207 protein-coding genes, 3 tRNA genes, 2 pseudogenes and 2 other annotated features (1 of these 214 cut by a window edge) are annotated in these 230,686 nt (G+C 52.8%); of the genes and pseudogenes, 131 read left to right on the top strand and 81 right to left on the bottom strand.

Annotated elements, in window-relative coordinates; all coding sequences use genetic code 11:
* Window positions 1–212 precede the first annotated feature (212 nt).
* The 7 genes from BLO43_RS00005 to BLO43_RS00035 form a co-directional block, all read right to left on the bottom strand.
* A complete protein-coding gene (locus BLO43_RS00005; protein WP_090904880.1) occupies window positions 213–854 on the bottom strand; it encodes a PEP-CTERM sorting domain-containing protein in 642 nt (213 codons plus the stop codon).
* A gap of 1,021 nt (window positions 855–1,875) precedes the next feature.
* The gene (locus BLO43_RS00010; protein ID WP_090904882.1) at window positions 1,876–2,247 is read right to left on the bottom strand and encodes a hypothetical protein; all 372 of its coding nucleotides are present in this window, start codon (window positions 2,245–2,247) and stop codon (window positions 1,876–1,878) included.
* A gap of 276 nt (window positions 2,248–2,523) precedes the next feature.
* Entirely contained in the window at window positions 2,524–3,312 is a 789-nt protein-coding gene (locus tag BLO43_RS00015) for an SDR family NAD(P)-dependent oxidoreductase (RefSeq protein WP_090904884.1), read from the bottom strand.
* A 129-nt stretch (window positions 3,313–3,441) separates the two neighbouring features.
* Window positions 3,442–3,879 carry a GFA family protein gene (locus tag BLO43_RS00020; protein ID WP_090904887.1) on the bottom strand — a complete coding sequence of 146 codons (438 nt, stop codon included), beginning with the start codon at window positions 3,877–3,879 and terminating at the stop codon, window positions 3,442–3,444.
* Window positions 3,880–4,082: 203 nt separating this feature from the next.
* On the bottom strand, window positions 4,083–4,718 hold the full coding sequence (locus BLO43_RS00025) for a MarC family protein (protein WP_090904889.1): 636 nt from the start codon (window positions 4,716–4,718) through the stop codon (window positions 4,083–4,085).
* A 136-nt stretch (window positions 4,719–4,854) separates the two neighbouring features.
* Window positions 4,855–5,220, bottom strand: coding sequence for a hypothetical protein (locus BLO43_RS00030; protein WP_254773239.1), 366 nt, complete (start codon window positions 5,218–5,220; stop codon window positions 4,855–4,857).
* A 56-nt stretch (window positions 5,221–5,276) separates the two neighbouring features.
* Window positions 5,277–6,218, bottom strand: coding sequence for a zinc dependent phospholipase C family protein (locus BLO43_RS00035; RefSeq protein WP_090904894.1), 942 nt, complete (start codon window positions 6,216–6,218; stop codon window positions 5,277–5,279).
* A 367-nt stretch (window positions 6,219–6,585) separates the two neighbouring features.
* Here BLO43_RS00035 and BLO43_RS00040 point away from each other — a divergent pair, with 367 nt between their 5' ends.
* Entirely contained in the window at window positions 6,586–8,415 is a 1,830-nt protein-coding gene (locus BLO43_RS00040; RefSeq protein WP_090904896.1) for an ABC transporter ATP-binding protein, read from the top strand.
* A 58-nt stretch (window positions 8,416–8,473) separates the two neighbouring features.
* On the opposite strand, the gene BLO43_RS00045 is transcribed toward BLO43_RS00040, so the two are convergent.
* From BLO43_RS00045 to BLO43_RS00055, 3 genes are all read right to left on the bottom strand, one after another.
* Complete coding sequence (locus BLO43_RS00045) at window positions 8,474–9,418, bottom strand: CysB family HTH-type transcriptional regulator (RefSeq protein ID WP_074631909.1); 945 nt, start codon at window positions 9,416–9,418, stop codon at window positions 8,474–8,476.
* 131 nt (window positions 9,419–9,549) lie between these two features.
* A complete protein-coding gene (locus tag BLO43_RS00050) occupies window positions 9,550–11,295 on the bottom strand; it encodes a family 2A encapsulin nanocompartment cargo protein cysteine desulfurase (protein WP_254773305.1) in 1,746 nt (581 codons plus the stop codon).
* A gap of 70 nt (window positions 11,296–11,365) precedes the next feature.
* Window positions 11,366–12,283 (bottom strand): family 2A encapsulin nanocompartment shell protein, encoded by a 918-nt coding sequence (locus BLO43_RS00055; protein WP_090904898.1) that lies wholly within the window; start codon window positions 12,281–12,283, stop codon window positions 11,366–11,368.
* 1,181 nt (window positions 12,284–13,464) lie between these two features.
* Between BLO43_RS00055 and BLO43_RS00060 the strand changes: the two genes are divergently transcribed.
* The 6 genes from BLO43_RS00060 (at window position 13,465) to BLO43_RS00085 (ending at window position 25,437) form a co-directional block, all read left to right on the top strand.
* Window positions 13,465–20,100, top strand: coding sequence for a HAMP domain-containing protein (locus BLO43_RS00060; RefSeq protein ID WP_090904900.1), 6,636 nt, complete (start codon window positions 13,465–13,467; stop codon window positions 20,098–20,100).
* A gap of 42 nt (window positions 20,101–20,142) precedes the next feature.
* Window positions 20,143–20,403 (top strand): hypothetical protein, encoded by a 261-nt coding sequence (locus BLO43_RS00065; protein WP_090904902.1) that lies wholly within the window; start codon window positions 20,143–20,145, stop codon window positions 20,401–20,403.
* 140 nt (window positions 20,404–20,543) lie between these two features.
* Window positions 20,544–21,356, top strand: coding sequence for a CheR family methyltransferase (locus BLO43_RS00070; RefSeq protein ID WP_090904904.1), 813 nt, complete (start codon window positions 20,544–20,546; stop codon window positions 21,354–21,356).
* Window positions 21,353–21,928, top strand: a complete 576-nt coding sequence (locus tag BLO43_RS00075) for a chemotaxis protein CheB (RefSeq protein ID WP_090904906.1) — start codon at window positions 21,353–21,355, stop codon at window positions 21,926–21,928. The genes BLO43_RS00070 and BLO43_RS00075 overlap by 4 nt, the downstream gene beginning before the upstream one ends.
* Window positions 21,925–24,123, top strand: coding sequence for a two-component system response regulator (locus BLO43_RS00080; protein ID WP_090904908.1), 2,199 nt, complete (start codon window positions 21,925–21,927; stop codon window positions 24,121–24,123). The genes BLO43_RS00075 and BLO43_RS00080 overlap by 4 nt, the downstream gene beginning before the upstream one ends.
* 300 nt (window positions 24,124–24,423) lie before the next feature.
* Entirely contained in the window at window positions 24,424–25,437 is a 1,014-nt protein-coding gene (locus BLO43_RS00085; RefSeq protein ID WP_090904910.1) for a sulfate ABC transporter substrate-binding protein, read from the top strand.
* A 325-nt stretch (window positions 25,438–25,762) separates the two neighbouring features.
* On the opposite strand, the gene BLO43_RS00090 is transcribed toward BLO43_RS00085, so the two are convergent.
* On the bottom strand, window positions 25,763–26,293 hold the full coding sequence (locus BLO43_RS00090) for a protein YgfX (protein WP_254773240.1): 531 nt from the start codon (window positions 26,291–26,293) through the stop codon (window positions 25,763–25,765).
* 101 nt (window positions 26,294–26,394) lie between these two features.
* Between BLO43_RS00090 and BLO43_RS00095 the strand changes: the two genes are divergently transcribed.
* The 7 genes from BLO43_RS00095 to pelG all read left to right on the top strand — a co-directional run bounded on the left by BLO43_RS00095 (window position 26,395) and on the right by pelG (window position 38,444).
* Window positions 26,395–27,447 (top strand): CAF17-like 4Fe-4S cluster assembly/insertion protein YgfZ, encoded by a 1,053-nt coding sequence (locus tag BLO43_RS00095; protein ID WP_090904913.1) that lies wholly within the window; start codon window positions 26,395–26,397, stop codon window positions 27,445–27,447.
* A gap of 322 nt (window positions 27,448–27,769) precedes the next feature.
* Window positions 27,770–30,496 carry an endo alpha-1,4 polygalactosaminidase gene (locus BLO43_RS00100; protein ID WP_254773241.1) on the top strand — a complete coding sequence of 909 codons (2,727 nt, stop codon included), beginning with the start codon at window positions 27,770–27,772 and terminating at the stop codon, window positions 30,494–30,496.
* Between the two features lie 43 nt (window positions 30,497–30,539).
* Window positions 30,540–33,197 carry a tetratricopeptide repeat protein gene (locus tag BLO43_RS00105; protein ID WP_254773242.1) on the top strand — a complete coding sequence of 886 codons (2,658 nt, stop codon included), beginning with the start codon at window positions 30,540–30,542 and terminating at the stop codon, window positions 33,195–33,197.
* Window positions 33,194–34,465: a protein PelD gene (locus BLO43_RS00110; RefSeq protein ID WP_090904917.1), complete on the top strand. Its 1,272-nt coding sequence runs from the start codon at window positions 33,194–33,196 to the stop codon at window positions 34,463–34,465. Before BLO43_RS00105 ends, BLO43_RS00110 begins: the two co-directional genes overlap by 4 nt.
* Window positions 34,465–35,487, top strand: coding sequence for a protein PelE (locus BLO43_RS00115; RefSeq protein ID WP_090904919.1), 1,023 nt, complete (start codon window positions 34,465–34,467; stop codon window positions 35,485–35,487). Before BLO43_RS00110 ends, BLO43_RS00115 begins: the two co-directional genes overlap by 1 nt.
* On the top strand, window positions 35,484–37,070 hold the full coding sequence (pelF, locus tag BLO43_RS00120; RefSeq protein ID WP_254773243.1) for a GT4 family glycosyltransferase PelF: 1,587 nt from the start codon (window positions 35,484–35,486) through the stop codon (window positions 37,068–37,070). Before BLO43_RS00115 ends, pelF begins: the two co-directional genes overlap by 4 nt.
* A gap of 3 nt (window positions 37,071–37,073) precedes the next feature.
* Window positions 37,074–38,444, top strand: coding sequence for an exopolysaccharide Pel transporter PelG (gene pelG / locus BLO43_RS00125; protein ID WP_090904924.1), 1,371 nt, complete (start codon window positions 37,074–37,076; stop codon window positions 38,442–38,444).
* Between the two features lie 321 nt (window positions 38,445–38,765).
* Here pelG and BLO43_RS00130 read toward each other — a convergent pair whose 3' ends face one another.
* Window positions 38,766–39,350 (bottom strand): GNAT family N-acetyltransferase, encoded by a 585-nt coding sequence (locus BLO43_RS00130; RefSeq protein WP_139149194.1) that lies wholly within the window; start codon window positions 39,348–39,350, stop codon window positions 38,766–38,768.
* Window positions 39,351–39,469: 119 nt separating this feature from the next.
* On the opposite strand from BLO43_RS00130, the gene BLO43_RS00135 reads away from it, so the two are divergent.
* Window positions 39,470–40,468 (top strand): glutathione S-transferase family protein, encoded by a 999-nt coding sequence (locus BLO43_RS00135; RefSeq protein ID WP_090904926.1) that lies wholly within the window; start codon window positions 39,470–39,472, stop codon window positions 40,466–40,468.
* Between the two features lie 49 nt (window positions 40,469–40,517).
* Here BLO43_RS00135 and BLO43_RS00140 read toward each other — a convergent pair whose 3' ends face one another.
* On the bottom strand, window positions 40,518–40,712 hold the full coding sequence (locus BLO43_RS00140) for a hypothetical protein (protein ID WP_074631918.1): 195 nt from the start codon (window positions 40,710–40,712) through the stop codon (window positions 40,518–40,520).
* A gap of 482 nt (window positions 40,713–41,194) precedes the next feature.
* Here BLO43_RS00140 and BLO43_RS17200 point away from each other — a divergent pair, with 482 nt between their 5' ends.
* The gene (locus tag BLO43_RS17200) at window positions 41,195–43,123 is read left to right on the top strand and encodes a c-type cytochrome (protein WP_368086123.1); all 1,929 of its coding nucleotides are present in this window, start codon (window positions 41,195–41,197) and stop codon (window positions 43,121–43,123) included.
* Between the two features lie 131 nt (window positions 43,124–43,254).
* The gene (locus BLO43_RS00155) at window positions 43,255–43,455 is read left to right on the top strand and encodes a hypothetical protein (RefSeq protein WP_090904930.1); all 201 of its coding nucleotides are present in this window, start codon (window positions 43,255–43,257) and stop codon (window positions 43,453–43,455) included.
* Window positions 43,456–43,482: 27 nt separating this feature from the next.
* On the opposite strand, the gene BLO43_RS00160 is transcribed toward BLO43_RS00155, so the two are convergent.
* The 7 genes from BLO43_RS00160 to BLO43_RS00190 form a co-directional block, all read right to left on the bottom strand.
* The gene (locus BLO43_RS00160) at window positions 43,483–43,920 is read right to left on the bottom strand and encodes a CHRD domain-containing protein (RefSeq protein WP_090904932.1); all 438 of its coding nucleotides are present in this window, start codon (window positions 43,918–43,920) and stop codon (window positions 43,483–43,485) included.
* 293 nt (window positions 43,921–44,213) lie between these two features.
* The gene (locus BLO43_RS00165; protein WP_368086125.1) at window positions 44,214–44,654 is read right to left on the bottom strand and encodes a CreA family protein; all 441 of its coding nucleotides are present in this window, start codon (window positions 44,652–44,654) and stop codon (window positions 44,214–44,216) included.
* A gap of 143 nt (window positions 44,655–44,797) precedes the next feature.
* A complete protein-coding gene (locus BLO43_RS00170; protein WP_090904937.1) occupies window positions 44,798–46,201 on the bottom strand; it encodes a Dyp-type peroxidase in 1,404 nt (467 codons plus the stop codon).
* A gap of 20 nt (window positions 46,202–46,221) precedes the next feature.
* Complete coding sequence (locus BLO43_RS00175; protein ID WP_139149195.1) at window positions 46,222–46,719, bottom strand: hypothetical protein; 498 nt, start codon at window positions 46,717–46,719, stop codon at window positions 46,222–46,224.
* Window positions 46,720–46,807: 88 nt separating this feature from the next.
* Window positions 46,808–48,436, bottom strand: a complete 1,629-nt coding sequence (locus BLO43_RS00180; protein WP_090904939.1) for a phospholipase D-like domain-containing protein — start codon at window positions 48,434–48,436, stop codon at window positions 46,808–46,810.
* A gap of 67 nt (window positions 48,437–48,503) precedes the next feature.
* Complete coding sequence (locus tag BLO43_RS00185; protein WP_074634213.1) at window positions 48,504–48,818, bottom strand: phage protein NinX family protein; 315 nt, start codon at window positions 48,816–48,818, stop codon at window positions 48,504–48,506.
* A gap of 78 nt (window positions 48,819–48,896) precedes the next feature.
* Window positions 48,897–49,763: a KPN_02809 family neutral zinc metallopeptidase gene (locus tag BLO43_RS00190; protein WP_090904941.1), complete on the bottom strand. Its 867-nt coding sequence runs from the start codon at window positions 49,761–49,763 to the stop codon at window positions 48,897–48,899.
* A 462-nt stretch (window positions 49,764–50,225) separates the two neighbouring features.
* Between BLO43_RS00190 and BLO43_RS00195 the strand changes: the two genes are divergently transcribed.
* A complete protein-coding gene (locus tag BLO43_RS00195; RefSeq protein WP_074631925.1) occupies window positions 50,226–50,414 on the top strand; it encodes a hypothetical protein in 189 nt (62 codons plus the stop codon).
* A gap of 452 nt (window positions 50,415–50,866) precedes the next feature.
* On the opposite strand, the gene BLO43_RS00200 is transcribed toward BLO43_RS00195, so the two are convergent.
* Window positions 50,867–54,181 (bottom strand): bifunctional diguanylate cyclase/phosphodiesterase, encoded by a 3,315-nt coding sequence (locus BLO43_RS00200; RefSeq protein WP_254773244.1) that lies wholly within the window; start codon window positions 54,179–54,181, stop codon window positions 50,867–50,869.
* Between the two features lie 280 nt (window positions 54,182–54,461).
* On the opposite strand from BLO43_RS00200, the gene BLO43_RS00205 reads away from it, so the two are divergent.
* Window positions 54,462–55,325, top strand: a complete 864-nt coding sequence (locus tag BLO43_RS00205) for a hypothetical protein (RefSeq protein WP_090904944.1) — start codon at window positions 54,462–54,464, stop codon at window positions 55,323–55,325.
* 97 nt (window positions 55,326–55,422) lie between these two features.
* Here the strand turns inward: BLO43_RS00205 and BLO43_RS00210 are convergent, their stop codons facing one another.
* Complete coding sequence (locus BLO43_RS00210) at window positions 55,423–57,081, bottom strand: SagB/ThcOx family dehydrogenase (RefSeq protein WP_090904946.1); 1,659 nt, start codon at window positions 57,079–57,081, stop codon at window positions 55,423–55,425.
* 160 nt (window positions 57,082–57,241) lie between these two features.
* Here BLO43_RS00210 and BLO43_RS00215 point away from each other — a divergent pair, with 160 nt between their 5' ends.
* A complete protein-coding gene (locus tag BLO43_RS00215; protein ID WP_090904948.1) occupies window positions 57,242–58,321 on the top strand; it encodes an NAD(P)/FAD-dependent oxidoreductase in 1,080 nt (359 codons plus the stop codon).
* A 41-nt stretch (window positions 58,322–58,362) separates the two neighbouring features.
* Here the strand turns inward: BLO43_RS00215 and ygiD are convergent, their stop codons facing one another.
* Both ygiD and BLO43_RS00225 read right to left on the bottom strand, forming a co-directional pair.
* Window positions 58,363–59,169, bottom strand: a complete 807-nt coding sequence (ygiD, locus tag BLO43_RS00220) for a 4,5-DOPA-extradiol-dioxygenase (protein ID WP_254773245.1) — start codon at window positions 59,167–59,169, stop codon at window positions 58,363–58,365.
* A 317-nt stretch (window positions 59,170–59,486) separates the two neighbouring features.
* Window positions 59,487–59,675 (bottom strand): hypothetical protein, encoded by a 189-nt coding sequence (locus tag BLO43_RS00225; protein WP_074631931.1) that lies wholly within the window; start codon window positions 59,673–59,675, stop codon window positions 59,487–59,489.
* Window positions 59,676–60,262: 587 nt separating this feature from the next.
* Here BLO43_RS00225 and BLO43_RS00230 point away from each other — a divergent pair.
* Window positions 60,263–62,224, top strand: a complete 1,962-nt coding sequence (locus BLO43_RS00230; RefSeq protein WP_254773246.1) for a GumC family protein — start codon at window positions 60,263–60,265, stop codon at window positions 62,222–62,224.
* 13 nt (window positions 62,225–62,237) lie between these two features.
* Here the strand turns inward: BLO43_RS00230 and BLO43_RS00235 are convergent, their stop codons facing one another.
* The 7 genes from BLO43_RS00235 to BLO43_RS00270 all read right to left on the bottom strand — a co-directional run bounded on the left by BLO43_RS00235 (window position 62,238) and on the right by BLO43_RS00270 (window position 69,378).
* Window positions 62,238–63,329, bottom strand: coding sequence for an aminopeptidase (locus BLO43_RS00235; RefSeq protein WP_254773247.1), 1,092 nt, complete (start codon window positions 63,327–63,329; stop codon window positions 62,238–62,240).
* A gap of 128 nt (window positions 63,330–63,457) precedes the next feature.
* The gene (locus BLO43_RS00240; protein ID WP_090904952.1) at window positions 63,458–64,117 is read right to left on the bottom strand and encodes a lipase family alpha/beta hydrolase; all 660 of its coding nucleotides are present in this window, start codon (window positions 64,115–64,117) and stop codon (window positions 63,458–63,460) included.
* 125 nt (window positions 64,118–64,242) lie between these two features.
* Window positions 64,243–64,959: a PEP-CTERM sorting domain-containing protein gene (locus tag BLO43_RS00245; protein WP_175443799.1), complete on the bottom strand. Its 717-nt coding sequence runs from the start codon at window positions 64,957–64,959 to the stop codon at window positions 64,243–64,245.
* Between the two features lie 408 nt (window positions 64,960–65,367).
* Window positions 65,368–65,721 carry a hypothetical protein gene (locus BLO43_RS00250; RefSeq protein WP_090904956.1) on the bottom strand — a complete coding sequence of 118 codons (354 nt, stop codon included), beginning with the start codon at window positions 65,719–65,721 and terminating at the stop codon, window positions 65,368–65,370.
* Between the two features lie 1,868 nt (window positions 65,722–67,589).
* Window positions 67,590–68,255, bottom strand: coding sequence for a Kazal-type serine protease inhibitor family protein (locus BLO43_RS00260; protein WP_217628000.1), 666 nt, complete (start codon window positions 68,253–68,255; stop codon window positions 67,590–67,592).
* Window positions 68,256–68,339: 84 nt separating this feature from the next.
* Complete coding sequence (locus tag BLO43_RS00265; RefSeq protein ID WP_090904960.1) at window positions 68,340–68,681, bottom strand: hypothetical protein; 342 nt, start codon at window positions 68,679–68,681, stop codon at window positions 68,340–68,342.
* 373 nt (window positions 68,682–69,054) lie between these two features.
* Window positions 69,055–69,378, bottom strand: coding sequence for a hypothetical protein (locus BLO43_RS00270; protein WP_074631939.1), 324 nt, complete (start codon window positions 69,376–69,378; stop codon window positions 69,055–69,057).
* A 250-nt stretch (window positions 69,379–69,628) separates the two neighbouring features.
* On the opposite strand from BLO43_RS00270, the gene BLO43_RS00275 reads away from it, so the two are divergent.
* Together BLO43_RS00275 and BLO43_RS00280 are read left to right on the top strand one after the other, a co-directional pair.
* Window positions 69,629–70,861 (top strand): OprO/OprP family phosphate-selective porin, encoded by a 1,233-nt coding sequence (locus BLO43_RS00275; protein ID WP_254773248.1) that lies wholly within the window; start codon window positions 69,629–69,631, stop codon window positions 70,859–70,861.
* Window positions 70,862–70,902: 41 nt separating this feature from the next.
* Complete coding sequence (locus BLO43_RS00280) at window positions 70,903–71,727, top strand: aminoglycoside phosphotransferase family protein (RefSeq protein WP_090904962.1); 825 nt, start codon at window positions 70,903–70,905, stop codon at window positions 71,725–71,727.
* 58 nt (window positions 71,728–71,785) lie between these two features.
* On the opposite strand, the gene efp is transcribed toward BLO43_RS00280, so the two are convergent.
* The gene (gene efp / locus BLO43_RS00285) at window positions 71,786–72,352 is read right to left on the bottom strand and encodes an elongation factor P (protein WP_074631941.1); all 567 of its coding nucleotides are present in this window, start codon (window positions 72,350–72,352) and stop codon (window positions 71,786–71,788) included.
* Window positions 72,353–72,411: 59 nt separating this feature from the next.
* On the opposite strand from efp, the gene BLO43_RS00290 reads away from it, so the two are divergent.
* The 6 genes from BLO43_RS00290 to BLO43_RS00315 all read left to right on the top strand — a co-directional run bounded on the left by BLO43_RS00290 (window position 72,412) and on the right by BLO43_RS00315 (window position 76,303).
* The gene (locus BLO43_RS00290) at window positions 72,412–73,128 is read left to right on the top strand and encodes a uracil-DNA glycosylase (RefSeq protein WP_090904964.1); all 717 of its coding nucleotides are present in this window, start codon (window positions 72,412–72,414) and stop codon (window positions 73,126–73,128) included.
* A 13-nt stretch (window positions 73,129–73,141) separates the two neighbouring features.
* A complete protein-coding gene (locus tag BLO43_RS00295; protein ID WP_074631943.1) occupies window positions 73,142–73,330 on the top strand; it encodes a tautomerase family protein in 189 nt (62 codons plus the stop codon).
* Window positions 73,331–73,338: 8 nt separating this feature from the next.
* On the top strand, window positions 73,339–75,156 hold the full coding sequence (gene uvrC, locus BLO43_RS00300) for an excinuclease ABC subunit UvrC (RefSeq protein ID WP_090905809.1): 1,818 nt from the start codon (window positions 73,339–73,341) through the stop codon (window positions 75,154–75,156).
* Between the two features lie 216 nt (window positions 75,157–75,372).
* Window positions 75,373–75,945: a CDP-diacylglycerol--glycerol-3-phosphate 3-phosphatidyltransferase gene (pgsA, locus tag BLO43_RS00305; RefSeq protein WP_090904966.1), complete on the top strand. Its 573-nt coding sequence runs from the start codon at window positions 75,373–75,375 to the stop codon at window positions 75,943–75,945.
* 80 nt (window positions 75,946–76,025) lie between these two features.
* Window positions 76,026–76,100, top strand: a tRNA-Gly gene (locus BLO43_RS00310).
* 129 nt (window positions 76,101–76,229) lie between these two features.
* Window positions 76,230–76,303: transfer RNA gene (locus BLO43_RS00315), tRNA-Cys, on the top strand.
* 15 nt (window positions 76,304–76,318) lie between these two features.
* Here BLO43_RS00315 and BLO43_RS00320 read toward each other — a convergent pair.
* The 6 genes from BLO43_RS00320 to BLO43_RS00350 all read right to left on the bottom strand — a co-directional run bounded on the left by BLO43_RS00320 (window position 76,319) and on the right by BLO43_RS00350 (window position 80,235).
* On the bottom strand, window positions 76,319–76,876 hold the full coding sequence (locus BLO43_RS00320; protein WP_175443800.1) for a tyrosine-type recombinase/integrase: 558 nt from the start codon (window positions 76,874–76,876) through the stop codon (window positions 76,319–76,321).
* A 372-nt stretch (window positions 76,877–77,248) separates the two neighbouring features.
* Window positions 77,249–77,743 carry a hypothetical protein gene (locus tag BLO43_RS00330; protein WP_090904973.1) on the bottom strand — a complete coding sequence of 165 codons (495 nt, stop codon included), beginning with the start codon at window positions 77,741–77,743 and terminating at the stop codon, window positions 77,249–77,251.
* Between the two features lie 246 nt (window positions 77,744–77,989).
* On the bottom strand, window positions 77,990–78,325 hold the full coding sequence (locus BLO43_RS00335) for a hypothetical protein (protein ID WP_090904975.1): 336 nt from the start codon (window positions 78,323–78,325) through the stop codon (window positions 77,990–77,992).
* A gap of 250 nt (window positions 78,326–78,575) precedes the next feature.
* Entirely contained in the window at window positions 78,576–78,734 is a 159-nt protein-coding gene (locus tag BLO43_RS00340) for a DUF3309 family protein (RefSeq protein ID WP_090904976.1), read from the bottom strand.
* A 300-nt stretch (window positions 78,735–79,034) separates the two neighbouring features.
* The gene (locus BLO43_RS00345) at window positions 79,035–79,769 is read right to left on the bottom strand and encodes a hypothetical protein (RefSeq protein WP_090904978.1); all 735 of its coding nucleotides are present in this window, start codon (window positions 79,767–79,769) and stop codon (window positions 79,035–79,037) included.
* A 1-nt stretch (window position 79,770) separates the two neighbouring features.
* The gene (locus BLO43_RS00350) at window positions 79,771–80,235 is read right to left on the bottom strand and encodes a hypothetical protein (RefSeq protein WP_090904980.1); all 465 of its coding nucleotides are present in this window, start codon (window positions 80,233–80,235) and stop codon (window positions 79,771–79,773) included.
* Between the two features lie 352 nt (window positions 80,236–80,587).
* Here BLO43_RS00350 and BLO43_RS00355 point away from each other — a divergent pair, with 352 nt between their 5' ends.
* Window positions 80,588–80,887: a hypothetical protein gene (locus BLO43_RS00355; RefSeq protein WP_090904982.1), complete on the top strand. Its 300-nt coding sequence runs from the start codon at window positions 80,588–80,590 to the stop codon at window positions 80,885–80,887.
* Entirely contained in the window at window positions 80,884–81,636 is a 753-nt protein-coding gene (locus BLO43_RS16600) for a phage antirepressor KilAC domain-containing protein (RefSeq protein WP_175443801.1), read from the top strand. The genes BLO43_RS00355 and BLO43_RS16600 overlap by 4 nt, the downstream gene beginning before the upstream one ends.
* A 34-nt stretch (window positions 81,637–81,670) precedes the next feature.
* On the opposite strand, the gene BLO43_RS00365 is transcribed toward BLO43_RS16600, so the two are convergent.
* The 6 genes from BLO43_RS00365 to BLO43_RS16245 all read right to left on the bottom strand — a co-directional run bounded on the left by BLO43_RS00365 (window position 81,671) and on the right by BLO43_RS16245 (window position 85,801).
* Window positions 81,671–82,327, bottom strand: a complete 657-nt coding sequence (locus BLO43_RS00365) for a DUF2971 domain-containing protein (protein WP_090904984.1) — start codon at window positions 82,325–82,327, stop codon at window positions 81,671–81,673.
* Window positions 82,328–82,448: 121 nt separating this feature from the next.
* Complete coding sequence (locus tag BLO43_RS00370; protein WP_090904986.1) at window positions 82,449–83,069, bottom strand: hypothetical protein; 621 nt, start codon at window positions 83,067–83,069, stop codon at window positions 82,449–82,451.
* Window positions 83,070–83,186: 117 nt separating this feature from the next.
* Window positions 83,187–84,005, bottom strand: coding sequence for a DUF4393 domain-containing protein (locus tag BLO43_RS00375; RefSeq protein WP_090904988.1), 819 nt, complete (start codon window positions 84,003–84,005; stop codon window positions 83,187–83,189).
* On the bottom strand, window positions 84,002–84,526 hold the full coding sequence (locus BLO43_RS00380) for a hypothetical protein (protein ID WP_090904990.1): 525 nt from the start codon (window positions 84,524–84,526) through the stop codon (window positions 84,002–84,004). Before BLO43_RS00380 ends, BLO43_RS00375 begins: the two co-directional genes overlap by 4 nt.
* 82 nt (window positions 84,527–84,608) lie before the next feature.
* The gene (locus BLO43_RS00385; protein WP_175443802.1) at window positions 84,609–85,046 is read right to left on the bottom strand and encodes a hypothetical protein; all 438 of its coding nucleotides are present in this window, start codon (window positions 85,044–85,046) and stop codon (window positions 84,609–84,611) included.
* Window positions 85,047–85,273: 227 nt separating this feature from the next.
* A complete protein-coding gene (locus BLO43_RS16245; protein ID WP_139149196.1) occupies window positions 85,274–85,801 on the bottom strand; it encodes a uracil-DNA glycosylase in 528 nt (175 codons plus the stop codon).
* 198 nt (window positions 85,802–85,999) lie between these two features.
* On the opposite strand from BLO43_RS16245, the gene BLO43_RS00390 reads away from it, so the two are divergent.
* Window positions 86,000–86,503, top strand: coding sequence for a hypothetical protein (locus BLO43_RS00390; protein WP_090904992.1), 504 nt, complete (start codon window positions 86,000–86,002; stop codon window positions 86,501–86,503).
* Between the two features lie 180 nt (window positions 86,504–86,683).
* On the opposite strand, the gene BLO43_RS16950 is transcribed toward BLO43_RS00390, so the two are convergent.
* Window positions 86,684–87,265, bottom strand: coding sequence for a PEP-CTERM sorting domain-containing protein (locus BLO43_RS16950; protein WP_090904994.1), 582 nt, complete (start codon window positions 87,263–87,265; stop codon window positions 86,684–86,686).
* A gap of 157 nt (window positions 87,266–87,422) precedes the next feature.
* On the opposite strand from BLO43_RS16950, the gene BLO43_RS00400 reads away from it, so the two are divergent.
* Both BLO43_RS00400 and BLO43_RS00405 read left to right on the top strand, forming a co-directional pair.
* Window positions 87,423–87,830, top strand: a complete 408-nt coding sequence (locus tag BLO43_RS00400) for a hypothetical protein (protein WP_139149197.1) — start codon at window positions 87,423–87,425, stop codon at window positions 87,828–87,830.
* Entirely contained in the window at window positions 87,808–88,125 is a 318-nt protein-coding gene (locus tag BLO43_RS00405; protein ID WP_139149198.1) for a hypothetical protein, read from the top strand. Before BLO43_RS00400 ends, BLO43_RS00405 begins: the two co-directional genes overlap by 23 nt.
* Before the next feature lie 73 nt (window positions 88,126–88,198).
* On the opposite strand, the gene BLO43_RS00410 is transcribed toward BLO43_RS00405, so the two are convergent.
* From BLO43_RS00410 to BLO43_RS16605, 3 genes are all read right to left on the bottom strand, one after another.
* Window positions 88,199–89,418 (bottom strand): IS3 family transposase gene (locus tag BLO43_RS00410; RefSeq protein ID WP_090905000.1). Its coding sequence is split into 2 segments (ribosomal slippage): window positions 88,199–89,139 and window positions 89,139–89,418, totalling 1,221 coding nucleotides; the frame shifts between segments, so codons are not numbered across the junction.
* Window positions 89,024–89,140, bottom strand: a sequence feature (AL1L pseudoknot). Its footprint overlaps the gene before it by 117 nt.
* A 545-nt stretch (window positions 89,419–89,963) precedes the next feature.
* On the bottom strand, window positions 89,964–90,347 hold the full coding sequence (locus BLO43_RS16260) for a hypothetical protein (protein WP_175443803.1): 384 nt from the start codon (window positions 90,345–90,347) through the stop codon (window positions 89,964–89,966).
* A gap of 999 nt (window positions 90,348–91,346) precedes the next feature.
* Window positions 91,347–91,631: a hypothetical protein gene (locus BLO43_RS16605; protein WP_090905005.1), complete on the bottom strand. Its 285-nt coding sequence runs from the start codon at window positions 91,629–91,631 to the stop codon at window positions 91,347–91,349.
* Window positions 91,632–91,684: 53 nt separating this feature from the next.
* Here BLO43_RS16605 and BLO43_RS00430 point away from each other — a divergent pair, with 53 nt between their 5' ends.
* Window positions 91,685–92,083 (top strand): hypothetical protein, encoded by a 399-nt coding sequence (locus BLO43_RS00430; protein WP_090905007.1) that lies wholly within the window; start codon window positions 91,685–91,687, stop codon window positions 92,081–92,083.
* Window positions 92,084–92,694: 611 nt separating this feature from the next.
* Window positions 92,695–93,495, top strand: a complete 801-nt coding sequence (locus BLO43_RS00435; RefSeq protein ID WP_090905009.1) for a Crp/Fnr family transcriptional regulator — start codon at window positions 92,695–92,697, stop codon at window positions 93,493–93,495.
* A 783-nt stretch (window positions 93,496–94,278) separates the two neighbouring features.
* On the opposite strand, the pseudogene BLO43_RS00445 reads toward BLO43_RS00435, so the two are convergent.
* Together BLO43_RS00445 and BLO43_RS16610 are read right to left on the bottom strand one after the other, a co-directional pair.
* Window positions 94,279–95,497: pseudogene (locus BLO43_RS00445) on the bottom strand (IS3 family transposase).
* Window positions 95,103–95,219 (bottom strand) — a sequence feature (AL1L pseudoknot). It overlaps the preceding pseudogene by 117 nt.
* 63 nt (window positions 95,498–95,560) lie before the next feature.
* Window positions 95,561–95,767, bottom strand: a complete 207-nt coding sequence (locus BLO43_RS16610; RefSeq protein ID WP_175443804.1) for a hypothetical protein — start codon at window positions 95,765–95,767, stop codon at window positions 95,561–95,563.
* A gap of 169 nt (window positions 95,768–95,936) precedes the next feature.
* Between BLO43_RS16610 and BLO43_RS00450 the strand changes: the two genes are divergently transcribed.
* On the top strand, window positions 95,937–96,149 hold the full coding sequence (locus tag BLO43_RS00450) for a hypothetical protein (RefSeq protein WP_090905014.1): 213 nt from the start codon (window positions 95,937–95,939) through the stop codon (window positions 96,147–96,149).
* Between the two features lie 279 nt (window positions 96,150–96,428).
* Here the strand turns inward: BLO43_RS00450 and BLO43_RS00455 are convergent, their stop codons facing one another.
* The 8 genes from BLO43_RS00455 to BLO43_RS00490 all read right to left on the bottom strand — a co-directional run bounded on the left by BLO43_RS00455 (window position 96,429) and on the right by BLO43_RS00490 (window position 105,157).
* Window positions 96,429–96,755, bottom strand: a complete 327-nt coding sequence (locus tag BLO43_RS00455) for a hypothetical protein (protein WP_090905016.1) — start codon at window positions 96,753–96,755, stop codon at window positions 96,429–96,431.
* A gap of 1,119 nt (window positions 96,756–97,874) precedes the next feature.
* On the bottom strand, window positions 97,875–98,633 hold the full coding sequence (locus tag BLO43_RS00460) for a hypothetical protein (RefSeq protein WP_090905019.1): 759 nt from the start codon (window positions 98,631–98,633) through the stop codon (window positions 97,875–97,877).
* Window position 98,634: 1 nt separating this feature from the next.
* On the bottom strand, window positions 98,635–99,135 hold the full coding sequence (locus tag BLO43_RS00465) for a hypothetical protein (RefSeq protein ID WP_090905021.1): 501 nt from the start codon (window positions 99,133–99,135) through the stop codon (window positions 98,635–98,637).
* 193 nt (window positions 99,136–99,328) lie between these two features.
* A complete protein-coding gene (locus tag BLO43_RS00470) occupies window positions 99,329–99,928 on the bottom strand; it encodes a thermonuclease family protein (protein ID WP_254773250.1) in 600 nt (199 codons plus the stop codon).
* 252 nt (window positions 99,929–100,180) lie between these two features.
* Window positions 100,181–100,696, bottom strand: coding sequence for an N-acyl amino acid synthase FeeM domain-containing protein (locus tag BLO43_RS00475; protein WP_139149200.1), 516 nt, complete (start codon window positions 100,694–100,696; stop codon window positions 100,181–100,183).
* A gap of 1,039 nt (window positions 100,697–101,735) precedes the next feature.
* Window positions 101,736–102,599, bottom strand: a complete 864-nt coding sequence (locus BLO43_RS00480; RefSeq protein WP_090905025.1) for a DUF72 domain-containing protein — start codon at window positions 102,597–102,599, stop codon at window positions 101,736–101,738.
* A gap of 243 nt (window positions 102,600–102,842) precedes the next feature.
* Window positions 102,843–103,256 carry a response regulator gene (locus tag BLO43_RS00485; RefSeq protein WP_041513535.1) on the bottom strand — a complete coding sequence of 138 codons (414 nt, stop codon included), beginning with the start codon at window positions 103,254–103,256 and terminating at the stop codon, window positions 102,843–102,845.
* Entirely contained in the window at window positions 103,253–105,157 is a 1,905-nt protein-coding gene (locus tag BLO43_RS00490; protein ID WP_254773251.1) for a Tar ligand binding domain-containing protein, read from the bottom strand. The genes BLO43_RS00485 and BLO43_RS00490 overlap by 4 nt, the downstream gene beginning before the upstream one ends.
* Before the next feature lie 477 nt (window positions 105,158–105,634).
* On the opposite strand from BLO43_RS00490, the gene BLO43_RS16955 reads away from it, so the two are divergent.
* Entirely contained in the window at window positions 105,635–106,222 is a 588-nt protein-coding gene (locus BLO43_RS16955; protein ID WP_090905030.1) for a CHRD domain-containing protein, read from the top strand.
* 107 nt (window positions 106,223–106,329) lie between these two features.
* On the opposite strand, the gene BLO43_RS16960 is transcribed toward BLO43_RS16955, so the two are convergent.
* The 3 genes from BLO43_RS16960 to BLO43_RS00510 all read right to left on the bottom strand — a co-directional run bounded on the left by BLO43_RS16960 (window position 106,330) and on the right by BLO43_RS00510 (window position 111,281).
* Entirely contained in the window at window positions 106,330–106,824 is a 495-nt protein-coding gene (locus BLO43_RS16960) for a hypothetical protein (protein ID WP_090905032.1), read from the bottom strand.
* A 153-nt stretch (window positions 106,825–106,977) separates the two neighbouring features.
* Complete coding sequence (locus BLO43_RS00505; protein ID WP_090905034.1) at window positions 106,978–107,505, bottom strand: helix-turn-helix domain-containing protein; 528 nt, start codon at window positions 107,503–107,505, stop codon at window positions 106,978–106,980.
* A gap of 293 nt (window positions 107,506–107,798) precedes the next feature.
* Window positions 107,799–111,281, bottom strand: a complete 3,483-nt coding sequence (locus tag BLO43_RS00510; protein ID WP_139149202.1) for an EAL domain-containing protein — start codon at window positions 111,279–111,281, stop codon at window positions 107,799–107,801.
* An 878-nt stretch (window positions 111,282–112,159) separates the two neighbouring features.
* Here BLO43_RS00510 and BLO43_RS00515 point away from each other — a divergent pair.
* A tRNA-Leu gene (locus BLO43_RS00515) sits at window positions 112,160–112,248 on the top strand.
* A gap of 54 nt (window positions 112,249–112,302) precedes the next feature.
* Here the strand turns inward: BLO43_RS00515 and BLO43_RS17205 are convergent.
* Window positions 112,303–112,647: a tyrosine-type recombinase/integrase gene (locus tag BLO43_RS17205; protein WP_090905038.1), complete on the bottom strand. Its 345-nt coding sequence runs from the start codon at window positions 112,645–112,647 to the stop codon at window positions 112,303–112,305.
* Window positions 112,648–112,923: 276 nt separating this feature from the next.
* On the opposite strand from BLO43_RS17205, the gene BLO43_RS00525 reads away from it, so the two are divergent.
* The 5 genes from BLO43_RS00525 to BLO43_RS00550 all read left to right on the top strand — a co-directional run bounded on the left by BLO43_RS00525 (window position 112,924) and on the right by BLO43_RS00550 (window position 118,979).
* A complete protein-coding gene (locus BLO43_RS00525; protein WP_090905040.1) occupies window positions 112,924–113,436 on the top strand; it encodes a sigma-70 family RNA polymerase sigma factor in 513 nt (170 codons plus the stop codon).
* 124 nt (window positions 113,437–113,560) lie between these two features.
* Entirely contained in the window at window positions 113,561–114,517 is a 957-nt protein-coding gene (locus BLO43_RS00530) for a FecR domain-containing protein (protein WP_302847666.1), read from the top strand.
* Window positions 114,518–115,143: 626 nt separating this feature from the next.
* On the top strand, window positions 115,144–115,383 hold the full coding sequence (locus BLO43_RS00535) for a FecR/PupR family sigma factor regulator (protein ID WP_217628001.1): 240 nt from the start codon (window positions 115,144–115,146) through the stop codon (window positions 115,381–115,383).
* Between the two features lie 32 nt (window positions 115,384–115,415).
* Window positions 115,416–117,968 carry a TonB-dependent siderophore receptor gene (locus BLO43_RS00540; protein WP_254773253.1) on the top strand — a complete coding sequence of 851 codons (2,553 nt, stop codon included), beginning with the start codon at window positions 115,416–115,418 and terminating at the stop codon, window positions 117,966–117,968.
* Window positions 117,969–118,502: 534 nt separating this feature from the next.
* Complete coding sequence (locus BLO43_RS00550; RefSeq protein WP_090905048.1) at window positions 118,503–118,979, top strand: CHASE3 domain-containing protein; 477 nt, start codon at window positions 118,503–118,505, stop codon at window positions 118,977–118,979.
* Window positions 118,980–119,340: 361 nt separating this feature from the next.
* Here the strand turns inward: BLO43_RS00550 and BLO43_RS00555 are convergent, their stop codons facing one another.
* Together BLO43_RS00555 and BLO43_RS00560 are read right to left on the bottom strand one after the other, a co-directional pair.
* Window positions 119,341–119,553: a hypothetical protein gene (locus BLO43_RS00555; RefSeq protein ID WP_090905050.1), complete on the bottom strand. Its 213-nt coding sequence runs from the start codon at window positions 119,551–119,553 to the stop codon at window positions 119,341–119,343.
* Window positions 119,550–120,062: an N-acyl amino acid synthase FeeM domain-containing protein gene (locus BLO43_RS00560; RefSeq protein ID WP_090905052.1), complete on the bottom strand. Its 513-nt coding sequence runs from the start codon at window positions 120,060–120,062 to the stop codon at window positions 119,550–119,552. Before BLO43_RS00560 ends, BLO43_RS00555 begins: the two co-directional genes overlap by 4 nt.
* A 377-nt stretch (window positions 120,063–120,439) precedes the next feature.
* Between BLO43_RS00560 and BLO43_RS16615 the strand changes: the two genes are divergently transcribed.
* The 30 genes from BLO43_RS16615 (at window position 120,440) to BLO43_RS00715 (ending at window position 151,232) form a co-directional block, all read left to right on the top strand.
* Window positions 120,440–120,586 (top strand): hypothetical protein, encoded by a 147-nt coding sequence (locus BLO43_RS16615; RefSeq protein WP_175443805.1) that lies wholly within the window; start codon window positions 120,440–120,442, stop codon window positions 120,584–120,586.
* Window positions 120,587–120,934: 348 nt separating this feature from the next.
* Entirely contained in the window at window positions 120,935–122,149 is a 1,215-nt protein-coding gene (locus BLO43_RS00575; RefSeq protein WP_090905059.1) for a hypothetical protein, read from the top strand.
* Window positions 122,150–122,411: 262 nt separating this feature from the next.
* On the top strand, window positions 122,412–123,434 hold the full coding sequence (gene tssA, locus BLO43_RS00580; RefSeq protein ID WP_090905061.1) for a type VI secretion system protein TssA: 1,023 nt from the start codon (window positions 122,412–122,414) through the stop codon (window positions 123,432–123,434).
* 181 nt (window positions 123,435–123,615) lie between these two features.
* Entirely contained in the window at window positions 123,616–124,128 is a 513-nt protein-coding gene (tssB, locus tag BLO43_RS00585; RefSeq protein WP_074632011.1) for a type VI secretion system contractile sheath small subunit, read from the top strand.
* Between the two features lie 38 nt (window positions 124,129–124,166).
* The gene (gene tssC, locus BLO43_RS00590) at window positions 124,167–125,660 is read left to right on the top strand and encodes a type VI secretion system contractile sheath large subunit (RefSeq protein ID WP_074632012.1); all 1,494 of its coding nucleotides are present in this window, start codon (window positions 124,167–124,169) and stop codon (window positions 125,658–125,660) included.
* A gap of 92 nt (window positions 125,661–125,752) precedes the next feature.
* Window positions 125,753–126,235 carry an Hcp family type VI secretion system effector gene (locus tag BLO43_RS00595; RefSeq protein ID WP_090905063.1) on the top strand — a complete coding sequence of 161 codons (483 nt, stop codon included), beginning with the start codon at window positions 125,753–125,755 and terminating at the stop codon, window positions 126,233–126,235.
* Between the two features lie 172 nt (window positions 126,236–126,407).
* The gene (locus BLO43_RS00600) at window positions 126,408–126,893 is read left to right on the top strand and encodes an Hcp family type VI secretion system effector (protein ID WP_074632014.1); all 486 of its coding nucleotides are present in this window, start codon (window positions 126,408–126,410) and stop codon (window positions 126,891–126,893) included.
* A gap of 40 nt (window positions 126,894–126,933) precedes the next feature.
* Window positions 126,934–127,119, top strand: coding sequence for a hypothetical protein (locus BLO43_RS16620; protein WP_090905065.1), 186 nt, complete (start codon window positions 126,934–126,936; stop codon window positions 127,117–127,119).
* A complete protein-coding gene (locus tag BLO43_RS00610) occupies window positions 127,116–127,958 on the top strand; it encodes a type VI secretion system accessory protein TagJ (protein ID WP_090905067.1) in 843 nt (280 codons plus the stop codon). Before BLO43_RS16620 ends, BLO43_RS00610 begins: the two co-directional genes overlap by 4 nt.
* Window positions 127,951–128,466: a type VI secretion system baseplate subunit TssE gene (tssE, locus tag BLO43_RS00615; protein WP_090905069.1), complete on the top strand. Its 516-nt coding sequence runs from the start codon at window positions 127,951–127,953 to the stop codon at window positions 128,464–128,466. Before BLO43_RS00610 ends, tssE begins: the two co-directional genes overlap by 8 nt.
* Window positions 128,467–128,614: 148 nt before the next feature.
* The gene (tssF, locus tag BLO43_RS00620; protein WP_090905071.1) at window positions 128,615–130,495 is read left to right on the top strand and encodes a type VI secretion system baseplate subunit TssF; all 1,881 of its coding nucleotides are present in this window, start codon (window positions 128,615–128,617) and stop codon (window positions 130,493–130,495) included.
* Entirely contained in the window at window positions 130,471–131,538 is a 1,068-nt protein-coding gene (gene tssG / locus BLO43_RS00625) for a type VI secretion system baseplate subunit TssG (RefSeq protein WP_090905073.1), read from the top strand. The genes tssF and tssG overlap by 25 nt, the downstream gene beginning before the upstream one ends.
* 17 nt (window positions 131,539–131,555) lie before the next feature.
* Window positions 131,556–134,408 (top strand): type VI secretion system ATPase TssH, encoded by a 2,853-nt coding sequence (tssH, locus tag BLO43_RS00630; RefSeq protein ID WP_090905075.1) that lies wholly within the window; start codon window positions 131,556–131,558, stop codon window positions 134,406–134,408.
* 95 nt (window positions 134,409–134,503) lie between these two features.
* Window positions 134,504–134,977, top strand: coding sequence for a GNAT family N-acetyltransferase (locus tag BLO43_RS00635; protein ID WP_090905077.1), 474 nt, complete (start codon window positions 134,504–134,506; stop codon window positions 134,975–134,977).
* A 110-nt stretch (window positions 134,978–135,087) separates the two neighbouring features.
* Window positions 135,088–136,500 carry a tetratricopeptide repeat protein gene (locus BLO43_RS00640; protein WP_090905079.1) on the top strand — a complete coding sequence of 471 codons (1,413 nt, stop codon included), beginning with the start codon at window positions 135,088–135,090 and terminating at the stop codon, window positions 136,498–136,500.
* Window positions 136,501–136,535: 35 nt separating this feature from the next.
* Window positions 136,536–136,811, top strand: coding sequence for a contractile injection system protein, VgrG/Pvc8 family (locus BLO43_RS00645; protein WP_090905081.1), 276 nt, complete (start codon window positions 136,536–136,538; stop codon window positions 136,809–136,811).
* Between the two features lie 16 nt (window positions 136,812–136,827).
* Window positions 136,828–137,685, top strand: coding sequence for a hypothetical protein (locus BLO43_RS00650; protein ID WP_090905083.1), 858 nt, complete (start codon window positions 136,828–136,830; stop codon window positions 137,683–137,685).
* Between the two features lie 58 nt (window positions 137,686–137,743).
* Window positions 137,744–138,181, top strand: coding sequence for a hypothetical protein (locus BLO43_RS00655; RefSeq protein WP_090905086.1), 438 nt, complete (start codon window positions 137,744–137,746; stop codon window positions 138,179–138,181).
* Window positions 138,182–138,248: 67 nt separating this feature from the next.
* Entirely contained in the window at window positions 138,249–140,420 is a 2,172-nt protein-coding gene (locus tag BLO43_RS00660; RefSeq protein WP_090905087.1) for a type VI secretion system Vgr family protein, read from the top strand.
* Between the two features lie 2 nt (window positions 140,421–140,422).
* A complete protein-coding gene (locus BLO43_RS00665) occupies window positions 140,423–140,893 on the top strand; it encodes a DUF6484 domain-containing protein (RefSeq protein ID WP_090905089.1) in 471 nt (156 codons plus the stop codon).
* Window positions 140,894–140,913: 20 nt separating this feature from the next.
* A complete protein-coding gene (locus tag BLO43_RS00670) occupies window positions 140,914–141,972 on the top strand; it encodes a DUF2169 family type VI secretion system accessory protein (RefSeq protein ID WP_090905091.1) in 1,059 nt (352 codons plus the stop codon).
* 2 nt (window positions 141,973–141,974) lie between these two features.
* Window positions 141,975–143,039: a beta-ketoacyl synthase N-terminal-like domain-containing protein gene (locus BLO43_RS00675; protein WP_090905094.1), complete on the top strand. Its 1,065-nt coding sequence runs from the start codon at window positions 141,975–141,977 to the stop codon at window positions 143,037–143,039.
* Window positions 143,040–143,043: 4 nt separating this feature from the next.
* Complete coding sequence (locus BLO43_RS00680) at window positions 143,044–143,883, top strand: DUF4150 domain-containing protein (RefSeq protein ID WP_090905096.1); 840 nt, start codon at window positions 143,044–143,046, stop codon at window positions 143,881–143,883.
* Window positions 143,884–143,949: 66 nt separating this feature from the next.
* Complete coding sequence (locus tag BLO43_RS00685) at window positions 143,950–144,867, top strand: type VI immunity family protein (RefSeq protein ID WP_090905097.1); 918 nt, start codon at window positions 143,950–143,952, stop codon at window positions 144,865–144,867.
* A 39-nt stretch (window positions 144,868–144,906) separates the two neighbouring features.
* Window positions 144,907–145,674, top strand: a complete 768-nt coding sequence (locus BLO43_RS00690) for a hypothetical protein (RefSeq protein WP_090905098.1) — start codon at window positions 144,907–144,909, stop codon at window positions 145,672–145,674.
* Window positions 145,675–145,682: 8 nt separating this feature from the next.
* On the top strand, window positions 145,683–146,933 hold the full coding sequence (locus BLO43_RS00695; RefSeq protein WP_090905100.1) for a TIGR02270 family protein: 1,251 nt from the start codon (window positions 145,683–145,685) through the stop codon (window positions 146,931–146,933).
* Window positions 146,934–147,205: 272 nt separating this feature from the next.
* On the top strand, window positions 147,206–147,859 hold the full coding sequence (locus BLO43_RS00700) for a zinc ribbon domain-containing protein (protein WP_090905102.1): 654 nt from the start codon (window positions 147,206–147,208) through the stop codon (window positions 147,857–147,859).
* A 244-nt stretch (window positions 147,860–148,103) separates the two neighbouring features.
* Complete coding sequence (locus BLO43_RS00705) at window positions 148,104–149,747, top strand: serine/threonine protein kinase (protein ID WP_090905104.1); 1,644 nt, start codon at window positions 148,104–148,106, stop codon at window positions 149,745–149,747.
* A 178-nt stretch (window positions 149,748–149,925) separates the two neighbouring features.
* A complete protein-coding gene (locus tag BLO43_RS00710; protein WP_175443806.1) occupies window positions 149,926–150,726 on the top strand; it encodes a polysaccharide deacetylase family protein in 801 nt (266 codons plus the stop codon).
* Window positions 150,723–151,232 carry a tetratricopeptide repeat protein gene (locus tag BLO43_RS00715; RefSeq protein ID WP_090905108.1) on the top strand — a complete coding sequence of 170 codons (510 nt, stop codon included), beginning with the start codon at window positions 150,723–150,725 and terminating at the stop codon, window positions 151,230–151,232. The genes BLO43_RS00710 and BLO43_RS00715 overlap by 4 nt, the downstream gene beginning before the upstream one ends.
* Window positions 151,233–151,319: 87 nt before the next feature.
* On the opposite strand, the gene BLO43_RS00720 is transcribed toward BLO43_RS00715, so the two are convergent.
* Window positions 151,320–152,438: a LysM peptidoglycan-binding domain-containing protein gene (locus BLO43_RS00720; protein ID WP_090905110.1), complete on the bottom strand. Its 1,119-nt coding sequence runs from the start codon at window positions 152,436–152,438 to the stop codon at window positions 151,320–151,322.
* 277 nt (window positions 152,439–152,715) lie between these two features.
* On the bottom strand, window positions 152,716–153,477 hold the full coding sequence (locus tag BLO43_RS00725; protein WP_090905112.1) for a hypothetical protein: 762 nt from the start codon (window positions 153,475–153,477) through the stop codon (window positions 152,716–152,718).
* A 408-nt stretch (window positions 153,478–153,885) separates the two neighbouring features.
* Here BLO43_RS00725 and BLO43_RS00730 point away from each other — a divergent pair, with 408 nt between their 5' ends.
* The 4 genes from BLO43_RS00730 to BLO43_RS00745 all read left to right on the top strand — a co-directional run bounded on the left by BLO43_RS00730 (window position 153,886) and on the right by BLO43_RS00745 (window position 159,307).
* Complete coding sequence (locus tag BLO43_RS00730; RefSeq protein ID WP_090905114.1) at window positions 153,886–155,544, top strand: serine/threonine protein kinase; 1,659 nt, start codon at window positions 153,886–153,888, stop codon at window positions 155,542–155,544.
* Between the two features lie 17 nt (window positions 155,545–155,561).
* Complete coding sequence (locus BLO43_RS00735) at window positions 155,562–156,293, top strand: YMGG-like glycine zipper-containing protein (RefSeq protein WP_254773254.1); 732 nt, start codon at window positions 155,562–155,564, stop codon at window positions 156,291–156,293.
* 140 nt (window positions 156,294–156,433) lie between these two features.
* Window positions 156,434–158,227 (top strand): type VI secretion system-associated FHA domain protein TagH, encoded by a 1,794-nt coding sequence (gene tagH, locus BLO43_RS00740; protein ID WP_090905117.1) that lies wholly within the window; start codon window positions 156,434–156,436, stop codon window positions 158,225–158,227.
* A gap of 273 nt (window positions 158,228–158,500) precedes the next feature.
* Window positions 158,501–159,307 carry a PP2C family protein-serine/threonine phosphatase gene (locus BLO43_RS00745; RefSeq protein WP_175443807.1) on the top strand — a complete coding sequence of 269 codons (807 nt, stop codon included), beginning with the start codon at window positions 158,501–158,503 and terminating at the stop codon, window positions 159,305–159,307.
* Window positions 159,308–159,340: 33 nt separating this feature from the next.
* Here BLO43_RS00745 and tagF read toward each other — a convergent pair whose 3' ends face one another.
* The 5 genes from tagF to tssJ all read right to left on the bottom strand — a co-directional run bounded on the left by tagF (window position 159,341) and on the right by tssJ (window position 167,236).
* Window positions 159,341–160,123 (bottom strand): type VI secretion system-associated protein TagF, encoded by a 783-nt coding sequence (gene tagF / locus BLO43_RS00750; protein ID WP_090905121.1) that lies wholly within the window; start codon window positions 160,121–160,123, stop codon window positions 159,341–159,343.
* Window positions 160,086–163,691, bottom strand: a complete 3,606-nt coding sequence (gene tssM / locus BLO43_RS00755) for a type VI secretion system membrane subunit TssM (protein WP_090905123.1) — start codon at window positions 163,689–163,691, stop codon at window positions 160,086–160,088. Before tssM ends, tagF begins: the two co-directional genes overlap by 38 nt.
* A 33-nt stretch (window positions 163,692–163,724) precedes the next feature.
* Window positions 163,725–165,032 (bottom strand): DotU family type VI secretion system protein, encoded by a 1,308-nt coding sequence (locus BLO43_RS00760; RefSeq protein WP_090905125.1) that lies wholly within the window; start codon window positions 165,030–165,032, stop codon window positions 163,725–163,727.
* Between the two features lie 260 nt (window positions 165,033–165,292).
* Entirely contained in the window at window positions 165,293–166,633 is a 1,341-nt protein-coding gene (gene tssK / locus BLO43_RS00770) for a type VI secretion system baseplate subunit TssK (RefSeq protein ID WP_254773255.1), read from the bottom strand.
* Window positions 166,634–166,690: 57 nt separating this feature from the next.
* Window positions 166,691–167,236, bottom strand: a complete 546-nt coding sequence (tssJ, locus tag BLO43_RS00775) for a type VI secretion system lipoprotein TssJ (protein WP_090905131.1) — start codon at window positions 167,234–167,236, stop codon at window positions 166,691–166,693.
* A gap of 533 nt (window positions 167,237–167,769) precedes the next feature.
* On the opposite strand from tssJ, the gene BLO43_RS00780 reads away from it, so the two are divergent.
* The 4 genes from BLO43_RS00780 to motA all read left to right on the top strand — a co-directional run bounded on the left by BLO43_RS00780 (window position 167,770) and on the right by motA (window position 170,888).
* Window positions 167,770–168,534, top strand: coding sequence for a Stp1/IreP family PP2C-type Ser/Thr phosphatase (locus BLO43_RS00780; protein ID WP_090905133.1), 765 nt, complete (start codon window positions 167,770–167,772; stop codon window positions 168,532–168,534).
* 322 nt (window positions 168,535–168,856) lie between these two features.
* Window positions 168,857–169,174, top strand: a complete 318-nt coding sequence (gene flhD, locus BLO43_RS00785) for a flagellar transcriptional regulator FlhD (protein ID WP_090905812.1) — start codon at window positions 168,857–168,859, stop codon at window positions 169,172–169,174.
* Between the two features lie 41 nt (window positions 169,175–169,215).
* Window positions 169,216–169,791 (top strand): flagellar transcriptional regulator FlhC, encoded by a 576-nt coding sequence (flhC, locus tag BLO43_RS00790; protein WP_090905135.1) that lies wholly within the window; start codon window positions 169,216–169,218, stop codon window positions 169,789–169,791.
* A gap of 233 nt (window positions 169,792–170,024) precedes the next feature.
* Complete coding sequence (motA, locus tag BLO43_RS00795) at window positions 170,025–170,888, top strand: flagellar motor stator protein MotA (protein WP_090905137.1); 864 nt, start codon at window positions 170,025–170,027, stop codon at window positions 170,886–170,888.
* 91 nt (window positions 170,889–170,979) lie between these two features.
* Here motA and BLO43_RS16265 read toward each other — a convergent pair whose 3' ends face one another.
* Window positions 170,980–171,294, bottom strand: a complete 315-nt coding sequence (locus tag BLO43_RS16265; protein ID WP_139149203.1) for a hypothetical protein — start codon at window positions 171,292–171,294, stop codon at window positions 170,980–170,982.
* On the opposite strand from BLO43_RS16265, the gene motB reads away from it, so the two are divergent.
* The 8 genes from motB to motD all read left to right on the top strand — a co-directional run bounded on the left by motB (window position 171,293) and on the right by motD (window position 181,284).
* Window positions 171,293–172,210, top strand: coding sequence for a flagellar motor protein MotB (motB, locus tag BLO43_RS00805; protein ID WP_090905142.1), 918 nt, complete (start codon window positions 171,293–171,295; stop codon window positions 172,208–172,210). The two genes, BLO43_RS16265 and motB, sit on opposite strands and share 2 nt — an antisense overlap.
* A 342-nt stretch (window positions 172,211–172,552) precedes the next feature.
* Window positions 172,553–173,698 carry a flagellar biosynthesis protein FlhB gene (flhB, locus tag BLO43_RS00810; RefSeq protein WP_090905144.1) on the top strand — a complete coding sequence of 382 codons (1,146 nt, stop codon included), beginning with the start codon at window positions 172,553–172,555 and terminating at the stop codon, window positions 173,696–173,698.
* A 34-nt stretch (window positions 173,699–173,732) separates the two neighbouring features.
* On the top strand, window positions 173,733–175,811 hold the full coding sequence (flhA, locus tag BLO43_RS00815) for a flagellar biosynthesis protein FlhA (protein ID WP_090905146.1): 2,079 nt from the start codon (window positions 173,733–173,735) through the stop codon (window positions 175,809–175,811).
* On the top strand, window positions 175,808–177,598 hold the full coding sequence (gene flhF, locus BLO43_RS00820; RefSeq protein ID WP_254773256.1) for a flagellar biosynthesis GTPase FlhF: 1,791 nt from the start codon (window positions 175,808–175,810) through the stop codon (window positions 177,596–177,598). The genes flhA and flhF overlap by 4 nt, the downstream gene beginning before the upstream one ends.
* Window positions 177,591–178,634, top strand: coding sequence for a MinD/ParA family ATP-binding protein (locus tag BLO43_RS00825; protein WP_175443808.1), 1,044 nt, complete (start codon window positions 177,591–177,593; stop codon window positions 178,632–178,634). Before flhF ends, BLO43_RS00825 begins: the two co-directional genes overlap by 8 nt.
* The gene (locus BLO43_RS00830; protein WP_090905150.1) at window positions 178,627–179,355 is read left to right on the top strand and encodes an RNA polymerase sigma factor FliA; all 729 of its coding nucleotides are present in this window, start codon (window positions 178,627–178,629) and stop codon (window positions 179,353–179,355) included. Before BLO43_RS00825 ends, BLO43_RS00830 begins: the two co-directional genes overlap by 8 nt.
* Window positions 179,337–180,077, top strand: a complete 741-nt coding sequence (locus BLO43_RS00835; protein ID WP_090905152.1) for a flagellar motor protein — start codon at window positions 179,337–179,339, stop codon at window positions 180,075–180,077. The genes BLO43_RS00830 and BLO43_RS00835 overlap by 19 nt, the downstream gene beginning before the upstream one ends.
* 352 nt (window positions 180,078–180,429) lie before the next feature.
* Window positions 180,430–181,284 (top strand): flagellar motor protein MotD, encoded by an 855-nt coding sequence (gene motD, locus BLO43_RS00845; protein ID WP_090905156.1) that lies wholly within the window; start codon window positions 180,430–180,432, stop codon window positions 181,282–181,284.
* A gap of 367 nt (window positions 181,285–181,651) precedes the next feature.
* Here the strand turns inward: motD and BLO43_RS00850 are convergent, their stop codons facing one another.
* From BLO43_RS00850 to flgA, 3 genes are all read right to left on the bottom strand, one after another.
* Window positions 181,652–182,125: a flagella synthesis protein FlgN gene (locus BLO43_RS00850; protein WP_074632054.1), complete on the bottom strand. Its 474-nt coding sequence runs from the start codon at window positions 182,123–182,125 to the stop codon at window positions 181,652–181,654.
* Between the two features lies 1 nt (window position 182,126).
* Complete coding sequence (flgM, locus tag BLO43_RS00855) at window positions 182,127–182,420, bottom strand: flagellar biosynthesis anti-sigma factor FlgM (protein WP_090905158.1); 294 nt, start codon at window positions 182,418–182,420, stop codon at window positions 182,127–182,129.
* Window positions 182,421–182,576: 156 nt separating this feature from the next.
* Window positions 182,577–183,293 carry a flagellar basal body P-ring formation chaperone FlgA gene (flgA, locus tag BLO43_RS00860; protein WP_090905160.1) on the bottom strand — a complete coding sequence of 239 codons (717 nt, stop codon included), beginning with the start codon at window positions 183,291–183,293 and terminating at the stop codon, window positions 182,577–182,579.
* Between the two features lie 44 nt (window positions 183,294–183,337).
* Between flgA and BLO43_RS16270 the strand changes: the two genes are divergently transcribed.
* The 12 genes from BLO43_RS16270 to flgL all read left to right on the top strand — a co-directional run bounded on the left by BLO43_RS16270 (window position 183,338) and on the right by flgL (window position 194,248).
* Complete coding sequence (locus BLO43_RS16270; protein WP_139149204.1) at window positions 183,338–183,526, top strand: hypothetical protein; 189 nt, start codon at window positions 183,338–183,340, stop codon at window positions 183,524–183,526.
* Window positions 183,527–183,630: 104 nt separating this feature from the next.
* A complete protein-coding gene (gene flgB / locus BLO43_RS00870; RefSeq protein WP_074632058.1) occupies window positions 183,631–184,038 on the top strand; it encodes a flagellar basal body rod protein FlgB in 408 nt (135 codons plus the stop codon).
* Between the two features lie 13 nt (window positions 184,039–184,051).
* On the top strand, window positions 184,052–184,480 hold the full coding sequence (flgC, locus tag BLO43_RS00875) for a flagellar basal body rod protein FlgC (protein WP_074632059.1): 429 nt from the start codon (window positions 184,052–184,054) through the stop codon (window positions 184,478–184,480).
* A gap of 11 nt (window positions 184,481–184,491) precedes the next feature.
* Window positions 184,492–185,160, top strand: a complete 669-nt coding sequence (locus BLO43_RS00880) for a flagellar hook assembly protein FlgD (protein WP_090905163.1) — start codon at window positions 184,492–184,494, stop codon at window positions 185,158–185,160.
* 105 nt (window positions 185,161–185,265) lie between these two features.
* A complete protein-coding gene (flgE, locus tag BLO43_RS00885; protein ID WP_090905164.1) occupies window positions 185,266–186,480 on the top strand; it encodes a flagellar hook protein FlgE in 1,215 nt (404 codons plus the stop codon).
* Between the two features lie 71 nt (window positions 186,481–186,551).
* Window positions 186,552–187,298 carry a flagellar basal-body rod protein FlgF gene (gene flgF, locus BLO43_RS00890; RefSeq protein ID WP_074632062.1) on the top strand — a complete coding sequence of 249 codons (747 nt, stop codon included), beginning with the start codon at window positions 186,552–186,554 and terminating at the stop codon, window positions 187,296–187,298.
* A 190-nt stretch (window positions 187,299–187,488) separates the two neighbouring features.
* Window positions 187,489–188,274: a flagellar basal-body rod protein FlgG gene (flgG, locus tag BLO43_RS00895; RefSeq protein ID WP_090905166.1), complete on the top strand. Its 786-nt coding sequence runs from the start codon at window positions 187,489–187,491 to the stop codon at window positions 188,272–188,274.
* Between the two features lie 51 nt (window positions 188,275–188,325).
* The gene (locus BLO43_RS00900; RefSeq protein WP_254773257.1) at window positions 188,326–189,027 is read left to right on the top strand and encodes a flagellar basal body L-ring protein FlgH; all 702 of its coding nucleotides are present in this window, start codon (window positions 188,326–188,328) and stop codon (window positions 189,025–189,027) included.
* Between the two features lie 81 nt (window positions 189,028–189,108).
* Window positions 189,109–190,188: a flagellar basal body P-ring protein FlgI gene (locus BLO43_RS00905; protein ID WP_302847667.1), complete on the top strand. Its 1,080-nt coding sequence runs from the start codon at window positions 189,109–189,111 to the stop codon at window positions 190,186–190,188.
* Complete coding sequence (flgJ, locus tag BLO43_RS00910; protein WP_175443809.1) at window positions 190,188–191,159, top strand: flagellar assembly peptidoglycan hydrolase FlgJ; 972 nt, start codon at window positions 190,188–190,190, stop codon at window positions 191,157–191,159. The genes BLO43_RS00905 and flgJ overlap by 1 nt, the downstream gene beginning before the upstream one ends.
* Window positions 191,160–191,319: 160 nt before the next feature.
* Window positions 191,320–193,242 (top strand): flagellar hook-associated protein FlgK, encoded by a 1,923-nt coding sequence (gene flgK, locus BLO43_RS00915; RefSeq protein WP_090905170.1) that lies wholly within the window; start codon window positions 191,320–191,322, stop codon window positions 193,240–193,242.
* A gap of 70 nt (window positions 193,243–193,312) precedes the next feature.
* Window positions 193,313–194,248: a flagellar hook-associated protein FlgL gene (flgL, locus tag BLO43_RS00920; protein ID WP_090905172.1), complete on the top strand. Its 936-nt coding sequence runs from the start codon at window positions 193,313–193,315 to the stop codon at window positions 194,246–194,248.
* 278 nt (window positions 194,249–194,526) lie between these two features.
* Here the strand turns inward: flgL and BLO43_RS00925 are convergent, their stop codons facing one another.
* A complete protein-coding gene (locus BLO43_RS00925; protein WP_090905173.1) occupies window positions 194,527–196,602 on the bottom strand; it encodes an ATP-binding protein in 2,076 nt (691 codons plus the stop codon).
* A gap of 458 nt (window positions 196,603–197,060) precedes the next feature.
* Here BLO43_RS00925 and BLO43_RS00930 point away from each other — a divergent pair, with 458 nt between their 5' ends.
* Window positions 197,061–198,221, top strand: coding sequence for a sensor histidine kinase (locus BLO43_RS00930; protein ID WP_254773258.1), 1,161 nt, complete (start codon window positions 197,061–197,063; stop codon window positions 198,219–198,221).
* 3 nt (window positions 198,222–198,224) lie between these two features.
* On the top strand, window positions 198,225–198,851 hold the full coding sequence (locus BLO43_RS00935; RefSeq protein WP_090905176.1) for a response regulator: 627 nt from the start codon (window positions 198,225–198,227) through the stop codon (window positions 198,849–198,851).
* Between the two features lie 21 nt (window positions 198,852–198,872).
* On the opposite strand, the gene BLO43_RS00940 is transcribed toward BLO43_RS00935, so the two are convergent.
* The gene (locus BLO43_RS00940) at window positions 198,873–199,262 is read right to left on the bottom strand and encodes a type II toxin-antitoxin system death-on-curing family toxin (protein WP_090905178.1); all 390 of its coding nucleotides are present in this window, start codon (window positions 199,260–199,262) and stop codon (window positions 198,873–198,875) included.
* A complete protein-coding gene (locus BLO43_RS00945; protein WP_074632070.1) occupies window positions 199,259–199,486 on the bottom strand; it encodes an AbrB/MazE/SpoVT family DNA-binding domain-containing protein in 228 nt (75 codons plus the stop codon). The genes BLO43_RS00940 and BLO43_RS00945 overlap by 4 nt, the downstream gene beginning before the upstream one ends.
* A 415-nt stretch (window positions 199,487–199,901) precedes the next feature.
* Here BLO43_RS00945 and BLO43_RS00950 point away from each other — a divergent pair, with 415 nt between their 5' ends.
* From BLO43_RS00950 to BLO43_RS00985, 7 genes are all read left to right on the top strand, one after another.
* Window positions 199,902–201,059, top strand: coding sequence for a flagellin N-terminal helical domain-containing protein (locus tag BLO43_RS00950; protein WP_090905180.1), 1,158 nt, complete (start codon window positions 199,902–199,904; stop codon window positions 201,057–201,059).
* Between the two features lie 546 nt (window positions 201,060–201,605).
* A complete protein-coding gene (locus BLO43_RS00960; protein ID WP_074632072.1) occupies window positions 201,606–202,763 on the top strand; it encodes a flagellin N-terminal helical domain-containing protein in 1,158 nt (385 codons plus the stop codon).
* Window positions 202,764–203,003: 240 nt separating this feature from the next.
* Window positions 203,004–205,013, top strand: coding sequence for a flagellar filament capping protein FliD (fliD, locus tag BLO43_RS00965; protein ID WP_090905184.1), 2,010 nt, complete (start codon window positions 203,004–203,006; stop codon window positions 205,011–205,013).
* A 15-nt stretch (window positions 205,014–205,028) separates the two neighbouring features.
* Window positions 205,029–205,496, top strand: a complete 468-nt coding sequence (gene fliS, locus BLO43_RS00970) for a flagellar export chaperone FliS (RefSeq protein WP_090905186.1) — start codon at window positions 205,029–205,031, stop codon at window positions 205,494–205,496.
* Complete coding sequence (locus tag BLO43_RS00975; protein WP_254773259.1) at window positions 205,493–205,846, top strand: flagellar protein FliT; 354 nt, start codon at window positions 205,493–205,495, stop codon at window positions 205,844–205,846. Before fliS ends, BLO43_RS00975 begins: the two co-directional genes overlap by 4 nt.
* 48 nt (window positions 205,847–205,894) lie before the next feature.
* Entirely contained in the window at window positions 205,895–207,010 is a 1,116-nt protein-coding gene (locus BLO43_RS00980; RefSeq protein ID WP_090905188.1) for a flagellar hook-length control protein FliK, read from the top strand.
* A complete protein-coding gene (locus tag BLO43_RS00985; protein ID WP_090905190.1) occupies window positions 206,997–207,374 on the top strand; it encodes an EscU/YscU/HrcU family type III secretion system export apparatus switch protein in 378 nt (125 codons plus the stop codon). The genes BLO43_RS00980 and BLO43_RS00985 overlap by 14 nt, the downstream gene beginning before the upstream one ends.
* A 9-nt stretch (window positions 207,375–207,383) precedes the next feature.
* Here the strand turns inward: BLO43_RS00985 and fliE are convergent, their stop codons facing one another.
* Window positions 207,384–207,746 (bottom strand): flagellar hook-basal body complex protein FliE, encoded by a 363-nt coding sequence (fliE, locus tag BLO43_RS00990; protein WP_090905816.1) that lies wholly within the window; start codon window positions 207,744–207,746, stop codon window positions 207,384–207,386.
* Between the two features lie 219 nt (window positions 207,747–207,965).
* Between fliE and fliF the strand changes: the two genes are divergently transcribed.
* The 14 genes from fliF to fliR all read left to right on the top strand — a co-directional run bounded on the left by fliF (window position 207,966) and on the right by fliR (window position 222,094).
* Complete coding sequence (gene fliF / locus BLO43_RS00995) at window positions 207,966–209,687, top strand: flagellar basal-body MS-ring/collar protein FliF (RefSeq protein WP_090905192.1); 1,722 nt, start codon at window positions 207,966–207,968, stop codon at window positions 209,685–209,687.
* On the top strand, window positions 209,680–210,678 hold the full coding sequence (gene fliG / locus BLO43_RS01000) for a flagellar motor switch protein FliG (RefSeq protein WP_090905194.1): 999 nt from the start codon (window positions 209,680–209,682) through the stop codon (window positions 210,676–210,678). The genes fliF and fliG overlap by 8 nt, the downstream gene beginning before the upstream one ends.
* Window positions 210,679–210,852: 174 nt before the next feature.
* On the top strand, window positions 210,853–211,545 hold the full coding sequence (locus BLO43_RS01005) for a flagellar assembly protein FliH (RefSeq protein ID WP_090905196.1): 693 nt from the start codon (window positions 210,853–210,855) through the stop codon (window positions 211,543–211,545).
* A 16-nt stretch (window positions 211,546–211,561) separates the two neighbouring features.
* Window positions 211,562–213,001, top strand: a complete 1,440-nt coding sequence (gene fliI / locus BLO43_RS01010) for a flagellar protein export ATPase FliI (protein ID WP_090905198.1) — start codon at window positions 211,562–211,564, stop codon at window positions 212,999–213,001.
* A 39-nt stretch (window positions 213,002–213,040) separates the two neighbouring features.
* Window positions 213,041–213,490 (top strand): flagellar export protein FliJ, encoded by a 450-nt coding sequence (fliJ, locus tag BLO43_RS01015; protein ID WP_090905200.1) that lies wholly within the window; start codon window positions 213,041–213,043, stop codon window positions 213,488–213,490.
* Window positions 213,491–213,529: 39 nt separating this feature from the next.
* Entirely contained in the window at window positions 213,530–215,017 is a 1,488-nt protein-coding gene (locus BLO43_RS01020) for a flagellar hook-length control protein FliK (RefSeq protein ID WP_217628002.1), read from the top strand.
* A 223-nt stretch (window positions 215,018–215,240) separates the two neighbouring features.
* Window positions 215,241–217,337 carry a putative bifunctional diguanylate cyclase/phosphodiesterase gene (locus BLO43_RS01025; protein ID WP_090905201.1) on the top strand — a complete coding sequence of 699 codons (2,097 nt, stop codon included), beginning with the start codon at window positions 215,241–215,243 and terminating at the stop codon, window positions 217,335–217,337.
* Between the two features lie 346 nt (window positions 217,338–217,683).
* The gene (fliL, locus tag BLO43_RS01030; protein ID WP_254773260.1) at window positions 217,684–218,109 is read left to right on the top strand and encodes a flagellar basal body-associated protein FliL; all 426 of its coding nucleotides are present in this window, start codon (window positions 217,684–217,686) and stop codon (window positions 218,107–218,109) included.
* 9 nt (window positions 218,110–218,118) lie between these two features.
* A complete protein-coding gene (gene fliM, locus BLO43_RS01035; RefSeq protein ID WP_074632086.1) occupies window positions 218,119–219,093 on the top strand; it encodes a flagellar motor switch protein FliM in 975 nt (324 codons plus the stop codon).
* 62 nt (window positions 219,094–219,155) lie between these two features.
* Window positions 219,156–219,551: a flagellar motor switch protein FliN gene (gene fliN / locus BLO43_RS01040; RefSeq protein WP_090905818.1), complete on the top strand. Its 396-nt coding sequence runs from the start codon at window positions 219,156–219,158 to the stop codon at window positions 219,549–219,551.
* Between the two features lie 50 nt (window positions 219,552–219,601).
* The gene (fliO, locus tag BLO43_RS01045) at window positions 219,602–220,099 is read left to right on the top strand and encodes a flagellar biosynthetic protein FliO (protein ID WP_090905206.1); all 498 of its coding nucleotides are present in this window, start codon (window positions 219,602–219,604) and stop codon (window positions 220,097–220,099) included.
* Complete coding sequence (gene fliP, locus BLO43_RS01050; protein ID WP_090905208.1) at window positions 220,089–220,850, top strand: flagellar type III secretion system pore protein FliP; 762 nt, start codon at window positions 220,089–220,091, stop codon at window positions 220,848–220,850. Before fliO ends, fliP begins: the two co-directional genes overlap by 11 nt.
* 99 nt (window positions 220,851–220,949) lie before the next feature.
* Entirely contained in the window at window positions 220,950–221,219 is a 270-nt protein-coding gene (gene fliQ, locus BLO43_RS01055; RefSeq protein WP_004178655.1) for a flagellar biosynthesis protein FliQ, read from the top strand.
* Window positions 221,220–221,275: 56 nt separating this feature from the next.
* On the top strand, window positions 221,276–222,094 hold the full coding sequence (fliR, locus tag BLO43_RS01060; protein WP_090905210.1) for a flagellar biosynthetic protein FliR: 819 nt from the start codon (window positions 221,276–221,278) through the stop codon (window positions 222,092–222,094).
* 450 nt (window positions 222,095–222,544) lie between these two features.
* On the opposite strand, the pseudogene BLO43_RS16275 reads toward fliR, so the two are convergent.
* Window positions 222,545–222,674 (bottom strand): annotated as a pseudogene (locus BLO43_RS16275) (IS5/IS1182 family transposase); the annotation flags it as partial.
* 373 nt (window positions 222,675–223,047) lie between these two features.
* Here BLO43_RS16275 and BLO43_RS01070 point away from each other — a divergent pair.
* From BLO43_RS01070 to BLO43_RS01090, 5 genes are all read left to right on the top strand, one after another.
* Window positions 223,048–224,679 (top strand): DUF8189 domain-containing protein, encoded by a 1,632-nt coding sequence (locus BLO43_RS01070; protein ID WP_090905214.1) that lies wholly within the window; start codon window positions 223,048–223,050, stop codon window positions 224,677–224,679.
* Window positions 224,680–224,755: 76 nt separating this feature from the next.
* Entirely contained in the window at window positions 224,756–225,277 is a 522-nt protein-coding gene (locus BLO43_RS01075) for a hypothetical protein (protein ID WP_139149205.1), read from the top strand.
* A gap of 576 nt (window positions 225,278–225,853) precedes the next feature.
* Complete coding sequence (locus tag BLO43_RS01080) at window positions 225,854–226,945, top strand: hypothetical protein (RefSeq protein WP_139149206.1); 1,092 nt, start codon at window positions 225,854–225,856, stop codon at window positions 226,943–226,945.
* 116 nt (window positions 226,946–227,061) lie between these two features.
* Window positions 227,062–227,703 (top strand): hypothetical protein, encoded by a 642-nt coding sequence (locus BLO43_RS01085; protein WP_090905220.1) that lies wholly within the window; start codon window positions 227,062–227,064, stop codon window positions 227,701–227,703.
* 3 nt (window positions 227,704–227,706) lie between these two features.
* Window positions 227,707–229,056: an alkaline phosphatase family protein gene (locus BLO43_RS01090; RefSeq protein WP_090905223.1), complete on the top strand. Its 1,350-nt coding sequence runs from the start codon at window positions 227,707–227,709 to the stop codon at window positions 229,054–229,056.
* Window positions 229,057–229,099: 43 nt separating this feature from the next.
* Here the strand turns inward: BLO43_RS01090 and BLO43_RS01095 are convergent, their stop codons facing one another.
* Window positions 229,100–230,293, bottom strand: a complete 1,194-nt coding sequence (locus BLO43_RS01095) for a pyridoxal phosphate-dependent aminotransferase (RefSeq protein WP_090905819.1) — start codon at window positions 230,291–230,293, stop codon at window positions 229,100–229,102.
* 94 nt (window positions 230,294–230,387) lie between these two features.
* Here BLO43_RS01095 and uvrB point away from each other — a divergent pair, with 94 nt between their 5' ends.
* Window positions 230,388–230,686 carry the 5' portion of an excinuclease ABC subunit UvrB gene (gene uvrB, locus BLO43_RS01100; RefSeq protein WP_090905225.1) on the top strand. Its footprint extends 1,783 nt past the window's final position, so the window shows 299 of its 2,082 coding nt (coding positions 1–299); it begins with the start codon at window positions 230,388–230,390; the stop codon falls past the right edge of the window.

The following is a 230,686-nucleotide window of genomic DNA, read 5'->3' on the forward strand; positions in this document are numbered from 1 at the left end:
GAGGGGCTCTTGTGCCGTGCCAAGCAATTGACCCGCATCGCCCACTTCCTGCCAGTTAACCGCATGTGCCGGGTTGACAAGCAGCGATAATGTTAACAGGGATGCTGTGACGCCCGCTTTCTTGAAGAAGTTGCTATTAAGTTTTGAGGCCATTAAATTACCCTCCATAGGTATCGAAATTTACTTGAACAGTTTTAAAAAGAAGAATTAAACTACCCTTTGTTCGTGCGGCGACGCACGATACACCCCATCAAACCCAGGCCCGCCAACAGCATGGCCCATTCGCCAGGTTCCGGCACCGCACTGACCGCAAAGTCCATTTTGTATCCCACGACAGCGTGCGTTTCCGATAAGAACATCGTGTAGTCGCCAGCACCTAGCGGCGCAGTCAGGCCCGTACCATCAAACTCAGGGCCAGCAGCGAAGCTGGCCAGGAGGTTGCCGCTATCCATGATCAGCGCATTACTGAGATTGGAGCCGACCGTGGCAAATCCGGTACCAATCTCCAGACCGCCCTGAATCCCGAAATAGGAGCCACCCCCAGAATCTCCACTAATAGTGGTATACGTCAAATTAATCGCCGTAAGCTGATGACCAATGGGAATCCTAAAACTGAACACGTCCGTGTCTCTGACAGGCGCAGTTGAGTTTCCAAAAGTGCCATTGATGGTATTGATGGTGTCCGACATTAATCCCGCGAATGTGCCCGGACTGATGCCGGCCGATGCCAGGTTGGCATTCGCGAAATCACCCCTTTCTGCTTCGTCGTAGGTTGTGGTGGCAGCTCCCGCCATTGCTGGCAGCAACAAAGCCAATCCACAGACGGCATGGACGACAAGCCGATTGCTGCGCATTGTTTCTCCTGTATTGATTAAAGGACCCTGTCACGCAGCCACCATAAGACACGGCGATTGGCGGCTATGTGGCGACTGTTATTTCCACAACTACTTCCATAACTATTTCCAGCTATTCCATTTGCGGATAGCTGGTAATGATGCGGGTGCTACTTCAGGAGGCTGGCTCACCCAGAACGGGCTAGCTGGCAGAAGAATTACCTACTTCCAGCTATTCCATTTGCAAATAGCTGGTAATGATGCAGGTGCTACTTTTAGGCGGCTGGCTCGCCCGGATGGGCTAGCTGGCGGGGGATGCTCTGCATGGCGACGAGTACATGGGATTGTCTGATCAGATTTGGATGATTGCCGACGCACCCAACAGGATAAGTCACAAAGTCCTCGACCCTAATGTATGACGAATTGGAATAGGTGATATAACAATAATAAATATGGGAAGGCGACAGATACCCCGTATCTATTGGCAAAGAGGCCAATACCATAATTATCCACAAACTCAATTCAGTAATTGGCGTCCAATTAAATTTGTAAGCTGTTGAGTTTATTGCCCTGTTTAAGCGAAGGCCTTAAAGACAATCACAAGCGTGTTTTAACGGTTGTAATCGGGAGGAAGGACTTTAATTACGGTTCAGGCGTCCCAAGCGTAACAACTTGGCGCGACTATGCCGGCCAGAGCATCCTGTAACCGCGATGAATCAGATCTGGAGCATGGTTTTGTGGCGAATGCGCTGTTCGATGGCGGGCGCCTGGCTGCATTAACCGTGTGGACAACTATGTGCTCGCGAGTCTGGCTATAGAGGCGGGTCAGAGCCTGAAAGGAGACGATGTCGAATACGCTCAACCGCATTGCGATCCAGCGGGGCTTACCCGCCATCATCAAGGTGGAAAATGACAGTGAATTCAGCCCGAAATTTCTATCTTAAACCGCTGCTGATTCTGGGGTCACAACCTCCAAACAGGCCTCTGATTTTTTCAGACTTGCCTCTGGATGACCCAAATGGTCAAACAGATGGTGAAAGGGCTACGCGATTTTGCATGGAATAACAGCATCTTCGTCGTAGGAGTAGACCGCGCATAATCGATGGTATCCATCCGCAACGATCGTTTTTCCGTTGACTGAGTCTCTTATCAGAAGGAGGGGCGATAACTGTTCTCCCAATTTTATTTTCTGTTGATCCTGTTCAACATGGGCGTTGCTTACCCCGAGCAATGATAAATTGGACGCCCTGAAAATATCTTTTGCCTTGAACTTCAATATTGGCGCGCGCTTCAATTTATCCGCATGAGTGGTGGCCGTCAGTTCATCATAGAGCAGGGACAGGTACGATAGCGCTGCTTGATAGTCGTGCGCTTCCGGTTCGCTCAACCACTTGATTTCGACCTTCTTCGACATTCTAGCTCACCTTTGCATTTATTGAATCGAAAGCCATCAGCATCCTTAGCATGCTACCGTCATTCTAATTGCTACTCTATATCGGTGGATATTAATATAGAAACGTGATTGCCAACTAACCCCAATATCTCATAAATTGACGCACGTCGTCGCTGGTGTTTTGCGTATGGAAATTTTCTTCAGTCGGCCAGATGAATAGCTACGTCATCTTTCACAAAATTTTCCTATAAACAGAATCCTAGGTAATCATCAAGCGAATTTATGAAACATTCCGGACTAAAAAGCGGTTTTTATCAGGCCACCTTCGGCACGGATAGATGAACCATTGATTATCGAGGCGCGCTCGCTGACAACAAAAGTTACCACATCCGCAATTTCAGAAGGGTCGATAAGACGTGCGATCAAAGAGCTCGGGCGATTGTTTGACATAAATTTTTTCTCTGCTGCCTCCAGGGAAATATCCGGATATATATCACTAATGAATTTTTTCACTCCCTCTGTGCGAGTGGGACCTGGCAGAACCGAATTAACAGTCACTTTGGTACCTTTGGTCAGTTCCGCAAGTGAACGGGAAATACCAAGCTGCATCGTTTTTGTTGCGCTGTAATGCGTCATTTCGGGAGCAGGATTCATACCTGATTCGCTTGAGATAAATACTATTCTTCCATAGTTTTTGCTCAACATATGCTTAAGGTAATGGCGAGCCAGACGCACACCGCTCATGATATTGACCTCGAATACCTTTTGCCAGTCCTCATCGGTTTCGTTGAAGAAATCTATCGCTTCATAAATACCCAGGTTATTGATGAGAATATCCACGTGCGAAAGTGCGCTGATGGTTTGTTCACAACCAACCGCTGTTCCGTTGTCGGCAACCAATGGGATCAACTTTGCGCCCGGATGCCTGTTCAGGATATTTGAAATTGCTTCGTCAACGCTACGTCGGCTCCTGCCGTTGACAATAACTTCCGCGCCTTCAACAGCCAGCGATCGCGCAATTTCTAGCCCGATACCCCCCGATGAAGCGGTAACCAAGGCTGATTTATTCCTTAATTCGAGATCCATTGACTCACTTTTTTGTAATAACTGCCAATTAGAGGCGTCCCAATACGTGGCTCAGGCTGGTCATCAGCGCAGCGAGCAACTAGCCGGTTGGCACCTTGCTGGGCGGTGAAGTTTGAAGAGTCTGCCATATTATTCCGCCACGCTGACACCTGAGCCACCCATTTCTTTCGGGACGTCCTTCATCTTCGGTAATCCGTCCTTGATGCGCAGTACTGTCTCCTGATAGTGCACGTGAACACCGGCGTGATAGGGGAAATCCGGAATAACTGCCGCATATACATCCGTGAGTCCCAAGCTTGGATGCTCGGTGAAGATGTGACCGCCGCACGTTTTGCACCATTTGCGATAACTGTGCGGCGTCTTGTTGTAAGTGCCGATATTTTCTGCTCCCAGCGTGATCTGCACTGCTTCGGGTTTCCACAAAGTGAAGGCGTTAACAGGCCCTGCCGACCAGTGTCGGCACGACTCGCAATGGCAATAACCCATTCCATCCGGCTCACCGCTGACCGTGAACTGAACCGCACCGCAAAAACAGCTGCCTTTGTAAGCCTTTCTGTCGCTCGTCATAATGCATCCTCCATAGTGACCGGGCGACGAGGATAGCTCAGGATCAGATTCGTTTGATCCTTGCTCATCGCCGATGAATGACTCTTTTTAGCATTTAGTTGCCCATCATCACGGATTGAGGTTAACCGTTGCTATCGGGAAATGCGAGCTTTCGTTCTCGACGTTTGCGGTTTCTCAATCTTTATCCAAAACGAATTCTGACACTAGGCTGGAGTAAGCACGGGAAACAATCCACGTAACCCGGTGGCCATCATCTCTATAGCCATCGCCGCAAGAATGAATCCTCCTATGCGCTGTACAACATCCAAAGTAGACTGCCGAATTTTCTTCTCTCCCTGACATGCTATATAAAAGGTTATCCAGCACGCAATACCCAAGATGAGGATAGGCACCACGACATGGATCAGATCCGCAGAGGTCTGCCACGCGCTGTTTCCCATGACATAGCTGAATGCTGCCGGCCCCGCCAGCAGCGGCACCGCCAGGGGAACAATTGCCGCTTCCCGAACCCCGTGTTCGTTAGTGACAGAGGGCGATCCCTTGAAGGTTGATTCCTTCCCAAGAACCATTGCTATTGCCAGCAGCAAGACAATAACCCCTCCGCCCACCTGCATGGCTCCGAGCGATACACCAAGCAATCCCAGAATGGGCATGCCGAGAAATGTTGCCGTCAGCAATGCTACCGTGACGCTCAACCCAATGGTCCTGGCAAAACGGCTCTTGCTGTGCAAATCAAGACCCTCCGTGACGGCGAGAAAAACCGGGATCATGGAAACAGGTCCCACCAGCACGAAAAGCGTGACGGCTTTCTTGATGGTTAGCGCTAAAATTGAAAGCATTGTCTAGCCGGAATATGTCAAATATTGCGCACCATACCGCCACGGAGTGGATGGTTTGTCTTACTTAAGGCAGGCGCTCAATCAGTGTTCAGCGAGCACGTAGGCAACGATCCTAGGAGCGAGATTGCGAGTGTATTCAATCTTTCCCACAAACTGTTTTCGTATCAAGTGAGAATTCGCACGGCTCCGGTTTTCCCATCCAGCGATTGCGGTCCATCGGGCCGCTACATCCGGCATCTTCCAGTAACGCGTGCGTGCCGGCTGCATTGCACACGAGCACGACCGAGTGGCGTTCGTTGCGTAGTACCCTGACCTTATAGCCCTTGAAATTCTCCAGCAGGATTGGGTCATGCCGGGTTGCCAGCGTCAGCAGTTCGCTTTCGCCAAGTTCCGGCGGTGGACTCTTGTAACGTACCGTTGATTCCACTGCCGCCGCCAATTTGGTCAGCGCGGAGGCCTTGATATACATTTCCTCGCTATCAACATGTCTCTGGCTGGACATGCAACTTACCAGGAAGGAAAGTATAAATACCACAGTAACGGTATTTTTAATCATAATCAGGTCTTGCCTTCTTTGTCTCTCCAGTAGACATAGCCGCCGCTATCATCTCTACCCGTATCCAGATTCCAGTTAACGGCCGACGTCTGGTAGGTATCATCGTTTTTAAAGACGGCATTGGCAATGTGCGACCAGGCGACAAGAACGTTTTCCATCGCCCGATCGAATATCTGGTCGTAATTCATCGCACCGAGGGGCGTTGCCAGATCCTTCAGATATTGCTTGTCGAGATCGGCAATAGCCGGATAGGTCAGGCCGATGTTGGCGGCAACATGGCGGGCAAAGGGTGGAAGCACATTGCCTTCTTCCGCTTTATCGACAATAAACTTGAATGAGCTATGCCAGTTATTGATGATGGGAGGATTGGTTTGATATGGGCCCGAATAGCAGGTCTTAAGCATGCTCTGCCAGGTGCTTACAATTATCGGGTCGAGCTTTCCGCTGCCAGGTGTATCGCAACAACCCCAGATTCCTGAATCCAGGTGCTCGGCCAAGCCTATTTCACCAATGTTCAATCGCTGAAAAATGTAGGCATCCTGATGCATTTCACAGATTCTGTGCTTTCCCTTGTTCGTCTGGTATTCGCCTACCTTCAGCTCAACAACAGGGTGAATAGTCACGTCGGTTACCACATGGCTGGTGTATCCGAGTAGCCAGGAGAACGCTTTTTGCCGTGATGCGTTATTCAGTTTCCTGATCAGGTCAATTCCCGTTTTGACCATGTCGCCGGTTTTCTGGTAGTGCATTCGATCCGCCCAGTGACAGGCATCGGGATGGACGATATCCAAATAAGGATAGTCTGGGCTGACCGCGCCAAGTTCGCAAAAGCGGAAGTAATCCAGTACCGAAACGATTGCCTCGGACGTGAAGCCGTGACTTTCAAGCTTGGCCGGTTCCCTGATCAGATTGACCAGGGTAAGGTGTGCATAGGCGCCAGGCATTATAGTTCCATTGTTTTATACATTGACTGGCTGTTTCTCAGTTGCTGGCTGTCTGGCCTGCGCAGTTCACTTGTCGTCCTTGTATCTTGCGTGCTTTTGCGCAAGAATGTCTTGCGCCGCTCCCATGCCATGCTCAGGATTCAAACGAAAGTTGATGTATTGTCTGGGCAGTATCGACTGTCTTCGTAGATCCTTTCCGATACTTTTAACTGTCAAGCGTCCCAAACTCTTCAGCATTACTCTTTTACCTAGCACATCAAACAGCGCGTTCAGGGGAATATTGCACTAAAACCATCTGAATTACCATGGGTGGCGTGGCAGTGCGACCAAACATCTCGTTCAGCATTTTTAATGATCAAGGCTTCAAATGTTCAATTATTTTGAGAAAGTGATTTATCCCTATCCTGATACCACGGACAAGATTCCACCAAAGGGTTTTTTGGCATTCATATGGGAGGCCACCCATGGTGTACGGCGGTATCTCGTCGCGATGACTCTGCTTACCGCGAGCATAGGTGCGTTTGAGGCATTGTTATTTGCCATCCTGGGAAAAGTTGTTGATTGGCTAGGCCAGATACCGCCTGCTCTTTTATGGCAGCAGGAGCGGTATACGCTGCTGCTGTTTGCCGGGATACTGGTGGCCAGTCCGGGATTGGTGGGATTGCAAAATCTCGTCAAGCACCAGGTGCTGGGAGGAAACTTCCCGATGCGGCTGCGCTGGAATTTTCACCAGCTGATGCTCAATCAAAGCATGAATTTTTATCAGGATGAGTTTGCTGGCCGCGTAGCAGCCAAAGTCATGCAAACCGCGCTTGCGCTGCGCGATGTCTGTTTTATTCTGGGAGACATACTCGTTTATGTGACGATTTATTTTCTGACGCTGGTTGCCGTGGTGGGGAATTTCAATGTCTGGATGTTAATACCTTTTATGGGGTGGTTGATCCTCTATGTTTTTGTATTACGGTTTTTTGTGCCGAGAATGAGCCGGGTTTCTCAATTGCAGGCCGACGCGCGCGCGCTCATGACGGGCCGCATCAGTGACGCCTACACCAACATTGCCACCGTCAAGCTCTTCTCTCATGCCGGCAGGGAAGCGGGTTACGCAAGATCGGCCATGCAGGAGTTTCTGAAAACGGTGCATGGCCAGATGCGGTTGATCACCGGTTTTGAAACGGTGAATCAGGTTATGGGAGCGAGTCTTATCATCAGCGCGGTGGGAGTCGCTTTATGGTTGTGGACAGAGGGTCAGGTCGGTGTCGGCGCTGTTGCTGTTGTCGGCGCAATGACACTAAGACTGAATGGCATGTCTCATTGGGTCATGTGGGAAATGGCTTCGCTGCTGGAACAGGTTGGCACAGTGCGAGACGGCATCAACACGCTATCACGTGCGCATCTGGTAACCGATCATCCGGATGCAGCACCTCTACAGATTAACAATGCGGATATCCGATTCGAGGATGTAGTTTTTAACTATGGAGGAATTACGCCGGTCATCGATCACTTTTCATTACGTATCCGGCCCGGTGAGAAAATCGGGTTGGTTGGGCGTTCGGGTGCGGGTAAATCCACGCTCGTCAATCTGCTGCTCAGATTTTATGACGTTGAGCAGGGGCGCATACTGATCGATGAACAGGATATCAAACACGTTACCCAGCTCAGTTTGCGCGCCAATATCGGCATGGTCACCCAGGACACCTCGCTCATGCATCGCTCGGTGCGGGATAATCTTTTATATGGCCGACCGGATGCCACCGATGCGGATATGATCACCGCCGCGAAACGCGCCGAAGCCCATGAATTCATCACGGGTCTGACCGATCCAGCGGGACGTAAAGGCTACGATGCCCATGTCGGTGAACGCGGTATAAAGCTCTCGGGGGGGCAGCGCCAGCGGATCGCAATAGCCCGTGTCATGCTGAAAGATGCGCCAATACTTTTGCTGGATGAAGCCACCAGCGCACTGGACTCCGAAGTGGAGTCGGCAATTCAGTCAAGCTTATATCGATTAATGCAAGGCAAGACCGTGATAGCCATCGCGCACCGGCTATCTACCATTGCGGCGATGGATCGTCTGATCGTGATCGATAGGGGACGTATTGTGGAGGAAGGAACCCATCAAAGCCTCATCACGTCGAGCGGTTTGTATGCGCGCCTGTGGAGTCACCAAAGCGGTGGGTTCCTGGGGGACGATGTGTAGGGCCACGCCCTAGTCTACCCGATCAAATGCCGTATCTGTCCTGCGTCCAGGAGTGAGGTCAGTCGTCGAGTTCCACGTCCACCTCGGGTTTGACGCCCGAGCGGATCGCTGCCTCAGTCAGCGACGGCAGGCAAAGCTCGATGAAGCGATAGGCGTACCCACGCATATAATGGCCACGCCTGACAGAGATATTCGTGGTATTTCTCTGGAACAGGTGTGAACTGTCGAGCAGGTGAAGCCGAGTATCACGTCCCGGATCGAATGCCATTGAGGCAACGATACCCACCCCCAGTTCGAGTTCGACGTAGGTCTTGATGACGTCGGCGTCCAGCGCCGACATCGCGATATCAAGTACGATCCCCATCTTTGCGAAGGCCTCATCGATTCCTGACCGTCCGGTAAAACCTTCGTGATAAGTAATGACCGGAAATTCGGCAATCGCCTCGAGCGTTAGCGGGTAAACCGATTCCAGTGGATGACCGGGCGGCACAATGACTGCGTGATGCCAGGAGTAATAGGGAAAAGACGCCAGCTCCACAACACTTTCCAGGGCTTCGGTAGCGATGCCGATATCCGCGACACCATCGAGCAGCATCGATACGATCTCATCCGGGCTGGACTGATGCAAAATGAGGTGGACGTTGGGAAATGCTTTCTTGAATTGTGTCACCACGGAGGGTAATGCATACCGCGCTTGTGTATGCGTGGTCGCGATAGTCAGGCGTCCTTGATCCTTATTGCTGAATTGTTCCGCCAAACGCTTGACGTTTTTTGCGTCAAGCAGAATGCGTTCGACAATTTCCACCAGTTCCTTGCCGGGGTCGGTCAATCCGAGCAACCGCTTGCCCTTGCGCACGAACAGTTCGATGCCTAGTTCATCCTCCAGATCTTTTATGTGCTTGCTGACACCCGACTGCGACGTAAACAAGGCATTTGCCGCTTCGGTGAGGTTGTAGTTCTGCCGCACCGTTTCGTGGATGATACGTAACTGCTGAAAGTTCATGGGGCCTATCAACTCATATTATCTGGGATTATTTTTATGCTTGGGCGCTCAAATGCACAAATAAAGGAAGCCTGCCCCCCAAGCTATTTGATGCGGGCAGGCTTTAGTCACCTTGCTGAATACCCGCCTATTTAATAATTATAGCGGCCACCTTGCAGACGGTGTAGTGCAGCGACCAGCGTATCGACATCCGCATAGGTATTATACAGCGCCAGTGACGGACGTACCGTGCTTTCATAGCCAAAACGCCGCAGGATAGGCTGCGCGCAGTGATGACCGGCGCGCACCGCAATGCCTTCCCGGTTCAGGGCTCCGCCGACCTCTTCGGTGGCAAATCCCTTCAGCGCAAACGACAATACCCCAGCCTTGTCCGGCGCGGTGCCGATAAGCCGCAGACCCGGGACGGTATTGAGACCCCGTGTTGCATAGGCCATCAGGTCGTGCTCGTAGCGGCTTATGTTGTCGATGCCAACGCGCTCCACATAGTCGATCGCGGCGCCCAGTCCCACCGCATCGGCGATATTGCCCGTACCAGCTTCAAAACGGGCGGGTGCGGCATTGTATGCCGTCTTCTCAAAGGTGACATCCTGGATCATATTGCCGCCGCCTTGCCAGGGAGGGGAGGTATTGAGCAACTCCAGTTTGCCGAACAGGGCGCCGATGCCTGTGGGACCGAATACCTTATGTCCCGAGAAAACAAACCAGTCGCAATCGAGTTGCTGCACATCCACCCGCATGTGCGAGACTGACTGCGCGCCATCTACCAGCACGCGAGCACCCACGCGGTGCGCCATTTCAATCATCTCCCTCGCCGGTGTTATGGTACCCAGCGCATTGGAAACCTGCGAGAACGATACCAGCTTGGTGCGTGAGCCGAGGAGTTTCTGATATTCATCGAGCAATATCTGCCCATCGTCATCTACCGGTGCCACGCGCAGTCTCGCACCTTTTTCGTTGCACAACTGCTGCCATGGCACGATATTGGCATGGTGTTCCAGCCAGGTGATGATAACTTCGTCCCCTTCGTTGACATTTTGCCGGCCCCAACTCTGCGCAACAAGATTGATCGCTTCGGTCGTGCCTCTGAGGAAAATGATTTCATCGGCGGACGGAGCATTGAGGAAGCGGCGCACCTTCTCGCGCGACTCCTCGTAAGCATCGGTGGCGCGTGCCGCCAGTTCATGCGCCGCGCGGTGGATATTAGAGTTTTCGTGCTGGTAGAAGTAGGTGAGACGGTCGATGACAGCTTGCGGTTTCTGCGTGGTGGCGGCATTGTCCAACCAGATCAATGGGCGGCCATGCACCAGTTCCTTCAGGATGGGAAAGTCGCGCCGCACGGCGTTGGCATCGAATGCGGGGTGCACCGATGCAATCGCCGGTATTTGCCCCGTGCGGGCACCGCCGCCAAATGGCACGGCCTCGTCAAGGAAGTAGAACGGCGGCGCGCCAGCTGAATGGATGGGCAAAGCGCCCATACCAGCGGATGAAGCGGCGCTTACACCGGGTACGCTGCCGGATGGCAAGAAAGCGGGCGGGGCATTCAGTTCCGGGGGAAGCGGCAGCGAAAATGCGGCAAACGTATCAGCGTAGGGGAGATCCGCGCCAAGCGCCGGAATCTTCAAGGCCTGGGCTGCTCCCGCCGAATAGGGAGCGGTATAGTAAGATCCCAGAGGTGCTGCCGAAGGCATTACGGATTTCGGGTCTGGCATGGTTGCTGTGGAACCTGGGGTTCCGTAAGGAACCCCAGGAGAGTATCCGGCAGGAATTCCGGCGCCCATTCCAGAAGAAACACCGGAAGGAATACTGGAAGAGACACTGGAAGGGTTTACGGAAACACGCTCCATGCCCGGCGGAGTGGAAAACATCTCATTCACCATGCGCGTAAGTTCCCCAATATCGGGAAGATAGCCGGGCGTACCGCCCAAAGTCTCACCCAGATCCGGTCGATTACTTGTACTCATGATATTTGCCCACCTCGACATTTTCAAGTATGCCGACCGCGTCTTCAGTCAATACCGCCAGCGAGCAATACAGAGAAATCAGGTAAGAAGCGATGGCTTGATGATTGATGCCCATGAAACGCACCGAGAGTCCCATGCCTTGTTCGCCCGCCAGACCCGGCTGGTACAATCCGACAACACCTTGACGACTTTCTCCAGTGCGTAGCAATAGGATGGAGGTCTTGCCCTTGACCACATCAATCTTATCGCAGGGAATGAGCGGGATTCCACGCCAGGTCAGAAATTGTGAACCAAACATGGTTACCGTTGGAGGCGGCACGCCACGGCGCGTACATTCGCGTCCAAATGCAGCGATTGCCTGCGGGTGTGCCAGAAAGAAACCAGGTTCTTTCCACACGCGTGCAATCAGGTCATCCAGATCATCCGGAGTGGGTGCACCCGACCGTGTTTTTATTCTCATGGAATCATTCACATTATTGAGCAGGCCATACTCCTTGTTATTCAGCAGCTCTCTTTCCTGGCGTTCCTTTACTATTTCAATGGTCAGGCGAACCTGTTCGTGAATCTGGTTGTGCGGACTGCTGTAGAGATCGGAAACGCGAGTATGTACATCCACTACGGTATTTACCGCGCTCAACACATACTCCCGTCCCCATTCTTCGTAATCCACGAAAGTTTCAGGCAGTTCGCGTTCGTCCTTGTTGGAGCAGTCCACTTCAATCTTATCGGGATCCTTTACCTTGTTTACACGGTAAATACCGGCCTCAACCGGCACCCAGTGCAGCACGTGAACAAGCCAACGTGGGGTAATAAGCCGCAGTTGGGGAACGGTTTTAGTGGCATTGGCAAGCGTGCGTGCCGCCACGTCTCCCAGTGCTGTGTGTCCTTGATGGATGTCCGCCATTTCAATCTCCTTGGTTAAGTGTGTGAGTGATATTGATGCGCGAATGAAGCATTACTACCTATTATATATAGCAGATTATTATTAGGTTATATTAAATTATTATATAAATCTTCTTATTTTGAGTTTTTTGTGCGGAAATTCATTGAAATTTGCAGTCTCCCTGCCATGAAAGCGGGATTCGATGTATCCGGCGGCGGAATGAGATTAGGTTTTTATAGGTTTGGGGGTCTCCAAGAAAAAAAGGGCGCTGGCCAATGGCCAGCGCCGCGAATTACAACAAAGGAGAAGATAACCACAGCGTAAAGTTATCAGCTACCTCTTTTACAAGGAACCAATAACATTTCATTTACTTATCTCTTTTATGGATAAGGAGCGCTTGTAATTAACCGCCATGGAGCGGGAAATGGGGATCAAGTGTGGATGGTAAGAAGAAGTGCGCAATGCACTTAGAATCTCTATGAGGAGAACTTGAGGGAGATAACTAAATCATCCGGATTGGAAATTCAGCCTGATCCTTAACCCTCCTGTATCACTTGTCGGGGTGTGATAGCAAGGCCCATCTCCACTCCCAGAAAGAAAGATACCAGCGTATACAGAGCAGGATGATGTCACTTTCGAAGAGGTGGTCTCCAAAGGCAATCGCAAGTGGGAAAAAATCCAGTGCCGAGCGCCGGTACCTTACGGTAATGCAACAGAATCCCACTCTCACCCGCTAAAGCCCATTCATTACCGATCGGGCCGAAGGAAATTTACAGCGAATTTTGGATTTGATTCGATTGCCTCGGATTACTTTATGAAAATGGGGATTTCTTCCTATCGGTTCGTACCCTGTAACATTTTACAGCTATTTGTAAATGTCATCACATGATGTAATTGCACCGCCCCCGTTTTATTAGATGGGCTTACCCTTAAAGTCATAGCGAGCTTATATGAGCTTGCGCACTGCATGGTGTTTCATGACATCAAAAATGCATTAAAAATGGCAACACAGATGATTTGTCAGGCCTTCCATCATCCGTTCACTGACTTCATTAACAGGCACGAGTTCGAACGGTACCCGCGCAGACAAGCAAACACGACGGTAACAGGGCACATTGCTGTTATCGCTTAGTTAAAGATTGTAAAACTTGTGGACGCATAGCCGCTAACGGGACACTTAAGCAATCAACATAGGAGGAATCATGGTTTCACTGCGGCAAGCCTCACCAGACGATCTCGATATGAAACAACTCATTGCCGTCCTAAATGCGTACCGTAAGGGCAATTTTACCGTGCGTATGCCGAGTGATCTGGTGGGGCTGCCGGGAAAGGTCGCGGATACCCTCAATGATATTATTGATATGGCGCAAGAGACTACCGCCGAATTCGAGCGTGTGGCACAACTTGCCGGCAAGCAGGGCAAGGTTGGTGAGCGTATTGAACTGCCGGCAATGAAGGGATCCTGGGCAAGACTGGTGGAATCCAGCAATGCTCTGGCTAATGACTTGGTTAGTCCCATGAATGAGATGATCCGCATCGTGGGTGCGGTGGCCGAGGGCGATCTGTCACGGAGCGTGTCGATGGAGATCGATGGTCTCAAGCTGCAAGGACAGTTCCTCAAATCGGCGCAGATCGTGAATACCATGGTGGCGCGACTGGGTACTTTTTCTTCGGAAGTGACGCGGGTGGCGCGTGAAGTCGGTACCGACGGCATTCTCGGAGGCCAAGCCGAGGTAGCCGACGTGTCTGGTACCTGGAAGGACCTTACAGATTCGGTCAACGGCATGGCCGCCAATCTTACCACTCAAGTGAGGAATATCGCCGACGTGACCACCGCTGTGGCCAAGGGCGACCTCTCGAAACAGATTACGGTCGAGGCCAAGGGCGAAATCCTGGAACTCAAGAATACCGTCAATACCATGGTTGACCAGCTCTCCACTTTTGCCGCGGAGGTCACGCGCGTGGCGCGTGAGGTCGGGACCGAGGGTAAGCTGGGCGGTCAAGCCGAGGTGGCAGGCGTCTCTGGTACTTGGAAGGATCTGACTGAGAGCGTCAACGGTATGGCTTTCAACCTGACGACGCAGGTGCGAAACATCGCCTACGTCACCACCGCAGTGGCCAGTGGTGATCTGACCAAAACAATTACCGCTGCGGCTAAGGGTGAAATCCTGCAACTCAAGGAAACCATCAATATCATGGTCGACCAGCTCTCCGGGTTTGCTTCCGAGGTGACGCGAGTAGCCCGCGAAGTGGGCTCAGAAGGCAAGCTGGGCGGCCAAGCTGAGGTGGCTGGCATTGGCGGCACCTGGAAGGATCTTACCGACAGTGTGAATGGAATGGCCTCCAATCTCACCTCGCAGGTGCGCAATATTGCCGATGTGACCACCGCGGTGGCGAAGGGCGATCTCAGCAAGAAAATCACGGTGGATGCCAGAGGCGAAATCCTGGAACTGAAAGCCACCATCAATACCATGGTGGATCAGCTTTCCAGCTTCGCTTCGGAAGTCACCCGAGTGGCGCGCGAGGTGGGCACGGAAGGGATATTGGGGGGTCAGGGTCAGGTCGAAGGTGTTTCCGGCACCTGGAAGGATTTGACCGACTCGGTCAATATGATGGCGGCCAATCTCACCACACAGGTGCGCAATATTGCTGATGTGACGACGGCGGTGGCCAATGGCGACCTCGGCAAGAAGATTACCGCCGAGGCCAAGGGCGAAATCCTGCAGCTCAAGGAAACTATCAACATCATGGTGGATCAACTCTCCAGTTTCGCCTCGGAGGTGACACGGGTGGCGCGGGAGGTAGGTACCGAGGGCAAGCTGGGCGGCCAGGCTGAAGTGGCGGGCGTGTCTGGCACCTGGAGAGATCTCACCGAGAGCGTGAACTGGATGGCCTCCAATCTCACTTCGCAGGTACGCAACATTGCGCAGGTGACGACGGCGGTGGCTAAGGGCGATCTCGGCAAGAAGATTACGGTGGACGCCAAGGGCGAAATCCTGGAATTGAAAGCCACCATCAATACCATGGTGGACCAGCTCTCCAGCTTTGCCTCGGAGGTGACGCGGGTAGCGCGCGAGGTGGGTACGGAAGGGATACTGGGTGGTCAGGGTCAGGTTGAGGGCGTTTCCGGCACCTGGAAGGACTTGACCGACTCGGTCAACATGATGGCGGCCAACCTGACCACACAGGTGCGCAATATTGCCGAGGTGACGACGGCGGTGGCCAATGGCGACCTCGGCAAGAAGATTACCGCCGAGGCCAAGGGCGAAATCCTGCAACTTAAGGAAACCATCAATATCATGGTCGATCAGCTCTCGACCTTTGCCGACGAGGTAACGCGAGTGGCGCGCGAGGTGGGTACCGAGGGCAAGCTGGGTGGGCAGGCTGAAGTGGTAGGGATCGGCGGGACATGGAAGGATCTCACCGACAGCGTGAATGGCATGGCTTCCAACCTCACCTCGCAGGTGCGCAATATTGCTGATGTGACCACCGCGGTGGCTAAGGGCGATCTCAGCAAGAAGATCACGGTGGATGCCCGGGGTGAAATCCTGGAACTCAAGGCGACTATCAATATCATGGTCGATCAGCTCTCGACCTTTGCCGACGAAGTGACGCGAGTGGCGCGCGAAGTCGGTATGGACGGCAAGCTCGGCGGCCAAGCCTATGTCACGGGGGTGGCGGGCACCTGGAAGGATTTGACCGAATCGGTCAACATGATGGCAGCCAACCTGACCACACAGGTGCGCAATATCGCCGATGTGACGACGGCGGTAGCCAATGGCGACCTCGGCAAGAAGATTACCGCCGAGGCCAAGGGCGAAATCCTGCAGCTCAAGGAAACCATCAACATCATGGTGGATCAACTTTCCAGCTTCGCCTCGGAGGTGACACGGGTGGCACGCGAGGTAGGCACCGAGGGCAAGCTGGGCGGGCAGGCTACAGTACGCGGCGTTTCCGGCACCTGGAAGGATCTCACCGAGTCGGTAAATGGCATGGCTTCCAATCTCACCGGCCAGGTACGCAATATTGCCGACGTGACTATAGCGGTAGCCAATGGTGACCTTAGCAAGAAGATCACAGTGGATGTGCGCGGCGAGTTCATGCAATTGAAGGAGACCATCAATACCATGGTGGATCAACTTCGTTCCTTTGCTTCGGAAGTTACCAGAGTGGCGCGCGAAGTCGGCATGGACGGTAAGCTTGGCGGACAAGCCTATGTCACGGGGGTGGCTGGCACCTGGAAGGATCTTACCGAATCGGTGAACATGATGGCTTCCAACCTCACCTCGCAGGTACGCAACATCGCACAGGTAACTACGGCGGTAGCCAATGGTGATCTGGGCAAGAAAATCACGGTGGATGTGAAGGGCGAGATCCTCGACCTGAAAAACACCGTGAATACGATGGTGGATCAGCTCAACAGCTTCGCGGCGGAAGTTACACGAGTAGCGCGTGAAGTGGGCACCGATGGCAAGCTGGGGGGCCAGGCTACGGTGCGCGGTGTCTCCGGGACCTGGAAGGATCTTACCGACAATGTCAACTTCATGGCCTCCAACCTTACCAGCCAGGTACGTGGTATCGCCAAGGTGGTGACGGCGGTGGCCAATGGCGACCTGAAGAAGAAACTAACGGTAGAAGCCAAGGGCGAGATCGCGGAGCTGGCCGATACCATCAACAACATGACCGACACGCTCGCGCTGTTCGCCGACCAAGTCACCTCGGTGGCACGTGAGGTGGGGGTCGAGGGGAGGCTTGGCGGCCAGGCCAACGTGCCTGGTGCGGCGGGCACCTGGAAGGATCTCACCGACAATGTGAATGGACTGGCGGCCAACCTCACCAATCAGGTGCGCGCCATCGCCGACGTCGCTACTGCGGTAACCAAAGGCGACCTCACGCGCAGCATCACGGTCGAGGCAAAGGGGGAAGTGGCGGATCTCAAGGATAATGTCAACGAGATGATCCGTAATTTGCGCGAGACCACGCGGCAGAACTCTGAGCAGGACTGGCTTAAGACCAATCTCGCCAAGTTCACGCGGCTGCTGCAGGGTCAGCGCGACCTCACCGCTGTATCTAAAATGGTGCTTTCCGAGCTTGCCCCGCTCATCAACGGTCAGCATGGGGTGTTCTATGTGCTGGACGAGACGGTGCCGGAAAATCCGCATCTCAAGCTCCTGTCTACCTACGCTTTTAAGGAACGCAAACATCTTTCCAATGAATGGAAGCTTGGCGAGGGCATCGTCGGCCAGTGCGCCTTTGAGAAGCAGCGTATCCTGCTGACCAATGTGCCGCCCGACTATATCGAGATCACTTCGGGACTAGGCGAGGCCAAGCCGCAGAGTATTGTTGTGCTGCCAGTCATCTTCGAGCACAAGGTGAAAGCAGTGATCGAGATTGCCTCGTTCACTCAATTCAGCGCCATTCACCAAAATTTCCTTGACCAGTTGAGCGAATCCATTGGCATCGTGCTCAATACCATCGAAGCCAATATGCGCACCGAAGAATTGCTCAAGCAATCGCAATCCTTGGCCGGTGAACTGGGCAGCCAGCAGGAAGAGTTGCGCCAGACCAACGAGGAATTGGAAGAAAAGGCGAATCTGCTGGAAGAGCAGAAGCTTGAGGTCGAACGCAAGAACCGTGAGGTAGAGACCGCCAAAATGCTGATGGAGGAGAAGGCCGAGCAGCTCGCTCTCACTTCCAAGTATAAATCGGAATTCCTCTCCAACATGTCGCATGAACTACGCACGCCATTGAATAGCCTGCTTATTCTGGCACAGCAGCTTGCCGATAATCCGCAGCACAATCTCGACAAAAAACAGGTCGAATATGCGAAGACCATCCAGGGTTCGGGAAAGGATCTGCTGACGCTGATCAACGAGATTCTCGATCTGTCCAAGATCGAGTCCGGTACGGTTACATTGGATTTGACGGACGTACTGTTCAATCAGGTGCGCGATCAGGTCGAACGCACTTTCCGCCATGTCGCCAACAACCGCAATCTTGACTTTGCCGTCGAGTTGGCGTCGGACCTGCCTGTGAGCATCTATACTGATGAAAATCGTTTGCAGCAGGTACTGAAGAATCTGCTGTCCAACTCGTTCAAGTTCACTGAGAGGGGTACCGTCATAATGCGCATCGCGCCGGTGGATTCCGGCTGGAGCGTTGGCCATCCGGTGCTCGATCATGCCGAACAGGTGATTGGTTTCTACATCACTGACACCGGCATCGGCGTGCCGGCGGCCAAGCAGAAGATCATCTTCGAGGCATTTCAGCAGGCCGATGCGGGCACGGCACGCAAATATGGGGGTACGGGGCTGGGGCTATCCATCTCACGCGAGATTGCACGGCTGCTGGGTGGTGAGCTTCAGTTGGCTTTCAGTGAGCATGGCAAGGGCAGCACGTTCGTGATATATCTGCCGCTGCATACGCCCGAGCTTGGGCAAAGCAGCCGTGGCACGTCCGGTGGCAACGCCGGGAACTTTGCTGCTGAAGCGCCATCCCTAACCAGCGAGGCAGGTGAGGCTGAATCGGCTCCATCCACGCGTGCGTCCCGATCATCAATACCGGCGGCTGGGAAGGTGCCACCCGTTCGCCCTTTTGAGGAGTCAGCGGCCAAGAAGCCGGCACTTTTCCAAGTTGCGGATGACCGGGCAAGTATCCAACCCGGTGAACGCACGCTGCTCATCATCGAGGATGACGCGAGATTCGCCGATATCCTGCTTCAGGCGGCGCGCGAAAAGGGTTTCAAGGGAGTAGTCGCTACATTGGGCAGCGACGGATATGAACTGGCTGAAAAACTCAAACCTACCGCCATTACTTTGGATCTGCACCTGACCGACATGGACGGCTGGGTCTTGCTCGAAAAGCTCAAACGCAATGCAGGTACACGCCATATTCCGGTCGAGATTATTTCCGTGGATGACAACCGTTCGCGTGGCCTCCGGTACGGCGCTTACGAATACCTGGTAAAGCCGGCCACGCTGGAAGCGGTGCAGAAGGCGCTGACTGACTTGCGCAAGTTCGCCGAACTTGGCATAGGAGATCTGCTCGTCGCCGATGGCAACGAAGCGCAACGAAAGAACATCATCGCACTCATCGGGAACGGTGACGTGCGTATCAAGGCGGTGGCGACCGGCAAGGAGGCGCTGTCGGCGCTGAAGAAGAAGCGCTACGACTGCATGGTGCTCGACCTCAACTTACCCGACATGGCGGTGGGCGAACTGATCGAGGTGATCCAGGGCAATGCGCTGACCCGCGAAGTGCCGGTGATTGTGTATGGTGCGAAAGAGCCACAGAAGAAGGAACAGGAGCATCTCAAATCCCTGGCGCTCAAGGGTATCGTGAAGGAAGTGCGCTCACCCGAGCGCCTGCTGGATGAGACCGCACTGTTCCTGCACCGCGTGGTAGCCAAATTGCCGGAGAATAGGCGCAAGATGCTGGAGAAGCTTTACGCTGCCAGCGACAGTCTGACTGGCAAGAAAGTACTGGTGGTGGATGACGACGTTCGCAATATTTTCGCCCTTACCGCCGCGCTGGAGCACAACAAGCTAGAAGTGTTCTCCGCTGAAAACGGCAAGAGTGCCATCGAGTTGTTGAAGAAGAACCCCGAGGTAAATATCGTGCTGATGGACATCATGATGCCGGAAATGGATGGCTTTGAGACCATGCGCCAGATCCGCAGAATAAAACAATTCGAATCCTTGCCCATGATTGCACTCACTGCCAAGGCGATGAAGGGTGATCGTGAAAAATGCATAGAAGCCGGCGCTTCTGACTACGTATCCAAACCAGTGGATGTGGATCAACTGCTGTCACTGATGCGGGTGTGGCTCTACAGATAAATCGACTTTTCCCTATAAGCGAGTGTAAATAAGGAAGCCAATATGACGAATCCCTGTTCCGCATTCGTGCGTGAGGCGATATACGAGATCGTCAATACCCAGTTTCAAGAGAACTCGCCGCCGCAAGTCAGGCGAACCGCCGAGCGCCTGATCGCATCAGGCTATACCGATGAAGAAGCGTTCACCTTGGTGGGTTGTGCCCTGTCGCACGAAATGTTCGAGGTGCTCGGTTCGGAACAGGACTTCGATGAGGCGCGCTATATTGCAAGCCTGGAGCGCCTGCCCGCCTTGCTGTGGGATTGATGCCATGAGGCTAACCAACAGACTCAAGATTTCGGACGCTGAGCGTGACCAGTTCATCGAGAAAACCGTTGAGGCGGTCATTTTCGCGCCGAGCAGAAATAATGACAAATGCCAACAAAAAAAACTAGCAACACGAGGCCATGGAAGCCATTGAACTGCCACTACTTCTCGAAGCCATGGTCCAGCGCTACGGCTACGATTTTCGTGACTACTCCATGGCCTCGTTGAAACGGCGCGTTCATCTAGCCATGCAGCGGGAGCAGGGAATACATACTATTTCCGCCTATCAGGATCGCATCCTGCACGATCCGGAAGCCATGATGCGTTTTCTCGATGTGGTATCGGTGGACGTTACCGCCATGTTCCGCGATCCGGCTTTCTACAGGGCATTTCGTGACAAAGTGGTACTGGCATGGCGGGGACTTCCTCTCCTTCGGATCTGGCATGCCGGTTGCGCAACGGGCGAGGAAGTTTACTCCATGGCCATCGTGCTGCATGAGGAGGGGTTGCTGGACAAAGCCAGGCTCTACGCTACGGACATTAACCATCGCCTGCTGGAGCAGGGCAAAGGGAGAATTTTTGCCATCAAACAGATGAAGGATTACACCGACAACTATCAGAAAGCCGGTGGCAAGTTGGTCTTCTCTGATTACTACACCGCCAGACATGATGAGGTGATCTTGCGTGCCTTTCTGGGCAAGAATATCGTCTGGGCGGAGCATAACCTGGTCTCGGACAGCTCTTTCAACGAGTTCCATGTGGTGTTGTGCCGCAACGTAATGATTTATTTCAATCGCAAGCTGCAAGACAGGGTGCATCGGTTAATCTACGACAGCCTGCCGGTGGGTGGGGTGCTTGGTTTGGGGCATGGCGAATCACTGCAACTTACACCTTATGAGAACTGTTACGAGGTGGTAGACCGGGCAGCAAAACTATTTCGTAAAATACGATGAAATATGAGCTCGTCGTGATTGGCGCATCGCTTGGCGGACTCAATTCCCTCCGGGGGGTGTTATCTGCGCTGCCTGGCACATTCCGCCTGCCGGTGGCAATCGTGCAGCATCGCAGTTCTGATGCCGACGATACGTTGCAATTCCTGCTGCAGAAAGAATCTGCCCGCCCGGTGCGGGAAGTGGAGGATAAAGAAGCCATTGTGCCGGGAAAGATTTACCTGGCACCTGGCGGCTACCACCTCTTGGTTGAGGAAGATCATTTTGCGCTTTCCACGGAAGCATCGGTGAACCATGCGCAGCCATCAATAGATTTGTTGTTCAAAACTGCAGCGGAGCACTTCGGGTCTCGCGTCGTCGGCGTGGTGCTCACCGGCACCGGTACGGACGGCGCACTGGGCTTGGCGGAAATCGAATGCGGCGGCGGAGTGGCGTTGATCGAATCACGGCAGACGGCATTCGCTCAAGAGATGCCGGCGGCAGCCATTGAAGCAACGTTGCACGCAACCGAACTCAAACTGGAAGAAATCGGGCCATATCTGGTCAAGCTGGATCGGGAGCAGGAGGCGGGATGATGGAGTTGCCCAAAATCGAAATACCGGCGCTGCACAATGGCCGCGCGCCACAGCATATCGAGATGCCGACAGGCAATCTCGCGTGCGTACTGATCGTGGACGACAATCCGGCCAAGCTGACTTCACTGGCCTCGGTCGTCTCGGGCATGGCGTTGGAGGTAGTGACGGCCACCTCGGGGCGCGAGGCGCTGCGTCAATTGCTCAAGCTGGATTTCGCTCTGATCCTGCTGGATGTTTACATGCCGACGATGGATGGCTATGAGACGGCTCAAATCATCCACAGCCGGCCGCGTTCGGCGCACACGCCTATCATCTTCATCACCGCCGAGGCGGTGACTGATGAAGATCGCTTTAAAGGCTACGCCGTCGGCGGGGCGGATTGGATTCTCTCGCCCATTATGCCCGAAATCTTGAAGGCCAAGATCAAGGTATTCGTGGATCTGTTCTATCTCAATCGCGTCGTACAGCATCAAACGGAGGAGCTGAAGAAACTAAATAATGAGCTAGAGCAGAGAGTTATCGAGCGCACTGCGAAACTTGCACTATTCGCACGCATCTTTGACAGTGTCACTGAAGGGATCACTGTCACGGGTGCTGATAGAAGTATCTTGTACGTCAATCCGGCTTTCACCGCAATTACCGGCTACGCTGCAGAAGAGGTAACCGGCACGCACGTGTTGACGCCTCGTTTCATGGATGAGGCATCCTACAGCGACATTTGGCACAACATCAAAGAGGCCGGTCATTGGCAGGGTGAGATGATAGATCAGCGCAAGGATGGCAAGAATTACACTGAATGGCTGAGCATCAGCACGATGAAGAACGCATGTGGTGAGATTAGCCACTATATCGCAGTATTTTCTGATATCAGCGAGCGCAAGGCGGTAGAGGAGCAAGTAGCCTTTATGGCGCAACACGACTTTCTTACCGGCTTGCCTAACCGGTTGCTGCTACAGGACCGTCTGACGCAGGCGATTGCTCATGCCGAACGCAAACAAGGCAAGCTGGCAGTGATATTTCTTGATCTTGATCATTTTAAAACCATTAACGATTCACTAGGTCACCCAGTTGGTGACAAGCTCTTGCAGGAGGTCGCCGATCGCATCAAGGGCGCGGTGCGCACTAGTGATACAGTGAGCCGGCCGGGTGGTGACGAGTTCATCATCATGCTGCAGGAACCAGAAACAACCGACGCTATCGCCATGGTTGCGGTCAAACTGCTGACAGGCATTGCCAGCCCCTACCTCATAGATGGCAGCGAAATCCAGGTAACCACCAGCATCGGCATCAGTGTGTTTCCCGAGGATGGGCGCGACAGTGATTCCCTGATCAAGCATGCTGACAATGCGATGTATCAGGCCAAGGGAAGCGGTCGCAACAATTACCAGTTTTTTACTCAGGAGATGAATCGCCGTACGCTCGAACGCATATCGCTCAGGACCAAATTGAGCCATGCGTTGGAGTGCCGAGAGCTCTCGCTTCATTACCAGCCGCAGGTGGATTTGCAGAGCGGTCGCATCATCGGTGCCGAGGCACTACTGCGCTGGAATCAGTCCATGTTGGGGATGGTCTCGCCGGCGCAATTCATCCCCATCGCGGAAGAGAACGGCATGATCATTCCGATTGGTGAATGGGTGCTGCGCGAGGCATGCCGCCAGAACCAGGAATGGCGTAAACTGGGGCTACCAGAAATTACCATGGCGGCCAATTTGTCGGCGGTGCAGTTCCGCCAGAAAAATTTCGGCAAAATGATCATGGTCATCGTGCATGAGAGTGGCTTGGCTCCATCCGCCTTCGAACTGGAGATTACTGAGAGTGTTGTCATGCATGATGCTGGGGCGGCAATCGCGCTGCTGCAACAGCTTAAAACATTTGGGCTGAAACTGTCAGTGGATGATTTTGGTACCGGCTATTCCAGCCTGAGCTATCTCAAGAAATTTCCGATCGACAAACTCAAGATCGACCAGTCATTCGTGCGTAATATGATGATAGATCCAGACGATGCGGTGATTGCCAGCACCATCATCAGCATGGCGCAGAGCCTCAGGCTGAAAGTCATCGCCGAAGGAGTGGAAACACCGGAGCAGCTGGCTTTTCTGAAGCAGCAGGGCTGCGATGAGATGCAAGGCTACTACTTCAGCAAGCCCCTGACCGCAGAAAAATTCGCATGCCTGCTGTCCGGGTCGACGAAATAAAAAGTTAACCGATAACCGCTGCACATATCCGTTTCATTCGTTCCCGCACATTTTCCAGGAATGCGGGGTTGCCATCGCATATGACATATAGCATGTGGAACATTCATGAGTGGCGGAGTTAATTTTGACAATCACGACTGTCTAGTCCCGGTTTGAGTCCCCCGTGACTGGCGCAAACGTTCCAGAATCAATGTTGGAGATTTTCTCGGCCATGATAAGCTATGCACCTTTTCTTGGTTTGATGTGGAGAAGATGAGTGTTAGATTTCCTTCCTGATTATCAGCATTGGAGGAAATCAAGATGTCTTTCATTAAATCCCATCAATCCCATATCGCTGTTATCGTAGTTATATCCTTGGTCAGTCTGGGTGCCGCGTATGCCGCGTTGCAAACATTCTCTCCTGGCTCCGCTCACGATCCCACCCGTGAATTGTATGCGGATTTGAATGACGCATTCGCCGCCCACTGGAAAGCCCGGTCCGGAGTAGACATTAATGTCAGGCTGGCTCAGAGCAAATCGGGGAAACCGATACATGCTGTACTGGATGGACTCAATATCCCCACCCTTGCCTTATCTTACGATGTGGACAGGTTGCGCGAAACAAACCGGTTCATTGCTCCCGCCTGGAACCCAACCCTGCCGCAAAGCATGGCCCGCTCCTCGCCTTATACTTCGATCATTGTATTTCTGGTGCGTAAAGGGAATCCCAAGAAACTGATCGATTGGGATGATCTTCTGCGGCCCGAGATAGAAGTAGTCACGCCCAATCCAAAGATTTCCGACGGTGGCCGCTGGAATTACCTGGCAGCGTGGGGGTATGCGCTCAGGCAACCGGGTGGCGGCGAAGCAGTCGCACTCGAATTCGTCACGAAATTGTTTGCCAATATCAGGTCGCCGGCGACCGCTGATTTCGTCGAGCGAGATATCGGCGATGTACTGTTGGTATGGGAGAATGAAGCCCATCTGTTAATTCGCCAAACCAGCGCAGAAGGAACGGATAAATTTGAAATTATCACGCCATCCATGTCGATAGTGGCCGAACCTACGGTCAGCGTGGTGAACGCGGTGGCTGACAGGAACGGTGCGCGTGAAGTGGCTGCCGCTTATATCGATTACCTCTATACACCCCAAGCCCAGGACATCGTGGGCAAGCATTATTATCGCCCGCGCGACGCGCAGGCAAGTGCCAAATACGCGAGTCAGTTTCCTTCACTGGAACTGTTCACCATAGACGAAGTGGTTGGCGGTTGGCAGCAGGCCCAGAAAGTACACTTTGCCAGGGGTGGAATTTTTGAACGTATTCAGGGAAATTAACCTGAAGTCGGCAGTTATAGCGAACTCACCAGGTCGCCATAAAAAATAGGAAACTTGAAAACTGATTAGCCCAGATCCGGCAGTTGACCGCTCATTTGTCGGCCTGGCATTATGGTAGAGAATTTTCGTGTCACTGGATTCTTGTCTTTTGAGTGAGCTCGCTACGGGGTGGATTGTGCAGTTCTTGCGGTAGGCTGCGTTGCAACGCCTTGGAATGGAGTGGCTATTCCGCGTCGTTACGCCTGCCATGTCCTCAAAAACCTGCGCACTTCACCCTGCCCAACTATCAGACTCGGGATAATTCTAGAATGAGACGACTATCGTCTCATTCCGGGTCTTTCCACTTCCACCGCAATAGTACTCGCAACCGCCTGAACTCCTCCGCGTCTATTCCGTCCGGCAGAATCGCTACGCTGCGCCCGAAGAACATTCGCGGTGGAGGCCGGGGAGTCAAGAGAACCGGAGAAGTCAGGGATGGTATGGGTTCCCCGGAATCCACGGTTTTTAGCGGCTTTAGTTCGAGCACTGTAAGATAAGGCGCGACAAAGCTGCTGCCGAGCACGTCGCAGGCAATTCGCTCCCCGCATTGCAATTCGAGCGTACAGGTCATTTCGTCCGATAGTTCGAGCCCTGTCACCGATGGCGGTGAGCGTAGCAATGCGTAACGCTTTAAATGAAAAAAAAGACTGATTGCCAGAATAATGCTGCCTATCAGTTTGGCCGCCGCAGGCAACATCAGCGGCCACAATAGCCCGATAGCGGAAAAATGGGCAAGACTCAATATCATGACAAGCCGCATAGAGGGCTTCAGCCGGATAATCAGCAAAGGAGGAGAGGGCGATGAAGGGGTAGCCATAGTCCGATTATCTCATTTCGGGCAATTAGCGGTTTATCCGGGGTGCACGTTGGCCGTATAATCCTATATTGATTCTCGTTCACCAGCCGGTCTTGATTTGCATGAACCCTGCATGGCACTCCTTTCTGCAAAGCTGCAACGCAATCATCCAGGATGGCCGCGTTGTCAGCTATGGTGATGCCGCCGCGGAGCTGGCGAGTGTCCGATCAGGTACGGTGCTGGCGGATCTGTCGCATTTTGGTCTGATTCATTTTTCGGATGAGGACGCGCAATCCTTTCTGCAGGGGCAGGTGAGTTGCGACATCAAAGCGATTAATCCTTCCGTTACCCGCTCCACCGCGCTCTATGGAAGTTATTGCAATCCAAAGGGCAGGATGCTGGCAAGTTTTCTGATGTGGCACGATAGCGGCGGCTATGCCATGCAATTGCCGTCGACGTTGCGGGCAGCCATCCAGAAACGTCTGTCCATGTATGTCCTGCGCGCTAAAGTCAAGCTGATCGACAGCAGTGACGCGTTGGTGCGCATCGGCGTGGCGGGGGATCATGCCGAGACGTTAATGCGGGAAGTTCTGGGTGAGGTTCCAGGTTCTCCTCTTGAAGTGGTTCATGTCCAGGCGGGAAGCGTCATCCGTCTTGCACAAGACCGTTTTGAGCTCGTCGTACCCACTGGGCAGGCGCAAACCGTGTGGGAGCGTTTGAGAAAGAACGCCGCCCCGGTGGGAGTATCCTGCTGGGACTGGCTGGAAATCAAGGCCGGTATTCCGGTGATTACCACGCCGACACAAGAACAATTCGTACCGCAAATGGCAAATCTGGATGCCATCGGCGGAATAAGTTTCCAGAAAGGCTGTTATCCTGGTCAGGAAATTGTCGCCCGTACCCAGTATCTGGGGAAAATCAAGCGCCGCATGGTCCTTGCCCATATCCAGCCATCGCCGGAAACGTCAGTTGAAGCCGGAGACGAATTATTCAGTGCTGATATGGGGGAACAATCAAGTGGCATGATAGCTAACGCGGCTCCCGCGCCTGACGGAGGGTTTGACGTGTTAGCCGTCATACAGACAAGTAGTATCGAGGCCGGTAAAATTCATTGGATGTCTTTGGATGGCCCCATGCTGGACATCATGCCGTTGCCTTATTTAGTCCATCACTAGCTGCTGGAACCAAACTTTTATGGACGATTTGATCATCCTCATGCAACGAATCTACGGGGCAACCCTGAAAAATGGGGACGAACTGATAATGATGACTCTCTGCCCGAGCAATTAATGTCCGGTGACCGGCTATCTTTACGCATGAGCGGAAACCGGCAAAGACCCGGTATCATGCTAAACGGGTAACATCGTCTAGCACGGCTGCAAAGGGGCCGTCCGGTTGATTATCCCCCAGTGCGAGTGTTGTCGTTCCATTTCTGCCAGGTTATATGCCAGAAATATTCTCATCATACGTCCGATGCATGTTTGAAATAACTGAAAAATGCTTAAGAGTGAAATATTGTTTCTCCGTTTCCTGATGTTGCCACTGACATTCATGGCATCCACGGTGTTAGCCGATACCCTGGAACAGCGCGATATCGTGTTCTACTACGGAAGCCGTCCGCCAGTGGAAGATTTGCGCCATTTCGATCAGATCGTCGTTCAGCCGAGTCAGATCCTGCCACACGAGAGGGCGGCGTTGCTGAACCTGGATTCGTTAATATTTGCCTATATCTCATACGGTGAGATTGCGCGTAATAGCGAGGATATGCCACGTATCAAAACGAAATGGTCGATTGGCGTGAATCCCGCATGGAATAGCTTGGTGATGAACATGAATGATCCCGCCTGGCACGAGTATCTGCTGGAGCATCATTTTGGCCGTTTGTGGCGTGACGGCTATCGTGCGTTTTTCCTCGATACGGTTGATAGTTATCTGATTGTGACGAACGAAGGTAAACAGCGCGAGGAGCAAGAGAAAGGATTAGTTGCGCTGCTTGCAGAGGTGAAACGCCGCTTTCCCGGTTGCAAACTCATTCTCAATCGCGGCTTCGAGGTGCTGGACCGCGCCGCCCAATATGCCGATGGTATGGTTGCGGAATCGCTTTTTCACGGCTTCGATCCGGTTACCGGCAAACATGCGCCGACCAAGAAAGAAAACAGGGAATGGCTTCTCAAGCAGTTGAAGCGCACGCAAGATGAATTTAATGTACCCGTTACCGTGCTGGATTATGTCGAACCGGGTAATTGGGCCGAAGCTGAAAAAACGGCGCGTCAAATTGTCGAGCTCGGATTCATGCCATGGGTCGCCAACGGCGATCTTACCTGGCTGGGGCAGGGACGCGTTCGTCTGGCTCCACGCAAACTGCTGGCCATCATAAACGGCACACCCTCGCAACAAATGGATCATGAGCTATTCAAGCACGCTGCAATGCCGCTGGAGTATCTGGGGCTGGCGCTTGACTACTGGTATATCGATCAGCTCCCATTGCCCATCGAACCGCTGGTCGGGCGTTATGCTGGTGTTGTCACATGGCTGCCTGAAGACAGCCATGGCCGCTATGACAGCATCTGTGCACGTTTGAAATCCGAAGTCGATGCGGGTCTGCCGGTGGTGTTCATGGGCCATTTACCGGTGGGTGCCGCTTGCCGGAGCGTGGTCAATTATCAGGGAGAGCTACACCCCACGACCAACACACTCAAGCTCGGTACTGTCGATGAACGCCTGGGCCGGCCAGGAATAGCGCCAATTGTGGGCAGCGGTACGCCGGATATCCGGGTTCACGATAACCATGAGGCCTGGTTGACGTTGAACGATGGGGCCAACACGTTTCATCCGGTTGCCGTTGGCGCATGGGGGGGGTATGCATTGCATCCTCACGTAATGAGTGAGACAGTGTCGGGCCGGCATGAATGGCTACTCGATCCTTTTTCTTTTTTCAAGGCCGCGCTACGCTTGTCGGCACAGCAGCCGGTATTTGATCTGACAACGGAGAATGGCCGCCGCTTGGGGATCATCGAAATACGCGGCGACCGTTTGTTTGCCAAAGACGAGCAGGGTGTTGAAGCCATCGATCGGCTTAGGTCATGGATCGAAAAGAATACCACGCCGGTAACATTGGGTGTGATCGAGGCCGAAGTCAGTAGTGATGAGCAGCACGGCAAAATCAGGCAATTGGCCGCCATGTCCCAGGTTCGATTGGCGAGCCATACATATAGTCATCCTTTTTACTGGGGAATATTCGAGGGAAAAACCGACGCGAACCAGCAGCCTTATCGTTATAGCGTATTCATGGAAGGTTACGCGGCGGAGATGACGCGCGAGACCGCGGGAACCATTGAATTTATGCAGTCAGTGGCGCCCAATTCCCCTCTGTTGCTTATCTGGCCAGGCGATGGCAAGCCCGGTCCCGCTGCGTTGGCAGCGGCCGAAAAAGGCGTGTTATCCCATTACGGCGGCGGCGGCTTGTACTGGCAGAGCGGCCCGCTATCTCTCGCGGATCTTTCTCCGGCATTACGGCCCACTCAGTGGGGCACGCAAGTGCTGACACCACTAACCGGCGAACCGCTGTTTGCGCAACTCTGGTATGGCGAGGCACTGAATTTTGGCAAAATCAGCGATTGGAATCGGGAGCTTAATCTTGTACGCCGCCTGCGCGCCTCGTCCATCTCGTTCCACGCCGACGCAATGTTGCATGCAAACGGGGCCGAACTTCTGGATCGGCTCGCGAACGAGCAGCGCACGGAAAATGTGCTGAGTGTATGGCTCGATGAATACGCCCAGCGTGGGCGGGCTTTCCAAACGGCGAGTATTGCGCGCGATCTCAATGGCGACTGGCTGCTTTTTGGGGATGCGCTCAGAACGGTGCGATTGCCTGTTTCGGAGATGACGCCACAAATCTCCACCGATGTGGTCGGCTATTCCGACCGGGATGCCGACCGTTATATTCATCTGGCGCGTAATCATGCCGTTCTCAAACCCGTGGATGACAACGCTTCAGCTTTGCGATTGATTGATGCCAGTGCGCCGCTAAAATCGTGGCATCTCAATTCCGATGGTTCCGCCACTCTTTTATTCGAGCCACGCGGGGATTTGACTCTCGGAATTCCCGCTTCCTGCGCGCTAAAGGTGGATGGCGAGACATTGATTTCCCAGCAGCGGAATTCGCATTCCATTTATGTCATACCTGAAAAGAACGCTTCAGGGGAATTCAGTCTTGCGTGTTGAAGCCCAGCGGGAATCCCTATTAAACGCACCTGCATTGATGTTCATGAGCGCAGTGCTTTTAATCGTTTTCTGGGTATTATTTCCCCGCCAGCCGGCATTCAGGGATCCATCCAACTTGTCGGCAAAGGACGCTTTGTCGGTAGCCTATCTTCGCGTTCTGGTCCAGTCCGACCCGAACAATGCCCCGTTACGCCTGTCATTGGTGCAGGTACTGACGGAAGCGGGCATGACGGATGAGGCGGTGCGCGCCATTGATCCACTGATGCATGCTCCCGAATCCAGTCTAAGCTATGAAATCCGCCTGGCGGAGCTCAAGCTGGCCTTGCAACAGCTCTACAGGCAGCCTCCCAAAGATATCGAAGAAGCGCTGCGTGCCCGCATTACCAGGCTTATTCCCGCGCTACTGCACATTGCGCGCAATGACAAGGAGCTGGACCAGGTGATCACACTGGCGGAGCAGTTTGCTGAACCTTCGGTACTCGCCGAAACCTTTGAACAACTGCTTGTCATATTGAATGAGAGTGATGACAGGAAATCAGCCTGGCTGGTCTCCGCCGCGAAACAGCGGATTGCGGCGAATCAGCCGCGGTTGGCCGCACAAGATCTGTTCAAGGCTTTTTCGCTTGAACGAGTGGCGAAGAAAAAGATGGGAATCGCGAAATCCAGTTTGCGCGCCTATCTTCAGGCTGGCATCGATAAGGAGGCCTTGAAGGCTGCGGGGCAGATGCTGAGCAGCCTAAAGGATAGAGGTGAGGGTGATGCCGAGCTTTTGCTGCTTGCCGCCGATATCGCCGAGCCGCTTGCCGATCGCGAACAGGCATTGGCGTGGCTGGAAGAAGCGAGCCGTTTGTCGCCCGGTAATTGGGCGATCGCTGAACGTGTCGTGCGGTTGCAGGTGGCACTGGGTCTGTTGAAAGAAAGTCTTGCGCGCATGGAACAATTGAAAACTTCGCTGGTGGCGGGGAGCGAGCGCCAACGGTTGATTGCCCATATCTATGACTGGAATGCTCAGCCGGATGAGGCTCTGCCGCTATGGCTGTCTTTTGCGCGCACCCGCGCCGACGGTGAAGCGGAGACACGTGCTTTTGCGCTTGCCCAGTCGAAACCGGATCATAAAGCCCTGGTGCAATTGCTTGAGGCCGTCATGACGCGCCGCAAGTTGACCGGCGCCGAAGCCGAGGCTTATGTTACCGCTGGGCTTGCCACTGAGCAACCCGCTCATGTGGAGCAACAGTTGCGCCGCCATGCCGAACGTTTCAATAGTCCCGTGGAAACACTGAAAGCACTCGCGCAGGTGCTGCTCCTTCAAGGCAAACCTCGTGCGGCGCTTAGCGTGTATCAGGAAATGCCTACTGAGCAAGTGGGGCAACAGAGAATGGAGCTGGCCCGGCTATACGAAGAAGCGGGGGATGCGCAAAAAAGCTTTGAATTACTCCGCGATTTCAACTCGCCCGATCCTGCTTACGCGGAAGCGTACTGGCTACTGCTGGCCAGAGTTTCTACTCAGTTGGGTCAGGATGCCTATGCGGAGAAAGCCTATGAGAAGGCGTTGATTCTTCGCCCAAAAGATGCGGAGATACTCGAGAATCTACAGCGATTGGCAATACGTCATCGCGATGATAAAAAAAGCGAACGTCTTGCGCATTATGGTTGGGATCGCTTGCAGCGTATCGAAGATCTGCAACGCCTTATGCGTTTTTCGTGGAAACGGAACAATTGGGGAGAAGTTGAGCGTTGGCTATCGCTGGCGGAAGCGATGCCAGCGGCGGCGATAGCGCAGGCACCCGACTACTGGTACTTCCAGTCGATGCGCAAAATGGGTAATGGGGACCGGGACGCGGCTCGCCGTGCGTTAGGCCAGCTCTTACGTTTACGGGGCCCCGACCCGGAAGTTGCCGAGGCGATGATCTGGTTGTTGCTGTCGGACAAAGCGGTCGATAATCCATCGCTTGACGCACTCGTCCAACCCTATCGTAATCAGTCGGGCAGCCAGTCGGCGGTAAATCCGCCTTTGGCGGAGGCGCTGGCAGCGGCGGAGCATACGCTTGGCAAGTCCGTGCAGGCGGCGGAGTGGTATCTGCGATCACTGAAAACCCGGCCCAGGGATTTCTTATGGACGCTGACATTAGCCGATAATATGGAATGGGCCGGGTGTCCCGCAAATGCCAACCATGTCCGACTCAGCGCGCTAAAGATGTTTGCTTTATCGCATTCCAATCAAGCTGAGGTGCAGTATCCCGCACGTCTGGCTGAGTACTTCCTTGGATCGAAAGATCAGCGGGCGCAGCCCGGCAATCCGGATGAACTAAAGAAATGGCAATTGACAAACGAGCGCTGGGGTTTGACAAAAACGATGGATAATGCCCGTCACTTTGCCCTGAGGCGTCAACGCGAGCGCCTTCGGTTGCCGGCATGGATTACTTTTGCCGACGCGGTAAGAAGCAATAATCAGCAGGCTGTGTCAGCGCAATTGGCTGCGGTCTCCAATCACTTGCAGCATCAGCCGGGCGGGCTTGTGGCCGAGAATGTGCTTCCGTTATCCATGGAGGATATTGATCGGGCTGCCCGATGGCTTCCGGGAGAAGCGGCGCCGAATCAAAGTGTTTTAAATGATGAGTTGGATGTCTGCCGTCAGACCTTGGCGAAGATTCGCGAATTGCAGGCGACACCCATACCGGATCAGGAGCGGACAAAGCCATGAAAAAACCCTGGCTGGAAGGGATTGAAGTCGTTAACGTCAACAATCAGGGCTCGGCATGGGGCGGGTGGTTCGAAACAATTGCGCTGACGGCGATCATGATCGTGGCGTCGTTTGTCACCCAGCAGCAGGATCCGTTCCGGTTGGGGGGCGGTTTCCCCTGGCCGGTATTAGGTCCTTTGCTGGCCGGACTACGGTATGGATTCGTCTATGGTTTTGTGAGCGCATTACTGATATTGGTGGTATTGGGTGTGGCCATTAACCTGCAATGGCAAGCTGCATCCGGGTTTCCACTACCATGGGCGATTGGCGTTGTTATCGTGGCGATGGTGGCGGGGGAGTTTCGGGATATGTGGGGGCGCCGTTTGCACCGGCTCGAAGGCGCCTTTCAATACCGCGCGGAACGTCTTGAGGAATTCACGCGCAATTATCAATTGTTGCGCCTGTCGCATGACCGCCTGGAGCAAACTGTGGCAAATAGCGGGCTTTCATTGCGTGAAGGCATTATGCATTTGCAATCCACCCTTGACGCTATCGATGGGCTTACCGAAACTTCGCTGCAAAAACTTATCGAATTCGTGGCGGAATACGGCGCACTGACGCAGGCTTGCATCGTGGGCATCACGGCCGACCGTATCGATACAGCCAGGATTCTGGCCCGTGTCGGGGAAGATTTTACGATTGATGACAACGATCCGGTATTAAAAACCGCACTCGAAAGCGGCGAGCTGGCAGCGGTTAATCTCATTACGGAAAATGCGGCGAATCTCAACCCATTATTAGCTGCCGTTCCGGTAACTGACTCTACGGGTGAGGTTCACGCCATGCTGCTGGTGAGATCCATGCCATTTTTTGCGTTTCAGGAAAATAATCTGAAACTTATCGCGGTGCTTGTTGCGCATGGCGTCGACCACCTTCGTTTCGGCGCGGCCACTTCCTCCATTACGCGTTTTATCGCTTCGTTTGAGCGGGTGCGCCGGGACCATGAAGAATTCAGGCTTGACGCAATGCTCTTGAGGTTATCGGGGGCGCGTGCCGATGTCATGGCTGCCTATGAAAAACTCAGGTCATCGATTCGCGCTATCGACATGATCTGCCTGACCCAGGATAAAGAGCAGCCGGTCATCTGGATCATGCTGCCCTTAACCAATCCCGCGGAGGCGCAGGCATGGATGCAGCGGGCGGATGGTGTTCTTGCGAAGGTGACGAGCGAATTGCTGTCTATCAATGAAGTCGACCCACAGCGGATTCGTTTCCTGGAGCCGTACTGATGGCTCACCTGTCCATGCTATTGGGATTAGTGGCGGAAATGCTGGCAGGCTTGCTGCTCTGGTGGGACGCGAATGATGGGTTTGTACTGGCCGCTGTCATATTGCATGCGGTTTCATCCTATTATCTGGCACAGGGTTTCTGGCGGTTGCTGCCGCGCCGCTATAAGCTGCCTGCGCGGAGAAGCCTGAGTTTATTATTCATCTTTTTATGGATTCTGCCGGTGGTTGGTGCACTAGGTTTACTGTGGAGCGTTATAGGTGCCTTGAGACGCCCTCGCAGCCGTTCTTCCCATAATGTAAAGATTTTCGTTTTGCCTGAGCTGCCATTCTCGCCTCCGGTTATTTTTCCGGTTCCCCCCTACAGTCAGGGCGCATTGCGCCAGATTGTGCATTTCGCCGAACGGCCATTAAAACGGCTCAAGGCGGTGATGGCGACGCGGCATATGCCGCCACGCGAGGCAATGATTGTGTGGTCGAAGGCGACTCGCGACCCGGTGGATGACGTGCGGTTGCTGGCTTACGCCATGAAAGATGCCAGTGAGAAAAAGCTGGCGGAACGAATCCTGGCATTGACCGATGCGCTGCCGGATATTGCGGTTCGTATGCGGAATAGCTACCATGAAACGATCGCCGCGCTATGTTGGGAGCTGGTGTATCACCGCCTGGCGCAAGGCGCGGTCAGGGAGCATTGGTTGCAGGCTGCGCGGCGTCATATGGAACGGGTGCTCGATCCCCTGGCTGCCAAACCCGTGCTGCCCGCCGCTCCCAGCCGGCCTGATGGAGATAGCTGGTTATTATACGGGCGGATTCTGCTCGATTCCGGTGATCTCGCGCTGGCGGTGAACGCCTTTACCAATGCAAAAGCCGGTGGCATCGATGAGCAGAAAATCCTGCCATGGCTTGCCGAAATCGCTTTCAACGAACGAAAGTTTGCGGAAGTAAAACGCCATCTGGCGGCGCTCAAGCGACCCGGCGAGAAGGGGAGCGAGTTGGCCCAGGTGAAAGTATGGTGGGGCACATGAATCACGGCGATGGGATAGGGGGGGTACAACATACGCGGATAACGCGGACGAGTGAGGCGGTGGCCGATATTGCCTTGTTGCTGGAAGGCACCTATCCCTATGTCCGGGGAGGTGTATCCGCGTGGGTGCACCAGATTATCAGCGGCTTGCCGGAAATCCGTTTTGCCGTCATCTTTATCGGCGGTGATCAAAAGATGTATGGCCCCGCGCAGTATCAATTTCCGCCGAATGTGACGCATGCCGAAGCGCACTATTTACTGCACCCCGATAAACCTCTTAAGGCAAGCGCGCGCAAGGGCAATCGCAGGGCTTTTTCGGAGATGGCTGAACTGCATACGCATATGCGTCAACTCGTTCCGCTGTCGGGCGAGGAAATGACTAGCGCATTTTCCCGGCTCGGTTCTGCGGAAGGCGTCAGCGAAAAAGATTTTCTATATAGCGAAGCTTCGTGGGACTACATTACGCAGCAATACCGGGAGCGCTGCACGGAGCCCTCGTTCGTCGACTATTTCTGGGCAATACGCGCCATGCACGCTCCGCTGTTCATCCTGGCGGATATCGCTGCCAAATTGCCGCCTGTGCGGGCTGTGCACGCCATTTCGACCGGCTATGCCGGATTGCTGGGCGCGATGATTCGTCTGCAGCGCGGTATTCCGTTTGTGCTGACCGAGCATGGCATCTACACCAAAGAGCGAAAAATCGACCTGGCTCAGGCAACATGGATTCATGATCACAGCGATGATGTGTGTAATACCTTGCATGATGAAATGGGATATATCCGCGGACTCTGGATCAAATTCTACGAGCAGATCGGCCGCATGGCCTATATGCAGGCATCTCCCATCGTCAGCTTGTATGAAGGCAACCGCCTGAGACAGATTGCGGATGGCGCGGCACCGGAAAAAACGCGCGTCATTACCAACGGCATCAATCTGCAAAGATATCAGACCGCGCTCGAGAAACGTCCGGACGGCATTCCACCGGTCTTGGGATTGATTGGGCGCGTGGTGCCCATCAAGGACATCAAAACATTTATCCGAACCATGCGAATGCTGGTCAATGAGCGATCCGACGCGCTCGGCTGGATCGTCGGTCCGGAAGATGAAGATCCCTCATATGTGAATGAATGCAAGGAGCTAGTCACAAGCCTCGGCTTGAAGGATCATGTCAAATTCCTGGGTTTCCAGAATGTGGCGGAAATTCTTCCGCAGCTGGGTTTAATGGTATTGACATCGATCAGCGAGGCGCTGCCCCTGGTATTGCTGGAGGCGTTTGCCAGCGGCGTGCCCTGTCTGGCAACGGATGTCGGATCGTGCCGTGAGCTCATAGAGGGTAGCGGCGAGGAAGACCGCGCGCTTGGCGCGGCTGGAAGCGTGGTTTTTATCGCCGATCCGGAAGGGGCGGCAAAAGCTGCGCTTGAACTGCTCAATAACACTGCGCGTTGGCGCGCGGCACAGCAGGCGGGGCTTGAGCGCGTGAAGCGCTACTATGACGACAGGCTGATGTTTGACTCCTATCAAAACCTTTACATGCGGGCGCTTGATGTCGCTGAGCCATCTTTATCCACCCCTGTACCGGCCTGAAACATGACAAGCATAGGTTCCGAAATTCGTAAAATCCTGGGGCGCGACAGCTACTGGTCGGTATTGCGTGCCTATGGCTATGCAGGTCTCGTCAGCGGCGGACCCTGGGTGCTTTCCATCCTGAGCATCATGATGATCGGCATTCTTGCCGTCATCCTGGGTGTCGCACAGGGCGAAGTCAACGCCTTCCAGATTTGTGTGACCTACCTGATGGCGGGTTCGTTAATCTGGACCGGTGGCATGCAATTGATGTTCACGCGTTTCGTCGCGGATCAGACTTATGCAAATAACAAGGCCGAGGTGCTGCCAAACCTGTTTGGGGCACTGCTGGTCACGATGGCGGGAGGGGCCGCGTGGGCTGCACCTTTCATTTTCTGGTCTTTCGACGGGCCGTTTATTCAGGAGTTGTTGCTGCTAAGTAACTTTGTCGTACTGAGCGGCCTGTGGATCACGCTAATCTTCCTGTCGGGAATGAAAGCCTATCGACGTATCGTCTGGACATTGGTCAAAGGCTATTCTCTTGGCATTGTCGTGGCGCTCGCGGCATCTTCATGGGCGCTGAACGGCTTATTGCTGGGAGTGCTGATCGGCCATGGCTATCTGTTGTTTTCATTTTTGCACCATATCGTGCGTGAATATCCAGGCCGCTCGCTGCTCAAGTTCGATTTTCTTCGTAGTCGCAGCAATTTTTATATTTTGTTCGCGGTCGGCACCCTTTATTACCTGGCGGTTTGGGTTGATAAATTCATTTTCTGGTTTGTGCCGGTTACCTCCGAGGCGGTCATCGGGCCATTGCGGGCATCCATTATTTACGATCTTCCCATTTTTCTTGCTTATCTGTTCATTCTGCCGGGCATGGCGGTATTTCTGGTGACCATGGAAGCCGATTTCGCCGAACAGCATGAGCGCTTTTACCGTGCTGTCCGGGAGGGTGACACGCTTATGCATATCGAATATCGGCGCGATCAGATGGTGTATGCCGCGCGGCAGGGTATCTACGAGATTTTCAAGGTACAGGGATTAACGGTCGTGTTGTGTCTGCTATGGGGCAGGGAGCTGTTGCACGCGGTGGGCATCTCTCCACTGTATATACATTTGTTCTATATCGACGTCGTCGCGGTCAGCGTGCAGGTATTGCTGATGGCGATACTCAACGTGCTTTTCTATCTCGACGCGCGCAAGGAAGTACTGTTCATTACGGCATGCTTCTTCATCACGAATCTGGTATTCACCTTTGCCACATTGCATCTGGGGGCGGAGACGTTCGGTTACGGCTTTGCCGCCTCGGTAACGCTATCCGCCTTTCTTAGTCTGTTTATCCTGTCACGCAAATTCAATCGGCTGGAGTATGAAACGTTTATGCTGCAGAACTAGCGGATTACCACTGATAAAGAATTAAAATTGACATCCGTCAATTGACAGGTTACAGCCATTGAAACTCACATATTCCGTTATTCACCGACGTAGATTTCCGCAACGCAGTAAGGAGTGGTCATAAAAGAGTAGGGCGTAATAAGTGAAGCGCATTACGCCGTATACCTGCCAATCTCACCATCTCGTGAAACAAGCTTATGTGCAAGGCATGGCATGAAGGAATTCTAAAAGACTGATGTTTTACTTTGATTACAGTCTTTTTGTCGGATTACGCTTCGCTAATCCGACCTACTTCTGCTAACGGCTTGTTTCCACTGAACATCACGGCAGATCCACATCGCGACGATACACAAGCAGGTCATAATCCCCCACCGGCCAGTCACGATCCGGTTGTCGGGTAAAGCCCAGTTTTTCGTAGAGTCTGCGGGCATTGGACATCGGTGGCTCGGTTGATAGAACGAGAGCTTTCAGTCCCAGATTTTGCGCGTGCTTCATGGCGGCGGACATAAGTGTTTCGGCGACGCCTTGCCGCCGTTCTTCGGGAGCCACCGCCAGCATCCGCACTTCAAGCTCGTCGGGCTTGGCGATCTCGGCCAATGGGCTCCCATGAGCCGCGAGGGTTACCGTGGCAACGATCCGGTCATCCATTTCCGCAAGCAGTACAGTGGCCTTATTTATTCTCGTGGTGGCATCGCGAAGTCGCACAGCGTATTTCTCGCTGATCGGGAATCCGTCCGCCCGGTATGCTCTCTCGGTCAATTCACCCACAGTTACCGCATCCCCTTCGGTTGCGGTTCGTATAATCAGCGCCATATCGTCTCGTTCTCCATGTCTCTGATGTTCATCAAACATCGCATTCCCGGTGCGAACACCTTGGCGAAAGTCTTTTGCCGGGTTACGCTGCACTACCCAACCTGCTAATCATATCAGTCCTATCCATATCAGTCCTGTCGACTTGTTCTCAGGCATATAGTAGGCTGTGCTTAAAGAGCAGGTATGGCGGATTAGAAAAGAGGAGGCGCAAAATGGGATTACTGGTCAATGGCGAGTGGGTCGATGAATGGTACGATACCACGACGACGGGTGGCAGTTTTGTCCGTACCACCGCGCAATTTCGCAACTGGATCACACCCGATGGGCACGCCGGGGCGAGCGGTATGGGCGGTTTTGCCGCCGAGGCGGGGCGCTATCACCTGTATGTGTCGCTGGCCTGCCCCTGGGCGCATCGCACGCTGATTTTTCGTGTGCTGAAAGGGCTGGAGGACATGATTGGGGTATCGGTGGTCAATCCCTATATGGGTGATCACGGCTGGACGTTTGAACAGGCGCCGGGTGTCGTGGCAGACCCGGTACAGCAGGCGCGCTATCTCTACGAGGTTTATTTGCGCGCCGCGCCTGATTATACGGGCAGGGTGACTGTGCCGGTACTGTGGGACTTGCAGCGCGATATGATTGTCAGCAATGAATCTGGCGAGATTATCCGTATGCTGAATCGGGCGTTCGATGACATAGGCGCGGCGGAAGGGGATTATGCGCCCACCGCGCTGCTGCCGCAGATCGATGAGATCAACGCGCGTATCTACGACACCATCAACAATGGTGTATATAAGACGGGGTTTGCCACTCAGCAGCAGGTCTACGAGAGTGCCCTGGGGGAGCTGTTCGAATCTCTGGATGAACTTGAGCAGTGCCTTTCCCGGCAGCACTATCTGCTGGGTGACCGTGTTACCGAAGCCGACTGGCGATTATTTACGACGCTGCTTCGTTTTGATGCGGTTTACCATGGCCATTTCAAATGCAATCTCAGGCGGCTGGTGGACTACCCGAACCTCTGGGACTTTACCCGCGAGCTATATCAATGGCCAGGCATCGCCGCGACGGTGAATATGCAGCACATCAAGGAGCACTATTATCGCAGTCATCCCACGATCAATCCCAATGGCATTGTGCCCGTGGGCCCGGCTCTGGATTTCAGCCACCCTCACAGCCGCGATAGACTGCAGGGTTTTAATCCGATCTTGTGAGAAGGCAGGGGCGTGCTGCATCGTTCCCTTAATCTGCGAGTACTATTGGTTATCTCAGTTTAGCCCAAAGTGCGCCCCAGGCGCCGCCGCCTCCGCCCCAATTTTCCACATTTACCGAGCGTACCAGCAACTTCCTGTAGAGGGGAAAAAAGCGCCGGGAATTCGTTTTCTCCATTATCAGGTCCACGCAGTCAGATAAAAAATAGAGCACGTGCGAACCGATAAAACCGATAATTTTACGCATTTTAAAATCTCGTTTGAGTTATGGTTTCATTTTTACAGGTCAGAACAAAAAAGCCCGGTGCGGGATCACCGCTCCCGGGCTGGCCCTCTTGTAGGGGAGTACTGTCCCCCGCTTTACTCATATGCATAACTCGTGCCAGAAACTTCTTGTTAAATTAAACATTATGGGATAACAATCATTTACATGAACTCTCTTTTGTCTTGTGGCTATCTTTGATGAGGTAAGTGTAAAAAATTTCGTCATTAACGCTTTTTTAAAATGATTTCACGCGCCCGGCGCCGCTGCCCCGGAAATCGCCTACCGCACTCCATCCAACTGCCGGATTCAAGGTAATAAAAAAGAGTGGTTCCAAGTGTGGCGCGGATGTTCGATCGTGCGCCATCAAGAGTTCTGTCGAGGCGCATGCTGTCACGATCTCTGCTGCAACTTCATCAGGCTTACATAGTCTCAGAGCAATCCGCATAAGAATAAATAACGAACCAATGAGACCACTCCTTTTAATAATACTGGTATGCACTACCGGATTTGCCACTCCGGGGCCTGCCACCCCAAGGCCCGCCACCGTCGTTGCTCCCCTTGATGTGCCCGATACAATGGAGGAGCAGGTGAAGGCCTGTGTCGTCTGTCATGGTCCGGAAAATAAAGTGGGAAGAGACGGATATTACCCTCGCATCGCGGGCAAGCCTCAAGGTTATCTCTTCAATCAGCTGCGAAATTTCAGGGATGGCAAGCGTTATTACCGGCCCATGGCCTTGCTGCTTACCAATGTGTCGGATCAGTATTTGCTGGACATGGCTGCTTATTTTTCAACGCTCAAACAACCTTTTCCATCACCGGAACGTACGGCCTCCTCACCTGACGAAATCAGGCTGGCTCTAAAACTTGTCAATCAGGGAGACCCTGCCCGGAAAATTCCTGCGTGCGTTGAATGCCACGGCAAGGAGTTAATGGGTACCGTGCCGTTTATTCCCGGTTTACTGGGTTTACCCCGTGTCTATATGATTGCCCAGCTCGGCGCCTGGCAAAGTGGTGGGGTGTTACGTGGACAAACTACGCACTGTATGTCCGAAATCGCAAAGCAACTGACTACCCATGAGACTAACGCTTTGGCGGCCTGGCTGGCTGCCCAGCCCGTTCCGGAGAATACGGGCCCGGCTGCGGCCCTTTCCGTTGAGATGGTCCGGCGTTGTGGCAGTATCATGCAACAAGGTGAGGGGGAAGCGGTGATCCCGAAGACAGCGGCACCTTCCGGACAGCGCCAGGCGCGGGGAGCTTACCTCGCACAGGTGGGTAATTGCATCGGATGCCACACCGCCCAGGGTGGCCGCCCCTACGCGGGGGGGCGGCCGCTGTCTACACCCTTTGGCACGTTTATTTCGCCTAATATTACCCCGGATAAGACAACAGGAATCGGACACTGGAATGAACAGGATTTCTGGAAAGCGTTACATGACGGCAAATCCCGTGATGGTCGGCCTTTATACCCCGCCTTTCCCTATACCGAGTATACGAAAATCACGCGTGAGGACTCGGATGCCATATTCGCCCATCTAAAAGCGCTCGTACCCGTGGCGCAAAATAATTCGCCGAGCAAGATCGATTTTCCCTACAATTTCCAGCCGCTGTTAAGTCTGTGGCGCGCCGTCTACTTCAAGCCGGGCGTTTATCAGCCGGAATCCGCCAAAAGCAAGGAGTGGAACCGGGGCGCCTATCTTGTGCAGGGACTCGGCCATTGCAATGCCTGCCACGCGGAACGCAATCCGCTGGGGGCCACCACCGGGGACGATGCTTTGGGAGGCGGGCAGATCATGGGCTCGAACTGGTTTGCGCCATCTTTAACTGCGCGCATGGAAGCGGGTTCCGCTGACTGGCCAATCGAGGAAATCGCGCAGTTGCTCACTACGGGTATTTCCCCGCGGGCGACCATGTCCGGTCCCATGGCCGATGTGGTCAGACATGGCCTCCAGTACCTGACCAGGGAGGATGGGCGTGCAATGGCTGTCTATCTGAAATCATTGCCCGAGAGTGCGCCACGTGCCCAACCCGGCTCCCCCCCACTCACCGAACAGGTGCAGCAATGGTTTCAGCGAGGGGCCAAAATCTACGAAAAGCATTGTCAGGACTGTCACGGAGCTTCCGGCCAGGGTGCCCCCGGTATTTATCCGCCCCTTGCAGGCAATCGAGGCGTCACCATGACACCCCCCATTAATGCGATTCGCAGCGTCCTCAACGGAGGTTATCCGCCATCCACCATGAATAATCCGCGCCCTTATGGCATGCCGCCGTTTGCACAGGCGCTGCGCGACGATGAGGTTGCGTTGGTCTTGTCGTATATACGGAACGCATGGGGTAACCGCGCGAGTCTGGTCACAAAGGCTCAGGTCGACAGGAGCCGGGAAGGTATCCACTGAGACGACAGATTGCTGGGCGTCGCGAGGAATTCGCTCGAAACAGATACTCGCGCAAAGTCAATATTGGAGCAAGGGCTCGTCCGCGGGGTCTACGATCGGATCACCGGGAGACGGATCAGGATCGAAGGGTCGTGGATCTACAGGTTTATCCGGATCGAATGGTTGAGGATCTTTTCTGGGTTTATCCGGATCAACGGGGCGAGAAGGATCTTCTGCAGGCTTGTCAGGTGGGCATTGGGCCAAGTGGTCTGGCGAGGTTCGAAAATATTTTGTCATGGGCGGGTGCTATTATTGGAACGATCAATAGCCAAACACGTTACCCCGCCGGCTGACGGGGCTTCGCATTAACAAGAATCCAGTTAGCGTTTCAATTGACCGCGTATTTCACCGGCTTTATTGGCGTCGCTATGAACGTTAATGTAAAGACCCCCGGCCTTGAAAGCATCGTATTGTGCATCGGTCAATTTTGCACCAGGCGGGACGGACCATTCATTGTCGCCAGTCTTCTTGAGTGTGATGATATCCGAGCCAGTCTTGCCAGCGGCTCCTTCGTGAATATGCGCACCGGTTGCCTTGATATCGGAAATGGTAATTTTGCCTTTGACAGACTTGTCATCCTCAACTGTTATCGTGCCGCTGCCGCTTGCGGAAGTCTGGACAGGGGGGATTTCCTGATCGCCGCTCAGATTAACCTTGATTTCACCCGCTGTCGCTATTCCCGTGCCTCCTGCAAGGGTGCCGGCGATCAACGCGACAGCAACCAGGGTAAATTTCGATTTGCGAAGAATTTTATGCATTTGTGCGTCTCCTCAGATTGATAAATTATAATTACAGTGAGTTGTTAATAGGTTATGCGCTCATTCCTTTCTCATGCCTGTCACTGATCAATAATTTTATTTCACTCTTAAGGATGAGTCCGTACGGTAGCGTACGTAAGTTAACGATTCTCATTTCTTAAACTTTCATCGGCATTGAAATGCCGCGGACTTGGCGGATTGCGGTTTGTCCCTGAAAAGAGGGGAAGAGGGCGATTTCGTAACGTAAGCGCGACGATATCGCTACCCCCTATTTGACAGGTTGGGCAGCTAATTTATTTAACCGGGATGGGTGTCGCGTGCATCACGGGAACGGCGGTGACGCTATTTTGCGGGCTTCCGTCTATCAGTTTGTCGGAATAGGTCAGATAGATAAGAGTGTTGCGCTTGGAGTCAACCATGCGGACAATGTGCAGGCGCTTGAATAAAATGGACATGCGTTCAGTGAACACGTCCTCCTGACGGGGAAGCTTCTCCGTAAAATGAAGCGTCTCTGTCACCTGACGGCAGGCTATGGAGGCTTCCGCCCGATCTTCCGCCAAACCTACGGTACCTTTTACTCCGCCTGTCCTGGCGCGGGACACATAGCAGGTTATTCCGCGGACCTTGGGATCGTCATATGCCTCGATGACTACCCGGTCATCCTTGCCTAGCCAACGGAAGGCGGTGTCCACTTCGCCGACAAGTTCCGCTTGCACCGGTGTGGAAAGCGGCATGCAGAACAATATCGGGATTATCGCCTTGAGTGCGGATTGGATTCGTGCCATTTAATGCTCCTTTTTCGGTTATTTTTCATTATGAGATAGAGCGACAGGATCGGATCTATTTTTGGCGCCATATCATTTCTTTGACTGGTTATTTAAATAGTGGTGGTGATAACGCCCGGTGTGGAAGACGTAGCGGGTAAAGTGGAAATATAGTGAATTGCGGTGGCGCTGGGGAGAAAACAATAGGCCGCGCCACGGCAGATAACGAAACTCGAAAGGCCGGCAAGTTCGACGGGGCGCTTCTGACCCTCGATGGGGATCAGAAAAGTCGCGCCTGGCCGTGAATTATCTCCGATGATCGGATCTCGGGTATCACGCAGACCGGGTGCGAGGTTCCCCCTGTTGCCCCAGTCGGACATCAGGAATTCGAACTGATCCTTGAGACTTACGCCGATAAACAGGCCAAGAAGCCCCCGTTCGATACCATCGTCAGGGTTGGCGGGATCGTAGGGCGGACCGTAGGGCAGGCCGCGGCGGATAATTCGGTGCTTGAGGCCACTGTTTCCCGCCACCCTCGAATTGCGTGGATTCATGCGGCGAATATGCGACCCCAGTGGGCAACGGTAGCCGCGGCGATCATCGAAGGCATCGGGCGCGCTATCACTTGGCACATAGTCGAAGCTGTTGCGTTGCTCCAGAAGGATGCATTCGTCCGCGGAATCCGGTGAAAGAGAAAGTGGCACGCCATTACGCCAGCGGCCACAGAGTTTGGCAGCTATCAATTCCCGATCAAGCCCTGTTTGGCGGGCTGCTTCTGTCAAAAAGCGCTCGAAGCCATGACAGTCCTGCGCCAGAATGCGAAACGCTACGAAGCTGCCATTCCGGCCCAGTTCCGCAGGTGTCGGCACCGGATAGGTGAAGTCCGAGTACTGGCTGGGGTATCCGAGCAGGAATTCTCCGGCCGGAGCTTTCGGCAGTACGTCCGGCATGAGTGGTGGAAGGCCGCCATCGATGGTGGGCTGGGCAAAGCCATCCCGGTAGCCGAAGTGCGCCGCATTTCCGGACAGGCTTCGGCCTTCGTGTACAGAGAGTTCGGCCATCGCATCATGACTGGAATAACCTGTGCGAAGCTGGTCGGTAATTTCTTCCAGAATGTCTTCTGTTTCGGCGAAGAGAAAGAGCAGGATATGCAGGTCGGCACTGGCGAGCTGGCCCTTCCAATGATCAGGGCTGCTTTCACCGGTATCGCTCACCCGATCGGCACGGGCGGGCGCCCCGGCCGCGAATTCTTCCGGGAACGAGGCAAGTGAGGAAGCGGGAAGCTCAAGCGCAGCCAGGCCCGTGTAGGTGAGTCCAACATTCAGACAGTATTGTGGTTTAACCGTCCAATCGGTGGCGGTAGCGAGCTGGGGTTCACTCTCGCCATTCACCAATTTGCCGAGAAACCGTCTGGCAGCCTCCACTTGCGTAATCTTCAAGGCGAATACGCGCAGAACCGGCATCGCGTACGTGCGAAGGATGAAACCCTGGATGTCCGCATGCGGCAAGTCACTCATGGGATTAATCCCGGATTCGGTCAAATCTCACCGAGGGCCGCCTGGATATCCAGCACCGTGGCTTGGGGATAAGCGCTGTAGAAGGGTTCAATGCTCCCCAGGTTGTTGGCCTTGATGTAGTCCCCGAAGGCGTCGCGATTTTGTTGAACAGGCAATGGCGGCGCGCCCTCCATGTGCTGGAGTAGCGCGTTGAAAACATCGCCGATCTCGTCGATGAATTCATTGAGGTAGTCTTCGAACGACCCGTCATATGTCGTGATGATGGCGAGCTTGGTATTATTTTCGAGAAATACAAAACGTGCGAAATGCACGATCCTGAGCTTGTCGAGGGCAATCCAGATGGGATTTTTTTCCGGCGGAGCGGCTTGAATTTCGAGTATGCGCGCATTGAGCGCCTGGAAGTGCTCGGGTGAGCGGATGGTCATGATCAAGGTGAGCGGACTTTGAACCATTTTTCGGATAGGAGTGACGGTATCGGTCTGACGGGCAGAGTCAGTATCCCGGTGAAATAGTCCCATGGGATTTTTCTCCTGAAGAGGGAAAAATACTTCCTGATTGATTAATTCGTTTAAGCGATTATCGATCAAATTGCCGGGTTACGCCACGCTAATCCGACCTATGTATAGTCACGGGATTTTTCAGGGAGTGCTTTGAGGGCACCTGGTCCAAGGGGTGCTCAGCGGGTGGCTCAAGGAGTGTCTCATCGAATGGCTCATCGCGCGATATGAATGGCTCGATTCTGTCATCGATGTTATCGGATACTGTGCTGTTATCCGTACTTTCATGCAAATGGTAGGCCTGGATCAGCAGCGAAATACCGATCCAGCCCGCAATCAGCACAAAAGGGACCGTCACCAGCAATGGTTCCAGCGACGCAAGCGCAGCCACGCTTAATAAAATGATGCCGCCGGACATCATGATTTTCGCCTCGGCCGCGCCGAGGACAAGCCGGCTGGTGAGGGCGGCTCCGACGGTATTGCTGACGCGGATGGCGCCTGCTGTCAGCTGGCTCGCGCTGCCGCCCCTGCGTCTCCCCAGGCCGCCGCTCAAGACTGGAGCGGGGGCGGTTGATTCAGTCATCGCCACCGGCCGGACACGGTTCTTTCTGCCGAGTACGATCTCCGTCGCGTTGTTCAGATCCCGTAAATACATTTGTTCCATTTCGTGCGCGAACCCCGGGTCTTCCACCGCTACGTCCAATTCCCAATTACCGAGCCAGCTCGCGATGTTAAGATTGCTTGATCCTACGCGTGCCCAGCGGCCATCGGCCACGGCTGTTTTGGCATGCAGCATCGATCCATTCCATTCGAATACACGCACACCGGCTTCCAGCAACGGACGGTAACCGGCACGCGAGATCGGCCGCAGGAATCTCAAATCGCCGTTCGACCCCGGAATCAGTAACCGGACATCCACGCCATCCATTGCCGCGCCTCTCAGCGCTTGTACATAGCTGGTGGTGCCGACGAAATAGGCATCGGTAAGCCAGAGCGTTTTTTGTGCCAGAACCGTGATCAATTGCTCGAGGCGGTATAATCCCGCCGTTGCCGTGATACTGGCCAGCACCCTTAAATCCACCATACCCGTCGCGGGAATCGAGTCCCGGTCCGGTAGTTCGTCCGCCGGCAATTCGGGTCCGGTTTCGGCCCAGGCGCGGAAAAATGCCTGTACCACATCGGCTACGACCGGGCCGCTGACTTCGACACCCGTGTCCCGCCAGGGCGGTACCTTACGTTCCGGATAGCCCACCCACATTTGACCCACACATAATCCGCTGATAAATGCGACGCGATGATCCACGCAAAGGGATTTCCGGTGGAGCCGGCTTACCCAGCCCAGTGGACTATCCAGGCGTGGCGGGTTAAAGCATCGGACTTCCACTCCTCCATCGCTCAGGCGCCGCCAGAAGCCGCCGGATGCTTCCGGAAATGATCCCATCCAGTCGTAAAGTACTCTTACCCTGATACCTTCTCTCGCCTTGGCAATAAACGCGTCGGCAAACTGCCGGCCGATTTTATCGTCGTGGATAATATAGTTCTCGAAATAGATGGTTCTTTCGGCTGAGTTAATCGCATCAAGCCATGCAGGATAGTTTTCATCCCCATCCCTGAGAAGCCGGATGCTGTTTCCATGTACGAGCGGAGCCCCGGCCGCGCGCGAGAAGGCTTGCGCGGCCAGAATGCGGGTTGCGGACATCGCCTCGCGGGGATGTTCCTTAAGTTTTGTTTTAGCCATCTGTTATTGCTCCAGGCGTGTGTGATCCGCAGCACACGTGTTCCTGCTTTTCGAATGTCACAGGCACTTAGTCGATGACTTCCTCGCCGAATTTGGAGTCGACATAGCAGCGCATGGCGGCAATCAGGGGGGTTAATCCTTTTTGCCGATGCCTGCCGGATCTCATGTAAGCCGTGCAGTGCTCCGAACCCGGCTCCAGGCTATGATTGAGGTTTATTCCCTCCTTTTCTATGATCGGTCCGCCTTGAGACCAGTCAACCGAGGGCTCCCAGCGGACATGATCAATGAGGCAATGCGAATCGATTACGTGCACATCCGCTACATCGTTTGCCTTTGCCACCCAATAGTCGAGCAGTTCATCTTTAAGCTCGGATACTTTCATGGTTGCGCTCCGTATGGAAATTCTTGAAATTATTAAACGGGATTAATTTTTTCAGACGGGATTTGCTTTTCAATAGAATTACAATTGTCTCACTTCCAGCGCATTGCATTGCGCGACATTTCCGCTTTGAAGGCCACGCTTGAACCAGTCCACGCGCTGGTTACCTGTACCATGGGTAAAGCTTTCAGGCACTACGGTGCCTTGTGCCTTGCGTTGCAATGTGTCATCACCGATCTGTGCGGCGGCATTCAGTGCCTCTTCGATATCGCCTTGTTCCAGCCATCCCTTTGACTTCTGCGAATGATGTGCCCATACCCCCGCATAGCAGTCGGCCTGCAGTTCAACGCGAACCGACAATGAATTGGCCTGTTTCTCAGGCATGCGTCCGCGCATTTGGTTCACTTCCCTAGAAATGCCAAGAAGATTTTGAACGTGGTGCCCGACCTCATGCGCGATGACATAAGCCTGTGCGAAATCGCCGCCCGCTCCCAGTCGGTTCGCCAGCGTGTCAAAGAAATCAAGGTCGATATAGATTCTCTGATCCTCCGGACAATAGAACGGACCCATCGCTGCGCTTCCCTGCCCGCAGGAAGTCATTACGGCTCCACGAAACAGCACAAGCTTGGGTGCGCGATAGGTGCCGTTACTCTGTCGCATCACGCTTGTCCAGACGTCCTCGGTATCCGCCAGCACGGTTGAAACAAAGGCTGCGGGCGTGTCGCCGGGTGGAGGCGCGGGCGCGGGGCCCTGTTCCTGGATCATGCCGCTTCCACCAGACATGACGCTCAGCATGGTGATCGGATCAATGCCGAATATCCATCCCCCCAGCAATGCCACAACAATGGTGCCGATTCCAATGCGACGCCCACCCATGCCGAAACCCCCCATACCGGAGCCTCGGCGATCCTCGACATTGTCACTTTGACGGTGGCCTTCCCATTTCATATTTGATTCCTTAGATAATGTATGGGCAACTGACAGGATACAGGGACGGAGCTTCAAAAATTCAAGATTATACGAAAACTCATTCGCCACCCATTCGAGCCAAGTGCGCGAACAAAAATATTGACGCAACATGTACCAGTATGTAAAGCGCTATTTTTGAGCGCAATGAATTATCAAATTATCGTGATGAAACAAGATGAGGTGATCAGCGGCGGCGGCTCCGGAATTCAGATCTTCATGCCTTGAATAAATCTACCGGTTTGCCAGCAGAGCACGGGTGATTTCCATTGAGAACATGTTCAGAGCCTTCGAAAAGATTGCCCTGGATTTGCCTACGGGACTCGTCTTCAGGATTTACCATGCGCGATTATACGAATATACTTATTCGTCTCAAGCGCGATATCGGCACATCAATACACCCGTGATCGGGGTACAATTTTGCTAAATTTTTCAGGAGTCATCATGAAAACAGGGAAACTAATTCGCATGGGAATGCTTTTGCTCGTGATTCCGATGCTATCGGGCTGCTGGCTGCTCGCAGCGGGTGGGGCGGGCGCATATGGCGGATACAAAATGAAAGAGAAGGGCTATGAGGTGCAGAGTCCCGTCAAAAAGGAGGGTACCGATAGTAGTACGGAAAAGAAGGATTAGCCCGAATATTTCACCGGATCCCAGGATGATGGCATGGTGGTCTGCGAGCTGATTCGTGCATCCTGCGTCAAGCCCCTTAACGGGGCGTGCTGGCGCGAAGCCCGGTCGCAAAGATGCCCACATTACTTCTGACGGATCCAGCGCGACCATGGAGGCGTGATAACCAGGTAACTAGGGCCTGTTAACATTTATTTCGCACCCGCGTTGCTATACAAAAATGCGGAGGCAAGGCGCAAAGTGCAGGCCAGAGTGGGCCTATGGCCAAGCTTTGCAACGCGGCATCCGCGTTTTTTGTGTAGCAACCCGAAGGGACGGGACGGATTTCATCCGGCCCTTCGTTACTCGCCGCTTATGGAGGCCTGCTCCGCCACGCGGTTCATGCCTCGTGCTGGATGAAATCCGTCGCCGTCGCGGGTGCGAAATAAGTGTTAACAGGCCCTAGGGAGACGCGATTAGGATTTGTTTTTTACCTGCTGCTCCCATGCCGCAACCCATGCTTCAAACTCATCTGCCTCCATGGGGCGAGCATACAGATAGCCCTGGCCCTCCTTACATAGGACGCTCTGCAGAAATTCCGCCTGCGCTTCAGTCTCTACACCTTCGGCGATGATACGCAAGCCGAGACTGAGTCCCATCGCCACAATAGCAGTTGCGATGGCTGCAGCATCGATATTGCCTGGCAGGTCGCGCACGAAAGACTGATCGATCTTAAGGCGGTCAACCGTAAATTGCTGCAAATATGAGAGACTTGAGTAGCCGGTACCGAAATCGTCGATTGCCACCTTTACCCCCAAGGCATCCAGTTCCTGCAACTTCTGCTCCGTTGAGTCGATCCCCTGCATTACCACGCTTTCAGTGAGCTCAAGTTCCAAGCAGTCCGGAGATATGCCAGATACATTAATCGCGCGCTCCACAACCCTCACGAAGTCGTTTTGGCGAAACTGGATCGCCGAAACATTCACTGAGATGCTTGCATCAAGGAGGCCACGGTCACGCCACTGCTGCGCCTGCCGGCAAGCTTCAACCAGTATCCATTCGCCGATCACGAGGATCAGTCCGCTGTCTTCCGCGATAGGAATAAAGCGCGCCGGTGCGATCAATCCCTGCGTCGGGTGCCGCCAGCGCATTAGCACCTCCGCACCGATGACGCGGTTGGTTGCAAGTTCGATCTGCGGCTGATACACCGTAAAAATTTCGCCGCGCTGGGCGGCTCCACGCAGGTCGTGCTCAAGACTGAGCCGTTCGATTGCCCGCACTGTCATATCCTCGGAATAGAACTGGTACCGGTTCCGGCCTCCCTCCTTGGCGCTATACATTGAGGCATCGGCATTACGCAGCAGGACATTGGGCTGCGTCCCGTTATCCGGATAGATGCAGATCCCGACACTTGCGGTCACCTGCAGTTCATGTCCCTCGACTCCATATGGCTGCGATAGTCCTGTGATAAGCTTATCGGCAACACGCGCGGCATCCTCCGTCGTCCCGATTTGGCTCAAGAGAACAACGAACTCGTCGCCGCCCACGCGGCTTACAGTGTCAACACTGCGCACTGACATTTGCATGCGTTGCGCGGCCGCCTTCAACAATTGGTCACCGATATCATGTCCCAGCGAATCATTGATCGGCTTGAATCGATCAAGGTCGACGAACAATACAGCGAGACGAGTAGATTGCCGTTCGGCGTACTTAATCGCGACCCGCATGCGGTCTGCGAGTAGTGCGCGGTTGGGAAGCCCGGTGAGCGAATCGTAGTGAGCGAGATTCAGGATACGCCGTTCCGACGCCTTGCGTTCGGTAATATCGCGCGCAAGGACGATGAAACGTGAGTCGTGACCGGGATCAACATGCTTGCGGGAGACCGAAAGCTCAAACCACAGCTTGCCTTGGGCAAATTCCAATTCCAGTTGTTTGCCGGACGACAGGCCTTTTTCCTGGGCTTCCAGCAATGCCGATACAATAATATCCACTGCGGCGGAGGGAAGGATGTCAGAAATTTTTTTCCCGAGCAGATCTTCAACAGGCGCAGTCGGCAAATCGGTGCGTGCGGAATGGTAGTCGTGACAGCGTCCATTCAGATCGAGCTCGAACAGCAGGTCGGGGATCGCGTCCAGCGTGGCTTTAAGCTGGCTCTGTGCCGCCAGGGCTTCAGTCTTCCGATGCTCCTGTTCGGTGATGTCACGGATCATGGCGACGAAGTAATCCACCTTGCCATCATCCGTGCGCACGCATTTGACACTCATATTGGCAATGACAATCGAGCCATCCTTCCGGATGTAGCGCTTGTTCGTCGTATAACCTTCCGATTCCCCGTGTACAACTTTCTCAAATTCAACGATGTCTTTTTCGATATCGTCGGGGTGCGTCATCTCTACCCAGTTCTTGACGGCAAGTTCTTCGCGCGAATAACCGAGAATCTCGCATAACCGGTCGTTGAACCGCAGCCACCGCTTGCTATCGGGGGAGGTAATTGCCATACCAATGAATGGCAATTCATAAAAATACTTGAGCAGCTTGTCCTGCTCCGCGGTATGGACAAGCAGCGCCAATTGGTGAGCGCGCCGCTGCTGACGCCATAGTAGCCATACCGCTCCACTTACCGCGGCGATGGCTAGTAAAATGGCCATACTGACCCAGAATACCAGGGTCCAGAGATGCGCCAATACTTCACTGCGGTCAATTTTGGATAGCAGGTGCCAGCCGGTGCCTGTCATAGGCCGGAATGCGGCCAAAACGGGTTCCCCGCGATAGTCGATTCCGGAAGACGTGCCGGCGTGTTGCTCGCGCGCGGCAGTCGCCGCCGGCACGTCTTTGCTAGCAATAACTGACTGGTGGTCCCGATTGGCGGCCTGCTGGCCAGGATTTTTCAGGTGGCGCCAGCTATTAAGATAGGCAATCGTTTCACCTTGCTGACGTACCAGCAGGGTTTCCGCGCTGAGACTATTAACTGGCCATTTCCCAACAAGCGGTAGCAGGAATCGCCCGAGATTCGCGCGCAAAACCACGACAGCGATAGCCTGTTGGCTAATTGCCTGGGGAATCAGAGGCACTATGATATCCAGCCGGGCTATTCCGCGTTCATCCAGGAACAGGTCGCTGCTTTGTATCCGTTTGGTCTCCAACGCTGCCGGCAGCAATGCTTTGGTAATGGCCGGCAGCTCATATTTTTCTCCGGGTGTCAGCAAGAGTTGACCTTCCGTGTCCAGCAGCAGTACTGACTCGTAACTATAAGCTTTTTGAACAGCCTCCAATCGGTTGCGGATGAGCTGGTGTAGGTGTGTATCTATTTTCTTCTGCGTATTCGCAACCCGCTCGATGAGTGCCTGACTCACCGCTATTGCTTCCGCATCACGGTGCCGCTCCGTCAACCAAAGTTCGACCTGCTCCGCCTTGAGGTCAACGATCGTTTGTAGATCAGCGTAGGCTTTGCGTTCCATCTCCGGACCATATACCTTGATAATGCCGATGCTTACCAAGGGGGCCACGCTCGCCAGAGCAGCAAAAATGAACAGCAATCGATTCGACCAGAAGTAATCCGAATCAGAACTTGCTTCTAGACTAACAGCGTCTGTACGTTCCCGTCCCAGCTTGAGCAGGAGATAAAATAGGCCGCTGCTCATTACGACAAGCATCAGTTCTCTCGCTACGTAGGCGCGACCCCGCAGAATCGGATCGTCAACGGTAAGCGAAATCAAATAACCTGCGACCACCAGCCAAAGTATGGAAAGGGCGGCATAGAGCAAAATGATCAGCCATGGAGGGCGACGCATTATTTAACGGTTGTGGAATGAGAAAGCATCATTAGGTTTCAAAATGAAGCCAGGTAATTTCCGATGATAAGAATTTTTTGGATATTGAACGATTAATATTCGAATTTGATTATTTATCTGCTCAAGCCGGCGAAACCCGGCACAGGCCGGCCAAAAACGATGTTTGAGTTATTATGCGGCTGCATTTTATACTTTATAGCCTCTTGTGGAGGATGGCGATGAAGAACAGAATATCCTGATTCGGGAGTTGTAACGAACCCACCCAAAAGTTGAAGACCCAATGGTAAAAAATATCGTTATGAATCGTAGCGCCAAACTGATAAATGAACGGTCAGCCGCCGAATTCAAGATTATTGTAGCCAGCCGGATTATTGTCCTTGCATGTATTCTGTCCATTCTGCAAATTTCGCCCGCCGGGGCATTTGTTGTGGATTCCTGCCGAAAAATTCTCGCGGAGGGATTTTACAATGACTATGCCCGGAGTAACGCTCGATTTAGAGATCAAGCGATGTATGCGGAGCTGTGTTCATCAAAGTTTCAGCAAGCCCGGCAAGCGGTAAACCGCGTACAGCAATCCGGTACCGACAACTCGGTTGGTTTTTCTTATGGACTTTTTAGCCAGAGTGAAAGCGGCGCACATTCAGGCAGGCATTCCTCCGATAGTTCATTGAACGAAGGTCGATTCAATCAATGGAAGAGCGCGTACTGCTCGAAGAATTCGTTGGCGGATTCATCCAGGGCGGCTGAGTTTTTGATGCAGAAGGCCGTTTCCCAGTCTGTGGCAAATGCATGGTCCGCATGCATGCGAAAGCGTGAAGGCCTTACATGCTGGGCCACGCCACAGAATAAAGAGATTATGCTGAATGTCAATTGGATAAGCACCGATTCTTTACAACCCCACGTGCAGCATTCCTTCCTGACAAGAGGTGCGGTTTCGAAGTTTGAGGGTGCTGATACCCACAGAATTTTACCGGTTGGCTACAAATTAAACACGGAGACATTGCGGATTCCTATCGCCAGGGAGACGGATAACGCAGTTGTTGCCACGATCCGGGCGATCCACGAAGGGGTGGAACATAGCTGTAACGTCTTTATCCCGGGTGAGCGCGACTTTGCGCTGACAACGCCTTTCGTGGCAAGGTAGACTCTGGGGTTTGGCCGCAATAACCGGAGTTAAGGGGCTTGAGTGCTGCAGAGTTTGTTTTTCCTCGCAGCAAGCATCCGAGGCCGGGATGCGGCGGTCAGTCCCGTGCATCATAGGGGGGCAGGGTTGTCAGGCGAGGGTCTTCAATTGGGCCGCCCACAGTGAAGTGATACAAGCTCTGCCAGGAGTGGTTTTTGATTCCAAGCAGCGCGTGCATTTCATCATCGAAAAAACAACCAATACCGGTAGCGCGTATGCCGGCCGCTTCGGCTTCGAGATATAGCACTTGACCGAGTATTCCGCACTCCCAGAAAAAGTGACGGTAGCGCCATGGTTCATTTGCGGCGATTGAGACCGGTGCAAGCATTCCCAGCGCAAAGCAGGAGTCGGCGGCAATGTGCTGGTGACAGCAGATCAACTTTGCCACGTCGCGCAGATCATGAGCGAGCAGCAGATATAATGACAGATGGTCCGGGCCGGTCTTCTGCCACAGCCAGTCGGCACGCATGGCTCGCTTCATGTCCTGTAGAATCGCCGGATCCCGCAGGAATATATATAGTCCCGGTTTGAGGCCAGCCACCCGGTGTATCAAAAAGACAGGATGCACCATGACCTGGGATGAGGCCAGCGAATTCCATGGTGGTGCGGAGCGGCTTGCCATCAGACACTCCAGCATATCAAAAAAAACCGACGCGGGAATGTGCGTAGTGCTGTCGAAGGATGTCGCGCTACGGCGTTGCCGCGCAATCCGGGAAAAGCTCAGGTCAGCGGCAGGATCGGTTTTGCAGGCAGGGTAGAGCTGGACAGGTCCATGCGACTCATGCACATAGGAAGTATGAGGCTTATGGGTTACATGATGAATCGAATCGATATCCGGCCATGGCACATGGGCTCCGCTCAAAAGATTTGCGCGTCCATACCACTCGGCGCGATCCTGGCTTTTCGGCAGGGCTTGCAGTAGATGCCCTAGATCAGGCTGCATATCGGCATCACCGACCCAGAGCAGAACATCGGCTGCTTCCTGTTCAGCAGATGCGGCGGCAGACCTGATATCCTTGTGGTGGTGCAGTCCCAGCAAAGTGGCTACCTCATCGTCCGCCGCTGAAAAAACCAGCCGGGTTTGCCATCCAAGGGCCGCCGCTGCGTAGCTCACCGCGGCAATGGCATGACCGCAGTCATGCTGGCAGTACCGCCAGGCACGCATGCCATATTTCCATGCTTCACGCCAGTGAATTGAGGTCAGGCCAATCAGGATGCCACGACCCGCAAACACCTCACCCCATCGCGGATCAGTGACCACGGTACGTTGTTCAAGCATGTGATCGCGGCTCAAATAGTGATAGACACCTGCCAGCAAACCTACCAGGGACGGGCATAGCATATAGCCTTCCGTAGGATGCAGGTTTCCGCTCGAGGGGTTGCAACGCAGCGCCCATCTGTTGCCGTCCTGCAGCTTCCATGCCGAGAGACCTAGCGAGAGTTCGAAAAGAATTGCAAGGTTGTTTACATTAAAAGCGCTTGGTGGGGGAAGTTGGCCGCGGCGTATGTCGTTGTATCGTGTGCCGAGGGTATCCGCCGCCAAAGGAAGCTTAACCCGCGGCGCATCGCGGAATTCCCGGAATGGATTTGGCTGATTTGCCCAATCGAGCGCGCCGGGGCCGGGCGCGTATCGATAGAGATGGTGCTTGCTGCGTTCGTGGTATTCAAGCAATGCCTGCCATTGCTGGGTATCTGGGCCGGTCTCTGGGTTGGTCATGGATGCCTGGTTTTTATCAAATGCAAACCGCCATATCAAGTTTCTTTCGTATGAGATCACATTAGTAGAGAATAAGCTATTTGCCAGCGTGCTAACGATATCTCGGGATAGGGTAGCCTACGGTTTACTTACTGATTAACTCACTCATTATTATCTGATCATGTCCGGGAGTAGCCAGAACATTGATGTCGTTGTCGCGGGAGGCGGGCCGGCGGGTGGAATATGTGCGCTTACGCTTGCGCACGGCGGTGCGCGTGTAAGCCTGGTGCATTGGGATGGCTACAGCACAGGCGGTATTGAGCTCGTGTCCGGTCGTGCACGTCGTATGATTGAACGGTATTGCCCTGGTTTTTTCCGGCAGGATATCTTCGGAGCAGGGGGTGTGGAAGTCCATGAAACAATATCGCTGTGGGGCACGCCCGAACCGGTTACATTGAGCGCGATGTTTAATCCATGGGGCCCCGGTGTCGCGGTGGAGCGTACGCTTTTCGACCAGGCGTTGCGCGATCTGGCGGAGGCGGCGGGCGTGTCAGTAATTGGCGCCACCAAAGTCGCTGATATTGAACGCGGCAATGACCAATGGCAGCTCTCGCTACGTTCGGGGGAAGCTGAATGCGATCCGGTATGTGCCCGTTTTCTGGTTCTTGCGACAGGCCGCGCGGCGGCGCACTTTTTCGATCCGCCACCGCTGAGTGAATCATCACAGATTGCGCTGATGGCGCCATTAAGCCCGCTCTCCGGTGTGCCAGATCATGCACTCTACATCGAGGCCGGGGATAACGGCTGGTGGTATGCGTTGCCCACCGGGGATGGTGGTCATTTTGCCGGCTTTTGCACCAGTCGTGATGAGATCAAACGGCGGCGAGCCTCCTTGCGGGAATTTTTTCTTGGAGAGCTTCGCTGCACGCGCCTGCTTGCTCCCCTGCTCGGCGGCCCGGACGCCAAGCTTAACCTGCGCATAACCGGGCGCATGGCTGGCGCGCGGGCATTCAGCAAGGCGGCCGGGAATGACTGGATTGCTGTCGGCGACGCGGCTTATGCGCCTGATCCCCTCAGCGGCATGGGAATCGAGCTGGCGATCGAATCTGCGCAACTGGGCGCACGTGCACTGCTGGAGGCAATGCGGGAGACGGGAAAAGAGACAGCGAAGCACGACGTATTTGCGGAGTATGAAGACGCAATACGCGAGCGCGCCAGTCAACACGGTAAAGTGGCAGCTCGCCATTATGGAAGCCTTTAACCTAAATCCGGTAGTTGGAAGAAGATACTCTATCCGCCTTTTCAGCCGACTTTCACCGCCAGCATGGAAATTGAGCCTCCGTCGAATCCTTCCACCGGAAAACTTGTTTCTTCCCCTTTTTGCCGCTGCGCTAGAACGTAGAGCAGCGGCAAATAATGATCCGGCGTGGGAACGGACAGTTTTGCATCCTCCCCCAGTTTGTCATATTCGATAAGCGACTGGAAATCATCCGAGTTACTTGAGCTTAACGCCTTCCGTACTACATTTTCGAATCGAAGCGCCCAATCGTACGGTTTAACCTTGTGATTTCCCCATGAATAAGCGTGGAGATTATGCACGATATTTCCGCTGCCCAGAATAAGTACTCCCGCCTCGCGCAATGGTGCCAGGCGCCGGGCGATATCGTAATGCCAGATTGCTTCCTGTGTTTCATCGATACTCAGTTGAACGACTGGAATGTCGGCATTGGGGAAAATGTGCATGAGGACGGACCAGGTCCCATGATCCAGACCCCAGCCAGTATCCATCGTGGCCACGGCCGGCATGAGCAGGTCGGCCACTTCCGCGGCAAGCAGGGGGGAGCCTGGCGCGGGATACTGAGCCCGGTGAAGTTCTGGAGGAAATCCACCAAAGTCATGGATGGTCCGTGGTTTTGCCATTGCCGTGATGGCTGTTTGTCGCACATACCAGTGTGCCGATATGCAAAGGATCGCTTTGGGTCTGGGAAGCGAGGCACCCAAAGCCGACCATGCCGCGGTATAGGCGTTGTTGGAAAGCGCATTCATGGGATTGCCATGCCCCACGAAAATTGCGGGCATGATGGCGGATAGGGACGGATAGCGGCTCATTAGCCTTCCAAGATTATGATACCAAATGACCCCGAATTCGGTAGTTGGACGAGGTGAAGTGCGCGGTTTTTGAGGGTACAGGGTACTGCGTTGCGAACAACGCGGGCATGCGCCGCAAAAAGCAGATATCCGCCGCTAGTGGGCTCACTCAAAAGGTAAGAGTCGCATGGCACACACATTCTCTACCATTCATAGTGCTAGACCGACAAATGAGCGGTCAACGGCAGGGCTTACAATGGATTAAGGAATTATAAACAGCCTTCTGATAGAAGCATAACGATTGTCATACGATGATGCAAGATTCGTGCAAGGTGCAGTCAGGCGATTTTCTTCAACAATATCACCGAGTCGTTTTTTTTCTTTCCTGTAATTTCTTCAATATTCGTTCCGGATTTCCGGCCATTTGCTTGATAATGGCTAAGCATTTTCTGCCTGAAAGCCGCTGACCTGCAGTCGAACGGGACCACAGTGACGCAAGGTGTTTCTTGATCGGGATTTACTTTCATTCTCTTGATCCTTAATTAAACGCAAACGAGCAGAAAAGGGCAATTATGGTGCGCGATTCCGTAGCGATTTCACCAGAGAAGAGTTGGCGGACTGGCGGATATAAACTATTCAAACGCAAAAAATCTCCTGGTACTGTGCGCACGAGGCGGTTGATGGTGGCTTTTCGGAAGGTGGTCAAATAACGCTCCAAAGGACCTATTCAGAAATGTATTCACCTACCTTAAGGGGCGGGGTCTTACGGTGGCTACCTTAAAGCAAAACCTTTACAGGAATATGAAAAATCAGTTTATTTTCAAATCGTATGTACATTGTCGCTGGATCTGCCGTTATTGTTTGTGTGGCACCGCACAGAAGTTTTTCTTGGTGTGGCATTTCATTGCCGTGATCCACTCAAGCTGTAAAGCGTGATTACGAAGCTGGGATTTCCCGCCGGACGTAGTGGACAAAGAGTGCTGAAGTTATGCATTGTATAAAAATACAGAACCTCCATGCCAGGCCACCTGTTGCAAATAGATTAGCTTATCATTATTGATGATTGAGTTATCGAATTATTCCTGGATATCAAGTACGTATGTTTGAGCGGGCTATGAAAAACAGAGGCGATACGCACACACCTCAGGGTCTCTATTCGTTTGCAAGCACGAATGGAAAGCCCTGGTATCGATCGCGCAGATTCGGCATTTTCAGTGTTGTCTTTTTAATCAGTGCCACTATCGGCCTGGTTTATGACTATAGCCGTCCCGCCATTTACCGCAGCAGCGCGACGCTGCTAACCTCGGCTATGACCGCAATTGACCGGGAAAGCGGCGATCCGGATATTCAGCATGTTGCTATTCAAAGGCAAGTCTTACTGGGGCATGAACTGATCGCGGAAACCTTGTCGCGGCTTAAAGCAGCCAATAAATCTCTGCTTCACCTTACGACATCCGATATACAGACGCTACTTCATGTCGAACCCGTCTCCGAAACCAATCTCGTTGAAATACAGGCGGAAGATTCCGATTCAAAATTCTTGCCGATCCTCATCAACACTTGGATAGATGTATATCTTGATGCACGAAATGAGGAAGTCAAACGACTGACAAGCGATACGACACGCATTCTTGAAGACGAATTGAAGGGCCTGTCTGATAAAGTTGATTTTGCCCGGACGGAACTGGAGGCTTTCAGAACTACTCATGATATTTCCTCGACCGGACGGGAGGAAAATGAAGCATTGGCTCGCCTTAAAGGCCTGACCGACTCGCTCAACAAGGCCAGCGAAGAGGAAGTCAAGGCCAGGGCAAATGTGGACGCTATAAAATCGGCCATTTCCCGGGGGAAGACTGTCGTCCCGAATGAGGAGAAGGGCAGTGTGACCGAGCTCCAATTGCGCTTGCAAAATTTACGCGAGAAGTTGGCGGATCTGGATAAGAGATATACCCGTGAGTATATCAATCTGCATCCCGAATTTAAATTTATTCCGGAGCAAATCGAGCAACTGGAAACGACAATCAAAAGTAAGCACCAGGAAGGCAGAGACGTGGTTCTGGCCGATGCGGAAGTGGTTTATGCCGCCGCACAACAGACTGCACGGGAAATTCGCAGTCAACTGAATGAACACAAGCATCAGGCATCGGCTTTCACCACGAAATTCGCAAAGCATGATGCATTGAAAACCGATCTGGAAAGTTTGGAAAAGCTCCACCGTGAAACACAGGAGCGACTGGTACAGGTCAGAACCGGGCAAAAAGAAAAATACCCGCAGGTAACTGTGATTAGCCGGGCATACGAATCCAGAAATCCGGTGAGGCCGGACTATGGCCGAGATGCCCTGATAGCGATAGCGGGTTCTTTTTTACTGAGTCTTTTTAGTGTCTGGGTTTTTGAGTATTTAACGCAGAAGAAGGAAGAACAACCATCGCCGATAGCGGTTTTTGGAATACATAGCTATTCTCCCCCTGGCCGGGAATTGGCTAATTACCCCCAGACCGAGTCTATCCCATTAGATCATAAAGCAAACAACGCCCTGATGAGTCCTTCATCCAGGGAACTTTCCAGTCATCAGCTCAGAGTTTTGCTCAATGCTTCAAATCTGAAGGCGAAGCAACTGATCAGTCTTTTACTCAGCGGGCTGAGCGTTGATGAAGCCGCTGCTTTGCAACCCGGTCAGATTGATCTGCAGGCGGCAACTATCTCGGTTATCGGAAAGACGCCAAGAGTCATTCCCATATGTGGGGCGCTTAAATCATTATTTGAGCAATCGGACGGTCAACCTGCGTGGAATTGGGATGATCCGGGATTGCGTATCGATCTCTCTGCCGCTTTGGTTTGCGCGGCGGTGGATTCAGGCCTGCCTGATTCCCAGGGAATTACCGCCGAAGCCATCCGGCATAGCTATATCGCTTATCTTGTCCGGCAGGGGTTGCGGCTGTCGGATCTTGAACAAATCACCGGTTACCTGGAGCCCTCTGTCATTTCAGGCTATACCGCCTATTCACCGCCACAACAAGGCCGTCATATCTACGAAATAGAACTCTTTCACCCAGCATTGATTACGAGTACTTAACGACGTTTCGATTTTACGGGGCTGAAGTGGCGGTGGTCTGGCTACCTGACTCCACCTGATGCAGTAGCAAAGCCCGTTCCGGCTCCGGTAAATGACTTATTTCTTTTACCATCTCATAAAACTGGCCCATGTTCCCATTCTGCTGCACCAGAAGCGCCTGGAATGCAGGCACCAGGCGCGTATAGGTTGAGATCGATGCGAGATACGCATTGTTGAGATGTTGCGCCAGCCATCGGCCATAGTTGCTGGATACGGTTTTAGTGGCCTGCAACCCGGAGAGCTTTTCGCGTAGCTCGGCATAAATGCCTGCCTTGGCTATGCGTTTCTCCGCCGTACTCATGTCTGAGGCAAAAAGTGCTTCCAGTCTTTTGCGATAGTCCAGCATTATTTCGGCAGAAGCGGCCTTCCTTTTTTGTGTCGCCTCAAATGCCGCTCGCTGTTCACTTGTCCCGTTATCGCTCAGCCAGCGGCCTATGCCTTCCAGTTCGACCGCGGTTGCAAAGGATTCATTAAAAGTACTGTCATCGCGCACATACACCACCTGATGTGCAAGCTCGTGGAATATCAGCTGGGCGAGTTCAGTATCGGAGTAGCCCAGGAAGGTATTGAGTATAGGTTCTTTGAACCAGCCTAGCGTGGAGTAGGCACGGACTCCGCCGACCGTTACGTCATAGCCCTTTGTTCTGAGTCCTTCCGCAAAGCGTTCCGCTTCAATTTTTGAGAAAAAGCCGCGATAGCTAACACACCCTGCCGCCACGAAACACCATTTCTCAAGCTCCAGGGAAAGCTCCGGGGCAGCGGATACATTCCAGATTGCATAGGGGCGCCCAATGTCAGCGTAAGTCGTAAAACTCTGATTATCCGGGAGTTTGAGTTCACCGATTGCAAACTCGCGCAGCCTGACTACCGTGGTGAGGGAGCGTTTCAATGCCTCGTTAGTGCCGGGATCGGTGATAATCGCACTAATGGGCCGCGTGCGGTGCCGGATATCAAGATGACCATCCACCGCTTGCGCGTAATAGCCGAGATTGGCACAACCTCCCAGCACAACGGCAAGACCTACGGCAATATTAAGCGTTAACGCGCACGAAATTCTCAAAGCCATAATCCTAAGCCTGCCGGTTGAAAGTATTTACAACAAGCTCACCAAAAGAGAAGCTCAAGATTTATACGTCATGGCGTTATTTGGAAATTCGCTGAAGAATGGACGGAAAACAAAGGTCAATCAAAAGTTCAGAGTGACAATTCCGGTTTACGTAAAAAATGGCCGACTCGTAAAAATGAGCATGCCTGACGAACCAATGCGGCGGATAGAAGCATTCCCGAATGACTCACGTTGAGCACTATCTCGTCGCTTGTGCCCGGCATTTTCGTTTCTTCAACCGCCACCACACCGTCATTGGGATGCGGTAACCGGGATATCAACCTGCCGCCGCCGATACCCTTGCGGCCCGCGATCACTCCGAGTTCGCATTGGTCATTCCGCTCGGGAATCTCCTGGCTCAACCACTGCGGCATGCTGCGTCCGAGAATATATCGTCCCGGTGCGATTCGTGAAAGCTTCCTCGCCACGCGACTGCCGCTATAAGGACTCCCCGCCAGAATAACGCGGCCAACTCGTTGCTGAGGATATTCTGCAAGCATTTGCAGTACCAAAAGACCACCCAGGCTATGGCCGATAAAATGTACGCGCGGCGCGGCAATATTTGCAACAAAATTTGATAGCAATAACGCGTTTTGCGACAGCGAGTTGCGCATGGAAGGATAGGAAAAAAAGACAGGATGAAAGCCGCAGCGCTGTAGCCGCATTCCCATTAATCTCATCACCCAGCCATGCATCCACAGCCCATGCACGAGCACGACGGTGTCTTGATCGGCGGCTGCCTCTGTCAATTCTACTCCTCAGACTGATTTCAAGGTATTTTACTCAGCATGAGTGCAAATGAGAATAAAGAAAAACTCTGAATAGATCCTCGCGGGTTCGTTTTGGTCGCAATCTCAATGTTTTATTCAGAGGTTTACAAAAAAGATGGCGCATTCTTGTGGCTGTCCAGCATCCTTAGACTGACGCCTTGCTTTCTTCGATGAGCCGTCCAGCCCATTAATCCTATGCCTCCCAAGATCAACGTATATGTGGCGGGCTCAGGAACAACACTTGCGGGAGGAATGGCATCTATCGCACCGACAGTGGCGCCATAAAAATACTCATAATTAGGAATTGTGAAAAGGATGTCGGTATAAGTTCCGATAAACTTGAGCAGTCCATTACCCTCCCAGCCGGTAATGGAACTGCCGCTCTGGGTGAGTAAACCACCCCCCCAATTACCTGCCCCCTGGCTTACTATGCTGAATGTCGCATCGTTCAGAAAATTGAACGTGACGGGTAAGCCTGATTGTCCGACGCTAAAAAGGCTTATGATGGGATCAACCACCGCCTGAGAAAAATGAAAACCGTTTATTTCGTTTGTGCCACCGGTCATCAGGAGCGTTCCATTTGTTTCTGGAGTATTTGTCACCTCGGCACTGGTAAATGAGGTCGGAACATTATAGATATATGAACCATAATCTACTCCAAACGTATTTCCAGTGTAGGTGACATTGATGGTGTTCGATCCCTGGGTAAAGTTGCCGTTCGCTGATGATGTCCAGTGAGCCCAGCTGGCCGTATCCAAAGGTGTTGCTTGAGCAGGCGCAATAAACATGATGCCGATAATAGCCGCAAGTTTTCTTATCATTCTGGTTCTCCCGATAATTTCATACTTCAAATAAGGCATTGTTGTATAACGATATTATCAATTCCGTTTCCTTTGTCAGCAAATGCTTGGAGAACCGGTAAATGATGCGTTACTATGGCTTATCGGTATTTCTGTCACAATTGGACTGAAGTACATCAAGCCTCAGCTTTTTATTGGACTGAAGTACAGGATGGAGAACGGGCGCCGCTGGCTGTGGGAGTCGGCGCCGCATGATTGCGGGGAATCAGTGATGCGTTCTATTTCTGGGTAATAATAATGACGAAGGAATATAATCGGGTAAATTCATGCGTCGTCATACACGGAGGGATTAGGGGCCAGCAAAGGCCCGGCCGTAACAATACCTGCCATCTAAACTGACAATGTTTTGTTGCAGCAATTCTTTAGAGATCAGGCAAGTGTCACTGGTCCGTGATCATCGCAGTGCTCATCGTGCGGGTGATGGAGATGCCCATCGACCAGATAGTCGATATGATCGCCGTGCGGCACCGCTTCGTGGCCGCAACCGGGGCCATGTGTATGGGTCTGCGAATGGCCAGCACAAAGGTGTTCGGGCGTGCAATTTTCCGGATTGTCACTTGTTACTCCAATTACATGTTCATCAGTGTGATCCCCGTGCTGGTGATGCAAATGTCCGTCATGCAGATAATCGACATGATCATCATGCACGATACCCGTATGGCCGCACCGCGGCCCGTGTGGATGAGTATGATTTTCGTGCTGTGGCAGGTTACAATTAGTCATCTCGTTTTTCTCCTGAAAGATGTAGACCAAGTTGCGATAACATCAGACGGGCTACAAACTATAAAAAAATAACCCCGAATCATGTGCCGTAATAAATTTGACACATTTCCTTGCACGCATCCGCGATAGTCAAAGTTCAACTATCCAACCGGGTTGCGAGCGATTCATATGCTGGGCTCCGGCCTAAGCAATCTTGCAGATATGCCGAGTCGGTGCGGAGGGAAGCCGGATGAGGATGTGGATACTTCCCTTATACGGGTGTAGCTGAGTCCGACGATATTGACTATGAATTTCTGGAAATTGCCCGACCTTACCTGGAAGCTCGTTGGGGTTTATAGCGACTGGATCTAACCTCCTTGTAAGACAGGGGGCGGCGTTTAGCAAGGATCTGGATAGAAGCGACCCCTGGCCATTCAAGAATAGCCAAGAATAGTCATGTGACGCGAAATTTCCGGCTGATTCCAATAAGATCAGAGGAAATACTTCCTTACATCTTGGTACCGATATTGGCGGTGTAGGATTTATGGGGCGCTTTTCTTACGTCGCCATCGACTTACTATTAATGGGCATTTCCGCGCATTTTGCGCGGCCGGGTGTCGCGGATAATGAATCGTGCGGTTCCGGACTAGCCCTGGTTAAACTCGACCCTGCGGACCCTTGGTCTGATCGTAAACGTTTTTTTCTCCAGCTGATTCTTGTCTATATCACTCCAGCATTCCCGAGTCTTTGATTGAGAATGTCGAAACATTTTTTTCGTAAAGACTTCCGCGCCGTGATCAAGCAGAGCAGAAGAAGAGGTCGTGAGTGCGTCATCATGATACTTATTCACTTTTTTCCTCCTTTTAAAGCAAAAGAAAAAACTTACAAAGAATCCCGCTTTCCGTATGTAGCGAACTCCATCCAGAGGTTTGTAGAGAATAATCCGATTATAAAAAAGAACTGTGCGCTACCGAACTTAACAGGGTAATTTGGGGGATTGGGTCAATGTTCACAACGCATAATTATATTAGTCCATCAGACAATGGTGTTGGTTCCCCTGTCAGGGGGAAATCGATTAGCCTACCTCGCGGTTCATGGCATCGCAGATCGAGCTACGATCCTCACTTTTTTGTATGCCGTTTTCTTGGCAATGTGTTTCGCAAGAACAGGCCCTAAGGCAATCTCTAAGGCTGACTGGCTCATTCGCTTAATCCCATTGGTCAGTTAGGCGGAAAAATTTTAAGCTTTCGGCTGTTATTTTATTGTTCACAATTGCTGTGGATAAGTTTGTTGATAACCTATGAACACGGGGAGTAAGTTACCCTTCTGTAACAATATTTTCTTACCTGATCATTTTTTGAACTTCATAAATATTTCAATATAAACAGATACCTATGTGACAACCCAAGATCCATGCGGGTTTGACCAGTGCTATGGTGTGATTTTTGTTACGAATGTGGATTACTCCGGAATGTCAAGAGAAATCTTGTTTTTTTCAGTTAAATCCATATTGCGCGCCATGTAGGTTAATCGCAGCATATTGGGGGAAGTTAAGCTCTCTAGCCGCTCCTGAAAGGCCTTCACAACGCTTATAAATATTGAGTTGAGGGTATACAAAGAGGGCATGGAATGACCAGAATTAAGACTGTTAGCCCTGATTCCTGGTGAATTCCGATGAAGCTAGGGAGCAAGAATACAGCGGTTTTGGATGATTTGTTGGGGTACGACTGGAACAGATACTGGATCAGCGCCACATGCTGTACCAGGTGGCCGGGAAGATTCACTGCGCGGCGGTGGAAGAATGGTTCGCGGTGCTCTGATTCAGAGGAGAGCCATCCGGCGTCCTGATCCCTGTGAATCGCCGGTTTTCCTCATTGTCATTGGGTCTGTTACCGCGCCAACTCTTCCGGTATCTTGCATTTTCCGTAATGATCGACGGAAACACCAACGCGCGCGGCTTCGCATTCGTTTCCATAGGTCTCTCCGTCACAACCGCAAACGGGTTTGTATTCGTGAGTGCAAATCGTAGGGATAATTTTGCAAGTTCCTTGTGCCTCGGCAATCTTGCATTGCCCGGTACCAATTTTGCAATACTGTGCATCAGAGCATATCGCGCCCAACACGCCCCCACAATTGAATGGCTCGCTCGGTTCCATTTCCTTGCAGCGTCCAGTTAACTCCACATTGAGAAAGGTTCCTGCACGGGGATGGATGGAACGCAATTGCTTGATCAGATCGTTGAATTTCTCCGCTGTTGTATCGAAAGCCGCTTCCACGCATGCGGACAATCCGGCTTCCATTGAGGCAGGGCCTCCCACCCTGGGATAATATACATAGTATATATTGATAATATTAGCACCCACGGCCCTGCCGACTGTTTTCCGAACCAATTGCACGGCCGCGTTATCCACGCCGCCGTGGGTGCTGCCGACGGTGATATTAATGGCGCGGCTCTCATTACTGTTTTGCGCGGAAGCGGATGTATTGATGAGTAAAGCCAATCCCATCAGTAAAGCGTATATCAACATTTTTGTATGTTTTGCTTCCGCCATCATGCATTACCATGGTCTGTTCAGCCAATCGCTGCCGTAATGGTGTCTGAAACCGGCAGTGAATAGCCGGGTTTCAGTAATCGTGATCTAGTTTGGTCCGATAGGTCCTCCTTGCTCATACTTCGGATCCTTGATCGGCTTGCCTTCCTTATCCCGGGAGAATTCCGGCACATGGGGGTCTTTGCTTGGTGATGCGGGATCTTGGCCTCGCTCCACCCGTTTCTTTTGGTCGACATACCCGGTATCCATACCCTCTTTAGAACTGGCGGGACCACTTTTTGCGGCTGAGCCGCTCTGCCCTGTGGAGCCGCTCTGCTCCGATGTGCCGTACTGCGCATGTGCCACGCCAGCCGTGCCGATGCTAAGGGTAGCGCCCAGCGCCAATGCAAGTGCCAGCGAACGATTTGCCGATATAGAAAAATGTTTCATGGCTATTCCTTATATTTATCCAGCGATATTGCTGTGTTGAAAAGATTACGCAGTGTTTTCCAACTCTTCAGTTCGGTAGCACACTGAGCATGCCCAAAACGATATTTCGGCGAAAACGTCGTCGTGGGAAAGTCTTCGTGAAGCATGGATACTCTGTTAACCATTCTGCCATTGAGCTGCCGCTATCTCCTGGATGCAGCTATTGACACCGTTGCCGATGACAATTGATTGATGATCATGGCCGCACTAACTTTTCTTGCGCTCCGGATGCAATCGCAGCTTTGCAAGATAGAACCGTCTGGAGATAACAGATCGAGCGGGGCGGCGGAGAGATTTTGCTTCCTGCGCCCCGTAGCGGGTAGTACCAGTTAGACTAATAATGGCCTTTGAGCCTGGGACCTGTACCGTCCGTTCCCGCGCTGTCGTCCTTATTATCGTCATATCTTTCAGTACCATCGGTGCTATACCTGGAATTATCCGTGGAGCGCCGATCAGTCCCATAACCGCTCTTTTGATCGTCACGTTTTGTGCCGTAGCCTGAATCCCCGCCAGAGGTACCTGATGACGGGGAATCATAGGGCTTCTGTGTCGTACCGCCTTGATCATAACCCTGCGCTTGCACGATCCCGGCTGTGGCAAAAATCAATGCACCGGTCAATACCAATGATTTTGCTGATAAAATTGAAGAGAATTTCATGATTATCCTTTTTTTAATCCAGCGACATCGCTGTGACAGCGATAATACGGTAGTGCTTCTGTCTGTTCAGTGCGCTAGCACACGGATGGGATGAGCGGCCGGAACTCATCATCATAGGGATTCGGATTGTTTCCGGTTGGCCACGGATTCAATGCGTAGAAATCAATTACGGAATAAAATTAATTTGTCAGCCGGCTCGACGCTTAATATTCTGAAATACTGCGTTTTGACTTTGCTCATGGGTATCAACATGACTGCAGTTTATGCATTTACCATTGAAACCAAAGGCGGCCCCAAGATCAAATCCAACGATGGTAATTTTGAAATGGTCTTTGGTGCCCGCGCCCATCTCGACGTGCATTCATTCAATGATGACAAGGCAAACCCTGGCTACCCTCCTTTCGGTAGCCAAGTACCCGACAGCCATCCGGACGGCGGTTTCAACTTCCGCCGCGGCTATACCGATGTGACGGTCAGATACTATGACCTGAGTTTTAAATTCCAGAACGATTTCGCTGCCGGTACTTTTCCTGGCAGTCTCCGTGAAGCTTGGGTTGGGGCCAAGCTCGGTCCAGGTCAGCTCACAATCGGCCAGTTCAAGCCTTATCGCGGCATGGAGGAACTGGCAAGCTCAAATGAGATTACCATGATGGAGCGTCCTTCCACCACATCGACCGGTATCTATACCGGGAGGCAGTGGATGATGGGCGTGGGTTACAAGGGCCTCTATGCAAATAAATTTGGCTATGGTGTGGATATCATGAGCCTGGCGCATACCGGTATGCCGATTGCAGGGTCAAGCTATGGTGGCCGCCTCTTTTGGGTACCTTTTGCAGAGGAGGGCAATACTCTCCACTTTGGGTTCTCTTACAGCGTGGATGATGCGAGCTCCGAGTCGCTTGCCGCGAAGGTCGTCGATGTTTATGGCGGACGCCGCGGAATCAGTAAATCCTTGGGTATCGCAGGCGCCGGTATAGGCTCATCAGGCGATAACAAGCAATTCACTTTCGAAGCGGAAGCGGCATACTCCCTCGGACCGGTGACCCTGCAAGGAGAATACGCGAATTCAAGGCTTGACAACACGCATGTAGTAGGCGGGGCGCAGAAGGATTCCACGGTACAGGCATACTATGTGCAAGCCAGCTGGTTTGTGACCGGCGAAAGATCGATTTACAGGAAAGAGCGGGGGGCCTTTGGCAAGCCAAAACCGATCAGCAAGTGGGGCGCACTCGAACTTGCCATACGTTACGACCTGGCGGAGAATTTAAATCAGAGCCTGACCGCGGACCCTTGCCGCACCGGTACTTCAAAATGCCAGGTCCAGGTCATTACGCTGGGTACCAACTGGTATGTTCGGGAAGGCTTGCGCTTCATGCTGAATTACTATCTTACCGACGCTGTAATCGGCAATGCTGGTGCCGGCACTCCAGATCGGAAGGACACCCTCTCCGTAATTTCTTTCCGTACTCAGCTAAGCTTTTAAACGCTGGCAAGACTCATCCCGATTTTTCCAACAAATGCTGCATGGAGCGGCTTATTCAGGGATTCTTCAAGTTTGATGACTATCTCGGCCGGTGGAATCTTACGCCCGATGGTGATCCCATCATCACCCACAGTAGCCAGCTTCTGCCGGTACGCCAAGGCGCTACTCCAGCGATGCTCAAGATAGCGCTTGAAGCCGAGGAAAAATTCGGGGGTCTCCTGATGTCCTGGTGGGCTGGACGAGGCGCTGCCCGGGTGCTGGCTCATGAAGATGCGGCGCTGCTCATGGAACGTGCGGAGAACAATCTTTCACTTGCCGAGTTTGCGAGAAATGGCCGTGACGATGAAGCGAGCCGGATTATCTGTGCGGCGATAGCCGCTCTCCATCGGCGGATAGACCGGCCTCCTTTCGATCTTATCCCATTAACCCGATGGTTCGAGGATTTGGCACTCGCCGCAGCGCAGCATGGAGGCATACTGACCGTCTGCGCAGCCACCGCACGTGAATTATTGGAAACGCCACGGGAAGTTGTGGTGCTGCATGGCGACGTGCATCATGAAAATATTCTCGACTTCGGCTCACGAGGCTGGCTGGTGATTGACCCAAAACGCCTTATCGGGGAACGCGGTTTTGATTATGCAAATCTATTCTGCAACCCCGATGGGAGAACAGCAAGCGCTGCCGGACGGCTGACGCGACAAGTAGGAGTGGTGGCTGAAGCGGCAGGGTTGGAACGTAAGCGATTGCTGCAATGGATACTCGCCTGGGCAGGATTATCGGCGGCATGGTGGCTCCAGGATGGAGAGTCCCCCGCAAGCGAATTCAGGGTGGCGGAGCTGGCGGCCGCAGAGTTGGCCAAGAACTGATAGCCATCGTCCCGGTGGCGATTCATTCCAGAATCAGGCCTGCTCTGCCAATAACGTGTTACATCCGTTCGATATATTCACCGCTGTCAGTATTGATCTTGATCTTTTCGCCTTGCAGGACAAAGGCCGGCACCATGACAACGAGTCCCGTCTCCATTGTGGCAGGTTTGTAGGAACTGGTGGCTGTGGCGCCTTTAAGATTGGGTTCGGTATCGGTAATGGTCAGTACGACGCTGGCTGGAAGTTGTACTCCGATGGCACGTTCGTTGTGAAAATTGACTTGCACGTCGGTGTTCGGTAACAGGTATTCATATTGACTTTCGAGGAACTCCTGCGACAGGTTTAATTGTTCGTAGTTTTCCTTATCCATGAAGATATAATTATCACCTTCCTGGTAGAGATACGTCATGTCACGTGGCTCGACGAATGCACGTTCTACTTTGTCTTCGGTACGGATGCGCTGGTTGGTCTTGGTACCGGCCTCGATGTCTTTCATCTCTACCTGCATGAATGCTCCACCGCGGCCCCCGACATGGACGTGGTAACATTTCAGCACACGCCAGATGCGTTTATCCCATTCGATCAGGTTGCCGACACGGATTTCTGTTGCAAGCACTTTAGCCATTATTTTTCCAGTGAATCAAAGAGCGCGCATTTTACTATAAAAAGCCAATTGGGAAGTCTATGCAATCCACGTTTTTGGCAGATTGCCGTCAATGTCAGCGGTTGGCGAATTTTCTGGATGAAGTGAAAGTTTGCCATCCCGATTATCATGCGCGTCCCGTGCCAGCCTTTGGCGACATCGCGCCCAAGCTGCTTGTCATCGGTCTGGCGCCTGGCATGCATGGCGCAAACCGTACCGGCAGGCCTTTTACCGGTGATTTTGCGGGAATCCTGTTATATCGGACGTTACATAAATTTGGCTTTGCCAGCCACGAGGGGTCGGCTTCCGCAGATGACAATTTACAGCTTATGAATTGCCGTATCACCAATGCGGTGAAATGTTTGCCGCCGCAGAATAAGCCGGAGCCGGGCGAAATCCGTCAATGCAACCGGTATCTGGCAGCTGAGATTGCCGATTTCAGAAAAGACGGAGGTACTGCGTTACTTGCTCTCGGTGCTATCGCCCATCAGGCGGGATTGATGGCATTGGGGCTCAAGGTCAGGGATTATCCTTTCGGCCATGGCACCGTCCATGCGTTGCAAGGTGGCCTCATTGCCGATGATGCAGCACACAATGGCTCGAAATCCGGCGGCCTGACGCTGTATGACAGCTATCATTGCAGCCGCTACAATACTCAGACCCGGCGCCTGACTACTGAAATGTTCGAGCAGGTATTTGCAAAAATTTGCGCTGATTTGGCTATCGATATAGCAATTCAACTACCAGATTCAGATTAAACGGAGACTATTTATGCCCTATGTAAATATTCGTATTGCAGGCTCGCTCAGCCGCGAGCAGAAGAAAAAGATCGCGCAGGAGATTACGGAGACACTGGAGCGTATCGCCCATAAACCGAAATCCTATACTTATATCGCTTTCGATGAACTGCCCAATGAAAACTGGGCTATCGCAGGCAATTTGCTGGACGAGGAGGCCTGATCGCTTTGCTGGCAGAGTCTTCCTTCGATGCCAAGGCATTCTGCTCCAGTTTGCCCTCGCAGCCGGGCGTTTACCGCATGATGAATGCGGCGGGGCAAGCAATTTATGTCGGCAAAGCGATTGATCTAAAAAAACGCGTTTCCTCTTATTTTCAGAAAACCGGCTTGGGTCCCCGCACCCAATTGATGGTGTCGCAAATCTCGGGGATTGAAACCACTGTTACCCGCTCAGAGGCGGAGGCGTTGCTGCTTGAGAATAATTTAATCAAGACGCTGACGCCCAAATACAACATACTTTTTCGGGATGATAAATCATATCCCTATGTAGTATTGACCGGGCATCATTTTCCCCGGCTTGGATTCTATCGCGGGGGATTGGATAAAAAACATCATTATTTTGGCCCTTTCCCCAACGCGGGGATGGTGCGGGAGAGCATTCAGCTTCTGCAAAAGGTGTTTCGTATTCGCACCTGTGAAGATAGCGTCTTCAGCAATCGCACGCGACCCTGTCTGCTTTATCAAATCAAGCGTTGCAGCGCACCTTGCGTGAATCTGGTTACCGAGGAAGCTTATCGGGAAGATGCAAGAGATGCCGCGCTTTTCTTGCAGGGCAAGCAAACCGAAGTGCTGGAGAGCATTACGAAAAAGATGCAGGAAGCTGCCAATTCACAGGAATACGAGCAAGCTGCATTGTTTCGTGACCAGATTCAGTCACTGAGAAAAATCCGCGAAAAACAATTCGTGGACAGTGGCAGGGCGCTTGATGCCGACGTGGTTGCCTGTGTTACAGAGAATAACGGGAGCGGGCGAGTTTGTGTCAATCTTGCCATGATCAGGGGAGGACGGCACCTGGGGGATAAGAGTTTTTTTCCGCAAAATGCGGAAGGGTACGATCTACCCTCGGTAGTGGAAGCTTTTCTGGCCCAGCATTATCTCAATCGAAGTACACCACACCTCATTATCGTTGGTGAAAAAATTCAACGGGAAGTGCTGCAAACACTGCTCGCCGAACAATCCGGCCATAAGGTTGCCATTAATTCCAATCCCATCGGCGATCGGCGTATGTGGCTCGATATGGCGACAGAAAACGCACGTCTCGCGCTGGAACAGATGCTGAGCCGTCAGGCCAGCCAGGAGGAGCGTCTGCAGGCCTTGCAACAGGCCCTGGATATGCCGGGACTTGGCCGCATCGAATGTTTTGACGTCAGCCACACTCAAGGTGAAGCCACCATCGCATCCTGCGTGGTTTATGACAACTTCTCCATGCGCAGCAGCGAGTATCGACGCTACAATATCAATGGCATCACGCCGGGGGATGACTATGCCGCCATGCGCGACGTTCTGTCACGGCGCTATCATAAAATTACCGGAGGCGAGGGTAGGCTTCCCGATCTGATTCTGATTGACGGAGGCAAAGGGCAGGTAGGTGTGGCGCAGGAAGTGTTGGTTGAGCTTGGATTGAACGACGCGAACCTGCTAGGCGTGGCAAAAGGCGAAGAACGTAAACCTGGCCTGGAACAATTGATTTTCCCGGGGCTGCAAAAGCCGCTACAATTACCAAAGGATCATCCCGGGCTGCATCTGATCCAGCAGATTCGCGACGAGGCCCATCGCTTTGCGATTTATGGTCATCGCGCCAAACTTGGCAAATCGCGTACCAGTTCCAGCCTGGAACAGATTGAGGGTATCGGAGCCAAGCGTCGTCAAAGCCTGCTGGCACGGTTTGGTGGCTTGAAAGGGGTACTCACCGCCAGTATCGAAGAATTGCAGCAGGCCGAAGGAATCAGCCGTGCGCTGGCCGAGAAGGTTTACAAGGAATTGCATTGAATCGCAACCCGCTGGTTGCCTGCTCATCCCGTATTTGGGCGCTTTTTAGACTGCCCGTTCAATCTAAATCCGGTAGTTGTAGCGAATTTACTTCAAAACGTGAAGGTCAAGTGACAAAAAGAAATATTGCGAGTCATGATGCTGATCTGAAAATGAGTGGCCAACCGCCGAATTCAGGTTTAGTCTCTGTGGATTCAGTGGCATACCCTGACCTTTATGCCTTTTAACCTGCCAAATGTGCTTACCTGGATGCGCATCCTTGCGATTCCGCTGTTTGTGGGCATTTTCTATTTTCCACCCTCATGGTTATCTCAATCCGACCAGAACCTGATTGCTACCATTATCTTTACCGGCGCGGCCATCACCGACTGGCTGGATGGCTACCTTGCGAGAGTGCTTAATCAAACCTCGGCTTTCGGCGCGTTTCTTGATCCGGTGGCGGATAAGCTGATGGTGGCGGCGGCATTGATCGTGCTGGTCTATTTGAGCCGGCTTGATGCGCTTATTGCTTTCATTATCATTGGCCGCGAAATTACCATTTCAGCCCTGCGGGAATGGATGGCTCAAATCGGCAAAGGCAAAAGTATGGCGGTTTCTTTCCTGGGGAAATTAAAAACGGCGTCGCAAATGATCGCTATTCCGCTGTTGCTATATCACGACAAGATAAATGAAAGCTTCGACCCGCAGAGAATAGGGACGTGGCTGATCTATTTGGCTGCCATATTAACCCTGTGGTCGATGGGATACTATCTGAAGGTCGCGATTCCTCAGGCATTGAAACATGGCTGAAATCAGGTTTAGCGCCTGCGCTGACAAGTCCTTTCCTTGACAAAGAACCCAGCATCCTTATAATGCCAACATTATTTTTTGCGGGAATAGCTCAGTGGTAGAGCACAACCTTGCCAAGGTTGGGGTCGCGAGTTCGAGCCTCGTTTCCCGCTCCAGTTTGCAGGGAAAATGGATTCTTTCGCAAGAGGCCATGTATAAACAGACGTGAGCCTTTGTTGGAATCCGTTTTCCCTTTTTGATTTTCTATTGCATTGTCATGCAACCTATTCTGGTTGCGCAACAATGGCGGGGTGGCAGAGTGGTCATGCAGCGGCCTGCAAAGCCGTGGACGCCGGTTCGATTCCGACCCCCGCCTCCATTATTAATCAGTGACTTATAAGATTATTGGCAAATAATTTTTTTCGCCATTCTTACGGTTTTCCCGCTTGGCATAGCCAGACAGTAAAACTGGTGACACCTTTTCCCCAACCCTTGCACGGACGTATTCGGTAGTCATCGACTCGGTAGAGTGCCCCGGCAGCTTTCGGGCATTCGCCATGCTTTCCATATCCGAAGCGCTTTTTGCACGCAGGTCCCGAAACTGAAAGCGATTGAACTCTATGCCTGACTCTGCGGCGCGCTTCTCTGCCCGGTCGCGTGCCAGCTTGAATTGACTCCGGAAATAACCAGAGTGCTTGAGCTGCTGGCCTTTAGGATCTGACAACAATGTCATGCCAACGATGCCCCTGGACTTGATCCGATCAACAAGTGCCGCAAGTTCTCCGACAATATCGATCTGCAATTTGGATTTGGATTTGGTTTTGCCTTGCTGAACCCTTAGCGTGCCATCCTTGATATGATCCCAGCGCATTTTGAGCACATCGGCTGGGTGTTGCGCGGTCAGGTAGGCCAGGTCTATCCGTTCATGAGCAGCACGCGCAAGCCGCCGCAATAATTGGGATGGCCGAGCGGCTAGCAGATCCTGCCGCCCATGAATACATTGCCGCTCGGTTCGGCGGAATGACGAAGCCGGAGCAGGTTGTCATCATGATGAATGCGATATTCACAGCTCTGGGAACTGGTAGTCATGGTCGCCGCGGTGCGTACAAGCTGCTACTGTGCTATTTTGGGGCAAACATTGGATACCGCGCTATTCGATATGACTTGAAATGCAGAGATGCTGTTGTAATTGAAATCCGGAGAAGGGTGTATGACACGCTCGATGTGATCGGGAGTAGGGCGATGGAGGAGATGGCGAGAAAGTTGGAGAAGCATGGATTAGTTAGCTGTGAGCGGCACTATACTTAGGTTGGCAGGCAAGTGGTTACTGCCCCGGCTTTTTGTCGGCACTTTCGGAAAGAGTGATACCGCATGCTACACGTCGATGAATAGACGAGTCAGCCATGGTGCGTCGGAACGAAACAGGGATTCCAATAGCCGTTCCTTGGTTACGCCTCAATTTGTCGAGGAGTTCCAATGCCGGATATTCGTGGCGCTCAGCCTCTTTCCACGCGCCTTTTATAAACATGTAATCAACCACCGTGAATGTATTATCCGCACTATTTGGAATTATGTTAGTGGAAATCCCACCATCGTATGTCACACCGCCATAAGTTCCCTTCGGCCAGAAACAAAAGACACCACTCTTAACTGACACAAAGTCTACTGTCCCCGTAAGCTTATCTAGGAATTGCTTCAGTCCTGTATAGGCGTCTTTGGGACCTGATGCGGTAAGTTTCTTTTCCGAGAGAAAAGTACACAGTGCTGTGGTTGAAGTGGCCGCTACATAGGCAGCAAGTATGAGTGTGATAGGGTTCATGGGAGTCCTTTTTATAGTTTATGTGCGACCCTAATGCGTAATTCGAAACATTAGTAAATAGTTTAGTACAGATCGCGCAATATTCAACTTAGGGGTTACGAAACCCGTCATTGGCAGGTTTTCAGGCGAAAAGTTTACGACATGCTAGATGTGATCGGGGGGAGGGCGATTGCGCAAATATCGATTGCGCTTGAGGAGCATGCATTGATCAATCCTGAGGGAGCATCCTGCGGTAAGTTGAAGTTATCAGCCTGTCTCCCTTAATTCGTAGCCGAATGAGAATGCTATTACTGCAGTAAGCGGAAGTCGAAAGTAACCGCCACTATTCTGTAGGATAGGATTTTCGCGTGGTTGGTAGTACGTAGCGTCTCGAAGGTGGATAAAAGTGGGGTCAAACAAATCTTGGTCTTTCTCTTGTGGGCCTTCGAGATATTTCGCATTTGCAAGATGCATTAAGTATTCGTTTTCGCTGGTAATAAAACCTGAAATCAGAAGTCCATTAACAACTAGCGTTACCTTGGTTTCGAGGGGAGGATCAGTTTCAGCAAGCTCAATTGCAAGTAATAAATGAGCTGAATCCATACTAGGCTCCTTTAGGGCCATTGCACCGGTGCATTAATTCGAATTATTTTCTAAGAAATCGTGAGCACACTAGCACACGGCATGTGAATAACCCATTGTTTTAATGTTGAGTATTTGTGGGAGCGCGCCTGATATACTGGATGTAATCGGGAATAGAGCGATGGGCGACTTGACGACCGATTTTGAAAAGACGCGGTCAAGCCCCTTCGCTGAAAGCAATGCCGCTTTCAGCGAATTATTGCTCAGCAAACTATATGTGACCTAACAGAGCCAGAATTATTACTATTAAAAGAATAAGGCCGAGGCCCCCACTGGGCCCATAACCCCAGCCGCTGCTGTAACCCCATGCCGGAATTGCACCGACAAGCGCGAGTACCAGCACGATCACAAGAATGGTTCCGAGAGTCATTTTAGTTCTCCTCATCTAGATTATTCATTTCCATTATTGCTCTTTCCCAGAATATTCTCAGTGCGTTGGCTAACAAAATACGAAAGCAGTTCTGAGATTAACGGGGAATCAAAACGACGTGGTACTAGCGTTTTAGGCGCAGCGGATGGTCAAGAAGATAATTGCTGTCAACCTGAAACGTGGAAATGTGAGATCAGGCTGAAGGTTTAGGACACCCTGGATGTGATCGGGGGAGAGCGATGGCGGAGATGTTGGTGGCTGTGGCGCGGGGCTAAGGTCTATGGTGCAATCAGAGAAAATTTATTTTCCGATAAATGTATAAAGCGTGAATAGATACATTATTGCTACAAGAAAGGAGAAAAAGCCTCCTAACGTTATTCCAAAAGTGCCAGCGTTAAATACACGAATTCTTTCGACACCCCAGCGCTCTGACAAGAAATCTAAGATTAGGGACGTTTGCCAAGCAAGTAAATATGAAAGCAGCGATGAGGTTAGTAATTGGAGATACCCCCAGATTCTCCAGTTGGGATTGTTAGTTTCAGCCATTTCCAGAATGTTTAGCCATAAGGATAAATCGACACCCGGAGTTTTAACAATCTTAAGAATCTCGAGAATGGCTATTAGTACGGGAGTACTAAAAATACCGATGAGCGGAAAGAAGATAGAAGTGAATACGAGAAAACTAATAAAAGTGTCACGAAATGAAGCACGAACTCTAAAAACCAGAAACGCAAAGTGAACCGAAGTGACCATGACTAACAACCCTATTAGCATGATTAGACCTATACTGGCGCAGAAATTTATGCTAAATGGATCAATTTCGTAAAGCCGGTATGCTGAACCTTGCGCAAAGATTATTGTTATAAATATTCCAACAAACCAAATCTTTAATGCTCGTAATACGGCGTCAAGGCTATCGGTGGGTTCTTGTAAAATGGCTTTACATATCCCCGATGGGTTTCCGATAACTGTAGCCCATGCGCGAATACTTTCTCCAGTAAAATCGATAGGCTTAAAAAAATCCTCGAGTTTCATGCTAGTTTTTCTTCTTGGACAGAAGGAGCCATAAAAAACCTATCAGTGTAAGAAATTCAAAAACCGCCGATAGACCATCTTTCATTGCGTTACCCGGCCGAAAATCGACCGAGTTATAGCTTACGAGAATTTCGCCTGTCGATAGAAGGAAATGAAGTATTCCCAGCACAGCCGTGTAAGCAACACAAACACCAATTCTTAGCCGGTTGTCCGCCAGAATTCCAAACGCGAGCCATCGTAGGAAAAAACCTATCGCAACTGAAATAACAGCAAGTCCAATTAACCACTGCATAGAAAAAGAACCTACATGAATACCTATGCCAATACTCGGTAATAAAGGCATCCATAAAGGTGCGAACAATATCAAGATCGGCAAAGGCCCCAAGAAACTCCAGCTTAATTTAAGGTAGAGATACGACATCATGCCTTGATAAATCTTTCGAAAGTCAAATGGCTTGTCGTTCACGGGATTACCTTATTGGGGGGATTTTGAGAACATTTAACTCAGCAGCATGATAGTGCGAGTTTGCTCAAGTGTATAGCTCAGCTATTGACAAACCGCTTGCGCCCCATTATTCTGAAGTCACCACTGCAAATCAGTGGTCGAGTTTGGAAGCTCGGAGAGTCAGGCTGACAAACCGCCGCGCGCGGTTTTTTTACGTCCGTAGCACGTGACATCCCCTTTATGGGTGGCTCGTGTGGGGAGCCGAAAGGCTCGCCGGTCCTGACCTGGTCTTCCAACCCGCACGTGTCCGCCCACCATCATTTGGAAGTGATGGTGAGCGGGAAACTAAAACCGCTTAGTCAGGAGTACGATCATGGCCAAATCTAAACGCGCGTCCGCGCAAATTGTTTCCCCAGTTTTGAAATGCAGGAAAGGTGATTTAGCGATCCGCCTCGATGAGAACTTCGAAGGCCAGATAGTTGAGATTGTGGAGTATATCGGCAGAGTCGACGTCGAAACCCGTGCAGTGTTGGCAAATGCGTGGCAGATTTTGCATCCGACTTACGATCCTGATTATCATTACTTTTGCGAGGATAAATATCTGCTGCCAATTCGTCCGGGAGATCTTGAAGAAACAGAAAGCGATGAGCTCTCGCTCGAAGGGAGGGGATGATGAACGAACTCATCAAAGTTGAAGACCGCAACATTGGCGATGGTCAGGTGCAGGCGATCAATGCTCGTGAGCTGCATGCTTTCCTTGGGGTTAAGTCAGAATTCAGGAATTGGATCAAAAACCGGATAGATGACTTCGGGTTTATCGACGAACAAGATTTCGCTATGGTCGGTAAGAATTTACCGGGTGGTGGTAGGCAAACCGACTACTACGTCACACTCGATATGGCGAAAGAACTGGCCATGGTTGAGCGCAATGAGAAGGGCAAGCAAGCGCGCCAATACTTTATCGAGTGCGAGAGGCGAGCGAAATCCAACGTCGTCGATATTCACTCAGCGCTGGCCAATCCAACGCACCTGCGAGGCATGCTGTTGGCCTACACAGAGAAAGTGCTGGCATTGGAGGCCAAGGTACAAGAGCAAGCCCCTAAGGCGCAGTTTCATGATGCGGTAGCCGAGGCTATCAATTGCCAGAGCGTCCAGGAGGTCGCTAAGGTGCTCGGGACAGGGCAGAACAGGCTATTCAGGTTTCTTCGTCAGGAAGGACTGCTAATGCCTAATAATTTGCCATATCAGCAGCACATTGACGCCGGATACTTTCGAGTGGTCGAGAGGCAATATAACGATAGGCTAGGGGAGAGTCATACATATACCCGAACTTTAGTAACGGGGAAGGGGCTGACATTTATTCAGCAGAGATTGACTGAAAAGCGTGCCTTGGAAAAAGAGAGTAGCGAGGAAATGGTATAAGTGAATTTACAGAGGAAAGTACCGCATGGGATGGTTAGCGCCAAAGACTTTGTTTGCATTGACGGACGATTTGAAACGTTTTGAATGCTGGGCGTACTTTGAACGCTTCGACATTCTTGGATAACTCTCCCAGGGCGGTCTGGAGATCTGCACGTGTAATAGCTGATCGCGCCCCAACTATAACTGTAGTAAGGTGCAGCTTATCGGAGAAGTCAGCGAAGTACATATTCTTTTCTGTGTCTTTTTCCTCTAGTGTAACGAAACATCTGATTTCATTCTCGTAGCGCCAATGAGAGTATTTAGTGAACAAAACCTGTTTTGCGGTAGTGATGTCAATTTTGCTGGAATCGCGGAAGCACTCAGGCTGAATTACAAAGCGCCGACGGGAATAGGATACTTCGCTGAGGATCTCATCGGGGACGTCGAAGCCAAGGCAAATACCGGTATGTTTCTCCGCGTAATGACTCCATTGAACTGGGTTATGCCAATCTCGGCTAAAGCATAAAAGGCCTCTAGTTGATGCCATTTGGTTCTTCATAGCACCGATCGCGCGGCGAAGGGATTCATCAGCAAGATTGATGCCTAGGAGTTCAAACGGGTCATTGAGTTCGTGGAGGGTGGCAATTTTAAGGCGTCGTCGTCGCAGATTCTCCAGGCCGAACTCTGCGTTAACAAAATGGAAAACGCGCATGGGCTTACGTTTATACGGAAGAGATTGAGCAGTCGGGAGGAAGCGGTGGGAGAAACGTTAAGCTACGTATCTGGATAACCGTAAAATAGAGGCTGCGCTCCAAGTCATAGACGATCGTTTGTTATGGGGCAGCATCAGAGTCTGTGGCAGATTGTTTGAAGTTCTTCGGAAGCAGTGAGTAAGGTGAACCTTCAATCTGCAATGCGTTCCTACAGGCTCCCTCGAGTCTGATGGCTGCTAGGGCGACAGCTGATCGAAATTGGCCAGCAGTTCCTGGGTGCTCACCAAATGAGCCCTCGGTTAGAGTATCAAAAGCTTTATTGCCGCGAAGTGGTCCGATGAGTTCTCGAATTCGATCTCGGTGTGCGCCGGATTCAAGGCTTATGCCACCAATTTCATGAGCAAAAGAGTTCCGAATTTTTCTAATCATATGAAGTGCTCGACAGAAATTGTCATCAATTAGACCTAGCCGATGGCAGAGCCCAATTCGTGCGCTAAATGTAGCTAAGGGACTATCTCCATCAAGTAGCTCGTCATTTTTTGCAGTATTTGGGCGCAGAGTATTCTGAAGCAACTGATAAAGCATAACATCGAGCTTTGCCGCGCCGAGAATCACCGCAGCTCGATCGGATTCATTCTTAAACTCTGCAATGAAAGCACCAAAAGCTTTCAGATCTGCAGCCGGTAAAGGACTTTTTGCGTTCTTGGTAGTCGTATTGGGTTCCTTGTCAGCCGTAGTCAATTATATGACCCCTAAAAATTATAATGCATTGGACTTAACTCATCCGTAAATTGTATAGGAATGGATGGGAGAGGACTGGAAATCGATGTCGTTTCTCATCGTCGCGACTACTACAAATTAAAGCCCTACGGCTTTGGCAAACTGGTCTCCGAATGCCGTTTTTACTATGATCCCTTTCTGGAAAACTACTGATTCCCCGTCGAGATGTGGGGTGTCCCAAAAACGTCGGTACTCTGGCCGACTCTCGACCCAACTGTAATTGGCCTCATCAAGAAGCTGTGCTTGATAAGTAACCGTAACTAATCCTAACCGAATCCAGTTATCTACTATCGCCGGCATTCCTTCATCTTCAGCCGATTGTTGGGTGCTTTGGCTTTTCAAGTCAAGCAGGTGACGAAGAAGAATATGGTAGCCTTTAACTCCTGTGTTGAGACGGAGTTCAACTATGGGTAGTCCAGTCTGTGACTTAAGTATGGCTCCTATTAATTGTGCTTCCGTAGTATTTAGTTGCTTGATAATTTCAACGAATGCGGGATGCGCTAAATTCGCATTGCGACCATCCATAGCTGATGCGAGTAGGTTCAGGTACATTTCTTTCAAGTCCGGTTCTTCATGACAGAAGGCAAGTCCTTGAATCGCTGGTCCAGCGATCGATGCCTTCGGCTCAATGATTTCTTCCGGAGGAATTCTTGCTGCTTTTTGTGCCATATCAATCGCGAATTGTTCGGAGTAATATTTCCGAGCCTTATCAAAGGCGAAATTAAGCATCGCTAATGGCAGCAAAACATTATTGATGGCTTTCGTAACCGTGAGAGCCGTTTTGCCAAGTTCTTGACCAGCTTCTTTAACCTGCGGGTTGTTGCCGGCAGCCTTAATAACCTCACCAATGAGAGCGACGCCGTCCTTTGCATTCTTAATGTTTTCTTCGATAGTCATTTTTCTGCCTCTGCTACTGCTCGTGTTGTCTTAATAAGCTGAATTACTTCGTCAGCTTGGGCAGTTGTTATGGTTACCAAACCTTGCCAGTGATTTGTATCCTTATAACCGATAATCCGATTAATGACGCGTGCTGGGATGGATAGTCCTGATTTGAGTTCTTTGAAGAAAAAAATTATCCCCCATGTTTCCCCGTCTGAATCTTGACCCCAGAGATGGTGAGCTAACTCTTCATTTACTTCGATGACGATTAATACTCCTGCCTCATTAACTATGGCACCTTGTCTAAATAGAAAAACGCATTGACGCCAGTCCATTTTATTCAATTGATGGTGTCGTTCGAACTTAGCACCCCAGATATATATTTTTCCGTCTTTACAGGTCGATTCCAGCGTCTGAAGAACGGATGAATTGATAAGAAATTCTCGGATGTACTTCAAGAGCACCGGATGGTGAAGAGTCTTGCCAGCATTCGTTTTTGCAAAATTGCTTGTAATTTGTTGAAGTGTGATCGAGTGCATTTTTTATTAGTAGATAAATGATATAGCTGTGGGGCTCTGGTGGGCTCCAGTTCATCCGTAAATGTATAGGAACCGGAGAGTCTTATGAGACTGGACTACTTTCATGCCCAAGACAGTAGGGTTTCAACTGCTCCTCGAAAGATTTCGGTGGAGTCGGAAACGAATAGTTTCCGTTCTCCTTGAGCCAAGAAGCGGTATTGCCAACATTTGTGACCTTCAATAGCTCGGACAATAAAGCATCGTGAGGATAGAGATAAACAAACCCCGCATGCCTAAAACAGACCCACAGATCTTTATCCTGATATTTTTTATCAAACGTGAGGCGCCCTTTCAGTTGGACGCGTAAGATCTTTGAGCCGTCAAAGGGGACGGCCAGAAAATCTGCGCCGTTCCAGTCATCGGTGAGACGGTATGTAGCGAACCCGAAATCTGCCAAAAGACCTGATACCTTCTGGAAATTAAAGATTTCCTTCTGGCGTGAATTAAGGTCGATGTAATTTACACGTTGAAACGTTGTCATTATTAGATTCCGGCTTGTTTAAAAGCTAAGGGTATAGTCCCCGAACTCATCCCTAAATGGTGTAGGTTGGGACGAATCGTCGCTCGATTTTTACCGCACGATGGCGGCGTCGTTAACAGCGGCAACAACGTCGGCAAACGCAGTTTGCAGAACACTCCTGTTCATCGGGAATCGATTTACAAATAGAGGGCTCGGATGCGGGATTTGCATGATGCGAAGCGCAGGGCTCAGTTGCCGAAGCAACGTTTCCGCTCTGGCGGCTTTTGACCGACCAGCACCACAACTTTTAAGTTTGGAAGCAGAGGTAATAGCGATCGAAGTGCAGGTTCAGCATCACGAATATCTTTTAAGGTAACTGGCCGGATCTTCTGCCCTGTTCCCACATACCACGGCACTACATTCCATACAACTGTGCGTCGTCGATCAAGTCCCGCTTCCCGATTGAATGTGAAAAAGTTCTTTGCAGTTTCGTCAGGGTTATTTCGCGAGATAAAGCCAGATTCGACCGCCCTAGATCCCGGAGCTTCAAGTAAGAAAAGGCACTCAGCGAGTGTACCTCCATCGAAGGGGTCAAAATGTGGGATCTCATGCGTCAGATTTCGTTGGGAGCGAAGATCTTCGACAAACGCTGTGAGAGGGGCAATGTGGCTTACTGATAGCTGAGCCAAGCGGTGCGTGAGAATCGCAGTATCCCCGAGCGACTTTGGTTCATCTACGTGCGCATGGTGGTAGAAGATAGAAAGCGAATTAGGCATGAATTGTGGTGGAACCTTGAATTGACAGGCAGAGCTAGCTCATCCATAAATTGTATAGGAATGGGCGTGCTTTAGGTCGCAGACTTGGGGTTAGTATGGGTTGCGTTGCATAGCAGAGCAGAAAAATAAATCGCTGCTATAAATCAAAGTGTATTATTTCAATATAATCACGGTCGTTGTTCGGTGTAGGAGGGCTATATGATAGAAGCTCAAATTCACAAAGTCGAAGGTGAAGGTAAGCGAAAAGAAATTATAGAAGAGTTAAAAATTGTTCAGGATATTCTTCTGAAGCAGGAAGCTTACGCGCTGGGAGCACTAAGGCAAGCATATATAATTGAGACTGGGTTAATAGTACTCTATTTCAATACTGGTAACAGTAAATGGGAAGCAATGGAATTTGTCGTATTATCTGAGCTAGTATTCCTGAGTTTTCTCTATGTTCAAGTCATATATCGACAGGCGTTTCACGACGGGCTGGACCGTTCTCATTTTTTACAAGATCTTTTAGGTGGAAGACCAACAAGGTTTGGCTACGAACCCTTCGCTATACATAAATGTTTCCATCGTGCTTCTTTTAAGCTCAAATCGAGCGTATTCTGGCATGATTTGCGGGATGCGAGATTTTTTGTTCCAAACGTCGTGCTATTTTTGTCCCCGCTAGGAATTGCCTTTTTAAGCAAGATGCATGACAGTAATCCGTAATGTGATTTTCTTGTAAATATAAAACACTTGCGTTCAGCGGGAAGCGCTGATAGAAGTATTCTATAGAGTGCAAAAAAGTCACTCGCAAAACACGTAATCAGCAAACCCACCGCTAACCCGGTGGTTTTTTATTGAATGGGAAAGCTGTAATGAAAAATGGGGACCAAAGTCCCCGTCGGTTTACGTGGAGGAGATTTTTCGGCGCCGCGCCATAAAGCTTACTAGCCCTAAGCCGGCCAGAAGCATGGTGTAGGTTTCAGGTTCGGGGACGTTTGGCACATATTCGACGTCAACCAAAACTAGCGCACCTGGCCAAGCGCGAAGTCCAGGAACATTGATGCGGACAGTATCTGTATCGAAACTGAGCCCAACCTGCGACGCCGCGAATGAGGAACGTGGATCTAGAGACACGCCAACTATGGTCGGAAGGTTCGGGCCCGAGAAATCGTAAACGATCCCATTGAATAATCCGTAGGGGTAATTGACATCTAATCTAAAGTTATAAGCAATCGTTGAGGTCCCAATATCAATATCTGTTCCTACCAGACGATCACCATTAATCGCTTGTATGGAACCCGAGGGAAACTCGATAAGTGATTCGACTATTTTTGTAACGGGTACCGTGACTCGGTTCGATTCTGTCGGCGAAGTACAACAGTAACCGATAGCCGTTACCTGCACGCCCTCAAAGCCTGCGGCATTTACACTAGAGTTGACGGTGAGTGCGGTACCAATAGTAAGAATTGCAAATAGCCTTTGCATAGCGGTCTCCGAAATTGGATATCCAGGACAAGTATAGTAGAGGCTGAAGAAGAAACAAGGCAGTTTGTAAACCCGCCCCAGGCGAGTTTGCTACTTATTGTATGGGTATTTTGATCACACCAACCCGCGAAAGCGGGTTTTTTTATGGGCGCTCAAAATGTTTGCAGGTGCTGCATTACAAGCCGTTATCGCGGCCATCATATTTGCTGTTGGCGCTGGTAGCGGTTGGGCAGTCAAGTCCTGGAAGGACGGAGCGCAGATCGCCCTGGTCAATTCGCAAAAAGATGAGCTGGAATCACGTAACGCAATCCTCGAAACCGCGAACGGCAACTGTGCCACTGACATCGAGGGCGTGAAGAAGGGTGTTGCGGTAGTTGTCGCCCAAATCGAAGAGCGAGAGCGGGCGGCATCAGCCGCTATGGCGAAAGCCGATGTGCTGGTGGCGCAGCGTAAGAAGGAAATAGCTGCGATTAAGAATCTTCCGCCCGTACCGCCAGAGCCAGAGGCGCAATGTGTCGCCATCGTTCAGGAGCAGATCGGTTATGTTCAAAAACGTCATGAGTAAGATCGTGCGCGCGGCGCTGGTTGTTGTCTCCGTCACAGCCATGGCCTTTTTGGTCGGTTGCGCGGGTAAGCCCATCATCGAAACAAAGATCGTAGAAAAGCCGGTGCCCGTTTTCTGCCAGGTGGAAATCCCATCCGAGTGCAAAGACGCCTACGCAGTGGACCGGGTTTCCGCCAAGGATGATCCAGTCACCATCAATCGCGCGTTTCGCCAGGAGTTGGAAGAACGCTGGGCATGCGAGATAAAGCTGCGCGCGGCGGTGAAGGGATGTAACGCAAAGGTTGAAGTGCGGTGACTGAGAAGAAGAAACCGGCGACTGTCTGAATCGCCCCGGGTTTCATGGAGGCTATTTGGTTTAAGTTATACGTCTACCGTGGTCTTTTCGGCCAGTTGCTGATATAGTTTACCTCAGCTTCAGCCGGCGGAATGTAACCGATAGGCTCGAGTAAGCGGTGGTGGTTAAACCAGGATACCCATTCCAGGGTCGCCATCTCCAAAGCGGCCCTGGTTTTCCATGGTGCTCGGCGATGAATCAGCTCGGCCTTGTACAGCCCATTGACTGACTCAGCCAAGGCGTTGTCGTAGCTGTCTCCTCGACTGCCTACAGAAGGCTCAATCCCAGCTTGGGCAAGGCGTTCCGTATAGCGAATGGAGATGTACTGGGATCCCCTATCGCTGTGATGCACCAGAGCATCGGATTGCTCGGGCTGGCGAGCGTAGAGTGCCTGCTCCAGAGCATCGAGCACGAAGTCCGTGTGTATGGAGCTGCTCACGCGCCAGCCCACGATGCGCCTGGCAAATACGTCGATGACAAAAGCCACATACAGCCAGCCCTGCCACGTTGATACATACGTGAAATCTGAAACCCATAGCTGGTTTGGGCGATCGGCCTTGAACTGGCGATTGACCCGATCCAATGGGCAAGGTGCTACCGCGTCGGTAATCGTGGTACGCACAATCTTGCCACGCCGCACGCCTTGCAGGCCTTGGCGTTTCATGAGCCGCTCCACCGTGCAGCGAGCCACAGGGTGACCTTCACGCTTCAGTTGTCGCCAGACTTTATCAGCGCCGTAGACCTGCATATTGGCTTGCCAAACCCGTTTGATTTCTGGATTCAGCATGTCATCACGCTTGGCGCGAGCACAACGCAATACAGGATTCCTCTGCTGGGCAGCAGAGCGTCGATAGCCTGACGGGGCAATCTGCAACACCTTGCAGATCGGCTCGACCCCATAGGTATCCCGATGCTGGTCGATAAACTGCCTCAGGACTTGAATCGGCGGTCGAGCTCCGCCTGGGCGAAAAAAGCGCTCGCCAGTCGCAGAATCTCATTGGCTTTGCGCAGTTCTCGAACTTCGCGCTCCAACGCTTTTAACCGGTCCCGCTCGGTGCCGGTAACGCCATCGCGCACGCCAGTGTCGATCTCGTGCTTACGCACCCAATCATGCAAGGTCTGGGGAACACAACCGATCTTGGGCGCAATGGATTCAACGGTTGCCCACAAGGATGGATACTCGCCACGGTGTTCGAACACCATGCGGACCGCACGTTCACGTACTTCGGGGGAAAACTTGTTTGATTTCTTCATGGCTCCATTCTCTCAGATGTTGGAGCCTCCTCAAAACCCGGGGCGGTTCATATGAGGAAATTTGGATCCAAAGGAGATATGCAGACTTTAACTCCCCAGAGAAAGGGGTCCCGCAAACACGGCCGTCACGGGCTCCGCGATATGGGAAGTGGAAATAACTTCTGAGGGATTCAAGTGCGTCTGGGCAATTTACGTTTTGGGGAGACTCCGCTTCATGAAAAAAGTGATCTACGTAATGGATTTTAAAATTAATGCACTCGATAAGTGGTTAAGGGAATCGGGCAAACCAAAGATGCCGCACAACGTAACAAGCATATCCAATGCCAGTACGCCAGATTCGCTAAAAGAGCCCACCAGGCCAAGCAAGTTGCGAGATCATCTACGGCTTGTAAAGTGGTAATTCTGGCTTATTAACAATGAAAAAATTCTGAATTTCCCACTTGCATTTTTCGAGAAGCACCGTTCGATGACTTATAAAATGAGGAACAATCTGCACTTCGCATGACAGCAGAAAAATGACGGAGAATGCGGGGCGTAGAAAGAACTTACTTGAACTTGATAGCATCACCGTTGCAAATAACGCTTTCCGAGCAGTCATAGCTGTTATCGCGCTGACGGTCACATTGCAAATTAATGATTGCATCTGCACCAGCTTGCTGAGCCCAATAACGAGTTTGAAGAACCGCTTCTCTTGTCGTTGCGGCACGACCCCACATAGAACTCTTACAAGAGATACCATGGACAGTTGTTACGGTCTCGAATTGCCGCTTAATCCGTTTTGTTTGAGTATAAATCTTAATTCCCACCAAGGCATCGAGTTGTTCCGGCGATAACTGATGAATGCTCGCTATAGGTGGAGGCTTCGTGGTAGCGCAGCCAGAGAATAATAGTACCGAAAGGAAAATTAAGGCAATATTTCCAATTTGCATAGATTCACCCGTAAATTTTATAGGAATGGGTAGGGGAGGTCTTTCCATATCAGATAAAATAAAAAGGATGGCTTATTAGACCATCCAAGGGGGAGAGAATTACGCCCAAACTCCGCGCCCAATCTTCCCATTTTGACGCGATGTTTGTCTAAGCAGCGATCTGCTAATCAGTTACGCTGCATATTCCAATAGGGGTTATTTTAATGTCACTGATTTAGCCTAGCAGGTTTTACCGTTAATACAAATCAAACCCGTAAAAAAACAATTGCATTTTTCGGGAAGCGCTGATAGAAGTATTCTATAGAGTGTGAAAAAGTCACTTCAAAACCTAACCCACCCATAGCTCGGTGGGTTTTTTATTGGACTTTGATTAGGACAGAGGTGCGATCCCAGTGCTGGGTCCCGTTTCTTTTGCCCAATACACCCTTGGTTCTGGCCAGCCGACAAGCGCTTCTTCATAAAGATATGGGCCCTTTGAGTCAGCTTCGGCATTATAAATAGCAGCGGGCATACGCTCGATGGTTCCATCTGCTGCTCTTAAGTACACAATATGTTTTTGGGAACTTGGCGATGGCATGAATATGCTCCAAATGTTAATTTAAGGAGCAATTAAACCACGGTTCAAGTGAGGGGTGCATTCCTCATTTATTGATAGTAATCAACATTTAGTTAAATAAAGTACGAGAAAACTTCTCATGGGGGAAAACAATTAGAGGGGCTATCCCAAGGCTAAGCCCATCGCTTGCTTCCCAATAGACCTGTGACTCGGGCAATCCCGCGACAGTTTCTTCGTATGGGTAGGCGGATAAAGCAGCTTCGTCCGCGCTGAATATACCCTCGGCGAGTCGATGAATAACTCCAGTCGCAGTTCGAACATAGGGAACGTAATATTGCGCCATCGCCGCCTCCAGGAGCTGTTAACGAGAGACAACACAATATTTAACGTAGTACGTTCGCTGAAAATTACAACCCGCCTAATGCGGGTTTTTTTATTGGTGGTTATTGAGCAAAGGTTGTATCGCCAAGTTCTGGTGAGTCTGAGGGAGAAGCACAAATCGGTGCCAACCCAATGCTATGTCCCTTTTCGTATATCCAAAAGACTTTCGACTCAGGCCAACCTTTTAGCGGCCCTTCATGCACGTATGGGCCTAGCGGCCCATTCCACTCGAACATGAAGTGATCGCGCTGAACGGTGCCTTTAGCTGTTCGGGTATAGATCGCATAAATGGTCATTTCTTTTCTCCCAAGAGTTGGGCTGATGAAGTTAATGCGTTGAGCTTGCATCGCAACATGCTTAGCAAGTCTTATTCCTCTTTGAGAATAGGGGTATTGTAAATATGCCAGCTCTAATTTTCGGTGCGGTAGCGCTCTTACTGGTTGGCTTCGGTGGTGGCTGGGGCCTGAAGGGCTGGAAGGATGGGGCCGAGGTTACCTTGGTCAACTCGCAGAAAGACGCGATCAAGGTGCGCAATGATGTCTTGGTGTCCGAAAACGCTCAGTGCGTGATCGACATTGAAGGTGTGCGTAATGGGGTGGCGGTGGTAACCGATGCTCTGGCTGAACGTGAAAAGGCAGCAAGTGCCGCAATGAAGCAAGCCGACGTATCGGTAGCAAAGCACAAGGCCGCCATGGCTGCCATCAAGGCGCTTCCTCCGGTTCCCCCCGAGCAGCAATGCGCTGTGATCGAGCAGGAGCAGGTCGAGTACGTGCAAAAACGGAAGGTGGGCTATGAATGATTTAATCGTTAGAGCCGCTGGTGAATCAGTCGTGCGCCTTGTAGGAAGACTTGTTTGCACCGTCTTTGCGCTGGGTGTGCTGAGCAGCATAGCAAGTTCTTTGCCTCCACCTGTTTACGGAGAAAATTGAAACGATTGATCTATTTAACGTGGCAAGATGCTCGACAATTAAATGAAACAAGTTGGTTAGCTCGTCTTCTTGTTCTTCAGTCATTGCTTGCTCTTCGAAAGGGACATTGGGGCCATCTCTGCTTCGATAGCTGGTGACGTAAAAAAGGTAAATATGCAAAGTACGAGAATTGTGCCAAAAACGGTATACATGGAGTTCATGATCCCTTGTAGATGTGTAATTGCTGTCACAGCCATTTTTGCCGATTCTGGCTGAGCATGCTATTGGACTGACGTACACTAGAGAATCATTATGGGTATTAAGTAGGCGAGGGCATAAGTGGGATAGCGAACAGAACCGAGTTCAGTCCCGTTGTATATTTATTCTTCCGCAATTTCGTATGTGTCCGAATCAGTATCGTTGTCAGTAGCAGGGGCATCGTCAGTATCCCAAGATCTCCAGATTACTTCTATGACTATCCATTTATGACGAGGAAACCGCCATGTCTGTAGTGCATAGCCCGAAAAAGAATCAGATTATCTCAGCTCTGCCTGTTCACAAATACACCCGCTTATTGCCATTTCTTGAACTAAGGGATTTATCAATAGGAGAAGTAATATACGAGCCTAATATCACAATTAGCCATGTTTACTTCCCTACCACCTGCATTCTTGCTCGAACATACCAACTTGAATCCGGTCTCTGGAGGCAGGTTTCTATGATTGGTAATGAAGGCGTAACCGGAACGTCTCTTTTATTGGGCTGTGATAGCACTCCTGCTACTGTTTTAGTACAAAGTCCGGGTTATGCTTATCGTATTAAAGCGGATATTCTCAGGAAGGAACTTAAGCCCGGCGGGACTCTGCAGCGGCTATTGTTAAGTTTTACCCAGGCTTTGCTCCTGCAAACAGAACAGTCAGCGATGGATCACCGCCAACCTATCATCAACCAATTGTGCCGGTTTTTATTGATGACCGATGATCGGTCACCCGGTAGTCAATTTCCCTTGACGCATGAATTAGTGAGCAACATGCTAGGAGTGCGTCGTGAAAGTGTTACCAGCGCCGCATTAATCCTGCAAGCGGAGGGAGCGATTGCATATAGACGAGGGCATATGACGATAGTAGACCGGAAACTGATGGAAGACCGGGTAAGCGAAGCCTACTTAGGACTAAAAAAAGAATACCATCGTTTGTTGTCGAACAAACCTGAAACTGAGACAGAAAATCGTTGTGAAGTTGGCTCCATGTCATTTGGGTCAATAAAGACTCGAAGCTCCACTTTCGGAAACGGAAGGGGATAATGGAAGAAATTTATGGGGTATATAATCACTTGCTGCTTCTGCGCAGAAAATCTCAGTTCGATTATTGCCCCGTAAGATGACGTGTTGCGGTTGGCCGGGAAGGATAAAATCTAGGTAAGCGGGCCATAGCAATCCTCTATTCCAGGGGGAGAGCGAACTACATCGCATCGTTAATTTATAATCAATCGAGTCTGACCCCACTGATCCTGACCCCATTGATCCTGACCCCATTGATCCCGTGGATTTAACTGGACAGAGGGCGAGGGCTGAGATGGAGGATTGCTTGGAAGGGCATGGATTGATTAGAGTGGGATCGGTATTATGCTATTTGACCGGATGAATCATTATAAAATCCTTAGCGGGTTTTTTCATAAAATCGTATTTGCTCCTCGCTCGCTGGTTTACATGCAATATACCCGGTGGATTTATCACCGATGATAACGGTCTCATATATTGAGCCGCTCTTGTTTAAACATATAGCAAATAGATCATTGTCCCCTTTAAACTTTCCCGCAACGAACGATACGACTATTGCAATAGAAACGATGATGGCGACGATAATTCTCATACCCTCCTTTTTAATTTATTCGTAGAAGAAAATTACATGCTTCAGGGTTAAGCTGATGATCCCATTCAAAATGAAAACAGTCACGTGAAATAGCCCCCTCCTCAGTTCGGGTATAGATCGCGTAAATAGCCATTTTGGACTTTGTTAAGGTTGTTTGTCTCAGGTAGTTGAATCGCCCCGGGTTTCATGGAGGCTATTTGGTTTAAGTTATACGTCTACCGTGGTCTTTTCGGCCAGTTGCTGATATAGTTTACCTCAGCTTCAGCCGGCGGAATGTAACCGATGGCTCGAGTAAGCGGTGGTGGTTAAACCAGGATACCCATTCCAGGGTCGCCATCTCCAAAGCGGCCCTGGTTTTCCATGGTGCTCGGCGATGAATCAGCTCGGCCTTGTACAGCCCATTGACTGACTCAGCCAAGGCGTTGTCGTAGCTGTCTCCTCGACTGCCTACAGAAGGCTCAATCCCAGCTTGGGCAAGGCGTTCCGTATAGCGAATGGAGATGTACTGGGATCCCCTATCGCTGTGATGCACCAGAGCATCGGATTGCTCGGGCTGGCGAGCGTAGAGTGCCTGCTCCAGAGCATCGAGCACGAAGTCCGTGTGTATGGAGCTGCTCACGCGCCAGCCCACGATGCGCCTGGCAAATACGTCGATGACAAAAGCCACATACAGCCAGCCCTGCCACGTTGATACATACGTGAAATCTGAAACCCATAGCTGGTTTGGGCGATCGGCCTTGAACTGGCGATTGACCCGATCCAATGGGCAAGGTGCTACCGCGTCGGTAATCGTGGTACGCACAATCTTGCCACGCCGCACGCCTTGCAGGCCTTGGCGTTTCATGAGCCGCTCCACCGTGCAGCGAGCCACAGGGTGACCTTCACGCTTCAGTTGTCGCCAGACTTTATCAGCGCCGTAGACCTGCATATTGGCTTGCCAAACCCGTTTGATTTCTGGATTCAGCATGTCATCACGCTTGGCGCGAGCACAACGCAATACAGGATTCCTCTGCTGGGCAGCAGAGCGTCGATAGCCTGACGGGGCAATCTGCAACACCTTGCAGATCGGCTCGACCCCATAGGTATCCCGATGCTGGTCGATAAACTGCCTCAGGACTTGAATCGGCGGTCGAGCTCCGCCTGGGCGAAAAAAGCGCTCGCCAGTCGCAGAATCTCATTGGCTTTGCGCAGTTCTCGAACTTCGCGCTCCAACGCTTTTAACCGGTCCCGCTCGGTGCCGGTAACGCCATCGCGCACGCCAGTGTCGATCTCGTGCTTACGCACCCAATCATGCAAGGTCTGGGGAACACAACCGATCTTGGGCGCAATGGATTCAACGGTTGCCCACAAGGATGGATACTCGCCACGGTGTTCGAACACCATGCGGACCGCACGTTCACGTACTTCGGGGGAAAACTTGTTTGATTTCTTCATGGCTCCATTCTCTCAGATGTTGGAGCCTCCACGAAACCCGGGGCGGTTCAAGTGGCTGGTTTATCAAAGACTGGAAGGAGATTCACCAATGGGCGCTAAGCCAACGCTATAGCCTTCTTCGTGTTCCCAAAACACTTTAGATTCCGGCCATCCAAATAGGGCCTCTTCATGCCAACCGAAACCTAAGCGGGCAGGCCAACAAAAAGAAACAAAATCGTTGCGCTCAATTGTTCCTTCTGGCATTCGTATATATGGGACATATGTAATCATTTTTTACCTCCTTGTAATAATGTATCTTACTTTAAATACTTTTAACAGTAAAAAGTTACTATAGATTACATTAGCACTAATCATCGGTGCGATAGCTCTCATACTGGTTGGCTTCGGTGGCGGCTGGGGCGTCAAAGGCTGGAAAGATGGTGTCGAGGTTGCGCTGGCTGTGTGTGCCAAAGAAAAGGTCGAATCGCGCAATGCGATCCTGGTAGCGGTGAACGCCAATTGTGCCACCGATATTGAAGGCGTGCGTAAGGGTGTCTCGGTAGTTGTCTCCCAGGTGGAAGAGCGGGAGAGGGCGTCTTCAGCCGCTATGAAGGCAGTGGACGCCCAAGTAGCACGGCACGCATTGGATACCGGGCAATTCGGTACGATTTAAAGTGCCGGGATGCCGTGGTGATTGAAATTCGGAGGAAAGTTTACGACACGTTCGATGTGATTGGGAGTAGGGTGATGGAGGAAATGGCGGTGGAGCTGGAGGGGGATGGGTTGATTAAACGGGAGCGGCATTACGCCTAGTGTAATTGCCGAGGTTCTGCAAGTTTTGTGAGCTGAAATAGCGCATCCATTCATGACGAATGACAGGGCAGTAACCTCCAAATCGCGATGGTGCTCACCTATGGAATCGATTCTTTTCACACCAAAGTTAGGCTTATACTTAGGGCTTATTCCCCTTAGAACCTTTATCCCCGTTATTCTGGTCATATCGTTCCGTACCGTCTGTACTGTATCTGGAATTGTCCTGTTTGCTGCCACTCGAAGGCTTGTTACTTTTTTGGGGCTGCTTCTTTCCGGCTCCATTGCCAGGTGGGCATTTTTCTCTCAAGTAACCGGAATCACCCGGTCCTATAGAATCCGACGTGTCGCATTCTTTCGCCGGCACCTCCACATTTTCCGCGGCCTGCACTATCCCCATGCTCGTCATGCTAAAAATAAATGTGCTAGCCAGCACCCATGATTTTGCCGTTAATACTGAAGACTTCATGATACCCTCCTCAACTCAGAACCCAGCGACGTTGCTAATGATGTATCAAATATATGTTGCAGAAAAATTCGTGAGAAGATGACCCCAAGATACCCGCATCAAGCATGCGCGCTTCCTGCATGTTATGCAGGTACCGCGGCTACGACGACTTCGACCTGATCCTCGGCAATAAACGCGCTCCCGCAATGGGTCGCGCAACCAGATAAGTACCTATTCCCTGGCATCCTATACAAGTTCTGAGATTACTACGGTTTCGTCCCGTTCCTTTGCAATAAATGCACATTGTCGGCACATGATGAATACTTAGATCTTCTAGCATATAGTTCTCCCGACTTGGGGTAATGCGCATATAGCTGTCAAAACCGCCACATAATTTTTGAGGTACTGAGACTAATTCTTCTGGTTAAATACTTATGCTGCTAATGCGAAATCTGATAAGTTTGATGTCAGCCTTATTACCGTTATTTATTGGGCCAAGAATTATGTTTTGCTTGGCTGAGTCTAATCGTAAAGCTAACATCGTAAGCGATAAACTTATCGGCTCATCTGAACTCCCTGCTTTCCACCTGCAAGATCGCTGAGCACACTGGAACCACTAAGGGGGAACACGAGAGCAAGTTAACATAGTGGGTGTCAAGAAAAGATTCCGAAAATGTGATTAGTTTGTCATTGTTAGAAGTGTAAAGAGGCATTAAAAAGGCGGTGTTCACCCCCATTCAAATCTAGGGCCTGTTAACACTTATTTTGCACCCGCGACGGCGACGGATTTCATCCAGCACGAGACATGAGGCGCGCGGCGGAGCAGGTCTTCGTAAGCAGCAAGTAACGAAGGGCTGGATGAAATCCATCACTTCCCTTCGGGTTGCGCACAAAAAATGTGGATGCCGCGTTGCAAAGCTTGGCTATAGGCCCACTATGGCCTGCGCTTCGCGTTTTGCCTCCGCATTTTTGTGTAGCAACGCGGGTGCGAAATAAGTGTTAACAGGCCTTAGGTTGAAACTTGGAAATGGGAGATCAGGTGAAAAGCTTACGATACTAAAGGGTTGGGGATAGAGTGATGGCACAATTGTCGGCGGCGGTGGCGGCATAGGTCAATGGTGGTGTACCACCGGTGAAAACTTACTTCACCATAAATGTATAAAGTGTGAAGAGATAACTTACCAATACGATACCGATCAAAGATCCACCCATTACTAAACCAAAAGTTCCCGCATCAAATACACGAATTCGTTCGATCTGGTATCGCTCTGATAAAAAATTGAAAATGATAGAAACCTGTATGGCAAAAAGAAATGCTGGAATTGAGGAAGTGAGACTTTGTGAGTGTGACCATATGGTCCAAGTAGTTTTGTTGGATTCGACCGTTTTCATAAAGGCAACTCCTATTTGTGTAAAGAAATTATCCCATGTGGATAAGTCAATGGCGTGAGTTTTTATGATACGGAGAAATTCAAGTATTACTACCAGAATTGGTGTGCTGGCCAGGGCAATTAAAGGAAAAAAGACAGCAGTTAATACAAGGAAAGTTATAAAAGTATCGCGGAATGAGATTGAAAGCCTAAGAATAAAAAATGCGCAGTAAACCGGCAACACCAGTAAGAAGGATCCTATCAATAGGATTGCAGCTATGCTTGAATAGAACTCCAAGCTAAACGGATCGATATTATAAAATCTATAGATAGCGCCTTGCGCAAAAAGTATCGTTACAAGCGCCCCTGCAAACCAAATCTTTAATGCGCGGGTTACGGCATCAGCCGTATCCGGGGTTTCATCTAAAATTGATCTACACATCTTTGATGGATTCATGATGGTAGCTACCCATGCGCGAACACTATCGATAATGACATCGAAGGGTTTGTATAGCTCCTCGAATTTCATGCTAATTCTTTTTTTTGGAATAAATAAGCCATAAAAAACCCGCTACTATGAGAAATTGAGATGTCGCGAATACTCCGTGCATCACTGCGCTGCTTAGGTCAAATGAGTCCTGATCAAAATAAAATATGGCAATCCATATTGCTGTAAGTCCAAGAGAGACTAATCCAAATAAAGCTGAAAGCGACGCGCAAATAATAATTCTAAATCTGTTTTCTGACAAAATGCCGAACGCGAGTCCCCTTAAGAAAAAACCCAATGCGACAGAGATAACAGCTATTCCGATCAACCAATAGATAGATATAATCAAAGAATCAATACCAATTTCGTTACGAACACTGAGCGGCAATCTAAACCACCATGATGGGGAGCTCAGGACCAATACTGGCCCGGGCACCAAGAACCACCACCCTGATTTGAGGTAGAGATAAGACATCATGCCTTCAAAGATCTTTCGAAAGTCAAATGTTTTATCGTTCACAGTACCCCCGCCTCCAATATCCATGCGGTTTTTGATATGTTCCGCGGTTATGCTCTCTATATTGCATGGCAGATATGTAGCAGTCAGCTGAACGCTTACGCACTAAAATATATAGGGTATTTTTCTTCTGTTTGGTCAGGTAACCGAACAGCTCCACGACAAGACTCTTCTCAAGCGTCGGGCGCAATAGGCTTGCGGTTGATCAGAGATCAGGCAGCTAACGGTTTTCTTTCATCCATCGCCACGGTGGGATAGGGTATTTAGTCGACCATAATCCCCGTTTAGCAGCCCGGGCCTCAGCTTGTAATTTGTAGAGTTCGGGATCTTTCGCATGCCCTTCATATACCCAAGCCATTCCACGCTTCACTTGTTCTGCACTGACATCCAGCCCATTGCATTTGACTCTGGCTAAAGTGCGTCCATATTGATCCTTTGTTATGGATGTCAGTTCTGCCTCGATCCAGAAACAGAGGTCGGAAAGGGATTTTTTTGAACGCTTGGTATAAGGCTGCTTGCTTTCTGGCGCATCAATTTCCGCCAACCGCACTCTTACCATTTCTCCATCGATTACGATGGTAAGTGAATCGCCATCAACAATCTGGACCACCTGGGCACGGATTACCTGGTCGGTAAGGTCTGCGGCTGCCGGGAAAGGCAGAGTAATAGAGGTAATAAGAGCAATAGCAATAGTAATGGAGCGCATTTGACTTTTAACCAAAGCGGCAAACCAAAACCTACGTGAAAGGGTGAAACAACTGTTTTTAATCGCCGCGATAACCACCAACCAGAGGAGTAGGCGGGATAAAGGGATCGCCACCCAGCATGCGTTTAATCATAGCACTGTCTTGCAATTCTTGCTCTTCATGGATCCACAAGAATATTTACTATTATAAATGATTCCTGATTTCACTTTTACAATGGTCTCACATTAGTTTTTGCCATCATTCTTGGAAGGAAGCTGCCCAGTGTTTTAGCTATCACTGTTGTGTAAATCGACTCTCCGCCCATTTTCTGGCATTGCTAAGGTCCCTTGCAGAAAGGGCTATTCAATCTCATCCGGTTGCCGGGTTCAGGACGATTCAATCTCAAACGCCCTATGCAATAGTACCGCATCTACTCCTACTCGCTCACAGGGTTTTGGGCCGGCAATCTGCAAGAATCCGAGCAGCCGTTTTTGCGCCGCTACGTGATTGGGTACAACCTCGCAGATGAGGTCGGTTACCCCATTCATCAAGTGTGAGTAAACATAGACAAAGTGAAACAGTGCGCCCATGACTGCACTTGTCGGTTGACCGGGCATGATGACGAACCTGCATAGTTCCGCCAGTTTCCGGCCTGAAAGCCGTATAGCGTCCAGTTCATGGGAATACGTTGCATCGCCGTATAATCCGTTAGTGGAATCCAATCGCATCATTACTGTGCCAACCACCATGCCGCATAGTTCGGCATCGAATACCATATCCGCGGATGTCATGATGTGATCCGCGGAGTAGCCCTTCCTCAAGTATGATGTTTTTACCAGACGTTCTGAGCGATCAAGGGATTTCGCGGCGCTTACGACGTAGGGACCGAAGGTTGCTTTCATGCGCCTCCGATCCATCGAGTCGGGCGTCAGACAAGCGTGGTGCAGTTTACCGGGTTGATAGTTTGCCTCCATGTACTCACCTCCCCGTGAGTTGTTCCTGGATTGAGGCATATGAATTGCTCATGTTCGGTCACGCCGTTCCGACATTACTATTGGTGTGCCGATTGATACGATTGAGAAAAGCCAAGCGCATATTACGACCTTCATGTTTTAATCCCCGCCGCTACTTCCCCCAATTGGTAGGGAAACGTGCATGCGAGTTGAGGCTTTGCCATTGCATATGTCGCGGAATTAAAAGTTTCTGACCAAGCCCGCTGGTTAAGATCGGTTCAGCGATGCGATGGTAATGTGTGTCTGGAAGAGAGCGGAATGGTTCCGTCATTGAATCCGTATATTTCTTTGGGAGAAATTGGCCTTATGACATTCTACCGGTTTTAGACGCTTCAGATACTGGACTAAAGTACACTCCCCGATTAAAACGGTTGGACTCGCAGTGATCTTGTATTTGATCGATCCTGGTGAAGCAGTGGTTCTTCCATAAGATAATCTCGCATGACACTGAATTTATCTTCGAGCAGGAAGAAAAAATTACGCAAAACTTTATTATGAATGGTCCTTTGGGGGAGTGCGGGCCCATCATCTTAAAACATCATTTATTAGTGTTGAGCAATTTCTTTAAAAGATCATCGCTGGATTGCCGAACTGATTCGAGTGCGCCATGCAACTCAAGGAGGTTCACACGGATATATTCTTCGCAGTACTGGCAAGAAAGCCTTGGTTCATACTTTAGCCGCGAGATGGTTTCGTCGAACTTCCCGTGACAGTGAGGACACGTGATCACGATCAGCTCGGAATCGAAATTGAAGTGCAAGGGAACTCCATTGGCGGAGCAGGTTGACGTACGAAACGAAATCTTATCATGATTGGTGGAACGCCAGGCAAGTGAGAAGACCAGAGATGAATATCTATTGTTCAGGCAGCGATTCCGTGATGGCTCGGCCTACAGGCTGACAGGGATCAGGTACGGATCAGATGAGAGCTATAGTTTTGTTATCAGATCCTGGGCGTCAAATGGAGCCCTCACTTTGACATCGTTGTCAAAATAGCAATAGATATCGCGAGACTGTCGTTGCAGCGGGGACTGCGCCGAGATGAGATGCGCGTCATCTGGTTGGGAGCCGGTGCGCCAGGTGCGCATTCGCACTGACCAGCGCGTCAGTGCCTCAGGAGTGTAGCCGCTTGCATAAAGCACCTTGTCACCATGTAAGCGGAGATAGATGAAATCGGCGGTAATATCTTCCAGGTAGGGCCATTTTCCCGCAGTATCCGCGATAACCAATGCAATATTATGTTCACGCAGCAGTCGCACGAACGAATCATCGATGAAGCTTTCATGCCGGATCTCAATCGCGTGGCGCAATATGCGGTTGGTGTCGATTGCCAAACATACGCGCCCGGTCATGTGAGGTTCGCGACGACGGGCAAGACTTAACGCCTGGCTGGTGTCGCGCGGTAGAAGCTCGAAAAAATGCTTCAGTTTTTCTGGGTCATAATGGAAGCTGGGTGGGAATTGCCATAGAATGGGGCCGAGTTTTTCTCGAAGTTTGAATATTCCCGAAGCAAAGAAATTGGCGAGCGGGCCATCGACATCATGCAGGCGCTTTATGTGCGTGATATAGCGCGGCCCCTTGATACTGAAAACGAAGCCCGGCGGCGTATCGCTATACCAGCGCTCGAAACTTTCCGGCCTTTGCAGCGAATAAAATGTCCCGTTTATTTCGATTGTCGGAAATTTACCGGAGGCGTATTCGAGCTCGCGATGCTGTGGAAGACCGGGAGGATAAAAAACGCCCCGCCATGGCGGATAGCGCCAACCCGAAATTCCAATTCGAATTTCACCCATCACTTATCAATCCTGGCCGCTGGTATAGGTGGGCGTACGTAGTGGGCAGACACGACAAACTAAAGCTGCTTTGCGCAGAGCCTCAATGGATTTGTCTACCTGTGCCGCAGGATACGATTTAATTCCTGATAGGGTTTTCATCGCGTTTGTTCTCATAGGCGGAAGATGAGAATATTCACAACGAACTGGGTACTCGGCAGCACACTTTCTGCATGCTTGGCGGACGAATACCCAGTTAAGCGATTAAGGCATTTCGCTAATGTTCCAATAGGCATCAATCGAGCGCATGACTTCGACGAAGCGCCGGTAATCGACCGGTTTAACCACATAACCCGCAACGCCCAGGTTAAAACTGCTCATTTTGTCCTGTTGTTCTTCCGATGTAGTTAGCACAATTACCGGAATACGCTTTAATTGATCATTATGTTTTACCACCTGCAGGAATTCAATACCATTCATGATCGGCATATTCAGGTCAAGCAGAATAATGCACGGTTTTTCGCTTGCCGGGTCTTGTAGATAAAGCAGCGCTTCCTCACCGTTTTCCAGGTGTACAACTGGGTTCGTTACATGGATCTCCTTCAGGGCGCGCATGACCGTCATTGTGTCGACTTGATCGTCTTCCACCAGGAGAATGGGCCTATTGGTAGTTTTCACGTTTCTATTCCTTTATCGGAGTTAATATTTGCCGCAATTTTGGGAAGGGTGAAAAAAAATGTACTACCTTCACCAGTTTTCGAGTCGACCCAGATTTGACCACCATACATCTCCACAATTTTTTTCACGAGAGCTAGTCCGACACCGGTACTTTCTATCCTGTCGCGCGGGGCGAGCGTCTGGAATAGCTGAAAAATTCTTTCGAAATGACGCGCCTCGATGCCGGGTCCATTGTCGGCGATACTGAATTTCCACTGCTCACCCTCAACGCAACAGGCAATGCGAATTTCACCCTGGGGTTTATCCATGTAGTTAATAGCATTCGAGAGCAGGTTCTGGAATATCTGTTGGATGCGAGTGGGTTCCGCGATAATTCGAGGTAAGGGATTCTCTACCCTGATGGTAATATTTGCGGGCGGAGACAGGAGATCAATTACCTCAAGTACCACCTGGTTGAGGTCCAGCTCAACCAGTGCCTCTCTCACGCGGCCTACGCGCGAATATTGCAATATACCATCGATCAGGTTACTCATGCGATGCACCCGGCTGACAAGCAAACGCATATGTTCTTTGCCTTCGACATCGAATTTGTCGGCATAATCCGTGGAAAGCCAGTCCGCCAACGCACCGATGGCGCGTAATGGTGCCTTTAGATCGTGAGATACCACATGGGCGAAATTCCTTAATTCTTCATTGGCGCTTTCCAGTTCGTCCATCAAACGCGCTTTCTGCTCTTCCACCATCTTACGTTCACTGATGTCCCGTACAATGGCGACGAACATGCGGCGCTCTCCACCCTGCATCTCAACCACGGCAAGATCCATAGGGAACATGGTGCCACCCTTACGCAGGCCGATCACTTCACTGGTAACGCCAAGAGCCTTGGACTTTCCTGCTTCCAGATATTTCCTGAAATAGTCGGCATCTCGATCCCATGCCGGCCTTGGCTTGGGGAACAGCAGGTTAACATCGTGCCCGATAATTTCGCTTCCCGCATAACCAAAAATTCGCTCAGCGGCAGGATTAAACGTTTTAATCACGCCCCGTTCGTCAATCGAAGCAACGCCATCGATCAGATTACTCAGTAAAGCGCGGGTATGCGCTTCGCTATCGCGTATTTGGCCAATAGTATCCACCAGACTATCTCGCATTTCCTTCAGGGCTTGCATAAGCTGGCCGATTTCATCGTTCGAACGGACCTCAATTTCCTGCATAAAATCACCTACCGCGACGCCTCGAGCAATTGTCACCACATTTTCCAGAGGCCGGAAGATTGCATCACTGAGTACGACGCTGATCAGTGCCGCCAGTACCAGAGCGATGGCTATCGATGCGATCAGAATGTTCCGAATGGTTTCGTAGCGGCTCTGCTCCCGGTCGTATTCTCGACTGATTTCATCCAGTTGCAGCTTGACCAGGGCCTTGATGCTTGCATCGACCGGCGTATAAAGAGGACGAACCTTTTCTATGAGGATTCGGTACGCTTCGCCGATTTCATTTTTACGTAAGGCAGTTGCCGCGGGGATTATGCCCTCCGTGATAAATTTGTCCCGATCCTGGGCGAATTGTGCGGCGAGCTCTTTTTCTTCCGCACCAAGATAGGTTGTCATGTAAGCTTGCCAGATTCGAGTCATCGTCTCGATGTCCTGATCAACTACCGCAGTTTTCTTTCGAATAGTCTCGGGCGTCGGCATCATCAGGGCCGCTGTAATAGCGATTCGATTTCGCAGCAAGAGTGATTCAATTTCAGCGACTTGTTTGAGCGGAATGGCACGATTATGGTAAACGGTTTTCAAGCCATCGATCGCATTACTCATTCCAAACAGGCCGAGCATTTCAATTCCCAGCAGAAATATCACGAGGACGGAGAGAATAAGGATCAGACGCGATCTAATGGTCAAATTTTTAATCATATAACGTGGATGATTAGGAGAATGGCAATTGCCTGAAAGTCTGCAGCCTCAAGCCTGGCAAATTGCTAGCCCGGGATACCAGAAAGTGTTACGCGGTAAATCTCCAATTTTACTGCAACCCGGTATCTCTTGCGGAGCTGGTTTGCGGAGCGACCCGAGTCAGACCGGTGATTATGGATAAGATATGAAAGCAATTTTTCTGCGTATCAGCGAGGCCGGTTTTCATAGATATTTTCGCTAGAAATGATGACATAAACGTCACACCCTAGCGATAAAACCGCGCGCATATTTATTGTTCCGCCCAGCATGCTTGATACAGTCAGAAAGTGCTATTGAAATACCAATGATGATATGTACAATGTTTTAGCCTTTCTTGTATTGCATATTCCTGGTTACAACGTTCACGATTCGCTGGTTATTCTTTGCAGCATCTGGCAGTCCACTTCATATAAAGGATAAACGATCATGAAACTCAGTACCTTGTTTGCAGGATGCCTTTTCGCGTCAGTTGCTGCCATGCCGGCCGCCGCCCACCAGATTGTATACACAACCTCGCTTGATGGGCCTAGCGAGGCTCCGCCGAATATTTCTCCGGGCACTGGTACGGCAAAAATCACCGTTGATTTCGATCTGGTAACGATGCGGGTTGAGGAAAGCTTCAGCGGCCTTCAGGGAAATGTTACCGCTTCGCATATCCATTGCTGTACGGCCGTGCCAGGAGCTGGCACCATCGGCGTAGCCACTACGTTACCCACATTTACGGACTTTCCATCTGGCGTGACATCGGGCACTTATGATCGCACCTTCGATATGACGGCTGCCTCAAGCTACAATCCGGCATTCGTCACAGCCAATGGAAGCGTCGGTGGCGCCTTCAATGCACTGGTGGCAGGGCTGGATGGGGGTACCGCCTATGCTAACATTCACACCAATATATTTCCTGCCGGGGAGATTCGCGGCTTTCTCGCACCTATCCCTGAACCCGAGGCCTATGCCATGCTGTTGGCCGGTCTTGCCATGATAGGCGCGGTTGCTCGCCGCCGCCGAGCCTGACCCGAAAAACGGGTTTTGACTTGAAAAACAACAAGGAGCCATCGGTTCCTTGTTCTCATTTCGTGCTGCTATGGAGAGTTTTACTGACCTTCACATTCAGGAATTCCCTAGAATTCAGGCACTTTGGTGGAGTTCAGGGGTATATTGATTTCCCTGGCTTTGGAATGAACTGCTGTTGAACTCCTGCCTAACTTTAATGCGATTCGTCTTATCGGAATATTCTGCTCTGCGAGATTTCTTAAAATCTGCTCCTGTTGTGTCGTCCAGGGTTTACCGGAATTGGCGGACTGCTGTCGTCTATCACGTTGCCGCCTTTCGCCCAACCCTTGTTGATGGCCTCGCAGTAAGATTTTGAGAGGAGTCTGCTCTTGAATCTGATGCGGTTTGCAGATTCCGGATACAATCTGTAAAGCCCTCTGGCGAATAGAATCGGATGATTCCTGAGACTCGGCGCCTTCGGATAGAATTTGAAGCAGACCAACGAGCTCCCGTCGGGCAGGGGAGGATAGGCCTGCCATTAGCACGTTAAGGATGGAATGAGAACGTTCAAGTTCCTTAAGTGAATGTTCTGATCGCTGTTGATCTAACTCAATGATTTTCATAGTTTGATTTGGCTCCGGGACTTTTATTCCCACTCGCTAATGAGGTAGGGGAATGGTTCGTTCTATAACCTGCCGGGATTTTCCTCAAATTTCCATTGGTGCTGACTGAATCGGGGGGTAATTTGTGCTGCCCGCCGACTAACAAACTTGATGTCAACCCTGGCGATTTGTTATCCCCCTTTCATATTTTCGCCTGTCTTTAGTTCCATGCCATTTTGGGTTATCGATTTTTCTACGTTCAATAGTTCTTCGATCTGACCAAAATGGCGAGGAGACAGGGCAGAATGAATGATCTGGTGCGAGCTTCCGGGTAGCAGGGGCATTCTTCTGCTTCTCGATATTGTGATTTTCTTTACTAAATTTTTTACATAGTTCCGCGATTAAGTGCATGTCTTCCAATGACATAGACCTCATCGCGTCTATTACATCAATAATAAGAGACTCGCTGGGCTGATCGGACTGCATTCCAGCGCTCATGTCGCCTTCTCCAGTAGCGATCCACATCGGATAAGCGCCGATTCTGGCTTCAATTTCAATCAGATTTCTTCGTGGAACGCCTCTGCTTTTCCAATTGTGGAGCGCTTGTTCCGAAATATTGAGCAGCAGGGCAACAGCCGCCTCATTTTTCGCTCCTCTGAGTTCCTTGGCTGCTTTTAGCAGACGCGCATAGCTATCTTCCATTTTGTATGTTTGATCACCAATAATATTTATTGTAAACAGATTGTTTAATTAAATAAACTATTTGTTTACAATTTGCCATAAAAGAATAGAAGATGGAACACGACTAAAAATTACTTAATGCACCTGCATCCGAAGCTCCGGCTGCGCCAATCAGGCACTCAATGGATAACAATCGGCGCAATACAGGACATTGACTGTACTCCAAGCTTATGCAGTATTACGCTAACCCCAATCACTTGTTATTCGCCGGAGAGGTGACCTCTAAAATAGTAATTCGTACTGACTGCCAGAAACTACGATTCAATCAAGGCAGTATCCTTACGTGAATAAAATACCTCGAACTGTTCGAATGTCAGTGGCCGGCTAAAAAGGTAGCCCTGGTAAGCGTCGCAGCCATGCTGGGAGAGGAAGCTTTTCTGTGCATTGGTTTCCACGCCCTCGGCAATCACGGATAACCCCATGCTTTTTGCTAGAACCAGAATGGCCCGAACAATAGTGGCGTCATGAGGGTCGGTTAGCACATCCCGGATGAAGGATTGATCGATTTTCAGCCAGCCCAGGGGCAGGCGTTTCAAATAATAGAGTGAGGAATAGCCGGTGCCGAAGTCGTCCAAAGCAAAGCCCACACCGCGGGTTTTCAGTATAATCATTTTAGCAATGATGTCTTCCACATTGTGCACAAGAAGGTTCTCGGTAAGCTCAAGCTTAAGTTTCCGTGGATTGGCGCCGGTGTGATCGAGTGCGGAGAATACCTGCTCGACGAAATCCGGATGGCGGAATTGACGGGGGCTGACATTTATAGCCATATTAAGCTGAGCTGTTTCCGGTCGTGCGGACCAGGCCGACAGTTGCGTGCATGCGGTTTCCAGCACCCAGTGACCCAAGGGATAGATGAGACCGGTTTCTTCGGCGTGAGGAATAAACTCAGCTGGAGGCAGCAGGCCGCGTCGTGAATGCTGCCATCGCACCAATGCTTCAACACCTGTCACATCCCCATTACTGTCCACCTGGGGCTGATAATGAAGGAGAAACTCACTTTTTTCCAAACCCTTGCGTAAATCGGATTCAAGAACCACACGGACATTCACGACTTCCTGCATGTCCGGATCGAAAAAACACATGGTGTTACGACCTGATGCCTTGGCCTGATACATGGCAAGATCGGCCCGTTTCAGCAATTCGTCCAGTGTGGTTGGCTGGTCGTTGAACAGTGCGACACCGATGCTTGGAGTACTGTGGTGCTCATAGGCTCCCAAATGGAACGGCTCATTGAATGCAGCAAGAATTCTTTCGCACACCATCTTTATTTGAGCAACGGCTTCATGAGAATGTAAACCTAAATCGCCTGTCAGGACTATCACAAATTCGTCACCCCCCAGACGAGCCACTGTGTCGCTCTCGCGTACACACGAGACGAGGCGCGGAGCCGCCTGCTGCAGGAGTAGATCTCCTATATCATGGCCGAGCGTGTCATTGAGGGTTTTGAAATTATCCAGATCAATAAACAATAGTGCACCCATGTTATGATTACGGGCACTTGCCGCCAGAGCCTGCTGCAGGCGATCAAGCAGAAGTTGCCGATTCGGTAGTTGGGTCAAGGAATCATAGAAGGCGAGATGGTGAATTTCGTTTTCTGCCGCCTTGCGTTGGGTGATGTCGGTGTTGATGGTGAGAATGGATTGCGGCTGGCCCTTGTCATTCCGAACCAGGGTCCAATGGCTTTCCGTTATTAAAGTACTTCCATCTTTGCGGCGTTGTGTGAGCTCGCCATTCCATTCATCGTTACGTAACACCAATTGCATCGCCTCATGGAAGGCTATGGAGTCATCATATAAAAGATTTTCTATGGATTTATCATTCACTTCCTCCAGTGTCCATCCATAAAGCCGCTCAGCGCCCTGGTTCCAAAACTGAACACGATGATTGATGCTGCGGACAATAATCGCGTCTTTTGCCTTGTCAAGCAGCGACGCCTGCTCGCGGATACGTGCATCGGCCACCCTGCGCGCCAGTTCAGCGTCTTTGCGCTGAGTGATATCCGAAAAGATAACAACAGTGCCAGTTGTTTTCCCATCCTCTATAATCGGGTATGACGTAAATTCCACAGGCAGGCGTTTTCCATCTTTCCGCCAAAAAATATCGTCATCCGCGTGACTGGGCTGCTGGGTCTGGAGCGTCTGAAGAATTGCGCATTGCTCTACCAGATAAATTGAGCCGTCGGCGTGACGGTCATGCGTCAATGTGTGCATGTGCTGGCCGAGTAAGTCCGATACCGGGTAACCCAGCATATTGGCTGCCGCACTATTGATGAACGTGCAGCGCCCTTCAAGATCAATTCCATAAATCCCTTTACCTGTGGATTCCAGCAGCAGCAGCTTCTCCTGATATAGCTTCTCCCGCTCGGTCTCTGACCGTTTTCGCTCGGTAATATCGCGAAAATAAACAGCCAGGCCTTCTTCCGAAGGGTAAACATGGACCTCGAACCATTTAGCGAGCGGTGAATAGAAATCTTCAAAAGTCATCGAAGCATTCTCGTACAGTGCCCGATGAAATTCGCGATCAAAGGTGCTGTCAATGGCCTCCTTGAATTCCTGGCAGACATTCTTGCCGAGAAGAGCAGCACGATTTCGCCGCAATAGCGTTTCGGCTTCTTTATTCAAGTAGGTAAAGCGCCACTCGCGGTCGAGTGTGAAAAAAGCGTCAGTAATGCTTTCCAGTATTCTTTGAGTACGAAGTCTTGAGTTGGAGAGCTCCACGGTTACCGCTTGCTGATCCTCAATTGCGGATAGTAATTCCTTATTTGCTTGCTTTATGGCATCGACCTTTTCCTTGTTTACGGCGAGCATAAATGAAACGACGGCGGTCAGAATGCTAACCAGAATCCCGCCGATCAATATGAGCAAGGGTTCCTGGCTGTTGATGGCTTGCTCGAACCGGGGACGTGAAGTAGCGTCGATCGTCCATATCTGGCCATAAACCGGCATGGTGATTGTTTTTCTGAATTGCGGTACGGAGGCTTGTACAGGTGGATTTCTGTTACTGTCGAAAAGCAAAAAATCCTGTGCAACGGATTGGGTATCAAAGATTTTTATATCAAGATCATCAAGCTCGGCACGAAGAACGGCTCCGATAAAATCATCCATCCTGAAGGGCGCGTAGACATAGCCAACAAGCGATGAGCGTCTTTGCTCAAGTGTTTCGGGTAACTTTCCGGGCCCATAGTACGGTGTATACATGAGAACACCCGCCTGACCATCCGCTTCGGTTTCCTGCACAAGCCTTACCTTGCCGGAGAGTGTGGTCTCTCCGGAATCCCGGGCACGCGACATCGCTGCGCGCCGGACGGGATGTGAATACATGTCGTATCCCAGCGCCCGCATATTCTTTCCGGAGAATGGTTCGAGATAAACAATCGAGGTATATTCTTCCCGAGATGTCTCGGGCCAAACCCTGTATGCCGGAAAACCTTCCGCACGCATCGAGGCAAGATGCGTGGCCATTTCATCCGGACGAATGTGTTTTGCAAACCCGATACCCAGAATTGCCGGGTAGCTATCCCCTAAATGTAGCGTACCCACATACTTGCGCCATTCATCGCGGGAAACGAATTCAGAAGCAAGCAAGTGCCCCAAGGCGCCTTTTAGTACTTGATCATAGTTTGAGAAGCTGGCCTGGATCTGTGAGACAACGTCGGCCAAACGGCCATCAAACCGATTGTTTGCATCGCGCTCCTGTAAATCCCTGACAACCGACCAGCTCACTAGCGTAAGGGACAAAAAGACCGCGAATGTCAAAACGGCAACTATGTTCCGTGAAGGGATACGGTAGAAAAGGAAATTATTTCTGTAAATACTGATTTTCGTCTCCAATTGAGGCAGTCAGGATATTTCGCCAGAGCGGCTCAAAAAATTGACGTCAGCGGCGTGAATAACGCTGGCCAGCAGAGCTGGGCTCGTTTGAACCCTCGTCAGCCTTTGTGGATCTGCCGGGTGTTTTGTGGTGTTTATTGCGGCCCCATTTGCGTCGCTGGATTTCGCTTCACCAGCCCAGCTGCTCATTCATAGCTTATGCCATCCAAGCAGTAATCCATATCTGGGTAAGCACCGATCGTGGTTACCATTCAGCTGAAACTCCCACGGAGCGGTGCTCCCATTATTTCACTATGCAAGGCTTGCAATAAACGTCCTTATAATAAACAAATTGTTTAGTAAAATAAACAGTTCGTTTATATTTTTATTGATATGAGGAATGAAGAGGAGAAAGACAGAATAAACCACCCCGCCGCAAGCAGCGGAGTATTAACTGCGCTCTTACAATTCGCTGGTTTTCAGCCAGCCTTCGCCCCAAGGGGCGGGGAATTAAACCTGCAGAGATTAAAAGTTAGTAACATGCCAGACAGCCGTCCAAATCCAGCGATTGTTTTGATTGCCGATCATGTTATAAACCAGGTGTCAGCGCCGCGTGCGTCTCTTATTGTTCCAGTATTCAGGATCAACGAACCTGGTGTGTTAATACGGGCCGGTGCAAAGTATGTGATAGAATTTTTACAAGCATCAAGCATTTATCATTATTAGAATCCGCCCGGTTTTTGTATCAACTGCTAAAATACCGGGTTCCGACATAACGTGACGCAATTTATTCAGCAAGTCAAAGCGCCCGGATGGTGAAATTGGTAGACACAAGGGACTTAAAATCCCTCGACTGGAAACGGTTGTGCCGGTTCGACTCCGGCTCCGGGCACCATAGAATCAGTGGGTTACGGTCAATCAAGGGATTGAATTGGCCAATATGTCGTTATCATAGCGTGCCTTTTTTTGCTAAAGGCAATCTCAAAATAAGCTCTTTTAACCTCTCTGGATACAGGTGAGAGTACCTTTCTGATGATTGAACCGAGTCATGACTAAGCGTTTGTCCGACTTCTCCCAACGTGGCACCTGACGATAGCAACGCCGATGCGAGAGAGTGCCGTTCATCATGCAGCCAGAGATGTTTCATTCCAGCTGCCTCCCTGGTCTTCCAAAACCTCAAATAGTAATATCTGTCTCTCCAGTTAAAAGGGACATACCGCAGCGCATCAATCGCATTCGGGTGGACAGGTATCATATGCGGCATACCGTTCTTGGTATCCGGCAACCAATCCATGCCTGATCATTGACGATTATGATCTGCTCTGGCTGCAAGGTAAGCATTTCCGATCTCCAAATCAGAAATCAATAGGTGCTGCGCTGACCGGTTGAATCCATCCACCTTAGCATCGGACTATCTTCCGGTGGGGTCTTGCGATGATCGTAAATAACGCAAGCGTAGCCCTCGTTCAAACTTCTATTGCACTAATCGTTGAGGCCGCGATACAATTACGAATAATTCGCATTTACATCTGGATCAGGTGCCGGGCGCCTGGTCCGCAACGGGATGCCCATGTCTGTCGCCAAGTTTACCTTGCAGCAGGAAATCCAAGCGCTTTACAGCAACCATCATGGTTGGCTGTATGCATGGCTGCGCAAGAAATTAAGCTGCTCATACCGCGCTGCTGATCTGACGCAGGACATCTTTGTACGCCTGCTTTGCCGCGAAGAACCGATATTGATTCAGGAGCCACGCGCGTTTCTGACTACGGTTGCGAAGCGCCTACTGGCCAACCATTGGCGGCGCGAACAATTCGAGCGTATCTACCTTGAAGCACTAGCCCAAGCACCACAAGAACTTGCGCCGTCTCCTGAAGAGCGTGCTATTTTGCTGGAAACGCTTTTGGAGATTGATCGGGTGCTTGAAGGCTTACCACCCCTGGTCAAGAGGACGTTTCTACATGCCCAGCTTGATGGTATGAGCCAAGCCGAAATTGCGACCGAACTCAGCATCTCCATCACCACCGTCAAGCGCTACCTGTTGCGTGCTTGCACCCAGTGCTACTTCGGGCTGGCACCCTCCTGACGGCAACTGAATGGGACTGGATGCGCGCTTTGGCAAGAATGGCGAACCCGCAGGACGGGATCTCGATAATGCTGAATGTAACGGCGTAGTTCAGAATTGCGACCTCCTCGTTCATCCGAGCGACATCCCACCCCATGTCGCCCAGCACGCGGTGGAGTGGCTGATGGAACTTCAATCGGGCGATACAACCGATTCGACTTGGCAAGCCTTGCAGCAGTGGCGTAGCCAGCACCCCGACCACGAACGTGCTTGGCAACATATCGAAGCCATCAATAGCAAATTGCGTAGTGTGGGAGCGGTCTCGAGCATTGCACACGCCGCACTCACGCAGCCGCGCTCAGCCAAACGCCGTGAAACCATCAAGGCCCTCTCAGTATTACTCTTTGCCGGCGGCACCACTTGGATGGTCCATGACCAGACGCCGTGGCGCGAATGGCTGGCCGACGAGCGCACCGGCGTGGGCGAGCGGCGTACCATCCGATTAGCCGACGGCACCACAGTGGACTTGAACACGGACAGTGCCATCAGTGTGCACTTCGGTGCCTCCGAGCGGCGGGTACGATTGATCAGCGGTGAAATCCTGGTCTCTACCGGCAAAGAGGCCGGGTATACATCGCTTCCCTTCGTTGTCGAGACGGCGCACGGTGAATTGCGGCCACTGGGCACGCGTTTCCTAGTGCGTCATCAGGGTAGTGCCAGCCACGTCGATGTTTTCGAAGGTGCTGTCATGATTTGCCCGAGCGATGGGATCGGGTCAATGCGTACATTGCACGCGAACGAGGGAGCTCGCTTCACCCGTGGCGCCATTGATGAGCCCGTGCAGACCAATGACGCTCACATCGCGTGGACCGATGGCATGCTTGTTGCCAGTGGCATGAGCCTGTCCGACTTTCTCTTCGAGCTTGGTCGCCATCGTCCAGGCTACTTGAGTTGCGATCCTTCGATCGCCGAGTTACGTGTCTCCGGCAGCTACCCATTAGCTGACACCGATCGTATTCTCGATATTCTGCGCAGTACGCTGCCAATAGAGATTCACTTCCTTACCCGGTATTGGGTCACGGTGCGACCACGGCATTCTTAGCTGTTGGAGTCTTGCCACAAATCAGTCACTGCAAAGCGCAAAAAATCTGGCCGGGGTGGTCTGTTTTCGATTTCTGCGGGTCATAAGAGGTGAGCACATCATCGCCTCGTCCAATTGGATGGGCTTTAACTCCAGTCATCCAAAGAGAAATCGAATATTGAGCAACACAACCGGGCGGGAGGCGATTCAGCATCTCGCGCTTAGCGTACCGATATGCGCCACTGCTCGGTCTTTGCCCTCACTTTGTTGCCAAGCTTGGCGTAAGCAGCAGGGGAGCCCACGCCAGCATCTATAGTTCCCAAAGCCTACGACATCCCTGTTAGCTCGCTGGAAGATGGACTCAACCACTTCGGACGCGCGATAGGCATCTGCTGGGTGACGGTGACCATATTCAATATTCTGTTCACCATACTGTCGGTGGAAATTCACTTTCTGATGGGGTACCGGGCCGCGGTGCGGTCACGATGCTTCTAGCCGTTTGTACCGTGTCGCAAGTCGGTCGCCGCAAAGTACAAAAAAAGTTTGGTCGGGGTGGTCTGTTTTCGATTCTCGCGGGTCATAGTAAATGAGCATCAAAACCATTCTCATAATTAGACCTACGTTTACTCTAATCAGAAAACGACAGAATGAATTTATCAATGGTGGCGGCTAAATACCAATTATTACGCGAATCGACTACTAATGAAGATTTGGTGTGGAATGCCGCAGTGGAATGGGTGATGCGTGAGCATGAGATTCTGACTCCGGATGAGCTTATAGAATTGACGGCCTGGTTGAAAGCAGATCCTGCTCATTTGGCTGCTTATGATGAGGCCTCATATCTTTGGAAACTCACCGGGATCGCAATGCAAAAAACAGATTATTGATATTTATAAATTTTAATAGAAGGGGAGATACTGTGTCACTTAGCCATATCAGCCATTGGGAATCCGGGCGCGATTGGGTCATTGCGAATGTCAGGCAAGACTCAAGAAATCGTTGCCGGATTCCGTTTCCTTTATTGCAAACGCTGCAGTGTGGATTAATCTGCTTTGGAGTGGGCGCTGCGATGATGCTTCCGCAAAACGTTTTAGCCGAGTCTGCGACCAGCAGCACAGCGTCCAACGGACTTGCAGTTCATCAGTTCAATATTTCTTCAGGACCACTGGAAACGGCACTTAATGCGCTTGCGAAACAAGCAAGGATACCTATTTCGTTTGATAATCTTGATTTAAAAGACAAAACTGCTCAGGAACTGAAAGGCAGCTTTACCGCTCAGGCCGGGTTGAATCATCTTCTGGCGGGAAGCGGCCTGGAAGCCGTCGCACAATCGGGTGGCTATGTCGTCAGGAAATCCGTCACCCCAACCAGTCAGCCGGCAACATTGCCAGCGGTCAATGTCACCGCGCAGCCCATTACCGGCCCGACGGATGGTTATATGGCCACGAAAAGTTACACCGCGACCAGGACTGATACCCCGCTGCGCGATGTCCCGCAATCCATCACCGTGGTGACCAAGGATTTGATTAAAGATCAAAACATACTGAGCATGGATGCTGCGGTGCGCTACGTGCCGGGTGTCGGTATATCGCAAGGGGAAGGCAATCGGGATGCAGTGATTTTCCGCGGCAACAATTCAACGGGAGATTTTTTTGTGGATGGGTTGCGCGATGACGTTCAATACATTCGCGATTTCTACAACACTGACCGGATTGAAGTCCTGAAAGGGGCCAATGGCATGATTTTCGGCCGTGGCGGCGGCGGGGGCGTGATCAATCGCGTCACCAAGCAAGCCAGCTGGACGCCGATTACCGAGATTGGCGCAACGTATGGATCCTATAGTCAGAAACGGGTGACCGTCGACATCGGCCGGGCTATCAACGAGGTGGCTGCGTTTCGACTCAATGCCATGTATGAACACTCGAACAGCTTCCGTAATGGCTTTGAGCTGGAGCGTGGCGGGGTCAATCCCACGTTTACCATCAAGCCCACCGCGCGAACCACGGTTATCCTGGGCGGCGAATACTTTACCGACAACCGCACCGCCGATCGCGGCATCCCCTCTTTTGGGGGCATATTTGCTAAAGCATCTATACCTGGTGGCGTTGTAGACATACCCGGGGTCGTGGCCTCAGGCCGTCCTTCCGATACCCACCGGTCGACATTTTTTGGTAATGCGGCAACCAGCCCAACCCATACCGACGTCTGGGCATTGAACTCGACGCTAGAGCACGCATTCGACAATGGGCTCACCGTGCGTAATCGCACGCGTTATGCCAATTACGACAAGTTTTATCAGAATGTTTTTGCCAACGGGCCAGCCACAGCCCAGGATGCCACGGGACAGGTCAATATTGCAGCGTATAACAATGCTACCCAGCGCGACAATATCTTTAACCAGACAGATTTCCTGTACACGCTGAATACCTGGGGGATAAAGCACGAGTTCATGACCGGTGTGGAGTACGGCCGTCAGGTGACGACTAATCTGCGTAATACCGGGTTTTTCAATAACGCGACTACCTTTGTTCCTGTTCCCTTTTTTAACCCCCTGGCCTTGACGCCTGTCACCTACCGGCCCAATGCCACCGACGCCAACAATCACGGTGTGGTAGAAGTAGTAGGTGTCTATTTGCAAGATCAGATTACGCTCCATCCCCAGCTCAAAGCGGTCCTGGGCATACGCTACGATAACTTTGACACGAATTTCGTCAACAACCGTACCAGCACCCGGATCCACACCACCGATAATTTGGTCTCGCCCCGGGCGGGGCTGATTTATAAGCCCATCGAAACGATGTCGATTTACGGCAACTATAGCCTGGCTTATGTCCCGCGTGCCGGAGACCAGCTCTCCTCGCTGACGCTGACCAACGCGGCGCTTAAACCGGAACAGTTCATGAATCTGGAGGTGGGCGCAAAATGGGATATCCGTCCCGACCTGTCTCTGACTACGGCGTTGTATCAACTGGAACGCAATAACGTCATCGTTCCCGTTCCCAATGATCCTACCCGGACCATGCTGGTTGACGGTCAGCGTGCCAGAGGTGCCGAAGTGGGCTTGATGGGCCGCATCACCCCGCAATGGAGTGTCATGGGAGGCTACGCTTATACGGATGCCGAGATCACCAAGACCCAATCGATCACTGCCCAGGCGGGTGCGGTCGTGGCGCAGGTCCCCAAACATACCTTCTCGATGTGGAATCGCTATGATTTCGCGCCCTGGCTGGGCTTGGCTCTTGGGGTAGTTCATCGCACCCACATGTACGCCGCGGTGGATAATACCGTGCTATTGCCGGGCTTCACGCGCCTGGATTCAGCCATATACATCAGGCTCAACAAGACCCTGCGCGTCCAGGCAAATATCGAAAATATCTCCGATATCGAATATATCGCGTCTGCCAACAATAACAACAATATCATGCCAGGTGCGCCGCGCATCTATCGCTTGACGGTTGTTGCCAATTTCTAGATTCGGAATCGGATTCGGAGTCGTTCAGGTATGCCTCATTCATGAATATCCCAACTGGGAATTAGTGAATGGGGCATCTTGAATGCTCTGCCTAAAAAATGCTATCCCCAAATCGAAGCATACCTTAATTCTAGCGGAGATTCCATAGATGCATAAATACGTTGGCATAAAATATATTGGGCGAATAATTGTTAGAAGTAACAAGTATTAAGATAGCTGATGGCTTGATGTAAATTCTATCCAAATATTCCCTCTCTTTTGGCAGGGAAGCCTTTGCCTAGGCGGGATGGTAACTTTTATCAATTGATAAGCCCCCGGGATTTTGCCTACAAGGTGTCCGATCCTGGGCCTTTGGGATGTCTTCGAAATGCATATTTCCAGACAGCAGTTCTCTATCCTGAGAATTGCTATGCTTTATTTGGCGTTACTCTCTGCGGGCGCGATAGCATTGTTGTCATACCGAAACATCCAGGCGGGGGAAAAGCTAATGAGCAGTATAGGATCAGTCAATGAGTATTCAATCTCAGCCAGGAAATACTTTCCACGCTTAAGGATGCTGAAACTGGGCAGCGCGAATTTATTCTGACGGGTGAAGAACAATACCTTGAGCCATATAATCATGCCGTCGGGGCCATACCGGAGTTGCTGGAGCAATTCGAGACCCAAGTTAGCACGTCTAAATTGGATCAATTTGAGAATATGCGAAATCTAGAACCGGTGGTTTTAGCCAAACTTGCCGAGTTGAGAGATGCCGTTGAGCTCAGTCGATCAAACCGACAAATGGAAGTAAAGAAAATCCTTGAGTCGGATCGCGGGGTAATGCTTATGAATGAAATTCGCGGTCATTGTGTTGCCATCGACGAAATTGCAAAAATTCGCATTGCAGGATCTGTCGCTGCGGCAGAGAAAAGTTTAAGTATCTTAAGATTGATGAGCATGTCAGCCAGCATTCTTCTCTTTGTTTTTCTTTCCATCTCGGCGGTAGCTATCTTTCATCACGACGCGCCGTAAACTGCCTCCTGGACCGGCCATAAAACCCCCATGTACGCGATAGCGATTGTTAAACGTCCCAGAATGATTTTTAGTCTCATTCTATGTCTGCTCCCCCTATTAGTAAGCTCGAGAAGCTACGGTGGGAAGATGACATGGGAGTGAAGGCCTCAGGTCATTTTATAGGTCACTTACACTACCTGGCATCACAGGCAGGAGAGGGCGCCGGGTGCTTGCCCGCGCCTATTGGGGATGAAAATCTGGCGCGCCCCGAACGGATAGATCTGGGTGAGTGTTCACCTGGATCGAGGATTGGTATAATCCAGGCGACGTCATGGTGTTCTGGGATATCTTCACCCATGAACTCTGAAAGGAGATAAATTCATCCATGGGGCATCTTCACACAAATACGGTACTCGACAATGTCATACTGTATTTCCTCGCCATCGCACCTCCAGAAAGCGGCCAGGGCCTCTAATTTGATGTCGGCCTCTATACCATAAATCTTGTCGCCGTTCCTGCATTTAATATCGACCACCGTTCCCTTCGGTATTGGCAAGCACTTGCCATCGTGTTTAATCCACTCGCCGTTCATGAACATTCCAATGTTCTATGCAGCAGTACGGCAGCTTCTACACCCACTCGCTCACACTGCTTCGGTCCGGCGACTGGAGCAAACCCCAAGAGCCGCCTTTGTCCCGCTATATGACGCGGCACTACCTCGCAAACCAGATTATTGATACCATTGAGCAGGTGCGCGTAGTAATAGACAAAGTGGAACATGGCCCCCATGACGGCTCGGGTCGGCTGCCCGGGAACGATGGCGAACCGGGATAGTTCTGCTATTTTCCCGCCACGGCGTCGTATTTCATCAAGTTCGGTGGAATAGGCCTCATCCGCACATAGTCCATTGATTGAATCCAGTTTCACCATGACAGTGCCAACTACCGAACCATATAACTCGGCATCTATCACCATGTCGGAGCTGGTTAATGCGTGATTTGCGACATATCCTTTTCGCCAGTACGATGCGTTGACAAGCCATTCTGATGGCGTCAGCGACTTTCCAATGTTTACCGTGTAAGGTCCGAATGTTGTTTTCATTTTTCGGCCACCATGCGGTCATGGGCCGGCTTGCCCTCTCCCATCCATCCCGGAAGCACCCCACACCCAGGGCATCTATAAATCCCTGGATGAATTACCTCCTCAGATGGAGAGTAAATTTTATCGAAGCCTGGATCGAATGATATGGTCAGAAAAGTGCTTCTCTTATAATTTGCCATGCTTTCCTCAAGTGCGATTAAGTATGAATACATACGATTAATGGCCACAGATAAACGTCCGCGGTCATTGAGCATCTTACGGATTTATGGGGGAATCGATAATTGGACTGACGTGCACAAGCAAATCGAGTCAATACCAGACTTACGTACCATGGGCGAATCAGTCGATATTGGACTGACGTACACCAGGGTAGCAGTGTGGTTATTGACAGATCAGGAAAGGGAACAGCAGAAAATCCGCCGAAGTGGGGCTGGGAGGGGGTTTCGGCGGCCTACCTGGTGCCGGGCGTGCAAGCAGACGGCACCGAACAAATCCTGGGGCTATGGATCGAACAAACTAAATGAAGAGGGCCAAATCCTGGTTGCATGTTATGACCGGGCTCAAGAATCGGGGTATGCGCCCATGATTTTCATGGTGGATGGATTGTTTCCCCGAAGAGATCCCTGTCATCCTTCCGCAAAGACACAAATCCAGACTTGCATTGCGTGCTGGCAGTTCATGGGGATTAAACTCCAGTAAAAACAGTCTATAAACTGTTTTTTTCATAATTATCACCTATAGTTCTTTTAAGGGTACTTTGATGACTGTCCATTTTGATGCAAGGTAGTCATCGGAAGTGGATCGATGGCTGTCACAGTGCTACGCAATAGCAGGTTCATTGACAATTCTTGGTCGAAATTGGGGGAGGTTTCATGAAAAAATATCTCATCAATTGGGTTACGTTCGTCGCTTTAGCCATCTGGTTTTCGTATCCGGCGCAAGCTCAGGATTCTGCGAGCCTGTCTCCAGCTATTGGACATAGCAAGGCCCCGCTTTTTTCCACCAAGGAAAAGATCATTTTCAACCTGAATACCAACTTTACGGATTTGTGGAAGCACCGCGCAATCGCGAATCGGGAAGTGCCTGAGGATATCCGGGATTTTGAGGCACCCGGACGCCTCGCGTGGACTGATAGCACTGGAAAACATGATCTCCCCGTAAAGGTGCAGTTGCGAGGCAATACCAGTCAGTCCGCATCCGAGTGCCCATTCCCGAAAATGAGTCTAAGTTTCGAAAAAGATCAGGCGAGTGGCGAAAGGGTTTCAAAAGGAACGCTGTTTGATGGATTAAATTCCATTGGAATAGGTACGCATTGTGGCGGCAAGCCGGGGGCTTCGCTGCGGTTCCGCCGGGTTTGGGGAGGTTTGTCGCCGCATCGGGAGGCATTGATCTACAAAGTGCAGGAATACCTTTCCATCCCAGGTTTCCAAGTTTCGCCGACGAGCTTCAGATATATTGACACCAGTACCGGAAGAGGACCTGTCGAGCCGCAGCCAAGCGGTTTCGCCGTAAATCAGCCTATGCCGGGTTTCTTCTTGGAGGATATCAAGACTTTTGTGAAGCAGGCGGACGGAAAAGAGATTCGCGCGGCGGATGCTCCTTTTCCGGATTCGGATAAACCCTATATTTTCACAAGCATTACCGATGCGCCAAAAGATGCGCGGGCGGCAGGTTCGACGATCGAGCCCATTGATGCGAAGAGTATTATTCGTATCATGTTTTTCCAGGCGCTTGTCGGGAATCGGGACTGGATCATTCGTATCTCCCCGGATGATCTCAGTGCTTCCAGAGGCCTCTGGAATATGAAGGTTGTCGAGGCCAATGGTAAATGGATCGTTTTTCCCTATGATTACGATTTGGCTGGCTGGGTGAAAGCCGAGAATTTCTTTTCGGGTTTGCCGGGCCTGGCTGATGGTGATTTCTATAAGCCCGCCGATATTTCTCAGGTCGTGGCCGAACTGAAGCAGAAACGCCCTGGCATCGAGGCCCTGGTGGATGAGTTGGCCAGAGAGGACAGGGATGGAGCGGACAGGATAAAAGAGCATATCAAGGCTTTTTATAACGCGCTCGATCGAAGATTTCATTGATTGATGTTGTCTGTTTGACCGGGCGGAGGGGCGCTGAGAGATCCGGATAGGCTTTTATACTTGGCAAGTGGTGGTCGGTCACCGCAAGATTATTGCGGATAACACTTGTGCCGCAAATTACATTGACGGAATCCTGATTTTGGAGGATCGTATAATGGTTACGTAACACCATGAGTTTAAACGATCCTTTTTATTTTTTGAGCTATCAAGTTAAATAATACCCGCAGATAATATTTCAAGTCAGAGGAAAAGGTTCAGTTCGATGGAAATTGAGAGATTGCTTGAGCCAATTTCGCCAGATTCGCCTTGTGGCCCCGATCTTGAGTACGATCCGGATTTCATGGCGCTGGAACAAGCAGGCCAGGGCAAGCCGGAGCGGCAGACGGGTGAAGTTATCGTGGCTGCTGAGGAGCCTAACTGGATTGACGTCAGGCAGCGCGCCGAGACACTTTTCTCCCGGACTAAAGACCTGCGGGTGGCCGTGTTGTTGACGCGAGCCCTTACCCATAGCGATGGTATGGTTGGACTTGCCTCCGGCTTGAAGTTGTTGCTGGGTCTCTTGACTAATTACTGGGAGAATGTTCATCCCGGTCTCGATCCCGATGAAGGCCCGGTCACACGTCTTAATGTGCTCGGGTCGCTGGGGAAATCGTTGCGGGATCCGGATACGGTACTTCGTGATGTGCGTGGCGTGAATTTTGTCAGTACCGGTAGCCACGCGCGACTATCGGTACGGGACGTTTTGATAACGCAAGGCAAATTTACCGCCGCGAGCAATGAAGGGGTGCCCACTCAAGCCGAGGCCGAGGAAGTCCTGCGTCTTCCGGAAAACACTGCGTCTGTACAGGCCATGCGCGATGCGCTGGTCTCCCTGAATGGAATATACACTTTTCTCAGTGAGAAAGTTGGTTACGACCTCATGCCGGATTTGCAATCGCTGCAGGATATGCTCAAAACAGTGGTGCAGCTGTGCAAAAGCAATCTGGAAACGAGGAACAAGCCCATGGATGTGAATGGAATAGCCGGTCCATTGGTGGACGGAGAAATGAATGGTCGCATGCCGGCGATATCCGGAGAGATTCATAACCGCGAGGACGTTGTGCGAATGCTGGAGAAGATTTGCGAGTTTATCGAGCGGACTGAACCCGCTAACCCGGCACCTCTATTTATCCGGCGAGGACAGCGGCTCATGACCAAGAACTTCGTGGAAATTATCCAGGATCTTGCCCCGGACAGTTTGAACCAGATCAAGCAAATTACCGGCTTTGAACCGAAGAAAACCTGAATAGTTACGAAGGGGACGGGTCAAAACAAAAAAACGAGCTTAAAACGGGTTGACGGCTTGCATATTCATTGACAGTGTCTAGAATTAAGATCATGTTACAGTAACAAATCATAGGAGAGTATGACGCACCGGGGAATCTCAGCATAGTCTCTCAATCGTTTTTCAAAGGGGGAGTCGGACCATGGCACAAAGCAGTCAAAAGTTCATCGCGCGTAACCGCGCACCTCGCGTTCAGATCGAATATGACGTCGAACTTTACGGTGCGGAAAAGAAAATTCAGCTTCCGTTTGTCATGGGCGTTTTTGCCGACTTGTCCGGCAAACCGACGGAGCCTTTGCCGCCTGTAGCGGACCGCAAATTCCTCGATATCGATGTCGACAACTTCGATGACCGCATGAAGGCCATCAAGCCACATGTTGCCTTTCAGATCCCCAATACCCTGACGGGAGAGGGAAATCTCAGCGTCGATATTTCGTTTGAGAGCATGGATGATTTCTCTCCTGCCGCGGTGGCCCGCAAGGTCGATGCACTCAACAAGCTACTCCAGGCGCGCCAGCAGCTTTCCAATCTTGTGACTTATATGGATGGTAAAACCGGTGCCGAGGAGCTGATAGCGAAAGTTCTGAACGATCCCGCCTTGCTCCAGACGCTGGCGACCAGTAAGAAACCAGCGGATGAAAGCGGCGCATCCTGAAACTGATTGAACGAGTCTGAGGAAACAAGGAGAAGATAATGGCGGAAACCCAGCAGCAGGCCCCAGAGGCTGAAGTCCCAAAACTGGAGGAAAGCGAGTTTGCTTCATTGTTGCAGAAGGAGTTCAGACCTAAATCCGAGGAGGCAAAAGGTGCCGTCGAGCAGGCGGTGCGCACTCTTGCCGAACAGGCACTCGCGCAGACCCAGCTTATCGGCCGTGACGTGGTCAAATCGATCGAGGCAATTATCGCAGAGCTTGACCGGAAACTTTCCGAACAGGTGAATCTGATCATTCATCATCAGGATTTCCAGAAGCTGGAAGGCTCATGGCGGGGACTTCACTACCTGATCAACAACACTGAAACCGATGAGATGCTGAAGATCCGTTTCATGAACATCTCAAAAAACGATCTGGGCAAGACGCTGAAGCGCTACAAAGGTACCAGTTGGGATCAAAGTCCCTTGTTCAAGAAGATCTACGAAGCAGAGTACGGACAGTTTGGCGGAGAACCCTTTGGTTGCATGGTGGGGGATTATGCTTTTGATCATAATCCACCTGATGTTGAGCTGCTAGGTGAAATGTCCAAGGTTTCAGCGGCAGCCCATATGCCATTTATCGCTGGCGCCAGCCCAACCTTGATGCAGATGGATTCCTGGCAGGAACTGGCCAATCCCCGTGATCTGACAAAAATTTTTACGACACCGGAGTATGCCTCGTGGCGTTCGCTCCGCGAGTCGGAGGACTCTCGTTACGTGGGTCTCGCCATGCCCCGATTTCTCGCACGTATTCCCTATGGAGCAAAAACCAGTCCGGTGGAAGAATTCGATTTCGAGGAAGACACCGGCGCGGCCGATCACAGCAGATATACCTGGGCCAACGCCGCCTATGCCATGGCTGTCAATATCAACCGTTCGTTCAAGCTCTACGGCTGGTGTTCACGTATCCGCGGTGTCGAATCCGGGGGTGCGGTGGAAGGGCTGCCTGTGCATACTTTCCCCACTGATGATGGTGGCGTGGATATGAAGTGTCCCACTGAAATCGCCATCAGCGACCGCCGGGAAGCGGAACTTGCAAAAAACGGCTTCATGCCGCTCTTGCATCGCAAGAATTCCGACTTTGCCGCCTTTATCGGCGCCCAATCGCTCCAGAAGCCGTTCGAGTATGACGACCCGGATGCCACCGCCAACGCCAATTTGTCCGCACGGTTACCCTATCTATTCGCTTGCTGCCGCTTTGCACACTATTTGAAATGCATTGTGCGCGACAAAATCGGTTCGTTCAAGGAACGTGCAGATATGCAGATATGGCTCCAAAAATGGATCATGAATTATGTGGATGGCGACCCTGCCCATTCATCGGAGAGTACCAAAGCGCGTAAGCCGCTGGCTGCCGCTGAAGTCGTTGTGGAAGAAGTCGAAGGTAACCCCGGGTATTACACGTCAAAGTTTTACCTCCGACCCCATTACCAGCTTGAAGGACTGACGGTATCGCTGCGCCTGGTGTCCAAACTGCCGTCTGCAAAGAAGGCTTAACGTTTGAAGTCTCAAGTTATCTGTGTCGCCGCAGGTATTAGGCGGATTAAGCGAACAGCAAGAAAGACAGGTTCTTTTACGAGGAGATAATCATGGCCGTTGACATGTTTCTGAAGCTGGATGATGTGAAGGGTGAATCCATAGATGACAAGCATAAGGATGAGACTGATGTACTCGCCTGGAGCTGGGGAATGAGTCAGTCGGGTACCACGCATATGGGTAGCGGCGGCGGCGCAGGAAAAGTAAGTGTCAACGACTTGTCCATTACCAAGTATGTCGACAAAGGCAGTCCTACACTGATCATCTCCTGCTGTAACGGCAAGCACTTCAAAGAGGGTTTGCTGACGGTGCGCAAAGCGGGTGAGACGGCACTTGAATACCTCAAGATAACAATGAAAGAGGTTCTCGTCTCGTCAATCTCGACCGGTGGCAGCGGCGGGGAGGACAGAATCACAGAAAACGTCACGCTCAATTTCGCCGAATTCAAGGTGGAATACACGCCGCAGAAGGAAGATGGGAGCGGGGATGCGGCGGTTGAGGCGGGCTGGAAGATTGCCGCCAACGTCAAGGCCTAGATAGCACGGCCACACCAGATGGCCGGTCTGGCCGCAGGAATACTTTGTTTCAATTAGGGAAAGAGGCTTGGGTTCCGATTTCTCTTGTGACCTCGGCTAGCGGCATCGTAACAGAGTCCGGGCGGAGCCTTTGCGTAAACCAATCCTTAGACCAACTATCGGATGAAATATCATGGCCCAGGGTGACATGTTTCTGAGGATAGAAAGCGCCCGTCAGGGTGCGATCAAGGGCGAGGCGCAGGACGAGAATCACAAGGATGAGATCGACGTAAACGACTGGTCCTGGGGCATGCAGGCAAAGACTACGCTGAGTGGAGGCGGAGCCAGCCCAAAGGCTACGTTGAATGAACTGAACATTGTCAAGCAAGTGGATAGTGCGTCGACCGGCCTGATGTCCGCAATGCGCAATAACGATCTGATCAAGAAAGCCGTACTTACCGTACGCAAGGCGGGCGGAACTCCGCACGAGTACTTCAAGATCAGCATCGAAAAGGGACGAATCACGGCCCTGGATGTGGACACCAGCAACTTCTCGTCGAGTGGCGACCTTTCCGAACGACTTAGCCTGGCATTTCAGAAAATCAGCGTGGAATATGTTCCTCAGGGACCCGATGGGCTGCCCCAGGGAAGCATGCTTTTCGATGCCGAGATATCCTGAGGCGCTTCATTTAAATCCGGATAACTCATTAGGATGCGAGATGATGGTGAGGCAGGTTACGAGACAGTTTTTCCGGTTGGGAGTAATCCATAGTTTGGTCTATGGACGCCGCGCCAGTGGCAAAAATGGCGGCGAGAATGGCCGCAAGCTGACGGCCAGTACTCGTGCAGGCTCGGAGAGCCGCTTGATGGATTTATCCGGGTTAAACAAAGGAAGTCCGTCATGAACCTGGCCAGTGCCGCTGAGCAAAGTTTGCGTGACGGGGATCCCCCCGGTGCGTTGGTGCAGCTTCAGGAAGCAGTCCGTGCCAAACCCGGCGACTCCAAGCTGCGAATTTTTCTGTTTCAGCTTCTTTCCGTAATGGGGCAGTGGGAGCGAGCGCTAAATCAGTTAAATATTGTGGCTGAACTTGATGCCGGGGCTTTGGCAATGGTGCAGACGTATCGTGAGGCGCTCCATTGCGAGGTGTTGCGCGCCCAGGTATTCGAAGGTAAAAAAACTCCAATCGTTTTTGGTCAGCCGGATCAATGGCTCGCGCTGCTGATTGAGTCGCTGCTGCGAGGTGGGCAAGGAAAACACCGGGAAGCCGGCGAGCTGCGCACCGCGGCGTTTGAGGAAGCCAGCGAAACCAGCGGTATCCTCGATGGTCAGCCATTCATCTGGATTATCGACGCCGACAGCCGCCTGGGACCGGTATGCGAGGCCATCATCAATGGACGGTATTACTGGGTGCCCTTTTCCCGTCTCACCAAAGTTTTCATTGATGCGCCGGAGGATCTTCGGGATGTGGTGTGGATGCCTGCACATTTTCAGTTCGACAATGGCGGCGAGAGTGTGGCATTGATTCCTGCCCGTTATGCGGGTTCAGAAACAAGTGATGATGGGCAGCTTCTGCTAGCGCGCAAAACAATCTGGGTCGAAGCCGCACCTGGTGTTTATCACGGGTTGGGACAGCGCATGTTCGCAACGGATGCGGGAGAAAGCCCGCTCATGGATATTCGCAAGATCATGCTCGGACCCGTGGAGGCGGAGTCCGGAGAATCGGCTACCCCCTCATATGGTTGATCTGACTCCCCAGGAACGGCTGCAACCGGCGCTACTTGATCGCCTCGCTGATAACGAGCCGGACAAAAAACTGGAGCCGCGCGGGGAACGCGTCATGACCAAAGCCCGATTGCGTGAGGCCGTCCTGCGCGATCTGGCATGGCTGTTCAATACCACGAGACTGGGTAATAGTAACGATTTCACCGGTTTCCCTTTTGCCGGGCGCTCCGTCATTAATTTCGGCCTTCCGGCACTCTCGGGCGAGACGGCCTCCACACTGGATATCATCGAATTGGAGCGTTCGATCAAGCAGGCGATAATCGATTTCGAGCCCCGCATTACGCCTTCCAGCCTGCAAGTCGAGGCGATGGTAAGTGATTTGCAACTCGATCGTCACAATGTGATCAGCGTGCAGATTCGAGGAGATTTATGGGCATACCCGGTGCCGCTGGAGTTGCTGCTGCGGACCGATGTGGATCTTGAGACGGGGCAGGTGGAAATTCGTGATCTGGGGCGGTCAGAGCTGTAAATCCTGGCGGTGGATTCATGCCCTCGAGCTCTGTAGAAATAGGGGCGCATAGATGAAAGAATTCTTTGATTCCAAATCTCCCGTTGCCTTCGGGATGTTGCGGTCAAAGAAAAGATTTTTATATTGCCATTACCGCGAGCACCAATAAATGGATCCCCGCCTGCTGCGTCATTACAATCGGGAACTCGCCTACATGCGCGAGATGGGTGCCGAGTTCGCCGCACAATTTCCCAAGATCGCCGGCCGTCTTGGCATGGATGGTATTGAAGTCGCCGATCCGTATGTCGAAAGACTCATGGAAGGCGTGGCGTTTTTGGCAGCGCGGGTGCAACTTAAACTCGACGCCGAGTTTCCGCGTTTCACCCAACGCCTGCTGGAGATTGTCTATCCTAATTATCTGGCGCCCACACCGGCGATGCTGGTAGCCCAGTTCCGCCCGCAACTCTCCGAAACCAATCTTGCGCAGGGGTTTACCATTCCTCGCGACAGTTCCATGCGCAGCCAGCTGGGGAAAAACGATACCACGGCGTGCGAGTTCCGCACGGCGCAGGATATTACCCTTTGGCCGTTAGAAATAACCCATGCCGAATACTTCACTTTTGCGCCGGATTTGCCGCTCAACAAATTGCCGCTGGCCCAGCCTGTAAAGGGCGGAGTTCGCTTAAGAATCAAGTCTACCGCGGGGTTGAAATTCAATCAGGTGGGCCTCGATCGGCTGCGGCTGTTTTTGTCCGGTGGTGATGAGGTTGCCTACAAGCTGCACGAACTATGTCTTGGTGCGCCGCTGGGCGTGGCGGTGGCCCCAGCCCCGGCGGTAGGGCCATGGCCCTGGCATCAATTTCTGCCGGCGCGCAACATTCAGCCGGTGGGGTACAGCGATGAGCAAGCGCTTCTACCTGTCAGCCTGCGCGGTTTTCAGGGTTACCGGCTGTTGCAGGAATATTTTGCGTTTCCGCAGCGATTCCTGTTTATTGACATCGATGGACTGGGACCGGCGGTACGAAAACATGAGGGGGACGAACTGGAAATCGTCCTGTTATTTTCGCGCGGTAACGCGGTGCTGGAGAATGTAGTCGATCGGGCGAATTTCTCCCTTTTTTGTGCGCCCGCGATCAATCTCTTCCACAAGCGCGCCGACCGTATCCATCTCTCTGATAATACTTATGAATATCATGTCGTTGCGGACCGCACGCAGCCGATGGATTTCGAAGTCTTCGAAGTCAGCAGCGTAACGGGATACGGTGTAGGCAGCGACAGTGAACAGGCTTTTCTTCCATTTTATGCGGCCTATCATACCGAATCGCAGGAGCGTCAGGCCTATTTTACTGTACAGCGTGAGCCGCGCCTGCTATCGTCCGGGCAAAAGCGCACCGGTACCCGGTCCAGCTATATTGGCAGCGAAGTTTTCCTCTCGCTGGTCGATCCTGAAGAGGCACCTTATTCCGGTGACCTTCGGCAATTGGCAATCACCACGCTATGCACCAATCGGGATCTGCCCCTGCTGATGCCGCTGGGCGCGGGTAAGACGGATTTCACCCTGGACAGCGCGGCGCCGCTGGATACTATTCGCTGTGTCAAGGGACCTTCCAAACCCTACTCGCCGATATGGAATGGAGGAATTGCCTGGCAATTCGTCAGTCATCTGTCGCTCAACTACCTTTCCCTGATGAATACCGGGGGACGCGAAGGTGCGGCTGCGTTGCGTGAAATGCTGGAACTGTATGCGATGAGTTCCGACGCGGCCATCAAGAAACAGATCGAAGGGGTTCGAAAGGTGTCGGTAAAGCCCTTGGTGCGCCGGTTGCCCATGCCGGGTCCGATCACCTTCGGCCGGGGACTGGAAGTCGAACTGTACCTCGAAGAGCTCGCATTCCAGGGCGGTAGCGCATTCCTCTTTGGCAGCGTGATGGAGCAGTTCTTCGCCCGTCATGTTTCCCTCAATTCATTCACGGAAACCGTTCTTTCCTCTGTCGAGCGGACTGAAATCATGCGCTGGAGGCCACGATGCGGGGCACGCCCGATCCTCTGACCTATTTTCGCGCCCTGGCGGATAAGCCTTTCAACCACGATTTCTTCCAGGCGCTGCGGCGTATCGAGTGTCTATATCCAGGCAAGCCGAAGCTGGGGATGGGATTGCGCCCCATTGACGAGGCGATAAGGCTTGCTCAAGAGCCCTCGATGATATTCGCGCCTTCTTCGCTTTCATCGTTTCACCTGCCCGCCGGTGGGCGGCCGGGGCGAATGGAGGTTCGTTTCTTTGGCCTTCTTGGACCCAATGGTCCGCTGCCATTGCATCTGACGGAGTATGCCCGTGCGCGGTTGCTCAACGCGGGGGATGCGACCTTCGTGCATTTTCTGGATATGCTTAATCATCGCTTTCTGATGCTGTTCTACCGCGCATGGGCACAAGCGCGGCCGACGGTCAGCCTGGACAGGCCGCGCGAGGATCGATTTACGGTTTATGTAGGCGCGCTCGAAGGTCTGGCCGGCAGCAGGATGCGTGAGCGTGACGAGATCGGCGATTTCGCCAAGCTGTTCTTTGCCGGTTTGCTGGGCCGGCAGGTGCGCAACCGCGACGGCATCATTGCGTTGCTTGCCTCCTATTTCCGCGTGCCGGTAGAGATAGACGAATTCGCCGGCCACTGGATGCGCATACCCGCACGCGATCAAACGCGGCTATCCGCCGGTGACACCGGTGATGCAAGCGCGCAATTGGGAGTTGGCGCCGTGCTGGGCGCTCGAATCTGGGATCGGCAGCATAAATTCAGGATCCGGCTGGGTCCGCTTACGCTGAGCCAATACGAGAGCTTCCTGCCGGGAGGAAAGGCGATCGGGCGGCTTGTGGCCTGGGTAAGGCAATATTTTTGCTTTGAGTTGGAATGGGACGTACAGCTCGTACTCGCACACGACGAAGTGCCAAAGGCCAGCCTGGGGCAGTTTGGGCGCCTGGGCTGGACTACCTGGCTGGGTACCCGTTCCGCCGCCACCGACGCAGCTGATTTGAATCTGAATGCAGAGCGCCTGATTTCTCGGCAATCCGGGATTACTGGTCCGGGTCAGATACGACCATAAAGGGAAGGGGAGGTAGCATGAGTGAAATCAGTCGTGTCGCGCTGTTCGGCAAGCTGAACAGCCTGGCCTACAAGGCAATCGAAGGCGCAACGGTCTTCTGCAAGCTGCGCGGTAACCCTTATGTCGAGCTGGAGCACTGGTTGCAGCAGATCCTGGCTAATCAGGATTCGGACCTGCATCGCATCTTCAAGCATTTCGAGCTCGATAACTCCCGCTTTGCCAAAGACATCACCAATGCGCTCGACCGGTTGCCGCGCGGCGCCACGTCTATCTCTGATCTGTCGGAGCATATTGAATATGCGGTAGAGCGCGGCTGGGTCTATGGCACGCTGATGTTTGGTGAAGGACAGGTAAGGACCGGTCACCTTCTGGTTGGCATGCTCAAAACCTCCAGTTTGCGCAATGCCTTGTTCAATATCTCGCGCCAGTTCGAACGTATTCGCCCGGATACACTGGCAGACGAGTTCGCAAAAATTGTCGCTGGTTCGCCGGAGGAGCATTTACGCGCAACCGATGGTTCAGGTAGTGCGCCTGGGGAAGCGAGCGGGGCGATAGCGCCAGCACAGATGGGCAAGCAGGAGGCGCTGAAGAAATTTTCGGTGGATCTGATTGCCCGAGCGCGCAAAGGCGAAATCGATCCCGTAACAGGCCGGGACGAGGAGATTCGTCAGATCGTCGACATCCTCATGCGCCGCCGGCAGAACAACCCCATCCTCACCGGTGAAGCCGGGGTAGGCAAGACGGCGGTGGTGGAGGGCTTTGCGCTGCGGATTGCCAAGGGCGATGTGCCGCCACCCTTGAAGGACGTTTCGCTTCTCACGCTGGATATCGGCCTCTTGCAGGCTGGGGCCAGCATGAAGGGTGAATTCGAAAACCGCTTGCGACAGGTGATCGACGAGGTACAGGCTTCTCCCAAGCCGATCATCCTCTTTATTGACGAAGCGCATACGCTGATCGGCGCGGGCGGTCCCGCAGGTACGGGTGACGCGGCCAATTTGCTGAAACCCGCCCTTGCGCGTGGCACACTGCGCACCATCGGCGCCACCACGTGGGCGGAGTATCGGAAATATTTTGAGAAAGATCCGGCGCTCACCCGTCGTTTCCAGGTTGTGCAGATACTTGAACCGACAGAAGAGAAAGCGATCCTGATGGTGCGCGGTGTCGCCTCGACACTGGAGAAACATCACCGCGTGCAGTTGCTCGACGAGGCGCTGGAAGCCGCAGTCAAGTTGTCGCATCGCTACATTCCAGCCCGCCAGTTACCGGACAAGGCCGTGAGTTTGCTCGATACGACCTGCGCACGGGTGGCCATCAGCCAGTATGCCACCCCGGCCGAGGTGGAGGATTGCCAGCGCCGCATGGAGGCGTTGCAGACGGAGCTGGAGATCATCGGCCGTGAAGAAGAGATCGGATTCGATGTTGGTGTAAGGCGGAGCGATGTGGAGCAGAAGCAAGCTGCGGAAAAAGAACATCTGGCTGGTCTCGATGCGCGCTGGCAGGAGGAAAAAGGGCTTGTCGATCACATACTCGAACTGCGCGGTAAGCTGCGCGTGGGTGGTAAACCCGTGGATGTGAAAGTGCCGGGCGTTGCACCGGAGAGCCCCAGCTCCAGTAGCGTGGCTGCGCCTGTGCCGGATGGCAAGCCTGAAGACGCTCTACAGGCCGCTCCACAGGCAGTTTCGAAAGACGAAGCGCCAGAGACATCGCAACCCACCGGGTCTGCGGAAGCCCCCGTACCCGCCAGTCCATCTGCGGATGAAGCCGGGCTTAGTGCGGAAGAACGCCACAAGCTACTGGCCGAGTTGCATGACCTCCAGACGAAACTGGATGCACTTCAAGGTGAGACGCCTCTCATCATGCCCACAGTGGATGCCCAAGTGGTTTCATCGGTGGTTGCCGACTGGACCGGCATTCCGGTTGGCCGCATGGTGAAGAACGAGGTCGAGGCAGTACTCAAACTTGCCGATACCTTGAACCAGCGAATCATCGGCCAGCGCCATGCCCTGGAAATGATCGCCCGGCGCATTCAGACATCGCGCGCGAAACTGGATAACCCAAATAAGCCAATCGGGGTGTTCATGCTCTGCGGTCCTTCCGGCGTGGGCAAAACGGAAACCGCCCTGGCGCTGGCCGAATCGCTCTACGGCGGCGAGCAGAACGTTATCACCATCAACATGAGCGAATTTCAGGAAGCCCACACCGTATCAACTCTGAAAGGCGCACCACCCGGCTACGTCGGCTACGGTGAGGGCGGCGTCCTAACCGAAGCCGTGCGGCGTCGACCCTACAGCGTAGTGCTGCTGGATGAAATGGAAAAGGCCCACCCGGACGTGCACGAAATCTTCTTCCAGGTATTCGACAAGGGCTGGATGGAAGATGGCGAAGGGCGTCATATTAATTTCAAAAACACTATTATCTTGCTCACCACCAATGTCGGCACCGATCTCATCATGGGCATGTGCCGCGACCCCGAATTGATGCCCGATGCGGATTCGCTCGGCAAGTCGCTGCGCGAGCCGCTGCTGAAGGTGTTTCCGCCCGCGTTGCTGGGGCGGTTGGTAACAATTCCGTACTATCCGCTGAATGACGAGATGATCGGCACCATCGCACGGCTGCAACTGGGCCGGATCAAAAAACGTATCATGGAGAACCATAAAATTCCATTCGCCTATGATGACGAAACAGTGAAACTTATCGTCAGCCGCTGCACAGAACTGGAAAGTGGCGGGCGGATGATCGATACCATTCTTACCAATACGGTGCTGCCGCGTATCAGCGAGGAATTTTTGAAGCACATGGTCGAGGGTAAGCCGGTGACGCGAGTGCAAGTGAGTGTGAAGGACGGGGAGTTTGGGTATGGATTTGAGTAAAGAAAGCCTGACAACCATTGAAATGGCGGAAGCTAAGCACCACACGCATTTCATCGGCATATTCACGTCGCTAATGGCGAAGGGGGATACCACCATTGTCTGACCTTCTGGTAAAACTATACGATCTGCCGGATACAAAATCGACTCTGAAGAATTCGGCGTATGAGGGTGCGTGTTGCCGTCGCGCAATGGCTTACGAAAAGCATCAGGTTGTTAATTGGGTTCGTGAGCACTTTAGTATGGGATGGGCGAGCGAATGTGATGTGGCGTTCAGCAACCGGCCGATCTCGTGCCATCTCGCAACAGAGGACGGCGCAATCCTGGGTTTTGCCTGCTACGATAGCACCAGCCGTGGGATGTTTGGTCCCATTGGCGTGATTGAGTCCGCACGCGGACAGGGCATCGGGCGCGGCCTGTTACTTTCTAGTCTATACTCAATGGTAACTGCTGGTTATGCATATGCTGTGATAGGTGGGGCCAGTTCCCTGGAGTTCTATCAACGAGTTGTAAACGTCATTGAAATTCCGGATTCCAGTCCCGGGATTTACATTGACAGGTTGGTCGAATAAATAGCTGGCATGGATAGGGTATGATTTAAGCATCGGTGTGGAATAAAGCGAATGATGGGTTGCGCTATGCTTTACCCATCCTACTGGAAACCATATAGCGGTATATACCTATGCATCCTGACGTTCAGAACGAAGTTGAGAGTGAACGGGAGACCATTTCGGAGCTGAGTCTCCCCGATGCGCTGGCGCTTGCCTTGCAGATTCACCGTCGCGGCCACCTGACTGAGGCGGAAACCCTCTACCGGAAGGTTCTCGATATCGCACCGGACTGTGCGGATGCGCAACACTTTCTCGGCGTACTCTTACATCAGGGTGGCGATAGCGACTCGGGGATCGAGCTTATCCGTAAATCCATTGCGTTAGACCTCGGCGAACCCAATTATTACAACAATCTTGGCAACGTGCTGGTTGAAATGGAGCGGCTCGCCGAGGCTGCCGAAGCCTATAAAAAAGTCATCGCGCTGGCTCCCGATCATGCCAACGCCCACAATAACCTCGGTGCCTTGTCGAAGGCTCTCGGGCGATTTGATGAAGCTGCCGCAGCCTATCAGAAGGCGATCGAGCTAAACCCGGATCACGTTGATGCCCATAACAACATGGGCAAGCTGCTGTCGGCTCAGGGAAAAACCAAAGAGGCGATCGCCTGGTACTGCAAGGCGATCACCTTGATGCGTCATAATCCGGATTCGCGCAAGCTGCTCGGCATCGCCTATTACACCCTGGGGCAGACGGAGAAAGCAGCTGAAGTTTACCGGCAATGGCTCGCTGAAGAGCCGGACAGTCCGGTGGCGAAACACATGCTATCGGCATGTTCGGGGCAAAATGTGCCGCCACGCGCTTCAGACGAGTATGTCGAATCCACCTTCGATCGTTTCGCCGACAGTTTTGATGCCAAGCTGGAAAAGCTCGCCTACCGTGCTCCTGATCTGATTGCTGAGGCGTTAGCCAGCGCTTGTGGAGCGCCCGAGAAACGTCTTATGGCCCTTGATGCGGGTTGTGGCACCGGCTTGTGCGGCCCCTTGATCACCCAATACATCCATCGGCTGGTGGGCGTGGATTTATCGTCGGGCATGCTTGCCAAAGCGCGCGGCAGGAATACTTATGATGAGTTGATCAAGTCAGAATTGACCACCTATCTCCTTGCGCAGTCTGGTGCTTTCAATCTTATTGTCTCGGCTGATACCCTGGTCTATTTCGGCTCCCTGGAAGAGGTGCTCGATGCTGCGCATCGGGCTTTGCAGGAGGATGGTTTGCTTATATTTACTGTCGAAGCGGCTGCCGATGAAGCTACCAATAAAGCTATCAGCACCGGCTATCGCATTAACCCGCACGGCCGTTACAGCCATAGTAACGAATATCTGCGACAAGTGCTGCCCGCTGCTGGCTTCAGCATGTTTGCGATAGAGCCTGCCGTGCTACGTATGGAAGGTGGAAGTGCGGTAGCAGGGTGGGTGGTTACCAGCCGCAAAGCAAATAGCAACGCGATTAAAGATGACAGAACGTTAACCGCTGTGCCAAAATAAAATGACAACTTTCAAGTCAAGTCTGTGAGACGCGAATGGCCAGGACTTTTGAGCTGATTACTCCTCTCGGTGCCGATGTGCTGCTGTTTCATCGCATGCACGCACGGGAAGAGTTGTCCCGCCTGAGCGAGTTTCAGATCGATGCCCTGAGTATCCGCAATGACATCAATCTGGATGAAATTCTGGGTAGAAACGTCACTGTCAAAGTAGAACTTGCGGGGGGGCAGCTTCGCCACTTCAATGGGTATGTAACCCGTTTCGTGCAGGCTGGCACGCGTGGTCATCACGTCTACCAGGCAACGGTTCAGTAAGACCAGAGGAATGATAATGGCAGACGGATATCCTCTTGGACCCATATGCACTGAAAGTAGTCCGCTCGCGACTATAAATGAGGATGGTACATTATGTCGCGCTGCGTCCGCGATACCTGGGCCAGTCAGCGGTCAGATTCAACAGCCCACTTACGTGACTGTCGTCCCCGAACTAAAGACTGCCGTCGACATCACTTTCAATTTAGCTGCACCAACAACATGGGATGCATTCTGGCGATCCGCTTACGATAAAATCAATTCAGGTTTTCAGCGCCAAGCCGACGAATGGCTGAAACGTGGCATCTTTACGCAAGAGGAAGTGCGAGGGCTTGTAGATGCGCGAAACCGGGAGCTTCTCAGAATCCGCAACCAGCTCACACCCTTCGGGCGGCTTTACTCCGAAGTACTTAAGCCGGCGGCGAGCCTTCCCAATCTCGAAAAACTCCTCGCCGAGAAGGGTTCAATTCGAGCCGTGTTGGAAAGCGCTGGCAAAACACGGGTGGTAGTCGACCGCCTCGCGATTGTGTCGCGAGTTGCGGGGCCTGCGCTTATTGGGCTAGACGTGGTCCTTACGAGTGTTGTGATTGTGCAAGCTAGCCCAGAAGAGCGGAGTCGTGTCACCGCAGAGGAAGTTGGTGGACTCGCAGGTGGCGTGGGATTTGGTATGGCTGGTTTTTGGGCGGGGTGTGCGACATTTGCGGCATATGCATCGCCAACGTTGACGATCCCTGTCGTGGGTGAAGTTACGACAGGAACCGCTTGCCTTGTCGGTGGCTTCATCGTTGGCGGCGGCCTCGGATACGCTGGTCGGAAATCAGGGCGTGCCATAGGCTCCGCAGCATATGATTGGGTTACGTGCCTGACATGGCAGTAAGAAAATCGCTAGCTCAGCCCAGAAGCGAAATATGGACTGAAATGAGGAGACTTCTGTAATGACCTCATGGTGGACACGGTTTCGAGAGCTGACAAACGATGGCAAATGCGATTCTCCACAGTTTCGGGTTGTCGCGCGTGACAATGGGATTGCGATTGAGGGTCGCCTATCTGACGGTGGCGATGGATCGATTGTTTTGCCATGGACAGCGGTGAGTCAAGTGGTTGCATACAAGCGTGATGTATACGCAGGTGATCTTATTTGCCTGGGAATCGAGCTTGATGGACAGCGCGTAGTTGAACTTGATGAGACCATGCAGGGCTGGCAAGAATTCATTGAAGCTTTGCCTGTTTATCTCGCGGGGGCGATGAGTCCAGAAGAGATATTTGTGAGGTTGGTGGCTGAAGATAATCCAAGCAATAATGTGACAGTCTTTTTGCGGGAAGAATTGGAGACTCAAAAGGTTGTATCCGAGATTAGTGATAGCCATGGTTAATGGGAAGACTTCCAATCTGTGACAGATTGAAATCCGACAACCGAAATACTGACGTAGGAAGGATAAGATGGCGCACGTAATAACAATTACTACTCCGCTCGGTAACAATATCCTGCTATTTCACAGCATGACCGCCAGCGAAGCGCTGGGCCGCCTTTTTGAGTACAACATAAGTGTATTGTCCGAAAAGAACGACATCGATCCTGACAAGCTGTTGGGCAAAAATGTAACGGTGAAGCTTGAGTTGCCAGAAGGTGGCTTCCGCTGTTTTGACGGCTACGTTACTCGTTTTGGATTGGCGGGTGTGCACGGACGCTATTACTGCTACCAGATAACCGGCAGGCCATGGCTCTGGTTGCTTACTCGTACTTCCGATTGCCGCATCTTTCAGGCCAAGAAGGTGCCTGAAGTGATCAAGGAAATATTCAACAAGTACCCGAGTGCCGTTATCGAAGACAATTTGACCGGTACCTACCAGGCATGGACCTATTGCGTTCAATATCGGGAAACTGATTTCAATTTTGTCAGTCGGTTAATGGAGCAGGAAGGGATCTATTACTACTTCAAACACAGCGAAGGTAAGCACACGCTGGTGCTGGCTGATTCCTACAGCGCGCACTCGCCTTTTCAAAATTATGCGCAAATACCCTATATTGGTCCTGGTCGACCGATGCGCATAGAGCAGGAATGCATTAATGATTGGGTGTTCTCGTGTGAGATTCAGCCGGGCGCTTATGTAATTGATGATTATGATTTTGAGCGTCCGAGCGTCGAGCTCCAGCAGAAAAGAAAGCTCACACGGAATTACGCTGAAGCGGAACACGAGTACTTCGACTATCCTGGTGAATATGTGCTGGCAAGCGAGGGCGAGCACTACGCTCAGACTCGCTTGGAGGAATTGCAAGCTCAATACGAGCTTGTTAATGGCGGAACCAACGCAAGGGGAATGGCTGTGGGGCATCTCTTCGAGCTTACAGGCCAGCCGCGTGTTGACCAGAACCGGGAATATCTCGTCGTTTCAGCCAATCATAACTTTGCTACCGATGAATATGAGTCTACGCAAGGAGAAGGGGCGAGGTACAGTTGCCGGTTTATGGCGCTTGCCAGTAAAGAGGCTTTTCGGCCGACTCGCACCACACGAAAGCCCATTGTTCAGGGCCCGCAAACGGCCATCGTGGTAGGGCCTGCAGGTGATGAGATATATACTGATAAATACGGTCGCGTGAAAGCGCAATTCCATTGGGATCGCTACGGCAAGAGAGACGAGAATAGTTCCTGTTGGATGCGTGTGTCACATCCCTGGGCGGGAAAAGGTTGGGGATCAGTTTCTGTCCCTCGCATTGGCCAGGAGGTCATCGTAGATTTCCTTGAGGGTGACCCTGATCAGCCCATCATCACCGGTCGCGTCTATAACGCTGAGAGTATGCCACCCTATTCATTACCCGGAGATGGGATGGTAAGCGGACTGAAGTCTAACAGTACGCCCGGTGGCGGAGGTTATAACGAAATCTCCGCAAATGATACGAAAGGCAAGGAGAAGATCACGATTCATGGTCAGTACGATATGAATACCACGGTTGAGCATGATCAGACCACGACTGTACGTAACAACCGGACTGACAGCGTCGATGTCGATGATTCCGAAACGATTGGAAACAGTCAGAAGTTGCACGTGGGCGTGAATCGAACCGAAACCGTCGGCGGGGCGGAAAATATTACGATTACAGGCCATCGCACTGAAACGGTCAATGGCGGAGAAACTGTTACGATTAATGGCGTACGGGGCCATACGGTAAATGGAGCTCAAACCACAACCATATCACTGGCGGAAATGCACTCGGTAGGGGCGGGCCGCATGCACAATGTCGGCGCGGCTGAGGCTGTTACCGTGGGGGGAGCGCAGATGGTGAGTGTGGGCGGTGCACAGATGGTAAGCGTGGGTGGTGTGCAAAAGACGAATGTGGGTGCCTTGCAGTCATTCTCAATAGGTGGACCGCATAAATTGAGCGCAGCGGTTATCAACCAGACCTCAAAAGGTCCATTCAAGATCAAAGCCGGGGCAACCTTACTGGCCGAGGCTCCCACCATCATTCTCAAGGCAGGGGGTAGCAAAATTATCATGAACTCCAGTGGCATCACGATCAAGGGAGCCAAACTTACCCTTAAGGCGGATGGCAGCGCATCCTTCAAGGCAGGCGGCTCCATCAAAATCAAAGGCTCCAATCTGGGAGAGGACTGACCATGGACCATACCGATCTTCAAAGTGTACGAACTCTCCTGACCGAGGTTGCCGGTGGGGCAAAGCTGACAGGGGAGGGTGTATCGATCGCTACCTTCGCCGGCTTCAATGACGATGGGCAATTCCTGGTTATATTGAGTGACGAACTGGAACCAGTCAGGGCGCTTTCGACGATTGGATTTACGGAAAGCGAAGTAGGCACAAAAATTGTGGTGGCGTTCGAGAAAGGCGATGTTCGTTCGCCCATTATCATTGGCCGCGCCCACGAGCGGGCAGTATCGGCAGCGATGCCAAATTTCAAGGTCGACGGTGAGCGCGTAGTCCTAAGGGCCGACCGCGAAATCGAGTTGCGCTGCGGCGATGCCAGTATAGTTTTGACACGTGCCGGAAAGATCCTCATCCGCGGCAACTACGTGCTCACCCGTTCGCGTGGGGCGAACAAGATCAAGGGTGCGTTCGTCGATATCAACTAGAGCTATCTTCGCATATTGATATGTGGCAACTCGACAACCGTACACCATTCGCCGCCGAGCGTACCTGGGTCAGGGATCGCAACGGTGCTGAAATATGGCTTGTCGCGGTGAAGTGCACGTTCGATATCAAGCCCGATGGCAGTACTGAGGTTGCCAAGGAGCAGCCACCGGTTGTCATGGCGCCGGAATACATGAATCCCTCGGAACCTGCAAAGTCGAGCTTGAAGTATGACATGGATCTTGTCCGCACCAAGACCATGACCGATATCGTTGTGCTGGGGCACGCCCATGCACCCCATGGTGAGCCGGTAACGGAGCTGGACATCGGATTTCGCGTTGGTTCCGTCATCAAGCGCTTACATGTTAGCGGTGATCGGGTATGGCAGGGTGATTCCCCATCAAAACCAGAGTCCTTCGTAAAGATGCCGATTATGTATGAGCGCGGATATGGCGGCTTCGATCCGGAAAGTAAGGATACACAGGGTTCGCAATGGGATATGCGAAATCCGCTCGGCACCGGGTTTGCGCTATCCTCATCGGGAATTGATGGTGTCAAACTTCCCAATATCGAGTATCCGGATCAACTCATACGTCAATGGGATGACCGCCCGATACCCGCCGGATTTGGTCCCATTTGTGCGCATTGGGACCCGCGCGCGCGCCTTGCGGGAACGTACGATGAAAAATGGCAACAGAACCGATTTCCGCTTCTCCCGGAAGACTTCGATGATCGCCATTACCAATGTGCGCCACCCGATCAGCAGGCGCCGCAATTCCTGAGCGGTGGTGAGTCCGTTACGTTAATCAATCTTACGCCCGGGGAACAGTTAAGCTTCGAATTGCCGCGCATATTCCTGGGTTTTGAAACATTCTTCTACACGGGTGAGCGGCAACTGCATGAACGACCGAAGCTACATACCGTGATCATTGAGCCTGATTTTCCGCGCGTTTCGCTGGTTTGGCATACCGCTCTTCCGTGTCACCCGAAAGTGTATAAATTGAATAAAACCCGCATCATTCAGAAGCAAATTGTCAGCGATAGCTACCCCCAAGAAGTATTCGCAGAAGCGGACACATAATCATGGCGGTGCCTCGCACGCAAATTCTTGGCCTCGGGGCATCCACACCGATCGGACGCAATGTCTGGGCTAGTGCCGCTGCGGCGCGGGCGGGGATATGCGGGTTTTCCGAGCATCCGTTTATGATCGATACCGCGGGCGAGCCTATGCGCATCGCACGAGCGCCCTGGCTGGATGTCGGGATCGAAGGGGTAGAACGTTACTGCACATTGCTTTTTCCAGCGATCGATGAGGCGCTCGCCCCGATACAGCAGTTGGAGCAGAGGCCAGTCAAGGTTGGTCTTGCACTGGGCCTGCCTCCCTCACGTCCTGGCCAACCAGTTGACCTCTCTAAGGATATCCTGGGAGCGATTGCTCAGAGATATACGGGGTTTTTTGTCTATGTTATTTCTTTCGAAGCTGGGCACGCCGCAGGGCTTCTGGCCATGGATGCGGCGATTAAGAGCTGTACCGCGCAATCGGTCGAAGCATGTGTGGTGGCGGGGGTGGATTCCTATCTCGCCCCCGAAACGCTGGAATGGATCGAGGAGTGCGATCAACTCCATGGCGGTGGACCACTTAATAATGCTTGGGGTTTTATCCCTGGGGAAGCAGCAGGTGCATTGCTCATTTCCACTGGAGAATTTGCTCATCAAAATGAATTGGAAAGCTTTGGCGAAATCATCGGCGTGGGTATTAGCCGTGAAATCAAACTCATTAAGACGGACGAAGTATGCGTTGGTGAAGGTTTGACTCAGGCGTTCCGTGCTGCGCTTCATGAATTGATGCCAGGCGAGCAAGTTCACAATGTGTTTTGTGACCTTAACGGCGAGACTTACAGGGCGGATGAGTATGGCTTTACCGCGCTGCGCACGAAGGAGTACTTCCGTGCTGTAACCGACTTTATCACACCGGCAGATTGCTGGGGCGACATTGGTGCTGCTAGCGTTGTACTTTATTCAGGCCTCGCGGTTATTTGCCATCGTAAGCGTTACGGCAAAGGCCCTCTATCCATGGTTTGGGCAAGCTCGGAGATGGGTGAGCGGGGTGCGATGGTGATCCGCGGCCTGGATCCGGGTCAGAGTTAGCGCGATGCCAGTCACGATCAGAGTCAACGGCACAGCGAACTCGCTTGTTCACAAGATGAGCAATGGCGTCTCGACCGCGACCATCCCCGATGTCTGCAAGACGCCGACCCCCGGTGGCCCTGTGCCGATACCATACCCCAATATCGCGCAATCAATTACCTTGTCGAATGGAACAACAACAGTGAAGGGCGATAAGGTGATGGCGGCAAACAAGGGATCGAAGCTTGCGTTATCCAATGGGGATCAGGCCGGCACAATCGGCGGCGTGAAATCAAATGTTTTCATGAAAGAGGCGACATGGATTCTCTATTCTTTCGATGTGAAAATGGATGGAAAAAACGCTGCTCGCTTTACCGACAAAATGTTTCACAATTCCGAGAATGCTGCCAATCTTGCGGGCATTCTACAATCGGTCGTGACTGACCTCGGTCTCGACCAAGAAGAAGTGGATTTGGCCAACAAATTATGTGAGGAGTTTTGCAAGGACTTGGAAAAGGGTCACAGCAAGGGTCCCAAAGGAGGTTGGTCGAGTGATCCCAGTAAACCGAGCGGAAATTGGTCATATCAACTCGAAAGCCGGTTACAGAATGCGCAGTCATCGGCTGCGCGAGCTATAAAAAAACTTGGGGGTTTAATAACGGAAAGATTTACGCGGTCTTATGGATTATTAATTCCTGACGTGGTGCTGATGACAACCAATGCGGCGGGTCAGTCAGTAGTTAAACGTTGCTTCGACTTCAAGTTTCCGGGTGACCGTTGGCGTAAAACCCAAAAGCTGCGCCAGCAAAAACTGGCTGGAGGGAGGAAGCCCGTTAAAATAAATGCAAAGAACTGCCAATGCTGAAGAAGGGAGTCGCTTCATTTTCCTGTATTGCGTCATATTATTTGTCTATATAGCCAGAGGAGAACCATGAAGAGCTTTCAGCCACAACTCATATATCCTGGTAATGATGATGTCTACCTCCGATTGATAACGGAGGTTACTCTTTATTGGCGTGGCTCCATATTTAGCCATATCGATGGTTTGATTCATTTTTATCGTGAAGCGCTGGCCATTATCGGCAAGGATATAAAATACTTTGAAACAGAATCGATGGGTGGTTCGAGAAAGCTGAAAACTGATACGCTTGAGTTACTGCCATATTGGCTAACAAGCTCGAAAGCGCGACGTGGGATATATATGCTTAAGCTGGAAAGTGGAACACGAGCAAATGAGCCGTCCGACAAGGCTTTATTATTTCTGGCTGACGAAGAGGAAGAGCTCAAGACAGGAATTATTCGTCTCGTATTGCCTTTTTCTTTTATGGATGAGGGAGCATCGGAGATATTGGCACTCATGAAGCGTCTTGTGGCCAAGCTAAATTTTGAATCGGGCCATGCGGGCTATTCGGTAAACTGGGATTCCGACGGTGAGGCGGAAGAAGAGGCTGCTAGAGATATGCTGGTTATTTCAAAGAAATATCCCGGCGTAGATGTCAATTATTTTGATTCGACTCTAATCGCGTTTCAGAATTCCAACCGGCCATCTATTAAATGCGTGAACTGGTTGACCTTTGTTGGTGCCGATATCCAGAAAATACTCCCCGCCATGGATCAGTTGCGCACCGAATTGGGGGAAGCGTGTCGTGTAAATGAACTTGCTAATGGGATAATATTTCAGGCTGGCCCCGCGCCAAAACTTGGCTACCCTGATCGTCATGAATTAGATCCCTATTATCGCGTAGGAAATCTGCTATCAGACTTTCGTCTTCGTGATCATCCTCAAATACTCCCAGACTCAACGCATGACGAGAATACTACAGAAGATTGGCTAAGCCGGTTCGACTAGCAAATTGGAATAGAGACTGGCGCGATAGGTGTTAAAAGCATGAGAAATGATTTCCATTGGGGCGGAACTGATCACTATGCACAGTTTTGCGAAATCGACATAGAGGAAGCAAGCAATGAGCTAGAAGATAAGTTAGAAGTTTTCGACCTGCTGACATCACTGGATTCATTTCAATCTATATGTAACGCCGGCTTCTTCACCGATGAGCCGTATTCTACAGAACAGAATTTCATTACTCTGACATCCTGGCAATACAAGCTCGATAAGCGATGGGTTCTTTCCCGCCGCATAATCGATGCTGGTAAGTATGCGTTATTTAACCTGATTCACGGATACGATACCGGCAAAGGACCATTGCTGGTAGTAAGAATGGTGCAACACGCTGTATCCAATGACAAACAATTTGATGGATTTCGGCAGCATGGTTTCGGATTGGTAGCCAAAGTCAAGGTCCCGTTTGAGTTGTCGGGGGATCCAAGCATGCCACTGGGAAGAGAGTCGATTATTCGAATTGAGTTTAAAACCGCGCTTTCAGATGTAGATATAGATAAGTGGTTCTCAGCACTTAGAGCATGGGAGCGCATCATGTTCCGGCAGGGATTTGATGATTATCCCAAGGCACAATTAATTTTTGACAATCGTATACAGCTTGGGTTATCCGAGCTGTACATGCTATCACCAAATATGATTGAATATTCTTGCTATGGTATTGAGCCGAGTCAGCAGGCGCTCACCGCATTACTTCGGTTTCTCAGTCTCCAAAGCTATGAACGGGACACCATCCATAGTGTTGAATTGCAACCTTAAGGGTTAATGTGAGCGAGGATATTTTTTCGGTCGTCGCCGAACATATTGAAGAAGCCTCCTTTCTGTGGCTCCAGCGTACTCATGCTGTCTCCGCACCTAACTACTCACCTCAGCAATTAGCCGATCTCGATGAACGCTTAGCCGCACACATCGATGGATTGCGCGTCGCGGGGGATGAGGGCTGGAAACTTACCGAGGCTACTCTAGATAACGAGGGATCTGAGGATTTCTTCCCCGCTGCCGTGCTGGCTATCGAGGCACAGGATGCACGGTTTGATACCTTACTCGAGAGAGCAAAGCATGCCCCGGAAGCGCTACCTGGCTTGATTTCCGCTCTGGGCTGGGTATCGTCTCAGTTCCTTGGGGGGCGGGTAAAGACTTTGTTTGAGGATGCCATGCCACTCAAGCAAAAATTGGGCATTGCCGCCTGCGCCTTGCATCGCAAGGATCCCGGTCCAGTACTTGATCGGTGTTTGGCATCGCCTGTAGACAGCGTGCGCATTCGTGCGCTTCGTACGGCGGGGGAACTGGGACGAAAAGATCTTTTGCCGCAATGTCAAACCACACTCATCGACGCGAAGCCAGAGGTTCGGTTTTGGGCCGCGTGGTCAGCGGTACTGCTGGGCGACCGCATGAGGGCATTGGAAACGCTTGGCGGAGTTGCCCTCAAGAGCGGGCAACGCCAGACGCGAGCCTTGCAGCTTGCGCTCCATGCTATGGATCTAAAGGTTGGGCACAATTTGTTGTTGCAGCTCGGCGATATACCCGATGCCCTGCGATTAAGAATCATTGGGTCGGGCTTCATTGGCGACCCACGGTATGTGCCGTGGCTGATTGAACAAATGGAGCAACCGGCGCATGCGCGCGTCGCTGCCGAAGCATTTGTGAATATCACGGGTGCCGACTTCAATCTTGATCAGTTGGAAACGCTCCCGCCGGACGAGTTCGAGGAGGGGACGAGTGAGGATCCCGATGATGAGAATGTCGAGTTGCCGGAAGATATTGCTCTTTCTTGGCCCAACACGGAGCGAATTCAGCAGTGGTGGACCGATCATCAAAGTCAATTTCGAAGCGGTACCCGCTGTTTTCTTGGCCAACCTGTCACTCGCGAGCACTGTGTCCATGTACTTAAAGAAGGCTACCAGCGCCAGCGCATCGCGGCTGCGCTGTATCTATGCCTGTTGGATCCCGGCACACAACTATTTCCCACCAGCGCCCCTGCATGGCGGCAACAGCGCTGGCTGGCGAAGATGGGTTGAATTTTGGGTATTCGCCTCGTGATCAGCAATTTTGGACGAACGTGACCGATTAGGTAGTTTCCGGAACCGCTGGTCACGATGCTGGAACGGTCCCCTCTACCGTACTGCAATGAGTCTCACTTGGTGGAGAGAGGGAGGGGTGCATAGTTTCAGCAAATAACGCCCCCCCTTTAGAGAAGCAATATGGCATCATTATGCGAGCGATAAACAAAGCGGTCCCAACTGGGTCGTTCGAGGCAAGCGGCAATACGGCGAATTAGGAGCGGCGAAATATGGCAAAGACTATCGAGTTTGTATCCCAGATGGAGGATTTATCCACCGAGAAGGGTTATCAATTCACGTTCCACTGCGACAAGTGCCACAGGGGTTACACGTCCAGTTACCACGCAACACCGCTAGGCATTGCCGCCGATCTTCTGGGCACCGCAGGTGGCGTGTTCGAGAGCTTCGGGTCAATTTTCGGAAAAGGCAAGGAGGCCGCCAAAGGAGTGCAGGAGGCATTAGGCGGTAAAACGCACAGCGACGCCTACGCCGAAGCGGTGGAGGAGGTCAAGCCCCAGTTCAAGCATTGTTCCCGTTGCGGCCATTGGGTGTGTGTGGATGCTTGCTGGAATGTAAATGCAGGTCTGTGCGATGAGTGCGCACCTAATGTCAAGGAGGAGCTCGTTTTCAAACAGACTCACCTTACGGTCGAACAACTCGGACAAAGGCTGAGTGAGCAGGATCTTACCAAGGGCATGGATCTGACGACACCCGCTCAAGTGGTCACCTGTGCGAAATGCGGAGCTGACATCGCTGCGGGAGCGAAATTCTGTAGTAGTTGCGGTGAACCCGTCCGGAGCGTCAAGGGTGTTTTTTGTTCGGAATGTGGTGCAAAGCTGAGCGGCGGGAAGTTCTGCCCTTCATGCGGCAAGCCGGTACAGTAGCCGGGCAACACAGTCGGAAATATGACGTAAACAGATTGAAGTTAAAGAGATTATCAGCGACTTGCTGCATAAAGATATTGCATTAATCGGGGAGATCAACTAAAAATAAAATTGAAGCTGAGTGAGTTGCCGCGTTAGTTGATAAGTATGCGACTATCGCAATCCATCTTGCCAATCCGGAATAGTAGTAAAACGATTCAGAGCTGCTGAACAACGATAACAAAAACGTTAGGGGGAAGCTTTGATGCTGGAAAAAATCGGTCGCTTCAAGATTCTTGGAGAGCTGGGCAGGGGCGGCATGGCGGTCGTTTATAAAGCCTACGACCCCAATATCAACCGTCCGCTAGCTATCAAGGTTTTGCTGGAAGAGCGCTGCGCCAACAAGGAGTATCGCTCCCGATTTCTGGCGGAGGCTAAAGCCGCCGGTCTCTTGTCCCATCCCAACATTGTGACCATCTATGATATCGGCGAAGTGAACGATCGTCCGTATATCGTCATGGAACTTCTCGAGGGCGAACCTCTCGACGAATACATGAGGTCGACACCCAATCGCTCTCGTCTCGAAGATCTCGCTATCGGTATTCAACTCGCAAAGGCGCTGCATTATGCGCATAGCAGAGGCATTATTCACCGCGACATCAAACCGAGCAACATCATCCGCGCCAAAGACAGCAATAACATAAAAATTACAGACTTCGGTATTGCACATGTCGAAGATCCGGAACAGACCCGGCATACAATGATGGGTGAAGTGCTTGGGACGCCTCAGTATATGTCTCCGGAACAAGCGCTGGGCAGGCAGGTTGATGCACGGTCCGATCTTTACTCTGTTGGGGTGGTGCTTTACCAGTTAATGACGGGGAAAAAGCCTTTTGAAAGCAATACCACTGCCACGCTGCTGCTACAAATCACTACGACCGAACCGGTGCCCATTGATCAAATTGTTCCCGGTATCCCAAGATCGGTAAAGTTAATTGTTGAGCGTCTGCTCAGGAAGGATCCTGAAAAGCGGTTTCAAAACGGCAAAGATTTGGCCAATGCCTTGATTGACGCGGTAGAAGAGATTCGCCAGGACGAGATACAACGCGCGAAGCCAAAGGTATTGCCGATTCGCGTGAAATGGACTCTTATCATGACTGTTATCGTCTCGGTCACCATGATCATCGGCGCTACCTGGTTATACAAGCGCCAGTATGCCAGCATCATCCAGCAGGCTACCGAGTATGGCAGTTCCATGGTGCGCTTCATGGCGGCGGAAAGTGCCGAGAAAGTATTCAATGAAGACTGGATCTTTCTTGAAGTGTTTATTCAGGATGCGATGACCGGGCAGCGATTTGGTTATCTTGGCTTGGTGGATAGCCATGGCATAGTCAGGGGAAGCAGCGCGCCTGACAAGGTTGGACAACCTTATCAGAAAATAGAAAATGGTGAACTGATTGCCACGATTGGCGATGTTTCCATACGGCGCTACGATGTATCGAAATCATCCTCAATGATGGATTTCGATGCTCCTGTTGTATTTCGTGACAAGGAGATAGGCCGTATTCATCTGGGCATGCAATGGGATCCTCTGGATGAGCTGAGCAAGCAGATCGTTTTAACGATGCTGCTGCTCATGATAGTAACTGTCGCCGCGGCATCGGTGGTGGCTTACGTGTTCGCAGGTGCGATATCCAATCCGATAAAGACGTTGCGAAAATCATTTGAAGAAATCAAAAAAGGGAACCTGGGTTACCGGATTGCGCAGACAAGGAAAGATGAATTCGGCGAGCTCTTCGAGTCCTTTGACAAGATGGCCGATACGATACAAAAAAGCAGCGAGAATACGACTGATGCTCGTACGCTATCAAGTAACGAGAAAAATACGGATACCCATGGTGCCGGCTAAATTCCTGACGTTTGTTTCGCTGATTGTTTTAGCGGGATGCGCCAGCCCGCCCGCTGGCATACCCACCAGCAAATCCGGCGAAATCCGTGGAGAGGAATATGTCATACACACCGCGACACCGGATGATACATGGGCTTCTCTTGCTGATACGTACTTAAAGGATAGAGCTAAATGGTGGTTGATTGCCGATTTTAATAAAACCAGTGAAGTGGCAGCTGGCCAGCAAATTATTATTCCTCTCATTCATCCCAATCCAATCGGTGTTTACTCATCGGGGTATCAAACCGTGATGATTCTTTGTTATCACAAGTTTGGTCCGAATAGATCAAAAATGGTTATCACCCCGGGAGATTTCGACGCTCAGATGGCCTATCTTAAAAAACATGACTATCGGGTGATTCCCCTGTCCAGTATTCATTCTTTTTTAAAGGGGGACACCGCGCTTCCTCGGCGCGCGGTGGTAATCACCATTGATGACGGCTATCGATCTTCATACGATATTGCCTACCCAATTCTCAGGAAATATAACTTTCCCGCCACCATGTTTGTTTATTCGGATTTCATGGGCTCTCGAGATGCCTTAGGCCGGAGTGAAATGAAGGAAATGATCGGATCCGGTCTCGTTGACATCCAGCCTCATTCAAAAACACATATTTCCATGGGCAAACGGCTGGCTAATGAAAGTGATGAAGCGTATCGCAGAAGGATAGATGAGGAAATCAGAATCCCCGGCCAGCAAATCAGAAAAGGGCTGGGTTTGCCACTCCATACATTTGCTTATCCTTATGGCGATACCAATGATTTCCTGATTTCACAACTCAAGAATGCTGATTACAGTGCCGGCGTCACCGTCAATGCGGGTGGCAACCCTGCTTTTGCCTACCCATTCAAACTGAGAAGAACGATGATTTATGGTGATCGCGATATGGCTTCTTTCGTCAGGAATCTGCGGGTATTTACCACGGAAAAATTAAAATGACGTTTTCATGGCTCCATCACCTGGTTGTCATGGTATCTGTTGTCACTGGTTTGCTGGGCTTATCCAGCTTAAGCGGTTGTGCTCAGTCGCCGGAGAGGCAGGTCTCCGTCTCCCAGCCCATTTCAACAACGGTTAACAGGGAAAAGTTGGCACTGGACCTGAAGAATAGGGGAGAGTTGGCTGAAGCGCTTATCCAGTGGAAGATTCTTGCGACCATTGAGCCTTCCAATACGAATTATGAAACCCAGATCGACGCCACAAGACAGCTTATCGACAAGAAATCGAAGCAGTTCATTCTTGATGGGATCGCAAACTTGCGCCAGGGAGCACGGGAGGCCGCAAGATTATCCTTTTTAAGGGCGCTTGCATTGAATCCAAAGAACAGCGAAGCTTTCAATTATCTACGGCAACTGACAATGCGGTACCCTGCGATCGGGCCAAATAGCGGTTGGCCGGATGACATGTGTTGCATGAACTACAGTGCCAATGGGGAGGGCAAAGAATAGCGTGCCCGGTATAGATCATGGCTTGATGAGTCGTGTGCGGGGGGTGACGGATTACACCACGCTTTAGCCATCCCGCATAATCTTCACTTATTTACGCTGCCGCCCCAATTGTTCGCGATCCAGAATCGCCTTTATTTCATTGCGATTAGACTTTGCCAGCTCATGATTGGGATCAATTTCCAATAGCTTATCCAGACTGCTGATTGCCTCGGTAAAGTTTTGACGCCTGCGGGCACGAACGGAATCGGCATAATAAGCTTCCACAACCTGAGGTCTGATTTTTGCCAATGCAGCCTTCGCGCCAGCGTGTTCTGGCTCCAGTCTCAACGTTTTGGCGTAGGCCGCATAAGCGTTGGTCAATTGGCCGCTGCTTTGCAACTGATTCCCTTCTTCGTAGGCTTGTTCAGCATTACGATGCACGTCAATTTGATCGCTTATTTTTCTCAAACGCTCGTTGCCAGGGTAGGCGATTAATGCTTTGGATAATAATTTATTTGCTTCGGCGAGTTGGCCAGAGCTGGTTAATTTTTTTGCATAAGCCACATATACCGTAATCAGAAAATCACTTAGCTCGGCGTTGCCGCCCCCTTCCGCCTGTATATGTTCCAAAGTGCTGATTGACTCCGCAAACCGGCCATCCGAATACAGTTTCTTAGCTTCGGCCAGTCTCAGATTGGATACGTCCGGTGTTACCGGGTGCTCGACAGGGGTTGCAGCCGTCACTTTACCTGGTGGGGGCTTTTTCCCGGGAATTTTTATGGACCGTCCAGCTTCCAGATTATCGGAAAGAGTGATCTCATTGTACTTCGCGAGTATGTAAAATTTGAAATGATCGCCAAGAAAACGCTTGGCGATCAATGAGAGCGTATCACCTGGCTGTACTTTATAAGGAAAGTATTCTTTGCCCAGCATTTCCACCGGATTGGCATCGATTTGCAGTAATAGACTGGAAGCATTTTTATGATTGGGTTCCAGCACAAGCACTTGCTGCAACAGGGGTTTGGCTTTTGCTCCATCGCCGTGTTGAAGCGCATCCACGCCGGCTTTGAACAATTCCTTTGCAGTGCCCTGGGGCGCCGCAACGACAGGAACCGGCACCGGTTCGGGTTCTGGCTGCAATGGTGCCGGTTTTGGCGCCGGCACCAAGGCACAGCCACCTAAACCAGCAACCAGTAAAATGCAACCATAAATGCCCAAGCGTTTCATACCGGCCCTTCCATGCTCATTCTATTGTTGAGCCTCTAAACGTTTTCGATAGGATGGGGAGAAGTACAACCCATCATCTGGTTTATTTGCTATCTCACGAAATTCCTGCCGCTTGCTTCACATTTTCAGTCCAATCGTCATGATTTGGCATGGGTCACGCTATCAAATCGAGAATAAGTTTTGGGTATATTTTATTACTGGTTCCTTTCTTGTTTCGAATTATAGAACGTATAAGGCATATCTCATTTCCTCTGCCGGCCACTTCGGCGTAGCAACATTATTGCTGACTGGCTTTTAATGTGCCCATTAGCCGATGCTTGAAGGGATCGCCCAGATTTTCAATATCGCCAACATTGATAAGCTCCTCGAAAGCGTTCTTGCCGGACAGCTCGGTACTTTCGATAACCAGGCCATCCGGAGGAAGGCTGGTGGAGATTGACGATGTAATATACGTGATGGGCAATGCGCCAAAATCCGGTAATTGGCTCGACGCAAGCGGAAAGTGCAAGGTGTTGAGTATCTGGGCGAGGCCGGGCTGTTTGGAGACGACCACATGCATGGCAAGGTAGTGCAACACAAACTGTTGTAGTTCGCCATCATTCCGGTTGCGGTTTGTGAGCAGCTCCCTAAGCCGTCTTGGAGAGTAGCCTGTATAGGTAATTATCGACTTGAACGGACAGGTAACGGTGATGGTTCTGCTCTCTCCATCCTTCGCGGCTGTATGTATATACTCCCATGGTGTTAGCTCAAGCGACGAGGTCATCTGCATGAGCGGCGAATTGAGTTCCCTGGATAGATGAAATGGCGCTACGGTAGCGATGGACTCATACAGGCTTTGCAATTCCTTGAAGGCCTGTTCAGCGCCTTTGACCGTCTCTTTTCCACTGGCCTGGATATATTCACCGAACACGGCCCGCTGACGAAAAAGGGGAGTCAGCGTTGCGACGTACGCCTTCATCTGACCGTCGATAATTTCGCCGGTCGTACGGGTCAATTTTCTAAGGGTGAGGAGCTTTTGAGTTGTATAAGTGTCGTTCATTCGGGCTCCAATAATTAAGGTGTCTGAGGGCATATTGAACAGATGCGGGGTCTTACTAAACAAATCAGCATCAAGATTGCAATATCCGTACCCTAGTGATGGATAATAAGCTGATTCAACGCTGTTTTCCAGTCCAAGATGGCATCCGGAGCGGCTGATTGATGGTTTGTGGCGCGGTGGGTGACCCAGCTGTCTATTAACGAGCAATCAGCTTGCTCTCCCGGTGGGCCGCAACGGTTTTCTCGGAAGCGCTTTGCCGGTCAGTAAAATATATGCTATCAATAAGTTATGTAGGTGATAGGGGGCGTATCGGGGAAGAATGAGTGATCAACTTCCGGATTTAGTATTATTATCCATTGAAGTTATCCATAGTGACTGACCATGCCGTTATAATTTTTAATCGCCATCATGAATCTGACACAACCACCCGATGATGACCGTACCGTCATGCCCCCATCCGCGCCGGGATCTGTAGTTGAACAAGCGGAACAGGCACTGGGCGTGGATAACGCGCTATCGGCCGGGACGGCGCTCGGGGAATTCGAGATAACCGGCCTGATTGGCGCAGGGGGGTTTGGCATCGTATACCTTGCCTACGATCACTCTCTACAGCGTAGAGTTGCTCTCAAGGAATATATGCCATCAGGGCTGGCGGCACGAAAGAGCGGCGTGACTGTCGCGAAATCGAAACAGCATGTGGAGACATTCCAGGCAGGTCTGCGCAGCTTTATCAATGAAGCCCGTCTACTGGCTCAATTCGATCATCCATCTTTGGTCAAGGTTCACCGTTTCTGGGAAGCCAATGGAACCGCGTATATGATTATGCCGTTCTACGAGGGCAGCACGCTGAAGGAAACACTGCGTCAGCGTGGTGAACCGCCAACCGAGCTCTGGCTCAAGCAACTGCTCGGACATTTGCTCGATGCATTGGAAATCATTCACAAGGAAAACTGTTTTCATCGGGATATCGCGCCCGACAATATCCTGATCCTCAAGGATGGCCGGCCACTGCTTCTCGATTTCGGAGCCGCGCGCCGTGTCATCAGTGACATGACACAAAACCTGACAGTGATATTGAAGCCGGGCTACGCGCCTATCGAACAGTATGCCGAGATGAACTCGATGCAACAGGGAGCATGGACCGATATTTATGCGCTGGCCGCAGTGATATATTTTGCGGTCACGGGCAACCCCCCCGTGCCGGCTGTGGCGCGTATCATCTCTGATTCGATGGTGCCACTTACCGAGGCTATCGGAGGTCAAACACAAGGCCGGTATTCTCCGGCATTCTTGCATGGCATCGATAAGGCATTGGCGGTAAAGCCGGAAGAGCGCCCACGGGATGTCGCTACGTTCCGCATGCTGCTGGATTTGGCGGAGACCACCCCGGTCACAACCGGCTCACCCTTGAGAGACGAGACAGCCATCATGCCCGGGGGTGGTCCAGCGGAATTGGTGAAGACGCATAGTCAGCGTCCTTTGGCGCTGTACGGTTTCGGTGGCATGATGCTCCTTGCCTTGATCATAGCAGGCTGGTTTTTGATGCGAGAGACCCCGATTCCCGCGCCTATGCCGATAACACCTGAGGAAAACAGGACTCTTGCCACACCTGTCATCCCCGCCGGTGATACTTCGGTCAATGAGCCAGAGACAGATTCCAAACCACATGCCCGCCTCGATGCGTCACCTGTCACACCCGGAATGACATCCGGGTTGCCACCTAAAGTGGCACCCGGGATCGGGCAGGGTGATATCATTAATCCGGAAGCCGAGCTTAAGCCGGGCATCATAAAACGTGGACGTTCTGACGCTGAATCCTCGGTATCACCGGAAGTGCCGACCCGGATCGACAAAAAACGGGAGCCTTCGACAAGCGCGATCGAAAAGGTGATCAATGCCAGCCTCATAGAGGGGAAGGCTTGCCTCAGTAACAAAAATTTCGAGTGTGCCATCGCAAAAGCAGAAACGGTACTACAACTCGAACCGGGCAACGCACCCGCGCGCGCACTTCTGAAAGACGCCAACATAGCGCAGCAAAAAGCATGGGAGGCGTCTGAACTCAAATAGCGATAATTGGGAGATGAATGAAAACCCATAAACAGCATAGGTATTGGCGCGCAACAGCGGCCGGAATAGCCATCGTCATGGCGTTGTCGAGTTGCGCCTCGACTGGAGGGTCAGGGTTTGCAGGGGATAATGTTGGAAAATTGCTTGGTACTCTCGGCGGCGCGGCAATTGGAGCGGCAGTAGGAGGCAAGAAGAACCCCTTGATTGGAGCAGCGATAGGAGCATTGGTAGGCTATATGGCAGGTTATGCGTTCGATAGTTACCGGGTCAGCCAAAAGAAGGATGCCACCGTCGTGAATGACGAGTACAAAAGAGATCATGACGGACGCCTGCCGGCTGAGACCGTGGTGACAAAGTATGTGACAAGAACCGACCCATCAGGCCTGGTCAACAGAGGGAGCCAGCTTGACATTGTTTCGGAAATTGAATTGGTGAAGGGTTCGGGCTCTTCCGGAAAGAAAGATCGCGTTGACGAAGAGCTGATGATCTCAGATGCTTCAGGCAGGAATACAAAGAAATTGAAGAAACAGGCGCTTAGTGAGGCAAGTGCCTCGGGCGCGTATGTAACCCGATTTACTTTCAAGCCGACGCAGGAGGTTGCGCAAGGAACCTACCCCTTCAAGACCGTTCTGTATCTCAATGACGAGCCGGTCAGGGAATCCGCAGGGAAGATCCAGGTTGTAATCGTTGATCAGCAAATAAGGGTGGCGATTCTTGAGCAAGAAGCTGTAAGCTACGCAATTAAATGAACTCCCATACTATCCGGATGTTCTAAAAGGCCGATATGGTCAGTAAAAAAGTCAGTAATAAAATCGCGGCGCGTACTACCGGTATATGAATTGAAAACAGCAGGGCGCGGGAGAATGGATGTCCATAGAGGTGGGCTATAATGATCCGTATCCAAGTCACTAGCTATAACGGCACTTCGCTATCTCAGCCACTCTTTGCCGAGTTTAACGAAATGGGCGGCAATATCGGCAGGGCAGAGGGAAATGCATTAGTGCTGCATGATCCTACGCGGACGATTTCCAGAACTCATGCTTCAATTGCATTTCGTGGTGGAGGTTACGTTATTCGTAATCTCGGCACTGCGATGCCTGTTTACGTCAATGACCGGTCACTGGGTAACGGCCAGGATACGGCAATTGCCGCCGGCGACGAAATTCGCATCGGCGGTTACATCATGCAAGTGGCGGGTAGAGAAAAACCTGCATTGATACGTGATGGTGAGGGTATCGGTCCGTCCAACCTATCGAAGGATGATCCGCTGGAGCTGTTTGGCGGCCCGCCTGGCCCCAATCCATTCGATGATCTAATTAAGCCTCCTGCCGGGCATCCCGGGCCGCAGTCCCAGGTCAATCCATTATCGAAAGCAAAAGGGCCGTTTGGCAACTTGGGTGCCGACGGTCTGGCGCCGGTGTCTTCGGCCATTATTCCCCCGGATTTTGATCCGTCTGTGGAGGTGCCGTCGCTTAAGTCTCAGTCACGCCCTTTTTTCACGCAGCCGCATAGCCCCCAACCAGAAGACATATTTGACGGGCTGGGTCCACTGGTACCGAACAAAAGTATCGACGAATTGTGGGATTTGGGTCCGGAAACGAGTTCCGACCCGCTTGCCCCCGGCGCTCCATTAGCGTCTCCGCTTAGCCAATCAAATATGGCCAGCCTTGATCCGTTGGTGGTACTAAATGCTGTATCGGAGAAGAAATCTTCTGGCAGTCACGTCCAGCGTGATGATGGCCCCGAATTGGAAAATTCGTATCATCCGCCGAAGGCAAAACCGGACCCTGCTATCCGCGCAGTATCGCCGGCAGCGCCGCAGACTGGCAGCGTCTCATCATCCGAACCCGGCAGCCTGGTACTTTCCTGGGGAAGCAAGGAATCTCAAGATACTGGCGAGATCATCAGTGTGATTGTGCCATCACCGGCACATGAGCGGCGAAGAAGCGACAGGCGCCGCAGTGAACAGCAGTCGGCCGTGCAAGGAGAAGTTGTATTTGACAAAGTAGCACCTGCAGGCGAGTCCGCAACGATGCCGGTTGACCTTACGCCAGAGCCGAAATCGATCGCTGATCGTGATGAATTATTGCATGCGTTTCTCGCAGGCGCCGGTGTCCCCGATCTTGTCATACCCGCGGGATTGACGCCACAGTTCATGAATACTCTGGGGCAATTATTGCGTGAATCGACGCAAGGCACGCTGGATTTGCTGCTTGCCCGGACACTCACCAAGCGCGAGGTGCGCGCGGACCTTACCATGATCGCGCCAAGGGAAAATAATCCGCTGAAATTCTCTCCCGGCGTGGAGGTTGCGCTGTTGCACCTGCTGGCCCCTCAGGGACGCGGGTTTATGACGCCGCTTCAAGCAATGAAGGATGCTCATGATGACCTGCGCTCTCATCAGTTTGGTTTCATGGCGGGCATGCGAGCAGCTCTGGCGGGGGTGCTGGAGCGTTTCGATCCCGTGGAACTGGAGCAGCGGCTCACACAAAAAACGGTGATCGATTCCCTGATCCCGATCAATCGTAAAGCAAAACTCTGGGATCTGTTTGCCGATCGCTATAAGGACATATCCCATGAAGCCGAGGAAGATTTTCATGTTCTGTTTGGTAAAGAGTTTCTGCGGGCATACGAGGCGCAGATTGCCAAGCTTGAACGGGACGACAAGAACATGAAACGTTAAGAGCCCCTTAATATTCAACCTGAATCCGGTAGTTGACCGCTCATTTGATAGATCAGTGTTATGATTAATAACGATATTCCTTATTTTTGATTCTCACCTTCTGGGTGAGGCCCGCTACGAGGTGAATTGCACAGTTTTTGCGGCACATAGCTGCGTTGCAACTTCTTGGAATGGAGCGACCATTCCGCGTCGTTGCGCCTTGCCATGCACCCCAAAAACCGCACACTTTACCTCGTCCGACTACCGGATTTAGGTTCAATTCATGCGCCTGCCATGCAGCTTGAAATAGTCGTACTTTCGAAAGCCGGAGGACGCGAAGTCAATGAAGACGCATGCGGTTTCTGGTCAACGCCGGAAGCTTGCTTTTGTGCCTTGTCCGATGGCCTGGGCGGACATTATGGCGGCGATGTGGCCTCGAAACTCGCAGTGGAGCATATCCTCGATTGGTTTCGAGAAACCCCGGAATGCAGCGCGCGCGCGGTCAAGGCATCGTTGGAAGCGGGCAATTCCGCCATCATGCGTGAGCAGCAGCGCGATATCCGGCTGAGGCAGATGCGTGCAACTGCGGTGGTACTCTCCATCGACACCAAGCATGATATGGCGATTTGGGGGCATACCGGCGACTCGCGATTATATTGTTTCCGGCAGGGTCGGATCATCGAACAAACGCGCGATCACAGCGTATTGCAAAGCATGGTCGATGCTGGCTATCTGCAACCCAGGGAATTGCGTATTTCACCGAACCGCAGCAAATTGCTGGCCGCGCTCGGCAATGAGCGGCAGTTCGAAATGGGCATTAAATCCGTTGAGTTTCCGTTATTGCATGGTGATATTTTTCTGTTGTGCACTGATGGACTCTGGGAGTATGTGGAGGAAGAGGATATGGAGCGGATGCTGGGCGCCTCAACTTCCGCGCCGGAATGGTTGCGAGCGCTGGAGAACCAGGTACTTGCGCGTGGACATGCAGGTCAGGACAATTACTCGGCAATCGCGGTGTGGTGCAGCGACCCCGATGAAACTACCCGGTTTGACACTTCGCAGCGTGCGGAGACGATTTTATCTGATGAAATCCCGCTGTAGGGTGTCATGACAGGCGGGACGTAAGCGTTCATGTCATGATTCGGAAAGCCGCGGCATTCTGGCGGAGATATTATTTTCGAGCATGGTGGCGAAATAGTCTTCAGGAGGAAGACCGGAAAAGCAGTGCAGTTGCGTCGTTCCCACTTCAGTTGATACAGCCCACCAGAAACTCTTGCCCGCGCTCGTGGAGGTGAGAAGGTCTTCCGCGGTGGTATCGAACAGATCAGCCAATGCATTCTCCGTCGGTAGTGTAAGAGCCTTGGGGGTATGTTCCCCTGTCCACCAGACCGCGAGTTCTTGCGCATTACCACGCTGGCCGCCCGGTTCCAGCAAGGGAAATGGATTCTCGGATAAATTACGGTCCAGATCATCCGGCAGCGCATTGATGTTAAGTGTAGCGAGTGCAACCCGCTCCAGGGCAGCGTACCAGGCTTGTGCGGAAAACACCGTTAACATCGATCCGGGCCGGGGATCGATCCGTAATGCGATCGTCAGTGGAAAATAACGCCCTACCTTATCAACGCTTGGCATGAGCACGCCGGCCCACATACTGGTCGTATCGCCACAGATCCCAGGCATGAGGGTAAAACGCCATATGGGGCCGGTGAGGTAAGCATCGAGCCAGTGCTCACCCAGTTCCGCGCGACTCGCGGCCATGGCATGCTGCAACCATGAGTCCCAGGTATCAATGAAGCGGGTTGGCAGGCGGCGCGAGATGAAGTCCCCGAGATATGGGATCTTTCCATACCAGCCTGCGATGAGCGAGCCATCAGGGTCGCTACAATCGTTCCGGACACTGGAATTGTTCGAGTTCATGTAGGCGGAAAGGGTTTTGCACACTGCTGGTAATGACCTCGAACCGTGCTTTTCTTCCATCGATACTGAAGGTGACGACGAATTTCTCCGGTTGCGAAGTTGGAGTGATTTGTACCCCGTCGAGCATGCGGAATAATGCCCAGGGACCTTCAAATACCTGGCCCGATGCGCCGCTCGTACTGGCCGGGGAAATTTGCAGACGCACCTGCGAGCTGCCTCGCGGACCGGGCCATTGCAGTTCCATGGGAACCTGTGGGCCATGGCTGTACTTGACCAATTGTCCATCGACATCGAGAATGAATTGCGTGATCGATGCATCCATTTCAATTGGCTTGAAAACAAGTTTCATTCCTGCTGCGCGGCCGCCGCTTCGGAAAAATACGTCACGGATTATTTGTGCGCGGCGGAACTCCTGCAAGGCGCCCGAAGCATGGCCCATGGTGGCGTCTCCGGCCTTGCGAAAACTCCATGGCCGTGTTGAGGTATCGACGTATGGCGTGAGATTTTTCTGAAAAAATTCGTCCAGCAATCCGCCCGGCGCGAACAGCCGGGCGAAATCATCCTGGGTCACGTCGCGTGCGCTGTTCTTCTCAAATGGATAACGACCATCGATTGCCTTGTGGCAGAAATCGCTGATCGTTGCTTTGAGAGATTGATTCAGGTTGGCACGCGTCTCCCCCAGCGCCTGGCTGATGCCGCTCGTGGAAAGGGTGACAAGCATCGACCGTATGGGCTCCGGCATGCGGCCGGCATCCGCCTTTATTTTAGACGGTACATCGCTCGGCGGTGGCGCACCGCCGCCTTTAACCGCCGCCTCGGTTGCGGTGAGCAGTATATACAGCTCATTGATCTGGGAAGGTATCGCGTCGATTGGCGCTGGTTGGCCCGGGGCAGCAGGACGCACCATGCTGCGCAATTCCTTGAAGCGATCATCGACGATACGCTCGGGCCTCGACTCAAACGCTGTTATGAATGTTTTTTTGCCGGTTTTTCCAATGAGTATTTCCAGCTTGTCCCGGACAGTTTTTACCTTATCCACCGCCTTATCAGCCACGGTCTTGTCGGCCTCGTCGACATCGATGAGCGTCACTTCTTTTACGATGGCGCGTATGAGTGATGTCAGAGGCGAGTCCGGGGCGGAAAGCAGTCGCGCCGACTGGATACTTTTCGGCAAGCTATCGGAACGCAGCAGCCCGATATCGTCAATAAATGTTGACCATATCTGCGCGTAGTCTTCGAGATATAAACGACGCACCTCATCCACCAGGCGTATTTGCGCCTGGGGATTCGTCCACTTGTTGCGATCTTTTTCCTTGAGATCAAGCACCCATACTTCTTCATCTGCCAGTTGCCAGGTTACTTCCTTTGCGGCCGGGGAAAAAAACTTGTAGTAACCATCATAGCTGAACAAGCCCGGTACACCCTGGGTAAGCGGTTGCCCGCTAATTCTGGCGAAAATCAGCGGTGCAGACGGACCGGCGGCCCTTACGATGGTGAATTCGGGTATTTCTGCGCCAACACCTTGTAGTTTAAGCCGGTTATAACTGCGTTGGGCGATGGGTGTCTGCGCAACGGTATACCGCACGTTGGCAATCAATTGTTCATTGAGGGGAATAGGCGACGATAACGGGCCGCGAGACAATAGATGATCCAGGTGAGATTCGAGTTCGTCGCGTTGCTCGATGGTTATCTCCCGTGGCAGGCTGACTTCCCAATCCGCGGTGATAAAAGCCTTCAGCGCAACGGGATCGAAGTGTTCTGGATTGCTCAACATGAGATAAGCTTTGAGCCCTTCATACAAGAGATTCAGGTTTGCACGGCCACCACCGGATAGCAGGCGTTCAATACGCAGCACAAGCTGCGGCAGAAATGCATCATGCAGTAAACGCTGATAGGTATTGTTCGATGCGGCCGCCAGTTTGTCTCCCTGATAAAGGCCAAAGCCCATGGATAATGGTACGGTGTCATCGTTACCAGGAGAAGCGCTGCTTAAATCCCGTACGGATTTAAGGACGGGCAGTAAGCTGACGATATCCATGCTTTGCAGGACGGGTAACTCCTCGACCTGCTGAAGGATCGCGGGTATTTTCTCCCTTGCCTCGGCAAGATAGGCTTTATTGCGTGAATAACTGACGGTCCACGCGGTGATGGCGCCCAGGGTGATCAGCCCGGCTGTGGCGAATGCTCCCCATTGTAGCCAGGCGCGCCGCCGTTCCCAGCGCAGATTGGTGCCGGCGAGTCCCGCTTCGGAGAAAATCACGTCCTTTACCAATCGTGTCAGAAAGAAGCTCTTGCCACTTGGCTTATTGGGAGCAAGCAGCTTTCGGTCGAGGTGTAGCGCCCGGGCGAGGGTACCCATTACGCGATCGATTGGATTACCTTCCTGTGTTCCACTGGTGAAATAGAAGCCCCGCAATAGCGGTTGCTGTTCGAAACGGGAAGGTGAGAATATCTGGTTCAAAAAATCGCCCAGTACTTCCTTGAGACTGCTGAATTGCTGAGGGAAGGCGTAGAGCAATGCTCGTTTTTGAGCATCCCTTTCCTGCTGCAGGCGATCGATCAGCCGATCATTCAGACGCTGTTCCAACGCGGAGAACTCGGTGCTGAAATTGGCCAGCGGTAAAGTATCCTGTTTTTCGGTAAGCGGAAACGTTGCGCCCCAGACCTGAGCCCTTTCCTCCCTGCCGTATTCGCCGAAGAAATCCATGAAACCCGCAAGGAGATCAGCCTTGGTGACAAGCACATAAAGGGGAAAACGGATATTGAGTTCCGCGTGCAGTTCCTGAATACGTTTGCGTATCGCGGTTGCCTGTGCTTCTCGCTGCGCCACGGTCTGTTGTAGCAGATCGGTCACGCTGACTGTAACGATGGCGCCGTTAATCGGCCGCCGGGGACGGTATTTCTTCAAGAGTTGCAGAAAACCTGTCCACGCGGCACTATCGGCTTCCCGGTTGCTCTCCTGAGTCGTATAACGTCCGGCTGTATCGAGGAGCACGGCTTCGTTGGTGAACCACCAATCACAGTTTCGCGTGCCGCCGATACCTCGAATGACTTCCTGACCAAAGCGCTCCGCAAACGGAAACTGAAGCCCCGAATTAACGAGCGCTGTGGTCTTCCCCGACCCGGGTGGACCGATGAAAATATACCAGGGAAGTTCGTAAACGTATTGCTGGCGGGTCAGTAGCGCGAGCAGCGGTTTTCTGGGCTGGCCACCGAGATTGGCTTGTTTCAGCACCGTCACGGCTTCCTCGAAACGCTTGCGCAAGACTGCCACTTCTTCGGCACCCGCGCTATCGCCTGGTTGTGGCGGAGGTGAAGGATGCCGCAAAAGGCCATCCATCAACCGTGCATTCGATGTCTTTGCCTTGATGACTCTCCAGATGTGTTTTCCGGCATAGAGAATAATGGCCAGTGCAATAATAAAGAGCCGTACCGTACTGGATTCCAGAGGGTGATATTCCGCGATCGCGACTAACGGCCCGACGAACCAAATTAGCAGGCCGGCCGCAGCCAGACCGAGGAATACCAAGGTCCAGTGATTGAATAAAAGTTTAAAAACCCTTTTCATGCCCTTTTACCCTTATTCTGGAGGAGGCGAATGCTATTTGGCGGTTCGAGGGACATAGAGTGTGATCTCCACCCGGCGATTGCGTGCGCGATCCGTGGGCGTGCTATTCGGAGCGACAGGTTCGGCATCGGCACGGCCTTCCGCGGTCAGGCGGCTTGCCAAGGTTCCCTTTTCGGTAAGAAATTGCATTACGGAACGGGCACGGTCTTGAGAAAGATGCCAATTGGAAGGGAATCGCAATGATCGTATCGGCTGATTGTCGGTATGGCCGGTAACCCGGACCTGTCCCGGTACGGCATTAAGCGCGCTTGCGATGCGTGCCAGAATGGGTAAAAAGCGCTCAGAAATTGTCGCGCTGCCTGGGGCGAACAACCCGTCGCCCCGGAGGGTAACTACACTGCGCCCCTCCTCATCGCGCACAGCCACCAATCCCTCCCGAATTTCTGCTGCAAGGAATTCCGCAAGCCGGGGTTCCGCCGCCGGTAACGGTATGGGCTCGGGGACGGGGTATTTGACGCGGATGGATTGTATCTGGGTGAAAATTGGGTCGGAGGTATTGTTGAGCTGGAAACTGAACCACAAGTAGGTGGCCAGCATAATAAGTCCGCATACAGCCGCCAGAACCCATACAGGCAAGAGGGCGAGAATTTTTGCGCGCTTGATGAGCGTGGGGGGCCAATGGGGTGACAGATCACGTTCGTATTCGCCCCGCTCTTTACTCAACAACTGCGCGACACGTTCGCGTAATGCGTCGAGATGAGCCTTGCCATTTTCGATTACACGATAGCGGCCTTCGAAACCCAGGGCAAGGCACACGTACATGAACTCCAGGAGATCGCGGTTGGCTTTGGGGTTCTCAGCCAGCTTCGATAGCAGCTGAAAAAATTTCTCGCCCCCCCATGCCTCGCTGTGGAACATAACAAGCAGGCTTTGTTCGGCCCATATGCCACTGCCCCAAGGTGTCGACGCGGCGGTCTCATCCAGTAGGGTGCAAAGCGCATAGCGGGCTGCGATGACTTTTTCGGGTGCTATTCCGGCAGCCTTGGCACGAATTTCAAACGCCTTGATATTCTGTGCAATGTGATCGCGCAGACTTGAAGGGTCAGGATGTTGCAAAGTGCTGCGTAGCTGCGGCACGATATTCAGCAAGGAACTGGCGGCGGCAATTAATGGATTCAGCCCTGCAGTGGCTGTTATTTCGTCTATTTCTCTGGTTGTTCCTGTCGAGCTGGTTGTTTGCCAGATATTCGTGGATTGGCCCGGCGAAACGGTGCGTCCCCCCGGTGAAGGCATTATTACCGTTTTGTCCGTATCCGAAGAAAACGGGTCATCCTGGCTCATAATGTGTATCCGTAAATATATTTGTGACGCATATTCAGGACAGAACAGGATTTCTGAGAGCCCAATATTATTAGATCCGGATAATCTATCAGGCGGCTCTTCGAGCCTACGCGAGTACCGGCGGTCAGTTTGCCGCCGTTTTTGCCACCGGTGCGGCGTCCATAGACCAGGCTATGGACTTCTCTCAACCGGCAAAACCGTTTCGCAACCTGCTTCATCATCATCTCGCGTCCTGACGGATTATCCGGGCTTAAAATTTTTTACCGTCTTATGGCCCAGAATTCAAGTTCAAGTCCGGGGAACTCGCCGGCGACATGCATTGCCAGGCCACCGGAGCGTTCCAGTTGCTTCCAGATTTCACCTCCCCTTTCGAGCTCGAAGTAGCTGAATCCTGCATGGAAGGGTATCTGCCGCGGGGCAACCGGTAAAGAATTGAGGGGAATGCCGGGCAAAGCCAGATTAACGAGATCTCGAATGCGCTCGACAGACCCGATTTTAACCTGAGCGGGGAAGCGCGTTCGCAGCGTTTCCACTGGCAACTGTGCGTTGACGGCAAGAACAAAGTGTGCGGTTTTAAGCAGATCCTGGTCTGGAATTACCGCAACCCGTATGCCATATTTACGATCCTGCAGCTCGATTGGAATGGCGTTTTGCTCCAGTACCATGCTTAACGAGCGGTGTAAATCGGTTATGAGTGGCATGAAACAGTGTGCCAGTGCATCATGCTGATATTCTGGATAGGTTGGCGGCCGGCGATTGTCGTGGGTGAATGTTGCCAAATCCCCAGCGAGGCCAAGACATGCGCTGAACAAGCGCTCCGGGTGCAGTAGCCGGTGGGTTGAAAGGTGTGCAAACAAGGGCTCGTAACGATTAACAGTCTGTAGCATAAGAAAATCGGCGACCTCCGCGACTCCGCCACGGCCCGGTTGTGCAACCCGTGAGGCAAGCGTTTCGCCTCGCTGATGAAGCAGGCCATGTAATTCGCTTGCGTATCCCGTCAGGGTGACGTTACTGCCCACGCACAGCATGGGCGGAATGAACTCCTTCTGGAAGACCAGTTGATTGTCGGCACGCCGTTCCGTAATTTGCACTACATCCAGCGTTGTGTAGGCATCGGTTACATCACGCTTGCGCATAACCCGCAAGCGAAGCTGTCCCACCTGCAGGAATGCACTGTTCTGAGAGTCGGCGTTGGAATCGGCGACTTCCCGTTCTTCTACCGAGAAGCGTGCAAGGGAGTTGTCCTGGTTAGTGCCCGTATCCGTTTCATCCATCCCCGAGCGTCGCATGGGTAACGCCAGCACGATAAATTCATTCCTGGTATCAACGTCGATATCCAGGGGTAAAGGCGGCATATCCTCGGAGGGAAAATCGAACGGCGTGCCGTCAGGAAAAATCCCGCGTGCCATGGTCAGTTGCACTTTGCCGAGTGTAACCGCGGCAAGGTTGAGTTCCATGTTGCTGAATCCCCAGCTATAGCCGAGCAATGGCGCCGCACGGCCTTCCACCAGTCTTTCGACATAACGGTCATGCTGCTGAAAATGTTGTGGCTGAAGAAATAACCCCTCAGACCATACGACTTTATTGTTCCAGGACATCATTTTGCTCCGGTACCGGATATTGGAAGTCAGATTTATCCAAACATTTCAGTTTCACTGTTAAGGTTTCTGGATTTCTTGCAAATTGCCGAGTGACTGTGGTTTCTGTAACGAAAGTTCGCACAAAAATGAGCATTCGCCCTCCGCGCCAATCAGGATTCTGTTTCCATCAAGCTGAATGACTATCCGGGAGATTTTCTGCTTCGGAGGAATAGCCAGGGATGCCCGCCATTGCGCGTGTTCAAGATCCCGGAATGCGGCAACTGCCGCCACATGGCGAGCATCCAGATGCAAGGGTCTGTCGAGTTCCAGCTTTCCCCCCGGGCGGAGCTGGAATACTTCGCTGTTAAGCAACTCGGCACCGAGTGTTTTTTGTTCGCTGTCGAAAACAGAGAAGAAATCCGTGGCATCAAATGCCGCAACGGATTTGAGCTCATAAAACTTCACCACCACTGGCGAAGCCCTGCCATGCGAATCCGGATTCACCCCTGATTTTGCATGAAGAGAGACTTTAATGATGACGGGCTTCGGCGTGCTGGCGCATCCGGCCAGGAAAAGAAGCGCAATAACAGAAATAATTTGGGCAAGATATAGAAAAGGCTTCATTCTTCTCTTCCTGTTCCGGGATAGACTTTTATCAGTATAGACAAACTTCGCCACATTATCCGAACGCGATTAGCACTGCGGCCGCTACTTTAAGTGGCGCAATGGGGCCCGGTCAGTTTGTGCCTTCAAGGAGTGTGTCATACAACGATCGGATCTGGCTGTGATTCATCTCTCCTCGGTGAAACATACACAAATAACGTCTTTCAAGGCGACGGATTTTCATCTACAGTTAACTATCCGGACAAGGCAAGTAAGAAAGCTGCAAAGGAGATGCCTGAGGGTTTGAATCATGGGTAGAAGCCTGTCTTATTGGGGAAAAATAGTGCTTAATCGAAGTTATATAGCGACTCCTGAACGGGACTGGAAATTGATTAAGTATCTTTCTTTTATCAGATACCGAAGGTTAATTTTCAATCGGCGAAATAGTGGATGTTGGGTATTATAGGCATTGATGCCGTATATCCCGGAACCCGGGACGATTCATCCGGGGATCCGGGCAATTCTGATCACCCGGTTGCAAGGAGGACAGTTATATGGTCAGGTTACTCTCGGCAGGCGCAACCGACTTGGGGCTCCGGCGCGGCAATAACGAGGATGCGTACCTCGCTATGCCTGAACTTGGATTCTTTGCCATTGCGGACGGGATGGGGGGTGAAGCGGCCGGAGAAACCGCCAGCAGGTATTTTATAGAAACGGCGCAAGCTGCTTTCCGCAGCGAGGTTCCTTCTTCGGAAGAAACAAATTATGCATTGGTTCAGAAAGTGTTCAGTTGCTCGAATAAACGAATATTCGAGCATGCAGAACAAAATCCTGATGATCGTGGAATGGGGTGCACTGGAGATCTTCTGGCATTTTATCGCGACAGGTATGTTATCGGGCACGTGGGAGACAGCCGGGTTTACTTGTTACGGGATGGCAGCTTGCGGCAGCTAACCCGGGATCATTCCCTGGTGCAGCTTCAAGTGGATCGTGGAATGCTTACTCCGGAGGAGGCAAGAAATCATCCAAGAAAAAACATCCTCCTTCGGGCTCTAGGCACGGATCCGGCGGTATCCTTCGATATGCTGGAGGGCAGCGGACTGAACGGCGACATATTTCTCTTGTGTTCCGATGGACTGACGGACATGGTGGATGATGCGGCGATTCAGGATACGCTTGTTTCGACAGAGACGATCTCGCAAAAAGTGAAGAATCTGATCGGAACAGCTTTATCGGCCGGAGGCCGAGACAATATCACTGTCATTCTTTGTGAAGTACAGATGAATGGGGCGTTGGAATCCAGTAGCGGCGCTGCTTAACGAGTCTCGCTCTTGTCCGGGGCATCATTTATGCGATTACCGCGATGGCAGGGATAATATTTTTTTGTCAGCCTAAAGTTTTTTGACGAATGGCCGTTGACCCAGTTATGTCATTCAACACGTCTATATAATATCGCCGCAGCCACTACGTAATATCCATCCCAGGCTGAACTCTAACGGACCGCCACTCTCCTTGAGCTTTCATGTAGGAAATATTCCTACATGGAATACCTGCTATTTCCTACGCGTAAATCGGATGGATTCCGGTTTTGCGGCGAGGCGCGACTGCGCACAATGGAGCCTCACATTCAAGGGGGTAAACATGAACGCTAACGAACTGACAATGGAAATCAAGGAACTCAATCTGACCTATTTGATGCTGGCTCAGCAGATGGTGCGCACGGATCAGGATATGGCGATTTTCCGGTTGGGAATCAGCAAGGATATCGCCGAAATATTGGCGGTTCTGACGCCAGGCCAGATTCTTAAGCTGTCAAACTCCAACATGATGCTGTGCCGCATACGCTTCGATGACAGCCTAGTGCTGGGTATGCTCGCCAACTATGGCAAAGAGAAAACAATGGTGCAGTCACATGCTGCTATTTTACTGGCAGGTCAGCCAGTTGAACAAATCTCCTGAAGTACAGAAATTTACTAATTAACGACTAAGGGATAACCATCGTGGCGAAAAAAAGCGTAGTGTCAGAAGCCAAAGAGATTCAGACCGCAATCGAGATGATCGATCTGGGCGCGCGGCTGCAACTGCTGGAGAGCGAAACCAGTCTGAGCCGCGAGCGGCTTATCAAGCTCTACAAGGAATTGAAAGGTGTTTCCCCCCCTAAAGGAATGCTGCCATTTTCCGCCGACTGGTTTTTGACCTGGCAACCCAATATTCATTCTTCCCTTTTTGCCGATATTTATCGTTATCTGCTCACGCACGCTGATTGCCGCGGTATCTCCGCGATTATCAAAAGCTATAAGCTTTATCTGGAGCATTGCAAGATGAGCGAAATGGAACCGGTATTGAGCCTGACACGCGCCTGGACCCTGGTGCGGTTTTTCGAGGGTCGTATCCTGCAGACCGCATCCTGTACCCAGTGCAGCGGACATTTCGTAGTGTATACCCACGATCTTTACAGCCGCTATGTGTGCGGGTTGTGCCACACTCCTTCACGCGCCGGCAAAACCAACAAATCCCGTGTAGCCGCACTGACCAGTATAGCTGCCACCCCATCTGCGGCACCCATCGCATCCTGAGTCCAAGTATTCCTCCTTCACCGGTGGCCGGGAGTTTCTCCCCCCACCGGTTTTTCTTTCCTCATCCTACTTAAAGTTTGCGCCGTTCCGGCCGTTACACAGGTGAACGTTTTATCGCAATAAGCCTGTGGCCACAGCAACCGTGAGTATTCATGCTGAGTATTTACCGTTGGCTGGTCAAGGCGCGAGCCTTGCGATCAAGGCAATAACCTAAGTCAGGAGTATCGGTAAAAATGCTGCTCATAGTTGGATGTCTCATTGTTATCGGGTCGGTGTTTGGCGGATTTGCTCTTGCCGGCGGACACCTTGCTGCGCTGTATCAGCCGCTGGAACTACTGATGATCGGCGGCGCCGCGGTGGGAGCCTTCGTGCTGGGCAATACGAGCAAGGCGCTCAAGGCTACCTTTAAGGCGTTGCCCAAGGTCGCGCAGGGTTCCAAATACACCAAGGTTCTGTACATGGACCTCATGGCGCTACTCTATGATCTTCTCGCGAAAGTCCGCAAGGAGGGGTTGATGTCGATAGAGAGCGATATCGAGAACCCCGCGGAGAGCCCCATCTTTGCGCATTATCCCAACGTTCTGGCCGATCACGAAGCGATCGAATTCATGACAGACTATTTGCGCCTGATGGTGGGTGGCAATCTCAACGCGTTCGAGATCGAGAACCTGATGGATAACGAGATCGAAATTCACCATCAAGAGGGTGAGGTGCCGGTACATTGCATCGCTAAATTGGGCGACAGCATGCCCGCATTCGGCATCGTCGCGGCAGTCATGGGCGTAATTCACACCATGGCATCGGTGGGCCTGCCGCCATCGGAGCTGGGCATTCTGGTTGCTCAGGCGCTGGTTGGCACATTTCTCGGGATCCTGCTTGGCTACGGTTTTGTCAGCCCGTGCGCCGCTGTACTGGAACAGAAGCTGGAAGAATCCACCAAGATGTTGCAGTGCATCAGGATGACGCTGCTGGCCAGCATAAACGGCTATGCCCCTGCGCTGGCGGTCGAGTTCGGCCGCAAGGCGCTGTACTCGACCGAGCGGCCAAATTTTATCGAGCTGGAAGAACGCGTCAGGCTGGCAAAAAACAAATCCTGAATCCGGTAGCTGACCGCTCATTTAATAGATCAGTATTATGATTAATAACAATATTTCGTGTTATCTGACCCTCGCCTTCTGGGTGAGTCCGCTACGGGGTGAATTGCACCGTTTTTGCGGCACATGGCTGCGTTGCAACTTCTTGGAATGGAACGGCGCCCCGAAGCGTCGCACGAGGGCTCCCGCAAAGCGGGGATCGGGCAGCGTAGGGGATGGCCGCGATCGCGTTCCACGTGCATGGGGCGCCCGCATCCCGCTGCGGGGTCGCACCTTCCTGTGGAAGGCACTGCTCCGCCCTGCGCGGTCGCATTCCGCGTCGTTGCGCCTTGCCCTGCACCCCAAAAACCGCACGCTTCACCCCCGTCCAACTACCGGATTTAGGATGATCGCGGAGAAATGCATTCATGGCTGACGAAAAACGCACTATCGTCATCAAGAGAATCAAGAAGCATGGCCGTCATCATGGTGGCGCATGGAAAATTGCCTACGCGGATTTTGTTACCGCGATGATGGCGTTTTTTCTGCTCATGTGGCTGCTGGGCGCCACTACCCAGGAGCAGTTGCAGGGTCTTTCCGAGTATTTCCAGACACCGCTCAAGGTTCAGCCAAACAAGGCCAGCGGCAGCGGGGACAGAAGCAGCGTGATTCAGGGAGGCGGCAAGGATACAACGCAGCGCGTAGGGCAGGTGAGGAAGGTGAGTGCCGGACCCGGCAATCTCAAGGCGGCACAGGCCGAGCTTGAGCGGCTTGACAGGCGCAAGCTGGAAGCTCTGAAGGGCCGGCTGGAGCAGTTGATCGAGTCTCATCCGATCATGCGCGACTTCAAGGAGCAATTGCTGCTGGATATTACTTCCGAGGGCTTGCGCATTCAGATAGTCGATCACATGAACCGGCCCATGTTCGCACTCGCCAAAGCCGAGTTGCAGCCCTATACCAAGACCATCCTGCAGAAGCTGGGCGGGGTATTGAATGAAGTACCCAATAAGATAAGTCTCTCGGGCCATACCGATGCGACACCCTATGCGAGCGGCGAGAAGAACTACAGCAACTGGGAACTATCGGCCGACCGGGCCAATGCCTCGCGGCGTCAACTCATTATGGGCGGCATGAATGAGAAAAAAATTATGCGCGTGGTGGGTTTGAGTTCGGCGGTGCTGTTCGATAAGGACGATGCCACCAATCCCGTCAACCGGCGCATCAGCGTTATCGTAATGAGCAACAAGGCGGCGGAGGATCTAAGCAAGGAAGGTCGGTCAACAAAAGAAATCAGAAGTAACGCCACCGTGGATGCGCATGCCTTGCGACCCGGCGGTGCCAGTTAAAAAAACTTGGAATAATCTCACGTTGGGCGGTGAAGGGTTTGTGCAGAGGTTTCGCAGCGCGCACCCGGCATAAAGGAAATCTGGCTGCAAAAGATCTGGCTGGCCCATATCTCGCCATTCTTTTGGCCAACAGAACAATGGTTATCTTCAAAATCCGCCCTTGCCGAGTCGTTGTTTCGCTTCGATTCTTCAAATTCGACAGGCTGCTAACGCAGCCACTCTTCTAAAAGCAGAATTGCGGGGCTAATTTAACTCTTTTCCTTCGATGATCTACTCACGAAGCATTCAATAATCACGCATGTGGCTGATGAGCCGATCATGAATGATTAGTGGGAGTTTGCAGTGAGCGAAGAGAGTGATCTCGAAAAAACGGAACCTGCATCGCCGCGGAAACTGGAGAAGTCCCGCGAAGAGGGACAGATTCCCCGTTCCCCCGAACTTTCCACGTTTGCGGTTCTGATTGCCGCCGGCTGCGGCCTGTGGGTGATGGGTGGACATCTCACCACGCAGCTTTCCACGTTGATGAAAGATGGAATGAAGGTGCCGCGCGATGCCGGCTTCGATTCCAGCCTGCTTCTCGATCGACTGTTCGATCAATCCCTCGATGCCCTGTTTGCGTTTTCCCCTTTCCTCATCCTGATGTTCCTGGTGGCGATCGCTGCACCCATGCTCATATCCGGCTGGCTCTTCAGCTGGAATTCGCTTGCGCCTAAATTCAATCGGCTCAATCCCGTCAGCGGAGTGGGCCGCATGTTCTCGCTGAACAGTCTGATCGAACTGGCCAAAGCGCTTCTCAAGGCCGCGCTGATCGGCGGGGCGGGAGTCTGGACGATCTGGCATAACAAGGAAGCGGTGCTGTCATTGATTGCCGCTCCGCTTGCCGTGGGTGCCGGTCATATGGGCAATCTGATCATCACGAGCTTTCTCGCCATAGCGGGAACCATGGTGCTGATTGCGGCGGTGGATGTGCCCTTCAAGCTCTGGGATCACTACCGCAAACTTAAGATGACCAAGGAAGAAGTGCGCCAGGAAAACAAGGAAACCGATGGCGATCCACAAATGAAAGCTCGCATCCGCGCCAAGCAGCGGGAGGCAGCAAGAAAACGGATGATGGCCGAAATTCCCAAAGCCGACGTAATCGTCACCAATCCGACGCATTATTCCGTTGCACTCAAGTATGAAGACGGCAAGATGCGCGCACCGCGCGTTGTTGCCAAGGGATCGCATCTGCTGGCGCTGAAAATTCGCGAGATAGGCCAGCAACATAACATACCACTGCTCGAAGCGCCGCCACTCGCTCGTGCGTTGTATCACCATGCCGAACTGGGCGATGAGATTCCTCAGACCTTGTATAACGCCGTGGCTGAGGTGCTGGCCTATATCTACCAGTTGCGCCGCCATCGTGAGTACGGTGGCAAGGCGCCCAGTCTGCCGGATGTCCTGGAAGTGCCTGCCGAACTGGATCCGGAAAATACAGCATCAAAATGACATCTGACCCATCCGAGAAAGACCTGACCATTCCATGAACATGATCGCCAAATTCAACCACATATTCAGCGGTGTAAACGCTCGCAGCCTGACCGGCCCGTTACTGATACTCATGATTCTCGGCATGATGGTGTTGCCGCTACCGGCTTTTGTGCTGGACATGATGTTTACTTTCAATATCGCGCTCTCCATCATGGTATTGCTGGTCAGTATTCATACGCACAAGCCATTGGAGTTCGCGGTATTCCCGACGGTGCTATTGCTCACGACCTTATTGCGGTTGTCGCTGAATGTGGCTTCAACCCGCATTGTGCTGATGGAGGGCCATACCGGCCCGGATGCGGCCGGTAAGGTGATCGAGGCATTCGGTCACTATCTGGTGGGAGGCAACTACGCGGTAGGCATTGTTGTGTTTATTATCCTGGTGGTGATCAACTTCATCGTGATCACCAAAGGCGCCGGCCGCATTGCGGAAGTCGCTGCGCGCTTTACACTGGATGCGATGCCAGGCAAGCAAATGGCGATCGATGCCGATTTGAACGCCGGTCTGCTGGGCGAGGAGGAGGCGGGCAAGCGCCGTACCGCTATCGCTCAGGAAGCGGAATTCTACGGGTCGATGGATGGCGCCAGCAAGTTCGTTCGCGGCGACGCGATAGCGGGCATCCTGATTCTCTTCATCAATGTGATCGGCGGCTTGCTTGTCGGTGTACTTCAGCACGACCTGGATATGGCCACCGCTGCCAAGACCTATACGCTGCTCGCCATCGGGGATGGTCTGGTGGCGCAGATCCCTGCGCTCATCATCTCCACCGCAGCGGGCCTGGTAGTGAGCCGCGTCGGCACGGATGAGGATATCAGCGGCCAGCTCGTGAGCCAGCTTTTTTCCAGGCCGCAGGTACTGGTCCTGACCGCCGCCATCATCGGCCTCATGGGCCTGATACCCGGCATGCCGCACATTGCCTTCCTGTTGCTGGCCGCTGTGCTGGGCGGTGGCGCGTACATGATGACTCAGCGCGAGAAGCGGGCCGCAGGGCGAGTGGCGGTTGCACCTGCCGCACAGCCTGAAGTCCAGGACGCGAGCTGGGACGATGTAACGCCGGTCGACGTTCTGGGGCTTGAGGTGGGCTACCGGCTGATCTCACTGGTGGACAGGGCACAGGACGGGGAACTCCTGCGACGGATCAAGGGCGTACGCAAGAAGTTCGCGCAGGAGATCGGATATCTGCCGCCATCGGTACACATTCGCGACAACCTGGAGCTGCGCCCCAATGCTTATCGCATTACCCTCAAAGGCGTTGCGATCGGTGCCGGCGAGGTCAACGTGAGCCAATACCTGGCAATCAATCCCGGCGGCGTCTCCGGCACCTTGCCGGGACTCGCCACCAGCGACCCCGCCTTTGGACTGCCGGCCATCTGGATCGAGGCCAGCCAGCGTGATCAGGCCCAGATAATGGGTTATACCGTGGTCGATCCCGGCACGGTCGTGGCGACTCATTTGAACCATTTGATGCATACCCATGCGGCGGAATTGCTTGGCCGCCTCGAAGTGCAGCAGTTACTCGACCGTATGGCGAAAGATTCACCCAAGCTGGTGGAGGATCTGACCCCCAAGCTCCTCCCGCTTTCCACCGTACAAAAGGTACTACAGAATCTGCTCGACGAGAGCGTCCATATTCGAGATATGCGGACCATCATCGATGCCATGGCTGAGCATGCCGCCCGGGTGCAAGACCCGCACGAATTGACGGCTTTGATTCGCATCGCCCTGGGTCGCGCGATTGTTCAGCAAATCTGGCCCCAGTCCGGCGAATTACAGGTCATGGCACTGGATGCCGGATTGGAAAGGCTGTTGACACAGGCGTTGCAAGCCAGCCCGAATAGCGCCGGCATTGAACCGGGGCTGGCCGATACCCTGATGCGTGAAGCCGCAGGTGCAAGTCAGCGCCAGGAGCAGGTAGGCCTCGTTCCGGTATTGCTGGTACCCGCGCCGCTGCGGACATTATTGGCACGCTTTCTGCGCAGGGCGCTTCCACAGCTCAAGATCCTGTCGCACGCTGAAGTACCTGATTCCAGCAACATTAAAGTTACCTCTATTCTGGGAGCAAGAGCATGAGCATTAAACGATTTTTCGCAAAAACGACGCGTGATGCATTGCATATGGTGCGCGATGCGCTCGGGCCCGATGGGGCGATTATTTCTAATCGCGCGGTGGATGGGGGCATTGAAATACTGGCAATGGGCCCCGACGATATTACGGCACTGATGCCGCCGTCTGTAGCGGATGGGATTGAAGGTGCTTCAACTCCGGGCAATGGAGCGCGGGAAGTCGAGTTGCTCAGCGAACCGCTAATCGAACCGCTGAATCAGGCGCGGGACATGGACCCCGCTGTCACAGGAAAGTTTGCTGAACGTGGAGTGCCGACCGATGCCGGAGTCAAAGATTTGCCGCGGCTTCATTTCCCCGTTTTTGACGGGAACCAGGAGCAGCAAGCCGAACGCTGGATCATTCCGGATCTTTCGGCTGAATCCCGTCAAACGAAAAGCCGGACGCTGTCCGGAGTGCATGAGGCGAAGGCGAAACCGGATTTCGTCAACGGAGACGATCATGGGCAGTCTACTATAGGGTCTCGCAGCTGGGCAGACACATCAATGGAGCGGATAGTGGGCCGGATAACGGGTGGGCGGGAGCTGGAGGATCTGCCAGCTCCGGAATCCGGGACCCCTCGCAAAAAACGGCGTGCCGCAATCAATCCACGCGAAAAATCCAGCCCGGGGACTCAAGTTACCCGAGCTACCCGAGCAGCTCCGGTTCCTGCAAAAAAAACATCACCCGTATTTGATCCCCGTCAGATCGCTGACGAGGTTGCCGCAAGCGTACTCAGCGAAATCCAGTCGATGCGCGGCACTCTGGAACAACAATTGGCCGCACTGAGCTGGAACGAACAACAACGGCGTTATCCCATACGCGGGCAAGTGTTGCGTCAGCTGTTGGCGGCAGGCTTTAGCGCCTCCCTTGCACATGATTTGCTGGATCGGTTGCCCGTAGGACAACTTACGGGACAACCCACGGAACAATTCGCGGAACCCACCACGGGTCAGGAAGGACAGCGGACGGAGAAGCGCGAGAAAGATGCGATGAACTGGGTAAAGACGGTATTGGCAGGCAATCTTCCAACGATTGGCAACGAGAACGAAATGCTTGAAAAAGGTGGTGTTTACGCGCTGGTGGGGCCAACCGGTGTGGGTAAGACCACTACCACGGCCAAGCTTGCAGCGCGTTGTGTCGTGCGCCATGGGTCGGACAAGCTGGCGTTGCTGACGACGGATGGTTATCGGATCGGCGGGCACGAGCAACTGCGCATCTACGGCAAGATTCTGGGCGTCTCGGTCTACGCGGTGAAAGATGCCCAGGACCTGACTCTTGCCCTGGCGGAGCTGCGAGGCAAACATATGGTACTGATAGACACGGTGGGGATGGGTCAGCGCGACAAGATGGTAACCGAGCAGGTGGCAATGCTGGCTGGATGCGGTACCGGGATCAAACGTTTGCTGTTACTCAATGCGGCATCCAGTGGGGACACGCTGAACGAAGTGGTTCACGCCTATCAGGGCGATGGCCTGGCGGGAGCCATTATCACCAAACTGGACGAAGCGGTTACCACGGGTTGCGTGCTTGACACGGCGATCCGCCATCAGTTGCCGCTTTACTATGTCGCTACCGGCCAGCGTGTTCCGGAGGATCTGCATCTGGCCGATTCCGCCCATCTGGTTGACAGCGCATTCAACAATCTACCCGTCGCATCCCCTTTTGCTGTGCCGGAGGATGCCTTGCCGATGCTCATGGCGGGTGTAAAGAGGGGTATGGCGAATCCGGATAGTAATGGAGCTTATTTTGGCTAATCCAACCGAAGACCAGGCCGAGGGATTGCGCCGCCTGCTGGCGCAGGACTCCCCGCATATCATAACCGTCATATCGGGCAGCGTGGGGGCGGGCAAGACAAGTACCGTAATCAATCTGGCGGCGGCCCTTGCGCGCAACGGCAAGGATGTGCTGGTGATCGACGAGAATGCAGGCGCTACCAATCTGGCTGGCACGCTGGGACTTAGCGCTCACCGCGACTTGCTGGACGTGATCCGGCGCGACAAAACGCTCGATGAAGTGATAATTTCCGGCCCCGATGGAATCCGTCTTTTGCCGGCGGGGCGCGGGATGCCGGTACTCGGGAAACTGGGTCTGCCTGATCAGACCCACCTGATCGATTGTTTCGACGGTTTTTCGCAGCCGATGGATGTCCTATTGATCGACGCCGCACCGGGCCGAGCCAGCCGGATGCTATCCCTTGCTCTTTCCGGCCATGAAATTGTGGTGGTGGTTTCGCCTGAACCGGCCTCGATTACCGCGGCGTATGCATTGATCAAGCATATCAGCGGTGACCATGGCATCCAGCGGTTCAGCGTGCTGCTCAACAGGACCGTCATCGAGACCGAAGCGCAGATGATATTTGACAACATGGCGGGAGTAGCGAGCCGCTACCTGGCGGTCTCGCTCGATTTCATGGGTTTTATCCCGCCCGACGACAAGCTCAGGCAATCGAACCGTCGCGGGCACTCGGTAATCGAAGCATTTCCGGCCGCCATTTCAGCGACGGCGTTCCGCCGCGCGGCGGAGGCGCTAACCCACGGGCCGCGCTGCGAGGGTGAAGGGAATGAAAGCAACGAAAAGGGACTGGGAGGCTTCATGCAATGCCTGATGCAGGGCAGTCAGAGCCAACGTCAGCATGCCAGCAATAATGGCGGTAATCAGGATGGTTCCATCAAACAAAGCGCCTCCAATCACCCCGTCAAGCAAGGTGATCGCAGCAGCCCGGTCAGGCAGATCAATCGTAATAACATAGCAGCTAAGGGTCCAAAGGGCCCGGTGGTGAGACATGTATAACGCGGCCGGGGTCATCGATAAGAAACAGTCACTGGCCGAGTTTGCGCCCCTGGTCAAACGCATCGCTAATCATATGATTGCCAAACTACCTCCTAGCGTGGAGGTGGATGACATGATCCAGGTAGGCATGATCGGCCTGATGGACGCACTGAGCCGTTATGAGGAAACCGTAGGCGCCCAGTTCGAAACGTATGCGGCGCAACGTATCCGCGGTGCGATGCTGGATGAACTGCGCCAAATGGATTGGCTGCCCCGGGGGGCGCGCAAAAGTATGCGCCAGATCGACGCGGCGGTTCATGCGTTGCAGCAACGTTCAGGCCGGGCCCCTACCGAGGCGGAGATAGCCAGCGAGCTCAAAGTGCCTGTCGCCGAGTACCAGCAGATGCTACTGGAAGGCCGGGGGACACAGCTTATCCATTACGAAGATTTTCTGGAAGATGGCGACGACGATTTTCTGGAGCGCAATTGTGCCGACAGCAGTGCCGACCCCCTGGCGAGCCTGCTGGACGACAATCTGCGGGAGGTGCTGATCGACGCGATTGCCAATCTCCCCGAGCGGGAGAAAACGCTGATGGGGTTGTACTATGAACAAGAGTTGAACTTCAAGGAGATCGGCGCGGTTCTCGGCGTGTCCGAATCCAGGGTATGTCAGATACATAATCAGGCGGTTTCGCGGCTGCGCGTCAAACTCAAGGAGTGTGCATGGACTTCAATAGCGTAATTGGTGTTGTCATTGCTTTAATCGCCGTCTTCGGCGGCCAGGTGCTGGAAGGCGGCCACCCCGGCTCGCTTCTCCAGCTTACAGCCTTTACGGTCGTGCTGGGGGGGACCCTGGGGGCGGTGCTGTTGCAGAGCCCTGTGCGTCAGTTTGTATTGGGCATGAAAATGAGCCGCTGGGTATTCGTTCCGCCGCTACTCGACGCTACCGCATTGGTGGAGCATATCGCAGCCTGGAGCACTACTGCGCGTAAAGAGGGATTGCTGGCGCTTGATCCGCATATTGCGGGTATCGACGACCCATTCGTGAAGAAAGGGCTGCAATTGGTGGTGGATGGCACCGAGCCGCGAGAATTGAAGCGGGTACTGGAAGTGGAGATCGAGACTTTCGACGATCTGCATCGCCAGGGGGCCAGAGTGTGGGAGGCGGCCGGCGGATATGCGCCGACTATAGGCATTCTGGGAGCGGTGATGGGACTTATCCAGGTGATGGAGAATCTTGCTGACCCGGCTCATCTGGGTGCCGGCATCGCGGTGGCATTCGTGGCGACCATTTATGGCGTGGGGCTGGCAAACCTGGCATTTCTACCCATTGCCAACAAGCTGAAATCGCTCATCGCGCGCCAGGTATTAATGCGGGAAATTCTCGTGGACGGGCTGGTGGGAATCGCCAATGGCGAGAACCCGAGACTGATTTCGGGTCGATTGAAAGGATATGTGGTGTAAGAAATGCATACGGTTTGCCATTGGGCTATTCGCGAACCAGAGTCCGAGCCCGAATTTCAACCTTGCGTTGCAAATACAGTTTTATGCAGGATAGTTGGGACGAAGCATAACCCGGAATATTTTCCACACAACAACGCGGCCACATTATGACAAAGTATCGGCGCAATTTCCTCAGGGGTGACAGAACTTTTTTCGACGCCATGCTCGCCGGCCGTAACCAAGGCCTGCTGGTAAACCATATTGCAGCCTTATGGGCATCATGGCGCAATGTTAATGCCGTCTATACATCCGGCATCGAATTGAAATCGCATAACCCGGGAATCGAGCTAAGAAACCTAAGGAAGCGATTACCTTGAAGCTCAGTATGCGGCGCGGTCATAGGCCGGAAGAGCAGGCAAACCACGAGCGCTGGCTGGTATCCTATGCGGACTTCATTACGTTGCTGCTCGCGGTTTTTGCGGTAATGTATGCGCTCTCCCAGGTAAATGAGGGCAAATATCGCGTGATGGCCGGTTCGCTCGTGAATACTATCGCCAAGGAACAGGGTCGCCGCGATAACCTGATCGTGGCACACGAGCCGGCTCCGCCGCCGATTGCACCGATCGACGACCTGGCGGCAAAAAGAGCAAGCCGCATTGGGGAAGCGCAGCTCCGGCAACAGGAAAAGATGCGCATCATCGCCCGCGATATCATGGCGGCATTCGCCCCGCTTGTGAAAGACGGGCAAGTGCGGATGACCCAAAGCGAGCGCGGTGTTCGTGTGGAGATCAACGCCAGTGCGCTGTTCCCGCTTGGCGAGGCGACGCTGCAGGGAGATTCCATCAAGGCGCTTAACGCCGTGGGACAAGTGCTACGGAACGGCGAACATGCGATTCACGTGGAAGGGCATACCGATGACATACCGATCATCACTCCAAAATTCCCTTCCAACTGGGAACTATCGGCGGTGCGTGCCAGCAGCGTGGTGCGATTGCTGATTGAAAACGGCGTTCAGGCAACAAGGCTTACGGCGGTGGGCTATGGTGAAAACCGTCCCGTGGAATCGAATGACAGCGAAGAAGGCCGCGCACGCAACCGGCGCGTCACGCTGATGATCTTGTCGAGCTTGCCTGATGTTTCATCCGATAGCTTTTCTGATACCGAAGATTTACCCGCTGCTGCCGCGCCTGATTCTGCATCCGATCCTTTAGCGGGTACCTCAGCTTGATCGATTAACCTAAATTTCAGTAGCGTTGGTTTAGGGCCTGTTAACACTTATTTTGTACCTGCGACGGCGACGGATTTCTCCAGCACGAGGCATGAGCCGCGCGGCGGAGCGGGCCTCCATAAGCGGCGAGTAACGAAGGGCTGGATGAAATCCGTCCCGTCCCTTCGGGTTGCGCACAAAAAACGCGGATGCCGCGTTGCAAAGCTTGGCCATAGGCTCACTATGGCCTGCGCTTCGCGCCTTGCCTCCGCATTTTTTATGTAGCAACGTGGGTGCGAAATAAGTGTTAACAGGCCCCAGTCAGAGCCAGCGATTCCCGGAAGCAGGCGGAAATAGTCCTGGACATGGGGGAAATGCGGAGAGTGGGTCAGCCTTCGCCGAGCTGGCGTCCGCCGGAGAAAAGTGTGGGCTGCCCATCCGCGCCGTACAGACCGGCACTACGGGTTGCGGCTTGCAGCACCGAGAGTGCCTGCTGGTTATAGCGCAGACGCTGACCGATGAGAATGCCATTGATTTTATTAAGCTGGCTGGCGGTTTCCGCCAGTTGAAGCAGCTCCCGCCAGGCATCGGCGGCACCCGGACTATCGCAGCTTTGTAATCCCTGTTCCATGCCATTGCGATCCCGCGTATAGCCGAGTGTGACAAGCCAGCGGTTGCGTACATCGGCCAGCCGAATCAGCTGCTGCGCTTGCTGCGCTTTTTCCTTTGCCAGCGTCAGCAGTGAAGAAACGTCCGCCTGGCGCAACGCGCGCTGCTCCCGCTCCAGGAGGTCAATGAAATTTTGCGTCTCATCACGCTCGCAGGTAATAGCGGCGAGTGGATCAAAGACCATAGCTTGCATGTCAGGTCCGCCTGGTCTGGATCAGGTCGCGCACCGTTTCCAGCAGACGATCCGCGACTTTCTCAGGATTCACGACGAAATGACCTTGGCTGATTGCCTGCTTGATTTCTTCGACTCGCGCGGCGTCGAATACTTCGCCATTGGCGAGGTTTTTCTCGATACTCCGCAGTTGCGTACTTAACTGAACACTATCATTCGAATTTGCGACATCCTCGGTTCTTTGCCCGGTCTTGCCGGGGCGTGCCTGCGTATCGCTTAGTGATACGGTAGTCTGGATGGAATTGTCAATTTTCATGGTATATCTCCTACGGTTGACCATAAATAGTTTAACGGCGGCTTGGCGGAAAACTTGAGGTTAATCCAGATTAAGAATGATTTGAATAGGCTGTAAACAGCCTTTTCAGGAGAAAGCTGTCTCATCACTTTCAACCGGGCTCCCGCAGTAACCGCCTTAGTAGCTTACTTCCACTACCGCACCGGGGCGAGCGATCCCGCTCACAACGGGACCCGACGCGCTTCGAACCTGTACCAACTGTCCATCCAGCGCGTTGCCGAGGGCCCTGCCTTCCGCGCTCACACTGAATCCACGTCCATTCGAAACCAGTTTCACGCTCTGGTTTACCATCACGGCTGCCTGTGCACGCAGCATATCCTGGCGCAACGGACTGCCGAACGGGATGCTGCCGGCCATTGTCCTGCCGAAAGCCTGGTTAACGTCGGTTACGATGCCGGGCGGCAGTTGGGTCAGGTCTCCCCTGCGAATTGTCACATCCGCGGCGGTGAGCATCTGTCCATGCGTCAACGGTCTGGCGCTGACCACATAATCAGCTACTACCTTCACGGTGGCACGTACGTAAACGGTCCAAGGGTGCGGCACGGCACAATTTACTATCACGGTCGTGTTGCCCCATGGGCGGCTGCCAGGCGGCAATGCTGGCTCAAGGGCCGCGCAGGCCGGAAGATTGACCCGTGCATCCACCGCGCCGGGCGTGATTTCCACTTGCCCCGGCAAACCCGCCGACTGGGTGCGCAGGAAGTGTGCGACCGCTTCCTGTATAAGGCGCGGGTCTTGCTTCCCGCTGGTTGATGCCAACGCCGGCTTTGATCCGGAAAAAATAGCAATCAGAGCCAGGCAGAACGATAACCGCCGCAAATACGTGATATGCATGATGGGGTTCCTCCAATAATGTTTTCCGGATCGGTGAGCCGAGAATGAGGGCCATTCTAGCCTGCACCCGCCGCAAGCAGCGGCCGGAAATGAAGCCGGTTTCGCTCGCTATTCGTTGGATTGCCCGGATGCGGCTTCACTATCATATTGTCATCATCGGCCTGGAACCGGCGAAGGACCGGGGAACGGATGCAGCTCATTGGTGGATACAGAGTTTCAAAGCCCGGATATAAGGGAATTTTGCCTCGCTGCTTGGCCATTTGAATGAAATCGCCATGCAATACCATGCTTATGCAGCATTTAACGGCAAGAGAATGCACGACTTGAGGAGATTTTTATGATTGACAAGCTTGATACGGCATTTCGTTTTTATCAGGACTCCGCCAATTTGCGAGCCCACCGTCAGCAATTGATCGCTTCCAACATCGCCAACGCGGATACACCGGGCTACAAGGCGCGTGACATTGACTTTAAAGCCACACTACAGGGTGCGCTGACGGGTAGTGGAGCAGTGACGCTGGCCACTAGCGCAGCCCATCATATTGCCCCCGACACCAGTAGCGCATCGGGTGGCGGCGGCGCGCCCTTGCTGTACCGGAGCGTCGTGCAGGGCAGTGTGGATGGCAATACGGTCGATATGGACGTGGAGCGAAGCCAGTTTGCCGACAACGCGATCCACTATGAAGCCAACCTGACGTTTATCGGCAACCAGATCAAAATGATGCTGGCTGCCATTCAGAGCTAAGGAGAAACATACCATGTCACTGTTCAATATATTTACCGTTGCCGGCTCGGCGATGACGGCCCAGAACCAGCGTCTCAATGTGGTTGCGAGCAATCTGGCCAATGCCGATAGCGCGGTGAGTTCCAACGGCCAGCCTTACAAGGCCAAGCAGGTGGTATTCGTAAGTACCCAGCCCGCGGGGGGGGCCGAAGCGGGCAGCTCCGCCAGTAGCGTCAATGGTGTCAGGGTGGGGAGGGTGATCGAGGATCAGTCGCCGATGAGAATGGTGCACGAGCCCAGCCATCCGCTGGCCAACAAAGAGGGCTTCGTGGCCATGCCCAATGTGAATGTAGTGGAAGAGATGGTCGATATGATTTCAGCTTCGCGCTCATACCAGAACAACGTGGACATGATGAATACCGCCAAGACACTGTTGTTGAAAACTTTAACCATCGGACAATAAGGAGAATCACCATGAGTTCTGTTCAAGATGCCGGACCTGCTTCCAATCTATTTACGTCGTATAACACCAAGAATGCTGCGAAGCCAGCTGCAGAAGATCCGCAGGACCGGTTCCTCAAGCTATTGGTCACTCAAATGAAGAACCAGGATCCTCTAAACCCTCTCGATAATGCTCAAGTGACTACCCAGCTTGCGCAAATCAGCACCGTAAACGGTATCGAGAAGCTAAACGCCACGCTGCAAGGCATGGCAAGCGGCATTACCGCAGGACAATCCCTGCAGGCTGCGAACATGATCGGACATGCCGTTCTCGTACCCGGTTCAGCATTGCAACTGGCGGGCGGCGGCGGTGTATTCGGTGTTGATCTGGCTCAGCCCGCGGACAATGTAAAAGTGACCATATACGATAGCGCCGGCCAAGCGGTACGGGTCATGGATCTGGGTGCGCAAGTAGCCGGGCCGCTAACCTCGCAGTGGGATGGCATGTCTGATAACGGCACGCCCGTAGCTGACGGCAACTACACCATGAGCGTCAGCGCATTACGCGGCGATCAGAAGGTTGATGCGCAAACGCTCGCGTTTGGTACCGTCCAGGGTGTGTCCCAGGGAAGCCGGGGTATTCAGCTGAACGTGGGGGGCGTGGGATCGGCGAGCCTGGCGGATGTCAAACAGATTTTTTAAACAGGGTATTTCCGAATATTCGCAGGAGCGCCGGAGAAGTATTAACCCGATTTGTCTTCCCTCCCTGTTTCCCAGGGTGAAACGACCTTTACTAAGGAGTGCATCATGAGTTTTCAGCAAGGTTTGAGTGGTCTGAACGCAGCAGCAAGGAACCTGGATGTCATCGGCAACAACGTCGCCAACACCAATACGGTGGGTTTCAAGCAGTCGCAAGCGCAGTTTGCCGACGTTTACGCCAATTCGTTGTCGAACGGAACTCAGCCGGGTCTTGGTGTCAAGGTGGCCGCGGTTGCGCAGCAATTCAGCCAGGGCGGCATTACTGCTTCCAACAACTCACTGGATATCGCGATCAGTGGCAACGGCTTCTATCGTCTGAGCGACCAAGGCTCCATCAGCTACTCGCGCAACGGTCAGTTTCATCCGGACAAGGACGGATACATTGTCAACAGCAGCGGTCTGCGTCTCACCGGATATACGGCGGATGCCGCCGGCCAGATTAATGCGGGTGCACCATCCGATATTCAGATTTCCACGGCTGATTTACCGCCGCGCGCAACTACTTCGGTGAATACCCTGGTTAATCTTGATTCGCGCGAAGCAGCGCTGAGTTCCGCTGCCTTCGATCCGGCCGATTCAACCACTTACCACAGTTTTATCCCCATGCCGATTCACGACAGTCTGGGTAACTCGAGCACGGTGTCGACTTATTTCGTCAAGACTGCCGCCAATAGCTGGGATGTGTTTGCCTCCAGCGAAGGAACGCTGCTCAATGGTGGGGCACCGCTGGGTGCACTGAATTTTCTGTCTACCGGCGGCCTTGATCCGTCAAGCTCCGCAATATTCAGTGTGACGAAGCCCGTGACCACCGGTGCGGACTCGGTGGTTTTCGATATGGATTTTACCGGCACGACACAGTTCGGCTCCAACTTCGGTGTCAACGCGCTGGCCGAGGACGGCTATGCCTCCGGCCGGTTGACCGGTTTTGATGTCGGTGCCGATGGCATGATCCGCGGCAGCTACTCCAGCGGCAAAATCTTAAACCTTGGGCAGGTTGTACTGGCTAATTTTTCCAATCCACAGGGCCTGCAGATACAGGGTGACAATGCCTGGACGGAGAGTTCGGCGTCTGGCGCCCCCCTGGTGGGCGCGCCGAACACGGGTGGCCTCGGGAGTTTGCAATCCGGCGCAGTAGAAGATTCGAACGTGGAGCTGACCTCCGAGCTGGTCAATATGATCACGGCGCAGCGAGTTTACCAAGCCAACGCCCAGACCATCAAAACGTATGACCAATTACTACAGACGTTGGTGAATCTGCGGTAATGAAATAACGAAAATGGGTGATGGATGACGCACCGCCCATTTCGGGCCATTATGAAATACAGGAGTAAAAAATGGATCGCATGATCTATACAGCGATGACCGGTGCCAAGCATACGATGGGGCAGCAGGCTGCCATGTCGAATAATCTGGCGAATGCGAATACCACCGGCTTCCGCGCAGAAACGAGCGTGTTGCGCGCGGTCCCAGTTTTCAGCGAAGCCCTCGCGACCCGGGCATTTGTGGTGGATTCAAGTGCGGGCGCGGATTTTCGTCCGGGTACCGTACAGCAAACAGGGCGCGACCTCGATGTGGCGGTAGAGGGACGGGGATGGATCGCCGTGCGGCTGGAAGACGGCAGCGAGGCCTATACCCGCAACGGCAGCCTGCACGTCAGCGCCAATGGGGTATTGCAGACGCGTGACGGTCTGAATATACAGGGTGATGGCGGCGCGATTGCCATCCCTCCCGGCTCGACCATCACGATTGCGAAAGATGGGACCGTTTCCACCGTGGCCATTCGTCCGGGATCGAACGAGTCGAATGTCGTGCTGACAGCCGGTCGCATCAAGCTGGTCAATCCACCCGAAGCCCAGCTTACACGTGGTGCGGATGGCCTGTTCCGGCTTGCCGGCGGCGTGGCGAATGAGGATGCCAATGTCACTCTCATCAACGGCGCTCTGGAAGGGAGCAATGTCAACGTCGTGGAGGCGCTGGTTGACATGATTTCGCTGTCCCGCCAGTTCGAGACGCACATGAAATTGTTGAAGAATGCCGAAGGCAACGCGCAGCGGGCGAGTAGCCTGCTCAACCTAAGTTAACCATCGATTGAAGCATGGGTTGAAGTGGGGCGGGTCAGAGTGAAACCGGAAAGTAAAAGGCAATTGTCCCTCTTTTTCAGGCACTGACTTTGCCCGCTCTGTCATAAGATGCCGCAAATGATTTTCCGTATAGCTTGACCTGGCAATGCCTAACTTTACCCCAGGATAGATTTACTCTCAGGAGATTTACATGATCCGCTCGTTATGGATTGCCAAAACCGGTCTCGATGCGCAGCAGACGCAGATGGACGTCATCGCCAATAATCTGGCCAATGTCAGCACCAATGGATTCAAGCGCTCACGCGCGGTTTTCGAAGACCTGCTCTATCAGACCTTGCGCCAGCCCGGTGCACAGTCGTCGCAGCAAACACAGCTGCCATCAGGCTTGCAGATCGGCACCGGTGTCAGGCCCGTCGCAACCGAACGCGTATTCACCCAAGGCAATTTGCAGCAAACCGGGAATTCGAAGGATGTTGCCATTCAGGGCCAGGGGTTCTTTCAGGTGCTGATGCCCGATGGCACTACCGCTTATACCCGGGATGGCTCGTTTCAATCCGATTCCCAGGGTCAACTCGTGACATCCAGCGGCTATCAGATTCAGCCGAACATCACCATTCCTGTCAATGCCCTCAGCATCACCATCGGCCGCGACGGCACTGTTTCGGTTACCCAGCCGGGCTCCAGCACGCCGGTTGAAGTCGGCTCTTTGCAACTGGCCACGTTCATCAACCCGGTCGGGTTGCAGAGTGTGGGTGAGAATTTCTATGTGGAAACCTTCTCCAGCGGCCCGCCCAACATCAATACACCCGGCATAGATGGCGCCGGGATGCTCAACCAGGGCTATGTGGAAACTTCCAACGTCAACGTGGTGGAGGAACTGGTCAATATGATCCAGACCCAGCGTGCTTACGAAATCAATAGTAAAGCAATTCAGACCTCGGATCAGATGCTTCAGCGTCTGTCCCAGATGTCATAAGCGATGACAGCGGTGAGAACAGCGATGTATCGGCAATATAAAGATAACCCGATGGCTGCATATACTTCCGGAAAGCGCAGTGGGCCACTTGTGTGGCATGGGATACCCATGGTCATTATGGTGCTTGCACTCTCCGGCTGCATAACCCTGCCCGCTCCCCAGGCGATCGTACAACAACCGATGTCCGCCCGTACGGGAGTGGGCGGCCCCCCGCCTGCCAATGGTGCCATTTTCCAGGCAGGTACGCATGATCGGCCGTTATTCGAGGATCGCCGTGCGCGCGTGGTAGGCGATACCCTGGTGATTGTTCTTAATGAGAGGACCAACGCAAGCAAGAAATCCGCCAGCAGCGCGAACAAGAGCAGCGGCATAAATTATGAAGTTCCACCCATGATATTCGGAGTGCCCATCACCAAGAATTTTGATTTAGGTGCGTCGACTACCAACGATTTCTCGGGTAAGGGCGAGGCAGCTTCCACCAATAATTTCACTGGTACGATCACTGTCACCGTGCTGGAAGTGCTGCCCAACCGCAACCTGGTGGTGAGCGGAGAAAAGCAACTGGCCATGACGCAGGGCACCGAATATATCCGTTTCTCCGGAGTGGTGCGTCCCGAAACGGTCATCAATAATACAGTATCATCGATCCAGGTAGCGGATGCAAAAATCGAGTACAAGGCCAACGGCTATATCGACGAGGTGCAGACCATGGGCTGGCTCTCGCGCTTTTTCCTGACCATATCACCGTTCTGAGCGAGGCTGATCATGCCGCATGACATACTTCATTCGCCACCGCGTACCGCGATTCTTAAACAGGTCAGCTTGCTGTTTCTTATGCTCTGGCTGGGGTGGGGTGCCATGACTACTCCGGTGCAGGCCGAACGGATCAAGGATCTGGCCACGATCCAGGGCGTGCGGGCTAACCAGCTCATCGGATACAGTCTGGTGGTGGGGCTGGATGGCACGGGCGATCAGACCAGCCAGACGCCATTCACTGTGCAGACCATCGTCAGCATGCTGATGCAAATGGGCATCAATCTGCCGCCCGGCACCAATTTGCGGTTGCGGAACGTGGCAGCGGTGATGGTTACCGCTTCGCTGCCGCCATTTGCCCAACCAGGCCAGGTTATTGACGTGACGGTATCCAGCATGGGTAATGCCCGCAGCCTGCGCGGCGGCACGTTGCTGATGACTCCGCTCAAGGGTGCTGACGGCCAGGTTTACGGCATGGCGCAGGGTAATTTGCTGGTCGGCGGTTTCGGTGCTTCCGCCAGCGGCAGCCAGGTACAGGTCAATCACCTGAGTGTCGGGCGTATTACCGGCGGCGCGACAGTCGAGCGCGCGGTGCCTGTCGCCCTGGGCCAGGATAACGTCATCCGGCTTGAGCTTAACAGCACCGATTTTTCCAATACCAAAAGAATAGTGGACGCCATTAACGGGAAGTTCGGCACGGGTACCGCAGCGGCACTGGACGGCAGGGTGATCCAGGTACGTACCCCGGAGGGAAGCGACCAGCGCGTGGCATTCGTTGCGGACATGGAAAGCCTGAATATAAATCCGGCACCCACCTACGCCAAGGTCATCGTCAATAGCCGTACCGGTTCGGTGGTCATGAATCAGGCGGCTACGGTCGATGCCTGCGCCATTGCACACGGCAATCTATCGGTGGTCATCAGCACGGAACCGGTAATCAGCCAGCCGGGAGCATTTTCCAGCGGGCAAACGGTCCAGGCACAGCGCTCAACTATTGAGATCCGGCAGGAGTCCGGCATGCTCACCATGGTTGAGGGGGCCTCGCTGGCCGAGGTGGTAAAGGCCTTGAACGCGATCGGCGCGACGCCGCAGGATCTGCTGGCGATCCTGCAGGCGATGAAATCCGCCGGGGCACTGCGGGCGGATCTGGAAATCATCTAATGATGACTTCGGCCGACCTCTCGGGCAAATTTGCGCTTGATGTGCAGGCGGTCAATGAGCTGCGCACCGACGTTAAAAGAACCGACAAGGCCGGGCTTGAAGCTGCCGCAAAGCAATTCGAGGCCCTGTTCATGAACATGATGCTGAAGAGCATGCGGGAGGCGACTTCCCAGGATAGCTTGATGGATAGCGACCAAAGCCGTCTTTATACCTCCATGCTCGATCAGCAGGTGTCGCAAAGTATGGCTTCACGTGGCATTGGCCTGGCCGACATGATGGTGCGCCAATTGGGCCGCGGATTGCCGGTAGATTTGCCAGGAGAGGGTACTACGCCCGCTTCCGCACATTCTGGGACCGGTGTTTCGCCGCAGGCATCGCCGCAAGGGAACATACCCATACTACAGCAGCCGCCGCAGCAGAGCAGCGCGCTGACTCCGCAGCCCTCGCAGTTGCCACAGGCGCCACAGGCGCCTCAGCAGGCTGCACTTCAACCGGGATCGCAATCGCAAGTGGCCGAGTTTCAGTCCAAGTTGATGCCGCATGCGGTCCAGGCCAGCCAGACGACAGGTATACCGGCACGGTTTATGCTTGGACAAGCGGCGCTCGAGAGTGGATGGGGCAAACGCGAGATTCGCGCGGCGGATGGCACGCCCAGTCACAATCTGTTCGGCGTGAAGGCCGGCAGCAACTGGAAGGGCTCCGTGGTGGAAACGGTAACAACCGAATATGTCAATGGCGTAGCGCAGAAGAGCGTCGAAAAATTTCGTGCCTATTCCTCATACGCTGATGCCTTCCGCGACTATGCCAATCTGCTGCGCAACAATCCGCGTTATGCGGATGTAGTGGCGCAAGCGACGCAAGGGATCGATGCGGCGGGCTTCGCGCAAGGATTGCAGCGTGCGGGCTATGCCACTGATCCGAACTACGCGGATAAGTTGACCCGCATCATCAAGACGACGCAATGGTCCTGAGGGCCATCATCGCCGGTACTGCTGTCAATGTTCCGCCATCTTGCCGTTTGACCAGCGATGCGGGTGTAGAGTCATCGGGTGCCAACCGCTAAATATTTTCTGCTAGCAGCCGTTACATTGGATATAGCTATGGCCATCGCTATGAGTAAGGAGAAATTACATGGGTAACGGAATTTTCGGCATCGGATTGAGCGCGCTCAATGCCGCGCAGAGGGGATTGCTCGTTACCGGCCATAATGTCAGTAATGCAGCCACCCCCGGCTATACTCGCCAGCAGATCGTGCAGTCGACCAACCCGGCCCAAGGCACCAGCACCGGATTTATTGGCCAGGGAGCGAAGGTCGATATGGTGAGCCGTTCATATAATCAGTTTCTGACTCAGCAGGTTACGCAGGCAAAAACGGAATCTGCCCAGCTCGATACGTATTTTGCCCAAATGCAGCAGATTGATAAGCTGTTGGCAGATCCGAGCGGGAACCTTGGCCTCGCATCGGCACTCCAGAATTTTTTCGGAGGCGTGCAAGACGTCACCACCAATCCATCCGACATGCCTTCCCGGCAGTCGATGCTGTCCGGGGCGGAGGTGCTGGTGCGGCGCTTCCAGTCGCTGGATAGCCGCCTTAACGAAATCCAGGACGGAGTGAACACGCAAATAAAGGATAGCGTGTCGTTGATCAATACACTCGCAGCGCAGATCGGTAAACTGAATGCGACCATCAGCCAGGCTGAAGGCTCCGCCCGAGGCCAGCCGGCAAATGATCTGCGGGATCAGCGCGACGAGCTGGTGGGACAACTCAATCAGGAGATTCGTACCAATGTCGTGCAGCAGGGTGACGGTTCGTACAGCATCCTGATCGGCAACGGTCAGCCGTTATTGGTCGGCACCCAGGTTTTTCAGCTCGCGACGGCGACTTCTCCGACCGACGCGCGCCGTATCGACGTGACCTACGTTGCTGACGGTAGCAACACGCCGATCCGGGAATCGACTCTGGATGGCGGCAAGCTAGGCGGGTTATTGCAATTTCGCAGCGAATCGCTTGATGCGGCCCGCAATGGTCTGGGACGCGTCGCCATTGGCCTGGCGGGGACCTTCAATGAGCAGCACCGCATGGGGCAGGATTTGCACGGTAATCTGGGCGGTGATTTCTTTACCGTGCCGAGCCCTTCGGTGGCGGCCTCCGCCAATAATAGCGGCAGCGCGGTTATCGCCGCCGAAATCACCAGTTACAGCGCGCTCACCACCAGCGACTACCGTCTTCGTTACGATGGCGCCAATTACACCGTTACACGCCTGAGCAACGGTGTTGCGCAAGGAGCCGCGCAGACCTTTACCACCTTTCCACAGACGGTGGACGGCGTACGCCTGGATATTGCATCGGGCACCATTGCCGCGGGCGACGAATTCTTGATCCGGCCTACCGTAAACGGTGCCGGTCAGATTGGAGTCGCCATTCAGGACACCAGCCTGATCGCCGCCGCTGCGCCTATCCGCACCGATGCGCCGCTTGTGAATACCGGCACCGGACGCATCAGTGCCGGGACAGTCAACGCGCCGCCGCCGGCCGATCCCAACCTGCAACAGCCGGTAACGCTTACCTTCACCAGTGCCACCACATTTGACGTAAGCGGCACCGGCACCGGCAACCCCTCCGGTGTCACGTTCACGCCGGGCGGTACCATCAGCTACAACGGATGGACCGTTCAAATCACCGGTTCGCCCCAGCCGGGCGATACGTTCAGTATCGGCCCCAACACCAATGGCGTGGGTGACAATCGCAATGCCTTGCTATTAGGGGCATTACAAGGCAGCAACACCATGGCGGGCGGCACGATAAATTACCAGACCGCCTATGGTCAAATGGTCAGCCAGATGGGCAACAAGACCCGCGAGCTGGAAGTCACCAGCACTGCCCAGACCAATCTGGTAAGCCAGACCCAGGTTTTGCAGCAATCAGAGTCGGGGGTCAACCTGGATGAGGAGGCGGCCAACCTGCTGCGCTATCAGCAGGCGTATCAAGCAGCCGGCAAGATAATACAGACCGCCAGCCTGATGTTTGACACGCTGCTTGAGATGTCGAGATAGCAAAGCATTAAAGCTTCAGGAATGACTAGAAAACAGGCCGGATAGCAAAAAAAGTAAAGGAGAAATCACCATGCGCGTTAGCAGTAACACCAGTTATGAACTCGGTATCGCCGCCCTCAATCGCCAGCAAGCCGCGCAGGTCAAGACCCTGGAACAGATTAACAGTGGCACGCGTCTTCTTACGCCTTCGGAAAGCCCGGCAGCCTATGTTCGCGCGCTAGGGGTATCCCAGGCCGATGCCGGCAATACCCAGTATGCAGCTAACCGGCAGAGCGCCACGAGTAGCCTGGGGATGCTGGAAGGCACCCTGAAGGACGTAGTAAATCTGGTGCAGAATGCGCAGGAACTCGCTGTGTACGCAGGTAACGGTACGCTTAACGACAGCGGCCGTACTGCTATCGCTACCGAATTGCGCGGCAATCTTGATGAACTGCTGAGTCTTTCCAACCGTACCGACGCCAACGGGCAATACCTGTTTTCCGGCTATCAGGGATCGACCAAGCCTTTCGTGGATACAGGCAGCGGCGTGCAGTACATGGGCGACGATGGCATGCGCCTGGTACAGGCCAGCGATTCGCGCCAGCTTGCCGTGAACGCATCGGGGCAGGAGGTATTCGAACGCATTCCAGCTTCCGGCGGCGGCTACCAGAGTCTGTTCAAGACACTCTCTGATCTGATCGGCGTACTCGAAACCCCAGTCGTCACCGCTGCCGACAAGACTGCGCTCGCCAGCGGCTTGAACGCAGCCCAGAGCAATTTATCCAGCTCACTGGACAATGTGCTGCGCGTTCGCTCCGACGTGGGCACACGCATGAATGAAGTGGATACGCTCAACGATACAGGTGATGCGTTGAGCATTCAGTACAAGCAGCAGCTTGCCGACCTGCAGGATGTCGACTATGCCAAGGCCATTAGTAGCCTGACCCAGCAGCAAGCTTACCTGGAGGCGACGCAGAAGGCATTCCTGAAAGTGCAGGGGCTGTCGCTGTTTGATTATATTCGGTAATAATTGAACTGAAATAACGGCAAGTGAGCAAACTAAAGCTCAGAGTTGAAAAATATGAGCAACTTATTATTGATCATCATAGCTGCTTAATGATTGCGTGAATTCTGATTTAACTTAATAACTACATGAGTCTTTGCTAGGTAATTTTTAACGTAAGCTGCTGTGTAGAGTAAGTACATGAGTGTCATTTACGGCACATATATTAGCTATTTATCATGATAGTAATTATTTTAGGAATGCTCTAAAAAAATACAATCCATAAATGTTTGGAAGAATCTTCAAATTGAAGATTCTTCTATATCTGGAACTTTAAAAATTGTTGGTGTTCCGCTGCTGAATGCTTTTCCCACAGCAATAGCGTGCCTATGTCGCAGACGTGGTAAAGAAGATAAAAAATCTTTTCCCATGTAATTTCCCAGAAACTCTGCACTTGTGCGATCAAATTGCTGGAAAGCAACAATTGAGTTGCATTGCGTAAGAACATTTTTTGATACATTTGCGGTTCTCTGTGCGATCACAACAAAACCAACCCCATATTTCCTACCTTGGAGAGCGATTTGACTAATGCTGTTTACCACGGAACCGGCCCGCTTGTCCTCGGTACCAATAAAACTCCACTCCGGAATAATTGTATGGGCTTCTTCAAGAACAACACACACTTTTTTTCCCGCTAATTGGTTTGATTTAGCTAATTCGAAGAGTGCCTTAAAGAACCACTTCGTGTAGTCAAGAATACCAGCGGTATTGGCTACGTCAGGAAGTTCAAAGAGGGTAGCTTTTGTGTTACCTATTACAAATCTGTTAAGAGCATTCTTGAATCCCTCGCGCAAAATATTTTCGTGAGTGGCCAAAACGCTCTTATTCCGCTGATTGGGAAATTTTTCCAGCTCATCACCAATTTGGTCAATGGAGTCAAAAAGGCTAGCGGATATAGCAGCACTCAATAGTTCTTCACCAATTAGGTCGCCCAGTGTTACTTTATATTCATTTGTGAAATCCACACATATTACTTTTGTATCACTACTTGCAATCTGACGTATGAGATTTCTAGCAAAAACAGACTTTCCCGATCCTGTAACACCAAGCACCGCTAGGTGATGAGTTACAGCTAATTCGCGATTAATGAATATTGGAAAATTAGTACCAGGAATAGTTCCTATTTGATACTCTGAAGAAAGCGGTTGAATGGATTCAACTCCCTGGGCTTTGAATACTGGACGATTGATATTTGGTACCCAGCCGTATCTATCAAAGCTTCGATTCTCGCTATTCCATGAACCCAATTGTATTGCTTCTCCTATTGTTACCCCGGCCTCATCCCGAGACTCAAGCGATTCTATTCCTGTCACTCCTTCAACTACTTGGTACAACACCATTATCTCACCACAGCATACCTCCAGAAGATCACCCTCTTCTACAGATGCGTTAAAGGCATACTCAAACTTCAGCTTGTCGATTGTGGAGGCAGCAGAAACTGTCCCTGCAAGACGTTTCACTATACTTAGATCTCCATTTAATGAAAGTAGATGAACCACTCCTCTTTTAAGAAGTTTAGGTTTTATGTTTTTGTTTTTAAATTCATTAAATGAATCATCTACCAGAATCTTCATCCATCGTTGCGCATTCAATTCGTACGTCTCTATAACTAGTCCTGCGATCCAATCCTTACGCCCACCGATGCTTGAAGCAAACCCTACAATATTGAGCTTGGATACATAGGGTCCATTAGGATAGATCCGTGCCAGGAATATATTTTGTGATTGGATTCCAAACAGGCTAGCTACAGCAGTATCAGTATTTGTCGTAAGCGATGAAATTTGGATAATCGCTTTTTTTGGGTCGATTAGAAGTAAGATAATTGCATATGCTAATAGAATAATGAAAAGAGAAGACTGACTATCCACATAGAACAAAACACATAAGGCAAAGAAAGTGAACCAAAGAAATCGGCCATTGCCAAATCGAACAGCAATCACTTTTGCTATCGCTGATATTCGATTTGAAATCGCATCCTCTGGCTTATCACGATCAAGAAAAAGTAAAGATACAAGTGCGATGATTAGGATCATGCTGTTATATCCAAAAAACACCCAATACCAGTTACCTGTCTCCTTTAGGGACTCGTGCATAGGGGCAAGTATGAGAAGAATTGAAACTGACGACGCGATAACATCGGTGGGCCGGGTAAAAAAATGCTCAGCCAAAAATACCGTAAATGAAAGCATTATTAGGCATGAGAGGATAACAATTCCTTTATTGCCTACCACTTCGAATGGATTCCGCAAGGCTAGGTACACGATCAAAAGTAGTACAAGCGTTCCTACAAATATAATTACTCTTTGTTCTTTTGGCATGTATCCTCTTTATCTAAAAATATTTTGATAAGCCTGTATGCACTGAAACCAGAAATTAAGAATTGAAGAGGGCAGTTACTGCCGTTAAGAATTAGCTGATGAAACGATTAAATCCATGGAGAAGAAGGAATAAATGAGTTACTCCTATCGGAGTTTCATCTTACTGCCTTTAGCAGCCTTCACCATTGGACTTTGGTACACCTAACTGAAGGTAGGGTTATTGAGGTTAGCTTTTGTCCCCATGATTCTCCGTAGCGATACATGTCGCATTGAGGAGTATGATTTCCATCGCTAATTATCAGTTTGGCAGTCCGCGCGATTGTGTCAAAATCTCAGTCAAGGTGTAGCATCCTTTTCGGTGTAGCATCCTTTTCGTGGATGCGAACAATGAGCAACTACGCAAGGTTTCTGATACCAGATAGCTGCTTATTCTGAATGATAGAAACATCATTGCACGGATGAAAGATACGGATAACTCAGAAGAGAAAATAGAAGACCCCACGCACGCGGCGGAAGGGGAAGCGCAGTCGCTTGCCATCGTTGCCAATGCGCCCGGCATGGTATTTCAGTATGTCTGGTATGAGGATGGCCGACACACTATACCGTTTGTCAGCGATCAGTGTTTTAACCTGCTCGGCATCACGGTTGAGGCATTACAGGCTAATCCCGAGTTGTTTATGGATATCGTATTGCGGGAAGACCGGGAGGGTTTGCGCCGCTCCAGGGATCAATCAGCCACCAGATTGAATACGTGGAACTGGGAGGGCCGCCTGTGGATTGAGTCGTTCCGCGATGTAAAGTGGGTGAGCCTTCGGGCCAGTCCGCGCCGGGAGAAGGACATTGGCGTGATCTGGGAAGGCATCATCATCAATATCACGCAAAGCAGGCGGCGGGAGACGGAACTCAAGGAATCCCACGAACGCCTGAGGGAAGTATCATCGCATGTCATGGCGGCGAGGGAGCATGAGCGCATCCGCATCGCCCAGGAGATTCACGATGATCTTGGCGGCAATCTGACGGCTATCAAGATCGACCTGGACTGGCTGGGCCGTCATATCACGGATGAAGACTCGGTGTTGCTCGCAAAGATCCATACCATCGATCAGTTGGTCGACCGTACCATCGATTCGATACGGCGCATGTCCCGCGATCTGCGTCCCGGCATCATGGATTTCGGCATCGTTGCAGCAATCGAATGGGAGTCGGGTGAATTCAGCAAGCGGCTCGGCATTCCGTGCGAGGTCGTGTGCGCTCAGGAGGATATCGAACTGGACCAGGATGCGGCGGTCGCCGTATTCCGGATCTTTCAGGAAGCGCTTACCAACATTGCCAAGCATGGGCGGGCTTCGCATGTCTGGGTGCGGCTGGATGCGGATATATCCGCCAAAGGACAGCTGGAGCTGGAGGTGCGGGATAACGGTCGTGGCATTACGCCAGCGGACACGGGGAAGTTAAATTCTTTTGGCATTCGCGGCATGATCGAGCGCGCAGGTCTGCTCGACGGCAAACTGACCGTCAGCGGCGCGCCAGGGGAGGGCACTGCGGTGCATTTGTCGATCCCGCTTGGAGCGGGACCGGACAATCTCGCGATCTCACGATCGAACATCCGGCAGTCATAGCAGATGAATATACTGATTGTCGACGATCACGCCATTGTCCGGCAGGGCTTGCGGCAAATCCTGATGGAAAGCGGTGAAGCCATTTTTATCAAGGAAGCGGATTGCGGTTCCGACGCAATCCGGCAGGTACGCGAGGGCGAATGGAACGTGGTGGTGCTGGATATATCGCTGCCGGACAGGAGTGGTATCGAGGTTCTGAAGCAGATCAAGAAAGAGTATCCAAGAATTCCCGTGTTGATGCTCAGCATGCACGAAGAAGGTTTATATGCCATCCGGGCGCTGAAAGCGGGTGCATCAGGATATATTACCAAGCAAAGCGCGCCCGGCGAGCTGATGGCGGCTATCCGCCAGGTGGCGCGGGGACGCAAGTATCTCACCGCGACCCTGGCCGAGGCGATGGCGGATAGCCTGGGTGCCGATTATGAGCGGCCGCCTCACGAGACTCTTTCCGACCGGGAATACCAGACGTTGTGCCTGATCGCTTCGGGTAAGGGCCTCACCGATACGGCTGAGGAAATGCGCCTGTCCGTCAAGACCGTCAGCGTCTACCGCTCGCGGCTGCTGGAAAAGATGAAGCTCAAAAATAATGCCGAATTGACCCATTATGCTATTAAAAATGGGCTGGTCTAATCGGCGCACCGCCATTTCCTGTTATTCTGCTTTTACATTGGCGCGCAGGAAAGCGGCGTAATTCCCTTCATTGAGCGAGCCGCCCGCCAGCTCTAAAACACCCTGCGCCGCGTCCTCTTCGCTGGCGGTAAAGCGGTAGCCGTTCAGTTCGAGAAACAGGATGCCGATAACAAAGCCGGTAAGCTTGTTGCCATCTACAAAGGGATGGTTGCGCACGATGCCTGCTGTGTACGCCGTCGCCATGCCGATGATGTCAGGTGTATCCTCATAGGCGTAAAGCTGCTGCGGCCGTGCGAGGGCGGATTTCAGCAAGGCACCATCACGCAAGCCCGTAGCGCCGCCATGGAGCGCGAGCAAGCGATCATGCAGCGTAAGCGTGTCCCATTCTTCTATCCAAACCGGTTTCGTCACTTAGCCAGCGTGTGCAGTGTGTTGCGATAGCGGCTGATGATGTCTTCGGCCTTCGCCATTTTTTTTTCGAAGGCGGGATCATAGGAGGTCAGCCGGTAGCTGCCATCCGGCGCTTCGATCAGGAACAGAGGTTCTCCGTCTTTCGTGTGTAGACGGTTGATAACATCTTTGGGCAGGACGACTCCGAGCGAATTGCCAAATTTACGGACCTTGAGTTCAACCATGACGGTCTCCTATATTGTTATTACTATTGTAATAACATTTTAAACACTTTGGCAACCGTGTTGTTGCGTGGTTTTGATGGGTTACGCTACGCTTCACCTCATCCTGCATAAGCTTCATATCCAAGTTCAGATATAGAACGTGTATTTCTCATTAATCGAGAGATTGCACATCTCTCTGTCCGCTTGTCATAACGGTCTGATTATTTGTTGAGTCTCACGGTGGATGGCAGTAACTGGGAAGCTCCGGGCCGGTTGGAATTACGCAAAAAAATCTTGACAAACCGATTAAATATTTCTTTCGAGGCGCCGTTAATCAACATAACAGCGGTTGATCGGCCTCGGACTAATACGAGTGGATCAAAATCGAAAGCTGTAGGGTTCAATTCCATCACACTTTAATCGAGGAGATTTTGAAATGGCTGCAATTATCAACACCAACGTAATTTCGCTGAATGCGCAACGCAACCTTAGCAGTTCGCAAAGCGCGCTTGCCACCTCCCTGCAACGCTTGTCTTCCGGCATGCGCATCAACAGCGCCAAGGACGACGCGGCGGGATTGGCGATTTCCGATCGGATGACTTCCCAGATTCGCGGTCTGAACCAGGCGGCGCGCAACGCCAACGACGGCATCTCGATGGCGCAGACTGCCGAGGGCGCGCTGGGAGAAATCGGCAACAACTTGCAGCGCATTCGCGAGCTGGCGGTGCAATCGCGCAATGCCAGCAACAGTGTTAGCGACCGTACCGCGCTCAACAACGAAGTCCAGCAGCTCAAGGATGAAATCGACCGGGTATCTTCAACGACCGCATTCAACGGCATCAAGCTGCTCGATGGCACATTTACCAATCAGGCATTCCAGGTTGGCGCCAACGTCGGCGAAACCATCTCCATCAGCGGCCTGGTCAACGCACAGAGCACATCTCTAGGCACGAGCACCAGCAGCACCGCCAATGTTACCGGCGTCGCCGCCACGGCTTTCACCGCGATCACCGCGGGTGACCTGACCATCAACGGCACCAGCGTGGGCGCGGTTGCCGCCGGTGGTAACGCCGTGACGCAGGGTGCCAACATTGCAGCTGCCATCAACACGGTATCGGATACCACCGGCGTTACCGCCACCGCCGACGCCGCCGGCCTGGTCTCGCTGACCAACGTATCGGGCAACACCACAGTCGTGGCCTTTGCCGGCGCCTCCGCCACCACGGCGACCACCGGCCTGACAGCCGCCACGACCGCGGTAACGACCGCGACGGGCGCGGGATTCGCGAATCTGGACATCAGCAATACTACCAATGCCGACTTCGCCATCGCTGCGATGGATTCGGCACTGAGCGCACTCAATGCGGGCCGTGCCGACCTGGGTGCCTATCAGAACCGTTTCTCATCGGCGATCTCAAACGTGCAAACCGCCGCGGAGAATCTGACCGCATCGCGCAGCCGTATCGTCGATACCGATTTTGCGGCTGAAACCGCCACATTGTCGAGGAACCAGGTGCTGCAACAGGCGGGTACGGCGATGCTGGCCCAGGCCAATGCCATGCCGCAGTCCGTGCTGGCGCTGCTGAGAGGATAACTGAAGGAATCAGTCTTACCCAAAGCTGATTGGCGGATGCAACCCCGGGGCGGCGCCTCCAGGGTTGCATTTGCGCCTCAGTCGTTCATGATGGTTTATGTTTTCTGCAGGACGAGTGCTCGCGAAGCGCAGTCCAATATCCAATAACCCCCAGGCACCCGCTTCCCTCCTTGATGACTTACGCTACGCTTTACCCATCCTGCATAAAGTAAGCGTTGCCGGGGCTCTTGCATGCGCTTCGCAATGCAATGAGGCCAGGATGTTTTGGTGCGGGCTTCTCACCGCTGTTTTTATGGTCGAAATCCGGATATACGGTGTGGATTACCCGCTAATCGTTGGATTGCACAACGTCCCCTCCGCTTATCATTCCAAGTCTGGCTATTTGTCATTGACGTTCTGAGAAATCTTGATAAATCGATTAAATTTATTTTGTGAGGCGCCGTTAATCAACATAACAGCGGTTGATCAGCCTTGGATTTGGGTGGATCAAAGTCGAAAGCTGTAGGGTTTAATTCCATCACACTTTAATCGAGGAGATTTTCAAAAATGGCTGCAATTATCAACACCAACGTAATTTCGCTGAATGCGCAACGCAACCTTAGCAGTTCGCAAAGCGCGCTTGCCACCTCCCTGCAACGCTTGTCTTCCGGCATGCGCATCAACAGCGCCAAGGACGACGCGGCGGGATTGGCGATTTCCGATCGGATGACTTCCCAGATTCGCGGCCTGAACCAGGCGGCGCGCAACGCCAACGACGGCATCTCGATGGCGCAGACCGCCGAGGGCGCGCTGGGAGAAATCGGCAACAACCTGCAGCGCATTCGCGAGCTGGCGGTGCAATCGCGCAATGCCAGCAACAGTGTTAGCGACCGTACCGCGCTCAACAACGAAGTCCAGCAGCTCAAGGATGAAATCGACCGGGTATCTTCAACGACCGCATTCAACGGCATCAAGCTGCTCGATGGCACATTTACCAATCAGGCATTCCAGGTTGGCGCCAACGTCGGCGAAACCATCTCCATCAGCGGCCTGGTCAACGCACAGAGTTCAGCTCTGGGCTCCACGACCAGTACTACAGCCAATGTTACGGGCGTCGCCGCCACGGCTTTCACCGCGATCACTGCGGGTGACCTGACCATCAACGGCACCAGCGTGGGCGCGGTTGCCGCCGGTGGTAACGCCGTGACACAGGGCGCCAACATTGCGGCCGCCATCAACACGGTGACGAATACTACCGGTGTAATCGCCACGGCCGACGCAGCCGGCCTGGTCTCGCTGACCAATATGTCGGGCAGCAATACGGTCGTGGCTTTTGCCGGCGCCTCCGCCACCACGGCGACCACCGGCCTGACAGCCGCCACGACCACTGCGACAACGACTACTGTCGCCGGTTTTTCAGGGGTGGATATCGGCAATACGTGGGGTGCCGACATTGCTATTGCCTCAATGGATTCGGCGCTGAGCGCGCTCAATGCGGGCCGCGCCGACCTGGGTGCCTATCAGAACCGTTTCTCGTCGGCGATCGCGAATGTGCAAACCGCTGGAGAGAACCTGACCGCATCACGCAGCCGTATCGTCGATACCGATTTTGCGGCTGAAACCGCCACATTATCGAGGAACCAGGTGCTGCAACAGGCGGGTACGGCGATGCTGGCCCAGGCCAATGCCATGCCGCAGTCCGTGCTGGCACTGTTGAGAGGTTAACCAGGCAGGCGATTAACCGGTCAAGAGCCGGTTATCAGGAACGAATCCGGGGGTGATCCTCCCGGATTCGAGTTTTGAAATCAAACGCTTTGTAATCCGATTCGACTGAAGTCGGATTACAAAGATAGCAGCGAATCGAATAAACCCGTGCCGGATCGCCAGCAAGCTTCCAGCAGCGTGGTAAATGGGACCAATAGGACCAATAGGACCAATAGGACCCTAACGAGTATAGGCGGAGACATGGGCATATCTGCAGCAGGCATTGGCTCGAATCTGGATGTGGATGGAATCGTCAGCCAGTTGATGGCGGTCGAACGGCAGCCGCTTACGCTGCTGGCGAAACGCGAGACCGACTACCAGGCGAAGCTGTCCGCGTACGGGACACTGAAAGGCGCGCTGGCATCGTTCCAGACGGTGATGAAAGGAATGGCTGATGGGACCAAGTTTCAAGCGCTCACAGCCAGCCCGGGGGATGCTTCCATATTAACCGCTACGGCCAATGCCACTAATAAAGCGGTGCCGGGCAGCTACTCAATAGAGGTACAGCAACTGGCGCAACAGCAGAAAATCCGTTCCGACGGCTTTGCCAGCACCGCCAGCGTGGTGGGTAGCGGTACCCTGACGATTCAGTACGGGAGTTACGACAGCGGTAGCAACAGCTTCACCCTGAACAGCGCAAAACCGGCGCAGATGGTGACTATCGATCCGTCCAACAACACGCTTGCCGGCGTGCGCGATGCGATCAATACCGCCAATATCGGCGTTAGTGCGACGATCATCAACGATGGCACCAGCAACAGGCTGGTGTTGACCGCAAAGGATACCGGCGCCGCCAGCAGCATCAAGATCACTACCGCTGACAGCGATGGCGTCAATCTGGACGCGGCCGGCTTGTCCCGGCTCGCCTTCGACCCGACGGCGGCTGCAGGTTCCGGCAAGAATCTGACCGAAGTGCAGGCTGCGCAGGACGCCAAACTTGTAATCGATGGGATCGCCATCAGCAAAGGCTCGAACATCGTTACCGATGCAATTGAAGGTGTGACGCTCAATCTCCTCAAGAGCAGTATCGGCACCCCGACCACGCTAGCGGTGGCGCGTGACAGCGCTGGCATCAAGGCGTCAGTCGAAGCATTCGTCAAGTCTTACAACAATGTCAACCAGACGCTTTCGGATCTCAGTTCCTATAACGCAGCGGCAAAAAAGGGCGGCATATTGCAGGGCGACTCGGCAGCTTTATCGATTCAGACCCGCATTCGCGCCACGCTATCGGCCGCGGTGGGAGGCGTGTCGGGCGGCATTGATTCATTGTCCCAGATAGGCGTCGCTTTCCAGAAAGATGGCAGCCTGGCGTTGGATTCCACCAAGCTCCAGACAGCGCTCGACAATGGCTTCGATGGCATCGCCGGTCTGTTTGCCGTGCGTGGCACGCCGACGGACAGCCTGGTTTCCTATGGCGGAGCCACCAATAAGACGGCAGCTGGAAATTATGCGGTCGCGGTTACGCAACTTGCGGCCCAAGGCAGCCTCATCGGCAGCCAGGCGGCGGGATTGGGCATTATCGCCGGAGTCAACGACCAATTGAATATCAATGTGGATGGCGTAGCGGTCAGCGTCACACTTGCCGCAGGGACTTACGCATCGGCGGATGCGCTGGCGGCTGAGGTGCAAAGCAAGCTGAACGGCGCCGCCGGCCTGATGGGTGCGGGTAGTTCAGCCGTGGTTTCACAAGCAGCCGGGGTACTCAGCATCACGTCGGCACGCTATGGTTCCGCCTCCAGTGTCACCGTCACGGGTGGTAACGGTGCCGCCGGTCTGATGGGTGCAAGTCCCGCGTCGGCGGCCGGAGTGGATGTGGCCGGCACTATCAACGGTGTAGCCGCGACCGGAACGGGACAGACTCTCGCGGCTGCAACCGGGAACGCCGCAGAGGGCTTGCGCCTGACCATCAACGGCGGCGCGCTGGGCGTCCGCGGTACCATCAGTTTTTCGCGCGGTTACGCCGATCAGTTGAACACGCTGGCGGCAGACCTGTTGACGAGCGACGGCATCATCGCCAGCCGCACCGACGGCATTAATGCCAGTATCAAGGATATTGATCGCCGCCAGGAGGACTTTACCCGCCGCCTGGAGGGTATCGAGGCGCGTTACCGGGCGCAGTTCACCGCGCTGGACACGATGCTCAGCAGCCTGAACCAGACCAGCCAGTTTTTTGAGCAGCAACTGGCCAGCCTGCAACAAAACAAATCTTAAAAGGAGAAATCTGATATGTACACCGCGTCCGGCTATGGCATTCATGGCGTCAGCGCCTACGCCCGGGTGGGCCTGGAAACCGGCGTTATCGCGGCTAGTCCGCACAAGCTTATTCTGATGCTGTTCGAGGGTGCGCGCACTGCGTTGTCATCCGCTCTCCTCCATATGAGAAATGGCGAAATTACCCCCAAGGGGGAAGCAATTTCCAAAGCCATTGCGATCATCAGTTCCGGGCTGCAGGCCAGCCTCGATGTCAAGGCCGGTGGCGAACTGGCCCAGCAGCTTCATGCGCTCTACGATTATATGAGCCGCCGGCTGTTACAGGCCAATCTGCACAACAAACCCGAGTATATCGAGGAAGTGGCCCGCCTGCTGGGCGAACTGAACGAAGCATGGGAAGCGATAAGTTTATCCCCTTCGTCACAAGCGGGGGATTCCAGTGTTCAAGCAGCCGGGCTTGCCGCCGGTTATGGAAAGGCATGAATCCCATGAATACCATGAATAGCACGGATACGCTCGCCGCCTACCAGAACATCTCCAATGTTACCGGCGAAATGGTCGCAGCTGCCCAAGCCGGTGAATGGGACCGTCTGACGGTACTGGAACGGCATTACGCCACACTGGTGTCGCGTCTCGCGACCGCGCAGCCTGCGCGGCTTACAAACGAAATGCTCCGGCAGAAAATTGAATTGATTCACAAAATCCTGGCTGACGATGCCGAAATACGCAGCCACACCGAGCCCTGGCTGGGGCGTGTGCAGAGTTTGCTCGGCAATGCGGGAATGGAACGGCGTTTACGCCGCGCGTACGATCAGGAGCCGGGTGGCGCATAACAAACCGGATGGGGCGGCGACCTTACAAAGTACCCTGGACACATCGATATGTTTGCATTCAATGCACTCAACGCATTAACCCGTATTTATCCCGGCCTAGCGCTGGCGCGCCGGCAATCCGGCGACACCCAGTTGCTGGCGGGACTGGAACCGGGCCAGCGGCTGCGGGCCACAGTACAGAATAGTCTCGCCAACGGCGAGTTTATGGTGGCGCTGGATGCCCGCAATGCAGGCAATACGGGGAGCGGGCAGACGTTACACATGAAGCTGCCCGCAGGAGTCAGCTCAGGTGACGTGTTGAACCTGATATTTGTCTCCCGCGAGCCCCAGCCAACATTCACGCTTAGCACCGAGGCGTCGTCTGTGGGAGTTTTTTCACGACTGAGCGAGACTGGCCGTCTTATCGATAGTCTGCTGCGCCACCCGATCTTCCCGAGTGGCTCCGCAACGTCGTCAAGCGCCACTTCCTTTCGTTTTCCGTTGCTCGCCACACCGCCGGCCGATGGCGCTGACCTGGCGCGGAGCCTGGAAAGCGCTCTTGGCCGTAGCGGGCTATTCTACGAATCCCATCTGGCGCAGTGGGTCGCGGGCACAAGGTCGTTGGCGGAACTGCTGCTGGAGCCGCAGGCGCGCCTGTCCGGACAGCCGATCCGGTTTTTTGCGGATGCCAAGTCGAACGCAGCCATTGCGCTCCATAACAATAGCGCTGATGATACCGTCACCGCTGACGCCACGTTTGCATCCGAGGAGGCGCCCGATCCGGTGCATCCTTCTGCCTTGGCTCTTGTGCGGCAACAACTGGAAGCTTTCGAGATGCGCCATTTTTCCTGGCAGGGTGTGGCATGGCCCGGTCAGACCATTGCATGGGAGGCGCTCGAAGAAGCACCGCAAGAGCCAGAAGAGCGGGAAGAGCCGGATCAGCCCGCCGCGGCCTGGCAAACCCGCTTGCGGTTGACGTTGCCGAACCTGGGGCTAATTACCGCCAGCTTGCGGCTCAACACTTGTGGCACGGGCGAGATGAGCAGCGTGGATGTGCGGCTCACCGCGGCGGAGTCAATGACGGCGACCGCTCTACGGGCAGGCGTTGCACCGCTGGCGAATGATCTGGAATCCGTTGGAATCAAACTGCTGAACATGGGCGTGGATCTTGATGAAGAGGCCTGATCCACGCGAAGCCGCTGTCGCGTTGGCCTATCGTGCCGGGCAATCCGCCCCGCAAGTCGTGGCCAAGGGACGTGGCCTGGTTGCCGAGAGCATTATCAGGAAGGCGCGAGACCACGGCGTCTACGTGCATGAGTCAGCGGAGCTGGTATCGCTATTAATGCAAGTGGATCTGGATCAACGTATCCCGCCCCAACTGTACCAGGCGGTAGCGGAATTGCTCGCCTGGCTTTACAAACTGGAGGCGGGTGCGGCCCTTCCACTTCCCTATAAGGCTTTGCCCTCTCCATCTGAATCAACCGGAAGGACGGATGCCCTTCTACTCGACAAACGAGGCACCCTGCCGAATAAACCACCAGATCGATAAATGCCAGTTTTACACCGGCATGTTCATGATGTCCTGATATGCCATGACAAGTTTGTTGCGAACCTGCAGGGTATATTGGAGTGAAATGTTCGCTTTTTGCATCGAGATCATCGCTTCGGTCAAATTGGCGCCTGGTGCACCCATTTCAAAATCCTGCATGAGTTTTGCGGCATTTTGCTGCGAATTATTGACCTGATCCAGCGAGTGTTTGAGTACCGTGCTGAAATCAACGCGTCCACCTTCATTCGTTTCGCGTACGCCTGGCGTGGTTGCGCCGGATACCGGTTTGCCGGAAGCCACCGCCGCACCGGCCCGCAATTGCGCGAGCATTGCGTCTATCTTCGATACATCCATACGGTCCCCACTTTTCATATCCGAATATGCGCACGATAGCATTCCCACCTTAAATCCGTGCCCTGAAATGGCGGTAAAACTGGCTTCTGTTCTCCGCTTTAAATTCGGCCGGGACATTGATAATGCTGTCATTCGGTTAAAGCAAGCGTTGCATCCAATGATTGGACGCGAGTTGCGTTCGATGATCGCGAGCAGGAAAACACTTTTGATTGATATTGAATCACCGGGGAGAGCATGATGACGGCGGGCGCGGAAGCGGTTGCGGTAAGCAGTCCAATGAGTTTGAGTGGTCCACAAATTTTCCTGAGCCGGATGTCCAGCCAGCAAAAGATGGGTTTTATGCTGGCCGTTTCCGCCATCATTGCATTACTCGCGGGCGGCTGGATGTGGAGTCAGGCTCCCGACTACAAGGTGCTGTTCAGTAACGTGTCCGACCGCGACGGCGGCGCCATTATTGCAGCCCTGCAGCAAATGAACGTGCCGTATAAATACGCCGACGGTGGCGGCGCCATCCTGGTGCCTGCCAAGGAAGTACACGATGCCCGTCTCAAGCTTGCTGCACAAGGGTTGCCCAAAGGCGGCCTGGTGGGCTTCGAGTTGATGGAAAACCAGAAATTTGGTACCAGTCAGTTTCTTGAACAAGTGAATTTCCAGCGCGCACTGGAAGGGGAACTTGCACGTTCGGTCCAGGCGCTGGCGGCGGTCAGCAGCGCCCGCGTTCATCTGGCCATGGCCAAGCAATCGGTATTCATGCGTGAACAACAGAAACCCAGTGCCTCGGTGCTGGTTAATCTTTACCCGGGACGCACACTTGATCCGCAGCAGGTGAATGCGATCGTGCACCTGGTATCGAGCAGCGTTCCAAATCTGCCCATCAAGAATGTGACGGTGGTGGACCAGAGCGGCAGCCTTCTAAGCAAGACGGATGAAGCCAATCCCGGCACCGGCTTGGACCCCAACCAGTTGAAGTACGTGCAGGCATTGGAGCAAAGCTACGTGAAACGGATCGAGGCAATCCTGATTCCGATCGTCGGACAGGAAAACGTGCGTGCCCAGGTTGCGGCAGATGTGGATTTCGCCCATTCGGAGCAGATGGATGAGCGCTACAAGCCCAATCAGACGCCGGAAAGTGCCGCGTTGCGCAGTCAGCAGACGTCGGAATCGATGACCTCCGGTCAAGGCGAAGGCGGGGTGCCCGGCGCGCTTTCCAATCAGCCTCCCGCGCCTGCGACAGCCCCGATTACGATAACTCCGGCCACGCCGCCCAATCAGGCGCCGATACCCGGATCGCCTGGCGCACCCGCCCAGGCAGGCGGCGAGCCCGCCGCCCCAGCCGCGCCACCGTTGCCCGTCAATACGCGCAAGGATGCCACCACCAACTATGAAGTGGACAAAACCATCCAGCATGTGCGCAAGCAGGTTGGCGGGATCAGGCGGCTGTCGGTTGCGGTGGTGGTCAATCACCGCAGGGTGACGGACGAGAAGGGAATAACCAGCATGCAACCGCTGGGCGAAGCGGAAAAGGCACAGATCATGGATCTGGTAAAAGAAGCCATGGGTTTCAGCAGGGAGCGCGGCGATACCCTGAACGTGGTCAACAGTCCCTTTACGGATATAGAGAAAGAACCTGTGCCGGAGCTTCCCTTGTGGCAGCAACCGGAGATGATCGAGCTTGCCAAGGAAGTCGGCAAGAATGTGTTGATCGGCGCACTGATTCTGTATCTGGTACTCGGCGTACTGCGGCCGATGCTGAAGCGCATGAGCCAGCCACCGGCGCCGGCGCCTGCATTACTAACCGAGGATAATGAGGATCAAGAGATGCAGTCGACGTCTGATATAAAACAAACGCCGCAGCTCTCCCAGTATGATGAAAAGCTGGCTATGGCCCGGCAAATGGCAAGGGACGACCCGAAGATGGTGGCGACGGTGGTCAAGAAGTGGGTGGCCGGCCATGACTGAGCTGGGTGTCAATAAAAGCGCAATCCTGCTCATGTCGCTGGGCGAGGACGAAGCGGTACAAGTGCTGAAGCATCTCACCCCCCGCGAGGTGCAGAAGGTTGGCACCGCCATGGCAAAGATCAAGAATTTGAGCCGGGATCAGATCGATAGCGTGATCAGTGATTTCTGCAGCCAACCGAAAGATAAGACGACTGCGCTTTCTCTCGACCCGGAGGGCTATGCCCGTTCGGTACTTCATAAAGCGTTGGGCGAGGACAAGTCCGCGGATCTTATCAGCCGCATTCTGGAAGGTAGCGATACCAGCGGCATAGAGGGCCTCAAATGGATAGATTCGCCGTCGGTGGCAGAGCTGATCAAGAGCGAGCATCCGCAGATTATCGCCACCATCCTGGTGCATCTCGACCGTGATCAGGCAAGCGAGATTCTGGGACAGCTCCCCGAGCTGCTGCGCAACGACGTGCTGCTGCGCATTGCCACGCTTGATGGTATCCAGCCCTCCGCATTGCGGGAACTCAACGATGTGCTGACCGACCTGCTGTCGGGGAGCGAGAATATCAACAAAAGTCCGGTGGGGGGCACCCGCACCGCGGCGGAAATCATCAATTTCATGGGCAGTGCGGCTGAGACTTCAGTACTCGACAATTTGCGCGAATTCGATCCGGATCTGGCCCAGAAAATAATAGACCAGATGATCGTATTCGAAAACCTGATGGATATCGATGACCGCGGTATACAGCTGGTGCTGCGCGAGATCCAATCCGACACGCTCATTATCGCGCTGAAAGGCGCCGCGCCGGAACTGCGGGAGAAAATATTCAAGAACATGTCCAGCCGGGCTTCAGAAATGCTGCGCGAAGATCTGGAAGCAATGGGTCCAGTGAAAGTGCGAGAGGTAGAGGCCCAGCAGAAGCAAATACTGCAGGCCGTCCGGCGGCTCGCCGATGAGGGTCAGATCGCATTCGGCGGCAAGGGCGAAGAGAGCTACGTTTAACCCGATAATCCATTAAGGCACTAGCACCCGGGTAGGTTTGGAGAGCCGCCTGATGGATTATCCGGGCTTGAATAAATAGTCTCCCTGTAAATTTGGTTTCAGATTTTGAATTCATAAAGGCGCTTCAAATTTCGACTCCCAGCCGGGAGGGAATAACGCAGGAAATAACAGCCAATGGTCAGTCAAATTATTCCCAGAGAACACCTCGCCACTTATGAGCGCTGGGAAATGAGCGCCTTCAAAAAAACCGGTGCCTCCGCCATGGCACCGGCATTCGGTTTCGAGATCGAGGAGCCGGAACAGCAGTCAGCGGTCATTCTGCCTACTGTCGAGCAGATCGAGCGGATACATCAGGAGGCGCAGCAGGAAGGCTACGTGACGGGGCACAAGGCGGGTCAAGAGGCGGGTTACGGGGCGGGTTATGAAGCCGGGCGCGAACAGGCCACGATGGAAGCTGAAAGATTGCAGAGCCTGCTCAGCGGTTTCCAGCGGGCATTGACTGACGCCGATCGGACCATCGGCAACGATTTGCTTGCTCTGGCTCTCGATCTTGCCAAGCAAATGGTACGCGAGGCCCTCAGAGTGAAGCCAGAACTCGTGTTAACGATAGTGCGCGAAAACATACACCATGAGTCCGCATTCAGCCAGCCGCCACAGTTATACCTGCACCCGGAGGATGCCGCTCTGGTACGCGAATACCTGAACCACGAGCTCAACGACTGCACAGTGCACGTCGACACCCGTCTGGAGCGTGGCGATTGCAGGGTAAAGACGGGCCACGGCCAGGTCGATGCCACCCTTGCTACCCGGTGGCAGCGTATCACGCAAGCACTGGGACAGAATAGCGCCTGGCTGGAACAACCCTAAACCCGACGGATGAACAATGACGCAAATTCCTGCCCATAACCCGATCGACGCCCATGCCGGCCGATGGCGCGGCTTCCTCAATGGCTGCAGTGATATAGCAGCCGGTACCGAATCCTTTCAGCGGTCAGGCAGCCTCACTCGCGTCACCGGGCTGGTAATGGAAGCGGTCGGGCTCAAGCTTGCGGTGGGCAGCGGTTGCACGGTGCTGATGCCCAACGGCAACAGGGTGGAGGCGGAGGTAGTGGGCTTTCACGGGGAGCGGCTTTACCTGATGCCGACCCAGGATGTGTTCGGGCTGACACCTGGCGCCAAGGTCATTCCGTGGGAAAACACCATGAACCCCGCAACATTGTCCGAGCCCGGCGCTGCCAGTCATCCGCGCCGCCGCGCATCCGACCGGGTCAGGCATTTCCCGGTGGGGGAAGGCTTGCTGGGGCGGGTGCTCGATGGTACGGGGCGTCCGCTGGATGGGCTCGGGCCATTAAAGGCCGAGCGTGACGCGCCGCTTGTCAACCAGTCGTTCAACCCGCTTGACCGGGAACCCATCAAGCAAATATTGGATGTCGGAGTACGTGCCATCAATGCGCTGCTCACTGTGGGGCGCGGCCAACGCATGGGTCTGTTTGCCGGTTCCGGGGTGGGGAAGAGCGTCTTGCTCGGCATGATGGCACGCTATACCAGTGCCGATGTGATTGTGGTCGGATTGATTGGTGAGCGGGGCCGCGAGGTCAAGGAATTTATTGAACAAATCCTGGGTCCGGAAGGGCTGGCCCGCTCAGTGGTGGTTGCCGCGCCGGCCGATACCTGGCCCTTGATGCGATTACAGGGTGCATCCTACGCCACGTCCATTGCCGAGTATTTTCGCGACCAGGGCAAGAATGTGCTGTTGATCATGGATTCGCTTACGCGATACGCCATGGCTCAGCGGGAGATTGCGCTGGCGATCGGGGAGCCACCCGCCACCAAGGGATATCCGCCTTCTGTATTCGCCAAGCTGCCGCAGCTGGTGGAGAGGGCCGGAAACGGCATCAAGGGCGGTGGCTCGATTACCGCATTTTATACCGTATTGACCGAAGGAGATGACCAGCAGGATCCTATCGCCGATTCGGCACGTGCGATTCTCGACGGGCACATTGTCTTGTCGCGCCAGCTTGCGGAAGGCGGCCACTATCCGGCCATCGACATTGAAGCTTCGATAAGCCGTGCCATGTCCGGGCTGATTACACCTGAATACTTCGAACAGGTGCGCGGTTTCAAGCAACTCTACTCACGTTATCAGCGTTCGCGCGATCTGATCAGTGTCGGCGCTTACGCGCCGGGGAGTGATCCATTGCTGGATCGGGCAATCATGCTGCATCCTCAGCTGGAGGCTTTCCTTCAGCAGGGTATGTTCGAGTGCGCCGATTATACGGACAGCGCCGCTAAATTAGGTACATTGCTCGCCCCACGAGGCTGATTAATCTTATTGAACCCTGACCGAGATCCTGATTAAAAAATGGCAAAACAATCTGCTTTGGATACCCTGCTCGAGCTTGCTCAGACGCGCACCGACGATGCGGCAAAACGCCTGGGTGCGCTAAATGCGCAAGGGTTGGACATGGAAGCGAAACTGGCGTTGCTGGTGCAATACTGGCAGGAATACTCCGCTCGCTTCCAGGCTTCCATGCAGCAGGGGATAACAGCATCTGATTGGCGCAACTACCAGGAATTTCTTAACAAGCTTGACGCCGCCGTTGTGCAGCAACGCGAGCTTCTGGCCGCCACACAGCAACGCGTCGAGGTTGGCCGGATGGCCTGGCAGTCGGCCACGCGCACCCTCAAATCCTATCACACGCTGGCACAGCGTCAGATGAGAGCGGAATTACTGCACCTGGCAAGGCACGAACAAAAGGAAACCGACGAGCGTGCAGTGAATGCCGCCGCGCGTCCGAAAGAATCGTACTAAGCGTACAACCACCCACCTTATGACAATCGGGAATATGCGATGCTAACCTCAGCCATGCTACAGAATTCGCCAAGTAATATATCGTCTTCCGCAGTCAGGAATACCGCCCACGCTAATGCCGATGAGGATATGCAGACTCCCAGCTTCGGCAAGGCGCTGGCTCAGGAAATGAACACTAAAGGCAATGCGCCTGAAACCCGTCCAGCGGATATGAATGCAAAGGCCGGCGATATCCCCAAGGAGACGGATACGGCAGCCGGCGATTCAAAAAATATGACGGATGCCAAGGATTCAACGGAATTGGAGGATTCGCGAGATTTGAAGGATACAAAGGAATTGAAGGAATTGGAGAATTCAAAGGATATGAAAGACATGAAAGATATGCAAGACACGAAGGACGTGAAGGATTTGAAGGGCAGGGCCGTCAACACCCTGGAGATGCAGGAAACAAGGGAAATGAAGATTGATACGGCCGCCGCCTCTCCCCAATTGATGGATCTTGCCGGCATCCTGCACGGTCTGATCGCCGCGTACCGGCCTGAAGGCAGAACCGACGCTCAAACCAATACCGCAACCGATGGTGCAAATGCTTTAACCGATATACGGGCGGATCTGGCAGCTACCGCCGACCCGCAGGCCAATCTCGGGGCCATGCAGCCCAGCCTGGCCGCTGTGCATCTCGGTAAAGATGGAAAACCTGGGGTGCCTGATGCAGCGGCAATCGCGGATACCAGCGATCTAATGCTCGGGAACCCCGGCATGCTGGCCGCTGCGTTGACGACACCGGCAAGAGCGAAACACGCCACAGATATCCAGGATATCCGCAGTGGGGCGGCAATCAAGCTGGAGCCGGATGCCACGCAGAGCGATTTGCAACCAATCGAGGCTGGTGTGCCGGCATTCGATCAGTCCATCAACACCGCAGGGCCTGGAAAATCGTTGCTGGAATCCGCGCTCAGCGCGCCCAAGGATTTCCCTATGGCGGAACCTCCCGTTGCGGGATTACCCAATACGCCGATGCCGCTGGGTGCCGTATCGGCTGAACGCAGTGTTGCGCCTGCCGCTGGCGCATTTGCTCATGCCGCGTTCGGGCTGGAACCTCGTATTGGCGCGACCGGCTGGGACAACGCCTTGGGACAGAAAGTCCTGTGGATGGCTTCCAGTCAGCAGCAGGTTGCGGAGTTGACGCTTAATCCGCCCGATCTGGGTCCCTTGCAAGTGGTCTTGTCCGTCACCAATGACCAGGCCAGCGCAACATTTATTTCGCAAAACATTGATGTGCGGCAAGCGCTGGAAGCCGCACTGCCGCGACTCAGGGAAATGATGGCGGACAGCGGGATCAACCTGGGCGAAACCACAGTCAGCGCCGACACTTCGCAACGGCAGGGGGCATTCGAGCAGCAGGATCGCTCTCATGCACGCAGTGGAAGCAGGGAAACAATGACTGGGCCGAATATCGAAAGCACCGGCATCGGCATGAGCCATATTCATGCCGGTGGGAACCGGTTGGTGGACACGTTTGCCTAGCAGTCTGTTGGACTTAAAGGAAATCGGCTACAGAAGCGTCTGGAAATCGGCGCCGGAAGCATCGGGCCGATCCCTATTTCGCCCCTTTTCCGGTCAATAGAAGAATTCGGAATTCTCAACGCATGATATGCGTGAAACGAATTGCGTATGTCACCTCTAAAGAAAGTGCCAGCGCTGCCGTTATCAAGCTATTGCTATAAAAAACCATGTTATCGGGATTGGCATGCACGGCACCTACGATTACTGGCTGGTCGCACTATCGCTCGCTATGGCCATGCTTGCTTCTTATACCGCGCTTGATCTGTCAGGCCACATTTCCGTATTGACACGCCCCAGGATTCGCCATGCATGGCTCGCTGGCGGAGCAGCGGCGATGGGTATCGGCATCTGGTCAATGCATTTCATCGGGATGCTCGCCTTTTCGCTACCCATCTCGCTTGGCTACGATTTAGCGACCACCAGTTACTCACTGGTGATCGCCATACTGCTCTCCTATTTCGTACTGTATATCGTTACGCAAAAGAAACTGACACCTTTGCGTCTCATCACAGGGGGCACCCTGATGGGTTTTGGAATCTCCAGCATGCATTACACCGGTATGGCTGCCATGCAGATGCAACCAGGCATTCACCACGATCCCACGCTGTTTGTCACTTCGATTGTCATTGCCATCGCCGCGGCCAACGCCGCACTGTGGATCGCACTCAGCGACACAGAGCCGACCCGCTTGATCGCCAAGCGCATCGGCGCCGCTTTTTTGATGGGTATTGCGATTACCGGGATGCATTATACCGGGATGGCTGCCGCCCATTTCCCGCTTGATTCAGTGAGCAGCGCAGCCAACGGCATCAATTCGCAATGGCTCACCACCACGATTATCCTGCTCTCGTTCGCGTTCCTGATCGGGACGCTCATGGTGTTGCGCTTCGATGCCAGGACGAGTTTTCTTGTTGGTTCCGTATCGCAGCTCAACAGCCAGATCATCCGCCTGGCGACGTTCGATACGTTGACGAATCTGCCGAATCGCTGGACGCTCATGGAGCGGATGGAACAAGCGATTCACGCATCCAGGCATCACCAGAAGATGTTTGCCATCCTGTTCATGGATCTCGACGGGTTCAAGATTATCAATGATTCACTTGGACACTCGGCTGGTGATGAAATCCTGAAAGCATTCGCACAGAGACTGCTGCATTGCGTGCGCGGTGGGGATATGGTCGTGCGGTTGGGTGGTGACGAATTCGTGGTGTTGCTCGAAAACCTCGCGTCCCCGGCTGACGCCGCGAATATGGCGGAAAGCGTGCTCAGTCGCATGCGCCAGGGCCTATGGGCCGATAACCAGCCTCTGCAGGTAATGCCAAGTATCGGCATTACCCTGTTTCCGCAAGATGGCGATACCGCCGAAGCGCTGCTGAAAAATGCGGATGCTGCGATGTACGAAGCCAAACGGGGTGGGCGCAGCACATACCGCTTTTTCGAGGCGAATATGAATGAGGCGGCCACGCGTACTTTACAGATCCAGCATGCTTTGCACGAAGCACTTGTCACCGACTATTTTTCTTTGCATTTTCAGCCGAAATTCCGTGGTGATAATGGTGAACTGACCGGTGCCGAAGTGCTGCTCCGCTTGCGTCATCCAGAGCTTGGACCTTTGCTGCCAATGGAGTTTATCCCGATCGCCGAACGTTCCGGACAGATTGTCCAGATTGGCTATTGGGTCGTACGCGAAACATGCCGGCAAATACGTCGCTGGAAGGAAAGCGGTTTGCCGGTGATCAAGGTGGCAATCAATTTGTCGCCCCGGCAATTGGAGCAGTCGGATCTAGTCGCGAGAATGCTGGATATTGTCCGATCCGAACAAGTCCCGTGCGAACAAATCATGTTTGAAATCACCGAGACCGTGGCTATGCAGGACGCACCCAAAACGACCAACATGATCCGCGAGTTCCAGGAGAATAACTTCGAAATCGCCATCGACGATTTCGGGACCGGCTATTCAAGCCTTGCCTATTTGCAACGCTTTCGCGCCAAGCAATTGAAGATAGACCGTTTCTTCACCAATGGCCTGGATGAATATGATCATGAAGGCAGCGCCATCGTTTCCGCAATTATTAAGCTTGCCCACTCCCTTGAGATGGACGTAGTGGCCGAGGGCGTTGAAACTGCTTCACAACTTGAAAAATTGAAGGGCATGATGTGTGATGAGATGCAGGGTTTCCTGCTCGGGAAGCCTTTGGCGGCGGAAGAGTTTAGTGCGCTATTGCATGGGCATAAGGGCGGGAGTTTGCTTATGTTTCAGAGGCATAGGGCAAGCGCGTAGTGAACCCATTTTGACCGGGGGCGAATGACCTCTGCGGCGCTTGGTCGATTGGAACGATTAGTTATTTGCTGATGCGGTTATCGTTCGCCAATTCATGGATCTTCAGCGTTACAACTATTGGCTTTCAAGATCCTAAAATCTTGATCCGGCAGGCTGGATGACGTTCCAGCATCAAATTCCGAGATGACGCCTTTTTCCCATTCTGTTTTCGGCATTATCCACCGGCAATTGGCTTGATAATCCGTATCACACTATGCAACGGAGCACGATCATGGCAAGCAAGGCAAATGCACCAAGTAGGGAAGATAGGGGGGCCAGAGTGGAAAAAAAATCCGGAGGCAAAAAAATGACACTTATTATCGCTTCCGCGATACTGCTGCTTGGGGCCGGGGGCGGAGGCGCAGCGTGGTATATGAGCCGGACTCAGGATGGAGCGCCGTTCCAGGCAAGGCACGAACCACCGGTTTTTGTGAATCTGGAAACATTCACGGTCAACTTGCAATCCGAACACGGTGATCAGCATCTTCAGACCAATTTGACCCTGAAAATGGAAGACTCTTCAGCGGCTGATTTGATCAAACTTCACATGCCGGAGGTGCGTAATCGCGTCCTGCTGCTGCTTTCAAGCAAGGCGGCATCACAAATCAATGGCGTTGAGGGGAAAAAAAAGCTCGCTTCCGAACTCCTCGAGGAAATAAAACAGCCATCCAGCGAGCGCAGTCCCGGGCATGCGGTTCAGAGCGTGCTTTTTACTTCGTTCGTCATTCAGTAGTTATTGATCGTGAATAACGACTTTCTTTCGAAGGAAGAAGTGGAGGCCTTGCTCAAAGGCGTCATTGGTGGCGACGGAACCGACGGGGAAAAGCCGGCCTCGGGTTTCCGTCCCTACAATCTGGCAACACAGGAGCGTATCGTGCGCGGGCGCATGCCTACGCTTGAAATCATCAATGAGCGTTTCGCACGGCTTTTGCGCCTTGGCTTGTTCAATTTTTTGCGCCGTAGTGCGAATGTGACAGTCGGCCCGGTGCGGGCAATCAAATTCAGCGAGTTCGTACGCCACCTGGTGGCACCGAGCAACCTGAATCTGGTCCATGTCAAGCCATTACGTGGTACATCGCTGTTCGTATTCGACCCGACTCTCGTGTTTCTGGTGGTGGACAACTTGTTCGGAGGCGATGGCCGTTTCCACCCTAGCTCGGAAGGCCGGGATTTCACTCAGACCGAGCAGCGCATTATTCAGCGATTGCTGAACCTGGTGTTCGACAGCTATGGCAAGTCGTGGCAACCGGTTTATCCCATCGAGTTTGAATATATACGGGCGGAAACAAACACCCAATTCGCAAACGTGGCTACACCCAACGAGGTGGTCGTAGCTACCACTTTCGAGGTCAGCATCGGTTCCGCGGTGGGAGAAATGCACATATGCATGCCGTACTCTATTCTCGAACCGATCCGGGATTTGTTATCCAGCAGCATGCAGGGAGAGTCGCTGGAGGTCGACAAACGCTGGGTGGGGCGGCTGTCAAAGCAGGTCCAGGCGGCGGAGGTAACAATGCTGGTAGACCTGGCACACGTGCAGGTCACGCTCGATCAGATACTCAATATGCAAGTGGGCGACGTCATTCCGCTGAATATTCCCGAGCTTGTCACCGCCAGCGTGGATGGAGTGCCGGTAATGGAGTGCCGCTATGGTATTTCCAACGGTCAATATGCCTTGCGCATGGAAAAGATGCTGGGCTCAGCCATTAGCGAATGATGTCCGCCGAACGCCGCAACCTGTCGAAACGACCCTTTACGAATAAATTCGAGGAACCGAACATGCCTGCCAATAGAACCAGTCCCGCCCGTATGACCGAACAGGAAGATGCCGCGGCGCCCGCCAACGCTGAAACCAATGTTGCGCCAGCCCAGATTTTTGAACAATTCGCCGATACGCGGAAAGCGGAAATCCATAACGATATCGATATGATCATGGATATCCCGGTCCAGCTGACTGTCCAGTTGGGGCGTACGAAAATCGCCATCAAGAATCTATTGCAACTGGCCCAAGGCTCGGTGGTGGAGCTGGATGGCCTGGCAGGTGAACCGATGGATGTGCTGGTCAACGGCTATCTCATCGCCCAGGGGGAAGTGGTAGTGGTTAATGAAAAATTCGGCATTCGTCTGACCGACATCATTACCCCGAGCGAGCGCATTCGTAAACTGAATCGCTGAATCCGCAAATTTATGCACATGTACTTTTTTTGAGGAAGATCGTGATCGTGATGGATTCATTGTGTTGCACCGCCCCTGTGCACCGCGCGGAGAACTGCCGGAAGAGTGACCGGACTACACCGGGGCAATGGGTTCTCGTATGGTCTTTTGGTTATTGCGCATTTCCAGCCAACGCCGCCCCGGCGGCCGCTGCTCCGGCTGCCGATGGCGGTATGCTCCAGGTCATGCTCGGCCTGGGGCTGGTACTTGCCGTGATCGCCGGCGCCGCATGGCTGCTACGGCGGTTTGGCGGTATGCCAAGAGGTCCTGCCAATGCAATCAGGGTTATCGGTGGTTCGTCCGTCGGTCAGCGCGAGCGAGTAGTGCTGGTGGAAGTTGCCGACACCTGGCTGGTAATCGGCGTTGCACCGGGTCATGTGACGGCGTTGCATAGTATGCCAAAGGGGGAGAATGTTGCAATGAATGACCCCACGGACCGTGCGGCGGGAATCGACGCGCGTTTTCCCATATGGCTCAAGCAGGTGATGGAGAAGCGGAATGAAAAATAACAAGGCTATGTCTTTCACCCGCATTGTGCTGGGAATGGCGCTGTTTGGGGCTTCATTCGTCGCGCTGGCTCAGGTGCCCGGCTTGCCCGCCTTCACCAGTACGCCGACCGCAGGCGGAGGACAAAATTACTCGCTGAGCTTGCAAACCCTGCTGTTGTTGACGGCACTTACTTTCCTGCCCGCCGTGCTGCTGATGATGACCGGCTTTACCCGTATCATCATTGTGCTTTCGCTGCTGCGCATGGCGCTCGGTACCCAGTCTTCACCACCTAATCAGGTGCTCGTCGGGCTTGCGCTGTTTCTGACTTTTTTTGTCATGGGTCCGGTATTCGACAAGATCCATACGGACGCCTACGAACCCTATACCCATAACAAGATTACGCAGGCCCAGGCGTTGGAGAAAGGTGCCGCACCGCTCAAGGCTTTCATGATGAAGCAGACCCGGGAAGCGGATTTGGCATTGTTCGTCAAACTCTCCGGTCATCCGCAGCTGAATGGACCCGAAGATGTACCGTTGCGGGTCCTGGTCCCGGCCTTTGTCACCAGCGAATTGAAAACTGCATTCCAGATCGGCTTCGCGGTGTTCATTCCCTTTCTCATTATCGATATGGTGGTGGCTTCCGTACTCATGTCCATGGGCATGATGATGGTATCGCCCGCCCTGGTAGCGCTGCCCTTCAAGCTTATGCTGTTTGTATTGGTGGACGGGTGGCATATGCTGATTGGCTCGCTGGCGGAAAGTTTCTACTAAGACGTCCGGCAGGCTGCTAGCTGTTGATAGATTATTGAATACCGGGTGCCGGCCCTAACCAACCATCTTTGTCATTGATGAATCACCAAGGAGAAAACCATGACACCTGAAAGCGTAATGACTCTGGGCCAGAAGGCTATGGAAGTGACCTTGATGGTCTCCGCACCCATGTTGCTGGTGGCGCTGGCGACCGGCCTGGTAGTGAGCATTTTTCAGGCCGCCACTCAGATCAATGAAATGACGCTATCATTCATTCCCAAGCTGGTGGCCCTGTTCGCAACCATGGTGCTGGCCGGACCCTGGATGCTTTCCGTAATGGTCGACTATATGCGGCAGGTGCTGGAGGGAATTCCCGCAATGGTGGGGTAGCGATAACCATTGCATACTGCTGAGAACCTCCGATAGATTTAAAACCTCCTTTGTAAATGATAACCTTCGGCTCCGCCGATCTTAATGCCTGGATGACGTCTTTCATATGGCCGCTGGCGCGTATCCTGGGGCTTCTGGCGGCGGCGCCGGTACTCGGAAACGCCGCGATTCCGACGCGGGTGAAAATCGGGCTGGGGGTACTTGTCACATTGATTGTCGCGCCAGCTATCGGACCACTGCCGAAGGTCGAACCGGGTTCGCTTGAAGGATTGCTGATTCTCGGCCAACAGATCATTATCGGGCTGGCGATGGGCTTTGCGGTACGCATCATATTCAGCGCGGTGGAGATGGCCGGCGAAATAGCGGGCCTGCAAATGGGATTGGGTTTTGCCACTTTTTTCAGTCCCCGCAGCGATGGCAGCACGCTGGTAGTGGGGCGGTTTCTCGGCCTGCTGGCGACGCTCGCTTTTCTCACTATGAATGGCCATCTGTTGATGTTATCGGTGCTGGCGGAGAGCTTCAACATATTTCCCATTTCCGCGGAGCCGTTCTCGGCTGGCGGCTGGAAGATGCTCGCGGGGTGGGGCGGCAAGATTTTCGAGGCGGGCCTGGGGCTTGCGCTGCCGGTGGTAACGGCATTGCTTGTCGTCAACCTGGCACTGGGTATTCTCACCCGCGCCGCACCCCAATTGAATATTTTTGCGGTGGGTTTTCCGATCACGCTGATGGTGGGAATGGTGGCATTGATGCTGTCGCTCCCTTATTTTATCCCGGTAATCGAGCGGCTGATTACGGAAGCGCTGGAAACCATGCTGGAGGTGGCTCGCGCCGCTACCGGCCACTCATCAGGCAATCCTCCTGGGGATTTGCCGTGATTGCCTCAATTTTCAGATTGAAACTCTACAATCATCGCCCAAATTGCGGATTGCTTACAAAGGGGATTGCCTCCCTCAGCAGCTTGAGGAAATAGCTATTATCAATTCCAGGAAGAAGGGATGAGTATATTCACGATTTTCCGACAAGTAATCGCTGTAGGTGCAGTTTACGATACATCATTCCAGGCGAAAGACTATCCTGATGGTGCGAACGCATCCTCTACACATGCTGATCAATATAGGTAAGCCCCCGGCTATGCCGGGGGACTCACCGGAGTTTGACCTTTACGACGGTCGGTGTGAATTTCTGATCTCTACCAAGAGAAAGAGGATGAGCACTATGATCAACTCAAACTTGGCATGTGATGCCGCCTTTAGGCGGCGCCAGTTTCTTGCCCCTTTGAGGGGTTAACAGAAATAGGCCTCCAGCTTTGCCGGAGGTAATTTGACTTGTTCTATACGCACCCATTCCAGCGTATGAACCACCTTCTCCAGCTTCGGTGTCAGCGAACCTGCTTCCAATCTCACGCTGAACCACCTGCCACCGTTGCATTACTCCTGTGCGTTGCGTAGTATCCATATCGGACGTATAGATGAAGTATTCAGGACCCCCATCTTGCCAGCAATGGCCGCCCATCTCTACCCCATCCGGCGGTTAATCCCGCTCACGCGGGGAGTTTTGCAAGAAACTCACTTGTTATTTGTCGACTTTGATCTATGAATAAACTTCAGGCTAGTTCGTCATGCTGTGGATAGTGGATCAAGGTTGTGCTCAATTCACCCTGAATTCCACTATAAGCGCGATGGCAGTATAGCCGCCAGGCGCCAAGAGAAAGACAACGAAGAAGGGCAGGATCATCAGGGAAGCTTCTTTTAAAGAACATTTGTTTTTCCTATTTTTCCAATGCATTTGTTCCACTTCCGGGGCAGGGTATTGACAGAAGGAGCAGACAATGGGTTGGGCACCGAATTGGGTTGGCATCAAGGGCGGTGTTGCGGCACCGTCGACTTCCATTACCTCGGTTGCGAGGTATCCGCGGCATCTCGATATCTTTTGCGTGGGCACCGACCACGGAGTTTACAGCGCGTGGTGGGATATCTCGACGGGATGGTCGAACTGGTTCCACGTTGCCGGCGGCGTTGCGGCGCCGGGGACGACAGTCACCGTGATCGCCCGCAATCCCGATCACCTCGATCTTTTCATTGTGGGATCGGACCACAAGATCTACAGCATCTGGTGGGACGCGAACGGCGGGTGGGCCAACGGCTGGTTCCGTGTTTCCAATCTCACCGCGGCGCCGAGGACTTCCGTCGCGGCCATCGCCCGGAATCCCAACCACCTGGACCTGTTCGTGGTGGGATCGGATCGTAAAATCTGCAGTATCTGGTGGGATGCCAACGGCGGCTGGGCGTCGAACTGGTTCGTTGTCAGCGGCGGTGTCGCCGCAGGCGGGACATCAATCACGGCGGTGACCCGCAACCCCAACCATATCGACCTTTTTGCGGTCGGGTCCAATCATGGCATCTTAAGCACCTGGTGGGATGCCAGCACGGGCTGGGCAAGCTGGTTCCAGGTTGCGGACGGGTTCGCCGCCGCGGGCAGTTCGGTTGCGGCCGTGGCGCGTTATCCGACCCACCTGGACCTTTTCGCCGTCGGCATGGACCATAGAATCTACAGCATCTGGTGGGACGCCAATGGCGGCTGGGCCCAGGACTGGTTTGTGGTGGCGGGCGGCACAGCGGCTCCCGACACGTCCATCAGCGTCGTGTCGCGCTATCCCGATCACCTCGATGTCTTCGCCGTGGGCACGAACCACGGTGTCTTCAGCATCTGGTGGGACGCCAGCACCGGCTGGGGCTCCTGGTTCCAGATCGCCGCAGGCGCCGTCGCGCCGGACAGCCCGCTCAATGCACGGAGTCCCTGGGACCGGCACGGTATGATTCGGGGTTTGCCGGTCGTCGCGCCGGGAACCTCGATCAATGCATTGAGCCGCTATCCCGACATCCTCGATGTCTTTGTCGTGGGAGTCGATCAGCACGTCGACATACGCAATGACTTTGTCGTGGGAGCCGATCGCCACATCGATACGATCTGGTGGCTCGACCAAATCTACTTCTTCATGCAGCCCCAGCAGCAATCGAACTGGTGCTGGGCGGCAACCGCGACCAGCGTCGCCCTGTTCTACCAGCCGGGGAGCGGCTGGCAGCAGTGCGACGTGGCCAATGGCGAACTGGCACGAACCGACTGTTGCGGCGCCGGCGCGTCCGGCCCCTGCAACGTCTACGGCTTTCTCGACCAAGCACTCACGGTGGTAGGCCACTTCGACCACTGGGTGGGTGGCATCGCCACTACCACCCAGATCGAGAACGAGGTCACCTTCGCCCGTCCGCTGGGGATCCGGGTGGCCTGGTCGGGCGGCGGTGCCCACTTCCTGGTCATCAAGGGGCAATATAGCGTGGGCGGTATCGACTATGTGTCGGTTGACGATCCGATCTACGGCCGCTCGGACGTCAATTACGCGACCTTGCAGACTGCCTATAAAGGGTCGGGGACGTGGACCCACACTTACTACACCAAATACTGAGGAGTTTCCGATGGCCCTGATCGCTCCAAAACCTCCGCAACAGGCGCTGGATGCCGTGCATTCCACCTTCCTGGACTTGAGTAGGAATCGCGCCTTCAGAATCCCCGCCTTGCGCAATGCTGCCGGGCCCCTGCAGCTTGCCGAGCCGCATCAAGTGTTCACGCTCGGTCTCACCGACCTTGCGGCCGGAAAAGGCCTCGATGCGGCCAGGCCAACCGGATGGCGCTATCTCGTGCAGGAAGGTGACAATGTCCTCGCCTCCGCCGAAACGGTTGCCGGGCCCAGGGGGGAACAGGTTTTCTCCGCTCTCAACGAAGGCCGCTTCGTCGATTCGAGCGCGAAGGCGATGCGTGCGGCAAGGGACTCTCCGGAAGTGGGGCAGGGCGGCTTTGAACTGCGGCTACTCAATGTTCCCGGACTCTATGTCCTGGCTCTCTGGCTGCACGACACGCAGGGACAAGGCGATTTCCTGCAGCCCCTGGCGCCCTCCCCGGTGGAAACGCTGGCAGATAAACCGGCTCCGGCCGCCGTGCTGCTCAAGGAACTTGCCGCCAAGGCCCAGGCACCTATCGAGGCTGCCGACCGGAGCGGCGGGTAGACTGTTGAACAAAGCGCCTGCATTCAAGGCGGGTGCAACGCTCAAGGCACCACCTCAGTGTTTAACGGCCGGTGTGGCCTGACGGCGGGGAATGAAATCAGGAGATTCGCGGATGCGAGAAACGTTCGCAGTTTAGCACGCCGGTTTTAGCGAATCAGGAATTCTTTGGATAGCTGTTCAGCTAGCCGTTTAGCGTGCCACCGGAACCGGTGAATCCGAGCGTGTTCAGCCATGCCGCGATCTCCGAAGCTCGGTGATATCACCACGTCTCCAGATTGATGTAAAAAAGATCAATTTGTCCCTGGTAGTGCGTATGTTGGGTTTACCCCTTGTAGGGGGATTTTGAGAAGAGTGGCGTAGTTATTCATACGCGCGGCTGAACAAAATTTCCATACGAAACAAAAGTCCAGCAAGGGCGCGCGTCAATTTATGAAACATTCGAGTTAACATTGATCTTTCGCAAATTGATGCTAAAGTTAATAGCACATTTCGTAAATAGGTGAAGTAAGAGGCAAACTGTGCGAGCAGCCTCCGCCATTACGCCACTTTTTCTTCGCTGTAATCGCCAGGAGCCGCATGATGCCAAAACTCGACCATGCCACTTTCATTAATCGTTTAAAGGGCAAATCCATCGACGCCGCCGCGCTGCGGAGTGCTTACCCGGATTTGAACGTGAGGACCATCGCCGCTAATGGCGTTATCACAGGCACGGCACAGAATCTCGAGAAATTGTGGGAAATCATCGATAACTACGATCACGATGGCAACGTCAACACCATCTCCGATGCTCCAGCCTTGTCCATAGCGAAGTGGTTATTTGACGAGGCGGGGCACGCAGCGCCTTCTGGCAGCGAAATGGAGAATTGGAGGAAGGTGGCTGAATTGGGCGACATGAGCATCACAACCAACAGCAATGCCCATAGATCCGCTATCGACAGCACGGGCATTGGCCTCTACTACGGGGATCATTCGCCTTTCCGTGAAAATATCCTGAGAGGGGATCGCCAGGGCCTGCAAATGCAGTTGGACGCCATGGGGGCGGGAAGCTGGCGTATGGAGTCCATCGAACCTGGATCCGTTGTTATCGAGAACACATCCGGTCAGTCTTCCCGTCTTAAGGAGAGTTCGTGTATCGGCTGGGTGATTCAGAATGCCAAGGCGGCTTATGAAGGCGCCGGCATGGGCGCGCGCTTTGCCGAGATCAACAACAGAGTGAAGGATGCCGATCTGCGCGGCACTGTTTTGTGCGAGGAACTGCAGAAAGACGGCTGGACGGCGGTCTTCTACTCGCCGCGAACCGCCGAAGATCTCTCGGATTCGGGCGAGCGCGAGAAACTGGGCGCGCTCAATATGGCAAAGGCTGGCGCACGCGTATGGAAATCGCCCATTCCTGAATCGAGCGGCGTGCGTTGCGACGCGGTTATCACCGGCTATCGCGGCATCATGCCGGACCGCAATACCGAGGCACTGCTGGAGAAGCTGGAGAATGTGCCTTTCTTCGTTGGCGTTGCCAATGGTGGCATACACACTTTCGTGGGGCACAATGGAAGCGTCTGCGATTTTCACTGGACGGCGCAGCCCGACGACCGAAATGCCATGACCGAGAACCCCATTCGCGAATGGAAGTGGGATACGGGGCTCTACATGGTGCCGCCGGGATACTGGTAAAACTTCACAGTCCGGATGCGTGGGTTTCTTTTTTACCCATTCGACCCATTCCATCCATCCAAAGGATCGGAATAAAATCATGAGCACTTTCAAAGAAAAGGTTTGGGGTAACGCAAATGCCTGACCGGTTTGCGGTATGGATGACTCTGGTGATGACACCCCTGATCCTGGGCTGCGCCCAAATCAAATCCTTCACGGTGGCGCCGAGTACCATTTGTCCCGGCGAGACCGTCAGGGTTGACTGGCTTACCTCGGGCGATGCGGGCAATGCAACATTGGATTCGGTTCCGGTACTGGCGGGCGCAGGGGAGGTACCCGAGGAAGGATCGCGGTTCTTTACCCCCGCACAAAGTACGCGTTTCATACTCAAGGTTCCGGGTGTGCTCAAGAACGCTCAGCGCGAGTGGGATGTGCAGGTAGCCCCGGAGCAGAGTTCCAGGCTGCTGGGAGGCATTGCCCAATGTGGCGGCGAACCTCAATCGGTATCGGCTTCATTTACGATTCAGCGTGAGGACTCTTCAACACGTATTCGCGCCATATTGATCACGAATAGCTACCCCCGGTCGTTATCGATCAGCAAAGACGGCATGGAAATTGATATTCCACCAAACGGCACAACCGATGGCTTCAAAAACGTATCCATGATTGGAACCTGGATAGTTCGTAGTCCCGTCGGCCCTGATGAAGCATGCGATAACGCACTCCGAGCGGTTGCGCGCAGGTTGACTATCAAAATACAGATGGCCTGCAAGGAGTAATCCATGGCGATTCTTGATCAGATTGAGACCATTGTGATCGTGATGCTGGAGAACCGTTCTTTCGACCATATGCTTGGTCATCTCAGCATGGCCCGGTTCGGCAATCGAAAAGATGTCAGGGGCCTAGTCGATCCCGAAGCAAATCTGGACTATACGAACTTCCTCGATGGTCAGGGTTACCAGCCCTTCGAGTTGAAGGATGGACCCCTGCTGCACGATCTGCCCCATAGTAGACCTCTCGTGGCGGCTCAGTTAGGGACGCCTAGCGCTCCCTTCACCATGAGCGGTTTTGCCGAGGCATACTATCGTGCCAGCGGAAGCAAGGTAAACGATCCGCCGCCGATGGGTTTTCTGTCGCCTGCCGATGCATCCATGTCAAGTTTTCTGGCGGCGCAATATGCCGTGTGCGACAACTGGTTTGCGCCGCTGCCAACGGATACCCAGCCAAACCGTTCGGTGGCTTACACAGGCTATTCCCTGATCGAAGACACGAAACCGCGTCCTATTCCCACCATCAAGGGAAGCTTCATTTTCGAGTGGCTGAAAGCTCATAGCATCAGTTGGCGTGTGTATCACTGCGGAATATCGTTCTTCACGCTGTTTGATCGGTTTGATGAAGTGCTGGGGCCCAACTTTCGCAGCTTCAGACAATTTCCGGGAGATTTTGAGTCCGAATCGGTATCGGAGATGCCAAAAGTCATGTTCATCGAGCCTGAATATAGCGATTCGCCTGTCCATTTCGGCTGGACCGCCAACGACAATCATCCGCCCACACCTGTCGGTCCCGGTGAAAATTTTCTGCGTGATATTTACAGGCTGCTGACCAGGGATGCCGCCAAATGGAATCGTACGCTGCTGATTGCCACGCATGATGAACATGGAGGGTTCTTCGATCATGTTCCGCCGCTGACGATTCCCGCCCCGGTGCCGCCTGGTGCGCTTTTCTCGACGGGATTCGAGAGTACCGGCCCCAGGGTTCCGGCGCTCATCGCATCACCATGGATCGCGCCTGGCACCGTATGCAAGGGCGCGATGGACCATACCTCGATATTGCAGTTGCTGTCCGAGAAATTCGCGGGCACCCCGGACTATAATGACGAAGTCAAGCGGCGTAGAAAATTGGGGATACAGAGTGTGTCGCAAGTACTGGCTCAGCCACTCGCCCAGCCGAGAACCGATATCCCGCCCCCACCACAGGATATTATTTCAAGTTCGGTCGTGATGGCGCCGTCGACGGAGCCGCAGACCGATAGTCAGCAGGCTTTTACCGAGGCGGCGAAGAAATTATTGAAGTATGACCGCACGCGCGCACTTGAGAAGTATCCGGAACTCGTGCATATGCCGGAAGAATAATATTTCCGACATATGCGATCGTCATTCAGACTCTGGCAGGCCGTTAGCCAAGGGCTTTCGCGATGCGCCGTAATGCATTTTCCAGGTTGGTCATATGGGTGGCGAAGGAAAGCCGGATATAGCCTTCGCTGCCGAAGGCCGACCCAGGCACCACCGCCACACCGCTGTGTTCCAGCAGATATTCGCTGAAAGCGATATCCGTGGAATCATTAATCACCCCTTTGGCATGCAATCCGCTGATGGCTTCCCGGACATCGGCAAAAGCATAAAATGCGCCTTCAGACAACAGGCATACGACACCAGGGATGGCATTGAGTGCGCCGGTTATGAACTGATTACGTTCCTTGAACGCCTCCACCATGGGTACAATACAGGACTGATCGCCATTAAGCGCCACTTCCGCGGCGACCTGTGAAATGGAGGCGGGGTTGGAAGTGCTTTGGGACTGGATATTTTCCATGGCGGTAATGATATGCGCCGGGCCGCCGCAATAGCCAATGCGCCAGCCGGTCATGGCGTAAGCCTTGGATACGCCATTAAGCACGATGGTGCGGTCATGCAGGGCAGGGCAGGCATTGAGGATATTCACGAATTTTTCGCCCGAAAGCAGAATATGTTCGTACATGTCATCGGTGGCAATCAGGATATTGGGATATTTCAGCAGAACTTCACCCAGCGCTTTAAGCTCGTCGAATGTATAAACACCACCGGAAGGATTGCTGGGACTGTTGATAACGAACATTCGGGTTTTGGGCGTGATGGCTTTTTCAAGTTGCGCCGCGGTTATTTTAAAACCCTGTTCGATACCGGCTTCGACAATCACCGGCTTGCCTTCGGCGATCAGAACGATGTCAGGATAGGAAACCCAGTAAGGCGCGGGAATGATGACCTCGTCGCCGGGATTGATGACTGAAAGCGTCAGATTGAAAAAGCTTTGCTTGCCGCCGCACGAAACCAGAATTTGCTTCGCGGAATAGTCAAAATTATTGTCGCGCTTGAATTTGGCGATAATGGCATTTTTCAGGCCGGGAGTGCCGCCCACCGCCGTATATTTGGTGAAACCTTTGTTAATGGCGGCAATGGCCGCATCCTTGATATGTTGAGGGGTGTCGAAATCCGGTTCTCCGGCACCAAGTCCGATGATATCCTTTCCTTCTGCCTTGAGCCGGGCGGCCCGGGCGGTGACGGCAAGGGTGGGGGAGGGCTTGATGGCCTGAACGCGCTTTGAGAGTTCCACGATAATGTCCTTAGTGTCCTTGCACTGATGCGGGTTGTGTCTGCATGATAATATAGATGGATAATCAAAAAATATTGGACCGGGCATTATACCTGTGATCGTTACCTTCCCCAATAGCCCTTACAAGCTGCATCAATCGTTCACGCCCGCTGGCGATCAACCTGAAGCCATCGACAAGCTGGTGGAGGGGATAGAGGATGGCCTCGCGTTCCAGACGCTGCTGGGGGTGACAGGTTCCGGCAAAACTTTCACGATGGCCAATGTGATAGCACGGCTTGGCCGTCCCGCGATCATCATGGCGCCGAATAAAACGCTGGCGGCCCAGCTTTATGCCGAGATGCGCGAGTTTTTCCCTGAGAATGCCATCGAGTACTTTGTATCCTACTACGATTA

Origin of the sequence: Nitrosospira sp. Nsp13 (assembly GCF_900101945.1) — a bacterium.
In the GTDB taxonomy this organism is placed as follows: domain Bacteria; phylum Pseudomonadota; class Gammaproteobacteria; order Burkholderiales; family Nitrosomonadaceae; genus Nitrosospira; species Nitrosospira multiformis_D.

Coding starts and splice junctions, on each gene's coding strand:
- BLO43_RS00005 (WP_090904880.1), bottom strand. CDS start 854: ATGCGCAGCAATCGGCTTGTCGTCCATGCCGTCTGTGGATTGGCTTTG.
- BLO43_RS00010 (WP_090904882.1), bottom strand. CDS start 2,247: ATGTCGAAGAAGGTCGAAATCAAGTGGTTGAGCGAACCGGAAGCGCAC.
- BLO43_RS00015 (WP_090904884.1), bottom strand. CDS start 3,312: ATGGATCTCGAATTAAGGAATAAATCAGCCTTGGTTACCGCTTCATCG.
- BLO43_RS00020 (WP_090904887.1), bottom strand. CDS start 3,879: ATGACGAGCGACAGAAAGGCTTACAAAGGCAGCTGTTTTTGCGGTGCG.
- BLO43_RS00025 (WP_090904889.1), bottom strand. CDS start 4,718: ATGCTTTCAATTTTAGCGCTAACCATCAAGAAAGCCGTCACGCTTTTC.
- BLO43_RS00030 (WP_254773239.1), bottom strand. CDS start 5,220: ATGTCCAGCCAGAGACATGTTGATAGCGAGGAAATGTATATCAAGGCC.
- BLO43_RS00035 (WP_090904894.1), bottom strand. CDS start 6,218: ATGCCTGGCGCCTATGCACACCTTACCCTGGTCAATCTGATCAGGGAA.
- BLO43_RS00040 (WP_090904896.1), top strand. CDS start 6,586: ATGTTCAATTATTTTGAGAAAGTGATTTATCCCTATCCTGATACCACG.
- BLO43_RS00045 (WP_074631909.1), bottom strand. CDS start 9,418: ATGAACTTTCAGCAGTTACGTATCATCCACGAAACGGTGCGGCAGAAC.
- BLO43_RS00050 (WP_254773305.1), bottom strand. CDS start 11,295: ATGGTGAATGAGATGTTTTCCACTCCGCCGGGCATGGAGCGTGTTTCC.
- BLO43_RS00055 (WP_090904898.1), bottom strand. CDS start 12,283: ATGGCGGACATCCATCAAGGACACACAGCACTGGGAGACGTGGCGGCA.
- BLO43_RS00060 (WP_090904900.1), top strand. CDS start 13,465: ATGGTTTCACTGCGGCAAGCCTCACCAGACGATCTCGATATGAAACAA.
- BLO43_RS00065 (WP_090904902.1), top strand. CDS start 20,143: ATGACGAATCCCTGTTCCGCATTCGTGCGTGAGGCGATATACGAGATC.
- BLO43_RS00070 (WP_090904904.1), top strand. CDS start 20,544: ATGGAAGCCATTGAACTGCCACTACTTCTCGAAGCCATGGTCCAGCGC.
- BLO43_RS00075 (WP_090904906.1), top strand. CDS start 21,353: ATGAAATATGAGCTCGTCGTGATTGGCGCATCGCTTGGCGGACTCAAT.
- BLO43_RS00080 (WP_090904908.1), top strand. CDS start 21,925: ATGATGGAGTTGCCCAAAATCGAAATACCGGCGCTGCACAATGGCCGC.
- BLO43_RS00085 (WP_090904910.1), top strand. CDS start 24,424: ATGTCTTTCATTAAATCCCATCAATCCCATATCGCTGTTATCGTAGTT.
- BLO43_RS00090 (WP_254773240.1), bottom strand. CDS start 26,293: ATGGCTACCCCTTCATCGCCCTCTCCTCCTTTGCTGATTATCCGGCTG.
- BLO43_RS00095 (WP_090904913.1), top strand. CDS start 26,395: ATGAACCCTGCATGGCACTCCTTTCTGCAAAGCTGCAACGCAATCATC.
- BLO43_RS00100 (WP_254773241.1), top strand. CDS start 27,770: ATGCTTAAGAGTGAAATATTGTTTCTCCGTTTCCTGATGTTGCCACTG.
- BLO43_RS00105 (WP_254773242.1), top strand. CDS start 30,540: ATGAGCGCAGTGCTTTTAATCGTTTTCTGGGTATTATTTCCCCGCCAG.
- BLO43_RS00110 (WP_090904917.1), top strand. CDS start 33,194: ATGAAAAAACCCTGGCTGGAAGGGATTGAAGTCGTTAACGTCAACAAT.
- BLO43_RS00115 (WP_090904919.1), top strand. CDS start 34,465: ATGGCTCACCTGTCCATGCTATTGGGATTAGTGGCGGAAATGCTGGCA.
- pelF (WP_254773243.1), top strand. CDS start 35,484: ATGAATCACGGCGATGGGATAGGGGGGGTACAACATACGCGGATAACG.
- pelG (WP_090904924.1), top strand. CDS start 37,074: ATGACAAGCATAGGTTCCGAAATTCGTAAAATCCTGGGGCGCGACAGC.
- BLO43_RS00135 (WP_090904926.1), top strand. CDS start 39,470: ATGGGATTACTGGTCAATGGCGAGTGGGTCGATGAATGGTACGATACC.
- BLO43_RS00140 (WP_074631918.1), bottom strand. CDS start 40,712: ATGCGTAAAATTATCGGTTTTATCGGTTCGCACGTGCTCTATTTTTTA.
- BLO43_RS17200 (WP_368086123.1), top strand. CDS start 41,195: ATGAGACCACTCCTTTTAATAATACTGGTATGCACTACCGGATTTGCC.
- BLO43_RS00160 (WP_090904932.1), bottom strand. CDS start 43,920: ATGCATAAAATTCTTCGCAAATCGAAATTTACCCTGGTTGCTGTCGCG.
- BLO43_RS00165 (WP_368086125.1), bottom strand. CDS start 44,654: ATGCCGCTTTCCACACCGGTGCAAGCGGAACTTGTCGGCGAAGTGGAC.
- BLO43_RS00170 (WP_090904937.1), bottom strand. CDS start 46,201: ATGAGTGACTTGCCGCATGCGGACATCCAGGGTTTCATCCTTCGCACG.
- BLO43_RS00175 (WP_139149195.1), bottom strand. CDS start 46,719: ATGGGACTATTTCACCGGGATACTGACTCTGCCCGTCAGACCGATACC.
- BLO43_RS00180 (WP_090904939.1), bottom strand. CDS start 48,436: ATGGCTAAAACAAAACTTAAGGAACATCCCCGCGAGGCGATGTCCGCA.
- BLO43_RS00185 (WP_074634213.1), bottom strand. CDS start 48,818: ATGAAAGTATCCGAGCTTAAAGATGAACTGCTCGACTATTGGGTGGCA.
- BLO43_RS00190 (WP_090904941.1), bottom strand. CDS start 49,763: ATGAAATGGGAAGGCCACCGTCAAAGTGACAATGTCGAGGATCGCCGA.
- BLO43_RS00195 (WP_074631925.1), top strand. CDS start 50,226: ATGAAAACAGGGAAACTAATTCGCATGGGAATGCTTTTGCTCGTGATT.
- BLO43_RS00200 (WP_254773244.1), bottom strand. CDS start 54,181: ATGCGTCGCCCTCCATGGCTGATCATTTTGCTCTATGCCGCCCTTTCC.
- BLO43_RS00205 (WP_090904944.1), top strand. CDS start 54,462: ATGGTAAAAAATATCGTTATGAATCGTAGCGCCAAACTGATAAATGAA.
- BLO43_RS00210 (WP_090904946.1), bottom strand. CDS start 57,081: ATGACCAACCCAGAGACCGGCCCAGATACCCAGCAATGGCAGGCATTG.
- BLO43_RS00215 (WP_090904948.1), top strand. CDS start 57,242: ATGTCCGGGAGTAGCCAGAACATTGATGTCGTTGTCGCGGGAGGCGGG.
- ygiD (WP_254773245.1), bottom strand. CDS start 59,169: ATGAGCCGCTATCCGTCCCTATCCGCCATCATGCCCGCAATTTTCGTG.
- BLO43_RS00225 (WP_074631931.1), bottom strand. CDS start 59,675: ATGAAAGTAAATCCCGATCAAGAAACACCTTGCGTCACTGTGGTCCCG.
- BLO43_RS00230 (WP_254773246.1), top strand. CDS start 60,263: ATGAAAAACAGAGGCGATACGCACACACCTCAGGGTCTCTATTCGTTT.
- BLO43_RS00235 (WP_254773247.1), bottom strand. CDS start 63,329: ATGGCTTTGAGAATTTCGTGCGCGTTAACGCTTAATATTGCCGTAGGT.
- BLO43_RS00245 (WP_175443799.1), bottom strand. CDS start 64,959: ATGATAAGAAAACTTGCGGCTATTATCGGCATCATGTTTATTGCGCCT.
- BLO43_RS00250 (WP_090904956.1), bottom strand. CDS start 65,721: ATGACTAATTGTAACCTGCCACAGCACGAAAATCATACTCATCCACAC.
- BLO43_RS00260 (WP_217628000.1), bottom strand. CDS start 68,255: ATGATGGCGGAAGCAAAACATACAAAAATGTTGATATACGCTTTACTG.
- BLO43_RS00265 (WP_090904960.1), bottom strand. CDS start 68,681: ATGAAACATTTTTCTATATCGGCAAATCGTTCGCTGGCACTTGCATTG.
- BLO43_RS00270 (WP_074631939.1), bottom strand. CDS start 69,378: ATGAAATTCTCTTCAATTTTATCAGCAAAATCATTGGTATTGACCGGT.
- BLO43_RS00275 (WP_254773248.1), top strand. CDS start 69,629: ATGACTGCAGTTTATGCATTTACCATTGAAACCAAAGGCGGCCCCAAG.
- BLO43_RS00280 (WP_090904962.1), top strand. CDS start 70,903: ATGGAGCGGCTTATTCAGGGATTCTTCAAGTTTGATGACTATCTCGGC.
- efp (WP_074631941.1), bottom strand. CDS start 72,352: ATGGCTAAAGTGCTTGCAACAGAAATCCGTGTCGGCAACCTGATCGAA.
- BLO43_RS00290 (WP_090904964.1), top strand. CDS start 72,412: ATGCAATCCACGTTTTTGGCAGATTGCCGTCAATGTCAGCGGTTGGCG.
- BLO43_RS00295 (WP_074631943.1), top strand. CDS start 73,142: ATGCCCTATGTAAATATTCGTATTGCAGGCTCGCTCAGCCGCGAGCAG.
- pgsA (WP_090904966.1), top strand. CDS start 75,373: ATGCCTTTTAACCTGCCAAATGTGCTTACCTGGATGCGCATCCTTGCG.
- BLO43_RS00330 (WP_090904973.1), bottom strand. CDS start 77,743: ATGAACCCTATCACACTCATACTTGCTGCCTATGTAGCGGCCACTTCA.
- BLO43_RS00335 (WP_090904975.1), bottom strand. CDS start 78,325: ATGGATTCAGCTCATTTATTACTTGCAATTGAGCTTGCTGAAACTGAT.
- BLO43_RS00340 (WP_090904976.1), bottom strand. CDS start 78,734: ATGACTCTCGGAACCATTCTTGTGATCGTGCTGGTACTCGCGCTTGTC.
- BLO43_RS00345 (WP_090904978.1), bottom strand. CDS start 79,769: ATGAAACTCGAGGATTTTTTTAAGCCTATCGATTTTACTGGAGAAAGT.
- BLO43_RS00355 (WP_090904982.1), top strand. CDS start 80,588: ATGGCCAAATCTAAACGCGCGTCCGCGCAAATTGTTTCCCCAGTTTTG.
- BLO43_RS16600 (WP_175443801.1), top strand. CDS start 80,884: ATGATGAACGAACTCATCAAAGTTGAAGACCGCAACATTGGCGATGGT.
- BLO43_RS00365 (WP_090904984.1), bottom strand. CDS start 82,327: ATGCGCGTTTTCCATTTTGTTAACGCAGAGTTCGGCCTGGAGAATCTG.
- BLO43_RS00375 (WP_090904988.1), bottom strand. CDS start 84,005: ATGACTATCGAAGAAAACATTAAGAATGCAAAGGACGGCGTCGCTCTC.
- BLO43_RS00380 (WP_090904990.1), bottom strand. CDS start 84,526: ATGCACTCGATCACACTTCAACAAATTACAAGCAATTTTGCAAAAACG.
- BLO43_RS00385 (WP_175443802.1), bottom strand. CDS start 85,046: ATGACAACGTTTCAACGTGTAAATTACATCGACCTTAATTCACGCCAG.
- BLO43_RS16245 (WP_139149196.1), bottom strand. CDS start 85,801: ATGCCTAATTCGCTTTCTATCTTCTACCACCATGCGCACGTAGATGAA.
- BLO43_RS00390 (WP_090904992.1), top strand. CDS start 86,000: ATGATAGAAGCTCAAATTCACAAAGTCGAAGGTGAAGGTAAGCGAAAA.
- BLO43_RS16950 (WP_090904994.1), bottom strand. CDS start 87,265: ATGCAAAGGCTATTTGCAATTCTTACTATTGGTACCGCACTCACCGTC.
- BLO43_RS00400 (WP_139149197.1), top strand. CDS start 87,423: ATGTTTGCAGGTGCTGCATTACAAGCCGTTATCGCGGCCATCATATTT.
- BLO43_RS00405 (WP_139149198.1), top strand. CDS start 87,808: ATGTTCAAAAACGTCATGAGTAAGATCGTGCGCGCGGCGCTGGTTGTT.
- BLO43_RS16260 (WP_175443803.1), bottom strand. CDS start 90,347: ATGCAAATTGGAAATATTGCCTTAATTTTCCTTTCGGTACTATTATTC.
- BLO43_RS16605 (WP_090905005.1), bottom strand. CDS start 91,631: ATGCAAGCTCAACGCATTAACTTCATCAGCCCAACTCTTGGGAGAAAA.
- BLO43_RS00430 (WP_090905007.1), top strand. CDS start 91,685: ATGCCAGCTCTAATTTTCGGTGCGGTAGCGCTCTTACTGGTTGGCTTC.
- BLO43_RS00435 (WP_090905009.1), top strand. CDS start 92,695: ATGTCTGTAGTGCATAGCCCGAAAAAGAATCAGATTATCTCAGCTCTG.
- BLO43_RS16610 (WP_175443804.1), bottom strand. CDS start 95,767: ATGATTACATATGTCCCATATATACGAATGCCAGAAGGAACAATTGAG.
- BLO43_RS00455 (WP_090905016.1), bottom strand. CDS start 96,755: ATGAAGTCTTCAGTATTAACGGCAAAATCATGGGTGCTGGCTAGCACA.
- BLO43_RS00460 (WP_090905019.1), bottom strand. CDS start 98,633: ATGAAATTCGAGGAGCTATACAAACCCTTCGATGTCATTATCGATAGT.
- BLO43_RS00465 (WP_090905021.1), bottom strand. CDS start 99,135: ATGGATATTGGAGGCGGGGGTACTGTGAACGATAAAACATTTGACTTT.
- BLO43_RS00475 (WP_139149200.1), bottom strand. CDS start 100,696: ATGAAAGCAACCTTCGGTCCCTACGTCGTAAGCGCCGCGAAATCCCTT.
- BLO43_RS00480 (WP_090905025.1), bottom strand. CDS start 102,599: ATGGGTGAAATTCGAATTGGAATTTCGGGTTGGCGCTATCCGCCATGG.
- BLO43_RS16955 (WP_090905030.1), top strand. CDS start 105,635: ATGAAACTCAGTACCTTGTTTGCAGGATGCCTTTTCGCGTCAGTTGCT.
- BLO43_RS16960 (WP_090905032.1), bottom strand. CDS start 106,824: ATGAAAATCATTGAGTTAGATCAACAGCGATCAGAACATTCACTTAAG.
- BLO43_RS00505 (WP_090905034.1), bottom strand. CDS start 107,505: ATGGAAGATAGCTATGCGCGTCTGCTAAAAGCAGCCAAGGAACTCAGA.
- BLO43_RS17205 (WP_090905038.1), bottom strand. CDS start 112,647: ATGGATTGGTTGCCGGATACCAAGAACGGTATGCCGCATATGATACCT.
- BLO43_RS00525 (WP_090905040.1), top strand. CDS start 112,924: ATGTCTGTCGCCAAGTTTACCTTGCAGCAGGAAATCCAAGCGCTTTAC.
- BLO43_RS00535 (WP_217628001.1), top strand. CDS start 115,144: ATGAATTTATCAATGGTGGCGGCTAAATACCAATTATTACGCGAATCG.
- BLO43_RS00555 (WP_090905050.1), bottom strand. CDS start 119,553: ATGAACGGCGAGTGGATTAAACACGATGGCAAGTGCTTGCCAATACCG.
- BLO43_RS00560 (WP_090905052.1), bottom strand. CDS start 120,062: ATGAAAACAACATTCGGACCTTACACGGTAAACATTGGAAAGTCGCTG.
- BLO43_RS00575 (WP_090905059.1), top strand. CDS start 120,935: ATGAAAAAATATCTCATCAATTGGGTTACGTTCGTCGCTTTAGCCATC.
- tssA (WP_090905061.1), top strand. CDS start 122,412: ATGGAAATTGAGAGATTGCTTGAGCCAATTTCGCCAGATTCGCCTTGT.
- tssB (WP_074632011.1), top strand. CDS start 123,616: ATGGCACAAAGCAGTCAAAAGTTCATCGCGCGTAACCGCGCACCTCGC.
- tssC (WP_074632012.1), top strand. CDS start 124,167: ATGGCGGAAACCCAGCAGCAGGCCCCAGAGGCTGAAGTCCCAAAACTG.
- BLO43_RS00595 (WP_090905063.1), top strand. CDS start 125,753: ATGGCCGTTGACATGTTTCTGAAGCTGGATGATGTGAAGGGTGAATCC.
- BLO43_RS00600 (WP_074632014.1), top strand. CDS start 126,408: ATGGCCCAGGGTGACATGTTTCTGAGGATAGAAAGCGCCCGTCAGGGT.
- BLO43_RS16620 (WP_090905065.1), top strand. CDS start 126,934: ATGATGGTGAGGCAGGTTACGAGACAGTTTTTCCGGTTGGGAGTAATC.
- BLO43_RS00610 (WP_090905067.1), top strand. CDS start 127,116: ATGAACCTGGCCAGTGCCGCTGAGCAAAGTTTGCGTGACGGGGATCCC.
- tssE (WP_090905069.1), top strand. CDS start 127,951: ATGGTTGATCTGACTCCCCAGGAACGGCTGCAACCGGCGCTACTTGAT.
- tssF (WP_090905071.1), top strand. CDS start 128,615: ATGGATCCCCGCCTGCTGCGTCATTACAATCGGGAACTCGCCTACATG.
- tssG (WP_090905073.1), top strand. CDS start 130,471: ATGCGGGGCACGCCCGATCCTCTGACCTATTTTCGCGCCCTGGCGGAT.
- tssH (WP_090905075.1), top strand. CDS start 131,556: ATGAGTGAAATCAGTCGTGTCGCGCTGTTCGGCAAGCTGAACAGCCTG.
- BLO43_RS00640 (WP_090905079.1), top strand. CDS start 135,088: ATGCATCCTGACGTTCAGAACGAAGTTGAGAGTGAACGGGAGACCATT.
- BLO43_RS00645 (WP_090905081.1), top strand. CDS start 136,536: ATGGCCAGGACTTTTGAGCTGATTACTCCTCTCGGTGCCGATGTGCTG.
- BLO43_RS00650 (WP_090905083.1), top strand. CDS start 136,828: ATGGCAGACGGATATCCTCTTGGACCCATATGCACTGAAAGTAGTCCG.
- BLO43_RS00655 (WP_090905086.1), top strand. CDS start 137,744: ATGACCTCATGGTGGACACGGTTTCGAGAGCTGACAAACGATGGCAAA.
- BLO43_RS00660 (WP_090905087.1), top strand. CDS start 138,249: ATGGCGCACGTAATAACAATTACTACTCCGCTCGGTAACAATATCCTG.
- BLO43_RS00665 (WP_090905089.1), top strand. CDS start 140,423: ATGGACCATACCGATCTTCAAAGTGTACGAACTCTCCTGACCGAGGTT.
- BLO43_RS00670 (WP_090905091.1), top strand. CDS start 140,914: ATGTGGCAACTCGACAACCGTACACCATTCGCCGCCGAGCGTACCTGG.
- BLO43_RS00675 (WP_090905094.1), top strand. CDS start 141,975: ATGGCGGTGCCTCGCACGCAAATTCTTGGCCTCGGGGCATCCACACCG.
- BLO43_RS00680 (WP_090905096.1), top strand. CDS start 143,044: ATGCCAGTCACGATCAGAGTCAACGGCACAGCGAACTCGCTTGTTCAC.
- BLO43_RS00685 (WP_090905097.1), top strand. CDS start 143,950: ATGAAGAGCTTTCAGCCACAACTCATATATCCTGGTAATGATGATGTC.
- BLO43_RS00690 (WP_090905098.1), top strand. CDS start 144,907: ATGAGAAATGATTTCCATTGGGGCGGAACTGATCACTATGCACAGTTT.
- BLO43_RS00700 (WP_090905102.1), top strand. CDS start 147,206: ATGGCAAAGACTATCGAGTTTGTATCCCAGATGGAGGATTTATCCACC.
- BLO43_RS00705 (WP_090905104.1), top strand. CDS start 148,104: ATGCTGGAAAAAATCGGTCGCTTCAAGATTCTTGGAGAGCTGGGCAGG.
- BLO43_RS00715 (WP_090905108.1), top strand. CDS start 150,723: ATGACGTTTTCATGGCTCCATCACCTGGTTGTCATGGTATCTGTTGTC.
- BLO43_RS00720 (WP_090905110.1), bottom strand. CDS start 152,438: ATGAAACGCTTGGGCATTTATGGTTGCATTTTACTGGTTGCTGGTTTA.
- BLO43_RS00725 (WP_090905112.1), bottom strand. CDS start 153,477: ATGAACGACACTTATACAACTCAAAAGCTCCTCACCCTTAGAAAATTG.
- BLO43_RS00730 (WP_090905114.1), top strand. CDS start 153,886: ATGAATCTGACACAACCACCCGATGATGACCGTACCGTCATGCCCCCA.
- BLO43_RS00735 (WP_254773254.1), top strand. CDS start 155,562: ATGAAAACCCATAAACAGCATAGGTATTGGCGCGCAACAGCGGCCGGA.
- tagH (WP_090905117.1), top strand. CDS start 156,434: ATGATCCGTATCCAAGTCACTAGCTATAACGGCACTTCGCTATCTCAG.
- BLO43_RS00745 (WP_175443807.1), top strand. CDS start 158,501: ATGCAGCTTGAAATAGTCGTACTTTCGAAAGCCGGAGGACGCGAAGTC.
- tagF (WP_090905121.1), bottom strand. CDS start 160,123: ATGAACTCGAACAATTCCAGTGTCCGGAACGATTGTAGCGACCCTGAT.
- tssM (WP_090905123.1), bottom strand. CDS start 163,691: ATGAAAAGGGTTTTTAAACTTTTATTCAATCACTGGACCTTGGTATTC.
- BLO43_RS00760 (WP_090905125.1), bottom strand. CDS start 165,032: ATGAGCCAGGATGACCCGTTTTCTTCGGATACGGACAAAACGGTAATA.
- tssK (WP_254773255.1), bottom strand. CDS start 166,633: ATGATGTCCTGGAACAATAAAGTCGTATGGTCTGAGGGGTTATTTCTT.
- tssJ (WP_090905131.1), bottom strand. CDS start 167,236: ATGAAGCCTTTTCTATATCTTGCCCAAATTATTTCTGTTATTGCGCTT.
- BLO43_RS00780 (WP_090905133.1), top strand. CDS start 167,770: ATGGTCAGGTTACTCTCGGCAGGCGCAACCGACTTGGGGCTCCGGCGC.
- flhD (WP_090905812.1), top strand. CDS start 168,857: ATGAACGCTAACGAACTGACAATGGAAATCAAGGAACTCAATCTGACC.
- motA (WP_090905137.1), top strand. CDS start 170,025: ATGCTGCTCATAGTTGGATGTCTCATTGTTATCGGGTCGGTGTTTGGC.
- motB (WP_090905142.1), top strand. CDS start 171,293: ATGGCTGACGAAAAACGCACTATCGTCATCAAGAGAATCAAGAAGCAT.
- BLO43_RS16265 (WP_139149203.1), bottom strand. CDS start 171,294: ATGAATGCATTTCTCCGCGATCATCCTAAATCCGGTAGTTGGACGGGG.
- flhA (WP_090905146.1), top strand. CDS start 173,733: ATGAACATGATCGCCAAATTCAACCACATATTCAGCGGTGTAAACGCT.
- flhF (WP_254773256.1), top strand. CDS start 175,808: ATGAGCATTAAACGATTTTTCGCAAAAACGACGCGTGATGCATTGCAT.
- BLO43_RS00830 (WP_090905150.1), top strand. CDS start 178,627: ATGTATAACGCGGCCGGGGTCATCGATAAGAAACAGTCACTGGCCGAG.
- BLO43_RS00835 (WP_090905152.1), top strand. CDS start 179,337: ATGGACTTCAATAGCGTAATTGGTGTTGTCATTGCTTTAATCGCCGTC.
- BLO43_RS00850 (WP_074632054.1), bottom strand. CDS start 182,125: ATGCAAGCTATGGTCTTTGATCCACTCGCCGCTATTACCTGCGAGCGT.
- flgM (WP_090905158.1), bottom strand. CDS start 182,420: ATGAAAATTGACAATTCCATCCAGACTACCGTATCACTAAGCGATACG.
- flgA (WP_090905160.1), bottom strand. CDS start 183,293: ATGCATATCACGTATTTGCGGCGGTTATCGTTCTGCCTGGCTCTGATT.
- BLO43_RS16270 (WP_139149204.1), top strand. CDS start 183,338: ATGAGGGCCATTCTAGCCTGCACCCGCCGCAAGCAGCGGCCGGAAATG.
- flgB (WP_074632058.1), top strand. CDS start 183,631: ATGATTGACAAGCTTGATACGGCATTTCGTTTTTATCAGGACTCCGCC.
- flgC (WP_074632059.1), top strand. CDS start 184,052: ATGTCACTGTTCAATATATTTACCGTTGCCGGCTCGGCGATGACGGCC.
- BLO43_RS00880 (WP_090905163.1), top strand. CDS start 184,492: ATGAGTTCTGTTCAAGATGCCGGACCTGCTTCCAATCTATTTACGTCG.
- flgE (WP_090905164.1), top strand. CDS start 185,266: ATGAGTTTTCAGCAAGGTTTGAGTGGTCTGAACGCAGCAGCAAGGAAC.
- flgF (WP_074632062.1), top strand. CDS start 186,552: ATGGATCGCATGATCTATACAGCGATGACCGGTGCCAAGCATACGATG.
- flgG (WP_090905166.1), top strand. CDS start 187,489: ATGATCCGCTCGTTATGGATTGCCAAAACCGGTCTCGATGCGCAGCAG.
- BLO43_RS00900 (WP_254773257.1), top strand. CDS start 188,326: ATGGCTGCATATACTTCCGGAAAGCGCAGTGGGCCACTTGTGTGGCAT.
- BLO43_RS00905 (WP_302847667.1), top strand. CDS start 189,109: ATGCTCTGGCTGGGGTGGGGTGCCATGACTACTCCGGTGCAGGCCGAA.
- flgJ (WP_175443809.1), top strand. CDS start 190,188: ATGATGACTTCGGCCGACCTCTCGGGCAAATTTGCGCTTGATGTGCAG.
- flgK (WP_090905170.1), top strand. CDS start 191,320: ATGGGTAACGGAATTTTCGGCATCGGATTGAGCGCGCTCAATGCCGCG.
- flgL (WP_090905172.1), top strand. CDS start 193,313: ATGCGCGTTAGCAGTAACACCAGTTATGAACTCGGTATCGCCGCCCTC.
- BLO43_RS00925 (WP_090905173.1), bottom strand. CDS start 196,602: ATGCCAAAAGAACAAAGAGTAATTATATTTGTAGGAACGCTTGTACTA.
- BLO43_RS00930 (WP_254773258.1), top strand. CDS start 197,061: ATGAAAGATACGGATAACTCAGAAGAGAAAATAGAAGACCCCACGCAC.
- BLO43_RS00935 (WP_090905176.1), top strand. CDS start 198,225: ATGAATATACTGATTGTCGACGATCACGCCATTGTCCGGCAGGGCTTG.
- BLO43_RS00945 (WP_074632070.1), bottom strand. CDS start 199,486: ATGGTTGAACTCAAGGTCCGTAAATTTGGCAATTCGCTCGGAGTCGTC.
- BLO43_RS00950 (WP_090905180.1), top strand. CDS start 199,902: ATGGCTGCAATTATCAACACCAACGTAATTTCGCTGAATGCGCAACGC.
- BLO43_RS00960 (WP_074632072.1), top strand. CDS start 201,606: ATGGCTGCAATTATCAACACCAACGTAATTTCGCTGAATGCGCAACGC.
- fliD (WP_090905184.1), top strand. CDS start 203,004: ATGGGCATATCTGCAGCAGGCATTGGCTCGAATCTGGATGTGGATGGA.
- fliS (WP_090905186.1), top strand. CDS start 205,029: ATGTACACCGCGTCCGGCTATGGCATTCATGGCGTCAGCGCCTACGCC.
- BLO43_RS00975 (WP_254773259.1), top strand. CDS start 205,493: ATGAATCCCATGAATACCATGAATAGCACGGATACGCTCGCCGCCTAC.
- BLO43_RS00980 (WP_090905188.1), top strand. CDS start 205,895: ATGTTTGCATTCAATGCACTCAACGCATTAACCCGTATTTATCCCGGC.
- BLO43_RS00985 (WP_090905190.1), top strand. CDS start 206,997: ATGAAGAGGCCTGATCCACGCGAAGCCGCTGTCGCGTTGGCCTATCGT.
- fliE (WP_090905816.1), bottom strand. CDS start 207,746: ATGAAAAGTGGGGACCGTATGGATGTATCGAAGATAGACGCAATGCTC.
- fliF (WP_090905192.1), top strand. CDS start 207,966: ATGACGGCGGGCGCGGAAGCGGTTGCGGTAAGCAGTCCAATGAGTTTG.
- fliG (WP_090905194.1), top strand. CDS start 209,680: ATGACTGAGCTGGGTGTCAATAAAAGCGCAATCCTGCTCATGTCGCTG.
- BLO43_RS01005 (WP_090905196.1), top strand. CDS start 210,853: ATGGTCAGTCAAATTATTCCCAGAGAACACCTCGCCACTTATGAGCGC.
- fliI (WP_090905198.1), top strand. CDS start 211,562: ATGACGCAAATTCCTGCCCATAACCCGATCGACGCCCATGCCGGCCGA.
- fliJ (WP_090905200.1), top strand. CDS start 213,041: ATGGCAAAACAATCTGCTTTGGATACCCTGCTCGAGCTTGCTCAGACG.
- BLO43_RS01020 (WP_217628002.1), top strand. CDS start 213,530: ATGCTAACCTCAGCCATGCTACAGAATTCGCCAAGTAATATATCGTCT.
- BLO43_RS01025 (WP_090905201.1), top strand. CDS start 215,241: ATGCACGGCACCTACGATTACTGGCTGGTCGCACTATCGCTCGCTATG.
- fliL (WP_254773260.1), top strand. CDS start 217,684: ATGACACTTATTATCGCTTCCGCGATACTGCTGCTTGGGGCCGGGGGC.
- fliN (WP_090905818.1), top strand. CDS start 219,156: ATGCCTGCCAATAGAACCAGTCCCGCCCGTATGACCGAACAGGAAGAT.
- fliO (WP_090905206.1), top strand. CDS start 219,602: ATGGATTCATTGTGTTGCACCGCCCCTGTGCACCGCGCGGAGAACTGC.
- fliP (WP_090905208.1), top strand. CDS start 220,089: ATGAAAAATAACAAGGCTATGTCTTTCACCCGCATTGTGCTGGGAATG.
- fliQ (WP_004178655.1), top strand. CDS start 220,950: ATGACACCTGAAAGCGTAATGACTCTGGGCCAGAAGGCTATGGAAGTG.
- fliR (WP_090905210.1), top strand. CDS start 221,276: ATGATAACCTTCGGCTCCGCCGATCTTAATGCCTGGATGACGTCTTTC.
- BLO43_RS01070 (WP_090905214.1), top strand. CDS start 223,048: ATGGGTTGGGCACCGAATTGGGTTGGCATCAAGGGCGGTGTTGCGGCA.
- BLO43_RS01080 (WP_139149206.1), top strand. CDS start 225,854: ATGATGCCAAAACTCGACCATGCCACTTTCATTAATCGTTTAAAGGGC.
- BLO43_RS01085 (WP_090905220.1), top strand. CDS start 227,062: ATGCCTGACCGGTTTGCGGTATGGATGACTCTGGTGATGACACCCCTG.
- BLO43_RS01090 (WP_090905223.1), top strand. CDS start 227,707: ATGGCGATTCTTGATCAGATTGAGACCATTGTGATCGTGATGCTGGAG.